Raw genomic sequence first — 230,045 nt, 5'->3', positions numbered from 1 at the left:
CAGGAATGACCCGGCGCCAAGTGCGGTTTATCATGGGCAATCCGCTGATCACCGATACCTTCCACGCTGATCGCTGGGATTACCTGTACAGCATCCAGCCAGGCGGCGGCGAGCGTCAGCAGGAACGCGTCAGCCTGGCGTTCGACGGCAACGACCAGCTCATCGGCCTTGCGGGTGACTTCATGCCCGGTGTCAGCCGTGACCAGGCCATCATGGGCGCTGGCAGCGACACCAGCACCGCTCAACCCGCCAAACCAAAGGACGAGCCTGCCGCCCCAGGCTCGCTGCTGGAGCAGATCCAGCGCGAGGTGGATCAGGTGGAAACCGTGCCGGTACCGACGCCAGAACCGCTGGATACCGACGCGCAGTAACAGGCGGACACGAAAAGGCCCGGAAGCGATTCCGGGCTTTTTGCATCTGCGCCTGCAAAGCTCAGGCTGACTCTTCGCCCTCTTCCTTGGCCTTGGCCCTGGCCGCACGCTGTTTGCGCACCTCCTTGGGATCGGCAATCAGCGGCCGGTAGATTTCCACCCGCTCACCCTCTTCCAATACGCGCTCTTCCGGCTTGGCCACGGCCTTGCCGAAAATCCCCAGCGGCGCCTGTTGCAGATCCAGCTCGGGAAAATACTGCTGCATGCCGGAGCGCAGAGCCGCCTCACGCACAGTAGTGCCGAGCGGCACTGACAGGCGCAGCAAGCGTTGCCTGTCAGCCAGAGCGTAGACCACTTCGATGGCGATGCTGCGGCTATCCATAGAGTTGCTTGGCTCGCTGACAGAAAGCGTCCACCAGGGTGTTGGCCGCCTGATTGAACAGAGGGCCGAGGGTAGCGCGTACCAACGGCCCAGCATAGTCGAAGGTCAGATCGAGACTGATCTTGCAGGCCTTGTCACCCAGCGCCTTGAATTCCCAGACGCCATTGAGAGCGGAGAACGGACCTTCTTCCAGATTCATCTCGATCCGCTGCCCCGGCACCAGCGCGTTGCGCGTGACGAAACGCTGGCTGATGCTGCCCTTGGCCACGTCCAGGCTGGCACGCATGTGCGTCTCGCTGACCTCCAGCACCTGGCTGCCGGAGCACCAGGGTAGGAACTGCGGATAGCTGGCCACATCGTTGACCAGATCGAACAGCGCCTGTGCCGGATAAGGCAGCAACGCCGAGCGTTGAATACGGGTGGTCATAGCGGTTACTTCCACAACTCGACGGCAAACACCACGAGGATGCCTGCCGGCGCCAAATAGCGCATCAGGAAAAAAGCCAGGGAGAACAGACGCGGGTTGCGCATGGCCAACTCATCACGCACGGCGTCACGCCCCATCACCCAGCCAGCGAAGATAACGAAGCACAGGCAGCCAAGCGGCAACATCAGGCGCGAAGTCAGAAAATCGATCACGCCGAAGAAATCCAGCCCACCACTGGCCCCCCATTGATAGAGCTGAAAGCCTTGCGGGCCGTTGACGAAGAACTTCGCATCCTTCCAGATATTGAAGGAAAACACCGTCCCCAGCCCCACGAACCAGCAGAGAAAAGCCAGGAACGCGGTGATCAGCGCACGGCTACGCCGCGTACGCTCGACCAGATAGGCCACCATTGGCTCCAGCATGGAGATCGCGGAGGTCCAGGCCGCCAGCAGTACCAAGATGAAGAACACCACGCCCATCAGTTGCCCCAGCGTGACGTTGCCGAATGCCAGCGGCAGGGTGACGAACATCAGTCCGGGCCCTTCGCCCGGATCGAGCCCGGCGGAGAACACGATGGGAAACAGGGCAAGGCCGGCGAGCAGGGAAACCAGGGTATCCATGAGCGCGACGATCATCACCGTGCCGCCAATCGAGACCTGCTTGGGCATGTAGGCGCCGTACACCATGATGGATCCGACCCCCACACTGAGGGAGAAGAACGCATGCCCCATGGCAGGCAGCAGACCATCGGCCAGACGCTCCGGCTCGAAGGAGAACATGAAACGCACAGCCTCCATGAAATGACCGCTATTGAGGGCATAGCCCAGCAACACCAGCAGCAACACGAACAACAGCGGCATCAGAATCCGCAGGCAGCGCTCCAGACCGGCGATTACCCCCCTGGCGATGACCCATGCCGACAGCAGCAGGAACAGGCTATGCCAGAGGATCATCCACCATGGATCGCTGATCAGGGCGCCGAACAGGGAACCAGCCCTTTCACCCGTCACCCCCTGAAAGTCACCGCGCCCCATCCCCAGGATGTAATCCAGCGACCAGCCGCCCACCACGCTATAGAAAGACAGAATCAGAAGAGCCGTGACCATGCCGGCAAAGGCAACCCAAGACCAGCGTGGCGAACGACCTGCCTCGCTGGCCAACTGGCGCAGGGCATTGGCCGGACTTTGTCGCGCACGACGACCGATCAGCGTTTCCGCCAGCATCACCGGCACACCGACCAGCACGATGAACACCAGAAACATCAGGACGAAAGCTCCGCCACCGTAGACACCGGTCATGTACGGGAACTTCCAGATACTGCCCAGGCCGACAGCAGAACCAATCGCCGCCATGATGAACACCCAGCGACTGGCCCATGCGCCGTGAATCGAGACTTTGTCGTTTGCCATCAGAGGCCATACCCATACTGCGGGAAAAAAGATCGCGCATTGTCGAAGATTCACCGTATGGGCTCAAGCGCGCCTCGCAACCGAGCATGCGGCCCCATGGCGCAGGCGCGGGCGACTCCCTATAATGCGCGCCCTATGGCTAAGCAAAAGAAACACCCTCAAGGCACCATCGCGCTGAACAAGAAGGCGCTGCATGATTATTTCGTCGAACAGAAGTTCGAGGCGGGCCTCGCCCTGGCCGGCTGGGAAGTGAAGAGCCTGCGCGCCGGCAAGGCGCAGCTAGTCGACAGCTACGTGTTGCTCAAGGACGACGAGGCCTGGTTGATGGGCGCGCATATCAGCCCGCTGAAAACCGCCAGCACCCACGTGATCGCCGACCCGACCCGCACCCGCAAGCTGCTGCTGAACAAGCGCGAGCTGGAGAAGCTGTTCGGCTCCGTGCAGCAGAAGGGCTACACCGCCGTCGCACTGTCGCTGTACTGGAAGCAGCACCTGGTCAAATGCGAAATTGCCCTGGCCAAGGGCAAGAAGGACTTCGACAAGCGCCACGTCGAGAAAGAGCGCGACGCCGACCGCGAAGTCCAGCGCGCCATGCGCAGCAAGGGCAAGGAAGACTAGGGAGCAGCTTCAAGCTGCAAGCCAAAAGCTTCAAGCCAAAAGCAACGCAAGCTCTTACTTGCAGCTTGTGGCTTGCAGCTTGCCGCTCGCCTTATATCCCCAAGCGCCTCTGCGCACGCGCCACGCGCTGGGCTTCGAGCTGCACTTCCGAGAGCACTTCCTGCACGTAGTCGATATGCCGATTCGATAGCTCGCGCGCGTCTTCCGCACGGCCTTCGAGGATGGCTTCGTAGAGTGCGCGGTGCTGGCTGATGAGCATGTCGCGAGTTTCCTCGCGCTGGGCGTACATGCCGCCGATGTTGGTCACCACGTTGCGTTTGAGCAGGTCGAACAGGCCCCGGATGGTGTGCAGCAGCACGGCATTGTGACTGGCCTCGGCAATCGCCAGATGGAAACGGGCATCAGCAGCCCCTTCTTCGGCGCGCGTCACCTTGCCCTTGCGGTTATAGCAATCCTGCAACGCCTCGAAGGCCTCGCTCAGGCGTTGCCGGTCGAGGTCGGTGGCCCGTCTGGCAGCGTAATAGGCGCAGGAACCTTCCAGGGTGTGGCGAAACTCCAGCAGGTCGCGCTGGGCGTCTTCCTTGCTTTCCAGCAGTTGCAGCAGCGGGTCGCTGAAGGTCGCGCCGATGCTTTCGGCCACATAGTTGCCACCGCCCTGGCGGCTGACCAGCAACCCTTTGGCCACCAGCTTCTGGATCGCCTCGCGCAGCGACGGGCGGGATACGCCGAACTGCTCGGCCAGGGCACGCTCGGCCGGCAGCCGCTCGCCAGCACGCAAGGTGCCTTCGAGAATCATGGTTTCCAGTTGCGCGACGATGTCATCCGATAGACGCCGCTGGCGCACCTGCCCTACTTCCATCCCAAGCCTCTCCAATGGTTTGACCAGGCCCCAAGACCCTGTCGCGCAAGCCTATAGCGCAGCTCTCCGACGAACAAGTCGGCGCCCTACGACCAAAGTCTTAACTTCTCGATTTGACAGAAAATTGGCCAACTTTTAACCTGAGCCCGCAACTTTGTAAATTGGTATTACCAATTTAACCGACAAGAACAACAATCCATCGAGGTCACGCCATGACAGCCCAAGACGCTGCAAGCCTGTTCGATCACGCCTCATCCCTGCCGCGCCAGCCGCGCGCTCGTGCGGAGTAAAGCCAATGTCCAATGGAATTCTCGCCCTGCTGGCGTTCTCACCGATCCTGCTGGCCGCCATTCTGCTGATCGGTCTGCGTTGGCCGGCCAAGCGCGCCATGCCCCTGGTTTACCTGGTCACCGCAGCCGTCGGTCTGTTCGCCTGGGACATGACCCTCAACCGCGTTCTGGCCTCGACCCTGCAAGGCCTGCTGATCACCCTCGGCCTGCTGTGGATCATCTTCGGCGCCATCCTGCTGCTGAACACTCTCAAGCACTCCGGTGGCATCACCGCCATTCGCGCCGGTTTCGCCACCATCAGCCCGGATCGCCGTATCCAGGCCATCATCATCGCCTGGCTGTTCGGCTGCTTCATCGAAGGCGCCTCAGGCTTCGGCACACCAGCGGCCATCGCCGCACCGCTGCTGGTGGCCGTCGGTTTCCCGGCCATGGCTGCCGTGCTTCTAGGCATGCTGGTGCAGAGCACGCCGGTGTCCTTCGGCGCCGTCGGCACGCCGATCATCGTCGGCATCAACACCGGTCTGGACACCGCCACCATCGGTGCGCAACTGGTGGAGCAAGGTTCGTCCTGGGCGCAGTTCCTGCAACTGATCACCAGTGAAGTGGCGATCATCCACGCCACCGTCGGTGTGGTCATGCCGACCATCATGGCGATGATGCTGACACGCTTCTTCGGTCAGGAGAAAAGCTGGAAAGCCGGCCTGGAAGTACTGCCGTTCGCGATTTTCGCTGGCCTGGCCTTCGTCGTGCCCTATGTGCTCACCGGCGTGTTCCTCGGCCCGGAATTCCCCTCGCTGCTGGGCGGCCTGATCGGTCTGGCCATCGTCACCAGCGCTGCACGTGTCGGGTTCCTAGTGCCGAAGAAGACCTGGGATTTCGCCCCGGCCAACGAATGGCCGAGCGAGTGGCTGGGCAGCGTCGAGATGAAACTGGACGAACTGACCGCCAAACCCATGAGCGCCCTGCGTGCCTGGCTGCCCTACGTGCTGGTCGGCGCGCTGTTGGTGATCAGCCGCGTATTCCCCGATGTAGGCAATGCGCTGAAGGCCGTGGTGGTGAACTTCCCCGACCTGCTGGGCGAAACCGGCGTCAGCGCCAACTTCCAGCCGTTGTACCTGCCGGGCGGTATCCTGGTCGCCGTGGTGCTGGCCACCTTCTTCCTGCATGGCATGAAGGCGCGCGAACTGGGCAGGGCGGTGAAGGAATCCTCCAGCGTGCTGCTCAGCGCCGGCTTCGTGCTGCTGTTCACCGTGCCGATGGTGCGCATCCTGATCAACTCCGGGGTCAACGGCGCCGAGCTGGCCAGCATGCCGATTCTCATGGCGCGCTGGGTAGCCGACAGCGTCGGCGGCATCTATCCGCTGCTGGCGCCGAGCATCGGCGCCCTGGGCGCCTTCATCGCTGGCTCCAACACCGTCAGCAACATGATGTTCAGCCAGTTCCAATTCGGTGTGGCCAGCAGCCTGGGCATCTCCAGCGCGCTGATCGTCGCGGTGCAGGCCGTTGGCGCAGCGGCCGGTAACATGGTGGCGATCCACAACGTGGTGGCAGCTTCGGCGACCGTCGGCTTGCTCGGCCGCGAGGGCAGTACGCTGCGCAAGACCATCTGGCCGACCCTCTACTACGTGCTGCTCACCGGCATCATCGCCATGATTGCGACCTACGTGCTGGGCGTCAGCGATCCGCTGATGGCCCGCTGATCGCCTGGTAACCCCCGCCCCGACTCCGTCGGGGCGTCTGTCGTCAGGCTAGGCTTTCTCTTTTCAAGCAACAGGATGACTCCATGATCATTTCTGCCTCCACCGACTACCGTGCCGCCGCCCAGCGCAAGCTGCCGCCGTTCCTGTTCCACTACGCCGACGGTGGCGCCTACGCCGAGCACACCCTGCGCCGCAACGTCGCCGACCTGTCGAACATCGAGCTGCGCCAGCGCGTGCTGAAGAACATGTCCGAGCTGGATCTGTCCACCGAGCTGTTCGGCGAGAAGATGTCCATGCCCGTGGGTCTGGCCCCGGTGGGCCTGACCGGTATGTACGCGCGCCGTGGTGAGGTGCAGGCAGCCAAGGCCGCAGCGGCCAAGGGCATCCCCTTCACCCTGTCCACCGTCTCGGTGTGCCCCGTCGAGGAAGTCGCGCCGGCCATCGACCGGCCAATGTGGTTCCAGCTCTACGTGCTGAAAGATCGCGGCTTCATGAAGAACGCCCTGGAGCGGGCCAAGGCCGCCGGTTGCTCGACACTGGTGTTCACCGTCGACATGCCCGTACCCGGCGCGCGCTACCGCGACGCCCACTCCGGCATGAGCGGCCCGAACGGGCCGCTGCGCCGCGTGCTGCAGGCCATGACCCACCCGCAGTGGGCCTGGGACGTCGGGGTGATGGGCAAGCCGCATGATCTCGGCAACATCTCCGCCTACCGTGGCAACCCCACCGGCCTGGCCGACTACATCGGCTGGCTGGGCGACAATTTCGACCCGTCGATTTCCTGGAAGGATCTCGAGTGGATCCGTGACTTCTGGGACGGCCCCATGGTGATCAAGGGCATCCTCGACCCGGAAGACGCTCGTGATGCGGTGAGCTTCGGCGCCGACGGCATCATCGTCTCCAACCACGGCGGGCGTCAGCTCGACGGCGTGCTGTCCAGCGCCCGCGCCCTGCCGGCCATCGCCGACGCAGTCAAGGGCGAGCTGAAGATTCTCGCCGACTCCGGCATCCGTACCGGCCTGGACGTGGTGCGCATGCTCGCCCTCGGTGCCGACACCGTGCTGCTCGGCCGCGCCTTCATCTACGCGCTGGCAGTCGCCGGTGGGGCTGGCGTGAGCAACCTGCTGGATCTGATCGAGAAGGAAATGCGCGTGGCCATGGTGCTGACCGGCGCCAAGTCCATCGGCGAAATCACCTCGGATCTGCTGGTCAAGGAGCGTTGAGCCCATGAATGCTGCAGTCGCCACTCCCGTTAGCCGTGACGCCCTGCTGACGCAGATGCGCCAGATCGTCGGAGCCAGCCACGTGCTGACCGACGAACAAGCCACGCGGCGCTTCCGCAAGGGCCACCGCACGGGCGAAGGCCATGTGCTGGCGGTGGTACGCCCCGGCTCGCTGCTGGAACAGTGGCGCATCCTGCAGGCGGCGGTAGCAGCCGACCGCATCGTCATCATGCAGGCGGCCAATACCGGCCTGACCGGCGGCTCGACGCCCGATGGCGAGGACTACGACCGCGAGATCGTGCTGATCAGCACCCTGCGCATCACCGGCGTGCAACTGATCAACGATGGTGAGCAGGTGGTGTGCCTGCCCGGCGCCACCCTGGATCGCCTGGAACAGGCGCTGGCACCGCTGAACCGCGAACCGCATTCGGTGATCGGCTCGTCCTGCATCGGCGCCTCGGTGCTCGGCGGCATCTGCAACAACTCCGGTGGCGCCCTGGTGCGCCGTGGCCCGGCCTACACCGAGCTGGCGCTGTATGCACAGGTGAAGGACGACGGCTCGCTGGAGCTGGTCAATCACCTGGGGATCGACCTGGGCGACAGCCCCGAGGAAATCCTCACCCGCCTGCAGAATGGTGACTACACGCCGCAGCAGGTACGCAACGAGGACACCGCCAAGGCCTCCGATGCCCGCTACGGCGAGCATGTGCGCGATGTCGATGCCGATACCCCGGCGCGCTTCAACGCCGACCCGTCGCGCCTGTTCGAGGCCTCCGGCTCGGCCGGCAAGCTGTGCCTGTTCGCCGTGCGCCTGGACACCTTCCCGAAAGAGCCGAGCACGGTGTTCTACATCGGCAGCAACGACCCGCACGATCTGACCGAAGTGCGCCGCCACCTGCTGGCCAAGCTGCCGCGCCTGCCAATTGCCGGCGAGTACATCCACCGCACCGCCTTCGACATTGGCGAGAAATACGGCAAGGACACCTTCCTGGTGATCGACAAGTTCGGCACCTCTAAGGTGCCGGCCGCCTTCGCCATGAAGAGCCGGGTCGACGGCTTCTTCGAGCGTTTCGGCCTGCGCGGGGTGACCGACAAGGTGATCCAGGCGCTGATGAACCTGCTGCCCAGCCACCTGCCGGCGCGCATGCGCGAGTACCGTGACCGTTTCGAGCATCACCTGCTGGTGCGCGTCTCCAACGACACGCTGGAACAGACCCGCAGCTTCCTCAGCGAATACTTCAGCGACAGCGCCAGCGGCGCCTACTTCGAATGCGACGCCAATGAGGGACGCAAAGCCTTCCTGCATCGCTTCGCCATCGCCGGCGCGGCCATTCGCTACCGCGAGGCACACCGCAGCAGCGTCGAGGACATCCTCGCCCTGGACATCGCCCTGCGCCGCAACGACCGCGACTGGGTCGAGACGCTGCCGCAGGAGATGGAAGAGCAGATCATCCACAAGCTCTACTACGGGCACTTCTTCTGCCATGTGTTCCATCAGGACTACATCGTCAAGAAGGGTAATGACCCGCTCGCCATGGAACATGCCATGTGGAAGCTGCTGGACGCGCGCCGCGCCGAGTACCCGGCCGAGCACAACGTCGGCCACCTGTACGTGGCCAAGCCGGCGCTGGCCGGTTTCTACCGCGAGCTCGACCCGACCAACACCTTCAACCCCGGCATCGGTCATACCTCGAAGAAGAAGCATTGGGGTGGTTGTTGCTGAGGGGCAAGCCCAGTCTCCCCTCTCCCGCTTGCGGGAGAGGGGTCGGGGGAGAGGGCTTATCCGGTAACGCTAGAGTCGCCTGAACCACCCTCTCCCCAACCCTCTCCCATAAATGGGAGAGGGAGCAGGCCGTGCATATCCCGTAGCCCGGATGTAATCCAGGCTACAAAAGACAAGGCCCGCCGAATTGGCGGGCCTTGGTGTTTACGCAACACGCGATCAGGCGAAGACGATCTCCTCGCCCTCCACCTTGGCCTTGACCTGCGCACCCGGCGCGAAATCGCCAGCCAGGATGCGCTGCGCCAGCGGGTTCTCGATCCAGCGCTGGATCGCGCGCTTGAGCGGGCGCGCGCCGTATACCGGGTCGTAACCGACGGCGATCAGCTTGTCGAGCGCCTCCGGCGTCAGCTCCAGGCTGAGCTCGCGCTCGGCCAGGCGGCCACGCAGGCGCCCTAGCTGGATCTCGGCGATGCCGGCGATCTGCTCACGGCCCAGCGGCTCGAACACCACCACCTCGTCGATACGGTTGATGAACTCGGGACGGAAGTGGCTGCTCACCGCGTCCATCACAGCCGCGCGCTGCGCTTCCTTGTCGCCGACCAGCTCCTGGATCTGCGCGGAGCCGAGGTTGGAAGTCATCACGATCACCGTGTTCTTGAAGTCCACGGTACGGCCATGGCTGTCGGTCAGGCGACCGTCTTCCAGAACCTGCAGCAGCACGTTGAACACGTCCGGGTGAGCCTTCTCCACCTCGTCCATCAACACCACCGAATACGGCTTGCGACGCACGGCCTCGGTCAGGTAGCCGCCCTCTTCATAGCCGACATAGCCGGGCGGCGCACCAATCAGGCGGGCGACGCTGTGCTTCTCCATGAACTCGGACATGTCGATGCGCACCAGCGCTTCCTCGGTGTCGAAGAGGAACTCGGCCAGCGCCTTGCACAGCTCGGTCTTGCCCACCCCGGTCGGGCCGAGGAAGAGGAAGGAGCCGCTCGGCCGGTTGGGGTCAGCCAGGCCGGCACGGGAACGGCGCACGGCATTGGCCACGGCCACCACCGCTTCATCCTGACCGATCACCCGCTGGTGCAGCAGACCTTCCATCTTCAGCAGTTTTTCGCGCTCGCCTTCGAGCATCTTGCTCACCGGGATGCCGGTCCACTTGGACACCACCTCGGCGATTTCTTCGTCCGTGACCTTGTTGCGCAGTAGCTGATTCTCGCTCTTGCCGTGCTGGTCGACCATCTGCAGGCTGCGCTCCAAATCCGGGATGATGCCGTACTGCAACTCGGCCATGCGGTTGAGGTCGCCCTTGCGCCGCGCCGCTTCCAGCTCTGTCTTGGCCTGCTCGATGCGTTGCTGGATCTGCGCCGAACCCTGCACCTCGGCCTTTTCCGACTTCCAGATTTCGTCGAGGTCGGCGTATTCCTTCTCCAGCTTGGCGATGTCTTCCTCCAGCTTGACCAGGCGTTTCTTGGTCGCCTCGTCGTCTTCCTTCTTCAGTGCCTCGCGCTCGATCTTGAGCTGGATCAGGCGGCGATCCAGGCGATCCAGCTCCTCGGGCTTGGAGTCGATCTCCATGCGGATGCGGCTAGCGGCCTCGTCGATCAGGTCGATGGCCTTGTCCGGTAACTGACGGTCGGTGATGTAGCGATGGCTGAGCTTGGCCGCCGCGATGATCGCACCATCGGTGATGGTCACGCCGTGGTGCACCTCGTAGCGTTCCTTGAGGCCACGCAGGATGGCGATGGTGTCTTCCTCGCTCGGCTCGTCCACCAGCACCTTCTGGAAGCGACGTTCCAGCGCCGCGTCCTTCTCGATGAACTGACGGTACTCGTCCAGCGTGGTGGCACCGACGCAGTGCAGCTCGCCACGGGCCAGGGCCGGCTTGAGCATATTGCCGGCATCCATGGCGCCTTCGCCCTTGCCGGCGCCGACCATGGTATGCAGTTCGTCGATGAACAGGATGATGCGCCCTTCCTGCTTGGACAGCTCGTTGAGTACGGCCTTCAGGCGCTCCTCGAACTCGCCACGGAACTTGGCGCCGGCGATCAGCGAGCCCATGTCCAGCGACAGCAGGCGCTTGTCCTTGAGGCCGTCGGGCACCTCGCCGTTGACGATACGCTGAGCCAGGCCTTCGGCGATGGCGGTCTTGCCCACACCAGGCTCGCCGATCAGCACCGGGTTGTTCTTGGTACGCCGCTGCAGCACCTGGATGGTGCGGCGAATTTCGTCGTCACGGCCGATCACCGGATCGAGCTTGCCGTCCTCGGCGCGCTTGGTCAGGTCGACGGTGTACTTGTCCAGCGCCTGGCGCGACTCCTCGACGTTGGGGTCATTCACCGCCTGGCCGCCGCGCAGGTTGGCGATGGCGTTTTCCAGGGCCTTCTTCGACACGCCCTGGCCGAGCAGCAGCTTGCCCAGCTTGGTGTTCTCGTCCATAGCGGCGAGCAGCACCAGTTCGCTGGAAATGAACTGGTCGCCCTTCTGCTGCGCCAGGCGGTCGGCCTGGTTGAGCAGACGCGCCAGATCCTGCGACAGGTTGATGTCGCCGGTGGGGTTCTGCAGCTTGCCGAGCTGATCCAGCTCGCGGGTCAGGCCCTGGCGCAGGCTGTTGATGTCGAAGCCCACCTGCATCAGCAGCGGTTTGATGGAGCCGCCCTGTTGTTCAAGCAGCGCCTGCATCAGGTGCAGCGGCTCGATGGCGGCATGATCCATGCCCACCGCCAGGGATTGGGCGTCGGAGAGTGCAAGTTGCAACTTGCTGGTCAAACGGTCGATACGCATAAATGTCCTTCCTCCAGGAGAGCGAGCCGGGACAACATCCCCGAAAAAAGATGCTCGCTGAGATGCAGACTAGATAAGGACGATTACGCCGTATTCAAGATCGGGCGACTTGATCCAGGTCAGTCACACCCCAACCTCGCCAACGCCCCCCCAATGGGCAGGCGATTGGCGAGAGACTGGCCGCTTCTCAAAGACCAAGGGCTTTCTCGATGGCCTGGATCAATGCCGGGTCGTCCGGCGTGGTACGTGGCGAGAAGCGCGCCAGCACGCGGCCATCCTGGCCCACCAGGAACTTCTCGAAATTCCAGGTGATGTCACCTGGGAATTCGGCGCCTTCACCGGCCAACAGGCGATACAGCGGATGACGCCCCGGGCCGTTGACTTCCAGCTTGCTGCCCAGCGGGAAGGTCACGCCGTAATTGAGACTGCAGAATGAGCGGATTTCCTCCTCACTGCCTGGCTCCTGACCAGCGAACTGGTTACAGGGCAGGCCCAGCACGGTAAAGCCGTTGCCCTTGTACTGTTGATAGAGCTTCTCCAGCCCGGCGTACTGGGGGGTCAGACCGCATTTGGAGGCGACATTGACCACCAGCACCACCTGGCCCTTGTAAGGCGCCAGCGGCAGATCCTGGCCGTCCAGCGCACGCAGATTGAGATCGTGAAAGGCACTCATGACGAACGTCCTCGGCGAATCCAGTGCAGCAGGGCAAGCTACCCTGCCAGTTGCGATGCATGAAAAAGGCGCCCTGAGGCGCCTTGATCGCATGATTGAGCTTAGCAGCGGTTTCCTCGCAAAGGACGACCGCAAGTCGCTTCGGCTCGATCAGTGATGGTGACCACCTTCACCATGGATGTGGCCATGAGCCACTTCTTCCTGGCTGGCGTCACGTACATTGACGACCTTGACCTGGAAGTTCAGACGCTGACCAGCGAGCGGGTGGTTGCCGTCGACGGTGACGTCGTCGCCATCGATGTCGCGGATGGTGACGATTTGCATGCTGCCGTCCGGGCCGGAGGCATGGAACTGCATGCCGACTTCCAGCTCGTCGACACCCTCGAACATGGCGCGGCTCAGGGTCGCGACCAGCTCGGCGCTGTATTCGCCGTAGGCTTCTTCGGGTTCGACGGAGACCTGCACTTCGTCACCGGCCTGCTTGCCGACCAGGGCCTTCTCCAGGCCGACGATGATGTTGCCGGCACCATGCAGGTAAACCAGCGGTGCGCCGCCAGCGGAGCTGTCGATCACCTCGCCAGCATCGTTGGTCAGGGTGTAATCGATGGAGACGGCCTTGTTGGCGGCGATCAGCATGGGGAGACCTTTTGCGAAAGAGGAATGAATGATCAAGTCTAACCAAGGCCGGCCGTGATTGCGACCCGACCCCTGACAAATGGACTGTGTGTATCGTTGATTTTCGTCAGGGCGAGCATGGCGGCTGGCTGGCAGTCTTATCTTGTGGCCATATTCAGTCTGTACGCCACCGACCACCCTGGCAGAATCGGCCCTGGCTACGCATTCCCAGTTGCTCCAGGCCCTCATTCGCCCATGGCCGATGCGCCAGGGATCGGTCGCACGAAGAATCCAAGGAAGCTCACATGTCGGCACGCAACATTCTGGTCATCAACTGCGGCAGTTCCTCGATCAAGTTCGCCCTGGTCAACGAAGCGCAAGAAGCTTTCATCCTCAGCGGCCTGGCCGAACGCCTGGGCAGCCCGGAAGCGGTGCTGCACTGGCAACGAGGCGAGCACCAGGACAGCCTGGTGCTGCCAGGCGCCGATCATCGCCTGGCGCTGTCGCATCTGCTGCCCATCGTGCAGCAGGCCGCTGCCGGTGAGCTGCACGGCATCGGCCACCGCGTGGTGCATGGTGGCGAACATTTCGCCAGCGCCAGCCGCCTGGATGCCGCCAGCCTGCAAGCCATTCGTCAGGTCGCGCCCCTGGCGCCCCTGCACAACCCGGCCAACCTGCAGGGCATCGAAGCGGCGATGAAGCTGTTCCCGACGCTTACGCAGGTCGCCGTGTTCGATACCGCCTTCCACCAGAGCTTGCCCGAGCACGCCTATCGCTACGCCGTACCCGAAGCGCTGTACCGCGAGCATGGCGTGCGACGCTATGGCTTCCACGGCACCAGCCATCGCTATGTCAGCCAAAAGGCCGCACAGATGAGCGGCCTGGCGTTCGAGACCAGCAGTTGGCTGGTGGCGCACCTGGGTAACGGCAGTTCCACCTGCGCGGTGGAGAATGGCCAGAGCCGCGATACCAGCATGGGCCTGACGCCACTGGAAGGCTTGGTGATGGGCACGCGCAGCGGCGACGTCGACCCCAACCTGCACAGCCATCTGGCCCGCACCCTGGGCTGGAACCTGGAGCGCATCGACAGCATGCTCAACAAGGACAGCGGCCTGCTCGGCTTGTCCGGCCTGTCCAACGACATGCGCACACTGGAGCAGGCCCGCGAACGGGGCCACGCTGGCGCCACCCTGGCCATCGAGGTGTTCTGCTACCGCCTGGCCAAGTCGCTGGCGGCGATGAGTTGTGCGCTACGCCGTCTGGATGGCCTGGTCTTCACCGGCGGCATCGGCGAGAACTCGGCGCTGGTTCGCCGCAAGACGCTCGATCACCTCGGCCTGCTCGGCCTGCAACTCGATGCCGAGGCCAATGCGCGCTGCGTACGCGGCGTCGCCGGTGCCATCCATTACGCCGGTTCCCCGCGCGTGCTGGTGGTGCCCACCAACGAAGAGCGGCAGATTGCCCTCGACACCCTTGCCCTGCTCGACTGAGGCTTTTTCATGCATACCTTCTTCATCGCCCCCACCGGCTTCGGTGTCGGCCTTACCTCCATCAGCCTCGGCCTGGTCGGTGCGCTGGAACGCAGCGGCCTCAAGGTCGGTTTCCTCAAGCCCATCGCCCAGCCGCATGCCGGCGACCTCGGCCCGGAACGTTCCAGCGAACTGATCTCGCGCACCCACGGCCTCAATTCGCCCAGGCCGCTGCCACTGAGCCATGTCGAACGCATGCTCGGTGACGGACACCTGGATGAACTGCTGGAAGAGATCATCAGCCTCTATCAGCAGGCCGCTGCCGACAAGGACGTGGTGATAGTCGAAGGCATGGTGCCGACCCGCCATGCCAGTTACGCCGCACGGGTCAACTTCCACCTGGCCAAGAGCCTGGATGCCGACGTGATCCTGGTCAGCGCACCGGAGGACGAGAGCCTCAGCGAACTGTGCGACCGTATCGAGATCCAGGCCCAGCAGTTCGGCGGCCCCAAGGATCCCAAGATGCTCGGCGTGATCCTCAACAAGGTGCGCAGCAAGGACGGCATCGACGCCTTCACCGAACGTCTGGAGGAAACCTCCCCCCTGCTCAAGAGCGAGAGCTTCCGCCTGCTCGGCTGCATTCCCTGGCAGGACGAACTCAACGCGCCGCGTACCAAGGACGTCGCCGAACTGCTCGGTGCACGCATCCTCAACGCCGGCGATTACGAACAGCGACGCATGATGAAGATCGTGCTCTGCGCCCGCGCCGTGGCCAACAGCGTGCAACTGCTCAAGCCAGGCACCCTGGTGGTTACGCCAGGTGACCGTGACGACATCATCCTCTCCGCCTGCCTGGCGGCGATGAACGGCGTGCCCCTGGCCGGCCTGCTGCTGTGCAGCGACTTCGCCCCCGATCCGCGCATCATGGAACTGTGCCAGGCTGCCCTGGCCAACGGCCTGCCGGTGATGACGGTGAGCACCGGCTCCTACGACACCGCCACCAACCTCAACCGTATGAACAAGGAAATCCCGGTGGATGACCGCGAGCGGGCGGAGAAGGTTTCCGACTTCGTCGCCAGCCATATCGACCATGACTGGCTGAGCGCCCGTTGCGGCACGCCGCATGATCTGCGTCTGTCGCCGCCGGCCTTCCGCTACCAGTTGGTGCAGCGGGCCAAGGCCGCGGCCAAACGCATCGTCCTGCCCGAGGGCAGCGAACCGCGTACCGTGCAGGCGGCCGCCATCTGCCAGGCGCGTGGCATCGCCCGCTGCGTGCTGCTGGCCAAGCCGGAAGAGGTGCAGGCCGTGGCCCGTGCGCAAGGCATCGAACTGCCCGAAGGCCTGGAAATCCTCGACCCGGATCTGATCCGTCAGCGCTATATCGAGCCCATGGTGGAACTGCGCAAGGGCAAGGGCCTCAATGCCCCCATGGCCGAAGCGCAACTGGAAGACACCGTGGTGCTGGGCACCATGATGCTGGCTCTGGACGAGGTGGACGGCCTGGTCTCCGGCGCCATCCACACCACCGCCAACACCATCCGCCCGGCCCTGCAACTGATCAAGACCGCACCGGGCTACAACCTGGTGTCCTCGGTGTTCTTCATGCTGTTGCCGGATCAGGTACTGGTCTATGGCGACTGCGCGGTGAACCCGGATCCGAGCGCCGAGCAACTGGCGGAAATCGCCCTGCAGAGCGCCGACTCGGCGCAGGCCTTCGGCATCGAGCCGCGGGTAGCCATGCTCAGCTACTCCACCGGCGATTCCGGCAGCGGCGAGGAAGTGGAGAAGGTGCGCGCGGCCACCCGCCTGGCCCGGCAGAAACGCCCGGAGCTGCTGCTCGATGGCCCGCTACAATACGATGCCGCAGCGATCGACAGCGTCGGCCGGCAGAAGGCACCGAACAGCCCGGTGGCCGGGCGCGCCACGGTGTTCGTGTTCCCCGATCTGAACACCGGCAACACCACTTACAAGGCGGTGCAGCGCAGCGCCGACTGCATCAGCGTCGGCCCCATGCTGCAGGGCCTGCGCAAGCCGGTGAACGACCTGTCGCGTGGGGCGCTGGTGGACGACATCGTCTTCACCATCGCCCTGACCGCGATCCAGGCGGCCAATCCGCCGAGCTGAAGCGGCCGTAGGGTGCGCCATGCGCACCAGAGGAAGCGCGCTTGTTTCACGGTGCGCACGGCGCACCCTACGGCGCGATACCAGGTGGTCACACCTGGCACTTGCAGGTCAGTGCACAATCGTTAACCTTGCCGCTCGAAACGGCTCGCAGCAGGGACTGCCGCAGCGTCTGAAACCCTAGGGGGTAGTCTGGAACACCCCCAGCATGCGCCACCCTTGGAGACATTCGCCCGATGCTGCACTTCCTGCCTGCCCCGCTGCGCGGCCTGATCGCCGGCCTGATGCTGGCCCTCAACACCCTGTTCTGGTGTTGGCCGCTGTTCTTCATCGCCCTGCTCAAACTGCTGCTGCCCTTCGCTCCGGTGCAGCGTGCGCTGCGTTTCGTGATGCATGGCATCGCCGAGAGCTGGATCGGCGTGAACAAGTTCTGGATGCGCCTGGTCGGTCGTATCGAGTGGCAGGTAAAGGGCTTGGAGCGTTTCGACACGCAACACTCCTACCTGGTCACCAGTAACCACCAGAGCTGGGTGGACATTCTGGTGCTGCAATACCTGCTCAACCGACGCATGCCACTGCTCAAGTTCTTCCTCAAGCAGGAGCTGATCTGGGTGCCGGTGATCGGCCTGTGCTGGTGGGCGTTGGAGTTCCCCTTCATGAAGCGCTTCAGCAAGGAATACCTGGCCAAGCATCCAGAAAAGCGCGGCCAGGACCTGGCCACCACACGCAAGGCCTGCGCGCGCTACAAGACCAACCCGGTGGCGGTGTTCAACTTCCTCGAAGGCACCCGCCTGACTCCGGCCAAGCATGCCCAGCAGCAGTCACCGTTCAAGCATCTGCTCAAGCCCAAGGCTGGCGGTATCGCCTTCGTGCTCGATGCCATGGGTGAGCAATTGCATGCCATCGTCAACGTGACCATCCACTACCCGCACGGCATACCCGGTTTCTGGGATCTGCTCTGCGGCCGCCTGGACGCGGTGCAGGTCAACTTCAGGCAGGTGGACATTCCACGCGAGTTCATCGGCCATAACTACGATCAGGACGAGGAATACCGCCAGCGCTTCCAGCTATGGGTCAACCAGCTATGGCAAGAAAAGGATGCGGAGCTGGACGCGCTCAAGCAGCAGGCATAGGCGATAGACCTGGAGGCATCCGGGCTACGGCTCGGAAGGCCTCGGTAGCTAGCGGCCTCAATCAGGCCGCGGCAAAGGGAGCCGCGCCCAGTCCAGTTGCGCCGGCACCTGCAGTGCGGCATCGGCGGCGATGCCAGGTGCCACCAGAAACCCCTGCATGACACCGCAATGATGGGCAACCAGCCAGTCACGCTGCTCCTGGGTTTCCACCCCTTCGGCAATCACCTCCAGGCCCAGATTCTGGCTCAGATCGATGATGGTGCTGACCACGGCGGCATCGCGGGGTGAATCGAGCATGTTGGCGATGAACAGACGGTCGATCTTCAGCGTATCCAGCTCGAAGTGGCGCAGATAGGCCAGGGATGAATAGCCGGTACCGAAATCGTCGATGGCGATTCTCACGCCCAGTTCGCGCAGGTGGCGCAGTTGCGCCTGGGTGCGCTCCAGATCCTGCATCAACGCACTCTCGGTGACTTCCACCTCCAGTTGGCTGGGATGCAGGCAATGGGTCTCGAGCACCTGCTGCAGATCGCTGACCAGATGCGGCATGCCGAACTGCACCGGGCTGACGTTGATGCTCAGCACCAGCTCCTCGCCGAAGCGCTGCCTGAAATCGGCGAGCTGCCTGGCACCCTCGCGGAAGATCCACGGCCCCAGACGATTGATGAGCTGGGTCTCCTCCAATAGCGGGATGAAGACATTCGGCGCCACCGTGCCGGCCACCCGGTGCTGCCAGCGCAACAGCGCCTCGAAACCACGCAGCCGGCCTGTCGCCATGTGGTACTGGGGCTGATAGACCAGCCTGAAATCATCGTTCTCGATGGCATGCCGCAGGCTTTCCTCGAGCAACAGGCGCGAACGCGCACGGCCATTCATCTCCGGCGAGAAGAAGCGATACTGCTGGCGCCCGGCACGCTTGGCCTCGTACATGGCCATATCGGCTGCACGCAGCAGGCCCTCGACGCTCTGCCCACATTCGGGGAAGCAGGCGATGCCGACACTGGCGCCCAGGGTGAAATCCACCCCCGCCATGCGATGCCTGACGGAAATCATCTCGATCAGTTTCTCTGCCACCTTGGCGGCGTCCTCGGGGTGGCTGAGGTTGTCCAGCAAGGCGGTGAACTCGTCACCGCCGATACGCGCCAGGCTGTCGTAAGGGCGCAAGCAGGACTTGAGCTGCTCGCCGACACGCCGCAGTAGCTGGTCACCGGCCGCATGCCCCAGGGAGTCGTTAATGCGTTTGAAACCGTCCAGATCCAGATAGAGTACGGCCACCCGTTGACCACTGCGTTCGATCCGCGCCAAGGCCGACTCCAGGGCCTGGTGGAACCCCCGGCGGTTGAGCAGGCCGGTCAGCGAATCGGTCACCGCCTGCGACTCGAGCTGCGCGTGCAGGTTGCGCACCACCGACATGTCCAGCGCGATGATCACCATGGCGTGCTGTGAGCGTGGCAGCGGCGAGCAGGACAAGGCCACCGGCAGCAGCCCACCCTTGAAGGTACGCAGCATGGCCTCGTGCTCGCGATAGGTCTCATCACGCTTGAAGTGCTGGTAGAACTCCGAGTGCAGCCATCCCCCGCTGGTCGAAGGCGCTCTCAGGAAGGACATGAAGTCACTGCCCTCCAGATCCCCCACCTCGCCGTCGAGCATCTGCGCCATGGCTGGGTTGGCGAACTGGATTCGCCCATCCTGGCCCACCACCATGATGCCTTCGGCGGCATTGTCCAGCACCGAGGCATTGAAGGCGCGGGCACGATCGAGTTGCTGGGTCAGCTGCAACAGATCGCTGCGATTGCGTTCGTGCTCCAGCAGGCTGTGGATCTTGTGCCGCAGCATGGTCGGGTCGAAGGGTTTGAGCAGAAAATCCACTGCCCCGCTGCTGTAGCCACGCAGCACGGCATCCTGCGTCTGAGCGATGGCGGAAACGAAGATGATGGGCGTCAGGCGGGTGCGGGGGTTGCCGCGCATCAGGCGAGCCACCTCGAAGCCATCCATGCCGGGCATCTGCACGTCGAGCAGCACCAGGCCCACGTCCTCCTCGAGCAGGCAGCGCAACGCCTGCTCCCCCGAACTCACGCAGCGCAACTGCCACTCACCCTCTTCCAGCAGGGCACGCATGGCCTCGAGGTTCTCCTCGCGGTCGTCCACCACCAACAGGGTCTGCCTGTCAGCCATGGCAGCGTTCCTGTTCATCGCCAGCGCTCCACCTCTGTCCTTATGCCCGTGCACGGCTCACTCCTAACATCAGCTTAGATCATTGCCAGAAGGCGCCCCGACAGACGCCCCCAGCCAGCGCTCCAGTAGCACCAGCAACTCATCACGCTTGACCGGCTTGGCCATATAGTCGTCAGCGCCCGCGGCGATGCATTTCTCGCGATCACCTTTCATGGCGTGGGCCGTGAGAGCGATGATGGGAACGCCGCAGTCATGCTCCTCCTTGAGCAGGCGCGTGGCCGTGTAGCCGTCCATGTTGGGCATGGCCATGTCCATCAGGATCAGCTCGAAGGGCTCCTGCTGAAAACTGGCGATGGCCTCCAGACCATCCTTGACCGCCGTCACGCACAACCCCACCTCGTCGAGCAGCGCCGTCATGGCGTAGAGATTGCGCACATCGTCATCCACCAGCAGGATGCGTCGCCCTTGCAGAGGGCTGTGGATCACCTGCGTCGGCTCCGGCGCACGCACATCGCCGAGAAACCCCTGCACGGCACGGCATAGCGCCTCACTGTCCTCACCCTGCTTGCACACCACCACCGCACTGTAGCGACGCAAGCGCTGCAGGCTCTGCTGGGTGACGTCGACACCGGTATTGATCACCACCCGCGTGCCTTGCAACGGGCGTATCTGGTTGAGCCTGTCGAGCAGGACGAAGCCATCCTGCTCGGGCAGATCGAGGTCGATCACCAGGGCGGCGAAGCTGCCTTGTGCATAGCAAGCACAGGCTTGCTCGGCATCCGCGCAGGCGGTGACCTGCAAGCCCAGTTGCGTCAGTTGCTCGCGATAATGCTCGCGCTCGGCCTCGACATCCTCCACCAGCAGCAGGCTGCGCTCCTGCAGAGAGCCATGGCCCAGCTCGACGAAAACCTGCTCCAGCTCATCACGGCCGATGGGTTTGACCAGATAGCGCGTACCGTCGTCATTCCAGCCCGCCGGTTGCGGTACGCAAGAGATGATGTGTACTGGCGTATGGCGGTGGCTCGGCTGGGCACGCAGGCGACGAAAGAGCTGCCAGCCACTGAGATCGGGTAAGAGAATGTCGAGGATCACCGCTGCGAAGGTCTCGTGCTGCAACAGCGTGAGAGCCTGCAACCCAGTGCGGCACTGCACGCTGGAAAACCCATGAGCATGGGCCTCTTCAGCGATCACCGCGGCGAAATTGGCATCGTCCTCGACAATCAGCAGCGGCGGCCCCTCACCGGCCCGCTGTGGTGCCTCGTACTGCGCCTCGGGGACGCTGGCAGAGGCCGTCTGTACCGGCAGCCGGACGGTAAAGGCAGAGCCTTGCCCCGGCGTGCTCTGCAAGCTGATGTCGCCGTCGAGGGCCATCACCAGTTGCCGAGTGATGGCCAGACCCAAGCCGGTGCCACCGAAGCGGCGACTGGTGGAACCATCGATCTGCTGGAAGGCCTGGAACACCTGCTCGTGCTGCGCGGGATCGATGCCGATGCCGGTATCCTGAACGCAGAAACACAGCAACTCGCGCTCGTCGGCCTGGCGCCCCTCGCTACTCACGGTCAGCGTCACCTCGCCTCTGTCGGTGAACTTGAGCGCGTTGGACAGCAGGTTGCGCAGGATCTGATGCAGACGCACGCGGTCGGTATGCACCACGCGCGGCACCCCGGCATCGAGCTGGGTATGCAGACGCAGGCCCTTGACCTCGGCCATCGGACGCAGGCTGGCATCCAGTTCCACCAGCACGTCCTGCATGTTGATCGGCTCCAGCTTGATCTGGATGCGCCCCGCCTCGACCTTGGCCAGATCGAGTACGTCGTTGATCAGTTGCAGCAGATCGCTGCCGGCGCGATAGACGATATCGGCATGTTTGGTCTGCTTCTCGGTAAGGTTGCCCGCCACGTTCTGCCGTAGCTGATCGCTGAGAATCAGGATGCTGTTGAGCGGCGTGCGCAGCTCATGGGACATGTTGGCGAGAAACTCGGACTTGTAGCGGTTGGCCAACAACAGTTGCTCAGCCTGCTCGCGCAACTTGTGTTCGGCTGCCTTGCGCTCGCTGATGTCGATGATCACTGCCTGCACCAGGTTCTCGTCACCACTGCGGATAGGTGACAGCCCCACCTCCAGTGGGATCATGCGCCCCTCTCGATGCTGCCCGAAGAGCTCGCGATTGCCGCCCATGCGGCGCTGCTCGGGCATGGCTTGATAACCCCGGCGCAACGCCACGTGATTGCCCCGCTGCGCGGTGGGCAGGAGCATTTCCACCGGCTCGCCGAGCAGCGCCTGGCGTTCGTAACCGAAGAGCAGTTCGGTCTGGCGATTGACCATGGCGATCCGCCCCATGCCATCGACCAGCAAGATGGCATTGGGCGATGCCTCCACCACCAGACGAAATCGCTCTTCAGCCACCTTGCGTGCACGCAGGTCGACCAGGTTGAGCAGATATCCGCTGCCTTCGTAGAGGCTGTTCAGGCTGATGCTGACCGGAACCGAATCGCCGCGCAGCGTGCGCAACGTGCGCTCGTCGGAATCGGCCAGTTGTGCCGGCAAGTCATGAGGCGATTCGAGATTGGGGATCACCCGCAGCACGGACTCGCCAATCAACTCTGGCACCGTGCAGCCGAGCAACTCAGCTGCGCTGCGGTTGGCAATCTCGATGCGGCCTGAGTCGCTGCACAGCAGCGTCGCCACCGGCAGGCGCTCGATCAGCAGGCGGAAGCGCTCCTCGCGCTCCTTCAGCTTGGCGGTGGCCAGCGCGCTCGTGTACTGCTTGCGGTCACGCTGATAGAGATAACTGCCGACCAGCAGAGCCAGCAACACGGCCACCGCTCCCCCAGCCCAGAGATTGAACTGGCGAGTTTCGGCGTTGACCGCACGCTCGTACTCGGCTGTGCCGAACACCTTCAGTGACCAGGTACGCCCATACAGCTCCAGATCCTGCTGGCTGGCGAACAGCGGCGGCTGCGATGCTCCCGGACGCGCCATGCTGAGCAAGGGGCTATCGCTCGCCTGCCGATCGGCCAGAACGATATCGAAGCGGCGACTCTGCAGCCCGAGAATGCCCTCGATCAGGTCATGGATGCGAAAGGCCCCATGCACCAATCCCAGCAGAGCTGCACGGCGCTCCTGCGCGGTGTTCAGAGCCTTGCCAGACTGAAAAACCGGCAGAAACAACAACACCCCAGGCTGCTGGTTGATTTCGGTCTCCTGGCGCAATACCACTGGCCCGCTGAGACTGGCCTCCCCCGTCTCGATGGCCCGCTCTATGGCGGCTTGCCGCACGGTCTCACTGAACATGTCGAACCCCAGCGCACGCCGATTGCGCCAGTCCAGCGGGCTGACGTAATCGATGGGCAGGTAGTGCTGGCGTTCTCCCTCGGGAAATACCTGATAGTCCAGACGCCCTTGTGCCCGCTGCCTGGCAAGAAATTCCCCAAGCTGCTCGGCACGGATGAAGCGTGACCAGGCCACGGCCTGGATGCCGGGGTAATGATCCTGCAGTTGCAACTGATCGAGGGCACGATCCCATTCCGCCTGCGAGACGTCAGCGCTGCCGATCAGCAGCCCGGAGACACCCCGCAGCACCATCTCGTAGCTCTGCATGCGCGCCAGCACCTGCTGGCCTATCTCCTGCGCCTCGAGCTGAAAACGCTGCTGATGCCCTTCGGCCTGCCGATCCTGATAGACCTGCCACTGCCACAACAGCAACCCGGCGAGCACCGACAGCAGCAGCAGCGCCAACAGTACGGGACGCCACGGCTTGGGTGGTGCAACGACGCTGCCCTCCATTGATTTTCCCCCGCTCATCCAATAGCAATCGCGCAGCATTCGTGTACGAACGTTCCGCATTCATTGAGGGTAGTCTAGACAGACTTTTCGAGGATGGCCTTGTGCCAGGAAATAACCGACAGACAGTCAAGCAAGCCCCTGCATGACAGGGGCTGGAGAGGAGAGAAATTGGCGTATCAGAGCGGTTGCAGGTTGATCTCGACGCGGCGGTTCTGCGCCCGCCCGGCTTCGCTGTCATTGCTGGCGATCGGCTGGCTGGAGCCGGCACCATAGGCCGAGATACGTTGCGCCGGCACGCCATTGGCCGTCAGGTAACTGGCCACGCTCTGCGCGCGGCGCTGCGACAGGCTCTGGTTGAGCGACTGCGAGCCGGTGCTGTCGGTATGGCCAACGATGTTCACGCCGTTCTTGTCGAACTCCTTGAAAACCAGCACCAGGGAGTTGAGGGTTGGGTAGAAGCTGCTGGAGATATCGGCGGAGTTGCTGGCGAAGGTGATGTTGCCAGGCATGATCAGCTTCAGGTCATTGCCATTGCGCTGCACCTGCACGCCAGTGCCTTGCAGGGTCTGGCGCAGCTTGGCCTCCTGGGTGTCGACATAGTAGCCGTAACCACCGCCGGCCGCGCCGCCGACGGCCGCACCGATCAAGGCGCCCTTGGCACGGTCCTTCTTGCTCGAAGTGGCAGCGCCGATCACCGCCCCAGTGGCCGCACCGATTCCGCCATAGATGCCGGCCTTGCCCGCCTGACGCTCACCGGTATAGGGATTGGTGGTACAGCCGGCCAGCACGGCCATGACTGCGGTTGCGGCAGCCAGATTTCGCCAGATTTTCATGAGATATCCTTAAAACACTTGAGAATTCAGCTAATTAGCCGAGTACTTCGAGCCTATTGAAAGGCTCGAAGTTCCCTCGTGTTTTTCGGGGCGACCTCACTGCACGCCGGGCAAGGGCCGCAACGTCACCTCGACACGACGGTTCTGTGCCCGGCCGTCCGGTGTATCGTTGCTTGCAATCGGAATATCCGGCCCCATGCCGCGCGTGCTCAGACGGCTCGAGTCGACACCCTGCGCCAGCAGGTAGTCGGCCACGCTCTGGGCACGGCGCTGCGACAAATCCATGTTGTGGCTGCGCGAGCCGGTGCTGTCGGTGTAACCGACGATCTCGATGCTGTTCTGGTTGTACTGGCGGAAGGAGTTGGCCAGGTTGTTCAAAGGTTGATAGAAGCTACTGGAAATCTGCGCCGAGTCGGTGGCGAAGGTGATGTTGCCTGGCATGACCAGTTGGATCACATCGCCCTGGCGCTGCACCTCGACGCCGGTGCCCTGCATGCTGCGGCGCAGTTCAGCCTCCTGGCGATCAGCGTAATAGCCGTAGCCGGCAGCGGCGGCACCCGCTACCGCCGCACCGATCAGCGCGCCCTTGCCACGGTTGTCATGGTTGATCAAGGCACCGGCAGCGGCACCCGCCAAGGCCCCAAGACCGCCATAGGTGGCCGTGCGGTTGGAGCTCGGCGCACTCTGGTCGTAGGGGTTTTGCGAGGCACAGCCAGACAGCAGCAGAGCGCCGGAGCACAGGGCGATGAGAGGCAAGCGGAACATAGAGCATCTCCAGAAGTAACGCGGTGATGGCCTTTTGAGCGCCGACACAGCCATAAGTGCCGTATCAGGCGCGAATAAAGGGGTTCTCGCGCATCTCGTCGCCCAGGCGCGTGTCGGGGCCATGCCCGGTGACCACGGTGGCGTCCTCGTCCAGGGCGTACAGGCGCTGTTTGATCGAGCGCTCGATGGTGGCATAGTCCCCGCCCCACAGATCGGTACGGCCGATACCGCGACGGAACAAGGTATCCCCGGCGATCAACAGCTTGGCCTCGGCGAACCAGAAGCTCATCGAACCTGGCGTATGCCCAGGGGTGTGCAGGGCCACGCCACAGCCGCAGGCCAGTTCCTCGTCATCGGCCAGCCAGCGATCCGGCGCCGGCACCGGCGTGTAGGGCACACCGAACATGCGGCACTGCATCTCCAGGTTGTCCCAGAGGAACTGATCGTCCTTGTGCAGATGCAAGGTGGCACCGGTCTTTTCCTTCATCTGCCCAGAGGCGAGGAAATGATCGAGGTGGGCATGGGTGTGGATGATGCTCACCACCTTGAGCCCATGCGCGTCGAGCCGCGCCATGATCAGATCGGGATTGCCGCCCGGATCGACCACGATGGCCTTCTTCGTGAGCGGATCACCGATGATGGTGCAGTTGCACTGCAAAGGCCCGACTGGAAAGGTTTCGCGGATTAGCAGGGGTTTTGCGGGTTCCATGGGTATTCCTGTAGGATTAATGGCACATTTTTGGCACAGTGCGATTGACGATGGCGACGATCAGGAAGAAAGGCCCATACCAGTGGCACGCCCAAATCAGGCGTAAAGGGTGGCCCCAACAGACCCGCACTTTCAACACCCAGGCAGAGGCGAAGGCTTGGGCAACAATGATCGAGCGCGAAATGGACGCCGGCGTATTCGTCAGCCGCAACGAAGCGGAATCGACCTCCTTCGCCAAAGCCCTGCAGATGTACGCCGAGCAGGTGACTAGCAAGAAACGCAGTAGCGATTCCGAGCTATCACGCATCCAGGCCCTGCAGCGCCACCCACTGGCCCTGAGATCGCTGGCCAGCATTCGCGGCGCCGACATGGCCAGCTACCGCGATCAACGCCTCAGAGAGGGGCTGGCAGCGGCCACCGTGCGCCGCGAGCTTGCTTTGATTTCTCATGTCTTCACCATCGCACGCAAAGAGTGGCGAATGGAGTCCTTGAGCAACCCCGTGGAGCTGATTCGCCAGCCCAGTGTTGATGACGCTAGAGATAGACGCATCTTGAGCGCAGACGTCTGGACACTGCGGAACGGCGTACTGATTAGCGAGCACCTGGACGAGCTGGAAATGATCTGTCGCCACTCGCGCTCGACCGAGCTACCCCAGATCGTTCGGTTCGCCGTCGAAACCGGCATGCGCCGTAGCGAGATTGCGAGCTTGGTACGAACCAACATCGATGTGAAGAAACGCACTGCGATGCTGCCACTCACCAAGAATGGCTCTGCCCGCGGCGTCCCGCTCTCAAGCCAAGCGGTTGAAATAATCAAGAGTCAACCCAAGCTCGATGATGGCCGAGTATTCAAGAGCAGGCCCGACACCATTACAAAGGCCTTCAACGATGCATTAGCCAATGCACGCCAAGCCTATGTGAAAGGACTCACTCTTCGACTTCAGGACGAAGGGCTCCCTCCGTCAAAGATCAATCAACTGATCGATAGCACTCCTTTCTTGGTCAACCTCCGCTTTCACGACCTGCGCCATGAGGCCACCTCACGCCTAGCCGAAACCTTTCCCCTCCTTGAGCTGACAAAGATCACCGGCCATCAAGACACTCGCATGCTGATGCGCTACTACCACCCCCGAATAGAAGACCTAGCCCAGAAGCTCCGGTAGCCAAGAAAAAATACTGGAAATACGTACAGTATAGGGCTACCATCCAAGTCCGTGCATATTTTTACGCATATATGCATAATATTTGCGAAATGCGGATGGAGCACCCATGGAACACTACCCAATCGTCCTCGCGCTGAGCAGGGCAGCCCTGCAGACACCTAACACTGCGGTGGAGAATCATTTGCGCCGCCTCATAAAGGCGCTAGAAAAGGACGGGCAAGCCGAGCAAGCCGACGGGCTCAACAAGCTGGTTCGCAACACGGGAAAAAGCGTTGCAATCCAACCCAGCAGAGTTGTGCTTTCGCTGGCCGCGATGGGAGGCGAGATGCTTACCCCAAGCGTCAAGCCCCCAGTCGACAAGGAGACCAGCGCCCCTCTAGCCGAAATAGTCTTCCCTAGCGAGACGCTCGACGCTCACCCTATATTCGAAGAGAACTTATCCGCCAGCATCGATAGCCTTCTGGAAGAATGGAAGAACATTGACAAACTTAAAGGGTCAGGAATAAATCCCGCTCTTGCGTTAATGCTATTTGGCGCCCCGGGCACAGGGAAAACTTTTTTAGCCCACCACATAGCCCGAGAGTTAAATTACCCCCTAGTAGTAGCAAAACTAGACGGCCTGATTTCCTCCTTTCTAGGAACAACCGCCAGAAACATATCTAACCTTTTTGCCTTTGCTAATAGATATAAATGCATACTTCTACTGGACGAGTTCGATGCTGTTGCCAAGCTCCGCGACGACCCAAATGAGCTAGGAGAACTAAAAAGAGTTGTCAACACTCTTCTTCAATGCCTAGATACCAGGAACAACATAGGCTTCACCATTTCCATTACGAACCATGAAGCACTATTAGACCCAGCTATTTGGCGACGCTTCGACATCAGAATCGAGATACCCAAGCCGATACACCAAACAAGAGAGCAAATACTGCTGCGCAACCTCCCAAAGAATCTGAAACTAAAAAAATCTCAGATAAATTTTCTAACCTGGATAACAGATGGCTATAGCGGCTCAGACATCGCAAAATTATCAAACTTCATAAAGAGAAAGATAGCAATACAAGGAAGTAAATTTGATTTTTTTGAGACAGTACGCTCCTACATAATCCTGAGCGCCAAAGACCAGGAAAATAATAGGCGTCAGGCAGTTATAGGCCGACCAGAAGAACTAGCTATAGAATTAAATAGAGACCCTGAGCACTCCATGTCTCAAGAGGCACTTGCTGAGTTATTTGGGAAAGCTCAATCCACTATCAGTCGATGGCTGAAGAGCGAAAAGAAACACAAGGAGTAATAGAAAGTGGCAAACAATCCAGTGCAGATCGTACTAAACGCTCAAAACTATGTCCAAAGAGCAGAAATAGTCCCAGGAGGAAGTAATAAAGACTTCTTCGCAGGCCGGGACTCTGACTTCAAGCAACATAAAGACGCACTGGCGCAGTCACTTGATACATTGATACCAAGCAAGCTAACCGAAAGTCCGTTGGTTTTTGCCCACGTGGAGCTGCAAGAGACAGCGTGGGCAAAAAGCCATCGACCAGTAAACCAGGTTTTTCCGAAGAGCAAGATACGCTCCACGCCTGGCAACGCACTGGGAACCTTAATTGTAGAGCTAGCACCATCAGACATTAAGACAATTCGAGAAAAGATCATCTCTGCAGAGAATGAAACACGATGGGAGAAAGACCCTAAGTCAGAGAAGCTAGTACCTAAACCTTCAAGGCTCAGAAGCGAAGTAGGGGCAATCAAAGAAATCAGACTCTACTCTGACCACGACAGAAGAAAGTTCAGTATAGAGCAGGCCGTTCAATGGCTATCAGACCCTAGAACGGGTGGCGCATATTATGTTGAGACATTTATCCCCACCGACAGCCTAGAAGATAGCAAATCAAAGAGAGCCTCTGAAGAAAACGCCCTCCTAGAAGATCTTATGCGAGGCATCGGCAAGCTAGAGCTTCCCATTGAAATAAGCAGATTAAAAAGCGAGTGGACTAAGAATCAAATATTTATCGCTCAACTGAAAGAGCCATATAGAAGCCAAATAGACGCCCACAAAAGACTTATTAATTTTATTGATTCGCACCCAATAGTTCGAGCAATCCTACTCCCTCCAGTTCTACAGTCTTCCAACACGAACCAAGAAGAGACAAGCCTTAAAACATTCCCAAGCATTTCACAAGAAAGAGCCTACCCTATTGTAGGGATTATCGACACCGGCGTATCCGCAATTAATCACCTGGCCCCATGGCAGGCAGGGGCTACTGACTTTATAGACCCCGCATTTCAAGATACCTCTCACGGAACATTTATTGCCGGCCTTATCGCCGGAGGTAAACACCTAAATCCTAGTACAGAACTTGATGAAGCTGACTGCAAATTTTACGACTTAGGGCTACACCCCACATACGATTATGAGAGCTATTACCCGCGAGGCTTTTTTGACTTCCTGGAGCAGCTTGATGCAGAGATCGTTACCGCAGCCCAGCAAGGAGTAAGGGTATTCAACATGAGTCTTTCTGTGACTCTTCCCGTTGAAGATTCTAGCTATAGTCTGTTCGCAAATATCCTTGACCAAATCGCTGATCGCCACGATGTCATCTTTGTACTTCCGTCTGGAAACCTAGACGGAGCAACCGCACGGGAAGCATGGCCAGACGATGAAGATCAGTGCCTTAAACTTCTTGCTGAATACAGACATCAAGGCAAGGATAGAATCTTCCAACCAGCCGACAGTGTAAGATCAATCACAGTTGGTGCTCTTGACCCTGCGAGCAAAGAAGGGGCACTCAAGCCATCTCGATACACTAGACGAGGCCCTGGCCCATCGTTAGGCGCAAAGCCAGATGTTGCTCATATTGGCGGCAAACTGGAGCCAGACCACGGACTATACTCATTAACTCCAAGAGGCGGCGTCTCTTCAAACTGCGGAACTAGCTTTGCTGCTCCACTCGTAGCGAAGAGTCTTGCGACTCTAGATCACTTAATTGAAGGTAAAGTTCCAAGAGAAGCGCTGTCCGCCCTTCTAATCCACAACTCAAAAGTTCCAGACTGGATGACATCTAAAAAACTTTCTAGAATAGCAAAGGATTTCGTTGGAGCTGGAATACCAAGCCAAGCAGCCCGCTCCTTGGAAATAGATGACAACCAGATAACACTAGTATTCAATGGCATACTCAAACCAAGCCATGAATTGGTATTCGACTTTACATGGCCTGCATGCCTAGTCAAAAATGGTGCATGCACCGGAAAAGTAAAAGTAACCACAGTCTACAGCCCAGCCATTGATAGAAATTTTGGCGCCGAGTTCATTCTAACCAACATTGACACCTGGCTACGACAAGAAGTCATAGACAAGAAAACAGGAGAGGTATCTTTCAAAGGGCGCCTGAAGACCGAGGCTGACAAAAGTATAGAGAAAGAGCGAATTGCTCATGGAGCCAAATGGTGGCCTGTAAAAACTTTTGAAACCACATTCCCGCGAGGTGTCGGGGAGTCTTCGCAATGGCGTTTAGTCTTGGAACCACTAAACAGAAATGGATTTACTCTTCCAGAAGAAGGTGTACCGTTTTCTACTGTCATGACCATTAGCGACCCCAAAGGCAATGGTCGAGTCTTTGACGAGGTTCGCCAGCAGCTGCAGGCATCCGGCGTAGAAATTTCCGACATTCGAACCGCTCTGAGCAACCGCTTGCGTCAAGAGAACTAATAATATCGCGACCTAAGTGAGCCAAGCGGTGGCTCACTTAGGTAGATTATCGACGTAGCTATATGTATCAATCAACGTGCTCCTAGCTATGGCTTCCAGCACAGTTTCGCCCTCTCTCAATCCAAATAGCTCTTGAGCGTTGGTTGTAGAAATAAACATGGGAAGTTCCTCACTCGCCCCCTCATCGTCCAAAAAGGCCGGTTCATCTTCATAACTAGTCATTGCGTCATTTCCTTGTTCAACTTGAAGCCTTCCACCTTGGTATTGGTGGGCAAATCCTTTATCTAGCCTTTCGGCTGCTCATTCAGTGCCGCAATCTACCAGCGCTAACCGCTCTTTGGAGCGACTAGATTTTAGCGGCTAAAATCGTCGAGAGATTTAGCTGCTAAATTTTGACTAGTAGTGAGGTATCAGTATGCATAATCGAGACGGACATACCGGTGTGCTGAGACGCAGTATCCTTGTGAAAGCTGCAGTAGCCAACGCGATTCGCGAGAACAGGCGGCTTGGCCTCGGTGATACAGAGCCACCGACTGAGTCGGAAATTGCGGCAGAGATTGCTGCGTTGGACCTCTCTCACTGGAAATCTGTTCCAGTGGCATAGCGGTGGTGGCCCCGGGCGGGGCTACCTAATTTTAGCCGCTAAAATTTTTCGTCTCGGCGGCCGCGATTAACGAACTCGGCAATCTCGTCCTCTGGCGAGTCACCGCTTTCGCTTCCTGGACCGATGCTGTTGAGCTGATCGTCTTCTTGGCCCCGAATGGCTGCTGCCATCTGGCCGCCGAGGGTCTGCTGGGCTTGCCCCATAAAGTTACTGCTGAGCTTGGCAGCTTTCTCCCCGATGACTGCACCTGCACCTTTGGCAAGTTCAGCAGTGGTGTCTACGGCCAGTTTGGCGGCTTGCTGTAGCGCACTGCCGCCAGAGTCCCCCATGGCTTCGGCCAGCGGGCTGTCCGATCTGTTGTCACCTTGCCCTGCAGAGCCTTGGAAAATGGGCATGCCGCCGTTATCCATTGCTCCCTGCGCCTTCTGCATTGCTGCTTTGATGGCTGAAACACCCCCGGCCACATTCTGGGCTCCGGCCATGGCAGTGGAACCTGCCATGCTCATCGCGGCAGAAGCCATGCCGACCGTTCCCATTGCTGCTCCGACCGCTGCGCCGGCCCCGAAGTTGCCAATGCCCCCAGTGCCCGAACTGCTCCCCGTGATGATGCCGGCGAGCATAGGCGGCACCTTATTGGTCAGAAGCAGCAGACAGAGGCAGAAGATCAGCATGACCCCCAGCTCCTCGAAGTTGAGGACGCCCCTAGTCATCTTGGCGTAGAAACTGGTGAGCAGGTCGCTGCCAATGCCAACCAGCAGCACCATGGCAAACAATTGGACGGCCACACCCAGGACGGTCTTGTAGTAGTTGATGGCCATGTCGGACGTCCAGCGGGAGCCGCCGAAGCCCAGGAAGAAGATGCCGGCATAGATCAGCAACCAGCCGGACACCAACATTATCAACATGTTGATCGCGATGAGCGCAAGCATGACAGTGATGGCCAGGCTTAAGAGGACACCGATCAGGCTATCTACTGGACTCCAGGCCGATAGCGCGGCGAGCGTCTGCTTCCACAGCATGAACCCGATATCCACGATGCCGGATGGTGTCACCGAGCTTATGCCGGATGCCTGTTCGCCCAGCTTCTGCAGCGATCGAATTATCGAGGACGCAAACTCCGGCCCGTTCCTGAGTAGCCACAGGTAGAAGCCGAAGAACAGGATGAAACGGCAGAACTCGGCGAAGAACTCGGCCAGGTCGGCCTTGCGCAAGGCCATCATGCCGAATGTCCAGGCGAGGGATATGGTACCCAGCGTCCAGAACAACCAGGACGCAGCACTGAGGATGACAGCCTGCCAAGTGGAAGCACGGCTGCTGAACTCGGTAATGACCTGATCCAGCATGCCCTGGTTGGTGAGTTGGGCTGCGGCGCTACCGGAGTAAAGGACAAACAGCAGACAGCAGCCGATCAGGCTGGTGTTCTTGAGCGTTTTCATGCGGTCACCCCTGAGAGCTGTTCAGTTCGAGCCAGTTCTTGGGTTGCTCGGTAGGCTGGATGGCGCCCGAACGTCTGGAGCACTGGCCGGCAAACTCTGCCCGGGCCGTCCTGTCCTCGATCTGGTTGATCTCCTCCAGGGTGCAGTTGGCATCGCTGACTTCGGGAATGGCTTGGCCGTTTGGCTGGTCATCGCATCCGACAAGCGCCAGAAGGGTGAGTAGTAGCGGGGTTAGTTTTTTCATCGAGCTCTCCTTAGCGGTTCATGTCCAACCAGTTCTTGGGGGCCTGGGTGGGCGCTATGCGCCCCTCAGTCGAGGCGGCGTGGGCGGCTTGCTGCTTGGCCTCCAGGTCGGCCTCGGCCTGCATGCGTGTGGCAATGACGTTTTGCTGGGCGACTAGCAGGCCGCGAATCTGCAGCAGCTGATTGGCTTGCTGGCTGGCCAGTTGGTTGGCGTAGCCGATGGCCTGCATCTGACCGGTCGCGCCCTGAGCCTGGCGTTGCAATTGCTGCAGCGTGTCGGCGTCATGCTGCAGCGCAGCCTGCTGCTGATCCAGGCCACGAAACAGCGCGTCGTTGGCCCTTTTCTGCGACTCGGAGGCAAGGCGCCGGTTCTCGTTCATCGCCGCCCACTCGGCTTCGCTGCAGCCGGCGTTGGAGAAGCAAGGTGATGCTCTGTAGTAGGCGACGTCCTGGAACTTGCCGAGGTAGCCGTCGATGCTGCCCAAGCTGCGCTTGTAGTAGTCCAGGGTGTCGATGGCGCTGCGCAGCCTGTCCATCGTTTGGCTGGCCTGGTCCCAGATGTAGGCCGTGGGTGCGGCCGTGTTCTGCAGCATATTTTCGTATTGCTGCAACTGCGTCTGATATTGCTCGATCTGTTTCAGTGTCTGCGCCACGCTTTCCATGGCAGTCAGCACGTTTTGGGTGAGATTGCCGCCGTCGATGACGGGAATGCCCGCCTTGGCGTTCAAACTGATGAACGAGCTGGTGATGCAGGCTAGAAGCCACAGTTTTTTAGCCGCTAAAATTTTCATCGTCGTCTCCATACACTTTCATGGCCAGTTGCAATAGCGCCTGCTGCGTTTCCTCGATTTTTGACAGCACCACCCCAATGGTTCGGCGCATCTGTGCTTCCTCGAAGCCTGCGAAGCGCTCGTCATTGGTCAGCCACATTTTCAGCAGTCCGCCTAAACGCCCCTGATCGGCATTGATCTTCACCAGGTCCCCGACCATACAAGCGTCAAGGATGCTGCCCACTTCGTATCCCATCCCGAGCGCACGCAGATAAGCCGCAACTGATCTGCCAGCCGCCTTCGCTTGCTTCTCAATCAACGCCTTTTCTTCTGGAAGTACCGGCACTCGTAGATGCGTGTGCTTTCTGGTCACTTTGTCGTGCTTCATAGCTTCCTCACCACTCTCTGCTCTTTCGCTTGAAGACGGCGGTAGCCGTCCAGCCTCGCAGAGCAAGACCCCGATTGAGCGCGTAGCGCGAATTAGGGAAGTGAAGTTAGTTAGCCGTGCGGATTCCACGGTCATCTGGCCACCCATTCCATGAACATCTGACCACCGATTCCACGCTGATCCGGCCACCCATTCCACGCGCATCCGGCCACTGATTCCACGGCCATCCGGCCACTCAACCGGGCAGGCAGCTACGCAGGATTTCTTCACTACCATCGACCTCTTTTTCGAAGCAGAGAGGTCGTCGTGGAGCGTTTATCCATGCGTAAGATTCGCGAAGTACTACGTCTCAAGTTCGAGGTCGGACTATCAGCTCGCCAGATTGCGGTCAGCGTGCAGGTCGGTCGTGTCACCGTCGGCGACTACCTCAATCGTTTTGCCGCCAGTGGTCTCAGTTGGCCCTGTTCGTTGTCCGATGCCGAGTTGGAGCAGCAACTGTTCCCGCCGGCCCCGGCGGTTGCCAGCGAGAAGCGGCCTTTACCCGATTGGGCATGGGTGCATGCCGAACTGCGCCGCCCCGGGGTGACCCTGGCGCTGCTCTGGCAGGAGTACCGCCTGAGCCAGCCGCAGGGCTTTCAGTACAGCTGGTTCTGTGAGCATTACCGAGCCTGGCAGGGCAAGTTGGACGTGGTGATGCGTCAGGAGCACCGCGTCGGCGAGAAGCTGTTCGTCGACTATGCCGGCCAGACGGTGCCGGTTATCGATCGCCACAGCGGCGAGATCCGCCAGGCGCAGGTGTTCATCGCAGTGCTCGGCGCGTCCAGCTACACCTTCGCCGAAGCCACCTGGTCGCAGCAGCTGCCGGACTGGCTAGGCTCCCATGCCCGCTGCTTTGCCTTCCTCGGCGGCGTGCCGGAGATCGTGGTGCCGGACAACCTGCGCAGCGCGGTAAGCAAGGCCCATCGTTACGAGCCGGACATCAACCCCAGCTACCGCGACCTGGCCGAGCACTACGGAGTGGCGGTGGTGCCGGCGCGGGCACGCAAACCGCGCGACAAGGCCAAGGCCGAAGTCGGCGTGCAGGTGGTCGAGCGTTGGATCCTCGCGGCCCTGCGCAACCGTCAGTTCTTCTCCTTGGACGAACTCAACAGCGCCATCTCCGTGTTGCTGGAGCGGCTCAACCAACGCCCGTTCAAGAAGCTGCCGGGCTCGCGCCAGACGGCCTTCGACAGCCTGGATCGTCCGGCGCTGCGCCCCCTGCCGGTGCAACCCTACGTCTACGCCGAGTGGAAGAAGGCGCGGGTGCACATCGACTACCACGTCGAGGTCGATGGGCATTACTACTCGGTGCCGTATCAACTGGTGAAGAAGCAGTGGAGGTGCGCCTGACGGCGCGCACCGTCGAGTGTTTCCACGCCAACCAGCGAGTGGCCAGCCACCTGCGCTCAATGCACAAGGGCAGGCACAGCACGCAGGCCGAGCACATGCCCAAGAGCCATCGCGAGCATGCCGAGTGGACGCCGCAGCGGCTGATCCGCTGGGCCGAGCAGACCGGGCCGAACACCGCCGGCGTGATCCGGCACATCCTCGAACGGCGCATCCATCCGCAGCAGGGCTACCGGGCCTGCCTGGGCATCCTGCGCCTGGGCAAGACTCATGGCGAAGTGCGCTTGGAGCTGGCCTGCCGACGCGCCCTCAGCCTCGGCGCGTGCAGCTACAAGAGCCTCGAATCGATCCTGTGCCAGGGCCTGGAAAGCCTGCCGCTGGCTCAAGCCAACCTGCCGCTGCTGCCGGACGACCACGCCAACCTGCGCGGCCCCGGCTACTACCACTGAACCCAAGGAAACTCACCATGCTGCCCCATCCGACCCTGGACAAGCTGCAAACCCTGCGCCTGCACGGCATGCTCAAGGCGCTGAACGAACAACTGAAAACCCCGGACATCGACAGCCTGAGCTTCGAGGAACGCCTCGGCCTGCTGGTCGACCGCGAGCTGACTGAACGCGACGATAAGCGCCTGAGCAGCCGCCTGCGCCAGGCCCGGCTCAAGCACAACGCCTGCCTCGAAGACATCGACTACCGCAGCCCGCGCGGGCTGGATAAGGCGCTGATCCTGCAACTGAGCGGCGGCCAGTGGCTACGCGACGGCCTCAACCTGATCATCGGCGGCCCCACCGGCGTGGGCAAAACCTGGCTGGCCTGCGCCCTGGCCCACCAGGCCTGCCGGGACGGCTACAGCGTGCGCTACCTGCGTCTGCCGCGCCTACTGGAAGAGTTGGGCTTGGCCCATGGCGACGGGCGCTTCGCCAAGCTGATGAGCAGCTACGCCAAGACCGACCTGCTGATCCTCGACGACTGGGGCCTGGCGCCGTTCACCGCCGAACAGCGCCGCGACATGCTGGAGCTACTGGACGACCGCTACGGCCAGCGCTCGACCCTCGTGACCAGCCAAATGCCCGTGGACAACTGGCACGAACTGATCGGCGATCCAACCCTGGCCGATGCCATCCTCGACCGCCTGGTGCACAACGCTTATCGGATCAATCTGAAGGGTGAATCAATGCGCAAACGGACGCAGAAATTGACGACGCCAGCCAACCCAGACTAACAATGCCACCCCTGCGTCGCTGCGCTCCGACTGCCCGGCCGGATGGCCGTGGAACAGGTGGCCAGATGGCCCTGGAATGCCTGGCCAGATGAGAGCGGACTGGGTGGCCGGATGGCGTGGAATCCGCAGTTAGCCGGCTTGCCGGTTAGCTAAGGAAAGTCTGAAGAAGACCTCCCGTTTCTGGTGAAATAGGCCAATCCCGTTGCCCGAGTTTCTCAATGAAGCAAATGACTTTCGCCGACGCCGAATACGCCGGTAAACGTAAGCAGACCCGCAAGGAGCTGTTCCTGATCGAGATGGATCAGGTTGTGCCCTGGAAGGGGTTGGTGGCACTGATCGAGCCGCATTATCCCAAAGGTGAAGGCGGTCGGCCGGCCTACCCGTTGATGGCTATGCTGCGGGTACACCTGATGCAGAACTGGTTCGGCTACAGCGATCCTGCAATGGAAGAGGCCCTGTATGAAACGACCATTCTGCGCCAATTCGCAGGCTTGAGCCTGGAGCGTATCCCGGACGAAACGACCATCCTCAATTTCCGTCGACTGCTGGAGAAGCATGACCTGGCTGTCGGCATTCTCGGTGTCATCAATGGCTACCTGGGCGACCGTGGCCTGTCCTTGCGTCAAGGCACCATCGTCGATGCCACGCTGATTCATGCACCCAGTTCGACCAAGAACAAGGAAGGCAAACGCGATCCCGACATGCACCAGACCAAGAAAGGCAACCAGTACTACTTCGGTGCCAAGGCACATATCGGGGTCGATGTGGAGTCGGGGTTGGTGCACCACATCCATGTCACAGCCGCCAATGTTGCGGACGTCACCCAGGTGGACAAGCTGCTGCATGGCGAAGAGAACATGGTGGCGGCTGACGCCGGTTATACGGGCGTCGAGAAGCGCGAGGAGCATGAGGGGCGCCAGGTCATCTGGCAGATCGCGGCTCGGCGCAGCACGTACGAAAAGCACGGCAAGAAAAGTGCACTGTACAAGGCATACCGCAGCCTCGAGAAAGCCAAAGCGCAGACCCGCTCGAAGGTTGAGCACCCGTTCCGGGTGATCAAACGCCAGTTTGGTTACACCAAGGTGCGGTTTCGTGGCTTGGCGAAGAACACCGTCCAGATGGTGACGTTATTCGCTCTGTCGAACCTGTGGATGGCACGCCGATATTTGTTGGTGGGTGCAGGAGAGGTGCGTCTGTAATGTGGAAAATGGCCTCCGCAGGTTGATTGCGGAGGTCAGAAACGGAGAAACAAGCGGGTTATCTGAGCATTTTCGATCAGATGGACTCTTTCAAAATCGGCAGTGGCCGAAGTCGGCCAGAAATAGCGGCCTATTTCAGACCTTCCCTAACTTCACCTGTCTTGCCCTGAGTAGCAAAGCCTTTAAACCGCGATTCTTCTGGCACACCTATGGCGAAAAAAGCCGGCAGAAAATTTGAACGCCAAGGGAAAGGCTGATTTCCGACCACTGCACGCCAAATAGGCTGCAATTGGCCTTATACAACGCAAGAACAGTAAAGATTGAACGGATATTGTTCGTCATGGTTACTTCTGCGAAGGCTTTTGGCTGATAGCAAAAGACTTCTGCGCAGAAGGAGCGGCAGAATCATCTACATCCTGTGGATTTTTCCTACCTGGGCGTAAATGTTCTTGACCTGGAAGCAAGAGCAAGGACTTCGCATAACGCCGAAACGCTTGGTAGCTGAATACGATCTGGCCTTCCTCATGGAGTAATTGCCAGATCGCCAACAGTGACCAGCCATCTGCCAATGCTGACTCAACCCCCTGCCGATGCATCAGAAACGCGGCCCTATTTCGTGAGGCCTGGCTGGCTGCAGCTTTTGCTTTAACGTGATCCGCAACTCGCTCAGATAAGCTCTTGGACATAAACACCTCTTATGAAGACTGATCTTCAAGGATCGCTTTATGGCTTGGATCAAACTCTCCATTTAACAAGGCAGCTACTGACTCCGTCGGAAAATATATACGCCGCCCGATTCTTCGCTTGACACTATTCAGCTCAAACATCCACTGCTCCGTAGGGCATTGCAGAACCGCCCTTAAGCCGCTGGTTTTCCTACTAAGCACCTGTGCAATCTGCTCGACCGTCATCAAGGGGCCGTACTTCTCTTCAAGCTTCACCAAAACAGAACTCATAGAATCGCCTCATCTGCTAACAACTGGCATTGATAGGCATATTTAGCATTTGACTGTTAGCTGATGCCCGGTATGGTTATTTATATTTTTTTACCAAGGACTCGGACATGGCTCGCCCTCGAAACTCTAAGGAAAAGCAGCGCCTTCAGTTAAAAACCGTTGCACTCATGAACTCCTTAAGAATCCGAGTTGGCGCACAAAATCCATGTCAGTTCAGCGACTGGTTTGACAGAGAGACAGTCCACCTCGGCTGGACAGATACAAAAGACTCAAACAAGTGGTACAAGTACTTCAAGGGCGATGTCGGCCAGAACCCCACGCGGATACTGCACCTACTTGGGTCACTATTCCCAGATTGCGCAGGTCTATTTCACGAAGGGCCAGAACGACTCTGGACTGCTCTTTGGTCAGACTCAACAGAAGAGCTATGGAGCATCTGCACTTATACATGCTGCGCATTTGAGGGCGACGAGGAAGGCAGCCTCGACGTCATGACGGGGAACACTATATTTTTCAGAGAATCCGCAACCAATTTTGAAATAAATTTAATATCAAAATCACTAAACAGCGAACCCTACACCTTAAGCGATCTCAGCGAATCAATTGCCCTATACAAAATTCACCAGACAATCAACAAAATCCATAAAACAGAAGAAATATCGCCCTACCGCTGTATAAAGATGTGCCTGGACGCTGAAAATATATCTTCTGAGCTAAAGGAGCTAGGCATATATGACTTCATATATCTAGAACTCACAAAAACTGAAATTTCACGACTTAGAGATGAGTCGTTTTATCGCATGAGCACTGGAGCCAGCGACATCGCCCAGTATGCCCTCAACCCTTTCGGTCAACGATCCGTGCAAGACCGAATGGTTGAGCTAGGCGTCTGGCTGTAGGGCATAGTCCGGTTATCCACACTCTGGCCTTGGTAGAAAAAGGTAGAAGAAAGGTAGAGAGCCATTGATCAGTCTGGAGACCCCGTCCCTCCTTGCGTTGAACTCACACTGAGGAACGCAACCCCGAAGAAGCGGAATCCAACCCCGACAGCAGGGAACCCAACCCCGATGGAGGAGGAATCCAACCCCGAGGCATTCACAGCCGCTGCCAGACAGCTTGTTCTTCTCCTTTGCTACTTTTCTCGATACGCCCCGCTGCAATCACCTCAACCCGCTCCAATTCACGCATCGCAGCCAATAGAGAAGCGCGAAATTTGCGCATAGGGCTAAAGTACTGTAGTAACTCTTTAAGCCAAACAAGCGAATAACGCTGCACAGCCTCGTTTGAAGTAGCCACCAAACGCTGTAAGGCTCTGGCCATATCCTGCCCTTTTCGAATCTGCAACCGCTTATGCCAGTCGATCAGCGCAAATTCCCGATTACTGAACAGATGCCGCCAACGGGGGTCGACACTGACGGTGTAGCACTCTCGCCCTGGGTCAAAGGCAAACTTGTCGATCATGTGCAGAGATTCACTTCGACCAACTTCAAATTTGAGTTTTCCCTGCTTTGTAACTTGCGCAATCAACATCGCAAAAGTCAGTGCCTCCATCGTTCGATGCAGCCACTGGTATTCGTAGTTTCCTGTTTGCCTGCCGATAGCACGTAGCAGCTTGGCCCGATTAATCGGAACAGGCTCGCCCAGCGGTACTTTGACTGCCTCGTACATTAACTGCATCCAGACATCGGCCTGAGTTTCGTCCAGCTGCTCGCCCCAAAAAGTGATTACTGCATCCTTGCGGCTGAATAGAACCGTCGCCTTGTGCATGCGCTTGCTGCCGCGAGCGACCGGAGCGAACAGACTAGAGCGCGCAATATGATTGGGAATTGCCCGATACAGCTCACTCAGCCCAGGTAAGAACAACTGATGAGGTAAATTCTCTGGGGGCTGCTTAGGAAGCGATGACCTACGGATACTCTCCAAACGAGCAGCAAGAGATCGCGGGGCAGTTTCTGCCTCCTGACTCATCGGGACAGCTGGCGCTGCTTGGCAATTTGCTCCGCCTTGGTCGGACGGCCTCGACGCGGTTCAGCGCTGGCAGATATAGCCACTGCGGCTACAACCACATGCTCTGCCAACCACCGCTCTACATCTTCAACGCGCCAGAGTAAGCGCTTGGTGCCGGGCAACCGACACAGCGGCGGCAGCGCCTGAGGATTGCGCGTAACGTCACTGCGAATGCTGGCAACAGACTTATGCAGGTAGGTAGAAAGCTGATCGACAGTAAGCAGAGCTTGCATGGGCTGGCACTCGTCTCAGCCAGGGCATACATCATGCTCAAGGCTGCAGGGGTTTGCGAATGCCGTCAGGTTCGTGCAATGCAGTGCAGTTCAGAAGGTAGGAAACTCCTCTGTTTCTTACCACTGGAGTCAGGACCAATACCGATGATCTCTGAGGCTGGATGAGCCGAGATACGGCGCAATATTGACACTTGAAGGATAGAAAATCGGAGGTGTGCCCTTTCAGCCACCCACCCTCTTGGGAATGGCCAAAAAATGGATTGTTACCCTACTTTCTCCGGCACAAATCTGGCACACACAGCGTGCTGCATACTGCAAAAAAGCGCCAAAAGATGCTCAACACTGCAACTCTGCAAGCTTTTGATTGAAAAGGGAAAATCCAGGAAAACGCTTCTAAATCAACACTCTAGATCAGAACCGATAAACGCAGTTGCACTGCAAAGGCCCGACAGGGAAAGTTTCGCGGATCAACGCGGGTGCTGCGGGGTTCATCAGACGTCCTCGTGGCGGTATTCACTCGGCAGTTTACCCGTCCACTTGCGGAACGCACGGCGGAAATTCGAGGGGTCACTGTAGCCCAGCAGATGGGCGATCTCGAACAGTGGCAGGTGGGTGGTGCTGAGGTATTGCAGGGCCAGGCGACGGCGCACGTCGTCGAGCACCTGCTGGTAGCTGGTGCCCAGTTGCGCCAGGTGCCTACGCAAGCTGCGCGCACTGGTGTGCAGCGCCTGCGCGGCGCCGTCGAGGTCGGGAAAATCACCGGGGTGCGCCAGCAGCAAGCGGCGAACCCGCGTGAGCAGTTCGTCCTGCACGTCGAGACTAGCCAGCAGGGCTTCGCACTGGCGTTCGCACATTTGCACCGTGGCGGGGTTGGCCAGGGCCATGGGGCGCGGCAGGTAATGGCTGGGCAAGCGCATCCAGTGATAGGCCTGCTCGAACTGCACAGGCACGCCGAACACCTCCTTGTAACGCGCTGCATGAGGCGGCGGGGCATGGGCGAAGCCGACGGCAAGGCCATGCAGATCGTCCGCCAGCAGGAAGCGAACGATGGTGTGCATGCTGCTTAGCAAGCCTTCGGCGGCGAAGCAGGACTGCATCCCCATGGGCAGGGTTTCCACCGCGCGTAGCTCGGTGTAGCCCCCCTGCTCGACCAGCTCCAGATCGAAGGCCAGGCCCAGCACCCGGTAGTAGCGCAAGGCGAATTGCAGCGCCTTGCCCAGGTTGGCGCTGGCCAGCACGGCATAGCCAAGAATGCCATGGGTGGACACGTTGAGCCGTTGCCCGAGAATCAGCCCCAGTGCCGGCTCCTGGCAAAGCTCGAGCGCAGCCTGGGTGAGCTGATGAAAATCGATGAAGGACAGGCGCTCTGCGGGATTGCCCAGTATCTCGGGCCTGACACGAGCAGCGGCGAGCAGGCTGGTACGGGGTACGCCCAGTTCCTCGGCAAGGCTCAGCAGCGCCTCGGCATAGGCGACGGGCACCCGTTCGGCAGCCAGGAGAAAACTCTGATTCATCGGCAATCTGGCCATATATGACGCATGGACGAATCGACCTTAATCATCCATGAACACCATAGCGCCGAACTTTTTAATGGCGATGAAAAAAGTGGCCGGATATGACCTGAACTATGGCTGCTAAGAACCTGTGCACCTTCGTGCAACCTGCGCATAGTGGACTAGGGTTCATAACAAGCAGATGGAGGCCATATGGCCAGCACCACTCCGGCCGGGCTGCAGATTCGTCCCCGGCACATGGATTTCGACCTGCCCAATCCGTTGCCGCGCCACTGGCATGGCGGCGATGCCTTCAAGAGCCACCTGTTCGATGCCATGTCGGCGCTGTTTCCCGATGGTGAGCGCTTCTTCATCGACTCGGTGCGACATTTCCGCGAGCAAATCGAAGACCCGCTGCTCAAGGAGCAGATTCGCGGTTTCATCGGCCAGGAAGGCCACCACAGCCGCGAACACCTGGAGTACAGCCAACGCCTGCGTGACCTGGGTTACGACATCGGGCGCATCGAGAAACGTGCCCGCATGCGCATCCGCTTCATCCAGAAACGCTTCTCGCCCGAGCGCCTGCTGGCCACCACGGCTGCACTGGAGCACATCACCGCGATCATGGCCGACGGCCTGCTGCGCAACCCGCATTACATGGACGGCGCCCACCCTGCCCTGGCGCGCCTGTGGCGCTGGCACGCCCTGGAGGAAACCGAACACAAGGCGGTGGCATTCGATGTCTACAACCAGGTTTGCGGCAGCCGCTTCATGCTGCGCCGCGCCATGATCATGGCCACCTTCTTCTTCGTGAAGGACACCCTGCAGGGTCTGGCACACATGCTCAAGGTCGATGGACTGTTGTGGAACTGGCGCATCTGGCGCGACGGGCTGCGCTGGATGTGGGGCAAGGACGGCGTGTTCCGCCCGCTGCTCGGCACCTACCGGGACTTCTTCAAGGGTGGCTTCCATCCCTGGCAACATGACAACCTCGACCTGCTGTACAGCGCACGAGAAGAGTTCGATGGTGCCGCACAGGGCCAGGCCAACGCCGCCTGATCCTCTGACAGAATCTGGGCCAACAGGCTGGCGGCCTGACAGGCTGCTGGCGTCTCGGCTCGGCCAAGGAGGCATGCGACGCAGCCTTTTTCTCGGTTCTTTACGGAATCTTGGGAAGTCAGCCCTGATACCGGACTGGCAAGTTTGTGTGCTGGCTTGTGTTGGTGTTTTGGACGCCGCTGCGGTGTATTCAGAGATTCCGGGTTTCGCCCCCTCGGGCGACTCACTTTTCTTTGAAATCGGATTGCCGCCCAGCGCAAAGAAAAGTAAGCAAAAGAAACGCACCCCCGCCATCCGGAACTAGGCGTCCCCGTCATGCTGCGCTCGACTTCCCTCACTCCGGCACCGCTCCGGGGTCGGCTTACAAGGGCCATCCCTGGCCCTTTAAGCCTCTCGCGGCATCCATGCCGCTCGCCCCCTGCGCAATGCCTACGTTCGGCCTCCTGAAGGGGGCATTTGCGCGCCTGAACAAACAGGTATGCCAGGTTAGTCCTGAGTGCTCTGACAGTTGTGAAGTCGCGATGTGGCCGTCGAATTAAACCAATAGTTTCATTCGCGCAGTTTCATACGCATGGATAGCTTGCCGGCCTGCGGCCGGCATCCCGGTCAGCCCTGGGGCTGACAGATGTACAAGCACTCCGTGCTACTTCTGGGTTACCTAACGTTCAGGCGCGTGCAGAGCCCGCCCAGGAGGGCGAACGGAGTCGTCGTGTAAGAGGTTGAGCGACATGGATGTCGCGAAAGCCGCGATGGGCCAGGGATGGCCCACCGCGGCGGGCCTCTGGAACGGCGATGGAGTGAGCGAACCCTGGCGCAGCCAGGGCCGGATGATCGGGCGGAGGGTTTTGGTTACTTTTGTCGGGCCGGCCATCCGGGGCAAAAGTGACTCGCCCGGGAGGGCGAAACCAAAACTTTCAACAAAAACGCGGCAATTCGGTATCAGCCAAGCATTCCCCCCAAAAAGCGAAGAACCTTTTTCTTGGCCACCTGGCCCGACTACTGCCGGGCCAGGTAACTCGTCATTCAACCCAGCAGGAATTTCATCGCGTCAGCCGCGCTCTGCTCGGGAATCTCCTCCATGGGTATATGCCCGACACCGGGGTAGACCTTGACCTGGATACCCGGCAGGTCACGCTGCCAGAGCGGTACGTGCTTGGGCGAGATCCAGCGATCACGCTCGCCCCACATCAGCAGAGTGGGCGTCTGGATCTGCGCCACCCGTTGCGGCGTGCCCTGCAGCTCCGTCTTGTTCACCTTGAGCAGCACGCGGAAGATATCCATCATCGCCCGGCGATTGCCCGGCCGCCGCGACAGGTCGTAGTAACGATCCACCACACCAGGTTTGATTCGCCCCGGCTCGCCATAGACCTCACGGATGCCCTGGGCAATCAGCGCATGCGGCATCCACAGCGGCATGGCGATGGTGGAGCCAGGCAAGGCAGCGGAGGCGATCATCCATGGCACCTTTTTCATGTGGTAGCCAGCCGGGTCGATCAGTACCAGTTTGCTGACCCGCTGCGGTTGTGCCAGGGCGAAGTTCCAGGCGATGTAACCGCCCAGGGAATTACCGGCGAGCACGGCGCGCTCTACCTGCAGGTAATCGAGCAACTGCTCCATCACCCGCAACATGCGCTCGGCCGAGTACTCACCGTCGCGGGCAGGTCCGGTGAGACCGAAGCCCGGTACGTCGAAACGGATGATGCGGTAATGCGGTGCGAAGGCCTGCACCCAGCCATCCCAGGTGTGTAAGGAGGCGACCACGCCATGGATAAGCACCAATGCAGGCTTATCACGGCTGCCTTCGTCACGGTAGTGGACGTTGAACCCATCAATCTCGACATAGCGCGAGCCTTGATCGGGGTTGCCATAACGCGCCTTCAGACGCTCGAGCGGCAAGGCGCCAAAACCCAGACGGGCAAAACCGGCAGCCAACGGCGGTTGCAGGGGCAGGCTATGGGCGGACATGCAGAGCACCTCGATTCTTGTTATGGAAAAGCACGATCAGACCACGATTGCCCGGCGAACACCGCCCAACCTAGGTTGAGCCGGGGCAGAGCGAGGCGATCAGCAGATCCCCCAGCACGGCCTTGGCGCGCTCGATCTCTTCGCGACTGGCGTTGCGTCCGAGCAGGTCGAGGGAGGTGGACTCCAGCGCCCAGATCAGCGCTCGATAGACCAGCGGATCACGCGGTTGCAGCTCCGGCTCCAGGCGCTCGATCAGTAGTCGCAGCATCTCCTCGTGGGAATGCCGACGATGCGCGGCCAGGGGGGAACCGGCACGTAGCGCTTCCTCCTGCATCATGCGGATGATCGGCCCCACCGCCAGGTGGTAGTCGAAGAAACGTTCGACCATGGCGCGCAGCCAGGCCGCCGGGCTGCCGGCCACGCTTTGCATTTCGCGAAAGCGCGCCAGCAGCAGTTGCACGGCGGTCTGGTAGATGCCCTCGAGCACCTCCATCTTGTTGGCGAAATACTTGTAGAAGGTGCGCCGGGAAACCTGGGCGGCCTCGAGCAGGTCACCGACGGTGACATCCTCCAGTCCCTTGCGGGTAAACACCGGGATGGCCGCCAGCTGGATATTGGTGCGTTGCAGGTGCCCCACCAGCGGGCCGTCACTGCCCTGCCGCGCCAGCGCCCCATAACCGCCGAGATCCTCGAAAACGGCGCGTACCGCCCCATGCTCGTCCATCGCTCCTCCCAACCAAGGCGCGGGTGACGAAGCGCGACGAGCTAGGTACTCTGAGGCTGCCTTCAACCGCGGATGATCACTGTGCCGAACACCCTAGCACGCCGCTTGCTCTGGCCGCTGGCCATCCTTTTGCTGGTCTGCATCCCCGTGCATGCCGCTGAACTGTTCTACCTCGGCCAGCGCATTCCCGATACGCAGAAGCCCTGGCGCAGCAGCGACTACCAGCAATTGCTGGAGGCCTTGCGCAAGGTGGACGAGACTCAGGCCAACGCCCTGCCCCGACGCAGCGGTGAGTTCACCGGGCCGATCTATCAGCGCATGGTGTCGCCGGAGAATTTCCGCCCGCAATTGAACATCTACGCCCCTCTGGAGCTGCGCCAGAACGAAGCGCGGGAAATGCTGTTCCAGCTCAAGGAACTGATGCGCCTGTATTTCGACTTCCGCGCCAAGCAGCAGCCCTATGCAGCCGAAGCGCTGGGCCTGATGAGTTACTCGCTGCGCCAGCAGGCGATCCTGTTCAGCCTGACCACCGAGTTCTGGATGACCCTGTCACAGAGCGAGCAAAGCAACTCGGTGCGCCTGCAGGGCCTGCAGGAAACCAAGGAAGCGGCCGCCATGCTCACCTCCGGCGCCCTCGACTATCTGAACCTGACCCAGGCCTTCGGTCGCGACGAACTGCTGCTGTACAGCGCCGAGGTGAGCCAGCAATTGCCGGAGTTGTTCATCCACTTGCCGGTCGACATGCAAGCCCAGCTACTCGCCCGCATCGAGCAGATCAGCCAGGAGCATCGTTACCCCCAGGTGCGCGAGAACATGGCCAGCCTGCTACCGGTGCTCAGCGTCATTCATGACGACGTCAAGCGCAAGATGGCCGAGCCAGTGGCTGCGCCGGCCAAGCCCAAGACGCTCGACCTGACCCTGCCGCCTTCAGGCCAGTAAGCCCAGCACCTTGGCCCGCGCCACGGCTTGAGTGCGCCGCTCCACCCCCAGCTTGCTGTTGATGTGGCGGGCATGGGTCTTGACCGTATGCAGCGAGATGAACAACCGCTCGCTGATTTCCTGGTTGGAACAACCCCGGGCAATCAACTGCAACACTGCCAGCTCCCGCGTGCTGAGTTTCTCCGCTGGTGCGGCTTCTACCAGCACTTCCTCGGCCACGGGCGCAGGCAGCCGTGCGAGCAAGGCTTCGCGCAAGGGTTCGTCTGGACGCTCGGCCAGGTGCGCCGCCAACCAATGCGGCTGGTGCTGCAACAACTCGTCGAACGCTAGCAGCACGCCACTCCGTGCGGCCTCCAGGCAGGCATCGAGCAATTGCCGCGCCTCGCGCACATTGCCCGCCTGGTGCAACAGTTGCGCCAGTTGTGCCTGCGCCATCACGGCCACCAGATGCCCGCCCAAGGCCTGCGCCTGTTGTACCAGGGCACGCAAACGCCGCTCCGCCGTGTTCATGTCGCCTTGCAAACGGATCAGGGCCGCTATCTGCAGTTCGATGTGCAACGCCAATTGCGGATGGAATTCCGGTGCGCTGTTACGGCTGTTCTCGCCATAGGTGGCCTGCAGTTGCGGCAACCAGGCAGCGGCCAGCTCGATTTGTCCCTGGCGCAACCAGAGTTCGCATTTGATCAGGGTGATCATGGCCAGGTAGTAGACCGCCGGCACGTCCCAGACATGCATCAGCCGCTCGGCCTCGCCGAGCAAGGCGAAGGCCTCGGCACTGCGCCCGCAACGGCCCTCCAGACTGGCCATCACACAGTAGCCGATGAGCACGCCGACATCTCGACAGGCCCTGGCTTCGGCCACGCCCCGCTGCAGATGCTGCAGCGCCTCGACCGGCTGCAGGCGCAGGCTGTGCAGGTAGCCCTGGTAGATCTGCAGGCGCGCGCGTACCGAATAGCTACGCTGCGCGGACAGCCCCTGCAGGCAGGAGAGCCCCTGGTGCACCTCATCTTGCGCACGCAGCACTTCACCACGGGCTTGCAACACCCGCGCCCGCTCATAGTGGGCGATGGCCTCGAACAAGGGGTTACCGACGCGCTGGGCCAACTCCAGCGCATCGCGATTGAGCCCTCGCGCGCGCCACAGGTCACCGCGCACCACGGCAAGGTTGGCCAGACAGGCCAGGCACATGAAGTGCGGCCCATAACGCTCGCTCTTCAGGCCGGCCAGTGCTTCGCTGCACTGCCGCTCGGCCCGTTCGCCATCGCCACGGCCACGGGCTATCACGCCATCGAGCGCCTGCCACTGGGCCAACAGGCTGCGCTGGGTGACCGGCTCGGCTGCTGGCAGAAAGCGTTCGAGCTGTTGGAGCAGTTCCTGCGCAGCATCCAGTTGGCAGGCCAAGGCCAACGCCCAGCCATAGAGCATGATCAGACGTGGCGTGCTGGCCAGCAGGCTATCGGGCAGATTGGTCTTCCAGCGCAACAGCATGGCGATGTTCTGCTCGCCCAATAGCTGCTCCTCGGACAGGCTCTGCACCAGATTGGCCGCGACATCGCTGTGCCCGGCCAGCAACGCCTGCTCGACTGCATCATCCAACAGCCCCTGGGCGGCAAACCAGCGACAGGCACGCAGGTGCGTGCCCTCGCGAGTACGCTCCGAGGCCTCCTGTTGGCGAGCCTTGAGCAGGTCGGAAAACAGATGGTGATAACGGAACCAGCGCCCTTGCTCATCGAGCGGCACCAGAAATACCTGGTTGGCCTGCAACTGACGAATGATCGCGGCACTGTCCTGGCTATCGCGCACGGCATCACACAACGAAGCGCAGAAGCGCTCCAGACAGGCGGTTTCGAGAAGAAACTGCTGCACATCGGCCGGCTGCCGCTCGATCACCTCTTCCAGCAGATAATCGCGGATCAGCCCTTCGCTACCCAGCAGAACCAATGGTTCGCAGCGCTCATCACCGCCCTTCTCGCTCGCCAGCAACCACAGGCGCAAGCCCGCGACCCAGCCCTCGCTGCGCTGCAGAATGGCCTCCATCTGGCGTGGTTGCAGGTGCGCGCCCTGATTGGCCAGCAGCACATCCAGCTCTTCGGCCGTCAGGCGCAGATCCTGCTCGCTCAACTCGAGCAATTGCCGCGACAGGCGCAAGCGCGCCAGGTGCCAGTCCGGACGTTGACGACTGGTCACCAGCAGCAGCACGCTGGGCGGCAGATGGTTGAGCAAGAATTGCAGGCAACGATCCAGCACGACACCCTGGGCCAGGTGGTAATCATCCAGCACCAGCAACAGTGGCCGAGCCTCGTCCTGCACCTGGGCCAACTCATCGAGTAGCCCGTCGAGCCATTGCTCGAAGGCGAAGGGCTGATGTCGCTGACGCATTTTCAGCAGCGCCAGCGCCTCACCGCCAAGCCCTGGATGGAACTGCTGCAAGCCCAGGAGCAAACGCTCCAGAAAGCGCCCGGGATCAGCATCGCGCTCGCTCAGGCCGAGCCACAGGCTATGCCAGTGCGCAGGTAGACGCTCGCAGAACTCGATGGCCAGCGAACTCTTGCCGAATCCTGCTGGCGCGCACACCAACAGCAGATGGCCCTGCAGACCGCTGTGCAAACGCTCGCACAAGCGTGGTCTGGGCACATAACCCGCCGGTAACGGCGGTCGATAGAAGCGCGCCTCCATCGCGTTGGACAATCCTGACAAGCGTGAGAGATCGGTCATCGGCCGGTCCTTGGGAGCATCGATCAGCAGGGGGCGACCTGCCTCAGACTAGCGGCTTGCACAGGGCATTTGAAGGCTCCGCTACAGACGGTAACGAAAAAGCCGGCACTTGGCCGGCTCGTTCGTCTTGCGTGCTGCAATGGTGCTTAGCGCACACCCGCCTGGCGCAGGGCCGCTGGGGTGTAGTCACTGCTGGAGGCCTTGTAGTTGAAGTCGTAGGCCTGCTTCTCCTCGTTCTTCATGCCCAGGGCCAGGTAACGACCGGACAGCAGGTCGTACAGGGATTCCAGGGTGTACCAGGGCACCTGCTTGTCGTAGTAGTACTGCGAGTGCGCCTCGGCCACGCGCCACAGGGTGCCGCGACCGTCGTAGTGGTCGATCAGCGAGGCCTGCCAGGTGTCTTCGTCGATGTAGAAGTCACGCTTGGCGTAGATGTGACGCTCGCCCGCCTTCAAGGTCGCGGTCACGTGCCAGACTCGGTGCAGCTCGTAACGGGTCAAATCCTGGTTGATGTGCCCGGCCTTGATGATGTCCGAGTACTTCAGCTCCGGCGAGTCGAGCTTGTAGGCGTTGTAGGGGATGTAGATCTCCTTCTTGCCTTCGAGCTTCCAGTCGTAACGATCCGGCGCGCCGTTGTACATGTCGAAGTTGTCCGAGGTACGCAGGCCGTCGGCTGCGGTACCCGGGCCATCGTAGGACACCTGCGGAGCACGGCGTACACGGCGTTGACCGGCGTTGTACAACCAGGCCAGACGCGGCTCCTTCACCTGGTTGAGGGTCTCGTGCACCAGCAGCACGTTACCGGCCAGACGAGACGGCGCTGTAACGCGCTGCTTGAAGTAGAACAGTACGTTGCTTTCCTTGCTCGGGTCGAAGTCGGTCAGCGCATCGCGGAAGGTGAACTCGTCCTGGAAGTAGACCAGCGAGTAGGAACCGTTCGGCTGCGGAGTCGCCTGGGTCACCAGACGACGCACGCTGCCACCGCGGTAGCGGGTGATATGGTTCCAGATCGCTTCCAGACCATTCTGCGGGATCGGGAAGGGGTTGGCGGTCTTGAAATTCTCCAGACCGTTACCGCCCTCCACCATCTTGGTATTCACCGCGTTCTGCTTGGTCGCCTCCAGCACGGCAGCTGGCAGGTTGGCCGAACGATGGGTCGGGAAAACCGGCATCTTGTAGCTTTCCGGATAGCGCTTGAACATGGCCATCTGGCCGGGGGTCAGCTTGTCCTTGTACTGATCGACGTTCTGCGCAGTGATGGTGAACAGGGGCTGCTCGTTGGCGAACGGATCGGCAAGAAAGCCACGCGGATCGACCGCCCCTGCGTTGGCCGGCAGACCGCCGGTCCAGGCAGGGATCGAACCATCGGCATTACCAGCCATCTCGGCACCGACCGGAGTCAGGGTGTTGCCCAGCTTCGCAGCTTCATCGGGCGACACTGCCGCCATCACGCTGGTTGCCAGCAGAGACAGGGTCAGGACGCCGCTTTGCCACAGTTTTTTTGTTGTTTTCATTTGCATCATGATTCCTCGAAATTCCTGACCGCTTAGAAGTTCATACCGAAGCTGAGCGCGACGAAGTCACGGTCAACGGAGGTGTTGTACTTGCCGTCGAAGAAGCTGGTGTAGGACAGGTCGGCAGTGTAGGTATTCTGGTACTCAGCATTCAGACCAAGACTTACCGCCTTAGCACCCTCGGTGAACAGACCATTTGGACCGTAACCATTTACGTCATGAGACCAAGCGACACTGGGACGAAGATTCACTCCAGCCAGAGCATTCGGGTAGTCCCAAATTGCACGAGCCCGATAACCCCAAGAGGTGCTGGTGACAAAACCATCGTCTTCACAGTACTTCGATACGTTAGCTGTGGATGCACCGGCTCCCGCCCCCGCAACAGTATTGTTGTTAAGCCCTTGGCAAGTTGTACCAGCAAGCGGCCCCGGCCCAAATACTGGATCACGCCCGTAACGAACTTTTGAGCTGTCTTCAAGGCCTCCAACGTGGACAACACCAATTTCACCAACAAGAGTTAGACGTGAGGCGCCCATGACCTGATCGAAGAAATGAGTGAACGTGGTCTGAAACTGGCTAATTTCTTTGCGGCGATAGCCCCGCTGATCTTGCCCAGGCGTACCTTGTAGCAAGGATACTCCGCCGCGCCCAGGCAACGGCGTAAGCCCCGAGAAGAGGATATCCGTGCTATTTAGCTGCACTGGAGCATTGGGACGATAACTAAATTCACCACTCCAAGCCGTGCCAGTTGGTAAGGTGGTGGAGAAGCTAAGACCGTAGAGCCGAATATCCTCCGGGTACTCCATGAAGTAAGAAGAGTTACCCGCGATGATTAACGGAGCGAGAGGGCTAGCTGCCACTGCCGTGTATAGAGATGCGGGTGCCCCTGTAGCACTGAAAATCGGCGCACGGCTATGGTAGTTGATGAAATAGAGGCCAAACTCGGTATCAATACTTTCCGCTAGGTAACGGAAAGCCGCACCCCATTGCCCGTTATCGCGCGCATCACGATCACTGGAACGAGCAACACGTACACCCTCTTCATTGACATCGACTCCAAAATTCGCGAGCCCAGTAAGCGCTGCGCCACTGAGAGTAGATCGCTTGTTGAGCACTCGAAAATTGTCATCACACCCATCAGCGGCAATATCTGCCTGAGAAAAGAAAGTCCCACAGTTATCAACAACTGTTTGATCCCACTCAAGCTGATAAAAAGCCTCGGCAGAAAGATTTTCTGTGAGACTTTGAGAAACGTAGAACATGTTTACTGGAATAAGGCCTTCTTTGACTTCTGCACCTGGACGGCGAAACGCAGAAACATCAATGGGGTTAATCGCATTGATGCTGTTACCAATAAATGTACTTTCACCCCAACTGACAACCTGCTTACCCAATCGCACAGAACCCGGCTGGCTTGCGAGTGAATAATTGTGATAAATAAATGCATCGAGTATTTCGGCACCAGATGACTGAGCGCCCTCTTTGCGATTGCTATCACTAATATCTTTAAACTGACGACTCTCGTCTTTCAACTCAAAATCATACCAGTACTTACCTCGCACGAACACACCAGTATCACCGTACTTCAATTCGAGATCGTGTATACCTTTGAAGATCTTGGAGAAGGTTTCGCCGCGCTTAAAGTTGGCATGACCATCGTCAGAAGTTTGTGACAGACCACGGCCACCATTGTTCAAGCCAATAAGATCCTTGTCCGCACTCTGGGTAGACCAACTAGCGCCCACCGACAACGATGAATCGAATTGCCCTTCGATTTCACCGATATTGAAAGTGACGCCGAATGCCGGAGCGGCAAGGGTGGAAGCGAGGCTGACGGCCAGCGGCAGTTTTGCCAGGCGCCAGTAGGGTGTTGTTTTTGTCATCGACGCTACTCCATGTGTTTTTTGTTATGGATGCTTTGACTATAGCCAGCAGGTGGTACTGCTTGATCCCTCGAAAGTGTGATTTGCAGCCCTCAGGCACTCTGGCCCGCAGGTTTCAGCCCCTGCGTTCAGTCAAGCATGGACGCTAAACAGCAATTAGCAAGCCAAACGCTTGTTTGACTGGGTAGTCACTTCTGCTACCCAGCTCCCACGCCCATTACAGAGTGGACAAAAAAGCACTCCCGGCTTGCTGCCAGTCGGTGATGTCCAGGCGAATGCGCTTCTTGTCCAGCTTTCCGACACTGGTCTTGGGAATTTCAGTAACAAGGGCGATCTGAGTGGGAATGGCCCACTTGTTGATATGGCCCTGTTCGACGAAAGGCTTGAGATGCTCCTTGAGCCCTTTGGCATCCAGCGTCTGGCCCTCGTACAGGACCAGCAGGGCGAAGGGCCGCTCACCCCACTGTGGATCCGCCACCCCTACCACGGCGACTTCGCGCACGGCCGAATGACGGCTGATCAGGTCTTCCAGCTCCAGCGAGGAGATCCACTCGCCGCCGGTCTTGATCACATCCTTGATGCGATCACGGATATCGATGACCCCCATCGCATCGAGCGTGGCCACATCCCCGGTGTGCAGCCAGCCATGCGCCCACAGCTCCTCGCCCTTCTCCGGTTCGCGGAAATACCCCTGTGTCAGCCAGGGCGCGCGCAATACCAACTCGCCCTGGGTTTCGCCGTCGCTGGGCAACAGCCGGCCCTCGCCATCCATGATGGCGGCCTCCACCAGGGGCACCGGGACGCCAGCCTTGATGCGGTAGGTGATGCACTCATCCTCGCTGCCTGCACGGAGTTCCTCGTTGAGATAGGCACAGGAAATCAGCGGGCAGGTTTCCGACATGCCATAGGCCGCCGTGAGCTGGATACCACGCGCCTTGGCGGCCTCGTACAGCGAACGGTTGAGGGCGCTACCGCCGATGATCATGCGCATGCCACCGAAGTCATGCCCCTGCGCCGAAGGCGCATTGAGCAGCATCTGCAGGATGGTGGGGACGCAGTGGGTGAAGTTGACCTTCTCCTGCTTGATCAGATGGCAGAGCATGTCCGGCTCGTAACGCCCCGGATAAACCTGCTTCACACCGAGCATGGTCGCCACGTAGGGCACGCCCCAGGCATGCACGTGGAACATGGGCGTGATCGGCATGTAGACATCGTCGTTGCCGAGCAGGCGGATGCTGTCCAGGGCACTGACGGTGGCAGCCATGGCCAGGGTATGCAGCACCAGTTGCCGGTGAGTGAAGTAGACCCCCTTGGGGTTGCCGGTGGTGCCAGTGGTGTAGAAGGTGGTGGCTACCGAGTTCTCGTCGAAATCGGCGAAATCGTAGCTCGGGCTGGCCGCTGCCAGCAGGCTTTCGTACTCACCGACCAGGTTCGGCAGCTCGCAGCTCTTGTCCTCGCCATCGGTGAGCAGCAGGGTCTTCTCCACCGTGGTCAGTTGCCCGGCGATGCCCTGATACAGCGGCACGAACTCGCTGTTGACCAGCACGAAGCGGTCTTCGGCGTGGTTCATGGTGTAGAGGATCTGATCCGGCGACAGGCGGATGTTGATGGTGTGCAGCACGGCCCCGAGCATGGGGATGGCGAACATGCATTCGAGGTAGCGGTGGCTGTCCCAGTCCATCACCGCCACGGTGTCACCGGCCTTGACCCCAGCCTCGCTGAGCACGTTGGCCAGGCGCGCCACGCGCTCGTTGAAGGTGGCATAGCTGTAACGCAGCTTGTCGCGGTAGACGATCTCGCGGGTTTTCTCGTAGCGACTGCCGGACAGCAGCAGACGCTTGATCAGCAAGGGGTATTCATGGGCATTGGCAGCCGCGGGGATGAGACGAGTCTGCAGCATGGAATCACCTTCTTGTGCACGAAAGGAATCACGGTCTGCTGCGACTTTAGAGCGCTACGCTTGCGACAGAATCATCCCAAAGAATGATTTGCGCCCCCAGCGCTCACTTTTTCCACCCCTGCGAACCTGGCTCAACGCATTTCGCTGAAGGCCAGCTTCACCCCGATGCCCACCAGCACCACGCCCATCAGCCGATCGAACCAATGGCCCATGCGGGCGAAGCCGGCGCGCACACGCGGCTGACTGAACAACCAGGCCACCAGACAGAACCAGGTCGCCGTGGCCAGCGCCAGGTAGAGGCCATAGCCAGCCTGGATCGACAGCGGCGTGTGCGGGTCGATCACCACGGTGAACAACGACAGGAAGAACAACGTGGCCTTGGGGTTCAGGCCATTGGTGACGAAACCGGTGACGAAGGCACCGCGCCCGCTGCGCGCCGCACCAGCCAGAGCCAGCTCGGCGGCGGCCGGATCGGCAGGCCGCGCGCGCAAGGCCTTGATACCGATATAGAGCAGATAGGCGGCCGCCAGCCATTTCAGGACATTGAACAGCATGATCGACTGCGACACGATGAGACCGATGCCCAGCAACGAATAGGTCACGTGCACCAGAATGCCGGCGCCTACCCCCAGCGCGGTGAATACCCCGGCACGTCGCCCATGGGCCACGCTCTCGCGCACCACGATGGCGAAATCCGGCCCTGGGCTGGCCACTGCCAGCAGATGGATCAGGGCAACGGTGAGAAATTCGGTCCAGTACATGGCGGCTCCGCAGCGGCATCGAAGGTCTGATAGGCTCGCCAATCTACTCCCGTGCCCTAGCTGCGAAAAGGTATAGCTGATGAGCAACAGCCCACGCGCCGTCTTTCTCGACCACGCCTCCCTCGACCTTGGCGACCTGGACATGCAGCCGCTGCGGCAGGCCTTCGCCGAGCTGACCCTGCATGCCCAGACGCAGTCGGATCAGGTCGCCGAACGCCTGCAGGGCGCGCAGGTCGCCATCAGCAACAAGGTGCCGCTGAACGCCGCCACCTTCGCCGCCTGCCCGGAACTGCAACTGGTGCTGGTCACCGCCACCGGCACCAACAACATCGACCTGCAGGCTGCCCGTGAGCATGGCGTGACCGTCTGCAACTGCCAGGGCTATGGCACACCGTCCGTGGCCCAGCACACCCTGATGCTGCTGCTCGCGCTGGCCACGCGCCTACCCGATTACCAGCGCGACATCGCCGCCGGCCGCTGGCAGCAGGCCAGCCAGTTCTGCCTGCTCGACCACCCCATCGTCGAACTCGAAGGCAAGACCCTCGGCCTGCTCGGCCATGGCGAGCTGGGCGGTGCCGTCGCGCGCCTGGCCGAAGCCTTCGGCATGCGCGTGCTGCTCGGCCAGTTGCCCGGCCGCCCAGCGCGCGCAGACCGCCTGGCGCTGCACGAACTGCTGCCGCAGGTCGATGCATTGACCCTGCACTGCCCGCTCAACGAACAGACCCGCAACCTGATCGGCGCCAACGAGCTGGCCCTGATGAAACCGCGCGCCTTTCTGATCAATACCGCGCGCGGCGGCCTGGTGGACGAGCAGGCCCTGGCCGATGCCCTGCGCCGTGGCCATCTGGGCGGCGCTGCCTGCGACGTGCTGCTGCAGGAGCCCCCGAAAGACGGCAATCCGCTGCTGGCCGCCGACATTCCAAGGCTGATCATCACCCCGCACAGTGCCTGGGGCAGCCAGGAAGCCCGCCAGCGCATCGTCACCCAGGTCGTGGAAAATGCCGCCGGCTTCTTCGCCGGTGCGCCGCTGCGTGTGGTCGGTTAAGCTGCGCAGCTTTTTCAGGCAGGTACCCCCATGGATCCGCGAAGCGAAGTTCTCCTGCGCCAGGCCGAGCTATTCGATGGCGAGCTGTTGCTGGCAGGACTGCCAGCCGACGACCTGCTCGGCGCCCTGCCGCAGGCGCACGGCTGGACTTGGCATGCCGGCGATCAGGCGCTCCTGGCCGCGCGCTTTCCCGGTCGCTGCCAGTTCGACGCGCAACACCCCCTAGGCGACTACCGCGCGGCCGTGCTGTTCCTGCCCAAGTCACGCGAACTGACCGATTACCTGTTGCAGGCACTGGCCTCGCGCCTGGCTGGACAACCGTTGTACCTGGTTGGCGAGAAACGCGGCGGCATCGAACGCGCAGCCAAGCAGCTCGCCGCCTATGGCAAGCCACGCAAGCTGGACAGTGCACGGCATTGCCAACTGTGGTGCGTGGAGGTCGAGCAGGCGCCGGCACAACCCGATCTGCAGAGCCTGGCCCAAACCTACACCCTGCCGCTGGCCGAAGGCCCACTGGAAGTCGTCACCCTGCCCGGCGTCTTCGCCCACGGTCGCCTGGATCGCGGCAGCGCCCTGCTGCTGGAACACCTGCAGGACATACCCAGCGGGCATTTGCTGGATTTCGGCTGTGGCGCCGGCGTACTCGGCGCGGTGCTCAAGCGCCGCTATCCAGGCAGCCAGGTGACCTTGCTGGATGTCGATGCCTTTGCCATCGCCAGCAGCCGCCTGACCCTGGCGCGCAACGGCCTGGAAGCCGAAGTGATAGCGGGTAGCGGTATCGAATCGGCTCCCGTGGAACTGAGCGCGATCATCAGCAACCCGCCGTTCCACCAGGGCGTGCATACCGACTACCAGGCCAGCGAAAACCTGTTGACCCAGGCCAAACGGCACCTGCGCGAGGGTGGTGAGCTGCGCCTGGTGGCCAACAGCTTCCTCAAATACCCACCCTTGATCGAGCGCCACCTCGGCCCCTGCCGCACCCTGGCCGAAGCCGAGGGCTTTCGCATCTACAGCGCGCGTCGCTGAATTGGGGTTGCCGCTAACGAGGCGCTTGGGCACAATGGCGCCCGTCCTAGGGGAGTAGTCTCCCGCGAGCGCTCTGCTCGCATGGCATGCGTCAACACACTTGCTCGGCAGAGCATGGCGCCTGCGACCCAAGGTCTCCTCAGAGAGACCTGCGGTTTGACAAGACCTATGACACGCACAACCTCACCCGGGGCGGGAAGGTCGTTCGTGTCATGAGCCGTGTCGACCCGCCCCCTGTAGGAACCCTGATGCTGGAATCCCTGTTCATCCCCACCGCAATCGTTGCCCTGGCCGAAATCGGCGACAAGACGCAACTGCTCGCGCTGCTGCTCGCTGCCCGCTTCCGCAGGCCCTGGCCAATCATCTGGGGGATAATCGCCGCCACCCTGGCCAACCATTTCGCCGCCGGCGCCATCGGTAACTGGGTCGCCAGCTTCTTCGCCCCCGCCACCCTCAGTTGGATCCTCGCCGCCAGCTTCGTCGCCGTGGCTCTCTGGACGCTGATTCCGGACAAGCTCGACGACGACGAAGCCTCCAACCTGAAGAAATACGGCCCCTTCCTCACCACCCTGATCGCCTTCTTCCTCGCCGAGATGGGCGACAAGACCCAGGTGGCCACGGTGATGCTGGCCGCGCAGTACCCCCATTTCATCCTGGTGGTGATCGGCACCACGCTGGGCATGCTGCTGGCCAACGTGCCGGTGGTGCTGGCCGGCAACTTCGCCGCCGACCGCTTGCCACTGACGCTGATCCGTCGCCTGGCGGCCTGCGCATTCGCTGCGCTGGCGCTGTATGCCGGCTATCAGGCCATGAAGCTCAGCGGGTTGATCTGACGCCTGGCCGGCGTCATTTCATCGTCATTTCGGCCAATTTCTGCCAGCCTCCACGGGATTAAAGTGCCAGCACTTCTACAAGGCTGGCACGCATGTTCCGGGAGGTTGCATGCCATTGGAAGACAAGAAGAAAATCGTGCGCCAGCACATCGAGCTGTCATGGAATCGCGGCCATCTGGCCCTCACCGAGCAACTGCACAGCAGCGACTTCATCTACAAGAGCTCCTTCACCGGCCAGGCCCTCGACAGCGCCGGCTTCAGCAAACTGGTGCAGGAAATCCGCCACGCCATGCCGGATCTGCAGGTCGTGGTCGAGGAATGCATCGGTGAGGGCAACAAGGTCTGCACCTGGAGCACGCTGATTGGCACCATCACCCGCCCGGCCCTGGGTTACCCAGCCAGCGACAGGGTGTTGAGCATTTCCGCCATGGCCTTCTGGACACTCAACCATGGCAACGAAATCCAGGAAATCTGCACCATGTTCGACATGGAAACCTTCCGCGCCCAACTCGGCCTGAACAACCGCCCGCTGGCGGAAAAAGCGCTGCCCTGAGGCAGCGCCTTTTCTCAGCGGCCAGCCTTGGCTTGTTCGTAAAGCGGCATAACCTTGGGAATCGCCGCCTGCAGCGAAGCGATACGACTGCTGGAAGCCGGGTGCGTGCTCATGAACTCCGGCGGCGCGCTACCGCCGGCCGCTTCCATCTTCTTCCATAGCGAGATCGCGGCATTGGGGTCGTAACCGGCGCGAGCCGCCAGCTCCAGGCCGATCAGATCCGCCTCGTTCTCGTTGGCACGGCTATTGGGCAGGGTCAGGCTGTACTGCACCACGGTGTCGGCGAGCGCCAGGCTGTCCTCGCCGAGCCCCAGCAAGGCGCTTGCGCCCTGCTTGGCCATGGCGATGCCGTAGGCCTTGGACATCGCCTCACGACTGTGCTCACGCAGGGCATGAGCCATCTCGTGGCCCATGATCGCGGCAATCTCGTCGTCGCTCAGCTTGAGCTTGTCGATGATGCCGGAATAGAAAATGATCTTGCCGCCCGGCCCGCAGTTGGCATTGAGTTCGGGACTCTTGATCAGGTTGACCTGCCAATCCCAGTTGGCCGCATCCGGGCGGAAACGCGGCGCTTGCGGAATCAGGCGGTTGGCCACGGCCTGCAGGCGTTTGGCATCCTGGCTGGTCTTGTCGAGCAAGCCCTTGCTCGACGCCTCGCTGAGGGTCTGCTGATAGGACTGCGCGTACATCTGGTTGACCTCATCGGCCGACAGCATGCTGAACATGTATTGCTTGCGCTCGACACCCACCGCACCACCGCTGGTGGTATTGACCGCCTGACAACCCGCCAGCAACAGCGCAGCGGCCAACCCAGCCAAGCTAAGAGACTTGTTCATCCGGGACTCTCCATAAGACCAAGCCCGTATATTAGGGTCTGTTGCCGTTTCGACGCGAGCCGCGTGCGAAACGGCAACAGATCCTAGGTCGCGACCTCGGCGCAGGCAGTCGCATGATGGCCAGAGACAGTCCATGCCAATGCCGAGCTGACCAGGCTGGCCGAACAGCAGCGCCACCTGATCAACCAATTCAAGGCATTATTCATGGGCGATGGCGCGCTCACCAGCAAGCCAGGATCACGTCTGCAAGCACGTATTCAGGCGGGCGTCAGGCACTCCGGCGCATCCAGCTTGGGGTCGTTGACCAGGGTGGCCAGGGCGCGCTCGCGCAGCACACCTGACGGCCTGCTCAACAGTGCTTGCAATGCCTGTGGCGAAGCCTGCGGATCCAGCCACAGTGCCTGCTCCTCGTCACTGAGGATCAGCGGGCGGCGTTGCGAAGCCGCCGCGCAGGTGACCAGCGCCACGCTCAGGTACTCGTGACCGGCCACCGGGTAACGCTCCCACAGCCCGGCGAAATACAGGATCGACGCCTCGCTGGTGACCCAGTAAGGCCGCTTGCGCCCCGCCCCGCGCCACTCGTAGAAGCCATTGGCCGGGATCAGGCAGCGGCGCTCGCGAAAAGGCTCGCGAAACATCGGCTGGCTGGCCAGGCTCTCGGCGCGCGCATGCGCCGGGCTCTTCGACAGATCCTCCAGCCAGGCCGGCGTCAGCCCCCAGCGCCCGCGCGCCACTTCCTGCCCGCCCTTGCCAGCACGCAGCATCAGCACCTGGCTGCCCGGCGCCAGGTTCCAGTGCGGCTGCTGGTCAGCGGGAAAGCCGGGCAGCGCGGCGAAAGCGGGCGACCAGCGAAACAGGGCGTAACGTCCACACATGAAACGACTCGACAGGCAGAGGGCGCATCAGCATAGCAACACGCCCTGGAACGACTCCGGCTCGTCACCGGGTAAAGGTTGCGCGGCATTGTACTCGGCGACCAGCGCACGCGCCCGTTCGGCGTCGGCATCAGCGACCATCAGCCCCAGCAGGCCACAGACCGGCAACTCCCCCACAGCCCCCGCCAGGTGCTCGCCAAGCAGATGCGCAGCCACGCCCTCGCTGGCCAGCATATCCACCAGCAACTGGGCTTCCAGCAGATTTTCCGGCTCGTAGATTCGCTGCATCAGTCATTCTCCGCGCGCACATCCAGCGTCCAGTATTCACCGTCGGTACGCAGCTCGAACTCGATGGGCCGGCAGCACACCGGGCAATCCTCGATATAGGCCTGATCACCGGCAGACAGATCGAGCAGCGTCTCCACCGGCTCCCCACAGTAGGGGCAGGTATAGGCCTCGGTTTCCAGCATCGCGGCCTCCTTGTGACTTGGCGCTATAATCGCCGGTCTATTGCTGATCCTGCCTGGCAGGCTTGCACACCTTCTAACCATAGCCGTTCCAGAACAAGAGAGCATGATGGGCGTATTCGATGCCATCCGACCTTATGCCGATGACGAAGTGCGCCCCGTACTGGCGCGCCTGCTCGCCGATCCGGCGTTTCTCGGTACCCTCACCCGCTTCCGTTTCCCCCGCCTGGCCGGGCCGCTGGGCTGGCTGCTCAAGCCGCTGATCGCCGCACGCCTGCGCACCGAGCTGGCCGGGATCGACTCGGTGCGCAAGCTGCAGGAAAAAATCGAGCCCTACCTCGACCGCAGCATCGAGCAGGCCACCGACGGCATCACCTATTCCGGGCTGGAAGGCCTGCAGGCAGGCAAGCCCTATCTGTACCTGGCCAACCACCGTGACATCGTCATGGATCCGGCCTTCGTCAACTACGCCGTCTACCATGCCGGCCTGCAGACGCCACGTATCGCCATCGGCGACAACCTGCTGCAGCGCCCCTTCGTCAGCGACCTGATGCGCCTGAACAAGAGCTTCATCGTGCATCGCTCGATCAGCAACCGCCGCGAGAAGCTGGCGGCATACCAGTTGCTCTCGGCCTACATCAACCACTCGATCCTCGAAGATGGCGAGTCGATCTGGATCGCCCAGGCCGAAGGCCGCGCCAAGGACGGTGACGACCGCACCGACTCGGCCATCCTCAAGATGTTTCACATGAGCCGCAAGGAGGCGCCGTTCGCCGAGGTCATCGACTCGCTCAACCTGATCCCGGTGTCGATCAGCTACGAGTACGACCCCTGCGACCAGGCCAAGGCGCGTGAGCTGTGCATCCGTGCCGCCACTGGCAGCTACACCAAGGCAGCGGGCGAGGACGACGCCAGCATCGCCCTCGGCATCACCGGCTACAAGGGCCGCGTGCACCTGCACTTCGGCGCGCCGGTAACGGGCTTCGAGGACAGCAAGCAACTGGCCCAGGAGATGGATCGGCGGATTCTCGGCCACTACCGCCTGTTCCCGGTGCACTACCTGGCCTACGCCATGTGGCAGGAACGCGACCCCGCGCTAAAGGTGCCCGAGGCCCGCGAGCTGTTCGGCGCCGCCGAACTGGCCGCAGCCGAGGCCGAGTGGCAAAAGCGCCTGGCCGCCTGCAGCGCAGAGGAGAAACCCTACCTGATCCTGCAGTACGCCAATCCAGTGCGTAATCAGTACCGGATCAAGGCCGGCCTGCCGCTCTGAGCGGTGTGCAGATGCGAAAACGGCAGCCCGAGGGCTGCCGTTCTTCTTTATGTTCGCCGGATCACAAGCGCGTGCTGTACCACGACAGCAGCAGAGCGCCGAGCAGGCACAGCGCACCGAACTGGTAGAAGAAGCGATTGATGCGCAGGGTGCGCGCATCGAAGCCATCGACCATCTCCTGCCCCTCGCCCTCGGTCAGCATACGCGCCAGGCCGCGCTGCTCGCGCAGACGCGTCATCACCCACAGCCAGCCACCAGCTACTGCGAAGAACAACGCCAGACCATTGATTGCCATAGCGGGATAAGCAAGCAACAACGCCCAGAAGGCCTGCAGAGACATGCCACTACACCTCGGTAACTACATCGGTGCAACCCAGGCTCAGGCGCACCAAAACGGGGAAATTCCGCATGCTTCGGGCGCCAGGGCCCCTTCCGTACAGCGGCGCAAAACGTCGCGCAGTGTACTGAAAAGCCGCTTTTAGATAGATCCTTTCCGACGAACGTAAGCGACTATCACGAATTCGTCTGAAAACCGTCATGAGACTGGCCTAGGGTTTGAATCACTTGATGTGACTTACCAGTCATGACCGTGCCCAAGCGCACCTCAACGTCCCAGGAGGACACCACCATGCTCAACCCGCAACCTCTAGATCGTGATTACCTGATCGACTCGCTGGATGAAGTGGAAGCCGTGGTCGACGAACTGTCTTTCAACGTACAAGACCAGCACTGGCTGGTGTATTGCGCTCTGGGTGGCCATGAACACTATGACCTGCCGGACATCGACAACCGCACCGGCATGAGCCTGCCTGAGATGTATCAGGAAGCGGCCTGACTGCCCTGCACGCAAATGAAAACGCCCCGCGATGCGGGGCGTTTGCGTTTCTGCGCTCTGTTACTGAGACAGAATCTGGCCGATGGTCGGATCCTTGAAGGCGCGGGTCAGCGCATCGCTGAGCACGTCCCCCACCAGCTTGGTGTTGGTCTGCTGGTTCGGCGCCGTCCCGAAACGCTGGTTCAGCGAAGCCCCGTATCGACCGGTGTAGCGACGGGTGGCGTTCTGTACGTCAGCTCGGATGGAGGCGGAGATATCGGCCTCGGTGACGTACAGCCCCTCCTTGGGCGACTGGTACTTGAGATCGGCCAGGGTGATGGTCAGTTGCGGGGCGTTGTAGGCATTGGGCGACGGGGTGAAGCCAAGCAGACGTACCGCAGCCTCGGCCTCGGCCTGCAGCTTCGGCAGCACGTACTCGCTGCTGACACTGATGGCACTGGTTTCCGGATACAGGCCACCACGGGTGCCAAGCACCGGCGAGGAACGACCATCGACCACCCGCACCACCACCGGCTGCCCTTGACCGACCGGGGTCAGCGAACTGGTGAGCTTGGGTTGCGGGGTGAGTTGCTGAGGGCTGAGGGCACAACCGGCCAGGGTCAGGCTGGCGGCGGCAAGCAGGGCGAACAACGCACGATGCAGCATGCTCGATCTCTCCGAGAGGGGTGGCAAGAAAGTGGCAGGCAGTATACCCACAGGGGGCGGGTGCCAACAGCCATGCGCGTAGCATCCGACCACCCAGCGGACATGCCGGTTCCTGTCATCAGGCTGTCACCCGCTTCCGGCATAAAATGCGGACAGCCATTATTCAGGATGTTCGCCATGCTGTCCCTGCGCCGCCTGTTCACCCCACGCAAGCCACTGCGCCACTTCGCCCTGCTGGATGCGCAAGGCATCTGCCGCGCCTTGCGCCAGTGCGAGCAACCGCCAGAAGGCGGTCGCTGGGTGGAAGTCAGCGAATCACGCATGTCCTGGCTCGGCAGCGCTCTGCCTGCCAGTGCTCGTCTGATGCCCGCCAGCCGACAGGCGCGAGCCACCAGCCCGTTGGCCGCCTGACCGAGTCGAGAATAAAAGTCACGCCGGACGCTCAATTTCGCTTCATTCATCGCTATAATCACGCCCCGATTATAAGGACGCCTCCTGATCGGGCCGCAGCATCCCGCCGATGCAACATTCTCGGCTTCCCCTCTCAGAGAGTCGCCCACTTCGAGCTGCCATCCGGTAGCCGCTCTCAGCCCCCCCACCTATACGCCTGCACCTGTGCGAACTCAGGATACGCAGGCTGAAACAGGCCGGAGCTGACGAGCTTTTGAGGTTCGCCGTTCCAAAAGAACGCGATAAAACGGGTTTAACAACTTCACAAGAGTGTGGCGAAGACATGAACGAACGTGCGTCTGTTGAAATGAGCCTTGACCCTCCCCATCACTTGGCCAGGCGTAGCGCCTGAGCCCACGGCATGCCACGGCAGGCCAGTAGGCCGGCCCATCTGGTGCAGTATTTCTTGGAGAGAGGTTAATGGCGCATAACGATTACCAAAGCGTAGATGTGGTGCTGGTTGGCGCCGGCATCATGAGTGCGACCCTGGGCGTGCTGCTCAAGGAGCTCGATCCCGGTCTCACCCTGGAGGTGCTGGAGCTGCGCGAGTCTGGCGCGGTGGAAAGCTCCAACCCCTGGAACAACGCAGGTACCGGTCATGCCGCCCTGTGCGAACTGAACTACACCCCGGAAGGCACCGATGGCAGCATCGACATCAAGAAGTCGGTGACCATCAACACCCAGTTCGAGGAATCCAAGCAGTTCTGGGCCTACCTGGTGGAGAAAGGCGCGATCCACTCGCCGAAATCCTTCATCAACCCGGTGCCGCACATGAGCTTCGTGCGTGGCAACAAGGGTATCGCCTTCCTCAAGAAGCGTTTCGAGGCGCTGCGTCAGCACCATGCCTTCGAGCACATGGAATACACCGAGGATCGCGCCACCATCGACGCCTGGACGCCGCTGCTGCTGCCTGGCCGTGACCCCAGCGAGCCGCTGGCCATGACCCGCGTGGAAGCCGGTACCGACGTCAACTTCGGCGCGGTCACCGAGCAGATGCTCGACTACCTGATCACCCTGCCGAACGCCAAGGTCACCTGCAATCAGAAGGTCACCGACCTCGAGCGTGACGGCGACGGCTGGTTGGTGGACATCAAGGACACCCGCTCCGGTGCTACGCGCAAGCTCAAGAGCCGCTTCGTCTTCCTCGGTGCCGGCGGCGGTGCGCTGCCCTTGCTGCAGCTCTCCGGCATTCCGGAAGGCAAGGGCTTCGGCGGCTTCCCGGTCAGCGGCCAGTGGCTGCGCTGCGACAACCCGGAAATCGTCAAACAGCACCAGGCCAAGGTCTACAGCCAGGCCGCCGTGGGCTCGCCGCCCATGTCGGTGCCGCACCTCGACACCCGTGTGGTCGACGGCAAGAAATCCCTGCTGTTCGGCCCCTACGCCGGCTTCACCACCAAGTTCCTCAAGCATGGCTCGTTCATGGATCTGCCGCTTTCGGTACGCCCCAACAACCTCGGCCCGATGCTGGCGGTGGCGCGCGACAACATGGACCTGACCCGCTACCTGATCAAGGAAGTGATGCAGTCCGAAGCGAAGCGTCTGGAAACCCTGCGCGGCTTCTACCCCGAGGCCAAGGCCGAGGACTGGCGCCTGGAAGTGGCCGGTCAGCGCGTGCAGATCATCAAGAAGGATCCGAAGAAAGGTGGCATCCTGCAGTTCGGCACCGAACTGGTGGCCGCCGCGGACGGCAGCATCGCCGCTCTGCTCGGCGCTTCGCCAGGTGCCTCGGTGACCGTGTCGATCATGCTCGACCTGATCCATCGCTGCTTCCCCGAACAGGCCAAGAGCGAAAGCTGGACGAGCAAGCTGGGCGAGATCTTCCCGGCCCTGGCCGACGTCCTGGCCAAGGACGCCGAGCGTTACCGTGAAGTGCAGGCACAATCGAACCAGCGCCTGCAGTTGGACGTGCCCAGCGCCTGACAGGCCTGCATGAAAAAACCGCCCTCCGGGGCGGTTTTTTATTTAGACGTAGAGTGCGCCCGCCCCATGCCTGAACTGGTGCGCACAGCGCACCCTACGGCTACTACAAGCGCATCAAGGCTTGCCCCAGGGCAGGATCGGGATGGCGGTCACCGCGTTCTGTGGGCTGCCCTCGATCACCCGATCGCTGTAGACCAGATACACCAGGGTGTTGCGCTTGGCATCGAAGAAACGCACCACCTGCATGGTCTTGAACACCAGCGAGGTGCGCTCCTTGAACACCTCCTCGCCGTCCTCGAGCTTGCCCTTGAATGCAATGGGGCCAACCTGACGGCAGGCGATGGAAGCCTCGGCGCGATCCTCGGCCAAGCCCAGGCCGCCCTTCACCCCGCCGGTCTTGGCCCGCGACAGGTAGCAGGTCACGCCCTCGACCTTGGGATCGTCGAAGGCCTCGACGACGATCTTGTCGTTCGGCCCCAGCCACTTGAACACCGTCGACACCTCGCCGATGGTCTCGGCCAGCGCCAGGCTGGGCAGCATCAGCAGGCTCAGCACACACCCCTTGAACAGACGCATTCCTTATCTCCTAGACGAGAATCAGATTATCCCGATGCACCAGCTCGGGCTCATCCACATAACCCAGCAATTTCTCGATGGCATCGGATGGCTGACCGATGATCTTCTGCGACTCCAGCGCACTGTAGTTGGCCAGGCCACGGGCGATCTCACGGCCTTGCTGATCGACGCAAACCACCATCTCGCCACGGCGGAAGCTGCCCTGTACGGCCTTCACCCCCACCGGCAGCAAGCTCTTGTGATCCTGCTTGAGCGCCTTGACCGCACCGGCGTCCAGCACCAGGGTGCCACGAGTCTGCAGATGGCCGGCCAGCCACTGCTTGCGCGCCGCCAACAGGCCACGCTCGGGCGCCAGCAAGGTGCCCAGGCGCTCACCGGCCTTGAGCCGCGCCAGCACCTGCTCGATGGCGCCACCGACTATCACCGTGTGCGCCCCGGAGCGCGCCGCCAGGCGCGACGCGCGCAGCTTGGTCTGCATACCGCCACGCCCCAACGCTCCACCCACGCCCCCGGCTACGGCGTCCAGTGCCGGGTCGTCGGCGCGGGCCTCGGAAATCAGCTCGGCATCGGGATTGTGGCGCGGGTCGGCGTTGTACATGCCGTCGCGGTCGGTAAGGATCACCAGCAGGTCAGCTTCCACCAGGTTGGCCACCAGCGCGGCCAGGGTGTCGTTGTCGCCGAAGCGAATCTCGTCGGTGACCACGGTGTCGTTCTCGTTGATCACCGGGATCACGTCGAGGTTCACCAGGGTGCGCAGGGTACTGCGCGCGTTGAGGTAGCGCTTGCGGTCGGACAGGTCATCGTGGGTCAGCAGAATCTGCGCGGTACGCCGGTTGTGCTCGGCGAAGCTCGATTCCCAGGCCTGCACCAGCGCCATCTGGCCGATGGCAGCAGCGGCCTGCAGTTCGTGCATCGCACTAGGTCGGCTGCTCCAGCCCAGACGGCTCATACCGGCCGCCACCGCACCGGAGGACACCAGCACCAGCTCCACGCCCTGCTCGCGCAGTGCGACCATCTGCCTGACCCACACCGCCATGGCGGCACGATCCAGGCCGCGCCCATCGGCAGTCAGCAGTGCACTGCCGATCTTCACCACCCAGCGCTTCGCGCCGGTCACCTTGTCACGCATGATCTTCCAACCTTAGCCAGAAAACGATGGGTTCCAACCCACCTACAAAAACGCCGCAATTAAGCGGCGTTGGAAATTTGCTTAATCCCGGACGTAGATGATTTCCGGGCCATCGTCGTCTTCATCATCGAAGAAGTCGTCGTCCTCGTCGATCTCATCGACACTGCGCACGCCCGATTTACGCAACGCTCGCTGGTCATCCATGGCTTGCAGACGAGCCCGCGCCTCGTCCTCGATGCGCTGATCCAGCTCAGCCAACTGCTCGGCGAAGAGCGGATCCTCGGCGATGCGCTCACCACGCACTTCCAGGTAATGCATGATGTCGCGGCAGATACGCTCGGTGCCGTCGCGACTGATGGCCGACACCACATACACCGGGCCTTCCCAATTCAAGCGGGCGACGATATCGGCCTTGCGCGCCTCGCGCTCTTCTTCGGGAATCTGATCCATCTTGTTCAGCACCAGCCAGCGATCCCGCTCGGCCAGCGCCGGGCTGAAACGCGCCAGCTCTTCGATGATCACCTGTGCGGCTTCGGCCGGATCGCTCTCGTCCAGCGGCGCCATATCCACCAGGTGCAGCAGCAGGCGGGTACGCGCCAGGTGCTTGAGGAAGCGAATACCCAGGCCGGCACCTTCCGAGGCGCCCTCGATCAGGCCGGGAATGTCGGCAACGACGAAGCTCTTGAAGCGGTCGACGCTGACCACCCCCAGGTTCGGCACCAGGGTGGTGAAGGGGTAGTCGGCGACCTTCGGCTTGGCGGCCGATACAGCACGGATGAAGGTGCTCTTGCCGGCATTGGGCAGGCCCAGCAGACCGACATCGGCCAGCACCTTTAGCTCCAGCTTGAGATCACGCTGATCACCCGGTTTGCCCGGCGTGGTCTGCCGTGGCGCGCGGTTGGTGCTGGACTTGAAGCGGGTGTTGCCCAGGCCGTGCCAGCCACCCTGGGCGACCATCAGGCGCTGACCGGGCTTGACCAGATCACCGATCACTTCCTGAGTGGCGACGTCGATCACAGTGGTGCCCACCGGCACCGGCAGGATCAGATCCTCGCCCTTGGCCCCGGTGCAATCGGTGCTGCCGCCTTTCTCGCCGTTCTGGGCGAAGAATTTGCGGGTGTAGCGGTAGTCGATCAGGGTATTGAGGTTCTCGTCGGCCTCGAGGAACACCGAGCCACCGTCACCACCATCGCCCCCGTTGGGGCCGCCCTTCTCGATGAACTTCTCGCGGCGGAAGCTCATCATGCCGTTACCGCCGTCACCGGCTTTTACAAATATCGATACTTCGTCGACGAATTTCATCAGTCTGCCTCCCGCGTCATCAGCGGGCTGGGGGAACGCTTGCCGAATCATCCAGAACTAGCGGATTGGGCAAGCGCACCAAAGATACACAAATAAAAAAAACGCCTGGAGCGTTTTTTGACGTCGCCGGCGACGGCCCGGAGGGTTGCCGCCATGGATGGCGAGCCAATAAAAAAGCCCCGTCCTACGGACAGGGCTTTTCCAGCGCGTAGGCGATTAGGCCTGAACGACGCTCACGTAGCGACGGCCGAAAGCGCCCTTCACTTCAAACTTGATCACGCCTTCGACTTTGGCGAAGAGGGTGTGATCCTTGCCCATGCCCACGCCGACGCCGGCATGGAACTGGGTGCCGCGCTGACGCACGATGATGTTGCCGGCCTTGATGACCTGACCACCGTACATCTTCACGCCAAGGCGTTTACTTTCAGAATCGCGGCCGTTACGGGTAGAACCGCCAGCTTTTTTGTGTGCCATGAGTCAATACTCCTATAAAGGGATCGGGGCCGACGAATCAGGCCTGGATGCCGGTGATTTTGATCTCAGTGAACCACTGACGGTGGCCCTGACGCTTCATGTGGTGCTTACGACGGCGGAACTTGATGATGCGAACCTTGTCGTGACGGCCTTGCGAAACGACTTCGGCGACCACTTTGGCACCGTCTACGACCGGGGCGCCGATCTTGACATCGTCGCCATTGGCAACCAGCAGAACGCGATCGAAGGTGATGGCTTCACCGGTGGCGACTTCGAGTTTCTCGACTTTCAGGAACTCGCCTTCGGCAACCTTGTATTGCTTGCCACCGGTAACAATTACTGCGTACATGGTAAATCTCCGTTGATCCTGCTCACCCAGCGCTTTAGAAGCATGATTATTGGCTGGCATGGCTGCTCGGGGCCGGAAGTGACACCCTTGCAATTGCGTAAGGCAGGGAAATGCCCAGGGGGAAGTTCAGGGTGCGCGATTGTACGCAAGCGGCAGGCAAGCTGCAAGCTGCAAGACGGATGGCCGCCCCCTGCAAGCTAAGCCAGTGTATCGGCAGAGCGACCGAGCGATGTCAAGCACCTGCCCAGCTTTTCTTGAAGCTTGCCGTTTGAGGCTTGGAGCTGCTTCCTTGACAGCCCATACCCTGCCACCTAGCATGCCGCGCAGTTTAGAAGGAGTGTGCCTTGTCGATGCAACCCCAGGCTTTTTACCGCGTGGTAGCGGACGATTTCACCGCCGTCGATGGCATCATTCGCCAGCAGGTGGTCTCGCGCGTGCCGCTGGTGGAAAAGATCGGCGACTATATCATCTCCGCCGGAGGCAAGCGCCTGCGGCCGCTGCTGGTGCTGCTCAGCGGTCGCGCTCTGGGCTACCAGCATGACGATCTGCGCCTGCTGGCCGCCACCATCGAATTCCTGCACACCGCCACCCTGTTGCACGACGACGTGGTCGACATGTCCGACATGCGCCGTGGCCGCAGCACCGCCAACGCCCAGTGGGGCAATGCACCCAGCGTGCTGGTGGGTGACTTCCTCTATTCCCGCTCGTTCGAGATGATGGTGCAGCTCGGCTCCATGCCGGTGATGAAGATTCTCTCCCACGCCACCCGCGTTATCGCCGAGGGCGAAGTGCTGCAACTGTCCAAGGTGCGCGACGCCAGCACCACGGAAGACACCTATATGGAAGTCATCCGCGCCAAGACCGCGATGCTGTTCGAGGCGTCGACCCACTCCGCCGCTGCCCTGGCCGGCGCCAGCGAAGCCCAGCGCGAGGCGCTGCTCACCTTCGGTGACCGCCTCGGCGTGGCCTTCCAACTGGTCGACGACCTGCTCGACTACAAGGGCGATGCCGCCGAGCTTGGCAAGAACGTCGGTGACGACCTGGCCGAAGGCAAGCCGACCCTGCCGCTGATCTACACCATGCGCGAAGGCAGCGAAGAGCACGCTGCCCTGGTGCGCCGCGCCATCCAGAAAGGTGGCATCGAGAATCTGGAGAGCATCCGCGCCGCCGTGGAAGCCTCCGGTGCCCTGGACTACACCGCCCAGCTCGCCCGCGACTACGCCGAAGCCGCCATCACCTGCCTCGACGCACTGCCAGCCGGTGAATACCGCGACGCCCTGATCGAACTCAGCCGCTTCGCCGTGGCGCGCACGCACTGAGCCATGCGGCGGTGCGCACAGCGCACCCTACAGAAAAAACAGAACGCCGCCCGTAGGGTGCGCTGCGCGCACCATCAGCCACAAACAAAAACGCCCCGAACCAGTCGGGGCGTTTTTCGTTCAGGTGCCGCTTACAAACGAATACCCCCATCGAGCTCGAGAATGCGCCCGGTGTAGTAATCGTTTTCCAGGATATAGGCCACCGAGTGCGCGATTTCGACCGGCTTGCCCATGCGCTTGAGCGGAATGCCGGCGGTCATCTTCTCCAGCGCCTCGGGCTTCATGCTGGCGGTCATCTCGGTTTCGATGAAGCCTGGCGCCACGCCTGCCACGCGGATGCCGTAGCGCGCCAGCTCCTTGGCCCAGACCACGGTATCGGCGGCGACACCGGCCTTGGCGGCGGAGTAGTTGGCCTGGCCCATGTTGCCAGCACGGGAAATGGAAGAAATGTTGACGATCGCGCCTTCGTTCTTCAGCTCGATCATCTTCGCCGCCACTTCGCGGGTGCAGAGGAACACGCCGGTAAGGTTGACGTCGATCACCGCCTGCCACTGCGCCAGGCTCATCTTGGTCATTTCGCCGTCCTTGACCTTGATGGTCAGGCCGTCACGCAGGATCCCGGCGTTGTTGACCAGGCCGTTGATGGCACCGAAGTCCTCGGCCACCTGAGCCACCATGTGGGTGACCTGCTCTTCATTGGCCACGTTGCACAGGTAAGCCCGGGCATCGCCACCAGCAGCCTTGCAGGCAGCCACGGCCTCGTCGAGCTTCTCCTGGTTCAGATCGACCAGCGCCAGCTTGGCACCTCTGGCGGCCAGGTATTCGCCCATGGCACGCCCCAGCCCCTGGCAACCACCGGTGATGATGATGACTTTGTCTTTCAGTTGCATGGCTTATATCCCCTCGAAGTAACAGCATCAATCAACCCCGCCGGAGCCCTGAAGCGCTATGCTAGAGCGTCTGTCCGTTTATGACGGATCTTCTGCGAGGAGTCATAAGGTGAGCGTGAAAGCTGGCAAGCATGCACGAGAATTACTGCTCAAGGAATACCGTGGCGTGCTCAGTACCCATTCCAAGGCCATGCCCGGTTTTCCCTTCGGCTCGGTAGTCCCCTACTGCCTGGATGCCCAGGGCCATCCTCTCATCCTCATCAGCCGTATCGCCCAGCACACCCACAACCTCAAGCAGGACGCCAAGTGCTCACTGCTGATCGGCGAGCGCGGCGCAGAGGATGTGCAGGCAGCCGGCCGCCTCACTCTGCTCGCCGAAGCACGACAGTTGCATGACGAAGAGCAGATCGAAGCGGCCGCACAGCGTTATTACCGCTTTTTCCCCCAATCGCGCGACTACCACCGGGCGCATGACTTCGATTTCTGGCGCCTGGAACCGGTGCGCTGGCGCTTCATCGGGGGTTTTGGCGCCATCCACTGGCTCGACGAGGTGGCGTTGGCCAACCCCTTTGCCGCCGATGGCAGTGAAGCCGGCATGGTCGAGCACATGAATGCCGACCATGCCAGCGCCATCGCTCATTACGTACAACTGGCCGGCCTGCCTGCGCATGAACCCGCAGAGATGGCAGGTGTCGACTGTGAAGGCTTCCACCTGCGTATCGGCCAGAGCCTGCACTGGCTGGCCTTTCCGACACCTTGCAACACTCCCGGGCAGGTGCGCGAAGCCCTGGTGATGCTGGCCCGGGCCGAGCAATGGCCACAATCGACAGCCTCTTGAGGGCGTCTCTAAAAATGTAGGCGAGGCAGCCAGCACAAGACGCAACGACCAACGGGAGTAACAGCCAAAGGCTGGCCCGAAGGGTGAGCGCCAGCGAATCAAACAAGCGAAAAACGGCCGGGGTCGCGACCGACTTTACGAGTTGTAAATGAGCATTTTGAGCTTGTTTTTAACGCGGTGCTGGCAACGCAGGTAGTTTTTAGAGACGCTCTTCAGCTTGAATTCAGGCCACTACCCCATACTTACTCCTCATTGGAAGCTTGCTTCCGCCTAGGACTTCAAAGCCATGCGTGCCTTTCTGTTTCTGTTCCTGCTGTTCCCCATCATCGAACTGGCCGTGCTGATCAAGGTGGGCAGCGCCATCGGCGTACTGCCGACGATTCTGCTGGTGATCGGTACCGCCGTACTCGGCAGCGTGCTGCTGCGCGTGGCCGGTGTCGCCACCGCCTGGCGCGCCCGGGAAAAACTGGCCCGCGGCGAGATGCCCGAGCAGGAAATGCTCGAAGGCCTGCTGATCGCCGTCGGCGGTGGCCTACTGCTGCTGCCGGGCTTCATCAGCGACATCTTCGGCGTACTCTGCCTGATCCCCTTCACCCGTCGCCTGCTGGTGGGCAAGATCCGCCGCCGCGCCGAGGAACAGGCCCTGCGCCAACGCGCCTTCTTCGACGATGCCGCCGCCCGCGCCGGCAAGACCCATCCCAACGTGCTCGAAGGCGAGTACGAGCGTCGCGACTGATCCCTCCCACGGGCGCCCATTCGCGGCGCCCGCGTTGTAAAAAATTTTCATCCCGCCCCTTGAAATGCCCTGACCCGCCCACATGTAGCAGTCACCGCAAGGTGCCTGCCCATCGAGGCAGTCCGACTTTCGCGGTACGCCCAGCGTGCCGCTCCCGGCCTAGCCGGATTTTACAAACCCGCCGCCCAAGCAAGGGTCGGCAAGTTGGCCATTCAATTGTTAGGAGAGATCGACAATGAAGCTTCGTCCTCTGCATGACCGCGTCGTGATCCGTCGCAGCGAAGAAGAGACCAAAACCGCTGGCGGCATCGTGCTGCCGGGCTCGGCTGCCGAGAAGCCGAACCAGGGTGAGGTCGTTGCCGTCGGTACCGGTAAGGTTCTGGACAACGGCGAAGTACGTCCGCTGGCCGTCAAGGTTGGTGACAAGGTGGTATTCGGCCCCTACTCCGGCAGCAACACCGTCAAGGTTGACGGCGAAGACCTGCTGGTCATGGGCGAGCACGAAATTCTCGCCGTCATCGAAGCCTGATTCCCGCGAATCTCTGCATAACCGTCAAGAATTGAGGAGCTCTCAACATGGCTGCTAAAGAAGTCAAATTCGGCGATTCCGCCCGCAAGAAAATGCTCGTTGGCGTCAACGTCCTGGCTGACGCAGTAAAAGCCACCCTCGGCCCGAAAGGCCGTAACGTGGTACTGGCCAAATCCTTCGGCGCCCCGACCATCACCAAAGACGGTGTTTCGGTTGCCAAGGAAATCGAACTGAAAGACGCCTTCGAGAACATGGGCGCGCAACTGGTCAAAGACGTTGCCTCCAAGGCCAACGACGCTGCCGGTGACGGCACCACCACCGCTACCGTTCTGGCTCAGGCCATCGTCAACGAAGGTCTGAAGTCCGTCGCTGCCGGCATGAACCCGATGGATCTGAAGCGCGGCATCGACAAGGCCACCACCGCCATCGTCGCCCAACTGAAAGAGCTGGCCAAGCCGTGCACCGACTCCAAGGCCATCGCTCAGGTCGGCACCATCTCCGCCAACTCCGACAGCTCCATCGGTGACATCATTGCTGAAGCCATGAACAAGGTCGGCAAGGAAGGCGTCATCACCGTCGAAGAAGGCTCGGGCCTGGAAAACGAACTGTCCGTGGTAGAAGGCATGCAGTTCGACCGTGGCTACCTGTCCCCCTACTTCATCAACAAGCCGGACACCATGGTCGCCGAGCTGGACAGCCCGCTGCTGCTGCTGGTCGACAAGAAGATCAGCAACATCCGCGAACTGCTGCCGGTGCTGGAAGCCGTTGCCAAGGCTGGCCGTCCGCTGCTGATCGTGGCCGAGGACGTCGAAGGCGAAGCCCTGGCGACTCTGGTGGTCAACAACATGCGCGGCATCGTCAAGGTTGCTGCCGTCAAGGCTCCGGGCTTCGGCGACCGTCGCAAGGCCATGCTGCAGGACATCGCCATCCTCACCGGCGGTACCGTGATCTCCGAAGAAGTCGGCCTGTCCCTGGAAAGCGCCACTCTGGAGCACCTGGGTAACGCCAAGCGCGTCGTGCTGAACAAGGACAACACCACCATCATCGATGGTGCTGGTGCCCAGGCCGACATCGAAGCCCGCGTTGCGCAGATCCGCAAGCAGGTCGAAGAAACCTCTTCCGACTACGACAAAGAGAAACTGCAAGAGCGTCTGGCCAAGCTGGCTGGCGGTGTTGCCGTGATCAAGGTTGGCGCTGCCACCGAAGTCGAGATGAAAGAGAAGAAAGCCCGCGTCGAAGACGCCCTGCACGCCACCCGCGCTGCAGTGGAAGAAGGCGTGGTACCTGGCGGTGGCGTAGCCCTGGTGCGTGCTCTGCAGGCCATCGAAAGCCTGAAGGGCGACAACGAAGACCAGAACGTCGGTATCGCTCTGCTGCGCCGCGCTGTCGAAGCGCCGCTGCGTCAGATCGTGGCCAACGCTGGCGGCGAGCCGAGCGTCGTGGTCGACAAGGTCAAGCAGGGTTCGGGTAACTTCGGCTTCAACGCCGCGACCGACACCTACGGCGACATGATCGAGATGGGTATTCTCGACCCGGCCAAGGTGACCCGTTCGGCGCTGCAGGCTGCTGCCTCCATCGGCGGCCTGATGATCACCACCGAGGCCATGGTAGCCGACGCGGCTGACGACAAGGCTCCGGCCATGCCTGACATGGGTGGCATGGGCGGTATGGGTGGCATGGGCGGCATGATGTAAGCCGACCGGCTCCCTCGCTTCTAAAAGAACCCCGCGCTTGTCGCGGGGTTTTTTATGGACGCAGGAATGGTCTTTGCTTTAGTTTTCGTGCACGGCCGTTCAGGCTTCTTACGATACTCAAGCAGAAGAACAACAATATGACGGTGACTTATCAGCACGCCTTCCAGCACTGGTGGCAGCGCCAGGGTGACTGGGTCGAAGCACCCAATGTCCGTCGCAGTGGCGAAAGTGGCGTACAACGCCTGCTGGATGAAGACGGCGTGTTCTACGCCAAACGCCAGATCGGCCATATCTACCGCAGCCTGCTGCACCCCAAGGGGCGCCCTACCGTTCTGCGCGAGCGCAGCGCCCTGGTTGCTCTGAAAGAGCTGGGTGTCCCCGTACCACGCCTGGTCTATTGCGGCGTCGAACATGATCCGCAGCAGGGCTGGCGCGGCATGTTGGTGACTGAAGCCCTGGTGGGCTTCGAGCACATCGAGCAATGGTATGCCCAGGGTGGACACGAAGCCTGCGGCGAGGCGCAGCATGCCCGCCTGCTGCAACAGATCGGTGCAACCCTGGCGCGCATGCACCTGGGCCGCTGGCAACACGGCTGCCTGTACGCCAAGCATGTCTTCGTGCGCATGGATGGCGAACGCCCCCAGGTCGCCCTGCTCGATCTGGAAAAAAGCCGCCGCCGCCTCACTCGACGCCAGGCAGCCCATCATGACCTGCGCCAACTGCGCCGCCACAGCCCGTGGAACGATGCCGACTGGGCACAATTGCTCGCTGGCTATGCCCAGGTGTATCCCGGCGGTCTGAAAAATCTCTGAGTGGCTCGAATAAGCGTTATCGTGCTGCCTCTCTCGCCAACGGGCAACCGTTCGTCAGGAAACGCTTGAAGTTCGCCAGTTTCGGCTAGGGTTACCCAGACACGCTCGCCGTACTTTCAAAGGGTTAGCAAGATGAAACTAGAAATCGCTAGAGGTCTGTTCTTCGCTGCTGCCCTGGGTGTCACGGCAGTGGCGGCAGCCGCCTGGCAAGAACCCGGCCCGCGCGTGCTGGATGCCCGCGACTGCAGCACGGCCCCGTGCCCCATCGCTCCGGTTCGCAAACAGGTGCAAACCGAGCTGGAACCGGACGCCAACCTCCTGCTGCTGATGTTCGGCCTGCAAGCGGCCATGAAGGGCGAGCAGTAACGCCACGCCATACCGCCGGTCGGATGGGGCTCAAGCGTCCCCCAGGGTAGGCCGGTAAGCCGGCCGCTCATAGCGCCAGCGAACAGCCCAGCGGAATGCCCCAGCTCCGCTGCTCTCCCGACGCATCTCCTCCCTCCAACACTTTGAACGGCGCACTGTTCGCTGCGCTTCTGAGTGCGCCCTACCGATGACTCGCACGCCCACAAAACGGCCGCATAGTGGCGTTTTAGAGCCGCGCGGTTCAGTTTTGGTTAAGTAAGAATCCTTATCGTTGCTCCGGAAGTGACCGACAGGTCACAGGCGTTTGGTCAGCAGTCGAGAACGTCACTCAGGAAAATGACAGGAGATGCAACGATGAACTCAACCGCTACCCGAACCGACAACACCCTGCGCCCCGTACCCAAGGATCAGGCCCAGGCTGCCCTGCATCAGTTGGTACAGGGCTTTCGGCGCTTTCGTCAGGAGGTCTACCCACAGCAGCAGGCGCTGTTCAAGCGCCTGGCTTCGGCACAAGCACCCAGCGCCATGTTCATCACCTGCGCAGACTCGCGCATCGTCCCCGAACTGATCACCCAGAGCGACCCCGGCACCCTGTTCGTCACCCGTAACGTGGGTAACGTGGTGCCGCCCTATGGGCAGATGAACGGCGGCGTCTCCACTGCCATCGAGTACGCGGTGCTCGCACTCGGCGTAAAGCACATCATCGTCTGCGGCCACTCCGACTGTGGTGCGATGAAAGCCGTGCTCAACCCCGCCAGCCTCGACGGCATGCCCACGGTGCGCGCCTGGCTGCGCCACGCCGAAGTGGCACGCAGCGTCGTGGCGGACAACTGCAGTTGCGGCAGCGCCCATGAAACCCTCGGCGTGCTGACCGAAGAAAACGTCGTCGCCCAGCTCGACCACCTGCGCACCCACCCCTCGGTCGCCGCGCGCCTGGCCAGCGGCCAGTTGCACATCCACGGCTGGGTCTACGACATCGACAGCGGCGGCATCCGTGCCTATGACGCCGCCTCGGGCAGCTTCCTGCCGCTGGATGGCGACGAGCAGCCCTGCGCCACCCCGCAACCGCGCTACGCCAGCGCCTGACGTTCCACTCTCTGGCTCCCGGCCCACAAGGCCGGTGGGCACCCTTTTGCCAGGAGACAGCCTTATGAATGTATTTCGCACACTGCCACGGGACGCGCTGGCGTCCGTGGTGGTCTTTCTCGTCGCCCTGCCCTTGTGCATGGGCATCGCCATCGCCTCCGGCATGCCGCCGGCCAAGGGCCTGATCACCGGCATCATCGGTGGCCTGGTGGTCGGTTTCATCGCCGGCGCACCGCTGCAGGTCAGCGGCCCGGCGGCCGGCCTCGCCGTACTGGTATTCGAGCTGGTGCGCACTCACGGCATGGCCGCGCTCGGCCCGGTGCTGTTGCTGGCCGGGTTGATCCAGCTCGTCGCCGGCACCCTGCGCCTGGGTGGCTGGTTTCGCGTCACCGCACCGGCGGTGGTCTACGGCATGCTCGCCGGCATCGGCATACTCATCGTGCTGTCGCAGGTGCATGTAATGATCGACGCCTCGCCCCAGGCCTCGGGCATGGATAACCTGCTGGCCTTCCCCGGTGCCGTGCGCGATGCCCTGAGCCTGGCCGGTGGTAATGCGATGATCGCCGGCCTGGTGGGCCTCGGCACCATCGCCAGCATCTGGTTATGGGAGCGCTATCGTCCGGCCCCCGTGCGCTTTCTGCCCGGCGCCCTGGTCGGCGTGACCCTCGCCACCCTGGCCAGCCTGTGGCTGGCACTGCCGGTCAAACGCGTTGAGTTGCCGGCCAATCTCGGCGATGCCATCGACTGGATCACCCCGCAAGGGCTGGCCAGCCTGGCCGACCCACAATTGCTGGTCGCCGCCCTGGCCCTGGCCTTTATCGCCAGCGCCGAGACGTTGCTGTCCGCCGCCGCCGTCGACCGCATGCATGACGGCCCGCGCGCACGCTTCAACCGTGAACTCTCCGCCCAGGGTATCGGCAACATCCTCTGCGGCGCGGTCGGCGCCCTGCCGATGACCGGCGTGATCGTGCGCAGTTCGGCCAACGTCCAGGCCGGTGCCCGTGGTCGTGCTTCCACCATCCTCCATGGCGCCTGGCTGCTGGCCCTGGTGGCCTTGCTGCCCGGCGTGCTGCAGAGCATTCCGGTGGCCAGCCTCGGTGCGGTACTGGTGTACACCGGCTGCAAGCTGGTCGACCCCAAGGCCATGCGCAGCCTCGGCCAGTACGGGCGCATCCCGGTCATCATCTATGCGGCCACGGCGCTGTGCATCGTCTTCACCGACCTGCTGACCGGCGTGCTGCTGGGCTTCGCCATGACCCTGCTGAAGCTGGTGTGGAACGCCTCTCGCCTGCGCGTGAAGCTGGTGCCCACCGGCCCAGATAGCGCCGAGTTACGCATGAGCGGCGCTGCCACCTTCCTGCGCGTGCCGCAGCTCGCCAAGGTGCTGGCCAGCGTCGAGCCGGGCACCCGCGTGCACCTGAGCCTGGCGCGGGTCAGCTACATCGACCACGCCTGCATGGAACTGCTGGAAGACTGGGGCCGCTCCGCCCGCGCTCAGGGCGGCGGCCTGGAGATCGTCGAAGGCGCAGCGCTGAAACGGCGCGTCGAAGGCCGACAGCGTACGGCGCTGGCCTGACAGATTGCGCATGGTGGCACATACAAATCAGGCGAAATCGGCCACTCTATAGGCCAGTGCCCCACCTGGAAACCACCATGCGCCTATCCCACCTCAGCACCCTTGCCCTGCTGCTCACCCTTGGCGCCTGTGGCGCCGGCGAAACCGCCGCCACCGCCAGCCTGCAAGCCAAGCAGGCACAACAGGCCCAGCAGCAGATGGAGCAACTCAAGCAGCAGATCGACCAGGCCAATGCCGCCAATAACCAACGCCTGCAAGAGGCGCTGAAGCAGACGCAATAGCAACAGCCGTTCGCAACCTGAACGGCAGCCGTCCGACTTTTACAAAGCCTGCCACCGCAGGAACCAACGAAACGGCGAAAAGTCTGCAACACAGGCGTATAACTCACGCCTTCAGTCTCGGCAGCCGGCCCTCCGGCATCCCCTCCCTGTCGAAGCATCGCGGAACCCACACCTTATGGATTGGCACCAAGCCCTTACCGACAGCCTGATCTGGCTGGCCATCGCCTCACTGTGCACCCTTGTCGGCTTCACCCTCACCGCCCTCGCCCTGGTACGCTTCACCCGCTGGGGCGGGCAGTTCTGGCAGATCGCCGGGCCCTACCTGAACCCGCGCAACAGTTGGCGACCGCTGGCGACCTTCGCCCTGCTCCTGCTTCTGTCGCTGTTCGCGGTGCGCATGAACGTGCTGTTCTCCTTCTGGTACAACGGCTTCTACAGCGCGCTGCAGGAGCTGGATCAGAAGGCGTTCTGGTTCATGCTGGGCATCTTCGCCATTCTCGCCAGCATCCACGTGGCGCGAGCGCTGTTCGATTTCTACGTCAACCAGGCGCTGAGCATTCACTGGCGTACCTGGCTCAACCAGCGCCTGACCGATGACTGGCTCAAGGGCGATGCTTACTACCGTGGCCAGTTCCTCGACCAGCCGATCGACAACCCCGACCAACGCATCGAGCTGGACGTCGCCGCCTTCGTCTCCGGCTCGCTCAAGCTCTCGCTCGGCGCAGTCAGCTCGCTGGTCTCGCTGGTGGCCTTCAGCGCCATTCTCTGGGGGCTGTCCGCACAGCTGACGGTAGCCGGTGTGGAGATCCCACGGGCGATGGTGTTCGCCGTATACATCTACGTGATCATCGCCACACTGATCGCCTTCCGCCTAGGCCGCCCGTTGATCCGCCTGAACTTCCTCAACGAGCAGCGCTCGGCCAACTTCCGTTATGCCCTGGTGCGCCTGCGTGAATACGCCGAAAACGTCGCCTTCTACCAGGGCCGCGACGTGGAACGGCGCACCTTGCTGGGCCGCTTCGCCGCACTGGTGGAAAACCTCTGGGCGCTGGTCTACCGAACCCTGAAATTCGACGGATTCAACCTTGGCGTCAGCCAGGTGGCCGTGGTCTTTCCCTTCATCATCCAGGCGCCGCGCTTCTTCAGTGGCGCCATCAAGCTCGGCGACGTGATGCAGACCGCGCAGGCCTTCGGCCAGGTGCAGGACGCCCTGTCGTTCTTCCGCAGCAGCTACGATGCCTTCGCCCAGTACCGCGCCACCCTCGACCGCCTGAGCGGCCTGCTCGACGCCAACCAACAGGCCCGCGAACTGCCCCACGTCACCACCAGCGCCCAAGCCAGCGGCCTGCACGTCGAGAACCTGCACCTGCAACGCCCGGACGGCCAACTGCTGGTTGATGGCCTCAACCTCGACCTGCACCCCGGCCAGGCCCTGCTGGTGCGCGGCCCTTCCGGCTGCGGCAAGACCACCCTGCTACGCGCCCTCGCCGGCCTCTGGCCCTACGCCGATGGCCAAGTGGCGCGGCCCACCGGGCACCAGGCGCTATTCCTCGCCCAACGCCCCTACCTACCGCTGGGCGACCTGCGCAGCGCATTGGCCTACCCCGCCGAACCGGGCGACGACCGCGAGCGCATGCAACAGGTGCTGGAACAAGTTTGCCTGCCACATCTGGCAGGTCGTCTGGACGAACCCGGCGACTGGAGCCGCGTCTTGTCCCTGGGTGAACAACAACGCCTGGCCTTTGCCCGCCTGCTCTACAACCGCCCGGCGGTGGCCTTCCTCGACGAATCCAGCTCGGCCATGGACGAAGGGTTGGAACAGTCGCTCTACACCCTGCTGCGCCGCGAGTTGCCCGACACCCTGCTGATCAGCGTCGGCCACCGCCACACCCTCGCCGCCTTCCACAGCCACCAGCTTGATCTGGACGGCAGAGGCGGCTGGCAGTTGAGCAGCCGCAACGGCTAAAGCTCAAAAGCGCGCCATAGCCATTTGGGACTATGGCGCCAAGCCATCATTTCGCAGTAATGTCTGGGCATCACCCCGCAAGGATGCCCCATGGCCAGCAAGCCCTCCCCCTCCCGCCAGCATAAACATCTCGCTGTTTTGATCGATGCGGATAATGCGTCGGTCGCTATTGCTAAATAGCTTTATTGAATCCAATTAAACAGCGAAAAAGATTCGCCCCACATACAATAGTCACTCGCTAAGCACATACTAGAAATCTCCAAATCCATGAAAAGATACAAAACCCAGCACTAAAGAAACCCGCTAGGGAACATAGTTCGAAAAGCGCCCTAAAAATTCAGATAATTCAAATCTATCTAAAGGATAGTAATAGAGTGAATGCTGCAAGCCTCCTAACAAAAGACCAAATATATAGCTTCTTTCCGCTCATCAAAGAGCGATACATTCTAGAAGGAGACAAGGCAATTGGAGAAGAAAGCGGCTTCGGAGCTGTCTGGCGCGCCAAAGATCGCTGGATTGACAGTATAGTAGCAATTAAAATTAGCAATATAAATCTTGCAGATGAAATAAAAATATGCAGAGAAGCAGCAGAAACCGTTAGGGTATTTGATGTATATCGCTCCCCAAACGGGTGGCACGCCTACACAATGGAACACCTAGATTATCCTTGGAAGACTCTTTCCAGCCACATAAATACACGGCGATACAAGAAAAACAACATACAGCACTACTTTGACTCCTTTGAAATCATTAGAGGAGTCCTTCACGGACTAAGCAAATTACATGGAAAACCATACCAGAGGGGCGGAAAATATATTCACGCCGACATCAAACCATCAAACATATTTTTCTATACAAAAGTAAAAAAGCGGCCCCACACTGTGTTTAGAATGCCCGAAGCCACAGAAATAATAAAAATAATAGATCTTGGCGTTGGAGTTGAAAAAGGGAAAAGTATAATCGGTTACACCCCCTTATACCGACCACCAGGAGTAGACACAGCAGAGCCAGGCTATGACCTGTATGCGACAGCCATTTCCTTTATAGAGCTGCTTACTGGAAAAGCTCCTTCTCACGACCTACTCAAGCATAAATCTAGACTAAAAAAGCTACTCAACAGCCACTCCTCCGGATCGATATACATTGATGAAATCGCATTGAATTTTGCGACAAAATGCAAAAATTCTGCCACTCAAAAAGCCACAACCGCTACGTCCCTTATAAATCAGCTAGACAAAGAACTATTTAATCTAGAGCCATTAAAACTAATCTGCCTAAAAGCTCTAGCCAGCGCTCCATTTAGTGAAGGAACAAAATCAAAACTAACTGAAATCCTTTACCCTGCCATCTCCAAATACTGGGGCTGGAAAAGAACGAGTTCTAAACGCAGAGATCTTATTGGTGATTACATTTCTGCATTGCGCGATGAAGGATTTATCCAAACCGGAAGCTCTAAACGAATGTACAAGACAAAATAAGACATGGAGCAAGTAAGGTGGACAACGCGAAGCTTATCCACCATGCCTGGTAGCGCATCGGTCTCCAGTTCTGCACCGACGGCTCCCGTCAGAAGGCCGAACGGAATCGTTGCGTAGAGGGTTGAGCGGCATGGATGCCGCGACGACTACATGGATGTAGGAGGTAGAGCGACGCAGGATGCCAAAGCCGAGAGCCGCGATGGGCCAGGGATGGCCCTTCGTCGGGGGCCGCCTAGGTCGGGCCCTCGGAGCGACGATGGAGTGAGGGAAGTCGAGCGCAGCATGACGGGGACGCCTAGTTCCGGATGGTGGGGCATAGACCTTTTGGTTCCTTTTGGCGGGGCCGGCCATCCGGGCGTTTGCCAAAGGAAACTCGCCCGAGGGGGGCGAAACAAGAAGGTTCAGGTAATGCTGAAGCGGCGTCGAAGTGCCAGATCAAAAGCGCCCTCTCCCCTAGCCCCTCTCCCGCAAGCGGGAGAGGGGAACGGTTCGGTGCAGAACCTGAAACGCCCAAGCGGCTGCAAACTCTTTCGCGGCTAAAGCCCCTCCCACAAGAGCCTGCAGCCGCTCAGCCCTGTGCCATCGAGCGCTCGATGAGGCTGTGCAGCTCCGGATGCTCCGGCACGCGAATCCCGAACTCCTCCCGCAGCACCCTCAGCACCTCATCGACGCTCTGCAACTGCACCCGCTCACTCGCCTGCCCCAGGCGGTGGATGGCGAAGCTGCCGTTGTTCAGGCTCTTGCGCAGGCCTGGGCCAGTGCGGGCGGCGATCATCTGGCCAAGAAAGGGCGAATCCGGATGGGTGCACACGTACCAGTTACCGACCACGTAATCGATATCCGCCACATGCTGCAGATCGAACCGGTACATCGCCCGCCAGGTTCCAGCCACCAATGCACGCAGGGTGTAGGTGCCGTCCACCGATGTCAGGCGATAGGGCTCATGGGGCGTGGCCTGCTCTGCCTCGCTGTCCAGCAGCAACGGGCCGGTGGGCACCATACCGCCGAAACCGACATCGGTGATGTAGCGCAGGCCATCGAGGGTCACCAGTACCAACATATGAGTGCGAGCCGGCTGGGCATCCTCCGGGCCGTTCAGGAGCACGCGCCCGGTCAGCCCGCGCGCGTCGAAGCCCAGCGCCTGCAACAGCAGCAGGAACAGGCGGTTGAGCTCGAAGCAGTAACCGCCTCGCCCCTGGCGCAGCAGCTTGTCCTGGATCGCGGCAGGCTCGACCTCCACCGGCACGCGCAGCAGACAGGTCAGGGTTTCAAAGGGGAATTGTGCCGTGTGCCGCGCCTGCAATTCGCGCAAGGTGTCGAGGGTCGCCGGTGGCGCCGAGGCATAGCCCAGACGCCCCAGGTAAGTGTGAAGATCCAGCTTGAATGCTTCGCTCATCGTGCTTCTCCCTTGCTTGTCTGACGGTCGTTTTATCAGAGCTGGCAGAGGAGAGATATGCATGGTGCCCATAACGAAAAGGCCGGTCTTGCGACCGGCCTTCGTTTACCGCCTCAACTCACTCAGCCATTGCTGGGGAAGGCGAACTGCGCGGCCTCGTGGCTCTTGCGTGCCGGCCAGCGCTGGGTGATGGCCTTCTTGCGGGTGTAGAAGCGCACGCCGTCCGGGCCGTAGGCGTGCAGGTCGCCGAACAGCGAACGCTTCCAGCCGCCGAAGCTGTGGTAGCTCACCGGCACTGGCAGCGGGACGTTGACGCCGACCATGCCCACTTCGATCTCGTCGCAGAACAGGCGCGCGGCTTCACCGTCACGGGTGAAGATGCAGGTGCCGTTGCCGTACTCGTGATCGTTAATCAGGGCCATGGCCTCTTCCAGGCTGCCGACGCGGACGATGCACAGCACCGGGCCGAAGATTTCGTCGGTGTAGATGGTCATGTCCGGGGTCACCTTGTCGAACAGGGTGCCACCGACGAAGAAGCCATTCTCGTTACCCGGCACCACCAGGCCGCGACCGTCGACCACCAGCTTGGCGCCTTGCGCCACACCGGCGTCGATGTAGCCCTTGACCTTGTCACGCGCGGCGGCGGTGACCAGCGGGCCCATGTCCAGGCCACACTGAGTACCGGCACCGATCTTCAGCGCCTGGATCTGCGGCACGAGCTTCTCCACCAGCGCATCGGCGATCTGGTCGCCCACGCATACGGCCACCGAAATGGCCATGCAGCGTTCGCCGCAGGAGCCGTAGGCGGCACCCATCAGGGCGCTGACGGCGTTGTCCAGGTCGGCATCGGGCATCAGCACGGCGTGGTTCTTGGCGCCGCCCAGGGCTTGCACGCGTTTGCCGCGCTTGGTGCCTTCGCTGTAGATGTATTCGGCAATCGGCGTCGAGCCGACGAAGCTCAGGGCCTTGACCTCGGGCGCTTCGATCAGGCCGTCGACCGCGTCCTTGTCACCGTTGACCACGTTGAGCACACCCTTGGGCAGGCCGGCCTGTTGCAGCAGCTCGGCGATGAACAGGGTGGAGCTGGGGTCACGCTCGGAGGGCTTGAGGATGAAGCAGTTGCCGCAGACGATGGCCAGCGGGTACATCCACAGCGGCACCATGGCCGGGAAGTTGAACGGGGTGATGCCGGCGACCACACCGACCGGCTGCAGGTCGGTCCAGGCGTCGATGTTGGGGCCGACGTTGCGGCTGTACTCGCCCTTGAGGATTTCCGGGGCGGCGCAGGCGAACTCGACGTTCTCGATACCGCGCTTGAGTTCACCCACGGCGTCTTCGAGGGTCTTGCCGTGCTCGGCGCTGATCAGCGCGGCGATTTCGTTCTCGTTCTGCTCCAGCAGTTGCTTGAAGCGGAACATGATGTGCGCGCGCTTGGCCGGCGGGGTGTTGCGCCAGGCCGGGAAGGCGGCCTTGGCGGCGTCGATGGCCAGTTGCAAGGTGGCGCGGTCGGCCAGGCCGACGGCTGTGGTGGAATCGCCGGTAGAGGGGTTGAATACCGGGGCGGTGCGGCCAGTGCCGGTCACGCGTTCGCCGTTGATCAGGTGAGGAATTTGGCTCATGGGGTTCTCCATCAAGAAATCGGGTGCTGGGGAGAGACGCCCTCTCCCCCGGCCCCCGCTCCGCGCCCCGCAGGCGGGAGAGGGGAGCAAGGCATCAGTCGAGTTTGTTCAGCACGTCGCCGACGGCGTTGAACACGCGGTCGAGGTCTTCGATCTTGGCGTTGAAGGTCGGGCCGAACTGCAGGGTGTCGCCACCGAAGCGCACGTAGAAGCCGGCCTTCCACAGGGCCATGCCGGCCTCGAAAGGGCGTACCACGGCGTCGCCGTCACGCGGGGCGATCTGCAGGGCGCCAGCCAGGCCGCAATTGCGGATGTCGACGATGTGCTTGGTGCCCTTCAGGCCATGCAGGGCGGCCTCGAACTTCGGCGCAAGCTCGGCGGATTGCTGGATCAGGTTCTCGCGCTTGAGCAATTCCAGCGTCGCCAGGCCAGCGGCGCAAGCCACAGGGTGCGCTGAGTAGGTGTAGCCGTGGGTGAATTCGATCATGTGCTCCGGCGATGGCTGCTGCATGAAGGTGCTGTAGATCTCGCTGCTGGCGATCACCGCGCCCAGGGGGATGGCGCCGTTGGTGATCTGCTTGGCGACGTTCATCAGATCCGGGGTGACGCCGAAGTATTCCGCGCCGCTCCACTTGCCCATGCGGCCGAAGCCGGTGATCACTTCGTCGAAGATCAGCAGGATGTTGTGCTGCGTGCAGATCTCGCGCAGGCGCTGCAGGTAGCCCACCGGCGGCACGATGGCGCCAGCGGAGCCGGACATCGGCTCGACGATCACCGCGGCGATGTTGGAGGCGTCGTGCAGTTCGATCAGTTTGAGCAGCTCGTTGGCCAGCTCCACGCCGCCGGTCTCGGCCATGCCCTTGGTGAAGGCCAGGTGCGGCTGCAGGGTGTGCGGCAGGTGGTCGGCGTCCATGAACTGACCGTACATCTTGCGGTTGCCGCCGATGCCACCGAGCGAGGTGCCAGCGATGTTGACGCCGTGGTAGCCACGGGCGCGGCCAATGAACTTGGTCTTGGCCGGCTGACCTTTCAGGCGCCAGTAGGCCTTGGCCATCTTCACTGCGGTATCGGCGCACTCGGAGCCGGAGCCGGTGAAGAACACATGATTCAGCTCGCCTGGCATGAGGTCGGCGACCTGCTCGGCCAGCTTGAACGACAGCGGATGGCCGTACTGGAAGCCTGGCGAATAATCGAGGGTGCCGAGTTGCTTGGCCACGGCCTCCTGAATTTCCTTGCGCGAATGACCGGCGCCGCAAGTCCACAGGCCGGACAGACTGTCGTAAACCTTGCGCCCGCTATCGTCGGTGAGCCAGTTGCCTTCAGCCGCCACGATCAGGCGCGGGTCGCGCTGGAAGTTGCGGTTGGCGGAGAACGGCATCCAGTGCGCATCCAGCTTGAGCTGGCTGGCCAGGGATGGGGTTGCAGTCTGCGGCATGTTCATTGGGGTGGCCTCGACAGTGGCGGCGTGATCAGGAGCAAGGTGGGAGGGGCTTTAGCCGCGACTGTCGCCGCTGAAGCGCCTCCCACTGGTATAGCGTCTGTTGCCAGCAAAGGTGCCACGGGCATAGAGTCAGTAAAACAACACTTTTCTTAACTTCAGTTCAGAGCCCACTAAACAGATGAGCAGCCGCCGCCCCGATCCACTGGCCCAGGTCAGTGACTTTGAAATCCGCCTGCTCAAACTGTTTCGCAGCGTGGTGGAATGCGGCGGTTTTTCCGCTGCAGAGAGTGCCCTGGGTATCGGCCGCTCGGCCATCAGCCAGCAGATGAGCGATCTGGAGCAACGCCTCGGCCTGCGCCTGTGCCAGCGTGGCCGCGCCGGCTTCGCCCTGACCGAGGAAGGCCGCGAGGTGTACCAGAGCACCCTGCAACTGCTGGCGGCACTGGAGAGTTTTCGCACCGAGGTCAATGGCCTGCACCAGCACCTGCGCGGCGAGTTGAATATCGGCCTGACCGACAACCTGGTGACCATCCCGCACATGCGCATCACCAACGCCCTGGCTCGGCTCAAGGTGCAGGGGCCGGACGTGCGCATCAATATCCGCATGACGCCACCCTCGGAGGTGGAACAGGGCGTGCTCGACGGCCGCCTGCATATCGGCGTGGTGCCGCAGGTCGGCGCCCTCTCCGGCCTGGAATACCAGGCGCTGTACGACGAGCGCTCGCTGCTCTACTGCGCAGTCGGCCACCCGCTGTTCTACGTCGACGACCAACAACTGGAGGACGAGCGGCTCAACGCTCAGGAGGCCATCGCCCCGACCTTCCGCGTGCCGCCCGAAGTACAGAGCCATTACCAGGCACTGAACTGCACGGCCAGCGCCTCGGATCGCGAAGGCATGGCCTTCCTCATCCTCACCGGGCGTTACATTGGTTACCTTCCGGATCACTATGCCCAGGCCTGGGTGCAGCAGGGACGCCTGCGCGCCCTCAAGGCCAGCAGCCGCTTCTACGACATCAACCTGGCCGCCGTGACGCGCAAGGGGCGTCGTGCGCATCTGGTACTGGAGAGCTTTCTCGAAGCCCTGGCCGAGGGCTGATGGCCTGCACCGTTGATGAGCACTGCGTTCCGGCATGGTGCATGAAGCATCGCGAACAGCACTTCGGGCACAAAAGCACCGCGAATCGTATCCAAACCATAGCCTAGCGTTGCGCACAAAAGCCCAAAAAAACTGATCACATGGTCAGCTTCTTGCATTCAGGCGAGCACCCGCTGCTGCCAGGTGCCGCCCTGCGAGCATCGTCCGCCCACCCGCCTCTGTCGCGAGAACCTGCCATGCCCAATGAAACGCCCGCCCATTCCGACCTGATCTATGCCCTGGACGATCGCCCCGCGCCGCTGCCGGCGTTCTTCGCCGCCCTGCAGCACGTTCTGGCCTGCTTCGTCGGCATCGTCACGCCGACCCTGATCATCGGCGGCGTGCTCGGCCTGCACGAGCAACTGCCTTACCTGATCAGCATGGGCCTGATGGTCTCCGGTGTCGGCACCCTGATCCAGGCGCGCCGGCCCTTCGGCATAGGCGCCGGGATGATCTGCGTGCAGGGCACCAGCTTCGCCTTCCTCAGTGCGGTGCTGGCCGCCGGGATGATGGTCAAGGCCCGCGGCGGCAATGCCGATGACATCCTGGCGATGGTCTTCGGTGTGTGCTTCTTCGGTGCCTTCATCGAGATGCTGCTGAGCCGTTTCATCGGCCGCCTGCAACGCATCGTCACGCCGCTGGTGACGGGCATCGTCATCACCATCATCGGTATCAGCCTGATCGAAGTGGGCATCACCGACCTCGGCGGCGGCGCCAATGCCGAGAATTTCGGTGCGCCGATCAACCTGGCCCTGGGCGCGCTGGTGCTGGTTTGCATCATCGTGCTCAACCGCCTGAGCAACCCCTGGCTGCGCCTGTCGGCCATCATCATCGGCCTGTTGCTGGGTTCGCTGCTCGCCTGGCTGTGCGGTGTGCTGGTACCGCAGCCACTGCCCGAGCTGCCGCTGATCAGCCTGCCAGTCCCCTTTCGTTACGGCTTCGCCTTCGACTGGATGGCCTTCGTCCCGGTGGCCTTGATCTATCTGATCACCGCCATCGAAACCACCGGCGACCTCACCGCCAACTGCATGATCTCGCGCCAGCCGATCAAGGGCCCGCAATACCTCGAACGCATCAAGGGCGGGGTGTTCGGCGATGGCGTCAGCTCGCTGATCGCCGCCGTGTTCAACACCTTTCCCAACACCACCTTCAGCCAGAACAATGGCGTGATCCAGCTCTCCGGCGTGGCCAGCCGGCATGTCGGCTACTACATCGGCGCGCTGCTGATCGTGCTCGGGCTGTTCCCCGTGCTCGGTGCGGTGCTGCAGCAGATTCCCAAGCCGGTGCTGGGTGGCGCCACCCTGGTGATGTTCGGCACGGTGGCCGCCGCCGGCATCCGCATCCTCGCCCAGGCCCCGCTGGATCGCCGCAGCCTGTTGATCATGGCCACCAGCTTCGGCATCGGCCTGGGCATCTCCAGTCAGCCAGAGCTGCTACGGCAGATGCCGACGCTGGTGCAGACCGTGTTCGGTTCAGCCATTACCAGCGGCGGCCTCACCGCCATCCTGATGAACCTGCTGCTGCCTCTGGAGCCTGACGAACGCGCAGAATGAGGCGAATGATGGCGAGCGATTCCGTCAAATCAACGTCGCCGAGTTCATGACGGCAAGCTTTTTGCTGGCAATGGGCCAGAGTGTTGCGGGAGTAACACTCGTCACCACCCACAGGGCCCCAGCTCCCTTCCAGGGGCCGTCATGACTTATCAAGGTTGCCAAGGGGCCACGATGTTTTTCTTCAATCCGGTTCTGGCGTTGATGAACCGCGCCCGCTACGCCCATAAATTCCTGCTCATCTTCACGCTCTTCATGCTGCCCTACTGCTGGCTGTCGATCAGCAAGCTGATGGATGTCGGCCAGGATCTCGACGCCTCACGCAACGAGCTGCAAGGCCTGCTCAGCCTCGAACACTACCTGCCGGTTTACCGCCAGGCGCTGGAGATGGCCGGCATGCAGGTGATCGGCTACGCCCGTAACAAGGACGATGCCAAACAGCTCATCGAGCAGACGACGCAGGCCTACCAACAGCAGCGCCAGGCTCTCGATGCCCACCTGCAGGGCGGCCCGTTCGCTGACTTCGCCCTGGGCGATGGCGCCCAGGGCACCGAGCCCAGCAGCAAGATATCCACCCAGGGCCTGAGCTCGCAGATGATCGAGCACAGCCGCTTCATCGCTCCGCTGATCGCCAACATGCGCGAGATTGCCGCCGTCTCGCGCCTGAGCCAGGACAGCGACCCGCGTGTGTACCGCAACGTCGACCTGCTGCTCAACGAGTGGCTGCCCCTGTATGACGTGATGGCGCGCACCCGCATCTATGCCAGCTACATGACCGCCTACGGCTTTCTCGAGTCGTCGACGCGGCCGACCATCACCAACCAGCTCGACACCCTCTCGCGCTACGCCGACCTGGCCCAGGGCAAGGGCAACGCAGAGGCACGCCAGTTGATGAGCGAGGCCGCCAAGGCAGCGGCCGAACGCTACAAGCGCGAGATCGTCGACACCTACACGCAAAGCGGCTACTTCGACCAGAAATCGGTCGAGCAGTGGCAGCAGCGCTACGCGGCCTATGCACCACAGTTCGCCAGCCTCGACCAGGCCAGCCAGGCGCTGCTCACGGAAACCCGCACGCTGCTGCAGACCCGTGCCGATGCCAACCAGCACGCCCTGATGCTCTGGTCAGCCAGCCTGGCACTGGTGATCGCCCTGCTGCTGTACCTGTTCGTCGGCTTCTACCTGTCGGTGCACGGCGCCATCCGCGACCTGACCAGCGCTACCCGGCGCATGGCCGAGGGCGACCTGCGCCAGCCAGTGACCACCGCCGCCCGCGATGAGCTGGGCGACCTGGCCAAGGACTTCAACGACATGCAGACCCGCATGCAGCAGCTCATCGCCGAGGTGGTGCGCTTCTCCGAAAGCACGTTGGGCAAGGCCCAGAGCGTGGCCGACAGCGCCTCCACCAGCCAGCGCAGCGTCGAGCGCCAGGCCAGCGAACTGGAACTGATCGCCACCTCGATGAGCGAACTGGTGAGCAACGTTCAGGAGGTCAGCCAGAACTCCCACGTTACCGCCGACAAGGCCAACGGCGCCGGTGAGAAATGCCGCGAGGGCCGCATACAGGTGGATCAGGCGGTGACGCGGATCAACCAGTTGTTCACCGAGATGGACGACTCCATCGCCGCCATCACCTCGGTGGAAAAGGAAAGCCAGGAGATCGTCAAGGCCGTCGACCTGATCAAGAGCGTGGCCGAACAGACCAACCTGCTGGCCCTCAACGCCGCCATCGAGGCCGCGCGGGCCGGCGAGCAGGGCCGCGGCTTCGCCGTAGTGGCCGACGAGGTGCGCAGCCTGGCGATTCGCTCGCACGAGCTGACCGGCGAGATCGACCAGACCATCGAGCGCCTGCGCCAGCAGGTCGACAACGCGGTGAAGACCATTCGCAACAGCCACCAGAGCGCGGCGCAGAGCGTCGAGCAGGTGACCCTGACGGCCAGCACCTTCGAGGCCATCACCGGCAGCATGGATCAGATCATCGACCACAACATCCAGATCGCCTCGGCCGCCGAGCAGCAGGCCGCCGTGGTGCAAGGCGTCGAGCAGAACACCCTGGAGATCAAGAGCCTGAGCGAGAGCAACGCCCACGAGGCACAAAGCACGGTGCACGTCAGCGGCGAGCTGAGCGGCATGACCCGCGACCTGCACGGGTTGCTCGCCTCGTTCAGGGTCTGACCCGCGCCAAGGCACCAGCGCCCATTGCTTGCCGCGCGGGCGCTGGCAGCCGTTTTCCTGCAGCAAGGCTTGTCACCCAGGCGGGGCTGGGGTATCAGTGCAATCGCTCCGCCCCCAGATCAGTTCGGAATCGCCATGACCCTTGAAGTCCATGCTCACACCGCCCACGACAAACCCGCTGGGCGCATTCGCCAGAAAAACGAAGAGGCCATCATCAAGGCCGCCGAAGAGGAGTTCGCCCGTCACGGCTTCAAGGGCACCAGCATGAACACCATCGCGCAGAACGTCGGCCTGCCCAAGGCCAACCTGCACTACTACTTCACCAACAAGCTGGGGCTGTACCTGGCGGTGCTGAGCAACATCCTCGAACTCTGGGACAGCACCTTCAATCACCTCACCGTCGACGACGACCCGGCCGAGGCGCTGGAACGCTATATCCGCGCCAAGATGGAGTTCTCCCGGCGCCAGCCGAAGGCCTCGCGCATCTTCGCCATGGAAGTGATCAGCGGTGGCGAGTGCCTGTCGCAATACTTCAATCAAAGCTACCTGGAGTGGTTCCGTGGCCGCGCTGCAGTGTTCGAGGCCTGGATCGCCGCCGGCAAGATGGATCCGGTCGACCCGATGCACCTGATCTTCCTGCTGTGGAGCAGCACCCAGCATTACGCCGACTTCGCCTCGCAGATCTGCCGCATCAAGCAGTGCTCGCGCCTGACCAAGCAGGACTTCGAGGAGGCCGCCGAACAACTGGTGCAGATCATCCTCAAGGGCTGCGGCCTGACACCCGCAAACAAAGCTTCATAGACTCGTCACATTCGCCCACTAGGCTGCCCTCCACCTGTGGAGGAGAGTTGCCTGATGGACAATAACGAACTGACTGACCTGCAGCGCCTGGTACTGAGCCGGCGCCGCTTCATCGGCACCGGCGCCCTGGCCGGCGCCGCCCTGTTCCTGGCCGGCAGCCCGCTGGGCCGCACGGCTCTGGCCAATGCCATCAGCACTCAAGCGCTGCTCGGCTTCGACAACATCGCGGCGACCACCGCCGACACCATCACCCTGCCGCCGGGCTACCGCTTCGACGTGCTGATTAGCTGGGGCCAGCCGCTGCATGCCGACTCCACGCCCTATCGCGGCGATGGCAGCCACACCGCCAAGGAGCAGCTCGGCCAGTTCGGCGAGAACAACGACGGCATGAGCTTCTTCCCCTGGCCGGGCGACGCCAACCGCGCGCTCATGGCGATCAACAACGAATACTGCAACTACCAATATCTGCTGCAGCACGGCAAGCCGCCGCAGTCCCTGGCAGACGTGCGCAAGGCCCAAGCCGCCGTGGGCGTCACCGTCATCGAAGTCAAACGCAATGCCGATGGCGCCTGGCAGTTCGTCCAGGGCTCGCCGTACAACCGTCGCATCCATGCCAACCTGCCCATGGAAATCAGCGGCCCGGCGCGTGGCCATGCGCTGATGAAAACCGCCGCCGACCCGCTCGGCACCGAAGTGCTCGGCACCTTCCAGAACTGCTCCAGCGGCATGACTCCCTGGGGCACCTACCTGACCTGCGAAGAGAACTTCACCGACTGCTTCGGCAGCACCGACGCCAAGCTGGCCCTGAGCCCGGCGCTCAAGCGTTACAGCGCCAACCTCGAAGGCGCCAGCGACAACCGCTGGCACCTGTTTGATGAGCGCTTCGACTTCTCCCGCCATCCCAACGAGATCAACCGCCACGGCTGGATCACCGAGATCGACCCGTTCGACCCGGACTCCAAGCCGATCAAGCGCACCGCACTGGGCCGCTTCAAGCACGAGAACGCCGCCCTCACCGAGACCCGCGACGGTCGTGTGGTGGTGTACATGGGCGACGACGAGCGCGGCGAATTCATCTACAAATTCATCAGCCGTGATCGCCTCGACAAGAGCAATCCCAAGGCCAACCGTCACCTGCTCGACCATGGTGATCTCTACGTCGCCCACCTCGGCGGCGACGACCTGCAACCCCGTGGCGAGGGGCGCTGGATCAAGCTGCGCTTCGGCCAGAACGGCCTGACGCCGGAGAACGGCTTCAGCGACCACGGCGACGTGCTCATTCGCGCCCGTGCTGCCGGCACCCAGGTTGGCGCCACGCGCATGGATCGCCCGGAATGGATCGCCGTCAGCCCGCAGGACGGCCAGGTCTATTGCACCCTGACCAATAACGTCAAACGCGGCAACGAAGACCAGCCGGTGGACGGCGCCAACCCGCGCGCCAACAACCTCTACGGGCAAATCCTGCGCTGGCGCGAAGCTGGCGACGACGCCGCTGCCGAGCGCTTCACCTGGGATCTGTTCGTGGTCGCCGGCAACCCGGTGGTGCACCCCGACACGCCCAATGCCGGCTCGGCCAACGTCAACGCCGACAACATGTTCAACAGCCCCGACGGCCTCGGCTTCGACAAGGATGGCCGCCTGTGGGTGCTCACCGACGGCAACTACAGCAACAGCGGCGACTTCGCCGGCATGGGCAACAACCAGATGCTCTGCGCCGACCCGGTCAGCGGCGAGATTCGTCGCTTCCTGGTCGGCCCGCGCGGCTGCGAGATCACCGGCCTGGCCTTCGCCCCGGATCAACGCACCATGTTCGTCGGCGTGCAGCATCCGGGCGAGGATGGCAAGTCCAGCTTCCCGGATCACCGCGACGGCATGCACCCACGCTCCTCGGTGGTGATGATCCGCCGCGACGACGGTGGCGTGATCGGCGCCTGATAGCGCCCTGGGTAGAACAGCGCCCGCCAGGCTTATACTGACGGGCGTTTTCATTTGCAGACCCGGTTGCCATGCCCAGTACCCTGCTCGGCCCTTGCGAATACCGCGAGGAAATCCGCAAAAGCCGCTTCCTCGCCCTCGCCGCCCCAGTCGCCAGCGCCGCCGAAGCTCAGGCCTTTATCGAGCGCCACAGCGACCTGGCCGCCTCGCACAACTGCTGGGCGTGGAAGGTCGGCAACCAGTACCGCTTCAACGACGACGGCGAACCGGGCGGCACCGCCGGCCGGCCCATCCTCGCCGCCATAGAAGGGCAGGGTTGCGACCAGGTGGTGGTACTGGTGATCCGCTGGTACGGCGGCATCCAGCTCGGCACCGGCGGCCTGGCCCGCGCCTACGGCGGCAGCGCGGCCAAATGCCTGCAGGCCGGCGAGCGCCGCGAACTGATCATGCGCCAGACCTTCACCTGCCATTTGCAGTTCGCCGAACTGCCGTTGTTCAAAGCTCGCCTGAACGAGCTGGACAGCCTGATCGAGAGCGAGCACTACGACGCCACCGGCGCCCGCCTGCACCTGGCCGTGGCACCGGCCGAGCGTGAAGTGCTGGAGCGGCTGTTGGGCGATATCAGCCGTGGACGGGAGAGCCTGAGCGCACCATGAAACGAACATTGATTGCCGCGCTGCTTCCATGGCTGGCACTGACGGCCCAGGCCGAAGTGCAGGAGCGCTTGCAAGAGCAGTACTACGACCTGCAGGTGGCCTCCGGCGAGCCCCTCAGCCTTGCTCTCGACCAGGCTTCACCGATTCGCCAGAACGGCCAGATCTATCACGCCTATACCCGCTGGCGTGTGCAATGGAATTTCTGGTGGCGCGAGCAACGTGACGGTCGCTGCCAGATCGACCTCACCCGTACCCAGTTGCACGCCACCATCACCCTGCCCCGCCTGGGCGGCGGTGATGCACAGCAGCGCCAGCGTTTCGAGCAGTACCTCGGTGCGCTGCGCGAACATGAACTGGGCCACTACCGCATCGGCCAGGCAGCCGCCGCCGAGATCGACGCCGCCCTGCTGGCGACACCGGAATATCCAAGCTGCGCCGAGATGCAACAGCAGGCCAATCAACGCGCCAACACCATCCTGCAACGCTATGCCGAACAGGAACGGCAGTACGACCAGCAGACCGGCCACGGCCGCAGCCAGGGCGCCTGGCTGACAGACTAAGTGCGCTATGCTAAGGCACCTCTCTCACCGTCATGGAGCCTGATATGACTGCCTCCCGATCCATCCTGATCATCGGTGCCTCGCGCGGCCTTGGCCTTGGCCTGGCCAGTGAATTCGCCGCCCAGGGCTGGGCCGTGACCGCCACCGTACGCAGCGCGGCGCAGCAATCCCCCCTGCAAGAGCTCGGCGTGCGCGTGGAGCATCTGGAAATGACCGATCCGGCCAGCCTGGAGCAACTGGCTGGTCGCCTCGACGGACAACGCTTCGACGTCATCTTCGTCAATGCCGGTGTCGCCGGCCCCGCGCACCACAGCACCGCACAGGCCAACGCAGAAGAAATGGGCCAACTGTTCCTGACCAACGCCGTCGCCCCGCTGCGCGTGGCCGAGCGCCTGCTGCCGAACCTGGCCGCCGAGCAGGGGCTGATCGTGTTCATGAGCTCGATCCTCGGCAGCATCGAAACCGGCGCCGGCATGGGCATGCCGCTGTACGGTGCCAGCAAGGCTGCACTCAACCACCTGGCGCAGTGCTTCGTGCGCGGCCAGGACAACCCCAAGCTCGGCGTGCTGCTGATGCATCCAGGCTGGGTACGCACCGACATGGGCGGCGACAATGCCCCGCTGGATATCGACAGCAGTTGCAAAGGCATGGTCGAACAGGTCGGCGCAGCCGTCGGCCAACCTGGCTTGCGCTACCTCGACTACCAAGGCAATCCGCTGCCCTGGTAAGCGCCTGACGTATAGCCCCCCAGGACAATGGCTCCCACGCGCCAGCGTGGGAGCACTACCGCGACGCTCGGCGTCGCTACCGAGCCGGATAGGCTGTTGCCATTTCCTGCCAGCGTGCACAGTCAGAGCGCCTCGATATACCTATACTCTTGCGTGCTAAGAACACTCGCTGGATGCGAGCCTCCCAAAACCGTCAATCGGAACCAGGTCAATGGACAACCTGTATCAGCCTCCCAAAGCCGAACTGCTGGACGAACAATCCTCCCCCCGCAGCGCCTTCTTCGTCACCTCAGAGAACAAACTCTACCTGCTGAATTTCGCCACCTTCGGCCTTTACCCCCTCTACTGGTTCTACAAGCAGTGGGACAGCCAGCGTGCTGCAATGCTGCCGAAAAAGATCATGCCGGCCGTACGCTCGTTCTTTCAGATCTTCTTCACCCATTCGCTATGCAGGCGGATCAGCGAGCACAAGCAGCGTCAGGGTCTGGGATCATGGGATTATTCAGGCACCGCCTGGCTCTATGTCGTGCTGATGGTAGTCAGCAATGGCCTGTCTCGTATCGAGCTCGAGAACGGTTCTCTGAATATGCTACTGCTGATCGGCTGCATCGTGGCTCCGGCGATCCCCCTGGCACAAATCCAGCGACACGCCAACCAAGCCAGCGGCGATGACAACGGCCAGAGCAATGCCCGTATCAGCGGCCTCAACCTGCTGTTCATCATCCCTGCCGCAGCGCTCTGGATGCTCGCTCTGGTTGGTTCCTATCTCTGAAGCCCGAACGCAAACGTTGTAGTTGTGGATGGGTGGAGTGCAGCGAAGCCCATCGTTCAGGCATCGCTACATTCGATCCCGGCTACCTGCTCGCCAATGGTGGATAAGCTTCGCGTTATCCACCCTACGCCCTGAGCTTATTGTGTTCGGTTAACGATTAAGCTAAGGGGCGGGCTTTAGCCCGTCCCAGTGAGCGAAGCGAACGGTTTGAACCAATTATTATGTTTCAAATAGCACGTCTGGAAGCTCATATTCAGCGCCAAACTCATTCAGCAACCTCATTATTTTGATTATTATATTAATTGCCTTTATTGCGTCAGGTCTTTCGCAGCTCATGCCATTGTGAATTGCATCATTTCTTGTGTTATTAAGCCACTTAAGTTCGCTGGCTAACTGGCCTTTCTCGATTATGGATACACCGGTAAGAGCTTTGTGGAAGCTCCCAAGATAGACCTTCAGCCTGTCGTAAGCTATTTTTGAGAGCAAATCTTCACTTTCGTCACTTGATAATTCTTCCATCTTCTTTTTTAGGTGGTCTTGAACTGAGCTGTCAAGCAGTGAGAATGCAATCAGTAGGCCCTCACTGTTGTATCCTCGCTCTACAAGTTCAGATGCTCTAACTAATGTGTACCATTCATTGGATGGCACTGATGGCTTATGAGATAAAGCGCTTTGCAGTGAGTCATTTTCTGCATAGAAGCTGGAGTTGCCTTGCATTGCATACGTTTGGCCGTCGACTACAAGCTGATAGAAGAGTAGGTCTATTATTCCTACACTCCTTATTTCCTTGGTGTATCTCGTGTTTCCATCAATGTATTTTGCTATCAACAATATTGTGTTTAGACACCCTAGAACTTCCCATATCAGCTTGTCGGACTGGCATCTTTTGGCTAGTGAAGCCTCATCACCGACATGCGTTATATGCATAGTTAGCTTTGCGACCAGCATATGAGACGTGTCAATTGTTTTGATTCCTGGAATAATATCGAATTTATTCTCAGGTGATATTTGCAGTATTACGGGGTGACTTGATTTTTTTACCTCTGCCGAAAGGACCATTCCCTTGAGGCGAGGTTTGAACGGCAACACCGCAATGAATTCTAGTTGTCTATCCATTTTCGCCTTGAAACATAACGCTTTTGTAAAAGGCGCGACGTCAGGAGCGTCCTTTTAACAAACTTGTTAGATTTTCAATCTCTGACTTAGACAATGACTCAAGATGTTGAATAAGCATTCTTTTTTGCTTTTTATCATCAGTGTCACCCTCAGGGTCAAATGATAGAAGCAAGTCTGTAAATCCCAAATTTTTAATTTCTACCTGATTAGCATTGTTTGATAAACAGTCTGGAACTTCGGTTCTATAGGGGTCACAGACTATTAACTTTGTACCAGGTATCTTCAACCAATCACAAAAGACCACATTTACATGCTCATCTCCGAAACCATAGCCAATGACAACAAGTTCACGAACAGACATAATTCTAGTTTCAAATTCTTCAAATAACTCCCTGGGTGCAATCTGTTCAAATTTGTCTGAAAACTTGTGTCCACCTGAAAGTAAAGATCGCCTTAGAAATTGAAGCTCACCGGAATCATCATTAACAAAAAGCTCATTGACTCCTCGAACGCCTGACTTTTGGCATTCCGCCAAGCTAAGTCTTTCGATATTTCTAACCGCCCTAACGTAAGACCCAAACTCGCTGTCTCCGACAGATTTCAGGTATTTACCTTTATCTTCTATTGCAAAAATATCAAATGATCCGTGTAGCTTGACAAGATTAACGCCAGACTCGTTTTGATCAAAGAAATCTAAGCGGTGCTGCTGAAGCTCCTCTTTCGTAACAACCTTGAAAGAACCCAATCGACCATATCCATGTTCACGATCAGCATAGAAGCCATCTTTCAAAGGAATTTTATAGAATGCACATAGCTCCTCTACGATTAAGTCATGATTCAGTGAATAGATATCTAAACAGCCAAATTTTTTGATGATCGCTTTCAGACCAAAATAGTGATCAAATCTAAACTGCATTCTAGGATTGCATTTCTCTTGCAGCTCCAAGAGCAATAACTGGATGCATTCTGTGGCTTGCTTAATTAACCCATCAACAATTTCGCGCTCTTTTCCAACCGAAGATAGCTTCCATTTCTCTAGCTCGCTTACCATTTGCTCATAGTGCATATCCGTATTGCGTATGATTGCCACAAATCGCTCTTTAATTTCTTTATTGTCTGAAAAATTGAATAGCTGTGTATCAATCCTCTTTAAAACATTCTCCCTAAATGTGGCTGTAAATGGCCAGACAAGCGGCATCCCACACTCTACTGACGCTCCTGCACCTAGAAAAAATGCCAACATTCGGTACGTACTCCTTAAAAATCTAACGCTTTGCTCACCGGAAAATTAGGAGCGCAGCGAGTAATTTTTCCGAGTGCAGCAATTTGTTAGGCTACACAGGCTTGACCTTATCACCAACATTGGGATCATCGAAAGGCATAGCTTCTTTCTCTGGCTCCTCAACAACCTCGCCGCTCAATGAAGCTAGAATTCCTGTTTGACGACGAATTATACGACCTCTAGAAACAACACGATTAGATTTAATAGTGGTCATTTTCGACTGAACGTGGGTTGCTGTTCCTGTACCTCTAATTATTTCCAAGTTGCCCAAGCTTTCTCCAGTCTCAGGATCTTTCAGCTCTTCTGGGTCTACGTAATAGACTAAAAAATTATCACCCTTCTTCACGCCGTGGTCTGATCCGCGATTAATTATCAGAGTGTATTCGTCATTAACCTTTGCAACTAACGCTGGGTAGTTTGCTTTTTGTGTATTATCTGCCATTTGAAATATCCTCTAAGATAAAGCTGGGTACAGACGCTTTAACAATCAATTTTCTCAACTCATCTTTAGAGTTCGCCATGATTTGGGTAAGTTTTTCGCCGAAGTCATAATTATCGGTAATGACTATTTGTACTTTTTTGTCATTTTGCACATTTATTACTTTACCTACGCCTACGAGCCGTTCCAGGTCATCTTCCAAGTAGTAAACAGAAATGATGGCATCATGTGACAAAAGAGGCGTTGGCTCGACTAAAAACAAAGCACAAGCACCTGAATAGGCTTTAGGTGCATCCTTAACATACATAACACGAGGAATTTTCGCATCTGATTCCTGACATGCAGTCCACGCAGCCCTTAATGCAACAACTACCGCAAAGAAAACGACAATTATTGCTGGCAAAATATATTTTAATTCGACACTGCTGGCCTCAGGTACTAAGTAAAAAACAAGTAGCGCACCAATAAAACTAAGAAAGGTAAGAATACCTCCCCAGCTTTTTATTGTGCTCTCCCATAGGAGATTACCGAAAGACAATTGTTTCATGTATAAATGAATCTCCTAAGTTTGATTTGTGGCCTAACGCTTCAATAACCAGCGCAGCTCTTTTGCGTCCGGCGCCGCAGGCGCGTAGCTAATTGACTTGTTAGGTTTTTTTTCGACCAGCACTTATGTATATATAAAATATGGTCAAAAATCATCATCAACATGTTTAATCATGCAACTGGCTACATCGAGATAATGACCGCCGCCAAGGTCAATCTCATACTCTTCTTGGTTTCCTGAGAAATAATTAGAACTATTTAGGGTGTTCGGTTGAGGCACCGGATTAATTGGTTGGTACCTTGAGTCATCGTAATAGCGGCAGATATCAGGTCGACACTCATAGCGACTAATACCTCCATGAAAGCTATTCTCGTATGTAACACATGAGCCATAACGATGGCCAATAAAGCCTTCAACTAAGTAAGTCATTTGTGCTGGATTCAACCGAAAACACTCACTTAGACTGCCGGTACTAAAATGAATTAACCTCTCTAAACCCGGCTGAACATCAAGATAACTTAATAAGTTAGATTCGATTTCGTGAACATTGCCCCGGATTATATTAAAAGCAGTAAAAATGAAGTATCCAGGATTTTGAGAAGATCTATGACGTGTGTCCAAGCCATTTGTTGTCTTGCCAATTTTTGACCATGTCCGATTGTAGATGTCCCCTCCAATGTATATCCAGTCATTGGTGTCGGGGCTACTATAAAATTCTTCGGAACCTCTCAATTTACCTCTCCTTGTTTGAACTCATATCATGATGCTAGAAACCTAACAGTGATTAGATGGAAGGCGGTACTAATCCAATAGTAGAGCCTTCCATCTAACTCCGCACCATCACGTTTCGCTTGCTGCCAAAAATCCTTCCCAATCATAGTCTTACTGTTATGCCCAGACAGTCTGGCGTATTCGCTTGACCTCCTCTTTTTGCTCCAGCATTACGGCCCCGAAGCGCCCTGTGCGCCGCCACCGGCATTCGGCTACGGGTCGCTGCGGCCAGCAAACAGGCAACCCCGGATTGCATCCGGGCTACGGGTCGCGGCTGAAACCCCTCCTACAGGCAGATGCAGCCCTTGTGGGAGGGGCTTTAGCCGCGAACGCGCGAATGCGGTGCGTCGGGCGCTGCCGGCGGAGAGGCGCGCACCAGCGCCGGGCATGAAAACCCCACAGCCGGAGAGCCAGGCCTCAGGAGATGCATTTTTCTGACTCCATGGCCAGGTTTTTGCTTTGGCCATGCTCAGTCATTCCCATGAGCATCTCCCATGCACGCCCCACACGCTTCCCCACGCTTGCAGCTAACTGCCATCAGCAAGCAGTACACCGGATGTCTGGCCAATGACCGTATCGATTTGAGCATTGCCCCCGGCGAGATCCGTGCCCTGCTCGGCGAGAACGGTGCCGGCAAGAGCACGTTGATGAAGATCATCTACGGCGTCACCCAGCCCAGCAGCGGCGAGATTCGCTGGCAGGGCCAGCCGCTGGTGATGCGCGACCCGGCCATGGCGCGGCGTCTGGGCATTGGCATGGTGTTCCAGCATTTCTCGCTGTTCGAGACGCTGACCGTCGCCGAGAACATCGCCCTGGCCATGGGCGCGGACGCCGGCACACCGAAGCAGTTGGAACCGAGGATCCGTGAGGTGTCGCAGCGCTACGGCATGGCGCTGGAGCCAACGCGCCTGGTGCACAGCCTGTCCATCGGCGAACGGCAGCGGGTGGAGATCGTCCGTTGCCTGATGCAGGACATCAAACTGCTGATCCTCGACGAGCCCACCTCGGTGCTCACCCCGCAGGAGGCCGACGAGCTGTTCGTCACCCTGCGCCGCCTGGCCGATGAGGGCTGCAGCATCCTCTTTATCAGCCACAAGCTCGGCGAGGTGCGCGCGCTGTGCCAGAGCGCCACGGTGCTACGCGGCGGGCGGGTTTCCGGGCATTGCGTGCCAGCCGAGTGCAGCGATCTGGAGCTGGCGCGGCTGATGGTTGGCGACGCCGAGGGGCTGGAAAGCAGTTACCCGAAAGTCAGCGGCGGCCTGCCACGGCTGCGTGTGGATGATCTGAGTTGGCACAACCCCGACCCGTTCGGCTGCTCGCTGGAGCGCATTCGCCTGGAGGTGCGCAGCGGCGAGATCGTCGGCATCGCCGGGGTGGCCGGCAATGGCCAGGACGAGTTGCTGGCCCTGCTCAGCGGCGAAACCCGCCTGCCCCGTGGCGAACGCGAGCGGGTCAGCCTGGATGCCGCGCCCGTGGCCAACCTGCACCCAGATGCACGGCGCAAACTGGGCCTGGCCTTCGTGCCTGCCGAACGCCTCGGCCATGGCGCGGTGCCGGAGATGAGCCTGGTGGACAACGCTCTGCTCACCGCCTTCGGCCAGGGCCTGGTCAAGGGTGGGCTGGTACAGCGCGGCAAGGTGCGCGCGCTGGCCGAGCAGATCATCCAGCGCTTCGCGGTGAAAACGCCAGATGCCGACACCGCTGCACGCAGCCTGTCCGGCGGCAATCTGCAGAAGTTCATCCTGGGGCGGGAAATCCTGCAAAACCCGAAACTGCTGGTGGCCGCGCACCCGACCTGGGGCGTGGACGTCGGTGCCGCTGCGGCCATCCACCGCGCGCTGATCGCCCTGCGCGATGCCGGCGCGGCGATCCTGGTGATATCCGAAGACCTCGACGAGCTGTTCCAGATCAGCGACCGCATCGGCGCGCTGTGCAGCGGGCGCCTCTCGCCGCTGGCCGAGACGGCGCAGGTATCCACCGTGGAAGTCGGCCGCTGGATGGCCGGTGAATTCGATCAACCCGCCGCCGCTGCGGCCTGCTGACGGAGCCCGTCATGCTGTTATCCCTGGAACCGCGCGGCCAGGAGTCGCGCCCCATGCTCTGGCTGTCACCGCTACTCGCCGCCGTGCTCACTCTGCTCAGCGGCATGCTGCTGTTCACCCTGCTCGGCCATGATCCGCTGGAAACCCTGCACACCCTGCTCATCGCGCCGGTCAGCGACTGGTATGGCGTTTCCGAACTGCTGGTCAAGGCGCTGCCGATCCTGCTCTGCGCCCTGGGCCTGGCGGTGGCCTACCAGGCGCGTATCTGGAACATCGGCGCCGAGGGCCAGTTGCTGATCGGCGCCCTGGCAGGCAGTGCCATGGCCCTGCAACTGATCGACTGGGAAAGCCGCTGGGCGCTGGCCTGGGTGGTGCTGGCCGGCACCTGCGCGGGAGCGGCCTGGGCAGGGCTTACCGCCTGGCTGCGCACGCAGTTCAACGCCAACGAAATCCTCACCAGCATCATGCTCAACTACATCGCGCTGAACCTGCTGCTGTTCTTCGTGCATGGCCCGCTGAAGGACCCGGCCGGCTTCAACTTCCCCGAATCGGCCATGTTCGGCGATGCCAGCCGCCTGCCGCTGGTCAGCGAGGACGGGCGCCTGCACGGCGGCCTATACCTGGCGCTGCTGGCCCTGGTGGCGGTATGGGTGCTGCTGCACAAGAGCTTTCTCGGCTTCCAGATCAAGGTGCTCGGCCTGGACAAACGCGCTGCTGGCTTCGTCGGTTTTCGCGAAAAACGCCTGGTGTGGTTCGCCCTGCTGGTCAGCGGCGCGCTGGCTGGGCTGGCGGGTGTGGGCGAAGTGGCCGGGCCCATCGGCCAACTGGTGCCGCAGGTGTCACCCGGTTACGGCTATGCAGCGATCACCGTGGCCTTTCTCGGTCGTCTCAACCCGCTCGGCATAGTCGCCGCCAGCCTGCTGATGGCGCTGCTGTACCTGGGCGGCGAGAACGCGCAGATGAACCTCAATCTGCCGCAGGCGATCACCCAACTGTTCCAGGGCATGATGCTGTTCTACCTACTGGCCTGCGATGTGCTGATTCTCTATCGGCCACGCTTCGCGTGGCGCTTCAAGCTGCCAGCCACGAGCCGCAAGCAGGAGTCCGCCGCATGACTTGTTTCCATTTTTCCTTTACTTGCCGCTTGCAGCCTGAGGCTTGACGCTCATGGATCTCGACCTGTTGACCAATATCTTCTACGCCATGGTGCGCACCGGTACGCCGCTGCTGCTGGTGGCACTGGGCGAGCTGGTGTGCGAGAAGAGCGGCGTGCTCAACCTCGGCCAGGAAGGCATGATGCTGTTCGGTGCGGTGATCGGTTTTATCGTCGCCTTCAGCACCGGCAGCCTGTGGCTGGGCGTGCTGCTGGCGATTGCCGCCGGCATGCTGCTGTCGCTGCTGTTCGCCGCCGTGGCGCTGGGCTTCAACGCCAACCAGGTGGCCACCGGCCTGGCCCTGACCATTTTCGGCGTGGGTCTTTCCACCTTCGTCGGCGCCGCCTGGGTCGGCAAGCCGTTGTCCGGCTTCGAGCCCATCGTCATTCCGCTGCTGTCCGACATCCCGCTGATCGGGCGCATGCTGTTCGCCCAGGACGTGCTGATCTACCTGTCCTTCGCCCTGTTCGCCCTGGTGGCCTGGGTGCTGCTGAAAAGCCGTATAGGCCTGATCATCCAGGCCGTTGGCGAGAACCCGGACGCCGCCAGCGCCATGGGTCTGCCGGTGCTGCGCGTGCGCACCCTGGCGGTGTTGTTCGGCGGCGCCATGGCCGGCCTGGCGGGTGGTTACCTGTCGCTGGCCTACACGCCGATGTGGGCGGAGAACATGACCGCCGGGCGCGGCTGGATCGCCCTGGCGCTGGTGGTGTTCGCCAGTTGGCGCGTATTCCGCGTTCTGCTCGGCGCCTACCTGTTCGGCCTGGCCAGCATCCTCCATCTGGTGGCGCAGGGTATCGGCCTGTCGATCCCGTCGAACCTGCTGGCCATGCTTCCGTATGTCGCCACCATCCTGGTGCTGGTGCTGCTTTCGCGCGATGCGCTCAAGACCCGCTTGTATGCGCCGGTATCGCTGGGCCAGCCTTGGCAGCCGGGGCATTGAGTTAAGCGGCAAGCTTCAAGCTTCAAGCGGCAAGAAGAGCCTGAGCGCTGGACGGACGCAGCCCAGCCGCTAGACTGCTTGTAGCTTGTAGCTTGTAGCTTGTAGCTGGCGCCTCGCGCCCCCCCTGGATCAGCAGACAGGGTCAACACTGAGCTGGCTCGACTCAACCACTGAGGAGCCACTCATGGCTGCTACCCGTATCTGGATCAAGAACCCCCTCGCCGTTTTCACCGCCAACGATCAAGACGCCTGCGGCGGCCTGGTGATCGAGGATGGCCGCATCAGCGAGCTGCTCAGCGCCGGCCAGCAACCCGCACAGCCCTGTCAGCAGGTGTTCGATGCCCGCGAGCATGTGCTGCTGCCGGGTCTGATCAACACCCACCACCATTTCTACCAGACCCTCACCCGCGCCTGGGCGCCTGTGGTCAACCAGCCGCTGTTCCCCTGGTTGCAGACGCTCTACCCGGTCTGGGCACGCCTAACGCCCGAGAAACTGGCCCTGGCCAGCAAGGTGGCATTGGCCGAACTGCTGCTGTCCGGCTGCAGCACCGCCGCCGATCATCATTACCTGTTCCCCGGCGGGCTGGAGCAGGCCATCGACGTGCAGGTCGAGGCCGTGCGCGAACTGGGCATGCGCGCCATGCTCTGCCGCGGCTCGATGAGCCTGGGCGAGGCCGACGGCGGCCTGCCGCCGCAACATACGGTACAAAGCGGTGAGACGATCCTGGCCGACAGTCAGCGCCTGATTCGCCAGTACCACGAACGTGGCGATGGCGCGCAGATCCAGATCGCTCTGGCGCCCTGCTCGCCCTTCTCGGTCACGCGCGAAATCATGCGCGCCAGCGCCGAGCTGGCCGAGCAACTGGACGTGCGTCTGCACACCCATCTGGCCGAAACGCTCGACGAAGAAGACTACTGCCTGCGCCAGTTCGGCCTGCGCACCGTGGATTATCTGGACAGCGTCGGCTGGCTCGGCCCGCGCACCTGGCTGGCCCATGGCATTCACTTCAACCCCGAGGAAATCACCCGCCTTGGCGCTGTCGGGACTGGCGTCTGCCACTGCCCCTGCTCGAACATGCGCCTGGCTTCGGGTATCTGCCCCGTGCACGACCTGGAGGCAGCCGGCGCGCCGGTGGGCCTGGGCGTCGACGGCTCGGCCTCCAACGACGCCTCGAACCTGATCCTCGAAGCACGCCAGGCCCTGTATATCCAGCGCCTGCGCTACGGTGCCGAAGCAATCCCCCCCGAGCGCGCCCTGGGCTGGGCCACATGCGGTTCGGCGCGCCTGCTCGGGCGCAGTGATATCGGCGAGCTGGCGGTAGGCAAGCAGGCCGACCTGGCGCTGTTCAAGCTCGATGAGCTGCGTTTCTCCGGCAGCCACGACCCGCTCGCCGCCCTGCTGCTGTGCGGTGCCGATCGTGCCGACCGCATGATGATTGGCGGCACCTGGCGCGTTATCGACGGGCAGATCGAGGGGCTGGATGTGGCGCAACTGATCGCCGACCACCGACAGGCGGCGAGGCAGTTGGTGAATGCCTGATCCTGAACCGTAGGGTGCGCCATGCGCACCGAGAAACTGCCGGTGCGCACAGCGCACCCTACGGGCGAAACACCGCATATCGCACCACAACGCAGCAGCTACAACCGCTCCGCACCAAGACCGTTCCATCCCACACAAGCGCATCTGCGTGAAATGGGCTCGCCACGTCTATCTGTCCTATTGGTCAGCTTTTTGCAGTCATGGGATCAGCCAACCAACAGCTATCCCAAACACAAGACTGGAGTTCCACCGACCATGTTCGAGAAGAGCAAGAAACCGCTGCTACGCACCCTCGTCGCCGCCCTGGGCTTTGGCGCCGTGCTCAGCGCCTCCGCCGCCGATCCACTGAAGGTCGGCTTCGTCTATATCGGCCCCATCGGCGACCACGGCTGGACTTACCAGCACGAGCAGGGCCGGCAGATGCTGATGAAGGAAATGGGCGACAAGGTCAGCACCAGCTTCGTCGAGAACGTGCCGGAAGGTGCCGACGCCGAGCGGGTCATCCGCAACATGGCCAAGGGCGGTTTCGACCTGATCTTCACCACCTCCTTCGGCTACATGAACCCGACCATCAAGGTGGCCAAGCAATTCCCCAAGGTGACCTTCGAGCATGCCACCGGCTACAAGCAGGCCAAGAACGTCGGCACCTACCTGTCGCGCTCTTATGAGGGGCGTTACGTCGGCGGCTTCCTCGCGGCGAAGATGACCAAGACCAAGAAGGTCGGCTACATCGCCTCCTTCCCGATCCCCGAGGTGATCCGCGATATCAACGCCATCCAGCTGGCGTTGGACAAGTACAACCCGGGCACCGAGATCAAGGTGGTGTGGGTCAACACCTGGTTCGATCCGGGCAAGGAATCCGACGCCGCCAACGCGCTGATCGATCAAGGCGTGGACGTGATGTTCCAGCACACCGACAGCCCGGCGCCGATCCAGACCGCCGAGCGCCGGGGCATCTATGCGGTGGGCTACGCCTCGGACATGGCCCACTTCGGACCCAAGGCCGTGCTCACCTCCATCGTCAACGACTGGGGCCCGCACTACATCAAATCCACCCAGGCAGTGATCGACGGCACCTGGAAATCCGAAGACTTCTGGGGTGGCTTGGCCGAGGACACCATCGAACTGCCGATCAGCGACCTGGTGCCGGCTGACGTGAAGAGCGAGGCCGAGCAGATCATCGCCGACATTCGCAGCGGCAAGCTCCACCCCTTCACCGGCCCGATCAAGGATCAGAGCGGCGCGGTGCGCATCGCCGATGGCGTGAGCGCGACCAATGCCGAACTGGCCTCGATGAACTACTACGTGGAAAACGTGAAGGCCGAGTTGCCGAAGTAAAAAGCAGAGCATCGCGGCTGAAGCCGCTCCCACAGGTGTGGGAGGCGCTTCAGCGGCGATAACCCGGAAATCACCGATGCCGTCCCTGCATTGCAGAGCTTTTATGAACAGCCTACCCATCATCGACATCGCCCCTCTCTACGCTGACGACACTTCGGCCTGGCCTGCCGTGGCCGAGGCCATCGACCGCGCCTGCCGCGACTGGGGCTTCTTCTATATCGTTGGCCACCCGATCAGCGCCGAGCGCATCGAAGCCCTGCTCGATGCGGCGAAAACCTTCTTCGCCCTGCCGACCGAGGAAAAACTCAGGATCGACATTACCCAGAGCACTCATCACCGTGGCTATGGGGCGATTGCCACCGAGCAACTCGACCCGAGCAAGCCCAGCGACCTCAAGGAAACATTCGACATGGGTTTCCACATGCCCGCCGATCACCCCGAAGTGCTGGCTGGCAAACCGCTGCGCGGGCCGAATCGTCATCCGGACGTGCCCGGCTGGGCCGACCTGATGGAAAGTCATTACGCCGACATGCAGGACTTGGCCAAGACCCTGCTGCGCGCCATGGCCATGGCGCTGGACATCGAGCAGGATTTCTTCGACGCGCGCTTTCATGAGCCGATCAGCGTGCTGCGCATGATCCACTATCCGCCGCGCCACACTGCCAGCAGCGCCGAACAACAGGGCGCAGGCGCACACACCGACTACGGCTGCGTCACCCTGCTCTATCAGGATGAAGCCGGCGGCCTGCAGGTGCGCGCGCGTAACGGCGAATGGATCGACGCGCCACCGATTGCCGGCAGTTTCGTGGTCAATATCGGCGACATGATGGCGCGCTGGAGCAATGACCGTTACACCTCGACGCCGCATCGGGTGATCAGCCCGCTGGGGGTGGATCGCTACTCCATGCCGTTCTTCGCCGAACCGCACCCTGACACGCTGATCGACTGCCTGCCTAACTGCTCCAGCGTGGACAACCCGGCCAAGTACTTGCCCGTGACCAGCGCCGCGTACCTGCTGTCGCGTTTCGCCGACACCTATGCCTATCGGCGCGAGGAGGCATAGGGCTGATTGCGTCGTAGGGTGGATGACGCTCTTTTCATCCACCGCTCGTGCAGCCGGAACGAACGCTTTGGTGGACATGAAAAGCGATGTCCACCCTACGCAGCGGGCCAGGTGGCGCAGCACGATCCTGTCCCAAGGGTTAAACTTTGCCGACTCCAAGCCTGATAACGAGAACCCGACCATGCCCGAATGGCTCAACGCCCTGCCCAAGGCCGAACTGCACCTGCATCTGGAAGGCTCGCTGGAGCCCGAGCTGCTGTTCGCCCTGGCCGAACGCAATCAGATCGTCCTGCCCTGGGCCGATGTCGAGACCCTGCGCGCGGCCTATGCCTTCAACAACCTGCAGGAATTTCTCGACCTCTATTACCAGGGCGCCAACGTGCTGCGCACCGAGCAGGACTTCTACGACCTGACCTGGGCCTACCTGCAACGCTGCAAGGCGCAGAACGTCATCCACGTCGAACCCTTCTTCGACCCGCAGACCCATACCGACCGCGGCATTCCCTTCGAGGTGGTGCTGCGCGGCATTCAGCAGGCGCTGCGCGACGGCGAGCAGCAACTGGGCATCAGCCACGGCCTGATCCTCAGCTTCCTGCGCCATCTGCCTGAGGAAGAAGCGTTCAAGACCCTGGAGCAGGCCATGCCGTTCCGCGATGCCTTTATCGGCGTCGGCCTCGATAGCTCGGAGAAGGGCTTCCCGCCGCGGCTGTTCGAGCGCGTGTTCGCCAAGGCACGCAGCGAAGGCCTGCATGCTGTGGCGCACGCTGGCGAAGAGGGGCCGCCCGAGTACATCTGGGAGGCGCTGGATCTGCTCAAGATCAAGCGCATCGACCACGGCGTACGCGCCATCGAGGACGAGTGGCTGATGCAGCGCATCATCGACGAGCAGATCCCGCTGACCGTCTGCCCGCTATCGAACATCAAACTCTGCGTGTTCGAGCACATGGGCCAGCACAACATCCTCGAGATGCTCGAGCGCGGCGTGAAGGTGACGGTGAACTCCGATGACCCGGCCTACTTCGGCGGCTATGTCGGCGAAAACTTCGCCGCCCTGCACGAACACCTGGGCATGACCGAGGCACAAGCCAAACGCCTGGCGCAGAACAGCCTGGACGCGCGCCTGGCCTGAATGCCTGACGAGCCGCCCTCACGCTGGTCGGCTCGCTGATTACAGGCCAGGCAGGTAATGGCACAATAGTGGCATGCTTTTCAAGCGCTACCGTACCCTCAGAGCAGCTCCATGTCCTCTCGTGCCTATCGCCACTTCATCGCCTGGCTCTGCCTGCTCGTGCCCTGGCTCGCCCACGCCGGGGAATCGATCCGTGTCGTCACGGAGGAACTACCGCCCTACAGCATGACCATCAACGGCAAGCCGAGCGGCCTGGCCACCGACGTGGTGCAGGCCTTGCTCGACGAGGTTGGCGAGCAGAGCAACATCCAGGTCATGCCCTGGGCACGCGCCTATGACATCGCGCTCAACGGCCGTAACGTGCTGATCTATTCGATTGCCCGCACGCCAGAGCGTGAGGCGCTGTTCAACTGGGTAGGCCCCATCGCCCCTGGTCACTGGTTTCTCTACAGCTCCCAGGCGAACCTGCACCTGGATAGCCTCGAGCAAGCGCGTCAGTATCAGATCGCCACGGTCAAGGACGATGTCGGCGAGCGCTACCTGCTCAGTCAGGGCTTCGAGATCGGCAGGAACCTGCAGTCGAGCAACCGTTACGAGCTCAACTACGAAAAACTGCGCAGGGGCCGTGTCCATCTGTGGATCATCAACAAGATCAATGCCGACTACATCCTGCGCCAGCAGCGCCAGCCCCCTGAGCATCCGCTCTACCCCGTGCTTGACCTGGGCAATCTCGATGGCGCCGAGCTGAGCCTGGCGTTCAGCCGCAACACCTCCGCCGCCACCCTCGCGCGCTTCCGTCAGGGTCTGCAGGCCCTGAAGGAGAAGGGTCAGCTAGAGGCCATCTACGCGAGATGGCAATGAACGACGCCCCCCTGCAGCTAGGCCAGCAGTCACTCGGCCGGCGCCTGGTCACGGTCACCTTGCTGTTCTGCGTCCTGTTCATCCTGCTCAGCACCTCATTGCGCACCTACCTGGCCTGGAACGGCAACTTGCAGAACATGCGCAACGAGCTGCAACTGATCGATCAGGTATTTCGCGCCACCCTGTCCAAGGCCATCTGGGAAATGGACGAGGACACCCTGCATACCCAGCTCGACAGCGTATCGCAGGCAGGCGCGGTAGGCCTGATCGAGCTGCGCATCCTGCGTGAAGGGCGTGAGCCGCAGGTGATCCGCCATCAGGCAGCGGATTATCAAGAAACCTCACGCGCCCCCGAGCTGTATGAAAAGCTCAGCTACGCCCCCTACCCTGGTGGCAAGGAGAATATCGGCGAGCTGCGCCTGGTGGGCAATGAAGCCCTGCTCTGGCAAGAACTGGTCGGTGACGTCGCCTCCATTCTCCTGGCGCAGGTGCTGCAGAGCCTGATGATCGCGGGTTTGATCATGCTGCTGTTCAATCGCTCGGTCACGGTGCATGTGCGCCAGATCGCCCGCCACCTCAGCCAGTTGTCACCGACCACGCTGGAAAGGCGCCTGCATCTGCAACGTGCCGCCAGCCGTGACGACGAACTCAGCCTGCTGGAGAGCGGCATCAACAGGCTGCAAGAGAAACTGCGCACCTACCTGGAGCGTCAGGATCGTGCCGAGCAGGCCCTCGCCGCGCACCGCGACCGTCTGGCCGAACTGGTGGAGGAACGTACCGCAGAGCTGCGCGCCGCCAATGAGCGCCTGCACGCGCTCAACCGCAGCGACCCGCTCACCGGCCTGGCCAACCGGCGCCATTTCGACGAAACCAAGCAGCTCGAAATGCGCCGAGCACGCGGGCAGGACCTGCCCTTGTCAGTGCTGATGTGCGATGTCGACCACTTCAAGAATTACAACGACAGCTACGGCCATGCTGCTGGCGATCAGTGCCTGAGCCAGATCGCCGTGCTGCTGAGGGGGCTGTTCAACCGCAGCGGCGAACTGGTCACCCGTCTCGGTGGCGAGGAATTCGCCGTTCTCCTGCCCGGGCTCGATGGCCAGCAGGCTGAGCTATGCGCCCAGCGCCTGCATGCCGGGCTGGAGGAGTTGGCCATCGCCCACGGCACATCCGCAACGGCTACGCATGTGACGCTGAGCATCGGTATCGCCCAACTGGAAGCCGAGCCAGACGATTTCGAGGCGCTGATGCAGCGCGCCGATGAAGCCCTGTACCGTGCCAAGCGCCTGGGGCGTAACCGTACCGTGCGTTTCTGACTGACGAGGCCAGCATGTTCCTGACCCACTTCGCCTGGTTGACCGCCCTGCTGCTGGCACCTGCCCTGGCATCTGCCGATACGATCAGGGCCGTCACCGAAGACAGCCTGTACGCCTTCGTGCAGGACGACAGGGTCGCAGGCCCTGCCACCGCCGTGGTCGAGGCCACGTTGCACGAGGCCGGACTGGACTATCAACTGGCGCTCTACCCCTGGGCACGCGCCTATGACCTGGCTCTGCAGCAGCCCAACGTGCTGATCTACCTGATCGCCCGCACGCCAGAGCGTGAAAGCTCGTTCAAGTGGGCCGCCAAGGTGCTCGACTACGATGCCTACCTGTACAAGCTCAAGGCCCGTGAGGACGTACAGGTGCAAGAGCTGGGCGACGCCAGGCGCTACCTGATCGGCGTGGTGCGCGACGACATGCGCCAGCAGTACCTGCAGAACCGAGGCTTCACCAAGCTTTCGGTAGCCGCAAGAAACAATGACAACATGCGCCGCCTGTTCAACCGGCAGATCGAACTGCTGCCCCTGACCGAGGGCGATGCCAGACGGCTGAGCCGCGAGGCTGGCCACGATGCCAGCGAACTGCAGCGCACCGCACGCCTCGCTGAACTGTCCAGCGGGCTGTACCTGGCTTACAGCACCAGCACCGAGGACGCCATAGTCGAGCGCACCGAGGCCGCCTTCGAGCGCCTGCGCCTCAATGGCGAGATAGCGCGCTTGATGGGTGCGGTGCGCGAACGAGCTCAGTGATCCAGCGGGCGACGCTTACCGGTGATCATCGACAATGGCAGGTTCTCGCGCAGGCGGTAACTCTCGAACAGCGCCGCGGCGATATGCAGCCCAACCAGTGCCATCAGGGCATTGGCGAAGAATTCGTGAATATCCTGTGGCAGGTCGGCGCCCCAGAAGTAGTCCACCTCCTCCATCAGGAAACCGGTCACGCCCAGACCCAGCATCAGCGCCATCATCAGGATCATCACCAGCGCGCCCAGCGGCGAGTGGCCGAGACGATGGTAAGGATTGCCGGCAAACAACGCGCGCACATGCGCACGCAGGCGTGCCGGAGTCGGCCAGAAGTCAGCCCAACGCGCCGCCGGCGCACCGACAAAGCCCCACACCAGGCGAATCGCCAGCCAGGCCACGGCGTAATAGCCGAACCAGCGATGCCAGTTCTCGCCCTCCTCGGTAAAGAAGTAGTTGGCCAGGAAAGCGCCGGCCAGGGACCAATGGAACAAACGCACCACTGGATCCCACACGCGCAGGGTCGAGCTGCTCATCAGCCTTCCACGTTGCTCTTGACCGGCTTGCCGCTGACCGGGTCGAAGTAGATCTCGACCTTCTTGCCATCCTTGTCGAAGCCGTAGATCTCGTAGCAGTTGCCCTTGGTGACCTTGAACTTGTTGATCTTGTAACCCTGGGCCTTGAGGTCGGCCTGGAACTTGTCCTGATCCTGCCACTGGGCCTTGTCGGCGGTGGTGCATTCGGTGGCGGCGAAGGTCAGCGGGCTGGCGAGGGCCAGAGACAGCAGAAGCAGTTTGCGCATGATGGAGTCCTCGAAGATGCAGGGGTAAGTGTGTCTGCGGGGGCTACTTTCACGCAGGAACCTTAACGCTGTATTAGCCCGCATAGATTCGTAGCCCGGATGAAATCCGGGGGAGGTCGGCAGAGATCCCCTCTCCCCCAGCCCCTCTCCCATGAATGGGAGAGGGGAGCAACAGCACTGAAGCCTCAGAAGTCGAAATCCACCTTGGCCCAGAAGGTGCGGCCCGGCTCGTCGATGCGCGTGTCGGCGGGAAAGCCGAAACCGGCGTCACCGGCCAGGTTGAGGTGCTCGGCGTAGTTCTTGTCGAGCAGGTTATCCACACCGGCGCTGAGCTTGACCTGCTGGCTGACGCGATAGGCGCCGTTGAGCGACAGCACACCGAAGCCGGCGCTGTCGCCGAAGTCCTGGCCCACCACGTTGCCCCGGCCTGCGGCGATGCGGCCCTGGTCGTCGACCACACGCCACAACGCGCCGACGCTCCAATCGTCGCGCGCATAGGTCAGGCCGAGGCGTGCTTCCAGCGGCGGCATCTGCGGCAGTGCTTCTCCGTCCGAGCTGTTCTTGCCCCAGGCGTAGGCCAGGGTCGCATCGGCTTTCCAGTTGGAGGTGAAGGCATAGGCCACGCCCAGCTCGCCGCCCATGATGCGCGCGTCGACGTTGTCGGCCTGGGTACTCATGCCACGGTAGTCGAACAGGATGTAGTCGCGGATCTGCCCGGCATAGGCCGAAGCCCAGGCCTGCAGCTTGTCGTCCTGGTACTGGATGCCGATATCGAGCTGGGTGGTCTTCTCCGGCTCGATGCCATCGAAGGCGTTATCCGCGCCAGCCGGGCCATTCAGGCCGGCGGAAAACAGCTCCCAGTAATCGGGGAAGCGCTGTACATGACCGAGGCCGGCATAGAGGGTGGTCGGCGAGCCGGCCAGGTCATGCTCGTAGCGCACGAAGCCGCTGGGCAGGGTGTCAGCGCGGGTTTCACCTGCCGTCGGATTGGGCCGGGCCATGCCCATCATGCTGCGAAAGCTCGTCCGGTAATCCTTGGCCGAAGCACGATCCAGCCGCGCACCGGAGACCAGTCGATCACGCTCGGCCAGGCTCCAGGTGGCTTCGGCGAACAGGCCGTAGTTGTGCATCACGGCGTCCTTGACCCAGGGGAAACGGTCGGCATCGGTATAGCCGCTCATCATGCTGAAGGTGGAACGGCGGGCACGGTGCTCGCTGCGCTGGGCATCGAGGCCGGTAATCAGTTCGAGGTCGTCCCACCGCCAGGTAGCGGCCAGGCGCGTGCCAAGAGTACGACGGTCAACCTGCGAGGCCATGGGCATGGCCATCATGCTGGTCGGGTTCGGCACGCGCAGGCGGAAGTTGTCCATGATGTGGTCGGCGTAGTTGTAGTAGACCTTGGCCTCGAGCTTATCCAGCACACCGCCGAGGTTGCTGCGCTCGATACGCAGGCCAAGGCTTTCGCGCTTGAACTGGGTGCCATCCATGCCACGCCCGGCATAACGCGCCTCACCATCACCGCGCCCAGCCGTGAGTTCGACCAGGGTGTCGGCATCCGGCGTCCAGCCCAGGGCCATGTCGCCGTTCCACTTGTTCCAGCGCGAGGCGATGGTGTCGCCGTCACCGTTGGCGTAATCGTCGGACTGCGAGCGATTACCCATCACCCGCAAGTAGCCCTGCTCGCTGCCGACAGCGCCGTCGATCAGACGGTCGAAGCGCCCGTTGGAGCCCGCCAGCACGCTGGCATGCAGGCGCGCGCCCAACTCACCGAAATGCTCCGGTTCACGCTCGAAACGCACCACACCAGCCGAAGCGCCCGGCCCCCAGATCACGGTTTGCGGGCCCTTGGTGACGGTCAGCAGATCGAAGGTTTCCGGCGCGATGTAGGAACTGGGCGCGTCCATCCGTCCGGGGCAGGCGCCGATCATCTGCCCGCCATCGGTGAGCAACAGCAGGCGCGAACCGAACAGGCCACGCAGCACCGGGTCGCTGTTGCTGCCACCGCTGCGGATGGCGGAGAAGCCGGGAATGGTCTTGAGGTAATCGGCCGCATCGCTGGCCGGCACCGGCTGGCGCGCCTCCTTGGGATCGGCCACCACGGTCAGCGGCGAGGCCTGCTGCACGGCGGTGATCACGGTGGGCGGCAGCTCGGCGTCATCGGCCATTACGGGCGCGACGGAGCACAGACCGCAGGCCATGGCGAAGGCCTGGCGCCAGCGCAGGCGACGAGTGGACAGGGCGAAACGCAACGATGCGGAGCCTTGGCTCCAAATAGCAGGAACGAACATGGCAATACCTGAAAGTTGGCAGTTGTTATAGAGGTGAGCCAGGCCATGAAGGCCGTCTTTCAGGTGCGCGGGGAGGCTCTGGGGTTCAGCGAAGGCCAGCGATGACGATGAGGTAGCTTGAAAAACACCCTGGGCAACGGGCGAATCGTTTCTCGATCGAGCAAGCCGAACAACCCGAAGAAGGCCACCAGCAGAATCGCGCTGAAGCTGGAGGCGATGGCGCAGCCGCCGCTGCCGAACAGCGCCAGCGGCACGCTGCCGGAGCCATCGAGATCGGCGCCCGCGCCGAAGTTGCCGTCGAAAGCGCAATACTGCGCCTCCAGCCCGCTGAGCTGCATCCCGGCCATCTGCCCATGGCTGATCGCACAGGCAAGCGCTGCGAACAGGACGCTGAAATACAGCAGCCAGGCTGTCGAGCTACGTGGTGGACGCATCAGAGCCAGCCATCCTTTTTAACCACAGCCAGCGACGGATGATGCAAAAGCGGCATGCAAGCACTCCAACAACGAGAACAGGCCCTCTCCCGAAAGAGAGGGCCTTTGTCGCGAACGCTTCGAGCCTAACCGTGGATGGCCGACATGACGCCCTTTCCAACCCGAAGCAGGGTCATCCTAGAAAAGGCCCGCACAGGCGCACAATTGCGACAAGCTGCCACGCCAGCCACACAAACTTCATGCGTACCGGCCTGCTGACGGGCCTGCGGCGGAAGGTCGCACATCACTCGGCAATGCGCAGCCAACGATGGAAACCCGCCACACCGGCACGGCTCAGCGGCGACCAGGCGAAGTCGAAACGCGCCGGTGGCAGCACCTGGACGTCCTCATCCAGCGCCATTTCCAGACTTTTCCAGTCGATCAGCGTCAGCGGCCGCACGCTGCAGGCCAGGAGGATGCCCTGAGCCAGGCTGGTGTCGCTGGTGACCCAGCGGGCGGCAGCCGCCGATAGCAGGCTCTCCACCTGTTCGGAGGTGACGCGGGGCGCGTAGTCGGAGGCCAGCAGCCAGCGACAGAGGCTGATGTGCAAGGTCCAGTCCTGCGCCGGCTGGTGGCGGTAAGCCCAGGTCATGAAACGGCGAAACAGGGTCAACCCTTCCGGCGGGTCGAGCTTGAGCAGTTCGGGGCACAGGTCATAGAGCAGGTGCCAGTAGGGCAACAGCCTGGCATCCAGGGCGATGAAGGAACGGGCATTGCTCGGATAATCGGGAAACAGCGACTCGCCAGGTGCACGCCGACGCGGCGACATGGCCTTGAGATGAGATGAACGCATGGTTCAGCCTCCTGTTCATGTTCAGCCTCGCCAGGCGAGGCGACTGGAGCTCGACAAGCTCCGCCAGAGGTCATCCGGCGAACAGCGGCGGTGCACGTGATTGTGCCGTGGGCAGGCGCGGAGCAGGCGGCGCCTGCCAACGCAATGTGGGCGGCGTGGCCTGCTGTACGGCCAGGGCGAACAACGCCCAATCCAGACTGCCCAGCGCGGGGCTGTGGATCAGCAGCGAACAGTAGGCGCAGGCGTCGAGCACGAATGCCTGCGGCACGGCCAGCGCAGGCGCATGCGTCTGCACGGGGCCATCGTGGCAGGCCAGTTCAGCCAACCATGACCAGTCCCGCGGTTCGGCGCGTAGCTGCGAAGCCAGCGGCGCCAGGGCGATCAGAACGAGTGCCAGGAGCCCGAGCCGGGCGCCGAGCAATCGCCTGCGAGCCGTGAAGGTCATCAGTGCTTGTGCGCGTCTTCGCCGTGCTCCATGCCGTGCTCATGTCCGGCTGGAGCCTCCTTCTGCACCGCCACTTCCACCTCCACCTTGCCGGCCTTCTCGAAGTTCAGGGTCAGCGGGAAGCGCTCACCGGCCTTGGCCTGCTGCTTCAGGTCGAAGAGCATGACGTGGTAGCCCATGGGCTCGAACTTGACCTCGCCACCGGCGGGGATGACCACGTCCTGCACCTGCTGCATCTTCATCACGCCACCGGCATGCAGATGCTCGTGCAACTCGGCCTTGCCCGCCACCGGACTGCTGGCGCCGAGCAGGCGATCGGCTTCGCTGCCCTTGTTGTGGATGACGAAGTAGGCGGCAGCGGTCGGCGCCACCGGCGGCATCTCGCGCGACCAGGGGTGGTCGATATGCAGTTGGCCGACTTCGTATTCATGCGCCTGGGCCAGCAGTGCCGGCAGCAGCAGAGTGAGGCCGAGCAGGGTTTTCTTCAGGGTCATGGATCTATCTCCTTGGTTGAACGAGTTGTAGCACTAGCAGCTTCGATGGCTGCCAGCGCAATCTGCTGCGTGAGAAGCGCAAAGCGCGTCATGCCTGGGCCACTCGCCACGGACGCAGACGTGGCAGCAACCAATCCACTGCCCAGACCAGCAGCAGCGAGGCGCCGACCAGGGGGAAGAGCGCACCGAGCACGATCATCACGCCGATGGCGGTCTTCCAGCGCGGCAGGTCATGGCGCAGCGGCGGCACGCCGAAGCGGCCAGCCGGGCGGCGCTTCCACCACAGCACCAGGCCACTGACCGAGCTGAACAGGATCAGCAGGCAGATCGCCGCCATCAGCAACTGGTTGGGCAGGCCGAACATGCGCCCTTCATGGATCATCGCGCCGCTTTCCACGGCCTTGGCGACCGCGCCGTAATGCTGCCAGCGCACGTCGGCGAGCACCTCGCCGCTGTACTGATCGATATGCAGGGTGGCGTCGTTGCGTGGGTCGCTGGCGAACAGCGCGACGGTGTACACGCCCTGCTCGCCCGTGGGCAGGGTGATGCTGTAACCGGGCTGCACGCCGCGCGCCTCGGCGGTGTCGACCACCTGTTGCAGCAACCGGCCAGACTCGGCCGAGGCCGCATGCCCCGGCTGCTCGCCATGGCCTTGGTGATCGCCATGCCCCTGGTGGGCGGCGTGGGCATCGGAAGCCGGCAGCGGCGCCGTTTCCACCGCCCAGGCCACGGTCTGCCGGGCGCTGTGGTTGAGGCTGCCAGTCAGTTGCCCGGACTTGGGCACCTCGTTCCACATGGCGTCGGGGAACTGGTTCCAGACGGCTGCGAACTGCTTGCCCCAGAAGCCAGTCCAGGCCATGCCGGTCATCAGCATCAACAGCAGGATGGCGCTGCCCCAGAAGCCGGTCACCGCATGCAGGTCGCGCCACCACAGGCGCCCACGCGCGCTCAGGCGCGGCCAGAGAATGCCTGCGCCGCTGCGCCCGCGCGGCCACCACAGGTACAGGCCGGAAATCACCAGGACGATGCCCCAGCCCGCCGCCAGCTCGATCAGGCGGTCACCGAGGGTGCCGATCAGCAGGTCACCGTGCAGCTTGCGCGTCGTCGCCTGCAGGTTCCACAGGGCATCCTGCGTACCGAGCACGGTGCCGCGATAGGGGTCGAGGAACAGATTGAGGTCGCGACCATCCTGGGTGATGACGAACTGCGCACTGCGATCGGCGGCCACCGGCGGCAGGTACTGCTTGATCGCCGCCTGTGGGTAGATCTCGCGCAGGCGCGCCAGTTGCTGGTCGGCACTCAGGCGCTGCTCGGCCAGCGGCACCTGCAGCAGGTCGGCGTACATCAGGTTGTCGAGCTGCGGTTTGAACAGGTAGATCAACCCAGTGAGCGACAACAGGATGAGGAATGGAATGACGAACAACCCGGCATAGAAGTGCCAGCGCCACGCCAGGTTGTAGAACGAAGGTTGCGGGCGCACGGCTGCACCTGCGGGGGTGTCGAAACGCGACGACATGAAACATCTCCCAAGTCGGCTGCCAGCGAGCAGACGACGACTGCATGATGGAAAGCCCTGTACAGGGCACGAGGATCAGGCAGTCAGCGGGGAGGCGCGAGGGTTGGCCGGGGGCCAGCGATAGCGGGTAAGACGGGGAATGTGCAGCGTCGGCAAGGGCCGTGCGCTGTCACTGGCGAGCAGGCCCAGCAGACCGAAGAAGGCGGCAAGGATGACGGCGCTGAACAGGCTGCCCAGAACGCAGCCGGTGCCGGTCGCCGGGTTCGGCGGGACGATGCCGGAGCCATCGAGATCGGCACCGGCGCCGAAGTTGCCGTCGAAGGAACAGTACTGGCCGTCCAGACCGCTGAGCTGCATGCCGGCCATCTGCCCGTGACTGATGGCGCAGACGAATGCACTGAAGAGGATGCTGAAGTACAGCATCCAGGCAGTCAGTGAGCGGTGTGTGCGGGCCAGTTTCATGGGCGCGACTCTAAACAGAGGGTAGCGGCGCGGCACTGCGGTAGATTGCCGCAGCCGTTCGAGGCGAGAGTCTAGCAGAGCTCAGACGCCCCGCCACGGCGCGTCCGCCAGCAACACCTCGCAGCGGCTCTGCAGGAACTGACGCAACAGATGCACCGCCTTGCTCAACTGCGCCCGGTGAGCGCAGACCAGATACAGCGGCGTCGGCTCGCCAAGCCAGTCCGGCAGCAGTACCTGCAGGCGCCCGGCGCCTACGTCCTCGGCCACGTCCAGCCAGGATTTGTACACCAGCCCCTGCCCCGCCACGGCCCAGCGCCGGGTGACGTCGGCGTCGTCACTGACGCGGTTGCCGGTAGCCGTCACCAGCAGCTCGCGCCTGCCCTGGCTGAAGCGCCAGCGCTCGTGTACCCGACCATGCAGCATGTACAGCAGGCAGTTGTGCGCGGCCACCTCTTCCACCATGCGCGGCGAGCCATGCCGAGCCAGATAGGCCGGTGCCGCACAGAGCACACGGCGGTTGTCCGCCGCCACCGGCAGGGCCACCAGGCTGGAGTCCTCCGGCGCGCCATAGCGCAGGGCGATGTCCACCGGCTCGCGAAACAGATCGGCCATGCGGTCGGCCAACAGCAAGCGCAGGTGCAGTTGCGGGTGAATGCCCTGAAAGGCATCGAGCCATTGCAGCAGGGTGTTGCGGCCGAAATCAGAGGGTGCCGAGAGTTGCAGCACACCACGAATGCCCTCCTGACTGCCGACCAGTTGCTGGCGCCCCTGCTCCAGGCTCTGCAGTGCCTGGCGAGCGTACCCCAGGTACTGCTCGCCCTCCGGGGTCAGGCGCAGGCTGCGCGTCGAGCGTACCAGCAGGCGCACCTGCAGTTGCTGCTCCAGGCGCTTGAGTGCGGCGCTGGCCACGGCGGGCGACACGTCCAGCAGGCGCGCGGCGGCGGAAAGGCTGCCGGCTTCGGCGGTGCGGACGAAGAGTTGCAGATCATCGAGACGCAGCATGGCGGCAGCACTTTCAAAAAAAAGATGAAAGAGACTCTATCAAGCGCGGCTTTTTCTCGTCATCCAATTGAAAGAGCATGACGGCTCCCGTTCAACGAATTGGCAGCATGCCAGGAGCAAGCCCCATGAAAGCCATCGCCTATTACCAGTCCCTGCCAGCCGACCATCCCGAGGCTCTGCAGGACGTGCAACTGCCCGAGCCCACGCCTGGCCCGCGCGATTTGCTGGTGGAGGTGCGCGCCATCTCGGTGAATCCGGTCGACACCAAGATCCGCCGCAACGTCGCCCCCGAGCCTGGCACGGCCAAGGTGCTGGGCTGGGATGTCGCCGGTGTGGTCAAGGCGGTGGGCAGCGCGGTCAGCCTGTTCCAGCCGGGTGACCCGGTGTTCTATGCCGGCGCCCTGGATCGTGCCGGCGCCAACAGCGAACTGCACCTGGTCGACGAGCGCATCGTCGGCAAGATGCCGCAGAGCCTGTCCTTCGCCGAAGCCGCCGCCCTGCCGCTGACCGCGATCACCGCCTGGGAGCTGCTGTTCGAGCGCCTGCAGGTTGGCGAAGGCAGCGCCAGCGCCGGCCAGAGCCTGCTGATCGTCGGTGCCGCCGGCGGCGTCGGCTCGATCCTCACGCAACTGGCGCGACGCCTGACCGGCCTGACCGTGATCGGTACCGCCTCGCGCCCGCAGACCCAGGCCTGGGTGCGAGAGCTGGGCGCGCACCATGTGATCGATCACAGCAAGCCGCTGAGCGAGGAACTGGCGCGCATCGGCATCGGCCAGGTCACCCATGTGGCCAGTCTGACCCAGACCGATCAGCACTTCGACCAGCTCATCGAAGCCCTGCAGCCCCAGGGGCAGCTAGCCCTGATCGACGATCCGCTGCAGCCGCTGGACGTGATGAAGCTCAAGCGCAAGAGCCTGTCGCTGCACTGGGAGCTGATGTTCACCCGCTCGCTATACCAGACCGCCGACATGATCGAGCAGCATCGCTTGCTGCAACGGGTAGCCGAACTGGTGGAGGGTGGCGTGCTGAAAACCACCCTGGGCGAGCACTTCGGTCGTATCGATGCCGCCAACCTGCGCCGCGCCCACGCCCTGCTGGAAAGTGGCTCGGCCAAGGGCAAGATCGTGCTCGAAGGGTTTTGAGCCCAGCCATCGCCGGGGCTGCCCAGAGTAAAGGTTCAGATTTTCCGACGAACGGCAAATACCTTGCCAGGTCTGCATTCCAGACCACCGAACGATGCCCGTTACATTGCGATTTGATTCATGTCAGTAAAGGGTCATGCAGGAGTTCTACCATGAAGGCTCTGCCCACAGATGTCGGTGTTCCGTCTCACTTCGGGAGGTAGCTAGCATGAAGATCGTCGTTCAGCAGCGTAACCAGGGCGGCGAAAGCCGTTGGCAGGTATCACTGGATAAGCAGTGCGTGAGCTTTCGTAGCGAAGCGCAGGCCAGAGAGTTCGTCAGTACGTTGGAAAGCCGACTGCGCGCGCCGCATGTGCTCCCACAGGAGCCCGAGCAGCGCCAAGCCAGCTAATTGGGACGGCGCAGTGCCGGACTGCTGCGCAGCATATCCAAGGCCGTATCGACCATTGCCGCCGCTTGCGCGGCCAGGTCGTATTTGGGCGCCAGTATCCAGTTGGCTTCGATACCGGCGATGAAGGCATGCAGGCAGACGGCGGCGCGCGGGCAATCCAGTTGCGCCGGTAGCTGACCTTTGGCCACTGCGTTGGCGAGAGCCTTGGCGATACGCTGATCGCTCTCGCCGCACAGTGCGCGCATGCGCTCGCGCAGCCCCAGCAGTTCGCCGGTGTACTCGCATTTGTAACGCAGGATGTCGTGAATGCGCTGGGTCTGAGGATCCTGTGCCAGGCGCGTGAGCACCTGGATCAACAGCTCGCGCATGCAACCGAGCGGGTTGGGTTCGTCCTCGCTTTCGCTGGCTCGCGCCAGTTCCTCCAGCGGCAGGCGCATGCGTTCGAGCATGGCCTGAAACAGGTCTATCTTGTTCTCGAAGTACCAATAGATGGCGCCTCGGCTGACGCCGGCCTCCTTGGCCACCTCGGCCAGCGTCGCCCGCGAAACGCCCTGAGCATGGAACACATGCTCGGCGGCATCGAGTATCTGCACGCGTGTCGCTTCTGCTTCCTGCTTGGTTCGCCTGGCCATCTGCCACCTTTGTTACGCCTTCGATGAAACCTGCCCCGAGGGGGGCGGTCGAGAGTATGAAGGCAGTTTCGGGCATTTACAAACATTCACGCACGTAAGTATATTTGCCCATCTTTTTTCACCCTTCTCTTCGCCCTTCGGGCATCGATATCAACCAGAACGAGGTTCCTGCAGATGCACACGAAGCCAGCCTTCGCCGTCTTGGTTTCCGCCGTTGCTCTGTCCCTGCTCGGCCTGACCGGCTGCAAGGAAGACAGCGCGCCGCCCGCCCAACAGACGCCTCAGGTGGGCGTGGTGACGCTCAAGGCCGAACCCTTTGCCCTGACCACCCAGGTTCCCGGTCGAACCACGGCCTATCGCATCGCCGAGGTGCGCCCGCAGGTGAATGGCATCATCCAGAAGCGCCTGTTCACCGAAGGCAGCGAAGTCAAGGCCGGCCAGCAGCTCTATCAGATCGACCCAGCCACTTACGAAGCCGCCTATGAGAGCGCCCGTGCCACGCAGATTTCCGCCAGTGCCCTGGCCGACCGCTACAAGTTGCTGGTGGCCGACAAGGCCGTGAGCCAGCAGGCCTATGACGAGGCGCGCGCCTCGGCCCTGCAGGCCCAGGCCGCGCTGGATCGCGCACGCATCGACCTGCGCTATACCAAGGTGCTGGCGCCGATCAGCGGGCGCATCGGCCGCTCCGCTGTGACCGAAGGCGCTCTGGTCACCAGCGGCCAGACCATGGCCATGGCCACCATCCAGCAATTCGATCCGATCTATGTCGACGTCACCCAGTCGAGCAAGGAGCTGCTGAGCCTGCGCAGCGACCTGGCCGCTGGTCGCCTGCAGAAGGTCGGTGACAACGCCGCCAAGGTACAGCTTGTCCTGGAGGATGGTAGCCACTATGCCCATGAAGGCACCCTTGAATTCTCCGAGGTGGCCGTGGACGAAGGCACCGGCTCGGTGACCCTGCGCGCCGTGTTCCCCAACCCGGATCATCTGCTGCTGCCGGGCATGTTCGTGCATGCCGAACTGCAGGCCGGTATCAAGCAGCAGGCCATTCTCGCTCCGCAACAAGGTGTGACCCGCAATCAGCGTGGCGAGCCGACCGCCATGGTGGTAAACGCCGAGAACAAGGTGGAGCAGCGTGTGCTCAAGGCCAGCCGCACCGTCGGCAGTGCCTGGCTGGTGGAGGACGGCCTGCAGGATGGTGACCGCCTGATCACCGAGGGCTTGCAGTTCGTCCAGCCCGGCGCCGAGGTCAAGGCGGTTCCGGCCGGCAACGTCAAGGCCGAGCAACCGGCAAAAGCCACCGAGCAAGACAACGGCCAGGGCTGAACGGAGAGACGCTGAATGTCCAGATTCTTTATCGACCGGCCCATCTTCGCCTGGGTGATCGCACTGGTGATCATGCTGGCCGGTGGCCTGTCCATCCTCACCTTGCCGATCAACCAGTACCCGAGCATCGCGCCGCCTGCCGTCAGCATCCAGGTCAGCTACCCCGGCGCCTCGGCGCAGACCGTGCAGGACACCGTGGTGCAGGTGATCGAGCAGCAGCTCAACGGCATCGACGGCTTGCGCTACGTCAGCTCGTCGAGCAACTCCGACGGCAGCATGGAAATCATCGTGACCTTCGAGCAGGGGGTCAACCCGGACATCGCCCAGGTGCAGGTGCAGAACAAGCTGCAACTGGCCACCCCCTTGTTGCCGCAGGAAGTGCAGCAGCAGGGCATCCGCGTGACCAAGGCGGTGAAGAACTTCCTCATGGTGATCGGGGTGGTTTCCACCGACGGCAGCATGACCCGCGAAGACCTGTCGGACTACATCGTCTCCAACCTGCAGGATCCGATCTCGCGTGCCAAGGGCGTGGGCGACTTCCAGGTGTTCGGCGCGCAGTATGCCATGCGTATCTGGCTCGACCCGGCCAAGCTCAACAGCTTCCAGCTCACCCCGGTGGACGTGAAGAGTGCCATCCAGGCGCAGAACGTGCAGATTTCCTCCGGTCAGTTCGGTGGTCTGCCGGCCGCGCCGGGCAATCAGCTCAACGCCACCATCATCGGCAAGACCCGCCTGCAGACCCCGGAAGAGTTCCGCAAGATCCTCCTCAAGGTGCAACCCGATGGCTCCCAGGTGCGCCTGGGTGACGTGGCCAAGGTGGAGCTGGGTGGCGAGAACTACTCGATCAACGCCCAGTTCAACGGCCTGCCGGCCTCCGGTCTGGCGATCAAGCTGGCCACCGGGGCCAACGCCCTGGACACCGCCAAGGCGGTGCGCGCGACCATCGACGACCTCAAGCCGTTTTTCCCGGCCGGCATGGAGGTGGTCTTCCCCTATGACACCACGCCGGTGATCTCGGCCTCCATCGAAGGGGTGGTGCACACCCTGTTCGAGGCCATCGTGCTGGTGTTCCTGGTGATGTTCCTGTTCCTGCAGAACCTGCGGGCGACCATCATTCCCACCCTGGCGGTGCCAGTGGTGCTGCTGGGCACCTTCGGCGTGTTGGCGGCATTCGGTTTCTCCATCAATACCCTGACCATGTTCGCCATGGTGTTGGCCATCGGCTTGCTGGTGGACGACGCCATCGTGGTGGTGGAGAACGTCGAGCGGGTGATGCGCGAGGACGGCCTGTCACCCAAGGAGGCGACGCGCAAGTCCATGGGGCAGATTCAGGGCGCGCTGGTGGGCATCGCCCTGGTGCTGTCGGCGGTGTTCCTGCCGATGGCCTTCTTCAGCGGCTCCACGGGGGTGATCTACCGGCAGTTCTCCATCACCATCGTCTCGGCCATGGCCTTGTCGGTACTGGTGGCGCTGATCTTCACCCCGGCACTGTGCGCCACCCTGCTCAAACCCATCGACGGCGAACATCACGAAGCCAAGGGCGGCTTCTTCGGCTGGTTCAACCGCAACTTCGACCGCACCAGCGACGCCTACCGACGTGGCGTCAGCGGCATGCTCAAGCGCAAGGCGCCGTATCTGCTGCTGTACCTGGTGATCGTCGGCATCATGATTTGGATGTTCACCCGCATTCCCACCTCCTTCCTCCCCGAGGAAGATCAGGGCGTGCTGTTCGCCCAGGTGCAGACGCCGGCAGGCTCCAGTGCCGAGCGCACCCAGGTGGTGGTGGACAAGATGCGCAAATACCTGCTGGAAGACGAGGCGAGTACGGTGAAATCGGTGTTCACCGTCACAGGCTTCAACTTCGCCGGTCGCGGCCAGAGTTCGGGCATGGCCTTCATCATGCTCAAGCCCTGGGGCGAGCGTCCCGGCGCGGAGAACGGCGTCGCGGCACTGGCTCAGCGCGCGCAGATGCACTTCTTCAGCTTCCGTGACGCCATGGTCTTCGCCTTCGCCCCACCGGCAGTGATGGAGCTGGGTAACGCCACCGGTTTCAACCTGTTCCTGCAGGATCAGGCCGGGGTCGGCCACGAAGTGATGAACCAGGCGCGCGACAAGTTCCTCAAGCTGGCCAACCAGAACCCCGTGCTCAGCCAGGTACGCGCCAATGGCCTGCGTGACGAACCTCAGTACCAGTTGCTGATCGACGACGAGCGCGCCCGCGCCCTCGGCCTGTCGCTGGCGGACATCAACAGCACACTGTCGATCGGCTGGGGCGCCAGCTACGTCAACGATTTCATCGACCGTGGCCGGGTGAAGAAGGTGTATCTGCAAGGCATCGCCGATTCGCGCATGGCCCCGGAAGACCTGAACAAGTGGTACGTGCGCAACGACCAGGGACAGATGGTGCCGTTCAGCGCCTTCGCCAGCGGCGAGTGGATCTACGGCCCGCCCAAGCTGGCGCGCTACAACGGCGTGTCGGCGGTAGAGATTCTCGGTGCTCCGGCCCCCGGCTACAGCACCGGCGATGCCATGGCGGCAGTCGAGGAAATCGCCAAGCAACTGCCGGAAGGCGTCGGCTACGCCTGGACGGGGCTGTCCTACGAGGAACGCCTGGCCGGTTCGCAGAAAACCGCGCTGTTCGCCATCTCCATCCTGGTGGTGTTCCTCTGTCTGGCGGCGTTGTACGAGAGCTGGTCGATTCCCTTCGCGGTGATCTTCACCGTGCCGCTGGGGATCATCGGTGCCTTGCTGTTCACCGAGTTGCGCAGCCTGTCCAACGACGTGTTCTTCCAGGTCGGTCTGCTCACCACCATCGGCCTGTCGGCGCGTAACGCCATCCTCATCGTCGAGTTCGCCAAGGCACAGTACGAGAAAGGCCTGACCCTGACAGAGGCGGCCATCGAAGCCTGCCGCATGCGTCTGCGCCCGATCGTGATGACCTCGCTGGCCTTCATCCTCGGCTGTCTGCCCCTGGCCATCGCCAGCGGTGCTGGCGCCGGCAGCAAGCACGCCATCGGCACCGGGGTGATCGGCGGTATGCTCAGCGCCCTGGTGCTGGCGATCTTCTGGATTCCGCTGTTCTACGTGGCCATCTGCTCGCTGTTCGAGCGCAAGAAAAACCAGTCGACCGGCGAACCTGACAAGGAGGCACTGCAATGAGGCAGTCCCTGTTATCCCTGGCCGTAGCCACTGCCCTGCTCAGCGGCTGCAGCCTGATTCCCGACTACCAGCGCCCCGAGGCACCGGTGGCGGCGGACTGGCCGCAGGGCGAGGCCTACGGCGACGCGGCGCGCGAAGGCAGCGTGGCGGCAGCCGACCTGCAATGGCAGGCCTTCTTCCGTGACCCGGCGCTGCGCCAGCTAGTGCAGACGGCGCTGGAGAACAACCGCGACCTGCGCGTCGCCGCGCTCAACGTGGAGGCCTATCAGGCGCTGTACCGCATCCAGCGCGCCGACCTGCTGCCCTCGGTATCCGCCGATGGCGCCGGCACGCGCCAGCGCCTGCCGGCCGACCTGAGCCAGACCGGGCAGGCCCGCACCAGCGGCCAGTACAGTGCCACCCTGGGCATCAATGCCTGGGAGCTGGACTTCTTTGGCCGCCTGCGCAGCCTCAGCGAACAGGCCCTGCAGCAATACCTGGCCACCGAGCAGGCAGCGCGCAGCACGCAGATCAGCCTGGTCGCCAGCGTGGCCAGCGCCTACCTGCAGTGGCAGGCGGATCAGTCCCTGCTCGAGCTGACCCAGGACACCCTGCAAACCTACGAAGCCAGCTACCAGCTAACCCAACGCAGCTTCGACGTCGGCGTCTCCGATGCCCTGGCCCTGAGCCAGGCCCGTAGCGCGGTGGACAGCGCCCGGGTCAGCCTGGCGCAGTACCAGCGCCGCGTCGCGCAGGATCGCAACGCGCTGATCCAGCTACTGGGCACCGGCCTGCCGAACGACCTGCCGCAAGGTCTGAAGCTGGACAAGCAAATACTGGAAAGCGTACCGGCCGGGCTGCCCTCCGACCTGCTGCAGCGTCGCCCCGACCTGCTGCAGGCCGAGTACCAGCTCAAGGCGGCCAACGCCAACATCGGCGCGGCGCGCGCGGCGTTCTTCCCCAGCGTCAGCCTGACCGCCAACGCCGGCACCGCCAGCCGCGAGCTGTCCGGCCTGTTCGACGCAGGCTCCGGCACCTGGCTGTTCCAGCCGCAGATCAACCTGCCGATCTTCAACGCCGGTCGCCTGCGCGCCAACCTCGACTATGCCGAGCTGCAGAAGGACATCCAGGTCGCCCAGTACGAGAAGGCCATCCAGACCGCCTTCCAGGAAGTCGCCGACCGCCTGGCCGCTCGCACCACCTACCGTGAACAGCTCGAGGCTCAGCGTACCTTGCTGGATACCACCGAGACCTACTACGAACTGGCCGAGCGGCGTTATCGCACCGGCGTGGACAGCTACCTGACCCTGCTCGATGCCCAGCGCCAGTTATTCAGCATTCGCCAGCAACTGATCAGCGACCGCCTGGCGCAACTGACCAGCGAAGTGGAGCTGTACAAGGCACTGGGTGGTGGCTGGAACGGCGACGAGGTGACCGCCACGCAGAATTGATCGCGCGTACCCCGCATCAAGGACGGTTCATCCTCACGCGCCGCCCCCACCCAGTTGGTGGGGGCGTTTTTTTGTTCTGTGCGGATGTCGGCAGGTCAACTGGTTCGCCCTGCATAGCTTGATACCGGACTGGCAATGCGGTTGTTTTTTTGCGGTGTCTGTTCCGCATTGCCGCGTTTTTGTTGATGTTTTTGGTTTCGCCCTCCCGGGCGAGTCACTTTGCGGGCAAAGTAACCAAAACCTCCGCCCGGTCATCCGGCCCTGGCTGCGCCAGGGTTCGCTCACTCCATCGCCGCTCCAGAGGCCCGCCGCGGTGGGCCATCCCTGGCCCATCGCGGCTCTCGGCTTTGGCATCCTGCGTCGCTCTACCTCCTGCATCCATGCAGTCGTCGCGACATCCATGTCGCTCAACCTCTTCCACGACGATTCCGTTCGCCCTCCTGGGCGGGCTCTGCACGCGCCTGAACCCTAGGTAACCCAGAATTAGCGCGGAGTTTTGAGTACAGGGTCAGCCTTAGGGCTGACCTAAATGCCGGCTGCAAGCCGGCAAGCTACCTACGCGAATGAAACTATCGGTGTAATTCGACAGCCAAATCGCGGCTCCACAGCTACCAGAGCACGCCGGGCATGCCCGGAACCGATGTACGTTCAGGCGCGCGAATGCCCCCTTCAGGAGGGTGAGTGGAATCGTTGCGTAGAGGGGCGAGCGGCATGGATGCCGCGAGATACCGATGGCGGCCCCGCTTAAAGGGCCAGGGATGGCCCTTGTAAGCCGACCCTCGGAGCAGCGATGGAGCGAACGAACCCCGGCGCAGCCGGGGCCGGATGTCGGGGGTGCGTTTCTTTTGCTTACTTTTCTTTGCGCTGGGCGGCATTCCGATTTCAAAGAAAAGTGAGTCGCCCGAGGGGGCGAAACCCGGAATATCTGAAAACACCCAATGCGGAGTCCAGAACACCAACACAAGCCACAAACTTGCCAGCCCGGTATCCCCCCCCTTCGCCCCTCACACCACAAAACGCCTGCAACGCCAGGCAAAAGCGCACGCCACCAGACTACATAGTGCAATCACCAACGCCATCGGCACCGCCGACCCATCATGCAGGTAGGCCACCAGCGCCGAAGCCCCGGCCGCCACACTGAACTGCAGGCTGCCGAGCAACCCCGACGCACTGCCGGCATGGCGCGCCTGCCCGGCCATGGCACAAGCCGTGGCATTGGGCAGCACGCAGCCCAGGCTGGCCACGCAGACGAACAACGGCACCATCAACACCCACAGGTTCGCCGGCTGCCAGAGCGCCAGGGCCAGCAGCGTCAGCGCGCTGAGCAGATACACCAGCGCCATGCGCCGCAACCAGGGCGCCGGGCCACCACGCCGTACCAGGCGCGCATTGACCTGCGCCATCAGCACAAAACCTGCCGCATTGCTGCCGAACAGCCAACCATAGTGCTCGGCCGGCACACCATACAGTTCGATGAAGACGAAGGGCGAGCCGGCGATATAGGCGAACATCCCCGCCATCGCCACGCCACCAGCCAGGCTGTAGCCCATGAAGGGCCGGTTGCGCAGCAACGCCCAGTACTGGCCAAACGCGCCGCTCAAGGGGGCCGGCTGCACCTGCGCTGAGCGCGTCTCCGGCAGCCAGAGCAACACGGCCAGCAGGCACAGCCCGGCAAACAGCGCCAGGCTGTAGAAGATCGACGGCCAGCCCAGGGTACCCAGCAGCAGACCACCGCCCAGCGGCGCCAGGATCGGCGCCAGGCCCATCACCAGCACCAGTTGCGAGAACACCTTGGCCGAGGCCAGCGGATCGCACAGATCACGCACCACGGCGCGGGTGATGACCATGCCGGCACAACCGCCCAGGGCCTGCACGAAGCGTGCGCCGATCAACCACTCCAGGCTAGGTGCCAAGGCACAGGCCAGCGAGGCCAGAGCAAACAGCGTGACCCCGACCAGCAAGGGCACACGCCGCCCGAAACGGTCGGCCAGCGGCCCGTAGAACAGTTGCCCGAGGGAAATCCCGATGAAGTAGGCCGCCAGCGATAGCTGCACGTGCTCCACATCGGTGGCGAACTGCCGCGCCAAGGTCGGGAAGCTGGGCAGGTAGAAGTCGATGGCCAGAGGGCCGAAGGCACAGAGAGCGCCCAGGATGAGCAGAATTCGCAGCGACATGATGATCCAGATCTTTTATTAGCCGGCTAATCATCTCACTGCCGTAGCCCACGATAAACCCTGGTGCCCTCGATCTGACGAATACCTGGGGATTCAGCCTTACTGTGGCTGCCTGCCACCCAGGCAAAATCGGTACACTGGCCCCATCCGAAATGACCTTCCCGGCCCTCATGCGCAGAACCAAAGAAGATGCGGAGAAGACCCGCATAGCCATTCTCAACGCCGCCGAGCAGTTGTTCCTCGAGCGCGGCGTGGCCCATACCAGCCTCGAGCAGATCGCTCGGGAGGCCGGCGTGACCCGTGGCGCTGTGTACTGGCACTTCCAGAACAAGGCGCACCTGTTCCACGAAATGCTCAACCAGGTGCGCCTGCCGCTGGAGCCGCTGGCCGAACAACTGGCGGCGGTCGATGGCATGGCCTCGCTGCAACTGCTGCGCGACCTGTGCGTGGAAGCCATGGCCAACCTGGTGTTCGACGAGAAGCGCCGGCGCATCCTCACCGTGCTGCTGCGCCGCTGCGAATTCACCGAGGAGCTGCGTGAAGCCGAAGAACGCCACGAAGCCTTCGTCAATCAGTTCATCGATCTGTGCGAACAGCAGTTCGCCCTGCCAGCAGTGCAGGCGCAACTGCGCCCGGGCATTACCCCGCGCCTGGCCTCACGCGCCCTGCACGCCATGCTAGTGGGGCTGTTCAGCGACTGGCTGCGCGACCCCACACTGTTCGACGCGCAGCACGACACCCCGGCCATTTTCGACAGTTGCCTGCGCGGCCTGCTGCTGAACTGGCCCTGACTCAGGCCGGCTGCACGGCGTAGCCTTCCTCGCGAATCGCTGCCTGCACCTGCTCGGCATCCAGCCTGTCGCTGACCTGCACCTGGCCGGCGGCCAGATCCACCTCCACCTCGGCAGCCGCGTCCAGCGCCTTGATCGCCTGGGTGATGGCACGTACGCAGTGCCCGCATGACATACCGCTGACCTTGAACGCTTGCATGGCTGACTCCTTGATCCGTTGGTCGATGGGTGTAGTCTCGACCTTGCCACGGTGGCAAGGTCAAGCCCTTGTCCCGGATCACCCACCTCAATCGAGGACTGCCAGCATGCGTCCACACCCTCTGCTGCTTGCCACGTTCCTGGCAGCCAATGCCGTTGCCGAACCTCTGACGCCCCTGGTGGACAGCGCCCAGGGCGAGGGTTATGCCGTGCTGATCGTCTCCCGTGAGCGCCTGGAGGTCGGTACCACCTGCGAGGTGGCCCTTTATCTGCACGATCAGATGGCCGCACGGCTGTACCAGGGCCAGTCGGTGTCGTTCAACCTGCCACCGGGTGAAGTCTCGCTACGCCTGGGCCTGACCGGAACCGGCAGTTGCCAGGATGGCATCACCCAGTTGCGCAATCAGTCGCTGCAACTGCGTGCCGGGGAGATCCGCCGCTACCGCATCGCCATGGACGCCGACGGCCTGCGACTGCGTGACGCGCCACCGATCAACTGAATGCTTGACCTTGCCATAGGGTCAAGGTTGATCCTGTAGCCATCGCACTACGGGAGCTAGCAATGACCACCTTCGCTCTACCCATCCAGGGCATGACCTGCGCCAGTTGCGCCGGGCGCGTCGAACGCGCGCTGCGCAAGCTGCCGGAGGTCACCACGGTCAGCGTCAATCTGGCCAGCGAGCAGGCTCGCGTCGAAGCGCCGGCCGAGCGCCTGCCGCAATTGATCGAGGCCATCGAAGACGCCGGTTACAGCGTGCCCAGGCAATCTCTGGAGCTGGCCATCGAAGGCATGACCTGCGCCAGTTGCGTCGGCCGCATCGAACGCGCCCTGGGCAAGCTGCCTGGGGTCAGCCAGGTGACCGTCAACCTCGCCGACGAGAAGGCGCGCCTGCAGGTGCTGGCCGGTTTCGAGCCACGCCAGGCCGTGGAAGCGGTCAGCACCGCCGGCTACGGCGCCACCCTGATCGACGACGCACGTCCCGATAAGGATCGCGCCCAACAGCGCCTGCGCCGTGAGCGCCTGACCCTGCTCGCCGCCATCGCCCTCAGCCTGCCGCTGGTGCTGCCGATGCTGGTGGAACCCATGGGCCTGCACTGGATGCTGCCGGCCTGGGTGCAGTGGCTGCTCGCCACGCCAGTGCAGTTCATCTTCGGCGCGCGCTTCTACCGCGCGGCCTGGCAGGCACTCAAGGCGCGGGCCGGCAACATGGATCAACTGGTGGCCATCGGCACCAGCGCCGGCTACGGCCTGAGCCTGTACCAGTGGGCGGTGACACCGGCCGGACACACACCGCACCTGTACTTCGAGGCCTCGGCGGTGATCATCAGCCTGATCCTGCTCGGCAAGTACCTGGAGAGCCGCGCCAAGCGCCAGACCGCCAGCGCCATCCGCGCCCTGCAAGCCCTGCGCCCGGATCACGCCACGCGCCTGCAGGGCGGTCGCGAAGAGCGGGTCGCCATCGATGCCCTGGCCCTGGGCGACTGCGTGGTGGTCAAGCCCGGCGAGCGCTTCCCGGTCGACGGCGAGGTCATCGAAGGCCGCAGCCATGCCGACGAAGCGCTGATCAGCGGCGAGAGTCTGCCGGTAGCCAAGCAGCCCGGCGACAAGGTGACCGCAGGTGCCATCAACGGTGAAGGCCGCCTGCTGGTGAGCACCACCGCACTCGGTGCGGAAACCGTGCTGGCGCGCATCATCCGCCTGGTGGAGGATGCCCAGGCGGCCAAGGCGCCGATCCAGAAGCTGGTGGACAAGGTCAGCCAGGTGTTCGTCCCCACCGTACTGCTGCTGGCCCTGGCCACCCTGCTCGGTTGGCTGATGTTCGGCGCAGCGCTGGAAAACGCCCTGCTCAATGCCGTGGCGGTGCTGGTGATCGCCTGCCCCTGCGCCCTCGGCCTGGCCACGCCGACCGCGATCATGGCTGGCACCGGGGTGGCCGCGCGTCATGGCATCCTGATCAAGGACGCCGAAGCCCTGGAGGTGGCGCACGATATCCAGCAGATCGCCTTCGACAAGACCGGCACCCTCACCGAGGGCAAGCCGCGCATCGTGCATATCGGCCTGGCCGAGGCCGACGAAACCGAGCTGCTGCGCCTGGCCGGCGGCCTGCAGCAGGGCAGCGAACACCCACTGGCCAAGGCCGTGCTGCAAGGCTGCGAAGAGCGCGGCATCGCCCTGCCGGCCCTGAGCGAAAGCCGGGCACTGGCCGGGCGTGGCATCGCCGGTACGCTGGAAGGCCGCTCGCTGCAACTGGGCAGCAGCCGCCTGTTGCAAGAAAACCATCTGCAAGCAGGCACACTGGCAGAATCGGCACGAACCTGGGAAGCGCAGGGGCGTACCCTGTCCTGGCTGATCGAAACCGGCAACGCCCCGCGCCTGCTCGGCCTGCTGGCCTTCGGGGACGCGCTCAAGAGCGGTGCCGCCGAGGCCATCGCGCAGTTGCGCGCACAGGGCATCAGCAGCCACCTGATCAGCGGTGACAACCCCGGCAGCGTCGCCGCCGTGGCCAGCGAGCTGGGTATCGACGAGCCCCACGCTCAGGTGCTGCCGCAAGACAAGGCGCGGCTGATCGGCGAGTTGCGCCAGCATGGCCCGGTGGCCATGGTCGGCGATGGCATCAACGATGCCCCGGCCCTGGCCGCCGCCGATGTCGGCATCGCCATGGGCGGCGGCACCGATGCCGCCATGCACGCCGCCGGCATCACCCTGATGCGCGGCGACCCGTGCCTGGTGCCGGCCGCGCTGGAGATCAGCCGGCGTACCTACGCCAAGATCCGCCAGAACCTGTTCTGGGCCTTCATCTACAACCTGATCGGCATACCGCTGGCCGCCGCCGGCCTGCTCAACCCGATGTTCGCGGGCGCCGCCATGGCCCTGTCCAGCGTCAGCGTGGTGAGCAACGCGCTGCTGCTCAGCCGCTGGAGACCACGCTCATGAATATCGGCCAGGCCGCCAAGCACACCGGCCTCAGCGCCAAGATGATTCGCTACTACGAGTCCATCGACCTGCTGCCGCGCGCCGGGCGCACGCACAGTGGCTACCGCCAGTACAGCGAGCAGGATCTGCACCGCCTGGCCTTTATCAAGCGCGCGCGTGATCTGGGGTTTTCGCTGGAGGAAGTGGGCCGGCTGCTGGCGCTGTGGCAGGACAAGCAGCGCGCCAGCGCCGACGTCAAGGCGCTGGCCGAGGCGCATATCGCCGAGCTGGAGCGGCGTATCGCCGAGATGAGTGCACTGCGCGACACCCTGGCCGAACTGGCTGCCAGTTGCCAGGGCGATGCGCGGCCGGACTGCCCCATCCTGCACGGGCTGGAGCAAGGGCTGGACGAGGCGACGAGTTGCTGCACCGCGCCGCCACGGGTCTGATCAGGCCGCGTCCAGCGCCAGCGGCTGAGCTTCGCTGCGCTTGATCAGCGCGTAGGTCACCCCGGTCAGCAGGCTGCCGGCGACGATGGCCAGCAGGTACAGCAGCGCATGATTGATGGCGTTGGGAATCAGCAGCACGAACAGCCCACCGTGCGGCGCCATCAGCTTGCAGCCGAAGTACATCGACAGCGCGCCGGTCAGTGCGCCCCCGGCGATGCTAGCCGGGATCACCCGCAGCGGATCCTTGGCGGCAAAGGGAATCGCCCCCTCAGAGATAAAGCACAGCCCCAGCACCCCGGCGGCCTTGCCGGCCTGCCGCTCGCTGTCGGCGAACTTGCGCCGCGCCAGTACGGTGGCGATGGCCATACCGATCGGCGGCACCATGCCGGCGGCCATGGTCGCCGCCATCGGCGCGTAGCTGCTGGACGCCAGCAGGCCGACGGAGAAGGCGTAGGCGGCCTTGTTGATCGGCCCGCCAAGATCCACGCACATCATGCCGCCGAGCAGCACGCCCAGCAGGATGGCATTGGTGCTGCCCATGCCATCGAGGAAGGTGGTCAGCGATTGCAGCATGCCGGCTACCGGGGTGCCGACCACATAGATCATCACCAGGCCGGTGAACAGGCTGGCCAGCAGCGGAATGATCAGGATGGGCTTGAGCGCTTCGACGCTGGCCGGCAGACGCACCCACTGCGCCAGGGCCTTGGCCGAATAACCGGCAAGAAAGCCGGCGACTATGCCACCAATAAAGCCCGCGCCCAGCGAGCTGGCCAGCAGGCCGCCGATCATCCCCGGCGCCAGGCCCGGACGGTCGGCGATGGAATAGGCAATGTAGCCGGCCAGCACCGGCACCATCAGCTTGAACGCGGCCTCACCGCCAATCTTCATCAAGGCCGCGGCGAAGGTGCCCTCCTCCTTGAACGCCTCGATGCCGAAGACGAACGACAGGGCGATCAGCAGACCACCCGCCACCACCATCGGCAGCATGTAGGACACGCCAGTGAGCAGATGCTTGTAAGGCCCGCTCTTTTCGCCGCTCTTGGCCGGCGAGCTACCTTCGGCAGACGCAACCTCGGCCAGCGGCCGCGCTTCGTTCAGTGCACGCTCCAGGGTCTGCTGCGGCTGCTTGAGCGCCACGCCGGTGCCACAGCGGTAAACCTTCTTGCCGGCGAAGCGGCTAGTGTCCACCTCGATATCGGTGGCCAGCAGCACGGCATCGGCGGCGGCGATGGCAGCCTCGTCGAGCAGGTTGCGCGCGCCCACCGAACCACGGGTTTCCACCTGCAACTCGATGCCCATGCGCGCAGCGGCCTGCTGCAGCGCCTCGGCAGCCATGAAGGTGTGCGCCACGCCAGTGGGGCAGGCGGTAATCGCGACCAGCCGGCGCTTGCCACTGGCCGCTGGCGCGGCTGCGGCCTGGTAGGGCTCGGCACGTTCGGCGGCCTCGCGCAGAAAGCGCTGCGGGTCGGCCAACGCCTCGGCGGGGGTGGATTGCAGCAGGCGCTTGCCGATGAAGCGGGTCAGCGGCAGTTCGCCGGTCTTGACCACCAGCACCCAGTCGGCGGCGGCGATGTCGGCCTCACTCAGCGGCGAGCCGATGGCGCGGGCGTCATGCACCTCCACCTTGGCTTTCCAGCCCAGGCGCTCGGCGGCGGCTTGCAGCAAGCGCGAACAGAGCACGCTGGTAACCTGGCCGTTGGGGCAGGCGGTGACGATCAACAGATTCATGGTCGGGGCCTCTTATTCTTGCAAGGGCTGTAGCTGGACGGCGGCCTGCAGCCGCGCCAGTTGGTCGATATCGTGAATGCCGAAGCCGATCTGGGTGACCGCCTGCGCAGCCACCGCCGTGGCCAGGCGCAGGCTGCGCTCGGCCGGCCAGCCTTCGAGCAGGCCGTGCAGGCTGGCGGCCAGCAGCGAATCGCCGGCGCCCACCGTGCTGGCCACCTCGACCCGTGGCGGCAGCGCGCGCAGGGCGATGTTCGGGCCATGCCAGTCGACACCTTCGGCGCCGCGTGACAGCAGGATGTGCTCGATACCCTGCTCGCGCAGACGCGCCACTGCCGCCGTCAGGTCGGCGCCGCAGGCCTCGGCCAGTTCCTCTTCGTTGGGCTTGATCAGCCAGGGCGTAACGCTCAGAGCAGCACTCAGCGCCGCACCGCTGCTGTCCACGGCCAGCGGTACGCCGGCAGCCTTGATGCGCTTGAGCAGGCTGGCGAACCACTCGGGCGATACGCCGCGCGGCAAGCTGCCGGCCACCACCACGGCGTCATGTCCGGCCAGCAGCGGTTCCAGATCATCCAGCAGTTGTGCCAGATGAGCCTCCTCGATCTGCGGGCCAGGGCCGTTGAGGTCGGTGATGCGCCCGTCGGCCTCGGCCAGCTTGATATTGCTGCGCGTCTCCCCCGGCACGCGGACGAACAGATCGCGAAAACCGCGCTTGTGCATCAGCGCCTCGAACGGCGCGGCATTGGCGCGGCCAAGAAAGCCGCTGACACTCAGCGTATGGCCGAGATCGGCCAGCACCTGGGCGACGTTCAGCCCTTTGCCAGCGGCGTGACTGGCAAAATCCCGGCAGCGATTGACCGCGCCGGGCTGCAACTGGTCGAGGCGCAGGGTCAGATCCAGTGCCGGGTTCAGGGTCAGGGTAAGAATACGCGCCATCAGTGCAGCCCTCCGGCCAGGGCGCGCACGGCGGCGGCGCTCTCCAGATCCAGCGCGCGCTGCGCCAGGGTACGCACCTCGCGGCTGTCCAGCTCGCGCACGCGCGCCTTGACCAGAGCAATGCTGCGCGGCGATACGCTCAGCTCGTCGACCCCCAGGCCCACCAGCAACGGCACGGCCAGGCGATCGCTGGCCAGCTCGCCGCACACGCCCACCCATTTGCCATGGGCATGGGCCGCCTCCACGGTCATGGCGATCAGGCGCAGCACCGCCGGGTGCAGGCCGTCGGCCTGGGCCGAGAGCTGCGGATGACCACGGTCGATGGCCAGGCAGTACTGAGTCAGATCGTTGGTGCCGATGCTGAAGAAGTCCACTTCGCGCGCCAGCAGCGGTGCCAGCAGGGCTGCCGAGGGCACTTCGATCATGATGCCCAGTTGCAGATCCTGCACCGGAATTTCCTCGCGCAGGCGCTGCGCCAGGTCACGCGCGGTGCGCCACTCCTCCATCGTGCCGACCATGGGGAACATGATGCGCAACGGGCGCCCTTCGGCCGAGGTGAGCAGAGCACGCAACTGGGTTTCGAGAATCTCTGGCCGCTGCAGGCTGAGGCGGATGCCGCGCACGCCGAGGAAGGGATTCTCCTCGGCCGGCATCGGCCAGTAGGGCAGCGGCTTGTCACCGCCGACATCCAGGGTGCGCACCACCAGTGGACGCCCGGCCAGGGCTTCGAGCACACGGCGGTACTCGCGCTCCTGGGCGGCCTGGCTCGGCGCCTGGGCGTGCTCCATGAACACCAGCTCGGTGCGCAGCAGGCCCACGGCCTCGGCGCCCAGTTCGACGGCGCCGGCGGTTTCGCTGGCCGCGCCGATATTGGCGGCCACCTCCACCTGCACGCCGTCACGGGTCACGGCCGCTTGCAAGCGTGTGGCGTGGGCCTGCTCGCGGCGCTGTTGTTCAGCCTCGCGCTCACGCAGGGCCTGCTGACGGGTGGCCTCGTCCGGGTCGATGCGCACCAGGCCGCTGTCGCCATCGAGCAGCAGCGGTGTGCCCTGGGCCAGCGCCAGGATCGCTTCGCCGGCCCCCACCACCGCCGGAATGCCCAGAGCGCGGGCGATGATGGCGCTGTGTGCGGTGGCGCCGCCATTGGCGGTGAGAATGCCGGCCACACGCTGGCGATCCAGCGCGGCGACGTCCGATGGCGCCACCTCGCTCATCACCAGCACATAGGGTTCGTTGGGTTCGCGGGGTAGCTCGATACCGCACAGATGCGCCAGCACACGGCGACCGATGTCGCGCAGGTCGGCCGCACGCTCGGCCAGCAGGGCGTCGTGCAGGGCCTCCTGACGCTGCGCGGCGGCTTCGATCTCCTGCTGCCAGGCGGCTTCGGCGCTGGAGCCGGTTTCCAGGCGGGCGTCGACGTCCTCGCGCAAGGCCGGGTCGTCGAGCATGGCCAGGTGTGCGCTGAAGATTTCACGGACGCTGGCCACCCCGGCGCCATCGACCAGGCGCTGGATCTGCGCGGCGATGGCAACCAAGGCCTCATTCAGGCGCTGGCGCTCGCTGTCCACACCAGCGCCCTGCTCGGCGAATTCAAAATTCGGCATCACCCGCACCAGCGCCGGCCCCATGGCGATGCCGGGCGAAGCGGCCACCGCCTGTACCTTGCTGCCAGCGAGCGGCGCCAGCACCGGCTCCTCGGCCAGCACGGCGGGCACTTCCGCCGCCTCGCTCAACAGCGGCTCGACCGCTTCACCAAGACCACTTTCCACCGCGGCGCGCAGCGCCGGCAGCGCGTCGGCGGCGATTTCCGGCTCGGCGCTGAACTCCAGCACCTGGCCACGTCGCGCACCCAATGCCAGCAGGCGGCTGAGGCTCTTGGCCGAGACCCCGGCGCCTTCATCACCACGCAGGCGCACCCGCACCTCGCCGTGGAAACGCTGCGCCAGCTCGCTCAGTACCTTGGCCGGCCGGGCATGCAGGCCATGGGCATTGAGCAAAGTCACCGCCACGCCGGGCCAGTCCGGCGCTACCTCGCCGCCCAGCGCTTCGATCACCCGGCGGCTGTCGTTGGCTTCGCTCAGTTCGGCCGCGCGGCCGCCGATCAGCACGTCGCACAGGCGCTCCAGGGCCTGGCGATGGGCTTCGCCCTGGCTGGCCAGGCAGAACAGGCCCTTGAGCGGCTCGCCACGGAAACTCAGGGCCTGCGCCGGGGTGACGAAGGCCAGACCGGGGCGCTGCACGCTCTGCTCGCTATGCAGCCACCACAGGCCATCGCCCAGCGGCAGTGCCTCGCTGCGCGCCAGACCAAGGGCGAAGCCACTGCTGGCACAACCGGCCTGGCGCAGCAGGCGCGCGCCCTGCCACAGCAGTTCGTCGAAATCTTCGGCAGGCAGGCCCAGGCTGACCAGTTGCCCGTCCAGCGCCAGTGCCTGCGGTGCGCCCTGTAGCAACTCGACGATCTGCTCGGGCTCGCGCGCCTCGCGCAGCGCCTGGCTCAGGTCGCCCTCGCCAAGAGCACGGGTGAGTAGCTGCAGAAGGTGCAGGTGCTCATCCGATTGCGCGGCGATGGCAATGGCCAGGTACACCTGCTGACCATTGCCCCAGTCCACCCCCTCGGGGAACTGGATCAGGCGCACGCCGGTGTTGAGCACCTGATCGCGGGTTTGTGGTGTGCCGTGAGGGATGGCGATGCCCTGGCCCAGGTAGGTCGAACCTTGTGCTTCACGCGCGCGCAGCCCTTCGAGATAACTCGGGGTGGCCAGGCCGCCGGCTGCCAGCGCCTCGCCAAGCATGGCCAGTGCCGCTGCCTTGTCCGCCGCCTGGCGGCCCATCTGGATCTGGCTGGCATCGAGTTCGAGCATGGGTGTACCTCCGGCAGCTTCGAGCCGGTGGCACGCCTGGGCCGACCGGCAGGGAATCTTGTTATGAGTTAAGACTAGGCGCTGCACGAACAGAGGCATGGCGCCTGGCGTCTGGTCAACCAGACATTGCACTGACAGGCAATCTGCTGAATCGTTTCACCTGACACTGGCACCTTAGCCGATAATGGGTAATCCTTGAAGTCCGATCATCGCCTACCCGTTCAGGATTCGCCCGTGAAACTCAGCGACATCGCCCGTCTCGCGCAAGTCTCGGTGACCACCGCCAGCTATGTGATCAACGGCCAGGCCGAGAAGCGCCGGATCAGCCAGAGCACCGTCGAGCGCGTGCTCGCGGTGGTCGAGGAGCATGGTTATCGCCCGGATCAGCAGGCCGCCAGCCTGCGCCGCGGGCAAAGCCGTTGCCTGGGCTTCATCCTGCCGGATCTGGAAAACCCCAGCTACGCGCGCCTGGCCAAGCTGCTGGAACAGAAGGCCCGTGCCGCCGGCTATCAGATGCTGATCGCCAGCTCCGACGACGACCCGCACAGCGAACGGCAGTTGCTCGAGCTGTTCCGCTCACGCCGCTGCGATGCGCTGATCGTCGCCAGTTGCCTGCCGCAGGATGACCCGCTCTACCCCGAACTGGTGGCCAGCGGGCTGCCGATCATCGCCGTGGATCGGGCACTGTCGCCGCAGCATATCCGCTCGGTGGTCAGCGATGACGAGGCCGCCGGACGCCAGCTCACCAGCAGCCTGCTGCCGGCCAGGCCCCGCCATATCGGCCTGCTCGCCGCGCGCCCGGAACTGGTCATCAGCCAGGCGCGCGAGCGCGGCTTCCGCCAGGCCCTGGAAGGCTTCGAGGGGCGCATCAGCGTCTACTACGGCGAGCAGTTCAACCGCCACAGCGGTTACCAGCAGATGCAGACCCTGCTTGCCGAAGCGGGCCCGCCCGACGCCCTGGTCAGCACCGCCTACGTGCTGCTCGAAGGGGTATTCGACCTGCTCCAGCAAAAGCCGCAGAGCACCTGGTCGGCGCTGCGCCTGGCCACCTTCGGCGACAACCAGTTGCTGGACTTCCTGCCCTTGCGGGTCAACGCCATGAGCCAACAGCACGAGCGCATCGCCGAGCGGGTGCTGGCCTGGGCACTGCGTGCGGTGGAACAGGATGACTACCAGCCCGGTATCGAGGCCATCGAGCGCAGCTTTCTGGCGCGCGCCTAACGGGCACCTCTAAAAACGTAGGCGAGGTAGCCAGAACAACACCGATGGCGGCCCCGCAAAAACAAGCGAAAAACGGTCGGAGTCGCGCTCGACTTTACGAGTTGTAAATGAGCATTTTGATCGGACTCGCGCACGAGCTTGTTTTTAACGCAGTGATGGCAACGTAGGTAATTTTTAGAGGTGCCCTAACGGCGCTGAATCTGCTGCAGCAATGGCCCGCACTGATCCGGCTCGTCGCCGGCACTGGGCGCCACCAGCGCCAGCAGCCCGGCAGCCGGCGCCACCGCCACGCCCAGCGCCACCAGACCGACGCCGCGCAACACCAGCGGCGTGGCCTGCACCCCCGGCGCCGGCTGCTTGAAGGTGCCGCGCACGTAGAGCGGTGAACGCAGGGAGAAGATACGCAAGCCCTTGGTGGCGGGGGTGACAGTGAAATCCAGACGCTCGCTGGCGAAGTTGGCGTTGCCATCGACCTTGATCACCGCGTTGTCGGTATCGATCACGAACAGCCGCGTGCTCATCAGGCCCTGGCGGATACCGAGATCGGCGGCAGCGCAATGAATCTTCACCTCCTCGTCGCCGAACAGTTGCCCGACCAGGTAATTGCCGACGTTGAGCCCGGCAATTTCCATCAGGCTGCGGCTGACGGCGCCATCGTTGATCAGCATTTTCAGCTCGCCATCGGCGCTGCCGAGCAGGGCCGCCGGCGAGTTGCCACGCCCGCGCAGGCGTGCATCGCCGTTGAGCGCGCCAAGGCTGGTCTGCATCGGCGCGAAACCGGGGAAGAGCTGCTTGAGCCGGAGGTTACGGGCACTCATGCGCACCTGCCCCTGCAGCGGCGTGACCGCGCCATCGAGGCGCACCTGCGCTTCGAGCGCACCACTGGCCATGCCGAAACGCAGGGGTTCGAGGCTGAGCACGCCATCGTGCAGCACCACATGGGTATCCAGGTCGCTGATCGGCAGTCGCTCGCCATGCTCGATGCGCTTGCCGATGAAACGCACGTCAGCATCCATTGCCCGCCAACGGTCGGTGCGAAAGGTGGAGACGGGCAACACCTTGTCTGCCGGCTGGCGATCCTGCTGGCCACGCTGGCGTTGCTCGGCGCTGGAATCGGCACCCACCAGCGGCGCCAGATCACCCCAGCGCAACTGCCTGGAGGTGAGCTGGCCGGACAGCTTGGGCCGGGGCTCGCGCGCGGCATAGGTCAGGTCACCCTGAATGTCGCTGTCGCCAATGCGGCCACGGAAGCCCTGATAACGGAAGATCGCCCCATCGGCATCGCGCAGGTTGGCCTGCAGACGGCCATCGGTGCTGTAGGCCGGGGTTTCCGGCAGGGTCACCCCGGTCAGCGGGTATAGCTCGGCGAGGCTGCGCCCGGACAGGCGCAGACGCAGATCCAGGCTGGCCAGGTTCTGCGGGTCGCTCAGGCTGCCGGCCAGCACGATGCGGGTGGCGCCGATGCGCATATCGGCCTGCAAGGTGAACGGCAGCCTGGCATCGTGCAAGGCCAGCAAGCCGCCCAGCTTGCCATTGGCATCGAGCGCTTGCCCCCGGAAGCGGCCCTTGGCCTGCCAGGCGAAGGCGTAATCCTGCGCGCTGGCATCGTTGGCCGTCAGGCGCTCGGCCGCGCCCTTGCCGACGATATCGGCGAACGGGATCGGCTCACCCAACGGTTCGACCAGCAGATCCAGGCGGGTGGCGCTGCTGCGGTCATCGAGCTGCACCCGCCCCTTGTCGAAGCCGATGGTGCCGATATCCAGGGTCCAGGGATTGGGCTCAGCCTCCTGCTCGCCCCCCAGGTCGAAGATCCAGTTGGCCCGGCCATCGGCCAGGCGCTGCAGGTTGGCCACCGGCGCCCCCAGTTCGATGCTGGGAATGTTCAGGGTCTTCCACAGCAGCGGCAGCGGCGCCAGGCGCAAACGCACACTGCCCAGGCGGAGAAAGTCCTCGCCCTGCGCCCACTGCGGGTTGCCCAGGCGGATATCTTCAGCGGCGAAGTGCGGCCAGGGCAGCCAGGCGCCCAGGCCCTGCTCACCTGGCTCGCGTTGCCAGACCACACGCAGGTCGCCCTCGATGGCGAAGGGCCGATCGAGCGCCGCCGACACCTGTTCATTGATCAGCGGCCGCGCCCGATTCCAATCGAACAGCACGAGAAACAGCATGAGCGCAGCCAGGGCCAGCAACGACAAGGCAAACACCCAGGCAACGAAACGACGAACGAAGGGCACCCGCTACCTCCTTGGCAGAATCCCTCTGGATACCATTCTAGGACTGAAAAAACTCGCCAACGCTCCCCGGCATTGGCAGTAAGCTGAAAGCTCGCCCATAGGTTCTGCCCGCTCATGCGCCTGATCGACACCCACACCCATCTCGACTTTCCCGAATTCGACGCCGACCGCGCCGATGTGCTCGCCCGCTGCCGTGACCAAGGCGTCGAACGCCTGGTGGTGCTCGGCGTATACCAGGGCAACTGGCAGCGCCTGTGGCACCTGGTGGAGGCGAACGAAGGGCTGCATGCCGCCTTCGGCCTGCATCCGGTGTATCTGGAGGATCACCGCCCCGAGCATCTCGAGCAGTTGCGCGACTGGCTGGAACGCCTGGCTGGGCAGCGCAAGCTGTGCGCCGTTGGCGAATTCGGCCTGGACTATTACCTCGAACACCTCGACCGCACGCGCCAGCAGGCGCTGTTCGAGGCGCAACTGGAACTGGCCGCCGAGTTCAAGCTGCCGGTGCTGCTGCATGTACGCCGTGCCCATGCCGCGACCATCGCCACCCTGAAACGCTTTCGCCTGCGCCGTGGCGGCATCGTCCACGCCTTCGCCGGCAGCTACGAGGAAGCCCGCGAATACATCAAGCTGGGCTTTCGCCTCGGCCTCGGCGGCGCCGCCACCTGGCCGCAAGCCAAGCGCCTGCGCAAGGTGGTGGCAGAGCTGCCGCTGGAGGCCATCGTGCTGGAAACCGACGCGCCGGACATGGCGCCATCGATGCATGCCCACCAGCGCAACAGCCCGGAATATCTGCCCGAGATCTGCAGCGCCCTGGCAAGCCTGCGCGACATGGACGCCGTCGAGCTGGCCGAGGCCAGCAGCCGCAATGCCGAGCAGTTGTTCGGCTGGAAGTGAGGTTTTTCGCGGAATCTCGGGAAAATCAGTATTGGCACTGGGCTGGCAAGTTTGTGTGTTGTTTCGGTGTTGTGGACGCCGCTGCGGTGTGTTCAGATAGTCTGGGTTTCGCCCCCTCGGGCGACTCACTTTTCTTTGAACTGCGCAAAGAAAAGTAAGCAAAAGAAACGCACCCCCGCCATCCGGGTCTCGCTTCGCTCGACTCCCCTCACTCCGGCACCGCTCCGGGGTCGGCGTACATGGGCCATCCCTGGCCCATTACGCCTCTCGTGGCATCCATGCCACTCGCCCCCTGCGCAATGCCTACGTTCGGCCTCCTGAAGGGGGAATTTGCGCGCCTGAACGAACAGGTGTGCCAGGCTAGTCCTGCGTGCTCTGGCGGCTGTGAAGTCGCGATGTGGCGGTTGAATTAAACCAATAGTTTCATTCGCACAGTTTCATTCGCTTGAATAGCTTGCCGGCCTTCAGCCGGCATTCTGGTCAGCCCTACGGCTGACCCCATACTCAAGCACTCCATGCCGATTCTGGGTTACCTCGGGTTCAGGCGCGTGCAGAGCCCGCCCAGGAGGGCGAACGGAATCGTCGTGGAAGAGGTTGAGCGACATGGATGTCGCGAAAGCCGCGATGGGCCAGGGATGGCCCACCGCGGCGGGCCTCTGGAGCGGCGATGGAGTGAGCGAACCCTCGCGTAGCGAGGGCCGGATGACCGGGCGGAAGGTTTTGGTTACTTTGCCCGCAAAGTGACTCGCCCGGGAGGGCGAAACCAAAAACGTCAGCAAAAACGCGGCAATTCGGAACAGGCACCAGAAAAACACAAACTTGCCAATCCGCTGTCAACCAAGCATTCCCCCCCAAAATGCGAAGAATCGGAAATAAGAGGATTGCATCCGGCTACGCCGCGACCTGTAGGAGCGGATTTATCCGCGAACGAGGCACTGCGCCGCCCGTTCACACCCGCACGGCTGGTTAAACCCGGAACGCACCGATCAGTTGCCGCAAGCGTGACACCAGGCTACTCAGCTCGTGGCTGGCCTGCTCGGTCTGGCTGGCGCCATCGGCGGTACGCTCGCCGACCTGGTTGATGCGCACGATATTCTCATCGATGTCATGGGCCACGGCGGTCTGCTGCTCGGCGGCCGCGGCGATCTGCTGGTTCTGATCGACGATCATACCCACGGCGCCGAGGATGTTCTCCAACGCCTGCTGCACCTTGCCCGACTCGTTGACCGTGCTTTCGGCCTTGTCGTGGCTGGTGCTCATGGCCTTCACCGCCGCCCCTACACCGCTCTGCAGCTTGCCGATCATGCCTTCGATTTCCGCGGTGGACTGCTGCGTGCGCTTGGCCAGGTTGCGCACCTCGTCCGCCACCACGGCGAAACCACGGCCCTGCTCGCCTGCGCGTGCGGCCTCGATGGCGGCATTGAGTGCCAGCAGGTTGGTCTGCTCGGCGATGCTCTTGATCACATCCAGCACCTGGCTGATCGAGGCACTGTCGCTGGCAAGCTGGTTGATCACCTGAACCGCCTGCTCGATCTCATCGGCCAGGCGCTGGATATTGCCCACCTGCGCCTCGACCAGCGCCCGTCCACTCACCGACTCCTGGTTGACGCTCTGCGCACTGCCCACTGCGGCAGCGGCACTGCGCGCCACTTCCTGGGCAGTGGCGGACATCTGGTTCATTGCCGTGGCCACCTGCTCGATCTGCATACGCTGGCTGGCCACCGCCTGGTTGCTCTGCCCGGACACCTGCTCGACGCGGCTGGCCTGGCCCTCCACCTCGCTCACTGTCTGCCCGACCCGCTCGATCAGGTCGTGAACGCGCATCACCGTCTGGTTGAACACCTGGCCCAACTCCCCCAGCTCATCACGGCTCTGCGCCTGGAAGCTGACGGTCATGTCACCGGCCGCTACCTGATCCATCACCCGCCCAAGATTCTTGAGGGTGCTGCGGGTGGAGACGTAGAAGCCGCTGTACAGGTAGACCACCGCCAGGAATACCAGCACCAGAGCCACCACCAGCAGCACCATCTGCGCCCGATTGTCTGCCAGCCGCTCGCTCAACTGACTGTCGAGATACGCCAGCAGGCCATCGTTGAGCGCATAGGTCTTGGCCATTTCCTGGCTGACCTGATCGTAGAACTGGTTCCAGGGGGTATCCAGGCTGTCGGCGATCACCACCTGATCCTCGAAAAGCGCCGGCGTGTCCTTGAGCGTTTGCAGACTCGCGGCGGCCATCTCTCCCACCCCATCGAACTCCGCCACCTTGCCGGCCACGGTCTGCTGCAGGTTCAAGCCGTACTCGGCATGCAGTTTTTCCAGTTGCAGCAGGATTTCATCGAACCGAGTGCTGGCTGCCGAGTTGAGAAACCCCTGCCCCAACGAATAGGAACCGGTGGCGCGCCCCTCGCTGAGCACGCTGGTCACCTGCGGCGTGACGTTGGTGAGCAGCTCGCTGATCTGGCGGATCTGCCGATACGGATCCTGGCTCAGCCCGGACTGGCTGGCCACCAGCTGGACCAGTACCTGGGAGGCGTTGAGCAGGCGCTCGGTCATCACGGTCTTGGTTTGCAGCGAGCTTTCGCCAGCGGCACGCTTGAGCTCGTCGAGCAGCTCATCGCGCTTGGCGACGAACTCCGCCGCCTGCTCGGGATCACGGCTCACGGCGACGAGTCCCTCCAGCCGAGCGATGAGGGTCTGCTGCAGCTTGCCGATACGCCCTTCGAGATCCCCTGCCTGACCAGACTGACCAATCATGGCGTTGATCTGCACCAGGTCGTTGAGATCCTGCAATTCACGGCGTACCTGAAGGCTGTTGCTCAGCAGCTCGATACTCTCCAGCGCGCTGCGGGTACCGACGAACTGCTGGTAGGAATCGCGCACCAGATAGAAGTTGGTGACCAGCATGGGCAGGAAGAACAGAACGCTGATCAGGCTGAACTTCATGCCGAAGCTGAGGCGATTCATCAGCGCGATGGCAGGATACAACAGAGTCTTCACTAGACGTCTCCCTCGGCCCTTGGTGTTGTTATTGGTCTCAAGGCGTGGTGATCGCCCCTGGAGCTCACCACACTGCGCCCTGCTACTCGCCTGTTCCTCAAGCCTAGGCAGGCCTGGCTGTTATAACCCTTATCGACCACCTGCTGTGTAACTTAAAGTTAAGAGCATGGCGCAAAGCCACCACCCTCACACCAACAGCACCCACAGTGCATAGCCGGCATACCAGACCACCGCGGCGCGAATCAGCAACTGCCAGAGCTCGTCTAGCGTCGCCACGCCTCGTTCGCCCAGCATGGGGGCCGACACCTCACCTGCGGCACGCCCGGCCTTGCTGACCAGTTGCGCAGCGGAAATATCCCAGCTCAGCAGCTCATGCAACAGCGCACGACTGACCGCCACGAAGTTGCCCACCAGGGCGAAGCTGGAGGCCAGCACCCGTACCGGTAACCAGTCGAAGGCATGACGCAACTGCCCGGCGCGCTCACGCAAGGTCGGCAACTCGGCCTGCTCGGCTGCCAACGCGAGCAGTCGGTAGGCAAGCGCGGCCAGTGGCCCGAGCAGCAGGTACCAGAAGATCACCGCGAAGAAACTCTGATAGGAATGCCACAGCAGATAGCCCTGTACCTGCTCCAGCAACGCCGGGCCTTCCTCGGGCTGCAAGCCCAGATCCCGCTCGACGGCATGGTAGGCCGCCTGGCCGTCCTCACGCCGCCAGGCATCGCGGAACGGCCCCAGCGCCGCCTGCACGTCGCCCCGGCCCAGGCTGTAGATCAGCACCAGCAGGTGCACCGCAAGCGCCAGCAGGCCATAGAGCACGGGCTGAACCAGCCACAACAACAGGCCCAGGGCCAGCACCGGTAGCAGCACCAACAGGCCGAGCAGCAGCCAGGGCGATTGCCGCCAGTCACTGCGTTCCATGGCGTGCAGGCGCGCCAGCCAAGCCCCATCCTGCTGGATACGCTGGCGCATTGCCGAGAACTTCTCGACCCAAAGCACCAGCACGATCACCAGAAAACTCATGGTTGCACTCCTTTACCACTGCAGAGGTCGGCGCGAAAACGCGCCCAATCGAATGCCGGCCCCGGATCGCTCTTGCGCTCGGGGGCGATGTCGCAATGCCCGGCGATGCGGGTGACGTCCAACTCGGGATAGGCCGCCAGCAACTGCCGGGTCAGCTCGCTCAGGCAAGCATACTGCGCATCGGTGTATGGCAGTTCGTCGGTGCCCTCGAGCTCCACGCCCAGAGAAAAATCGTTACAGTTCTCCCGCCCGGCGAAGCAGGAAACGCCGGCATGCCAGGCGCGATCGAGGCAGGAAACGAACTGGGTCAGCGCGCCATCACGCTCGATGAAGAAATGCGCGGAGACGCGCAGGCTGGCTATTTCCGCGAAAAAGGGATGCTCGTGCAGCGGCAGACGATTCTGGAAGAATTCCATCACCTTGCCAGTGCCGAACTGGCCCGGCGGCAGGCTGATGTTGTGCACCACCAGCAAGGAAATCTCCCCCTGCGGGCGCGCATTGAAATTGGGTGAGGGGCAATGACGAATACCCCGAAACCAGCCGGTCGCGGCATCTAGCTGCATAGAGTGCTCCTGAGCGAGCTAACACTCTAGAGCAGCAATGCGGGGTAAAGGAAGCGGCGCTGGCAGCAAGGGCAGCCAACCGAGGTCGCCAGGGGCAAGCAGGCCCCTGGCGCGAGACGATCAGGCGTTCTTCAAGCGCCGCAGATTGCCGATCACCGACTCCAGCGCCCGGTCGAACAGCAGGGCATCGTCCAGCAGGCGAATGCTGTTGCGGCGGAACTCCACGGCCAGGCCGATACGGGTCTTCTCCAGCACCTTCATGCCGGTGCGATTGACGAACACGTACTTGCCGATCGGCTTGATGATGGCCGCCAGCTTGCAGCGCAGCTTGTGCTCATCATCTTCCTGGAACTCGACCCAACTGCCGACGCGCAGGCTGTCGACCTGGCGGAACGCCTCGTCATCCTCCGGCAGCACCGGCTCGGGCTCTTCCAGACGAGCCTGTCCAGGTGCCAGCAGGACGATCTCCTCGACCACCTCGACCATGGCCGGGGTCTCTGCAACGGGCTCGCTCTCTTGCGCGGACACTTCCAATGCCTGCTCGGCCACGGCAGCGTCCTGCGTCTCCACCGTTGCCCGCTTGAAGCGCTGGAAAGCCTGCACATGCAGTACTTCCAACTGACTGAAGAATTCGCTGGTGGAGAAGGGGTCGAATGCCGCACTGCTCATTCCTTCACGCAGCGATTTGAGCAGGCTGGGCACCAGCTCCAGCAGACGCTGGCGATCCTCGGCATCCTCGTGCGGCTCGACGCTCCACACCAGATCATCCATGGTCTGCAAGGCGGCCTGCCACTGCACTGACCCCGTACCGTGCTTGAGGCAGGTGAGCATCAGCACCTTGCTCCAGGCCTCCTGCAGCAAGCGCACCACCACCTCCGGCAGCACCTTGCCCAAGAGGCGCTCGTTCAAGGCCTGCTCCACCTCACGGCGGGCCAGCTCAGCCTTGGCGCTACCTTCCTCGGCGTCACGGGTACGCTGTTCGAGCAGTTCGCTGCGGCGCCGCTCATCGCCGGTGAAGGCCATGAAATCCGCCAGCAGTTCGGAAAAGATCGCCGGATCGTCGACGAAATCGTTGAGCAGGCGCTGCACCACCTGCTCGATACGCTGATAGAGGCTATCGCGCTGCACATCGTCCTGATCGACCCAGCCCATGGCCGCCGAGGCGATCTCGTTGAGCAGGCGCCGCGCCGGGTGGCTGCCCCGGCTGAAGAAGGTCTTGTCCAGCACCGCCACCTTGAGCATGGGAATCTGCAGGCGCGCGATCAGCGCCTTGAGCGAGTCCGGCAGGGTACGGTCATCGAGGATGAACTCGAAGAGCATGGACACCAGGTTGATTACATCCTCATCGACTTCCCCCACCACACGGGTCTTGCCACTCTTGGCACTGGCCCGCGCCAGCAGTTGTTCGAGCTGAGGGCGCAGATCGAAGTCGTCGGGCTCGGCCTGGGCTGGCGCACGCTGCTGCAGGTGCGAAAGCAGGCGCATCAGGTCATTGCTGGAAATCGGCAGGGCATTGCTCGTTGCCGCACGCGGAGCCATGGCCGTGCCACGCACCTCTGCCAGCAAATCCTGCAGCGCGCCGAAAACCTCCTGCACGCCTTCATCGCTGCTCACAACGCCGTCTTCTTCGCTCGCATGCGTCCGGGTCGCTCCCGCTGCCGGACGGTTCGACCGGCGTGGCGGTGCCGAACGCAGCTCCGGCAACACACCCGCGCCGACCAGCACCTGATTGGCCTCGGCATACAGGGTGTCGCAACTGCCGAGCACGTACTTCTCGAACAGCTTGAGGATGATCAGCTTGACCTTGATCTCCACGCCCAGGCCACCGCAGGCATCGAGAAAACATTCGCAAAGTGCGGTCGGCCCCAGCGGGTTGCTCTTGTCATCGAGCTTGCGGCTGACCAGCGCATTGAGACGCGTGGTGAGATGACCGAGGGCCATGGCATCATGGCTCATGACACGGGAAATCATGGCATCGGTGGCCACGGTTTCTTCCAGGTCATCGTTCTGCACCAGGCTCAGGCTGTCGAAAGACACCGTATCCAGCGCCGGCTGCGGCTTGCCGATCTCGTACTGGTTGAGATTGACGAAGGCCTCGAAGATCTTCTGCAGAAACACCCGCTCGATGCTCTTGCGCTTGAGGCGCAGATCGCGCATGGCCTCGAAGAAGGCATTCTGCTCGGAATTGCTGGTCGCCCGATCCGCCATCTCGAAGAGAGTATCGTCGGCGTTGTCGAACAGGCTCTGCAGATTCTGCTTGAGCTGTTGCGCGGCCTTGTCACGTACCTGGATCAGCGCCACGGGCAGTCTTCCTACCGGCGAAGTTGGCGATTGCGCAGCGGCGGCCTTGTTCAACGGCACCACGTTCGCGTCGGTCTTCATTCTAGTCTCCTGCAGACTGCCCGTTCGGGCCTCTGGTCTGCACAGCAGCAACCGCGCCTTATTCGTAACGTCAACGATATGGCGTCAAAATAAACGGAATGAATGCATTATAGGGAGCCTGTGCGACATACCAAGCTCATTTTTGCCACTTCCATGATGCGCTTCACAGATCGTCTCTTTCGCGATGCCACATGGCCTGCATGCGGCGCTGGGGCTGCGATGCAGTCGAATCCCCTGCCTGCATGGACAACGGAGCATTGCCCCAGGTTCGACCGCCTTTATAATCGCCGCTCGCCCAACCCGGAGCCGACCATGCCCAACCTGACCCTCGCCGACCTCGGCAGCGAAATCGAAGCCAATGTCCGCCGCGCCCTGGCCGAAGACATCGGCAGCGGTGACATCACCGCGCAATTGATTCCCGCCGAACGCCTGGCCAGCGCGCGGGTCATCACCCGCGAAGCAGCGGTGATCTGCGGCACCGCCTGGGTCGACGCCGTGTTCCGCCAGCTCGACCCGCGCGTGGCGGTGCACTGGCAGGTGCAGGACGGCGACCGGGTCAACCCCGACCAGACCCTGTTCAGCCTCGAAGGCCCGGCCCGCGCCCTGCTCAGCGGCGAACGCAGCGCCCTGAACTTCCTGCAGACCCTGTCTGCCGTGGCCACCCGCTGCCGCCACTACGCCGACCTGGTCGACGGCACCCAGGTGAAACTGCTGGACACCCGCAAGACCCTGCCCGGCCTGCGCCTGGCGCAGAAATACGCCGTCACCTGCGGTGGCTGCCACAACCACCGCATCGGCCTGTACGACGCCTTCCTGATCAAGGAAAACCACATCGCCGCCTGCGGCGGCATCGCCCAGGCCATCAGCAGCGCCCAGCAGATAGCCCCGGGCAAGCCGGTGGAAGTGGAAGTGGAAAGCCTGGAAGAACTGCGCGAAGCCCTGGAAGCCGGCGCCGATATCGTCATGCTCGACGAACTGTCACTGCAAGACATGCGCGAAGCCGTGCACTTGAACGCCGGCCGCGCCAAACTGGAAGCCTCGGGCGGTATCAACGACAGCACCTTGCGCACTATCGCCGAAACGGGCGTGGACTATATCTCGCTGGGGACGCTGACCAAGGATGTGAAGGCGGTGGATTTGTCGATGAGGTTGGCACTATGAAAAATACAAAAATTAATCCGATGCACTAGCGCGACGGATACCCGCTGCCATTGCCGCACAGCCGGTTACAAAAAATGCCGCTGAGGTTCCATGATAAAAAACCCCATCGACAAGCGATAACAAGAAAAGTGCAGCCCCCAGACTGAGACCAAGCACCAACAAAGGGTCACTCTTTCTCCGAAGCTGCAAGTAGAGCAAACCTCCCCTAATAAAAAGCCAAGCACACAACCCCATAATCAGGCATGTCGCAATAACCCCCCACTCCGATAAGAGCTGTAAAAGGCTATTGTGAGGCTGAACAAGGGACTGATTGCTATTTAGCGCCCGAAAAGCCTCGCCCCCCAGCCAAACCAAGGGCGCTCTACGATAGATTCGAGCAGAGAGCTCCATATATACAGCCGACTCGAGCTAACCTGATCAAGAGATTGCGCACCCAAGGTGCGAGAGAACATATTCAACCACCCCATCGAGCGGTTACCCACATCGAAAAGCGCAGCCAAGAAAAGAGCAAAAATCGTAACCAGGGCTAACCCCCCCCAAGAACGCCAGCAAGCTCTACATGGATAACGCAGCAACAGCAGGGCAAACCCGCAAATAAATGCAGCTATAGCACCACGCCCTCCACTCCACAACAAAATGGCCAGAGCCAGCATGTAGAGCCCTAGGAAGACAAAGCGTCTCGCACCTGAAAAATGGAAAAATGCAAACCCCAGAACAATTGACGCCGCACAAAAGAAGCCACCCAAGTTTCTAATATGCGTGAACAATGGAGGACTCGACACCCACGGATATCTGTAAGGATCCCCTGAACTCAACCAGGCCTGCACTATAAACGAGAGGACTACAACAACAGAAAGTCCGACACCCCACAAAACCGACGACAACACCTCCGGACTCCGAACCAACAACAAAAATATAGCGACAAAAAGAGCCAAATGTGCAAGCAGTTCAAAAACACGTCGCCAATCGGCAAGGGCAACCCCATCATAAGCAGCAAGCGCATTAGCCAACAACACGCAAACCACAACTCCGAAAAAAATGCCCGTTATATCTTTATACCCCTCATGAGCGGACAGCTTCACACGCCACAAAACGCAAACAGAAAAAAAGAAAAAAGCCTCCAGCATGGCAATATGAAAATTATTCGCAAAGCTGGAAGCCGTATTAATCACCCCCAAAGAAGTAACAAAGCAAAAAACGAGTAGCGCACGAACCCAACCAGTGCCCCCCTTCTTATCGAAAGACCGACTCATTTCAGATACACCCATGGCACACGCCCAGAAACGAAATATTTATTCTTCGTTGCGACATCCATAATGACCGGCTCATGATCACCTACGACAATGACCTGAACATCTCTCATCACGTCCTGATCCAAGGTGTGCGCCAACCTCTCGAAAAACTGAGCCTGCAACTTCAAATTCCGACAGACCTCCGACGAAGACTCTATTGCAAACGCGGCACAGTCAAAGCGATCATTTCTTAGGTCGCGCAGATCATAAGGCGCATGGCTATTAAGCGTAAGCCAATACAGAAAACGCCTGCCAGGCTTCTGAAAGAACGAATGCACCTCATCAAACATGTCGGCATCACAGCCGCCAGGAAAAGAGTAACAGCGACGCGGCCAGAAGCGAGACTCAAAAAACACACTACGATCAAAACCCACACGCGGATACCAATAAAGACGGTCGTACATCATTCCTGTTGCCGCATGTAATGAAAGCGTCGTGTAACCTGCAGCGCGTAGCTGATTCGGTAGACAATGCTCAAAGCCCTTCAAAACAGGCTTAAGGTTGTAATGCATCGGCACAAGATCACATAACTCCCTTAACTCCCCAGCCAAGGTCATGCCAGTGGATAAAACATCACCTCGATCAAATTTACGACCAGACAGCACTCGGAGGGGCTCAAGCAATTGTGCCTGTATTTGCGGATCAACCGTTTCCCCCCAAGACTCAGCGACGACTAACATCAATCGCGCCACAGCCCCCCCCCCCTCCCAGAAGGGTGCGGAAGCATTTACCCCACGGCCCGAAATTAAAGCAGGGCCTTGCTCATCGAAAAGGCTAAGGAATAGATCGCTACGCGCATAAAAAAAAAGCTGCGTCTGGCTTTTCGCCCACCACTGCGTCGAAACTCTATAGAAGCGATCAGGTACGGCACCAGAGACGCCGACTTGAAAGAGACTCACAAGAAACAAAACATTTAGCAACCCAAGCGCATGCACTGCCTTGGCACGACACGATGCGAAATATATCAGCGCAACCAACGACACATAGAGCAGAACAAAAAAACACAGCCAGATAACATGATAAATCGATGATAGCATTACAAAACTAAAGATATAAAAAACGTCACCCAACCGAACAAATGGCACAACCTGACCAAATAACCCCAAAGCATCAATTAGCAGAAAAAACAATAAAAGCATTACACCTAACCGCCTCCATCTCAAAGCCAACAATGCCACAACGACGGCGTAATCAATATTTATATACGGCCTCCCCAAACCGAACAAAAACGCAGCCAGACCAAAAACCATATTGGGCAAGATCAACGCCAGCAACAACCACCACGCCCGACGAACCAAATTAGGTACCCTCCCAAACCGAAACCCCATAAAAAAGCCCCAGCAAATGCTGGGGCTTCAACAACTATAAGGCCACTAAAACTTAGGAACCCAAAGAGCAGGAACCGTTTTCAGTGTCACACTTCACCGTTTTAGAGGTACCATCTTTCGGAGTGAAAGTGAGCTCACCGGTGATATCAGCAATAGTAGCCGGGATATCTCCCTCACAGCGCGAAAGCTCCATGTCAGGGATAAGTTCTTCATCATTGTTGGCCTTCGCCGCGACCAGACCACTCATCAAACTCTTAGCCTCAGCCAGACAGGCAGTATCCGCAGATTTCTTTGTATAATTCTGATAAGCAGGCAGGGCCACTGCAGCCAGAATACCGATAATTGCAACAACAATCATCAGTTCGATCAGGGTAAAACCTTTTTGAGCTTTCATTGAAGTTCTCCTAAGTTTATTTCAGGTGCTGGAACCTGCTCAGAGCAAAGCAGAACGCGTGCCAACTTTCCAAAACGCTTAAATTGGAGATTTTGCCCCACATGATGCTGCAACCTCCTCACCACCCGCAGCACAAGATGACATTTTTCGTCACCTCACTGACAAGCATTTGGCAGCCACTGCCGTGTGCGTTATAAGGCTGGCATCAGAAGATCGAGGTATGCCATGAACGATACGGTTTCCCTTTCCGGCCTGGCCAGGCAAATCGTGGCGGCACAGCTACTGGATGAAAAACAGGCGCAGCAAGCTCAAAACCAGGCCAAACGCAATCAGCTACCACTGGTGACCTACCTAGTACAGAACAAGCTGGTCAAAAGCCGCGCCCTAGCGGAACTGGCCTGCGAGCAATTCGGTGTGGCCTTTATCGACCTGCATACGCTGGACAAGGAGGGCCAACCCAAAGACCTGATCAGCGAGAAACTGATTCGCCAGCACCGCGCCCTGCCCCTGTGGCGGCGCGGTAACAAGCTGTTTATCGGCGTTTCCGACCCCACCAACCACCAGGTGATTACCGATATCCAGTTCAGCACCGGCCTGAATACCGAAGCCATTCTGGTCGAGGATGACAAGCTGGGCGATGCCATCGACAAGTTCTTCGAGTCAGCAAACAGTGGCATGGAAGATCTGGCCGATGTCGATCTGGATGGTCTGGATGTGGAAGCGGTCGACGATGACAAGCAGGTAGGCGAGGCCGGCGCCGATGCCGATGACGCCCCGGTGGTTCGCTTCGTCAACAAGATGCTGCTGGATGCCATCAAGGGCGGCTCTTCCGACCTGCACTTCGAGCCCTATGAGAAGACCTATCGCGTGCGCTTTCGCACCGACGGCATCCTGCATGAAGTAGCGCGCCCGCCAATCCAGTTGGCACCACGCATTTCCGCGCGCCTCAAGGTGATGGCGGCGCTGGATATCTCCGAGCGGCGCAAGCCGCAGGATGGCCGGATCAAGATGCGTGTATCGAAGAACAAGGCCATCGACTTTCGCGTCAATACACTGCCCACCCTGTGGGGCGAGAAGATCGTGATGCGGATTCTCGACCCCACCAGCGCACAGATGGGTATCGATGCCCTCGGCTACGAAGAAGAGCAGAAAGAACTCTATATGAACGCCCTCAAACAACCGCAGGGAATGATTCTGGTCACCGGGCCCACCGGCTCGGGCAAGACGGTATCGCTCTATACCGGCCTGAACATCCTAAATACCCCGGACGTGAACATTTCCACCGCAGAAGATCCGGTGGAGATCAACCTTGAAGGTATCAACCAAGTCAACGTCAACCCGAAGCAGGGCATGGACTTCACCCAGGCGCTACGCGCCTTCCTACGCCAGGATCCGGATATCATCATGGTGGGTGAGATTCGCGACCTGGATACCGCCTCCATCGCCGTCAAGGCCGCGCAGACCGGGCATATGGTGATGTCCACCCTGCACACCAACAGTGCCGCAGAAACCCTTACACGCCTGCGCAATATGGGTGTGCCCTCCTTCAATATTGCCACCTCGGTGAACCTTATCATCGCCCAGCGCCTGGCGCGCAAGCTGTGCAACCAATGCAAGAAGGAAGTGGACGTACCACGCGAAGCGCTGCTGGCTGAAGGCTTCCCCGAAGACAAGATCGGCACCTTCAAGATCTACGGCCCGGTTGGCTGCGAAAATTGCAAGGGCGGTTACAAGGGCCGTGTCGGTATTTATGAAGTGGTTAAAAACACGCCCAACCTGCAGCGCATTATCATGGAGGAAGGCAACTCCATCGATATCGCCACACAGATGCGTAAAGACGGCTTCAATGATCTGCGCACCTCCGCTTTGCTCAAGGCCATGCAAGGGGTTACCAGCCTTGAGGAAGTCAACCGCGTAACCAAGGATTAACCATGGCGGCAAAAGCTCTGAAAACCAGCGTATTCACCTGGGAAGGCAAGAACAAAAGCGGCGCGGTCGTCAAAGGCGAGATCAATGGGCAGAATCCGTCTCTGGTCAAGGCGCAACTGCGCAAGCAGGGCATCAACCCGACCAAGGTGCGCAAGAAATCGAGCATTTCCTTCGGCGGTGGCAAGAAGATCAAGCCCATGGACATTGCTCTGTTCACCCGGCAGATGGCGACCATGATGAAGGCCGGCGTGCCTTTGCTGCAGTCCTTCGACATCATTGCCGAGGGCTTCGACAACCCTAACATGCGCAAGCTGGTCGAGGAGCTCAAGCAAGAAGTAGCGGCAGGCAACAGCTTCGCATCGGCGCTACGCAAACAGCCGCAATACTTCGATGATCTTTATTGCAACCTTGTGGACTCCGGCGAACAGTCTGGCGCCCTGGAAACCCTGCTGGATCGGGTAGCGACCTACAAGGAAAAAACCGAGGCACTCAAGGCCAAGATCAAGAAGGCCATGACATATCCGATCGCAGTGATAGTGGTTGCCCTCATTGTCTCTGCTATTCTTTTGATCAAAGTCGTACCCGCCTTCGAGTCGGTATTCGCTGGTTTCGGTGCCGAGCTTCCTGCCTTCACTCAGATGGTCGTCGGACTTTCTGTAATGCTCCGGGAGTGGTGGATCATCGTACTGGCTGGCCTTCTTTTACTGGCTTTTGCTCTGAAGGAAGCTAACAAACGATCCGCAAAGTTCAGAGACGGCAAAGACAGGCTATTGCTGAAAGTCCCGATTGTCGGAGACATTCTCTACAAATCAGCGGTCGCTCGCTTCGCCCGTACACTCTCGACGACTTTTGCGGCTGGTGTTCCGCTGGTAGACGCCTTGGACTCAGTAGCAGGGGCCACGGGTAACGTTGTGTTCCGCAATGCCGTGAACAAGATCAAGACGGACGTATCCAGCGGTACTCAGCTCAATTTTTCCATGCGCACGACTGATGTTTTCCCGACGCTGGCGGTGCAGATGACCGCCATTGGCGAGGAGTCTGGAGCCCTCGATGAGATGCTGAGCAAGGTCGCCACCTTTTATGAAGAAGAAGTCGACAATATGGTCGATAACCTGACCAGTCTGATGGAGCCCATGATCATGGCTGTCCTAGGCGTGCTGGTTGGTGGCCTGGTTATTGCCATGTACCTGCCAATCTTCCAGCTGGGTAATGTAGTCGGCTAATAAATGGATCTCTTCAACTTTCTGGCCAGCCACACGCTGGCCTTCGCTTGCTGCGCCCTGCTGCTGGGCCTGTTGATCGGCAGCTTTCTCAATGTAGTGGTCTACCGCCTGCCGCTGATGCTGCAGCGCGATTGGCGGGAGCAGGCGCGTGAGGTACTGGAGCTGCCTGCCGAACCCAGGCAGGCCACCTTCAACCTGATCCTGCCCAATTCCAGCTGCCCCCACTGCGGTCACGAGATTCGCCCCTGGGAGAACGTTCCGCTGCTCAGCTATCTGGCGCTGCGCGGCAAGTGCTCCAACTGCAAGGCGGCCATTAGCAAGCGTTACCCCATTGTGGAGCTGGCCTGCGGCCTGCTTTCGGCTTATATCGCCTGGCATTTCGGCTTCACCTGGCAGGCTGGCGCCATGCTGCTGCTGAGCTGGGGCCTGCTGGCGATGAGCCTGATCGACGCCGACCACCAGATTCTGCCGGACGTACTGGTACTGCCCCTGCTCTGGCTCGGCCTGATGGTCAACCACTTCGGCCTGTTCACCAGCCTGGAAGATGCCCTGTGGGGCGCCATTGCCGGTTATCTGAGCCTGTGGTCGGTGTACTGGTTGTTCAAGCTGATCACCGGCAAGGAAGGCATGGGTCACGGCGACTTCAAGCTGCTGGCCATGATCGGCGCCTGGGGCGGCTGGCAGGTGCTGCCGCTGACCATCCTGCTGTCGTCCCTGGTCGGTGCGGTGCTGGGGGTAATCCTTCTGCGCCTGCGCGGCAGTGACACCAGCACGCCCATCCCCTTCGGCCCCTACCTGGCCATCGCCGGCTGGATCGCCCTGCTCTGGGGCGATGCCATCACCTCCAGCTATCTGCACTTCGCCGGATTCTGAGTGTGCAGCGCAGGTTGTCTGCGCTGTATGAAGGCTTTCCCCGCGCCCCGATCCGCTCTACCCTTGCGCCACCTCAGACTCCCCAGGATGCTTCCATGCCGCAATGGATAACCCGCCCGGGCTGGCCCGGCCATCTGCTCGCCATGCTCAGCGGTGCGCTCACCACGCTAGCGCTGGCGCCCTTCGATATCTGGCCGCTGGCCGTCATCTCCATCGCCCTGCTGTATTACAGCCTGCGCGAGTTGCGCCCTGGCCAGGCGGCGCTGCGTAGCTGGAGCTATGGCTTCGGCCTGTTCGCCTCGGGCACTAGCTGGGTATATGTCAGCATCCACGACTACGGCTCGGCCTCGCCGGCCCTGGCCGGCTTTCTGACCCTGGGTTTCGTCGCCGGCCTGGGGCTGTTCTTCGCCCTGTTCGGAGCCGTCTGGGCACGCTGGATCCGCCGCCGCGAGGCACCACTGGCCGATGCCCTGGCCTTCGCCGCCTTGTGGGTGGCGCAGGAAGTGTTCCGTGGCTGGTTCCTCACCGGTTTTCCCTGGCTCTATGCCGGTTACAGCCAGCTCAGCGGCCCGCTGGCCGGGCTGGCACCGCTGGGTGGGGTATGGCTGTTGTCGTTCGTGCTGGCGCTCTCGGCGGCGCTGATCGTCAACCTCAATGCCTTGCGCCCACGCCGGGCCTTCTATACCTGCGCTCTGGTGTTGTTGGTCGCGCCCTGGGGTGCCGGCCTCGCCCTGCAGGATCATCCCTGGACGGCGCCCAAGGGCGAACCGCTGAAGATCGCCGCGATTCAGGGCAACGTCGCGCAGAACCTCAAGTGGGATCCAGCGCAATTGAGCGCACAACTGGCGCTGTACCGCGATCTCAGCTTCAGCGCCAAGCCAGTGGACATCCTGGTCTGGCCGGAAACCGCCATCCCCGTGCTAAAGGATCAGGCGCAAGGCTATATCGGCGTGATGGATCGTTTCGCCCGTGACCGCGACAGCGCCCTGATCACCGGCGTGCCGGTACGCCAGCCCAACGCGCGCGGCGAGATGCGCTACTACAACGCGATCACCAGTTTCGGCGCAGGCCAGGGCACTTACCTCAAACAGAAGCTGGTGCCCTTCGGCGAGTACGTGCCGCTACAGGACGTGCTGCGCGGCCTGATCGCCTTCTTCGACCTGCCGATGTCCGACTTCGCCCCTGGCCCGGCCGACCAGCCACCACTCCTGGCCAAGGGGCAACGTATCGCACCCTATGTCTGCTACGAGGTGGTCTACCCGGCGTTCGCCGCGCAAATGGCGGCCCAGAGCGATATCCTCCTGACCGTGAGCAACGACGCCTGGTTCGGCACCTCCATCGGCCCGCTGCAACACCTGCAGATGGCGCAGATGCGCGCCCTGGAGGCTGGCCGCTGGATGATCCGCGCCACCAACAATGGCATCACCGTGCTGATCGACCCCTATGGTCGAGTGCAAAAGCGGCTGCCGCAGTTCGAGCAGGCCGTGCTCTATGGCGAGGTGCAATCCATGCAAGGGCTGACGCCCTACCTGCAGTGGCGCAACTGGCCGCTGGCGCTGCTCTGCGCGCTCCTGCTGGGCTGGGCGCTGCTGGCCAGCCGCATGGCCAAAGCAGTATAGGGGTGGCTGCAAGCTGCAAGCGTGACAGTGTAGCTCGGATGCAAACCGGGGATTCCCTGCCAGATTTCCCCGGATTGCATCCGAGCTACTCGCTTTTACTTGCCGCTTGAGGCTTGAGGCTTGTAGCTGCTTCTCGCCCATAGACGATGGGATACGCCAATAAGCCGATCGCCTCGTTGAGCAGCATGCTGCTTTGCCAGATCACGCGCGATTCCGGCAACCATCCGCCCAAGGGGCGTTCATAGCCGAAGCTGAGATAGCCCATCGGCGCAGTGATCACCTCGAAACCAGCCTGCTCGAAACTCCAGCGCGCCCTCGGCATGTGCCAGGCCTGGGTGACCAAAACCACGCGGTGCACGCCCTGAGCCTGCAGCAGTTCGGCACTGAGCACGGCGTTTTCCCAGGTGGTGCGGCTTCGTTCTTCCAGCCAGCGAACCTCCAGCCCATAGTCACGGCGCATGGCATCGGCCATCAGCGCGGCCTCGCTCGGCGGCTGGCCATAGTGCAGGCCGCCGGTCACCGCCAGCGGCAGGCCCGAGGCCCGCGCCAGGCGCGCCGCGTAGCGCAGGCGCTCCAACGCCATCAGGCCGGGTTGATCGGTGCCACCCCAGCCCGGATCGTTCTGCTCACGCCCGGCACCCAGTATCACGATGGCATCGGCGCGTTGCGCAAGGCCCGCCCACTGCGCCTCGGCCAGCGCCGGCTCGCGCTCGAGCAGGCTGGCGCTCCATTGCATCACTGCGGGCAGGCTCATCAACCACAGCCCACCCAAGCCCAGCACGAAGGCACTGGTCGCCAGACGAGGAAAGCGCTTGCGCGCCCACCAGCCCAGCAGGATCAGCAGCAGAAGCACGCCTGGCGGCATGAGCAGTTGTTTGAGCATGTAGCGAATCGGCATGGGCATCCCTCTTGGATGCCCACAGCCTAGCGGGGTTTGCCGCTGCGGAACAGTTGCGAGCCACAGGCCTGACAGGCCATCACACCTCGGTGACGCTGCCAACTCACGCAGGTACCACATAGAGCGCAGTACAGCGGATGGCGACGAATCATCAACCTGGGCTTGGCCTTGCCATGAACCGGTTTGCTACCGCGCCTGGGCTGATGCTGCAGCAGCGCCAGCTCCTCGGCTGCCGCCTGCCAGCCACGCAACCAGCTCATGTCGCGGTTGAGGTAGGCCTGTACCAGTTCCATCTCGGCGCTGCTGAGCCCCTTGAGCTCGAGCTCATCACGGGTCTCGGCACGCAGCGTACTGGCCGTTTCGGCTTCGTCGAGTGCCAGGGCCAGCCGTTGCAGCAAGCGCTCGTACAGATCACCGCCTCGTTCTCTCGTTCGCGCTTCGCCCATGCGGCACCTCGACAAGCCCCAAGGCATGGGGCTCTTTGCACCAAGCTTAGCGAAGCTCGGCAACCCGGCCGCGCGCCGCGACAAACGGCGCCCAGGTGCAATCTGGGTTTCCCTCGATAGACGGCGCTCATGTATGCTACGACGTTTTCCGAAAAGCCCCATTCCTTCAGCGCCAGAGCCATGCACGAACAGTACTCGCCCCGTGAAATAGAAGCCGCCGCGCAGTCCCACTGGGACGCGCAGAACTCCTTCGTCGTCAGCGAACAGCCCGGCAAGGACACCTTCTACTGCCTGTCGATGTTCCCCTACCCCAGCGGCAAGCTACACATGGGGCATGTGCGCAACTACACCATCGGCGACGTGATCGCGCGCTACCAGCGCATGCAGGGCAAGAACGTGCTGCAGCCAATGGGCTGGGACGCCTTCGGCATGCCGGCGGAAAACGCCGCGATGAAGAACCAGGTGGCACCGGCCAAGTGGACTTACGAGAACATCGCCTACATGAAGTCCCAGCTCAAATCGCTGGGTCTGGCCGTCGACTGGACGCGCGAAGTCACCACCTGCAAGCCGGACTACTACCGCTGGGAACAATGGCTGTTCACCCGCCTGTTCGAGAAGGGCGTGATCTACCGCAAGAACGGTACCGTCAACTGGGATCCGGTGGATCAGACCGTACTGGCCAACGAGCAGGTCATCGACGGCCGTGGCTGGCGTTCGGGCGCGCTGATCGAGAAGCGCGAAATCCCGATGTACTACTTCAAGATCACCGCCTATGCCGAAGAGCTGCTGAGCAGCCTGGATGAACTGGATGGCTGGCCCGAGCAGGTCAAGACCATGCAGCGCAACTGGATCGGCAAGAGCTTCGGTGCCGACATCGTGTTCGACTACGACGTCGCCAGCATCGGCATCGACGGCCAGCTCAAGGTCTACTCGACCCGCCCCGACACCCTGATGGGCGCCACCTACGTCGCCGTGGCAGCCGAACACCCACTGGCCCAGCGTGCCGCCGAGAGCAACCCGGCCATCGCCGCCTTTATCGCCGAGTGCAAGGCCGGCTCCGTGGCCGAGGCCGACATGGCCACCATGGAGAAGAAGGGCCTGGCCACCGGCCAGTTCGTCATCCACCCGCTGACCGGCGACAAGCTGCCGGTATTCGTCGCCAACTACGTACTGTGGGGCTACGGCGAAGGCGCGGTGATGGCCGTGCCGGCACATGACGAGCGCGACTTCGAGTTCGCCATCAAGTACGACCTGCCGATCAAGCAGGTCTATACCGGCGAAGGCAAGGACTACGACGCCAGCACCTGGCAGGATTGGTATGGCGACAAGGCCGGCCTGACCACCATCAACTCCGGCAAGTATGACGGCCTGGACTTCAGCGCCGCCTTCGACGCCATAGTCGGCGACCTGGAAGCCAGCGAGCACGGCGCGCGCAAGACCCAGTTCCGCCTGCGTGACTGGGGCATCAGCCGTCAGCGCTACTGGGGCTGCCCGATCCCGATCATCCACTGCGACACCTGCGGCGACGTGCCGGTGCCGGAAGACCAGTTGCCGGTGGTGCTGCCCGAAGACGTGGTGCCGGACGGCGCCGGCTCGCCGCTGGCGAAGATGCCCGAGTTCTACGAGTGCACCTGCCCGAAATGCGGCACACCGGCCAAGCGCGAAACCGACACCATGGACACCTTCGTCGAGTCGTCCTGGTACTTCGCCCGCTACGCCAGCCCGAATTACGACAAAGGCATGGTCGACCCGCAAGCGGCCAACCACTGGTTGCCGGTGGATCAGTACATCGGCGGTATCGAGCACGCCATCCTCCACCTGCTCTATGCGCGCTTCTTCCACAAGCTGATGCGCGACGAAGGCCTGGTGTCGTCCAACGAGCCGTTCAAGAACCTGCTGACCCAGGGCATGGTGGTGGCCGAGACCTACTACCGTACCCTGGAAAACGGCGGCAAGGACTGGTTCAACCCGGCCGACGTGGAAGTCGAGCGTGATGCCAAGGCCAAGGTCATCGGTGCCAAACTCAAGAGCGACGGCCTGCCGGTGGAGATCGGCGGCACCGAGAAGATGTCCAAGTCGAAGAACAACGGCGTCGACCCGCAGGCCATGATCGACCAGTACGGCGCCGACACCTGCCGCCTGTTCATGATGTTCGCCTCGCCGCCCGACCAGAGCTGCGAATGGTCGGATGCCGGTGTCGAGGGTGCCAACCGCTTCCTGCGCCGCGTCTGGCGTCTGGCCCACGGCCACGTCAGCGCCGGTCTGCCGGGCAAACTGGATGTGGCCAGCCTGAACGACGAACAGAAGGCCGTGCGCCGCGCCATTCACCTGGCCATCAAGCAGGCCAGCAACGATATCGGCCAGCACCACAAGTTCAACACCGCCGTCGCCCAGGTGATGACCCTGATGAACGTGCTGGAAAAGGCCGCCACCGCGACCGAACAGGATCGTGCCCTGGTGCAGGAAGGCCTGGAGATCGTCACCCTGCTGCTGGCGCCGATCACTCCGCACATCAGCCACGAACTGTGGCAGCGCCTCGGTCACGCCGATGCGGTGATCGATGCGCAGTGGCCGCAAGTGGACGAATCCGCCCTGGTGCAGGACAGCCTGACCCTGGTGGTGCAGGTCAACGGCAAGCTGCGTGGGCAGATTGAGGTTCCGGCCAGCGCCAGCCGCGAAGAGGTCGAAGCCGCTGCCCGCGCCAACGAGAACGTCCTGCGCTTCACCGAGGGCCTGAGCATTCGCAAGGTCATCGTGGTGCCAGGCAAGCTGGTCAACATAGTCGCCAACTGATGTAAGCTCGGCGCCACCGTCGCGTGGCGCCGCGATCCGCCAAGGGGATTTGATAATGATGAAACGGAATCTGCTGGTCATCGGCCTGGCCGTACTGATCAGCGCCTGTGGTTTTCAACTGCGCGGCACGGGCAGCACCCAGTTTGCCCTGACCGAGCTGAACGTCAGTGCACGCAATGCCTATGGCGACACCGTCAAGCAGGTACGCGAAGCCCTGCAGAACAACGACGTCAAGGTCTATGCCGGCGCGCCTTACAAGTTGGTGATCAGCCGTGAGTCGGAAAATCGCCGCGCGGCCAGCTACACCAGTAATGGCCGTAATGCCGAGTACGAGCTGACCATGAAGATCGAGTACGAGATCCATGGTGCCAAGGATCTGCTGCTGACCAGCAACGAAATCGAAGTGCAGAACTACTACCTGCAGGACAGCAACAACCTCATTGGTTCCGATGAAGAGGCCGCGCAATTGCGTCGCGAACTGCGCCGCGAGATGATCCAGCAACTGGTGCAGCGCCTGAGCCTGGTCACCCCCGAGCAACTCGACCAGTTGCAGCAGACCGCCGAAGCCCGCGCCAAGGCCGAAGCCGAAGCCGCAGAGGCGGCGCGCCAGGCACGCGAGGCGCAGACTGCGCCACAGCAATCGCCCATCGAACTGCCGCGTCAGTGACGCCATCGGGCCGCCTCCAGCGGCCCGCCTTTGCCCGCTCATGAAACTTTCTCCCGCCCAACTCGGCAAGCACCTGCAAGGCGTGCTGGCCCCGGTCTATGTCATCAGCGGTGACGAACCGCTGCTGTGCCAGGAAGCCGCCGATGCCGTGCGCAACGCCTGCCGTCAGCAAGGCTTCGGCGAACGCCAGGTATTCAATGCCGAGGCCAATTTCGACTGGGGCAACCTGCTGCAGGCCGGCGCCAGCCTCTCGCTGTTCGCCGAGAAACGCCTGCTGGAGTTGCGCTTGCCGTCCGGCAAGCCGGGCGACAAGGGCGCGGCTGCCCTGCTCGAATACCTGGCCCGGCCACCGGAGGACACCGTCCTGCTGCTCAGCCTGCCCAAGCTCGACGGCAGCACGCAGAAATCCAAATGGGCCAAGGCGCTGATCGACGGCCAGGTAAGCCAGTTCATCCAGATCTGGCCGATCGACGCCCATCAACTGCAGCAATGGATTCGCCAGCGCCTGGCCCAGGCCGGCCTCAGCGCCAGCGCCGATGCGGTGGATATGATCGCTGCACGGGTGGAAGGCAACCTGCTGGCGGCCGCCCAGGAAGTGGAGAAGCTCAAGCTGCTGGCCGAAGGCAACCAGGTGGATGCGGAAACCGTCCAGGCCGCCGTGGCCGACAGTGCCCGCTTCGATGTCTTCGGCCTGATCGATGCAGCCCTCAACGGCGAAGCGGCACACGCTCTGCGCATGCTCGAAGGCCTGCGTGGCGAAGGCGTGGAAACCCCGGTGATCCTCTGGGCCCTGGCCCGCGAGCTGCGCCTGCTGGCCGGCCTGGCCCACCAGCACGCCCAGGGCATCCCTCTGGAGAAAGCCTTCGCCAGTGCCCGCCCGCCAGTGTGGGACAAACGCCGCCCCTTGCTCTCCAAGGCCCTGCACCGTCACAGCAGCAAACGCTGGGGGCAGTTGCTGCAGCAGGCGCAGCAGGTCGATGCACAGATCAAGGGCCAGGCCCCAGGTGACCCCTGGAGCAATCTGGCGCTGCTGACCCTGCAGCTATCCGGACAACGCCTGCGTCTGTAATGGCTGCTGGCCTGCTTTCCCCCCCGCCCAGACCACAATCTGGACATTTTCCGTACAGCGGCGCATAGTCCGCGCGCCTGCCTCTCTGCAGACGAGTCGAAGAGGAAACGCCATGAGCAAGAAAACCGGTAAACGGCCGAACAAGGCCAAATCCATCATCGCCCAGCCACTGTTTCGCTCCCGCCAGGAACGGCCACAGAAAGGCAAAGGTAGCTACCGCCGCGAAGCCTCCCGTAACTGGGAGGCTTCTTGCTTTATAGGGTGGCTCAGCGCGCTGATAGCCCAGAAAACCTGCCGAGCATGCTAAGGTAAACGCCTGCTTAAAAGCCTCGAGATAGACATGCTACTCCAGCTTCCTCGCCGCCCCCTGGTTCTGCTCCCTCTGTTGCTGCTGGCTGCCTGCGCCAAAGCCCCGGCGCAAAACCTGCCTACGACACCATCGCTCATCACGCCTGCGCCACTGCTCAACGTGCCCCAGCCTGCACTTGACTTCGCCGAGTGGCGTCAGAATCTGCGTAGCGAAGCCGTGGCCGCCGGTATCGATGGCGCCCTGTTCGATCGCGTGTTCGCAGGCGTCACTCCAGACCCGGCAGTGATAAAGGCCGACAGCAGCCAGCCGGAATTCACCCGGCCGATCTGGGAATACCTCGACGGTGCCGTATCGGCCAGCCGCGTCGGTCGCGGCCGGGTGCTGCTGGCTCAGCACAATGTCGTGCTGCGCAATATCGAGCAGCGCTATGGCGTCGAGGCACCGATCCTGGTGGCCATCTGGGGCCTGGAAAGCAACTTCGGCAACAACATCGGCAGCAACAGCGTGATCCGTTCGCTCGCCACCCTGGCCTATGAAGGGCGCCGGCAGGCTTTCTGGCGCAACCAGTTGCTGGCCGCCCTGCAGATCCTGCAGAACGGCGACATCAGCAGCGAGCGCATGGTCGGCTCCTGGGCCGGCGCCATGGGCCAGACCCAGTTCATGCCCACCACCTACAACGAGCATGCGGTGGACTTCGACGGCGACGGCAAGCGCGACCTGTGGAACTCTTCCACCGATGCCCTGGCCTCGGCCGCCCATTACCTGCAATCCTCCGGCTGGAAACCTGGCCAACCCTGGGGCTTCGAGGTGCGGCTGCCCAAGCAGTTCGACTACTTCCATGCCGACCCCGAGCAGCGCCGCACCCTGGCCGAATGGCAGGCCCTCGGGGTGTACCCGGCCATCAGTTCCAAGGGCGCCGCTGCCGACAGCCGCGCCACGCTGGTATTGCCGGCCGGCCATCGCGGCCCGGCCTTCCTGCTGCTGGATAACTTCCGCAGCATCCTGCGTTACAACAACTCCACCTCTTACGCCTTGGCCATCGGCCTGCTTTCCGACAACCTGCTCAACCCCACCGAGGTTCAGGCAAGCTGGCCGCGCGACGAACGCCAACTCGGCCGTAGCGAGCGCATCGAGCTACAGCAATTGCTGGCAGCCAGTGGCTTCGACCCAGGCCCGGCCGACGGCATCATCGGAGCCAATACGCGCAAGGCCATCCGTATGCTGCAACTGCAGTTGAACGAGCCCGCCGACGGTTACCCCAGCCCGGAGCTGCTCGAAACACTGCGCAAGCGCTGAGAGCGTGCTACCCACCTCCTTGGATGCCTTACGGGCCGACGAGAGCCTGCAACGCCGGCTCCTGCCGCTGTGGTAAACTGCCCGGCGGCCACAAGCCGACTGCCCCACGGAGCCTCTACCGGAGCCCAGATTTCCGATGTCCGACACCTCCTCGTCCAAACCCGTCGCCAGCGGCGAAAAATTCCGCACCGCCCAAGGCATCACCGCGATCAAGGACGGTCAGAAGCGCCGCGCCTCAGCCGAGCCCCAGGTCTTCGAGCCCAAGCCCAAGTGGCTGCGGGTCAAGGCGCCGGGCGGCAGCCGTTTCGAGGCGGTCAAGCGCAACGTCGGCGAGCATCGTCTGAGCACCGTCTGCCAGGAATCGCATTGCCCGAACATGGGTGAATGCTGGTCCAACGGCACCGCCACCATCATGCTCATGGGTTCGGTCTGCACCCGCGCCTGCCGCTTCTGCGCCGTGGACACCGGCAACCCCAATGGCTGGCTGGATCTGGAAGAGCCGCAGAACACCGCCAAGTCGGTGGAGTTGATGGCCCTGCGTTACATCGTGCTGACCTCAGTGGATCGCGATGACCTCGACGACGGCGGCGCCGGGCATTACGCAGCCTGCGTCCGCGCCATCAAGGCAAACACCCCGCAGGTGGTGGTCGAGGCCCTGACCCCGGACTTCGATGGCGACCATCAGGCCATCGAGCGCGTGGTGGATTCCGGCCTGGAGGTGTTCGCGCAGAACGTCGAGACGGTCAAGCGCCTGACCCACGTGGTGCGTGACCCGCGTGCCGGCTACGAGAAGACCCTCAAGGTGCTCGAGCACGCCAAGAAGCATCGCCCAGACGTGCTGACCAAGACCAGCCTGATGCTCGGCCTGGGCGAGACCGACGAGGAAATCCTGGAAACCATGGATGATCTGCGTGCCATCGGCGTGGACATCCTCACCCTCGGCCAGTATCTGCAACCCACGCGCAACCACCTGCCGGTCAAACGCTGGGTCAGCCCGGAAGAATTCAACCGTTTCCGTGATATAGGCCTGGAAAAAGGCTTCATGGAAGTGGCTGCCGGCCCGCTGGTACGTTCCAGCTACCGTGCCGATCGGGTGTTCGAGAAGAACAACCTGGGCCTCGCCGCCCCCGTGCCGGTGCCAGGCCAGCAGGTCGACAGCAGCCTGATCCCGGCGTTGAATCTGAACTGAGCCGGATCTGCCACACAAACAAAAGGGACGCCGATGCGTCCCTTTTGCGTTGCAGTCAATGCCTCATTAGGTGCGCACAGCGCACCCTGCGGTTCGAGCGAGTCGTTGTACGTAGGGTGCGCTGCGCGCACCGAGAAATCGCTGAAATCGAGCCGTCTGGGAGGCCCCCCTACACCTAACTCAGGCGAACGCGCAGCACTCGCTCCAGGCGTTGCGCCACTTCGTCGAAGTCCGGCGGCGTGGCCAGCAACTCACGCATCTGCACCATCTTCAGCCCGGCATAGCCACAGGGATTGATGCGCAAAAAGGGGGTCATGTCCATGTCGACGTTCAGTGCCAGGCCGTGGAAGGAGCAGCCACGGCTGACCCGCAGGCCCAGCGAGGCAATCTTGTCGCCGGCCACGTACACGCCGGGGGCATCGGCCTTGGGCGCTGCCTCGATACCATAACCGGCCAGCAGCTCGACCAGGCTCTGCTCCATGGTGGTCACCAGCTCGCGCACGCCCAGGTCGAGGCGGCGCAGGTCGAGCATCAGGTAGGCCACCAGTTGCCCGGGGCCGTGGTAGGTCACCTGCCCGCCACGCTCCACCTGCACCACCGGGATATCACCAGGCGCCAGCAAGTGCTCGGCCTTGCCGGCCTGGCCCTGGGTGAACACCTTCGGGTGCTGCAGCAGCCAGATCTCGTCTGGCGTGTGCTCATCACGCTCACGGGTCAGTTGGCGCATGGCCTCCAATGTCGGCAGGTACTCCACCAGGCCCAGATGGCGAACGACGAGCTCGGCCATGGCCGTCACAGCACCATGTGCACGCGGCCGGTGGCGCGCAGGTCGACGTGAATCGCCTGTAACTGCTCGACACTGGTCGCAGTGATCAGTACCTGCACGGAGAGGAAGTTGCCATTGCGGCTGTCGCGCAGTACCAGGGTGGAGGCATCCAGATCCGGTGCGTGGCGCTGGATCACTTCGATCACCAGGTCGGCAAACCCCTCGCCAGCGGTGCCGATCACCTTGATCGGGTAGCGCTCGCAGGGGAATTCGATTTTCGGGGCTTGAACGTCGGTATCGGTCATGACATCAGCGGGCTCGAAGCCCGTCCATAAAGAGGCCGCTGCGGGTGGCAGCGGCCAAGCTAAATCTCTAAAAACGTAGACGAGGCAGTCAGCGCAATACCGATGGCGGCCCCGCAAAAACAGGCGAAAAACGGTCGGAGTCGCGCTCGACTTTACGAGCTGTAAATGACCATTTGACCGGGCTGGCGTTCCAGCCTGTTTTTAACGCAGCGATGACAACGCAGGTAGTTTTTAGTCTCTCAGTTGAACAGGCCGAAGAAAAACAGCCGGATGCTGTCCCACAGGCGACGCAGCAGGCCACCCTCCTCGACCGGCTCCAGCGCCACCAGGTCGGCGCTGTGCACCACCTCGTCACCCAGCTTGACCTCCACCTTGCCGATCACCTCGCCCTGGGCGATGGGGGCAATCAGTTGCGGGTTGAGGGTCATGCTGGCCTGCAGCTTGTCCAGTTGGCCCTTGGGCATGGTCAGCGCCAGATCCTGCGCCAGGCCGGCCTTGACCTTGCTGGTCTGGCCCTTCCACACGGTGGCCTGGGCCAGTTCGGTGCCCTTCTGATAGAAGGTGCGGCTCTCGAAGAAGCGGAAGCCGTAGGTCAGCAGCTTCTGCGTCTCGGCGGCACGGGCCTGTTCGCTATTGGTACCGAACACGGCGGTGATCATGCGCGCACCATCACGCACGGCAGAGGCCACCAGGCAATAACCGGCTTCCTGGGTGTGGCCGGTCTTCAGACCGTCGACGGTCTTGTCGCGCCACAGCAGCAGGTTGCGGTTGGGCTGCTTGATGTTGTTCCAGAGGAAGTCTTTCTGCGAATAGATGGCGTAGTGATCGGCGTCTTCGTTGATGATCGCGCGCGCCAGGATGGCCATGTCATGAGCGCTGGAGTAGTGCTGCGGGTCGGGCAGACCAGTGGCGTTCATGAAGTGGGTGTTGTTCATGCCCAGACGCTTGGCAGTCTCGTTCATCATGTCGGCGAAGGCGTCCTCGCTGCCGGCGATGTACTCGGCCAGGGCGATGCTGGCGTCGTTGCCGGACTGGATGATGATACCGTGCAGCAGGTCGTCGACGCTGGCCTGGCTGTTGACCGGCAGGAACATGGTGGAACCGCCCGAGCCGGCGCCACCGGTGCGCCATGCATGCTCGCTGATGGTCACCATGTCCTTCTCGCCGATCTTGCCGTTGCGGATTTCCAGGGTGGCGATATAGGCGGTCATCAGTTTGGTCAGGCTGGCCGGCGGCAGACGCTCGTCGCCGTTCTCACCCACCAGCACCTGGCCGGTGGCAGCGTCCATCAGCACATAGGCGGAGGCCGCCAGTTGCGGCGGAGCCGGGACGACCTGAGGGCTGGCCCAGACCAGTGGCGAAGCCAACAGGGTCAGGAAGAGGAAGGCACGTTGCGCGAAGCTGGTGATATTCATCCGTCTCTCGAAAGTCGTTGCGTGGTTTGTGAAACGGCCCCCGCAGGAGCCTTACCCGGCCACCAATGATGGCGACCCGTGGGTTAGTCCGGCCAAGACCGGTTTAGTGCCATCGCGCCTGAGAAGAAGGGCAAGCCGTCTTCATCGAGCCCGACGGGTCGAGTCAGTCCGTACGCACCAGCGTCGGCTGCCCGAGATTGGCGAGGCGTACATTGTTCTGCAGCTTTTCAGCCTCGCCCTGGCTGCTGATCGGCCCCAGGCGCACCCGATGCAGTATCTGCTGGTCGCGCACCACTGAGCTGATGAACACCGGGACATGGGTCGTCTGGCTCAGCTTGTCCTTGAGTAGTTCCGCAGCGTCCGGATTGGCGAATGCTCCCACTTGGAGATACAGGCCAGAAGCTGCGAGTGAATCGTTTTTTTTTGCGTCGATCTGCACCGGCACCACGGCCGCAGCATGCTGCTCGGGCGGCGGAGAATACTGCTCGACGGCCTGCGGCATGGCCTGCGCCACCGGCTTGCTGGTGATGGCCTTGGCCGGCTGATTGTTGGCCAGCACCAACGGCACCGGACGGCCCTGCTGCGCCCACCACTCATGCGGATCAATGCCCTCGACCTTGACCCGCGCCGTGCCCTTCTCGGCATAACCGAGCTTCTTCGCCGCGGCGAAGGACAGGTCGATGATGCGATCGGAGTAGAACGGCCCACGGTCGTTGACCCGCAGGATCACGCTCTTGCCGTTCTCCAGATTGGTCACCCGCACGTAGCTGGGCAACGGCAGGGTCTTGTGCGCCGCCGTCATGCCGTACAGGTCGTAGGTCTCGCCATTGGCGGTGGCCTGACCATGGAACTTGGTGCCGTACCAGGAGGCCGGGCCGACTGCCGAATAGCGGCGCGCATCCTGAATCGGGAAGTACTGCTTACCCAGCACGGTATAGGGCGAAGCCTTGACCGGGCCGTAATGCGGCATGGGGATCGCGTCGTGGATCTTCGATACGTCCACGTCCCACCAGGGCGCGCCATCGCGGTGCGGGCGGTCGTAATCATCGGGACCGGAGATACCTGCCTGACCAGACTGAGCCACCGGCTGCGCCGAGCGATTGGACGAGCAACTGGCGAGCAACAACGCAGCAGCGATACAGACGCCCAGCGGTAGCAGTTTCCTGGAAAGACTCATTGATTACCCCGTGCTTGCACCAGCAGCTCGGCCAGTTGATTGACGGCCATCGCATACATGACGCTGCGATTGTAGCGGGTAATGACGTAGAAGTTTGGCAACCCCATCCAGTATTCGTCACCTTCGGCGCCCTCCAGACGGAAGGCGGTCACCGGCACGTCATCGGCCAGCACATCGCTGCTGCGCCAGCCGAGGGCGCGCAGTTCGCCCACGTTCTTCACCGGGTCGAGGCCTTCGCTCAGGCCTTCGGCGTAGTGTTCGCCATCGACCTGAGCACGGCTCGCCACCGGCCCACCAGCCTGCCAGCCATGGCGCTGGAAGTAACTGGCGACACTGCCGATGGCATCGGTGGGGTTGCTCCAGATATTGATGTGGCCATCACCGTCGAAATCCACCGCGTAAGCGCGGAAGCTGCTCGGCATGAACTGCGGCAAGCCCATGGCGCCGGCGTAGGAGCCCTTGAGCGTGAGCGGGTCGACCTGCTCTTCACGGGTCAGCATGAGGAACTCACGCAGCTCCTTGCGGAAAAATGGCGCCCGTGGCGGGTAGTCGAACGCCAGCGTGGACAGGGCATCCATCACCCGATAGCTGCCGGTGTTGCCACCGTAGAAGGTTTCCACACCGATGATGGCGACGATGAACTGCGCCGGCACACCGTATTCGGCCTCGGCCTTGTCCAGCGCAGCCTGGTTGTTCTTCCAGAACTCGACGCCCTGGGCGACGCGTTTGTCGGTAATGAAGATCGGCCGGTATTCCTTCCAGGGTTTGACCCGTTCGGCCGGGCGCGAAATGGCGTCGAGAATCGCCTGCTTGCGCTGCACCTCGGCGAACAGGCTGACCAGTTGTTCACCGGCGAAACCATAGTCGCGGGTCATCTCGGTGATGAACTCGGCGACCTGCGGCGAACCATCGTAATCGGCGGCCATTACCGGCATGGCGGTGCCGAACAAACCGGCCAGGCCAGCGCCCATGAAGCTGCGGGTGGCCCAACTGCGCAGTGCATGCATCAACTCAAAACCCCCAAATCAAACCTGAGCGATCCACTTCCTGTGGGTATGAATCGCCATCAATATTCCGAAGCCTGACAACAGCGTCACCAGATGGGTTCCGCCGTAACTAATGAATGGCAAGGGCACTCCCACGACGGGAAGCAAACCGCTGACCATACCGATGTTGACAAAGACGTAGACGAAGAAGGTCATGGTCAGGGCGCCGGCCAGCAATTTGCCGAACAGGGTCTGCGCCTGCGCGGTGATCACCAGACCACGGGCAATCAGCAGCAGGTACAGCAGCAGCAGCAGGCAGACCCCCACCAGGCCGAACTCCTCGGCGAGCACGGCAATGATAAAGTCCGTATGGCTTTCCGGCAAAAAATCCAGGTGCGACTGCGTGCCCAGCAGCCACCCCTTGCCCAGCACACCACCGGAACCGATGGCCGCCTTGGACTGGATGATGTTCCAACCAGCACCCAGCGGGTCGCTCTCCGGATTGAGGAAGGTCAGTACGCGACGCTTCTGGTAGTCATGCATGAGGAAGAACCACATGCCCACGGCAATCGGCACCACCGCTGCTGCCGCCCCCAGGATCCAGCGCCACTGCAGGCCGGCCATGAACACCACGAAGCCACCCGATGCGAGAATCAGCAGCGAAGTACCGAGGTCCGGCTGCTTGGCAATCAGCACCACCGGCACGATGATCATGGCCAGGCTGACGACGATGTGCTTGAAGCGTGGCGGCAGGTTGTGCCGCGCCAGGTACCAGGCGATGGTCATGGGCATGATGATCTTCATGAACTCCGCCGGCTGGAAACGGATCACCCCGGGGATGTTGATCCAGCGCGTCGCCCCCATCGCGGTGTGCCCCATCACCTCCACCACCATCAGCAGCGCCACCCCCACCAGATAACCCAGCGGCACCCAGCGTGCCATGAAGCGCGGGTCGAACTGGGCAATGGTGATGACCGCCGCGATGCCGATACCGAAGGACGTAGCCTGCTTGAGCAACAGGTCGACATTCTTGCCGCTGGCCGAATAGAGCACGAACAGGCTGCCGACACCCAGCAGCAGTAGCAACAGCAGCAACCAGCCATCGATGTGCATGCGCTGCAACAGGGTGGCGCGGCGGCGCAGCACGTCCTCGTCGGACAGGTTGCGGTCGAAATTGCCCTTCATCGCTGACTGACCTCGGTTTTCTCCGGCGTGGCGTACTCGGCCTTGAGCTGGCCACTCTCATCCAGCAGCCAGGCGTCCATCACCGCCTTGACCACCGGCGCGGCGACACCTGAACCGGACTCGCCGTTCTCCACCATCACCGACACGGCGATCTGCGGGTTGTCGACCGGAGCGAAACCGACGAACAGGGCATGGTCACGATGGCGCTCCTGCAATTTTTCGCGGTCGTACTTCTCGCCCTGACGGATGGCCACTACCTGCGCCGTACCGCTCTTGCCGGCGATCCGGTAAACCGCGCTATCGCCTACCTTGCGCGCGGTGCCACGTGGGCCATTGACCACCTGCTCCATGCCGTGAATGCCGTACTCCCAGAATTTCGGATCACGCAAGACGATATCCGGAACCGGATCGGGATCCACCGGCTGCACGCCATCGATGGACTTGGCCAGGTGCGGGCGGATCCACTTACCGCGCGTGGCCATCAGCACCGTGGCCTGCGCCATCTGCAGCGGCGTGGTCTGCATGTAGCCCTGGCCGATGCCGAGGATCAGGGTTTCGCCGGGATACCAGGGCTGGCGATAACGGGCGCGCTTCCAGTCACGCGAGGGCATCAGCCCCGCCGTCTCCTCGAACATGTCCAGGGACACGCGCTGGCCGAAACCGAAGCGGCTCATGTAGTCGTGCAGGCGATCGATGCCCATCTTGTGCGCCAGCTCATAGAAGTAGGTGTCGTTGGAGCGGGCGATGGCCAGATCCAGATCAATCCAGCCATCGCCACTGCGGTTCCAGTTGCGATATTTGTGGCTGTTGTTGGGCAGTTGATAGAAGCCAGGGTCGAACACCCGTGTCTGCGGGGTGATCACCCCGGCGTCGAGGCCGGACACTGCCACCATTGGCTTGACCGTCGAGCCTGGCGGATAGAGGCCACGCAGCACGCGGTTGTACAGCGGCTGGTCGATGGAATCGCGCAGCTCGCCATAGGCCTTGAAGCTGATGCCGGTAACGAATGGATTGGGGTCGAAGCTGGGCTGGCTGACCATGGCCAGCACCTCGCCGGTTTTCGGCTGGATCGCCACTACCGCGCCACGGCGCCCGCCCAGGGCCTTCTCCGCAGCTTCCTGCAGATGGGCGTCGAGGGTCAGGACGATGTCCTTGCCCGGTTTCGGGTCGATACGGTTGAGCACACGCAGGACGCGGCCACGGGCATTGGTTTCCACCTCCTCGTAGCCGACCTCGCCGTGCAGCTCGCTCTCGTAGAAGCGCTCGATGCCGGTCTTGCCGATATGGTGGGTGCCGGCATACTCGGTGGGATCGAGACGCTTGAGCTCCTGCTCGTTGATGCGCCCGACATAACCGACCGAATGAGCGAAATGCTCCTGCAGCGGATAATGCCGCACCAACTGCGCCGCCACCTCCACGCCCGGCAGGCGGAACTGGTTGACCGCCACGCGGGCGATCTGCTCCTCGCTCAGCTCGAACAGGATCGGCACTGGCTCGAAGGGGCGCCGCCCCTGGCGCACGCGGCGCTCGAACAGTTCGCGGTCGTCCTCGGTCAGTTCCAACACTTCGACCACGGTGTCGAGCACCTGCTGCCAGTCGCCAGCCCGCTCGCGGGTCACGGTGAGACTGAAGCTGGGCCGGTTATCGGCGATGATCACGCCATTACGGTCATAGATCAGCCCACGCGTCGGCGGTATTGGCTGCACGTGAATGCGGTTGTTCTCGGCCAGCGTGGAGTGATGCTCGTACTGCACCACCTGCAGGTAGTACATGCGCGCCACCAGCACGCAGGTCAGCAGCAGGACGATCACGCCCCCGACGATCACCCGGCGCTTGACCAGGCGAGCGTCCTTTTCGTGATCCTTGAGGCGAATCGGCTGCGGCATCGGCTACGACTGACTATTTGTGGTAAGGATGGCCGGACAATACGGTCCAGGCACGGTAGATCTGCTCGCCGATGAGAATGCGCACCAGCGGATGGGGCAAGGTCAACGGCGACAGCGACCAGCGCTGCTCGCTGCGTGCGCATACCTCCGGCGCCAGCCCTTCCGGGCCGCCGACCATGAGGTTGACGGTGCGTGCATCCAGACGCCAACGATCCAGCTCGGTCGCCAGTTGCTCGGTACTCCACGGCTTGCCATGGACTTCCAGGGTGACGATACGTTCCCCGGGCTGCACCTTGGCCAGCATGGCCTCGCCCTCCTGACGGATCAGGCGGTTGACGTCGGCATTCTTGCCGCGGGTGTTCAGCGGGATTTCCACCAGTTCCAGCGGCAGCTCGGCCGGCAGACGCTTGACGTACTCCTGCCAGCCCTCCTCGACCCAGCGCGGCATGCGCGAACCGACGGCGATCAGCTTGATGCGCATGCTACCGGGTTACTCGGCACCGTGCTGGGCGCGGCTCTGCTCGGCCCCCTGCCACAGACGCTCGAGGTCGTAGAACTGGCGCGCGGTGGGCAGCATGACGTGGACGACGATGTCCCCCAGATCGAGCAGTGCCCATTCGCCGCTATCCAGGCCTTCGCTACCGATGGCGCGTACACCCTTTTCCTTCACCTTCTCCAGTACGTTGTCCACCAGCGCCTTGACCTGACGACTGGAGCTACCGCTGGCGATCACCATGAAATCGGTGATGCTGGTCTTTTCCTTGACATCGATGACGGTGATGTCGCTGGCCTTGATTTCTTCCAGCGCTGCAACGGTGATCTTGACCAGCTCTTCGCTGGGCATGTTCGGATTCTTCATAGGTAACTCGTTTGCCTCATGTAATGGGCGTGCGCGCACGCGCGACGCCTCAAGCGTTCGGCACACCGTACAACTGGTGTGCCTGGATATAAGCCAGCACCGCATCGGGCAGCAGATAACGCGCCGATCTCCCGCTGGCCAGCAATTGCCGGATCTGGGTGGCAGACACCGCCAATGGTGTCTGCCAGATGAAACTGATCTGCCCACCCGGCCCACTCAGGCTCAGCGGGTCACTGACGCTGCGTGCCGCCAGCAGGTCGCGCAGCGCCTCGGGCGCCTCGCTGTCGGCATCCGGCCGCTGCAGCACCAGCAGGTGGCAGTATTCGAGCAACTCCTGCCAGCGGTGCCAACTCGGCAGGCCGCAGAAAGCGTCCCAGCCGATCAGCAGAAACAACTGATCGTCCGGCGCCAGCTCGCTGCGTATCGACTCCAGGGTTTCGACCGTGTAGGACGGACGATCCCGGCGCAACTCGCGATCATCGACCGACAACCTGGGCTCGTCTGCCACGGCCAGCTCGACCATGGCCAGACGCTGCTCGGCGGTGGCCTGCGGTGCGTCCCGGTGCGGCGGGCGCGCACTGGGAATCAGCCGCAGCTCGTCGAGCTGCATGAATTCGGCGACTTCCAGCGCCGCACGCAGATGCCCGATGTGCACCGGGTTGAAGGTACCGCCCAGCAGGCCGATACGTCGGGCGCCGAGACCGTTCATTTATGTGCGAATGTGTCCGTCGCCGAAAACCACGTATTTCTGACTGGTGAGCCCTTCCAGGCCGACCGGGCCCCGTGCATGCAGCTTGTCGGTGGAAATGCCGATCTCCGCGCCCAGGCCGTACTCGAAGCCATCGGCGAAGCGCGTGGAGGCATTGACCATCACCGAAGCGGAATCCACCTCGGTGAGGAAGCGCCGCGCATCGCTGAAGTTCTCGGTGATGATCGAATCGGTGTGCTGCGAGCCGTAGTGATTGATGTGCTCGATGGCCGAGTCCAGCGAATCGACGATGCGAATCGCCAGGATCGGCGCATTGTACTCGGCGAACCAGTCGTCCTCGCTCGCCTCCAGCACATCGCTACCCAGCAGTTCGCGGGTGGCGGCATCGCCGCGCAGTTCCACGCCCTTGTCACGGTAGATGGCGGCCAGCGGCGGCAGTACGCGGGCGGCGATGGCCTTGTGCACCAGCAGGGTCTCCATGGCATTGCACGGCGAATAACGCTGGGTCTTGGCGTTGTCGCAAACGCGGATGGCCTTGTCCAGGTCGGCCGCCACATCGACGTAGACATGGCAGACGCCATCCAGGTGCTTGATCACCGGCACCTTGGCGTCACGGCTGATGCGCTCGATCAGCCCCTTGCCGCCACGCGGCACGATCACGTCGACGAACTCCGGCATGCTGATCAGTGCGCCCACGGCAGCGCGATCGGTGGTTTCCACCACCTGCACGGCTGCCGCCGGCAGGTCGGCCTCGGCCAGGCCCTGCTGGATGCAGCGGGCGATGGCCTGGTTGGAATGGATGGCCTCGGAGCCGCCACGCAGGATGGTGGCGTTGCCGGACTTCAGGCACAGACTGGCAGCATCGATGGTCACGTTCGGCCGCGACTCGTAGATGATGCCGATCACGCCCAGCGGCACGCGCATCTTGCCCACCTGGATGCCGGACGGCAGGTAGCGCATGCCTTCGATCTCACCGATCGGATCGGGCAACGTGGCGACCTGGCGCAGGCCTTCGATCATCGAATCGATGACCTGGGGCGTCAGTGCCAGGCGATCGACCATGGCCGGCTCCAGGCCACTGGCGCGGGCAGCGGCCAGATCCAGCTCGTTGGCGGCGGCAAGCTCGGCGCGGGCGGCATCGAGGGCATTGGCGGCGGCCTGCAAGGCGCGATTCTTCTGCGCGGTGCTGGCCCGGGCGAGCACCTTTGATGCCTGGCGAGCAGCCTGGCCCAGGCGGGTCATGTAGTCGTGCACGGACTCGGTCATGGCGGCGGAAGTCTGACGGTTGAAAAAAGGGGCCGATTATATCCCGCCAGCGCCTCGGCGCACAGCCACGCCTGGCGAGTGGTCGACCAGGATCATGAGCGGGGGCGTTTCGCCGGCCTGGCCGGTAGACAAGTCGTTCGCCCAACAGCGCCGGTAACGCGCCAAGGCCGATGACTGCAGGGGACTGCCCGTAACGGTGACATCCATGGCCAGGTGCCACCCGAAGGTTGGGTAAACAAAACCCCCCACAGTGTTTACCTTCAATCCCAGGCCGCTCACACAGCGCAAGGCCAGTCATGACATAACAACGATAAATCCTGCCGGAGGCCACAGCATGCGCTATCGCAGTCACTACAGTGCAGCCATCCTCAACGGTGCGCCGGACGTCCTGCAGATCAATGGCTGGCACCTGCACTATCTCGCCTTCGCCCAGCACGAACAGGATCGGCGCACGCCGGTTCTGCTGCTGGGCGGCGCCTTCCAGAGCTTTCGCTCCTTCGCCAGCGAGGTCGAAGCGCTGCTGGCGCAGCATCCGGTGATCCTCCTCGACCTACCTAGCCAGGGTGGCAATAGCCAACTCGCCCCGGAACTTAACCTGCAGCAACTCGCCGACCTGATCGCCGCTTTCGCCGAGCAACTGCAACTGCCGCCACTGATGCCCATTGGCCTGTCCTATGGCTCGGCGCTGGCGGCGCTGTTCGCCGCACGCCACCCGCAGCGCTGCGCCCGCCTGCTGCTGGCCGGCATCGCCGCCTTCGGTCGCCCAGGTTCGCGACTGTTGCTGGAAGAGGGCCTGGCCTTGCTCGACGAAGGCCATACCGAAGCCTTCGCCCAGGGCGCCGTGAATAGCCTGCTCAACCCCATGCACCTGCAAGATAGCGGCGTAGCTCCGGCCTTTCGCAAGGCCCTGCTGCGGCAGATCCAGCGCCTGACCCCGCACGACGTCGAACGCTATCGGCAGAATAGCCAGCGTCTCCTGGCATTCGAGGGCTTCGTTCAGCACCCGAGCTGCCCAACCCTGGTGCTGGCCGGCGAACACGATCACTTCACCCAGCCCTGGGAACATGCTCAGTTCGCCGCAGCCTGCACCCAGGCCGACTGCGCCATCGTCCACCAGGCCGATCATCTGGTGCAGTTCGAGCGGCGTGAAGCCTGCGCCGCCCTCTACCAACCCTTCCTCGCTGGCCAGCCACTCCCGACGCGCGCCCTCGGCAGCACGCGCCTGCTGCGCGAGCAGCTAGCGCACCTGGAAAAACGCAGCGAAATACGCCGGGCGCCAGCCCAGCGCCAGGCTCTGCTGCGCCATGAAAGCGGCCAGCAATGGCACGTGGAATTGAGTGCACTGGGCTTCTTTGGTGGCCTGCTGCAGGGCGACCTGCCCGAGGATCTGCCACAACGAGGCTGGCAACTGCATCGCAGCGGCTTCCCGCCTCGGCGTCTGCTGCCCTTGCGGCACGACTGGCACGGCCTGGCCTTCGTCTTCCCGCATACCCACGGCGACACCAGTCAGATACTGGCCGAGCACGACGCGCTCAGCACCCTGCCCACCGCCGCCTGCGCCTGAGCGCTGCGGCCCGGATCCTGAGCGGCGTAACAGCCGCCATCGAGAGTGGGCACTTTATGGTTCATCGCATTTTCAGGGGGAATGCTTGGTTGACACCGCACTGGCAAGTTTGTGTGAGTGTTTGGTTGATTCGGTGTTCTGGGCGCCGCTGCGGTGTGTGCTGGAACTCCCTGTTTCGCCCCCTCGGGCGACTCACTTTTCTTTGAAATGCGCAAAGAAAAGTAAGCAAAAGAAACGCACCCCCGCCATCCGGGTCTCGCTTCGCTCGACTCCCCTCACTCCGGCATTGCTCCGGGGTCGGCTTGCAAGGGCCATCCATGGCCCTTCAAGCCTCTCGCGGCATCCATGCCGCTCGCCCCCTGCGCAATGCCTACGTTCGGCCTCCTGAAGGGGGAGTTAGCGCGCCTGAACGAACCAGCATTCCAAGGTACGCCCGGCGTGTTCTGGTAGCTGTGAAGGCGTGATGTGGCTGTCGAGTTAAACCAGAACTTTCATTCGCGCAGTTTCATTCGCCTGGATAGTTTGCCGGCTTGCAGCCGGCATCCTGGTCAGCCCTAAGGCTGACCTCATGTTCAAGCACGCAGAGTCCCAAAGAGTTACCGGAGTTTCAGGCGCGTGCAGAGCCCGCCCAGGAGGGTGAGCGGAATCGTCGTGGAAGAGGTTGAGCGACATGGATGTCGCGAGAGCCGCGATGGGCCATGGATGGCCCACCGCGGCGGGCCTCTGGAGCGGCGATGGAGTGAGCGAACCCTCGCGCAGCGAGGGCCGGATGACCGGGCGGAGGGTTTTGGTTACTTTTGCCCTACAAAAGTGACTCGCCCGGGAGGGCGAAACCAAAAACATCAACAAAAACGCGGCAAGCCGGAACAAGCACCCGAACAAGCAACAAGCAACAAGCAACAGGCACTCACACAAACTTGCCAGTCCGGTATCAATACTGATTCCCCGAGATTCCGCGAAGAACCCACTTTTTCCGCGCGCCTCAAACCTGCGCCTGAATCACCCGTACCAAGCCTGGCTGCCGCGCCTGCGGCAAGCCCAGGCGCGCCGCATCGGCGCTGGGGTCTAGCACCTGCACCTGGGCGAAACCACAGCGCTGAAAGCCGGCAATTATCCCGCCATGGTCACGGTAATGCAGGGGGTAGCTGCCGCGCGTCAGACGGCCGACCAGATCCACGCCCCAGCGCAACTGCCGATAACGCGGGTGCTCGCGTAGATCCGGGTACAGGTCGGTGAGGTAGGTGCCGCCGGTGAATGCTCGCAACTCTTCGGCCAGTCGCGTCCAGAAGTCCTCAATGACCGGCAGCTCGAAGTAATTGACCAGCCCTTCGGTGATCACCACTACCGGCTGGCGCCGATCCAGCTCGGCGAAGAGGCTGGCCAGGCAATGGCCACCACGCGGCGCGAGGATGTCCACGCTGCGCACCAGATGCTCGTCGCTCAACCAGCCGGCCTCACGCAACAGCGAGCGCTTGCGCGCGGCCATCGCCGGTAGATCCGCCTCGACGTAACGCACCTGTGGATAGCGTTGGCGAAAGCGCCGACCGCGTGGCGACAGACCACAGGCGATTTCCACGATCTGACGCACACCACCCTGCTCGATGGCCTGGGTCAGTTGCGCATCGATCTGCAGATGCCGCTGCAACAGCAAGGTCTCGATATCCAGATCGAAGCCGGCCCGCGCGCCCCAACTGATGGGCCAGAGCAGGCCATGCACGAAACGCCCGAAGGGGGTGACGAAAGCCGGGTCGGAAAGCTGATGGCGATACCAGACGTAGCCGGTGTAATGTGCCGAGGGGCTGATATGGGCACTGCTGGCTCGGGCGCGTTCAGGCATTTTTAAGGCTCTTATTGTTATGCTCGCGCCCTCAGATTAGATGGCTGCGAGCCCCTTCGACAGATCATGCCCAGCGAACCCACCCTTAGTTTGCCCTGGCCCGGCGCCCGCCCCCTGCCCGATACCTTCTTCGATCGCGATGCCCAACAGGTGGCTCAGGAGCTGCTCGGCAAGGTGATCCGTCATCGCGTCGGAGGGCTCTGGCTCAGCGCACGGATCATCGAGACCGAGGCCTATTACCTGGTCGACAAAGGCAGCCATGCCTCGCTCGGCTATACCGAGAAGCGCAAGGCGCTGTTCAAGGATGGCGGACATATCTACATGTATTACGCGCGCGGCGGCGACTCGCTGAACTTCAGCGCCCAGGGCCCAGGCAACGCGGTGCTGATCAAGTCCGCCCACCCCTGGTTCGATGCCGTCAGCGGCACCGAGGCATTGGCAGTCATGCAGCACAACAACCCCGACACCCAGGGCCAGGCGCGCTCGCCTGAGCGCCTGTGCGCCGGCCAGACTCTGCTGTGCAAGGCCCTGGCGCTGAAGGTGCCGGATTGGGATGGGCAGCGTTTCGACCTGGCGCGGCTATTCGTCGAAGATGTTGGCGCGCGCCCGCAGCACATCGTGCAATGCGCGCGCCTGGGCATCCCCCACGGGCGCGACGAGCACCTGCCGTACCGCTTCGTCGACGCGGCCTATGCCCGTCATTGCACGCGCAACCCGCTGCGTCGTGGCCAGGTCGAAGGACGTGACTATCGTTTGATTACCCTTTCTGGAGGAGCTGCATGAGCGCCTGGCTCGACACCCTGACCACCTGGCTAAGCAGCCATCCCCAGTGGCTGGGGCTGGCGATCTTTCTCATCGCCCTGCTCGAGTGCCTGGCCCTGGTGGGCATCCTGCTGCCAGGCGTGGTGCTGCTGTTCAGCGTCGGGCTGCTCGCCGGCAGCGGCGTGCTCAGCCTGTGGGAAACGCTGCTGCTGGCCTACGCCGGCGGCCTGTGTGGCGATGCGCTGTCCTATGCCCTGGGTCGACGCTTCCAGAACGGCATCACGCGCCTGCCGATCCTGCGCAACCACCCTGATTGGTTGACGCATGCCGAGGCGTACTTCCGCCGTTACGGCGTTGCCAGCCTGCTGGTGGGGCGCTTCATCGGCCCCCTGCGACCGATGCTGCCGCTGGTCGCCGGCATGCTCGACATGCCGCTGGTGCGCTTCATCGCCGTCACCCTGGTGGCCGCCGCCGGCTGGGCCGTGGCCTATCTGCTGCCGGGCTGGGCCACCGGCGCGGCGCTGCGCCTGCCGATGGCGCAGGGGTTCTGGACCGAAGCCGCCGTGCTGCTGGGCGCCATCGGCCTGATCCTGCTGCTGACCATCCAGGCCAGCCTGGTCGAGAAACGCCGCGCCAGCCTGATCGCTGGCGGCCTCAGTCTGCTCCTGCTGCTGGGGATGATACTCGGCTGGCCACACCTGGACGCGCTCGACCAGGGTTTGCTGACCCTGGTGCAGGAACAGCGCCACGCGCATCTGGACAAGTGGATCGTGGTGCTGACGCGCCTCGGCGATTTCAACACCCAGCTGATCGCCGCCCTGGTGCTATGCGGCCTGCTGCTGCTCGCCCGGCAATGGCGTCACCTGCTGTTTGCCAGTTCGACCCTGTTGTTCACCGCACTGGCCAATACCACCTTGAAGCACGGCTTTGCCCGTGCCCGCCCGGACATCCTCAGCGAGCCGCTGACCAGCTTCAGTTTTCCCAGTGGCCACAGCTCGGCAGCCTTCGCCTTCTTCCTGGTGCTGGGGGTGCTGGCCGGGCGCGGCCAATCCGCGCGCCTGCGCCTGGCCTGGCTGGTGGTAGCGGGCCTGCCGGCACTGGCCATCGCGCTGTCGCGGGTCTATCTCGGCGTGCACTGGCCCAGCGACATCATCGCTGGTGCCGTGCTGGCCTCGGCCATGTGCGGCATCAGCCTGACCTTCTGGCAACGTCATCAGGTGCTGCCAGCACTGCCGGCGCGCCTGTGGTGGATCGTGCTGCCGGCCTGCCTCGCGGTGCTTGGCGGCATGGCCACCTGGCAATTGTCCAGTGCCCTGCTGCGCTACAGCTACTAGCAGGCTCAGACCTCGCCCTGGAGCTGATCGAGCAATGCATGCAGGCGCTCCAGACGCAAGGTGGGGTCGCGCTGCTGCAGCAGTTCGAGCTTTTGCAGCGGATCCAGGGGCAGCAGGTAGGCGAGCTGATTGGCAAGTTGCTGTTGCCCACCAACCAGGCTGGCCATGCCCAGCCCGGAGACCAGTGGGTGCTCGGCCAACGCCGTGAGCAAGGCCGCGAGGTCGGCATGCTCGGGTAACAGGGGCTGATCCACCTCCTCGTCCAGCCAGGCCACCTCGGCGATGGTCAACTGATCAGGCAGTACCTGCGCGCGCTCCACGCGAAAGCGCCGTCCGCCCTCGACACGAATGCCGAGCAAGCCGTTGGGCCGCTGCTGAAAATCACGCACCAGGGCCTCGCAGCCGATGCTGGCAAACCGACTGGCGGCTTCACCGACTTCATCCCCCTCGACGATGCACACCACGCCGAAGCCACTGCCCTGCTTCATGCAGCGACTGATCATGTCCAGGTAACGTGCCTCGAATAGCTGCAAATCGAGCATGCAGCCGGGAAACAGCACGGTGTTGAGTGGAAACAGAGGCAGGTTCATCGGCAGGCGACCTTGCGCAGCATATCGGTGCTGCGCAGTGTGCCAGAGAGCAGCAGTCGACTCACACCAGCAAAGCGATGGCCAGGGGCAGCAACACGGCAGTGATCACCCCCATCAGGCTCATGGCCAGGGCGGCGAAGGCGCCACACTCGTCGCCTTCCTGCAGGGCCCGCGCCGTGCCCACGGCATGCGCGGTGATGCCCAGCGCCATGCCTTGTGCCGCCGGGTGGCGTACCTGGCACAAGCGCAGGATGGACGGCCCGACGATGGCGCCGATGACCCCGGTGATCATCACGAACACCGCAGCCAGCGCGGCGATACCGCCGATCTGATCGGCCACCAGCATGGCGATCGGCGAGGTCACCGATTTCGGTGCCATGCTCATCAGCATGATGCGCTCGGCACCGAACAGCCAGGCCAGCCCCACCCCCAGCACGGTGGCCAGAGTGCCGGCCAGCGCCAGGGTGAGGATGATCGGCCAGAACAACTGGCGGATGCGCCGCAGGTTCAGGTACAGCGGCACGGCCAGAGCCACGGTGGCCGGGCCGAGCAACAGAGTCAGTGCGGCCACGCTGTTCTTGTATTCGGCGAAGCTCAGGCCGCTGAGCAGGAGAATGCCGATCACCGTCAGCATGGACACCAGCACCGGCTGCAGGAATACCCAACGCGTGCGTTCGTAGGCGGCCATGGCGAGTTGGTAGGCCCCCAGGGTGATACCGATACCGAATAGCGGATGATGGGTCAGCGCCTGCCAGGCACCTTGCCAATCGAGGTTCATGCTTCCTCCCGACGTTGCTGGCGCTCGATCAGTTTCTGCATCAGCCAGCCGGCGAAAGCTACCGACAGCAGTAGCGACAGGAGCAGAGCACCAGCCACCGCCCAGAAGTCCTCGGCGATATCGTTGGCATAGGCCATCACGCCCACCGCTGGCGGCACCAGAATCAGCGGCAGGTACTTGAGCAGGCTGCTGGAGGCGACGCTGAGCGACTCTCCCACCTCGCCGCGCAGCATGAGGAAGACGAACAGCAACAGCATGCCGAGGATCGGCCCCGGCAGCATAGGCAAGAACAGTACATTGAGGACGGTGCCGAGCAGTTGGCACAACACCAGCCAGGACAGGCCGCGAAGCAGCATGATTGAGTTCTCCAGAAGACAAGCGATAACCCGCATCACCTTGTTGCAGAAGGGATTCCGGGCATCTTTCAGGGCATGTCGGCCATTATAAGCGCGACGCACGAGCGCTGGTCTCTGTCTTGCTTATTCTGCTCGGTCTATGCCGCACCATTCAGGGTGACGCAGGAGGGTTGACCAGGCAATGTGCCCATGCTGATCTACCCTCAGGACATCACGCAAACAACAAGAACACCCGCGTCTTCAAGGAGATACCATGCAGTTAGTCCCCGTTGCAGAACTCAAGGATCATGTCGGCAAGGAACTCGGCAAGTCCGACTGGCTGACCATCGATCAACAGCGCATCAACCAGTTCGCCGAGTGCACCGGCGACCATCAGTTCATCCACGTCGACCCGGAGAAAGCCAAGCACACGCCGTTCGGCAGCACCATCGCCCATGGTTTCCTGTCGCTGTCGCTGATTCCGATGTTGATGGAAGGCATCATGGTGCTGCCCCAAGGCCTGAAGATGGCGGTCAACTATGGCCTGGACAGCGTGCGTTTCATTCAGCCGGTGAAGGTCGACTCGCGCGTGCGCCTGGTGGTGACCCTCACCGACGTCAGCGAGAAGAACCCCGGCCAATGGCTGCTCAAGGCCCGCGCCGTGCTGGAGATCGAAGGTCAGGAGAAGCCGGCCTACATCGCTGAACCCCTGACCCTCTGCTTCGTCTGATCCAGGGGCCGTCGTCGTTTCGCCTCGAAACGCCGGCGGCCTGCCATTCTTCGCACCTGGAATGTGCACGGCTACAGCACGAGCCGGCAAGCATGCGGCATACTGCGTGCCGATGCTCTCGACCAGGATGTCCGTCATGATTTCGCCCACCCTGCGCCTTGCCCCTCTCTGCCTGAGCCTGCTGCTCACCGCCTGCGACGACGTGCGCCAGGTACTGCCGCCCGATGCCGTGCTGCCCGATGGTGCGCAATACCGCGGCGAGGTGGTCAATGGCCTGCTGCAAGGGCCTGGGCGCCTGGACTACCGCAACGGTAGCTGGTTCAGCGGCCAGTTCCAGGACGGCCAACTGGAAGGCCCCGGTGAATGGCAAGGGCCAGGCGGCGAACACTATCAGGGTGACTTCCATGAAGGCATGTTCCACGGCCAGGGCACTCTGACATACCCCGACGGCAGCCGTTACGAGGGCAGCTTCGCGCGCAACCGTTTCAGCGGTGAAGGTCTGCTGGAGCAGGCTGGGCAGAAATACCAGGGTGAATTCCGCGATGATCGTTTCCACGGCCTGGGCACCCTGGAATTGGCCGATGGCAGCAGCTTCCAGGGGCAATTCGTCGATGGCCAGCCCAAGGGCCAGGGCGTACGCAAGGACGCCTACGGCAACCAGTTCAGCGGCCAGTTCAGCCAAGGCCAGCTCGACGGTCAGGGCAGCTACGGCAATGCCGATGGCGACACCTACAGCGGTGGCTTCAAGAATGGCGAGTTCCATGGCAAGGGACGCTACCAGAGCGCCAATGGCGACGTCTGGGCCGGCGAATTCGTCGAGGGCGTGATGCAGGGCGAGGGCGAATACATCGGTGCCGATGGCAGCCGCTACCTCGGCCAGTTCGAGGACTGGCAGTACGCCGGTGAAGGCCTCCTGACTCTGGCCGACGGCAGCGTCTACCAGGGGCATTTCGCCGATGGCCAATACAGTGGCAAGGGCACCCTTACCCTGGCCGATGGCACACGCCAGGCCGGCACCTGGCAGCGCGGGCGGCGAATACGCGACGAACAGGGTCGTCGCCTGCCGGACAGCCTCGAACTGGGCCTGCTCGATCAAGGCCGCCTGCTCGACGAAGCCATCGCGGCCGTTCCCGCCTCCACGCCGGCACGCGAACTCTATGCCCTGACCCTGGCCGGCGACGGCAAGCAGAGCGTGTTCATGCGCGAGGCCGATTACGTCAGCCGGATGCTGCGCGAGCGCTTCGGCGCCCATGGCAGCATCAGCCTGATCAACCACCGCGACCACCTCGCCGACCGCCCCCTGGCCACCCGCGAGAACCTGGCCCGCGCCGCCCAGGCCCTGGCCGAACGCAGCGGCGCGGAAGACCTGGTGTTCATCTACCTGACCAGCCACGGCTCGCGCCACCACGAACTGAACCTCGACCTGCCACGCCTGCAGCTCGACGATCTGCCGGCCAGCGAACTGGCCGCCGTGCTCGCCCCCTTGAAGGATCGCTACAAGGTGGTGGTGATTTCCGCCTGCTACTCCGGCGGCTTCATCCCACCGCTGAAAGACGACAAGACCCTGGTGATGACCGCTGCGCGCGCCGACCGGGTGTCCTTTGGCTGCAGCGAGGAAAATGACTTCACCTACTTCGGCCGCGCCCTGTTCGCCGAGGCCCTGGGCGAGACCGACAACCTCGAGCGCGCCTTCGAGCTGGCCAAGGAACGGGTCGCCGAACGCGAGCAGAGCGAGGGCTTCGAGCCCTCCGAACCACAGATCTGGGCACCGCGCGAGGTGCTCCAGCAATGGCGCAATCTGCGCCAGAGCCAGGCCGAGCGCGCCTTGAACGCCGTGGCCAGCAAAGCCGTAAACCATTAAGCTGGCTCTAACGGACAAGAGACCCCTGCATGCACCTGACCCCACAGCACATTCTCATCGCAGGCGCCACCGGCCTGACCGGCGAGCACCTGCTCGACCGCCTGCTCAGCGAACCCACCATAGCCCGCGTGCTGGCGCCTACCCGCCGCCCGTTGGCCAAGCACCCACACCTGGACAACCCAGTCGGCGACCTCGCCGACTTGCTGCCGAGCCTCAGCGGCCCGGTGGACACCGCCTTCTGCTGCCTGGGCAGCACCATCAAGCAGGCTGGCTCGCAGGAGGCCTTCCGCGCGGTCGACCATGACCTGGTTCTGACTTTCGCCCGCCGCGCGCGCGAGCTTGGCGCCCGCCATCTGGTGGTGATCAGTGCGCTCGGCGCCAACCCCGGCTCCTCGGTGTTCTACAACCGCGTCAAGGGGGAAACCGAAGAGGCGCTGAAAGCCATGGGCTGGCCACAACTGACCATTGCCCGCCCTTCCCTGCTGCTTGGCACCCGTCATGAGTTTCGTCTCGGCGAGCGCCTGGCCTCGCCACTGCTGCGCTGGCTGCCGGGCAAGTACCGGGCCATCGATGCCTGCGTACTGGCCCGTGCCCTGTGGCGCCTGGCACTGGAAGAGCAGGACGGCCCCCGCGTGATCGAATCGGCCGACCTGCGCCGTCTGGGGCGCTGAGGCGATGGCAAGCCTGATCGAGGCGCTACAGAGCGCCGACATGCTGGAAATCGATGGCCTGCACGCCTGGCAGTTCGAGCTGGACGACGGCCTGCTGGGTGACCCGCAGGCCAATACCGGGCAGCCGGTACTCTGGATCGAATGCATGGACGGCCGCACCCGGCGTATCTGGCAATTCAGCCTGGCGGCCGTACAGGCCGCGCGGCACGAAGTCTCCAGCGACAGCTGGCAACTTGAGGATGAACACGGCAGCCATCGACTCAAGTGCTTCGCAGCTTTTTGCGGTGACAATCTCGAAGACGATGCTTAGAGTCTGTTGCCGCTTCGTCATGAGCGACCGGCAACAGCCCCTGGAGCGAAACGAGCCGGATCGCGCCGCGAAAACGAGGCATCTACCGGCCAAGTGCCAGCAAAGGCCTTGACGTGCCGGGCATGCAGCGAGAGCATGGCCCCTTCGTTCAGACGTGGTTGCCACCACAGGGCGCACCATGACGGAACTGCGCTTGGCCCGCAGGAAGCTGGCAGTGGTGAAGTCGCCATTTCGACAGACCTGGGGAAACGCTTCATGAGCCTGGCCTCTGTACGCGCCTTCTTTGCCGCCAAGGCACCCGACATCGCCATCATCGAGCTGGAGACCAGCACCGCCACCGTGGCGCTGGCCGCAGAAGCCCATGGCGTATCACCGGGACAGATCGCCAAGACCCTGGCCTTTCGCATCGCCGAGCGCGACCTGCTGATCGTCGCCCGGGGCGATGCGCGCATCGATAACCGCAAGATGAAGGAATGCTTCGGCGCCAAGGCACGCATGCTCGACGCGCAGACCGTGATCGAGTTGACCAGCCATCCGGTCGGCGGTGTCTGCCCGTTCGGCCTGGCCACCCCTCTGAGCGTCTACTGCGACCGCTCGCTGCTGGCCTTCGATGAAGTGCTGCCCGCCGCCGGCGCCACCCACAGCGCAGTGCGCATCGCCCCGCAACGCATGGCCGAACTGGTGGATGCCGAGTGGATCGACGTGTGCCAGGAAGTGGAAACCGAGCCCTGTTGAAGGCCAGGACATACCTGTAGGGTGCGCCGCGCGCACCGAGGCGTTGCGGATTCACGCCAGGCAACACACCGCAGCAGAAAACCGGTGCGCACAGCGCACCCTACGGCTGGATAGACGTGTCAGGAAGTGGAAACCGAGCCCTGTTGAAGGCCAGGACATACCTGTAGGGTGCGCCGCGCGCACCGAAGCGTTGCGGATTCACGCCAGGCAACACACCGCCGCAGAAGCCGGTGCGCACAGCGCACCCTACGGCTACAGCCCGCCGCTGACGCCCAGGTTCACCCCCAGGGCAGTGACCAGCGAGAAAGGCAACAACAGGGTATCGAGCAGTGCACTGGCCGGCAGATCCAGCCCGGCATATCGCGGCGCCTCGGCACCGAAACGATCCAGCGGGCAACAGCCACCCTTGATCGCATACCAGTCCAGCCGCGTGCCGGCGTAGACCACCGGTGCGCCCGGCTTGGCCGCATCGAGAGTGCGAACGGTTGCGCAGCCGGTAAGGCTCAGCAACGTCAGACCACAGACGAGCAGCCGGCTAGTCATCCGACACCATGTGATGCTCGCCCCAGCGCGGCAGCATGTCCTGGGGGATGCCCAGGCAATTGAGGATGCGCGCGACGACGAAATCCACCAGATCATCCAGCGTCTGCGGCTGATGATAGAAACCGGGCGACGCCGGCAGGATGGTCACGCCAAGGTTCGACAGTTTGAGCATGTTCTCCAGATGGATGCTCGAATATGGCGCCTCGCGTGGCACCAGGATTAGCTGACGACGCTCCTTGAGCGCCACGTCGGCGGCACGTTCGATCAGGTTGTTGCAGGCGCCGGTGGCGATGGCGGACAAGGTACCAGTGCTGCAGGGCACCACCACCATGGCAGTCGGTGCACCGGAGCCGGAGGCCGCTGGCGCCATCCAGTCTTCCTTGCCGTAGACGCGCACCTGCCCGGGCGCCGCGCCAGTGTACTCGGTGAGAAACTGCGCCATGGCCTGCGGCTTGGCCGGTAGCGCCACGTCGGTTTCGGTGGCCATGACCAGTTGCGCGGCCCTGGAGATCAGGAAGTGCACTTCGCGATCTTCCTGCACCAGGCAGTCGAGCAGGCGCAGGCCGTATTGCGCGCCAGAGGCGCCGGTCATGGCCAGAGTGATGCGTTCAGGACCAGACATTCATCCCTCCAGAGCTGCTGCCAGCTTGCCGTGCAGACCGCCAAAGCCGCCGTTGCTCATGATCACCACCTGGGTGCCGGGGCGCGCCAGGGCTTTCACGCCGTCGATGATCGACTCCAGCGAGTCGCATACCCGCGTCGGGTTGCGCGCCTGGGCCACTGTCGCGGCCAGATCCCAGCCCAGATTCGGCGGTGCATACCAGAACACCGCATCGGCCTGCTCGGCGGATTCGGCCAATCCGTCGCGGTGGGCGCCGAGCTTCATGGAATTGGAGCGCGGCTCGATCACCGCAATCACCTGAGTGTCGTCACCGACACGCTTGCGCAGACCATCCAGGGTGGTAGCGATGGCGGTGGGGTGATGGGCGAAGTCGTCGAAGACGGTCACGCCATTCACTTCGGCGACCTTTTCCATGCGTCGCTTGGCGTTGATGAACTGGCCCAGCGCCTCGATGCCCAACGCCGGCACCACGCCGACGTGGCGCGCCGCGGCGAGCACGGCCAGGGCATTGGCGACGTTGTGCTGACCGGTGAGGTTCCATTCAACGGTGCCTTCCACCTTGCCGTCGAAGCTCACCTCGAAGCGCGAGCCGTCAGCACTGAGCAGGCGCGCCTGCCACTGGCCGCCCTCGCCGGTGGTCTGCACCGGCGTCCAGCAGCCCATCTCGATCACCCGCGCCAGCGCGGCTTCGCTGGCCGGATGGATGACCAGGCCCTCGCTGGGAATGATGCGTACCAAGTGGTGGAACTGCCGCTCGATGGCCGCCAGATCCGGGAAGATGTCCGCGTGGTCGAATTCCAGATTGTTGAGGATCGCGGTGCGCGGGCGGTAATGCACGAACTTGCTGCGCTTGTCGAAGAAGGCGCTGTCGTACTCGTCGGCCTCGACCACGAAGAACGGTGTGTCGCCCAGGCGCGCGGAAATACCGAAGTTCTGCGGTACACCACCGATCAGAAAGCCCGGCGCCATACCGGCATGCTCCAGCACCCAGGCCAGCATGCTCGAGCTGCTGGTCTTGCCATGAGTGCCTGCCACCGCCAGTACCCAGCGCCCCTGCAACACGTGATCGGCCAGCCACTGTGGGCCGGACACATAGGGCAGGCCCTTGTTCAGGACGTATTCGACCGCCGGATTACCCCGGCTCATGGCGTTGCCCACTACCACCAGGTCGGGCGCCGGCTGCAGGTGCGCCGGGTCGTAACCCTGCATCAACTCGATGCCCTGAGCTTCGAGCTGGGTGCTCATGGGCGGGTAGACATTGGCATCGGAGCCGGTGACGCGGTGGCCAAGTTCCTTGGCCAGAACGGCCAGCGAGCCCATGAAGGTGCCGCAGATGCCGAGAATGTGGATATGCATGGATGACCTCGATACGTGCCCTGCTGGGGGCCTTGGAGCGATGGCGGCAGGTTAGCACAGCGCCGATGCCATGGCCGTCGCTGCCGGCGTTTGACCGAAACGCGCGGATAAAGATCGCCACAGCGGCAACAGCATCACGACGCCAGGCTGGACGAAAGGCGCTTGCCAAGAATCCGCTATTCCCCCTAGGCTCGACTGGTCTGACCGGTAATACCACAACAATGAATAGCGTTCGCTGCGATGCCCTCCGGGAGCGCCACGAACCTACCGAACGGAGACCCCCGCCATGTTGCTCAAGCTTTGCTCCCGCTCGATATTCCTGCAGGTCATCATCGGCCTGGCTCTCGGCATCCTCGTCGGTGTCGCACTGCCGGATCTGTCATCGCAGCTCAAGCCACTCGGTGACGGCTTCATCAAGCTGATCAAGATGCTCATTGCGCTGATCGTCTTCTGCGTCGTGGTCAACGGCATCTCCGGTGCGGGCGATCTGAAAAAGGTGGGGCGCATCGGCCTGAAATCGGTGATCTACTTCGAGGTGCTGACCACGGTCGCCCTGGTTATCGGCCTGGCCGTGGCCTATGGCCTGGGGCTTGGCTCCGGCGCCAACATCGACCTGGCCGGTCTCTCCGGCAAGGATGCAGCGACGCTGAGTTCAGGGACGCATCTGCACGGCCCGGTGGAGTTCATCCTCGGCCTGATTCCCACCTCGGTATTCAGCGCCTTCGCCGAGAACAACATCCTCCAGGTGCTGCTGTTCGCCGTGCTGTTCGGCAGCGCCCTGAATCTGGTGGGCGAGCAGGCGGCTGGGCTGTCGAAGCTGATCGGCGAGGTCAGCCACGTGATCTTCCGCATCATGGGCATGATCGTACGCCTGGCGCCCATCGGCGTATTCGGCGCGGTGGCCTTCACCACCAGCCGCTACGGCCTCGAATCCCTGAGCCACCTGGGCGCGCTGGTGGCCGTGTTCTACCTCACCTGCATCCTCTTCGTGGTGCTGATCCTGGGCAGTGTCCTGCGCCTGTGCGGCTTGCCGTTGCTGCCGTTCTTGCGTTACTTCCGTGAGGAGCTGGTGATCGTCTTCGGCACGGCCTCCTCCGACGCGGTGCTGCCGCAGGTGATGCGCAAGCTGGAACGCCTCGGCATTCGCAGCTCCACCGTCGGCCTGGTGATTCCCACCGGCTATTCCTTCAACCTGGACGGCTTCTCCATCTACCTCACCCTGGCCGTGGTGTTTATCGCTCATGCCACCGGCACCTCGCTCTCGGCGGGCGACCTGCTGACCATCCTGCTGGTGTCGCTGGTCACCTCCAAGGGTGCCCATGGCATTCCCGGCTCGGCGCTGGTGATCCTCGCCGCTACCCTCAGCGCTGTACCAGCCATCCCTGCCGCCGGGCTGGTGCTGGTACTCTCGGTGGACTGGTTCATGGGCATCGGCCGGGCGCTGACCAATCTCACCGGCAACTGCGTCGCCACCGTAGCCATCGCCCGCTGGGAGAACGACATGGATCTCGAACATGCCCAGCAGTGCATCGCCAACCCGGCCCAGGCCAGCAGCGACGCGTCGCACACACCGCTGGCACGCTCCGGCAGAACGGATGCCTGAGCACGGCATAAAGGCTCCAACAGGGAGGGAAGGCTCAATGTTCGCGTCATCCAAACGGCTCAACTCGATCGTGCAGAAGCTGCTCGAGCCCATAGAACGCGGGCAGTGGGCCGCCGGCCAGATGCTGCCCGGGCAGCGCGAGCTGGCTGAGCAACTGCAGATCAGCCGGCCGAGCCTGCGCGAAGCCATCACCGTGCTGGAAACCCTCGGCGTGCTGCGCTCCCTGCCCGGCAAGGGCGTGCTGGTGCTCGACGCACCGCAGCCCGTCGATGTTACGGCAGCTCAGGCCACAGCCCGCGCGGCTACCCTGGAGAACGTGCTGCAACTGCGCTACGCCCTGGAACCCTTCATCGCCGGCCTGGTGGCACAATCGGTGGACGACAATGCCCTGAGCCAGTTGCGGCTGCTGGTCATGGACATGCGCGAGGCCGTCGAGGATCGCAACCCACAGGCCCTGGCGAGCGCCTACACGGCCTTCCATCGCAAGCTGGTGACCATCACCTCCAACCCGATCTTCCTCAGCGTCTCCCGACAGACTGCAGGGGCGCTGGAGCAGAGCGAAGGCCCGGCGTTACGCGAACCCGAACACGCCGAGCAGATTCTCGACGAACACGAGACCATCCTGCGCGCCATTCGCCGCCGCGACAGCGAGCAGGCCAGCCGCGCGATGCGCCAGCACATCCTCAACGAAGGCAGCCGCCTCGGCCTGCAGTTGCAACTTCCCGCTACCTGAGCCCACCGACCTGGAATCCTCTTAGCCCCATAGCCCAGACGTTCTGCCCCCTGCGCATAAAATCAAACGCTTGCTTGGATTGCGCTTTCAACTGGCTTTGAGGCAGCATCGGCTGGTCTGTCGTACAACAACTCCAGCCCACCACAGAAGTCGAGGCCCGCCATGCGCATCGTCCAAGCCACCCTGGAGCACCTGGATCTGTTGACCCCGCTGTTCGTCAAATACCGCGAGTTCTATAACGAACTGCCGTTCCCGGAGTCCTCGCGCAAATTCCTCGAGAAGCGCCTGCGCCGCAAGGAATCGGTGATCTACCTGGCCCTGGCCGACGATGAAGACAAACTGCTCGGCTTCTGCCAGCTCTACCCCAGCTACTCCTCGCTGTCGCTCAAGCGCGTGTGGATTCTCAACGACATCTACGTGGCCGAAGACGCGCGCCGCCAACTGGTGGCCGACCGTCTGCTGCACACCGCCAAGCAGATGGCCAAGGAAACCAACGCCGTGCGCATGCGCGTGGCCACCAGCCGTGACAACGAGGTGGCACAGAAGGTCTACGAGTCCATCGGTTTCCACGAGGATGAGCAGTTCAAGAACTACGTGCTGCCCATCAACGAAGACTGATAGGCCAGCGTTTTATCACCAGTTTTCCACCACGAAGCTCTCTCCATGTGGTCACTCAAGGCCTGGCGCCGTAGTCGCACCCTCGAACGCAACCCGGTCGATCCCGAACACTGGGCCGCAGTGCGCCAGCGCCTGCCGATTCTCGATGGCCTCGATGAGCAGGAGCTGCAGCGTCTGCGCGAGCGCGCCGTATTGTTCCTGCACGACAAGCATCTGACCGCCCTGCCCGGCCTCGAACTCGGCCCGATCGAGCATCTGCTGCTGGCCACGCAAGCGCAGTTGCCGCTGCTGAATCTGGAGGAACTGGACTGGTATCGCGGTTTTCACGAGATCGTCCTCTATCCCGACGACTTCCTCAGCCCGCAACGCCACCGCGACGCCGCCGGCATCGAGCATGAATGGGACGACGCGCGCAGCGGCGAAGCCTGGCAGCAAGGCCCGGTGATCCTCGCCTGGCCCGGCGTCGAGGCCAGCGGCGGCTGGGAGGGTTACAACCTGGTAATCCACGAGCTGGCGCACAAGCTGGACATGCTCGAAGGCGGCGCCAACGGCCTGCCGCCGCTGCACCGCGACATGCGCGTGCAGGACTGGGCAACGGCCATGCAGAGCGCCTATGACGCACTGAACGCCGAGCTGGACGCCAACCCCGAGGCCGAAACCGCCATCGACCCGTACGCGGCCGAAGACCCGGCGGAGTTCTTCGCCGTGACCAGCGAATACTTCTTCAGCGCACCGGATCTGCTGGCGCATGCTTTCCCCGAGGTTTACCGGCAACTGGCGCTTTTCTATCGTCAGGACAGCCTGGCGCGATTACAGCGCCTACAGGCGGAACACCCCGACTACAAATCGGTCGAAACCGCGACCAATTGCTGAGTAGGCTAACGTAGTAACGTCATGCGAATCCGCCTATAATGCGCCCCACTTTTTGGCCCTCCCTGGGAGTTCCCCCATGAGCTACAGCAAGATCCCGGCTGGCAAAGACCTGCCGAACGACATCTACGTTGCCATCGAAATCCCGGCCAACCACGCGCCGATCAAATACGAAATCGACCATGACACCGACTGCCTGATGGTCGACCGCTTCATGGCCACGCCGATGTTCTACCCGGCCAACTACGGTTTCATCCCGCACACCCTGGCCGACGACGGCGACCCCCTCGACGTGCTGGTCGTGACCCCTTACCCGGTCGCACCGGGTTCGGTGATTCGCGCCCGTCCGGTGGGCGTGCTGCATATGAGCGACGAAGCCGGCGGCGACGCCAAGCTGGTTGCCGTACCGCATGACAAGCTGACCGTTCTGTACAAGGACGTTCAGGAATACACCGACCTGCCCGCGCTACTGATCGAGCAGATCAAGCACTTCTTCGAGAACTACAAGGATCTGGAGAAGGGCAAGTGGGTCAAGGTAGAAGGCTGGGGCGGCGCTGAAGAAGCCCGCGGCCTGATCAACAAGGCAGTCGCGGCATACCAGAAGTAAGCCCTGACACCTCCGAAAAGCCGGCCACAAGCCGGCTTTTTTATTTTCTTTTTCCACGCTGCACTGCACAGTCAGCCACCGCCATGCCAGCGGCCCTTTGCCGCTATGCTGTAATCGACTTCCGCAGGGATCAGCCTGGGCAACGAGAATTATGAAGAACCTGACCTTACGCAATCGCATCATTGCCAGCTTTACCGTGATCATCGTCATCCTGCTGCTCATGGCCATGATGGCGTACCTGCGTACCACGCTGATCAAGAAAGAAACGGAGCAGATGGTCAACAACTCCGTCCCGGGCGCCTACTACGTCAACGAGATGCAGGATCAATGGGCGCGGCACATGCTCGATACCCGTCGCCTGCAGCTACGCCTGCTCGACGAAAAGGACGACACCCTGATTGCGCATTACCGCGACCAGTGCGCGGCTTACCAGGATGCCATCGAGCAATTGCTTGGCGAATACCGGCGCACGGTAACCAACGAGGGCGAGCAGAAGCTGCTGGATGCCTTCCAACGCAATTACCAGCAATACCGCAAGCTGCATGCGCAGTTGCTCGCCATACTCGAAACTGGTGATCTCTACGCCGCTCGCCAGTTCGGCGGCAACAAGGTGTTCCCCAAGTGGGATGAGGGCCAGCTCAATCTGTCACAGCTGAGCAAGATCAACCGCGAACAGTCCGACACGGCCACCAAGCTGATCAACAACGCCGTGCATACGCTGGAACTCACCATCCCCCTCTCGATTCTGCTGATCATCATCATTGCAGCGGTCAGCGGGCTGCTGCTGTTGCGCTCCATTCTTCAGCCGGTCAATCTCATCGTCAGCAAGCTCAAGACCCTGGAAAGCGGCGACCTGTCGGTACGACTGGATCTGCAACGGCACGACGAGTTCAACGTCATCGAGCAGGGTTTCAACAGCATGGTGGCCGAACTCAAGACCCTGGTCGGCAACGCTCAGCGTTCGGCCGTGCAGATGACCACCTCGGTCACCGAGATTGCCGCCACCTCGCGCCAGCAGCAGGCCACCGCCACGGAAACCGCCGCCACCACCACCGAGATCGGCGCCACCTCGCGGGAAATCGCCGCCACCTCACGCGACCTGGTGCGCACCATGAGCGAGGTGTCCGACACCGCCGAACAGACCTCCATCCTCGCCGGCACCGGCCAGCTCGGCCTGGCGCGCATGGAAGAGATCATGCATCAGGTGATGGGTGCCGCCGACGTGGTCAACGGCAAGCTGTCGATCCTCAACGAGAAGGCCGGCAACATCACCCAGGTGGTCACCACCATCGTCAAGGTGGCTGACCAGACCAACCTGCTGTCGGTGAATGCCGCCATCGAGGCGGAGAAAGCCGGCGAATATGGTAAGGGCTTCGCCGTGGTGGCCGTGGAAGTGCGTCGCCTGGCCGACCAGACCGCAGTGGCCACCTACGACATCGAGCAGATGGTGCGCGAGATCCAGTCTGCCGTGTCGGCCGGCGTGATGGGCATGGACAAGTTCTCCGAAGAAGTACGCCGCGGCATCGGTGAGATGACCCAGATGGGCGACCAGCTCAATCAGATCATCCAGCAGGTGCAAGCCCTGGCCCCGCGTATCCAGATGGTCAACGAGGGCATGCAGGCGCAGTCCACCGGCGCCGAACAGATCAACCAGGCACTGGTGCAACTGAGCGAAGCGAGCAGCCAGACCGTCGACTCGCTGCGCCAGGCCGGCAGCGCCATCGACGAGCTGAACCAGGTGGCCAACAACCTGCGCGTTGGCGTCAGCCGCTTCAAGGTCTGAGCATGCAAGCCTCCAGCAAGGCGTCGGCCGGCGAACTGCACCTGCAGTTCCAGCTCGGCGAGGATCGCTATGCGCTCGCCGCCTGCGAGGTGGTCGAGGTGCTGCCGCTGCGCCGCCTCAAGCAGATTCCCGAGGCGCCGGAATGGGTCGCCGGCTTGCTCGCGCATCGCGGACGGATGATCCCGGTACTCGATCTCAGCCGTCGCGTGCTCGGCCGCCCGGCCCTGGCGCGCAACAGCACGCGCCTGGTGCTGGTGCATTTCGATGCCCCCATGATTGAGGCTGACGCCGTGCTGGGGCTGATTCTCGAGCAGGCGACCAACACCCTGCGCCTCTCGGAAGAAGCGTTCCAGAGCAGCGGGCTGGAAGCCGGCCAGCCCGATTATCTCGGCCCCGTGCAAGGCAAGGGCGCCGGCCTGATCCAGCGCATCGAGGTTGCCGGCCTGCTCGATAGCTCCATGCGCGCCCTGCTGTTCCAGGCACAGGAATGAGGCTGACGGCATGATCGAGCACATCGAACGCCTGCTCAAAAGCCGTATCGGCCTGGACGCCGAGTCGATCGGCCGCAGCGTGATCCAGCGAGCGGTGCGCCAGCGCATGGCGGCGCTCGAACAGAGCGCGCTGGAAGATTACTGGACCACATTGGGCGGCTCGCCGCGCGAACAACAGGCACTGGTCGAGGCCGTGGTAGTGCCGGAAACCTGGTTCTTCCGCTATCCCGAGTCCTTCAACGCGCTGGCCAGCCTGGCCGTGGAACGACTGGTGCAGCTAGCCGGCAGTCGTCCGCTACGGCTGATCAGCCTGCCCTGCTCCAGCGGCGAGGAGCCCTACTCCATCGCCATGACCCTGCTCGACGCCGGCCTCCTGCCCGCGCAGTTCCATATTGACGCGCTGGACGTCAGCGACAAGGTACTGGAACAGGCGCGCCGCGGCCTGTACGGGCGCAACTCGTTCCGTGGCGAGCAACTGGCATTTCGTCAGCGCCACTTCCAGCAACAGGCCGATGGTTATCTGCTCGATACTCGGGTGCGTGACTGCGTCAGCCTGCGTACCGGCAACCTGCTGGATCCCGCGTTGTTCGCAGGCGAAGCCCCCTACGACTTCATCTTCTGCCGCAACCTGCTGATCTATTTCGACCGCCTCACTCAGGTGCGCGTGCTGGAAGCGCTCAAGCGCCAATTGCAGGAAGGCGGCACCCTGTTCATCGGCCCGGCCGAAGCCAGCCTGGCCAGCCAGAGCGGCCTGCAGGCCATCGGCCGGCAACAGACCTTCGCCTTCCGCGTGGCACCACCCAGACCGGCGCCCGCTCCCGTGCCGCGCCCCAGCACGCCGCCGCTGCGCCAGGCGCCGCTGCCGGCACCACGGCCCAGCGTCGCGGTGCGCCAGCGCCCCAGCCCGGCAGTGCAGGCGCCGGTCGTACCTGCCAGCCAGGCGCGGGACATCTGGCAAGAGGTCGCCGCGCTGGCCAACGCCGGGCGCAGCGACGAAGCCCGGCAACGCTGCGAACGGCATCTGCAGGCACAGGGCCCCAGTGCCGAAGGCTACTACTGGCTGGGCCTGCTCAGCGACGTGCAAGGCAACGGTGAGCAGGCCTGCGCCTACTACCGCAAGGCCATCTATCTCGATCCGCAACACCCTGAGGCGCTCACCCACCTGGCCGCACATCTGCAAGCCCAGGGTGATACCAACGCAGCACAGCGCCTGTACCGGCGTGCGCAGAACACGGAGGTAGGCAAGCGTGACTGAGACCCTGCTCGAACGGACGCAGGTGGACGACTGCTGGAACCGCATCGGCGTGTTCGGCGACAAGAGCTGCCCGCTCCTGGCGCGTCATATCCACTGCCGCAACTGCGAGGTCTACGGTGCCGCCGCCATCGCCCTGCTCGACCGCTACGGCAGTCTGCAGAACGAAGCACCGGCAGAGGATGAGGCCGAAGACACTCCGCCCCAGGTCGGCGAGCAGCGCTCGCTGCTGATCTTCCGTCTCGGCGAACAATGGCTGGGCATCGCCACGCGACGCCTGGCCGAAGTGATGCCGGTGTCGCCGATCCACGTGCTGCCGCATCGCAACGAGCAAGGCCTGCTTGGGGTAACCAACGTTCGCGGCACCCTGGTCGCCTGCCTGTCGCTGGCCGACCTGCTCGGTCTGCCGAACCAGGCAGCGCCGAGCGACAATCGCCGGGTGACTCCGCGCATGCTGATTCTGGAGAGTGAAAGCGGGCCGCTGGTGATACCCGTGGACGAAGTCAGCGGCACCCAGCGCGTGCCGCTGGCACGCATCAGCAACCCACGCCACGAAGACAGCCGCGCCATCAGCCGCTTCAGCGCCGGAGTGCTGCAGTGGCAGGCGCGCAGCATCACCGTACTGGATGACGAAGCGCTGTTGCAGCACATGATCAGGAGCCTCGCGTGACACCGGATCAGATGAGGGATGCATCGCTGCTGGAACTCTTCCGCCTGGAGGCGGAGGCGCAGAAGCAGGTGTTCGACAGCGGCCTGCTGACGCTCGAGCGCGACCCGATCAATGCCGGGCAGCTCGAGGCCTGCATGCGGGCAGCCCACTCGCTCAAGGGTGCCGCGCGCATCGTCGGCCTGGACAATGGCGTTCAGGTCGCCCATGTCATGGAAGACATGCTGGTGGCCGCACAGGAACACCGGCTACGCCTGTCGCCGGAACATATCGATGCCTTGCTGCAGGGCTCCGACCTGCTCCTGCGCATCGGCCAGGCGCAGCCCGACGAGGCCCTCGACGCCGAAGTGGCCAGCCTGACCTCGCGCTTGCGCACGCTGTTCGGCCAGCCCGCACCAGCCCCGATAGCGTCGACCGTGCCCAGCGCAACCGCCGATCAAGCCCCGGCAAATCCTGCCGCTGCCGCGACATCCAGCGACACTCAGGCGGACGAACGCAACGCCCGGGTGCTGCGCGTATCGGCCGAACGCTTCGACCACCTGATCGACCTCTCCGGCAAGTCACTGGTGGAATTCCAGCGCACCAAGCCGTTGAGCGCAGCCCTGCAGCGTCTCAAGCGCCAGCAGGAAGCGGCGCGGCGCACCCTGGAATCCCTGCGCGAACACCTGCTCGGCAGCGCCCTGGATGCCACCGCCCAGGCTCTGTTCAACGAGAGTCGCAACCTGCTGATCGAATGCCAGCAGCAGTTGCAGGCTCATCAGGAGCTGTTCGACGACTTCGTCTGGCATGGCGGTCAGCGCACCCAGCAGCTCTATGACCTGGCCCTGGCGGCGCGCATGCGCCCGTTCGCCGATGTCCTCGGCGGCCAGGCGCGCATGCTGCGTGATCTCGGCCGTTCGCTGGGCAAGCAGGTACGCCTGGAGATCGAAGGCGAGAATACCCAGGTCGACCGCGACGTGCTGCAACGCCTGGAAGCGCCACTGACCCACCTGCTGCGCAATGCCGTCGACCATGGCATCGAGCAACCGGCCGAGCGCACGCGCAAGGGCAAGGCGGAGGAAGGCTGCGTGCAACTGCGTGCCCGCCACCATGCCGGCATGCTGGTGCTGGAGGTCAGCGACGATGGCGCCGGCATCGACCTCGACCGCGTCGCCCAGGCCGTGGTCAGCCGCCAGTTAGCCTCGGCGGAACAGGTGGCGCAGATGACCGAGGAAGAACTGCTGGCCTTCCTCTTCCTGCCCGGCTTCAGCCTCAGCCAGCAGGTCACCGAAGTCTCCGGGCGTGGCGTCGGCCTGGATGTGGTGCAGCACGAGATTCGCCGCATGCGCGGCAATGTCCGCCTGTTACGCAGCCCACAGGCGGGCTGCCTGTTCCACCTCGAACTACCGCTGACCCTGTCGGTGGTGCGCGCCCTGGTGGTGAGCATCGGCGGCGAGGCCTATGCCTTCCCGCTGGCGCAGATCGAACGCATGCTGCGTCTGCCGCGCAGCGCCATCGTCCAGCTCGAAGGGCGCCAGCAGTTCTGGTTGGAGGACGAACACATCGGCCTGATCTCCGTCGCCCAATTACTGCAGCGCCCCGACGCACAAGGCGAGCAGGAGAACATCCCGATCGTGCTGATCCGTGATCGCGAGCGCTGCCATGGCCTGGCCGTGGAGGCCTTCATCGGCGAGTACACCCTGGTGCTGATGCCGCTCGATCCCCGCCTGGGCAAGGTGCGCGACGTGGCGGCAGGCGCCTTGCTGCACGATGGCACGCCGGTGCTGATTCTCGATGTCGATGACCTGCTCAACTCGGTGGGCAAACTGCTCGGCGCCGGCCACCTGCTGCGGGTCGACCATGGCAGCCAGGCACGCCAGACGCAGGCCAAGCGCGTGCTGGTGGTCGACGACTCGCTGACGGTGCGCGAGCTGGAGCGCAAGCTGCTGCTCAGCCGCGGCTATCAGGTGGAAGTGGCCGTCGACGGCATGGACGGCTGGAACGCCCTGCGCGCCGGGAACTTCGACCTGCTGATCAGTGATATCGACATGCCGCGCATGGACGGCATCGAGCTGGTCACCCTGGTACGCCAGGATCCGCGCCTGCGCTCGCTGCCGGTGATGGTGGTGTCCTACAAGGATCGCGAAGAGGATCGCCGCCGTGGCCTGGAGGCCGGTGCCGACTATTATCTAGCCAAGGCGAGCTTCCATGACGAAGCGCTGCTCGATGCCGTACAAACCCTGATCGGTGAGGCCCGCGAATGAGGATCGCCATTGCCAATGACATGCCGCTGGCCGTCGAGGCGCTGCGCCGCGCCCTGGCCACCGAGCCGCAATACCAGTTGATCTGGGTGGCCACCGATGGCGAGGAAGCCGTGCTCCGCTGCCAGGAGGATCTGCCCGACCTGCTACTGATGGACATGCTGATGCCCGGCATGGACGGCGTGCAGGCGACCCGTCGGATCATGCAGGACACCCCCTGCGCCATCCTCATCGTCACTTCCGATGTCGAGCGCAACATGACCCAGGTGTTCGATGCCATGGGCGCCGGCGCCCTGGACGTGGTCGCCGTGCCGTCACTCGGCCCGCAGCAGACGCTCGACGCGGCGACCCTGCGCCGCAAGATCCACAACATCGCCTGGATGATCGGCCACAAGACCTCGCGCTCGGTCCGACAGTCGCCTCTGAGCGGTAACGAGAACCGTGGCCGGAGCCTGGTGGCCATCGGCGCCTCCGCCGGTGGCCCGGCGTCCCTGGTGGAGTTGCTCAGGGAGATTCCCAGTGATTTCGCGGCCAGCATCGTGCTGGTTCAGCATGTCGACGAGGTGTTCGCCGCCGGCATGGCGCAATGGCTGGCCAGCGAGTCGCAGATGCCCGTACGCCTGGCCCGAGACGGCGAAGCCCTGCAACCCGGCGCCGTCTTGTTGGCCGGCACCAACAATCATCTGTATCTGACCGAGCAGGGGCATCTGGAATATCGTCGCGAACCGCTCGATCAGGTCTATCGTCCCTCTATCGATGTGTTCTTCGAGAGCGTGGCCAGCCACTGGCGCGGCGAAGCGATCGGCGTGCTCCTGACGGGCATGGGACGCGACGGTGCACAGGGTCTGAAACGGATGCGCGAACGCGGTTTCCACACCATCGCCCAGGATCAGGCCAGCAGCGCCGTGTATGGCATGCCCAAGGCCGCTGTGGCGCTGGATGCTGCGGTCGAAGTCCTGCCACTGGGCAGGATCGCGGCGCGCCTGGTCGAGCGACTGGGCTGAGCGCCTTCATCATTCACATATTGGCGGAGACAAGGTAATGCAACGGCCCATAGGGGATTCCAACCCGCAACATGGCCTGCACGAGCAGCCCATGATGGTGCTGCTGGTCGACGATCAGGCCATGATCGGCGAGGCCGTGAGACGGGCACTGAGCGAGGAGAGCGACATCGACTTCCACTTCTGCTCCGACCCGCAGCAGGCGCTGAGCGTAGCGCAGCAGATCAAGCCGACGGTGATCCTGCAGGATCTGGTCATGCCCGGCATCGACGGCCTCGAACTGCTCGGCCAGTATCGCGCCGCCCCGGGCCTGCGCGACGTACCGATCATCGTGCTGTCGACCAAGGAAGATCCCCAGGTCAAGAGCGCCGCCTTCAGCGCGGGCGCCAACGACTATCTGGTCAAACTGCCGGACGTGATCGAACTGCTGGCACGCATTCGCTATCACTCGCGCTCCTACCTCACCCTGCTGCAGCGCGACGAAGCCTACCGGGCGCTGCGTGAGAGCCAACAGCAACTGCTCGACACCAACCTGGTACTGCAACGGCTGATCAAGTCCGACGGCCTGACCGGCCTGGCCAACCGCCGCTACTTCGACGAGTACCTGGAAATCGAATGGAGCCGCGCCATGCGCGAGCAGAACGAGTTGTCGCTGCTGATGATCGACGTGGACTATTTCAAGGCCTACAACGACCAGTACGGCCATGTGGAAGGCGACGACGTGTTGCGCCGCGTCGGTGACACCCTGCGTGCCAGTTGTTCACGCTCGAGCGACCTGGTCGCACGCTATGGCGGCGAGGAATTCGCCGTGATCATGCCCAGCACCGCAGCCGGTGGTGCGCGCCTGCAGGCCGAGAAGATCCGCCGCGCCGTGGAGGCGCTGGGCATTCCCCATGACCTGCCCACGCCGGGTTCGTCGATCAGCGTCAGCATCGGCCTCGCCACCCTGCGCCCGGCGATGGGCAGCGAACCGCTGAGCCTGGTGATCAAGGCCGACGAAGGCCTCTATCTCGCCAAGCACAGCGGCCGCAACCGCGTCGCCCAAGTCAGCGACGGGGCGTGAGGGCAATCCCGGATTGCATCCGGGCTACGCCATTGCTGGATGGCCGTAGGCTATTCGGGCGCCCACTCCGACTAGCCTTTGCGGATGTTCTCCTCGGTCAGCTTCGCGCCTCTCTGTGCCTCAACGTCGGCTCTGCCAGGCGGCGGCCAGGCCGCTCAGGCAGATGACGACGATACCGACCAGCGCCGTGGTGTCTGGCGTGTGCTGGAACACCAGCCAGCCCAGCAACCCGGCAAAGACGATCTGCACGTAGCCGAACGGCGCCAGCAATGCGGGGGCCGCATGGCGGAAGGCATGGGTCAGCAGCAGATGGGCGCCCATGCCGAAGCCACCCAGCGCCAGCATCATCAGGCCATGGGTGAGGCTGGGCACCTGCCAGAAGAAGGGCACCAGCAGGCTCATCACCAGGGTGTTGACCAGCCCGGCGCAGAAGTTGCTGGTGGTGGCGCTGTCCACTTCGCTCAGGCGGCGGGTGAGGATCTGGTAGAGGCTGAAGCACAGCGCCGCGCTCAAGGGCAGCAACACCGCCGGGGTGAACAGGCTGCCGCCCGGATGGACGATGACCAGCACACCGACGAAACCGATGAGCACCGCTGCCCACTGGCCAAGGCTGACGCGCTCGCCCAGCAATGGCACCGACAGCGCCGTGACCAGCAGCGGCGCGAGGAAGATCACCGAGGTCGCCTCGGCCAGCGGAATGAACATCAGCCCCGTGGTGAACAGCAGGCTGACTCCCAGCAGGCACAGCGCGCGCAATACCTGCAAGCCGGGGCGTTTGGTGCGCAGCACGCGCAGACCGGACTGCGGCAGGAAGATCCCGGCCATCAGCAGGGTATGCACCAGATAGCGCGCCCAGACGATCAGCACGATCGGGTAGAAACCCGACAAGTATTTGGACATGGCATCGTGGCTGGCGAACAGGAAGGTCGCCAGCACCATCAGGCCGATACCTTTGAGTGGATGGTTGGCGCCGGATAACGGGGTGAGGCTCATGAAGTACCTGGGGCAGTGCGCAACACGCAAGAAAGATAGCAAGGTAACTAACTATACACCTGCCCTCCCCCCAGCCGCGCGGGCCAATCGTCCGAAGGCCTTCGCCTCGCCCTGGATCACCGGCATGGCCGTGAGCACGCCACAGGCAAATGGGTAGCCTCACGCACGACGCGCCATACCTGGCGCAGCCATGAAAAAGGTGCTTCGCGGAATATTGGGAAAGTCGGTCTTGATACCGGACTGGCAAGTTTGTGTGATGGCTTGCTGGTTGTTCGGTGTCTGTTCCAGATTGCCGCGTTTTTGCTGATGTTTTTGGTTTCGCCTTCCCGGGCGAGTCACTTTTGTAGGGCAAAAGTAACCAAAACCCTCCGCCCGATCATCCGGCCCTGGCTGCGCCAGGGTTCGCTCACTCCATCGCCGTTCCAGAGGCCCGCCGCGGTGGGCCATCCATGGCCCATCGCGGCTCTCGCGACATCCATGTCGCTCAACCTCTTCCACGACGATTCCGTTCGCCCTCCTGGGCGGGCTCTGCACGCGCCTGAACCCGAGGTAACCCAGAAGTAGCGTGGAGTGCTTGAACATGAGGCCAGCCTTAGGGCTGGCCGGGATGCCGGCTGAAAGCCGGCAAGCTATCCAGGCGAATGAAGCTACGTGAATGAAAGTTTTGGTTTAACTCGACGACCCAATCGCGACTTCATCGCTACTAGAACACGCCGAGCAACCTATGGAGTGCATACTCGTTCAGGCGCGCGAATGGCCCCTTCAGGAGGGTGAGTGGAATCGTTGCGCAGAGGGGCGAGCCGCAGGGACGCGGCGAGAGGCGTAATGGGCCAGGGATGGCCCATGTACGCCGACCCTCGGAGCGGCGATGGAGCGAACGTACCCCGGCGCAGCCGGGGCCGGATGGCGGAGCCAAGCCTTTTTGCTTTCTTTTGTGGCGTTTGACAAAAGAAAGTCGCCGGGGGGCGAAACAGGTGACATCAGCAGAACGCTGATAAGCAGCTTTACACCGAAAACAAAAGCACACTCACACAAACTTGCCAGTCCGGTGTCACCCCCCCCCAGAATGCGAAGAACCATGAAAAAGCCGGCCCCAAGGGGCCGGCTCAAGCTACAGCGCAAGCGATGCCTTATTGCAGGGCTCGCGGGCGCGCATTGCGCTGTTCGGCATCCGGCGCCGGGGCCTTCTGCAACTGGAAGTCGAACTTCACCTCGGCGAAACGATTGCCTTGGAAGCCATGGTCACGGGCGGCAGCTTCGTTCTCGACGAAGTTGATGTCGCCGATCAGGCCATCGCGGGTGGCATAGGCGAAGTCGTCCCATAGGTACTCGTCGCCGGCCAGGTTGATCTGCGTGGTCAGGTGACGATAGCCGGGCGCAGAGATGAAGAAGTGGATATGCGCCGGGCGGTTGCCGTGGCGGCCGAGCAGGTCGAGCACTTCCTGGGTGGTGCCATCGGGCGGGCAGCCGTAGCCGGACGGCACGATGCTGCGCGCGCGGTAGCGGCCTTCGGCATCGGTGACGATACGGCGGCGCAGGTTGAACTCGCTCTGGCTCGAATCGAAGTAGGAGTAGGTGCCCTTGGTGTTGGCGTGCCACAGGTCGACCACCGCGCCGGCCAGCGGCTTGCCGTCGACATCGAAGACCTGGCCATGCAGGTACATCGGCGTGCCCGGGTCGGTACCGTCGTCCATCCGCGCCTCGCCTTCGCTCATCGGCGCGCCGGCCACGTACAGCGGGCCTTCGATGGTACGCGGGGTGCCGCCGAGCAGGCCGGCCGCTTCGTCCTGCGCATCGAGCAGCAGGTCGAGGTAGTGCTCCAGGCCCAGGCCAGCCACCAGCAGGCCGGCTTCGCTGCGCGCGCCCATGCGGTTGAGGTAGTCCACCGCCTTCCAGAACTCCTCGGTGGTGACTTCCATGTCCTCGATGAGGCGGATGCTGTCCATCAGGATGCGGTGCACCAGCGCCTTCATGCGTGGGCTGCCCTGGTCGTTGTCGAGGCCGCTAACCTCCCGGAAGAACTTTTGAACGCTTTCGGTGTGCGACAGTTTGATGCTCATGACTATTTCCTCATCTTGTTGTTATCGGCTGGATGGGCGGATCAGCGATCGTCCTGGTGGATCGACGAGGGGTGGCGGCACAGGCCGTTCACCTCGATCTCCATGTAGGGGAACAGCGGCAACTGCATGAGGGTATCGTGCAGTTCCTCGACGCTGGCCAGATCGAAGACGCTGTAGTTGGCGTAATGGCCGGCGATGCGCCACAGGTGGCGCCACTTGCCCTCGCGTTGCAGGCGCTGCGCCAGTTCCTTCTCGTCGGCCTTGAGCTTGGCCGCCTGGGCAGGGTCCATGTCGACCGGCAACTTCACGGTCATCTTCACGTGGAACAGCATAAGAGCTCTCCTCCTTCGGGCAGGGTCAGGAACGGCGGAAGCGCGCCAGGCGCTCCTCGTCTAGGGTCAGGCCGATGCCGGGCAGGCGCGGCACGTGCAGGTGGAAGTCGCGGTACAGCGGCGGCTCGGTGACGATTTCCTCGGTCAGCAGCAGCGGGCCGAACAGTTCGGTGTCCCAGGCCAGCTTGTTCAGGGTGATGAAGGCATGGGCCGAGGCCAGGGTGCCGACGCTGCCTTCGAGCATGGTGCCGCCGTACAGGCCGATACCGGCCGCCTCGGCGATGCTGGCGGTACGCAGCACGGCGCGCGGGCCACCGTTCTTGGCGATCTTCAGGGCGAACACCGGGGCGGCGCCATCGCGCGCCAGGTTGAAGGCGTCTTCCACGCACTCGATGGATTCGTCGGCCATGATCGGCGCCGGGCTGGACTGGTTCAGGCGCACCTGGCCACCACGGTTGTGGCGCGAGATCGGCTGCTCGATCAGGTCGATGCCGTTGTCGCCGAGGATGCGGCAGGCGCGCAGGGCCACGGCCTCGTCCCAGGCCTGGTTGACGTCGACGCGCACGCTGGCGCGCTCACCCAGGGCACGCTTGATGGCGATGACGTGAGCCAGGTCCCTGTTCACCTCACCGGCACCGATCTTCAGTTTGAAGATGCGGTGGCGACGGGCTTCGAGCATCTGCTCGGCCTCATTGATGTCCTTGCGGGTATCGCCGCTGGCCAGGGTCCAGGCCACTTCCAGGCTGTCGCGCACGCGCCCGCCGAGAATCTCGCTGACCGGCAGGCCAAGGCGCTTGCCCTGGGCGTCGAGCAGCGCGGTTTCCACTGCGCTGCGGGCGAAGGTGTTGCCCTTCACCACGCGGTCGATGCGCTGCATGCAGGCGTTAATGTTGCTGGCGTCCTGGCCGATCAAGAGCGGCGCGAAGTGACGGTCGAGGTTGACCTTGATGCTGTCCGGGCTCTCGTTGCCATAGGACAGGCCACCGATGGTGGTGGCCTCGCCGATGCCCTCGATGCCGTCGGCGCAGCGCAGGCGCAGGATCACCAGGGTCTGGTTCTGCATGGTGTGCATCGCCAGCTTGTGCGGGCGGATGGTCGGCAGGTCGACGATGATCGCTTCGAGCGACTCGATCGCGGCGTGGCTCATTTCAATACCCATCAGGTTGTTGTTATCCATATCCCAATATTGATACTGCGCCTGGGATGGTTCCAATATTGATTTTGTCTGCAACAATACCCGAAAGGTATCGTCAATCCCGAAGGACAGCCGCCCATGGAGCTTCGTCACCTGCGCTACTTCCAGGCGCTCGCCGAAACCCTCAACTTCACCCGCGCCGCCGAGCGCCTGCACATCGCCCAGCCACCGCTGAGCCGGCAGATCCAGCAGCTCGAGGACGAACTCGGCGTGGCCCTGCTCGAACGTGGCCGCCCCCTGCGCCTGACCGAGGCCGGGCGCTTCTTCCACGAGCATTCCAGCGCCCTGCTGGAGCAACTGGGCAAGGTCTGCGACAGAACCCGACGCATCGGCACGGGCGAGAAGGCCTGGCTCGGCATCGGCTTCGCCCCGTCCACCCTGTATGGCGTGCTGCCGGAACTGATCCGCCGCCTGCGCAGCGATGCCGGCCTGGAGCTGGGCCTGTCGGAGATGACCACCGTGCAGCAGGTCGAAGCGCTCAAGGCCGGGCGCATCGACATCGGTTTCGGCCGCATCCATATCGAGGATGCGGCCGTGCAGCAGCAGGTGCTGACCCTGGATCCGCTGGTCGCTGCCCTGCCCGCCGGGCATCCGCTGCTGCCGGGCCCGATCAGCCTCGCCGAGCTTGCCCGCGAGCCCTTCGTGCTCTACCCCGGCAACCCCCGCCCCAGCTACGCCGATCATGTGCTGGCGCTGTTCGCCGCCCATGGCCTGCAGCTCCGCGTGGCGCAGTGGACCAACGAACTGCAGACGGCCATCGGCCTGGTCGCCGCTGGTATCGGCATCACCCTGGTGCCGGCCTCGGTGCAGGTGCTGCACCGCGTCGACATCGACTACGCGCCGCTGCAGGAGGTCCAGGCCACCTCGCCCATCATCATCAGCCGCCGCGTCGGCGAGCCCTCGCCGGCACTGAAACATTGCCTGGCACTGGTGGACGAACTGTCGCGCGTGCGTCCTGCCTGAGCAGCCGGCAGCCTGCGCTCGTATCACGAGCGCGCCGCTCCACGTAATGAGCATTGCCTATGATGGCGCTGGTTTTTTCCAATTTAGCGGGACGGCCAGGCTCTCGTAGCTTTGTGCGAGCGCATGAAGCGCGTTTGCACATACAACTACGAGGACTCATCCATGAAACCCATCACCGCATGGGCGCCCGCCCTTGGCCTGATGACCGCGGCCCTGTCCGCTTCGCTGTTCAGTCTGTCGGCGCAGGCTGCCCCCCTGACCCGCGACAACGGCGCACCGGTAGGCGACAACCAGAATTCGCAGACCGCAGGCGACACCGGCCCGACCCTGCTGCAGGACGTGCAACTGATCCAGAAACTGCAGCGTTTCGACCGCGAGCGCATTCCCGAGCGCGTGGTGCATGCCCGTGGCACCGGCGCCCATGGCGAGTTCACCGCCACGGCGGACATCTCCGAGCTGACCCGCGCCAAGGTCTTCACCAAGGGCACCACCACCCCGGTGTTCGTGCGTTTCTCCAGCGTGGTGCATGGCAACCATTCCCCGGAAACCCTGCGTGACCCGCGCGGCTTCGCCACCAAGTTCTACACCAGCGAAGGCAACTGGGACCTGGTGGGCAACAACTTCCCCACCTTCTTCATCCGCGATGCCATCAAGTTCCCGGACATGGTGCACGCCTTCAAGCCCGACCCGAACACCAACTACGGCAGCAACCGCACCCAGTTCGACTTCTTCAGCCATGTACCCGAAGCCACCCGCACCCTGACCCTGCTGTATTCCAACGAAGGCACCCCGGCCAACTACCGGCAAATGAACGGCAACAGCGTGCACGCCTACAAGCTGGTCAATGCCAAGAACGAGTACCGCTACGTCAAGTTCCAGTGGCGCAGCCTGCAGGGCATCAAGAACAACGATCCGCAGCAGACCGAGCAGATCCAGGGCAAGGACTTCAACCACATGAGCCGCGACCTGATCACCACGATCAACGCCGGCGACTATCCCAAGTGGGATCTGTACATCCAGGTGCTCGAACCGGCTGACCTGGCCAGGTACGACTTCGACCCGCTGGACGCCACCAAGATCTGGCCGGACGTGCCCTACCAGAAGATCGGCCAGATGGTGCTGAACAAGAACCCGGACAACGTGTTCCAGGAAACCGAGCAGGTGGCCATGGCGCCGTCCAACCTGATGCCGGGCATCGAGCCCTCGGAGGATCGCCTGCTGCAGGGGCGGCTGTTCTCCTATGCCGACACGCAGATGTACCGCCTGGGCGCCAACCACGCCTTCCTGCCGATCAACCAGGCCAGGGTGCCGGTCAACAACGGCAACCAGGATGGCGCGGCCAACAGCGGCCACACCACCACCGAGGTGAACTACGAGCCCAGCCGCATCAATCCGCGCCCGGCCAGCGAGCATGCGCGCTACAGCAACCTGCCGCTGAGCGGCAGCACCGAGCAGAAGAAGATCCAGCGCGAGCAGAACTTCAAGCAGGCCGGCGAGCTGTACCGCTCCTACGACAAGAAGATGCAGAGCGACCTGATCGCCAGCCTGGGCGGTGCCCTGGCCGAGGCCGAAGACGAGAGCAAGCACATCATGCTGTCGTTCTTCTACAAGGCCGATGCGCAGTACGGCGAAGGCCTGACCAAGGTGGCCGGTGGCGACCTGGCGCGGGTCAAGGCGCTGGCCGCCAAGCTGCAGGACTGAGCCTGCTCTGCAATGGCGTGCGGCTCCGCGCGAGCCGCACGTCACCACCAGACGCGGCGCGACGCCGCTCGGGAGAACCCATGCTGCGTACTTTCTGTTTCGCCCTGGCGCTAAGCGCCGCGACACCTTTACTGGCCGCCACGCCGACGCCGGATGCCGAGCACGTCCAGGCACAATTACGCGCCTACTACTTCCAGGCTGCCCGCGAGGGTAACGTGGCCATGCTCGACGAATTCATCGGCGCTGGTTACGACCTGAATACGGCGGATGAGAAGGGCTATACCGCGCTGATCCTGGCCGCCTATCACGGCCATCGCGCGGCAGTGGAGCGTCTGCTGAGCGCAGGCGCCAACGCCTGTGCTCAGGACAAGCGCGGCAATACCGCACTGATGGGGGCGATCTTCAAGGGCGAGTTGCGCATCGCCAAGCGCCTGCTCGACGCCGACTGCAGCCCCGACCAGCGCAACGACAGCGGCCAGACGGCGGCCATGTACGCCGCGCTGTTCCAGCGCCAGGATCTGCTCGCGGCCCTGGCCGGCAAAGGCGCCGACCTGAAGGCCGAGGATGCCTTCGGCAATTCGGTGCAGGGACTGGCCCAGGGCGAGGTGCGTACCCCCTGGTCGGCCAGCCAGCCCTGAGCGGCTCCCTGCCCGCGTTTCTGCCGCGCAGAAAAAAGCCGGCGCAGTGCGCCGGCTCCAATCGAGTCTACTTACTTGCGCTTGTAGGTGATGACCTTGGTGCCGGCCTCGCAGGTGGCGATCACCTTGCCGTCCTCACCTTTCTCGCCAATGGCCCGGTCGAGGATCTGCAGCGTATAACCCTGCACTCCCTTGGCCGCCAGCTTGTCGGTGATCTCCCGCTCCAGCTCGTCGCACGGCTTGCCTGCGGCCTGGGCCATCCCCGCGATGCTCAACAAACCCAGCGCCAGTATCAGTTTCTTCATCGGCTACGTTCCCTGATCCATTGAAAAATATGTCGTTTGTCAGCAGTACGCCCCATCCTGGGCCTGAACGCTTCCTTCCGTTGGAGCCTTCAGCTTAGTCGACAAAGCCTTGCTCGGCGTCCAGCCCGTTGGGCGCACTCGGCTTTCACCTGCGGAAAGCCCTTGGCCGATCAAACCTGAATGATCTGAAAATACCGAGAAAGTCAATGGCCGCTTAAAGTTTTACAAGCCTTGAACAGGCACTTGCCTGGGGCGCAAAAGGCACATTAGGTTGCCGGGCACGTTCATGCAGTGGCGGAGTGGACATACGGAGGCAAGCATCGTCGACTGACGATGGAACCCAACGGAGGACAGGCAGATGGGCGACCAATACCGCGCTTCACGAGCGCTCATAACCGGTGCCAGCTCGGGAATCGGCGAGGCCTTCGCCAATGCGCTAGCGGCACGCGGGTGCGACCTGGTGCTGGTGGCCCGACGACAGGATCGACTCGACACGCTCGCCGACCGCCTCGAGGCGGAACATGGCATCTCCTGCACCCGCATCGCCTTCGACCTCTCCGTTGCTCGACCGGGTAGCCGGTTGCGCGAACTCGTCGAGGACGACATCGACCTGCTGATCAACAACGCCGGTTTCGCCACTCAAGGGTCGTTCATCGAGGGCGATGCAGATGATTTCGCTCGGCTACTGGCAGTCAACATCGGCGCAGTGGTCGATCTCTGCCATGCGTTCCTGCCGGAAATGGCCCGACGACGATCGGGTGCCATCATCAACGTCTCCAGCACCACGGCCTTTCAGCCCGTACCGACCCTGGCCGTCTACGCGGCGTCGAAATCCTTCGTGCTGAGTTTCAGCCAATCCCTGTGGTACGAAGCCAAACAGCACGGCGTCAAGGTCTTCTCCCTTGCGCCGGGCCCCACCCACACGGAGTTCTTCGACGTAGTGGGAGAAACCGCGACGGTGGTAGGCAGACTCCAAACCGCCGACCAGGTCGCAGCGGCTGGCTTGAAAGCACTCGACCGACGCTGGACTGCACCCTCTACGGTCTCGGGGTTCATCAATTCGATAACCGCAGCACTGGCGACGGTGATTCCCCGCCGTCTCCTGCTCCCGGCCCTGGCACGCTCACTGCACCCACTCAAGCGTTGACGGAGGCTGCCTGCAGCCGAACGTAAAGACCCGATGAACGCAAGCCTCGATCACATAGATAACTAAAATATTGGGAGCACGCCATGATTCTCGTTACCAGCGCAGCAGGCGGTGTCGGACGGCCACTGGTTCGCAAGCTCGTCGCCAACGGACTGGCGGTGCGGGCTTTCGTCAAGAACGAGGAACAAGCGCGGCGAGCGAAAGCTGACGGCGCCACCGAGATCGCGATCGGAGACCTCCGACAACCTGGCGACCTCGAGGCAGCCCTGCGCGGAGCGCGCAAGATCTATCACGCCGCCCCGACCCAGCTCATCGACGAACTCCCCGTGGCCAAGCGGCTGATCACGGCAGCCCGAGCCGAACAGTTGGATCACATCGTCTTCCACTCGGTCATACACCCCGATATCGCCGAACTCCCCCATCACCGCCAGAAACTGCTGGTCGAGGGGCTGCTGAAAGAGTCGGGCCTGCCGGTGACAATTCTTCGTCCCTCGCACTACATGCAGAACGTGCTGGACTTCTGGGATTTCTTCGGCGCCGGGCTACTGCCATATCCCACCTCGCCGGAAAGCCGAATGGGCGTGGTGGACTCCGACGACATCGCGGAGGCGGCAGCCAATGTGTTGACCAACCCAGAGGGCCATATCGGCAAGACCTACGACCTGTCTACCGTGGAACTCACACGCCATGACATGGCACGTATCTGGAGCCGAGTGCTCGGCCACCCCATGACGGCCATCCGACTGCCACCGCAGGCGTTGACGCAACCGCTCTCAGCCGTCGGATCCTTCGGCGCTGCAATAGCACGTTCACTATTCTCGACCAGGCTGCGTTCCCTTCCCACCATCATTCGAGGAGTGCGTTCGGCACCGAATGCTCGCGGGTTCCGCAGTTGGCCATCCGATGCCCAGGATACCTACGTGCAGATGATGAAGTACTACGACGTGCACGGGCTTCCTGCGGGCAACCTCGATGACCTGGCAAAGGTTCTGCCCCGGCCCGCCACCGATTACGAACAGTTCGCACGCCGTATCGCAACGGCTCACGGGGTCGCCGCACCCTAATGCCATGCTGGTGGCCTGATCCACAGGCCGCTGCTCGAGAAGGGCATGGCCGGCAAGAGCATGCCGGCGCACTACCAGCCGTACAGCGCCGACGAGGTGGCGCGGCTGCGCAAGGTGAGCATGCTCAACCTGCCGGATACCCGCGCGCACCTGATCGAGCAGATGCGCGCGTTGGGCATCGCCATCGAAGATGGCATGAACGGCACGCCCTGAGCCACTGCCCGGGCTGGCTGAGCGAAACGCCAGGTCTTATGCTGCACTCTTTTTGTGCGAGCCTGCCCGATGACTCTGTTCGACCTGCTGCTGTTGGCCCTCGCCGGTTTCGCCGCTGGCGGCATGAATGCCCTGGCCGGCGGCGGCACCTTCTTCTCCTTCCCCGCCCTGCTCGCGGCGGGCCTGCCGCCGGTGACCGCCAATGCCACCAACGCCGTGGCCCTGTGGCCGGCCAGCCTGGCCGGTGCCTGGGCCGCACGCGCCTCGTTACGCCCGCTGGGCCGCTACCTGATTCCGCTGCTGCTGGCCGGCCTGGCCGGTGGCCTGCTCGGCGGCCTGTTGCTGCTGGCAGGCGGCGACGACGTGTTTCGCGTACTGATTCCCTGGCTGCTACTGGCCGCCACCGCGCTGTTCGCCGCCAGCCCCTGGCCGGGTCGCTGGTTGGCGGCGCGGCGCAAGGAGGCGGCGCATCCGCCGCACACGCCGCTGTCGCTGGGCGCGCATATCGGCGTGTCGATCTACGGCGGTTACTTCGGCGCCGGCATGGGCATTCTGCAACTGGCCGCCTTCTCCATCGAAGGCCACCCGCTGGCCCGCGCCAATGCGCTGAAGAACCTGATTTCGGCGGTGATCTACAGCATCGCCACCCTGACCTTCGTCATCGCCGGCCGCGTTAGCTGGTACGAACTGGCCATCCTGCTCACTGGCGCCACGCTCGGCGGCTACGCCGGCGGCGCGCTGGGCGAGAAACTGCCACCGGCGCTGCTGCGCGCCTTCGTCATTCTGGTCGGCAGCGGCATGACGCTGTATTACTTCTGGAGCACCTATCTGCCGTAGGGTGCGCCGTGCGCACCGAAACACGGCGATCTCGTTGGTACGTGCTGTCGCCCGTTGATTTGCCCGCATGGCGCGCCTCTGCTAGTGTCGCGCGGTTTCCAAGTTGCCCGAGACCCGCCGCCATGGCCCGCAAGAAAGCCCCCGACTTCGAACATTCTCTCGCCGAGCTTCAGGCACTGGTCGAGCGCCTGGAAAGCGGCGAGCTGTCGCTGGAGGACTCGCTGACCGCCTTCGAGCAAGGCATCGGCCTGACCCGCGAGTGCCAGGCCGCCCTGGCTCAGGCCGAGCAGAAGGTGCAGATCCTGCTGGAGCGCGACGGCGAGCTGCAGCCGGCCCCCTTCGACGCGGACGAGCAGGCATGATCAAGGCCTACCAGGCGCGCTGCCAGGCGCGGGTCGATGCCGCGCTCGACAGCCTGTTCCAGCCACCACGCGCGGAACTCGAACGCCTCTACCAGGCCATGCGCTACAGCGTCATGAACGGTGGCAAGCGCGTGCGCCCACTGCTGGTCTATGCCGCCTGCGAAGCGCTGGGCGGCGACCCCGAGCGAGCCAATGGCGCCGCCTGCGCAGTGGAGCTGATTCACGCCTATTCACTGGTGCACGACGACCTGCCAGCGATGGACGACGACGACCTGCGTCGCGGCCAACCCACCACCCACAAGGCCTTCGACGAAGCCACCGCCATTCTTGCCGGCGATGGTCTGCAGAGCCTGGCCTTCGAGGTGCTCGCCGACGAACAGCGCAACCCCCAGGACGCCGAAGTGCGCTTGCAGATGCTCGCCGCTCTGGGCCGCGCCTCCGGGCCGGCCGGCATGGTCGGCGGCCAGGCCATCGACCTTGGCTCGGTGGGCCAGAAGCTCGACCGCGCGGCGCTGGAAACCATGCACCGGCACAAGACCGGCGCGCTGATCGAAGCCAGCGTGCTGCTCGGCGCCCTGGCCAGCGGCCAGGCCGACGACATCAGCCTCAAGGCTCTGCTGAATTACGCCCGCGCCATCGGCCTCGCCTTCCAGGTGCAGGACGATATTCTCGACGTGGAGAGCGACACCGCCACCCTGGGCAAGACCCAGGGCAAGGACGAAGCCCACGACAAACCCACCTACCCGGCCCTGCTCGGCCTCGAAGCGGCCAAGGACTATGCCCTGGAGCTGCGCGACCAGGCCCTGCACACCGTGCGCCTGTTCGGCGACAGCGCCGAGCCACTGCGCGAGCTGGCGCGCTATATCGTCGAACGGCGTAACTGAGGGGCGCATGCAACGCGCCCTTGCACTGCTCGTCCTGCTGACAGCCGGCCAGGTGTGGGGCATGGACGGGCAAGGTAACGCCAGCGACCACTTCACCCTGGGCAGCAGCCTCGCCACTGCCGGCATCACGGCCTCCACCAGCAATTCGCTGCGCCCCTACCAGAGCGCCCGTGACGATGCCCTGGCCTACATCGCCTCGGCCGGCGACATTCGCGGCGCACGGCTGGAAAGCGCGCTGCGGCAGTACCGTCACGACCATGCGGATGCAGATAGCAGCGACATGCAGGTCGCACAGGCCATCGCCTCGTTGCACTGAACCTGCTCAGCGGTTCGCCCCATCATTGCCATCTATGTCGGCATGATCGCCATATGAGGCTTGCTTTACCCCAGCCACCAGCCACCTAAGATGGGATCCATAACGACAAGACGCCTGGAGCCGCCATGCCCTTTCCCGCCCTGCTGATCGCCAACCGTGGCGAGATCGCCATTCGCATCGCCCAGGCCTGCGCCGACCTCGGTATCCGCAGCGTCGCGGTGTACGCCGAGGACGACAGCGCCTGCCTGCACACGCGCAAGGCCGACCTGGCCGTGGCGCTGGTCGGCCGCGGTGTCGCGGCCTATCTGGACATGGATCAGCTCATTGGTATCGCGCGTGAGCAGGGCTGCACGGCCATCCACCCCGGCTACGGCTTTCTCGCCGAGAACGCCGAATTCGCCCGCCGTTGCCAGGAGGCCGGGCTGACCTTCGTCGGCCCGACGCCCGAGACGCTGCAGTTGTTCGGCGACAAGGCCGCCGCCCGTGAGCTGGCCGAGCGTTGCGCAGTGCCACTGGTGCCCGGCATCAACCGTCCGGTGACGCTGGAGCAGGCAAGCGCCTTTCTCGCCGAGCACGGCAGCGTGATGCTCAAGGCCCTGGCCGGCGGCGGCGGGCGCGGCATGCGTGCAGTGGACGAGCCGGCGCAACTGGCCGAGGCATTCGCCCGCTGCGCCTCCGAGGCACTGGGCGCCTTCGGCAGTAGCGCGCTGTACGTGGAAAAGCGCGTGCGCCGCGCCCGGCATATCGAAGTGCAGGTGCTCGGCGACGGCAGCGGCACAGTCAGTCACCTGTGGGAGCGCGACTGCAGCCTGCAACGCCGCCACCAGAAGCTGGTGGAAATCGCCCCCAGCCCCGATCTGGATGCCGCCACCCGTGACGCCATCATCGCCAGCGCCCTGCGCCTGGCGGCCGAGGTGCAGTACCGCGGCATCGGCACCTTCGAGTTCCTGCTCGACCTCGACCAGCCGGGGCGCTTCTACTTCATGGAAGCCAACCCGCGCGTGCAGGTGGAGCACACCGTCACCGAGCAGGTCACCGGTGTCGACCTGCTGCACACGCAACTGCACCTGGCCGCCGGCAAAAGCCTGGCCGAGCTGGGCCTGCTCACACCGCCCGCGACCAAGGGTTATGCCGTGCAGGTGCGCCTGAATCTGGAAAGCCTGCTCGCCGATGGCAGCGCGCGCCCGGCCAGCGGCGTACTCAGTGCCTACCAGCCGCCCAGCGCCCCCGGCCTGCGCGTGGATGGCTGCGGCTATGCCGGCTACGTCGTCAGCCCGGCCTATGACTCGTTGATCGCCAAGCTGATCGCCAGCGCCAGCGACTACCCCGGCGCCCTGCGCCGCGCCTACCGGGGGCTGTGCGAGTTTCGCCTCGAAGGCGTGGCGAGCAACCTGCACCTGCTGCAGAACCTGCTGCAGCGCGACGAGGTGATCGCCAACCGGGTCGACACCACCTATGTCGAGCGCCACTTGCGCGAGTTGCTGGCCCCTCGCGAGCAGGCCCACCCGCACCGTTACTTCGCCAGCGACACATCTGCGCAAAGCGCCAGAGCCAGCCTCGACGCCCCGCCCGGCACCCTGGCGCTGAACGCGCCCAGCGCCGGCGTGCTGGTCAGCCTGGCGGCTGCCGAAGGCGACGCCGTGGCCGCCGGCCAGCGCATCGCCGTGCTGGAGGCGATGAAGATGGAATTCGAGGTCAAGGCCGAGCACAGCGGCATCGTCCGTGCACTGGCCGTGGCACCCGGTGACGCTATCGGCGAGGGCCAGGCGCTGGCGTTCCTGGAGCCGGCCGAGGTGGATGGTCTCGCCGAGCACGGCGAGCAGGCGGTCGACCTGGCGCATATCCGCGCCGACCTGGCCGAAGTGCTGGAGCGCCACGCACGCCTGACCGATGCACGCCGCCCCGAGGCCGTGGCGAAAAGGCGCAAGACCGGCCAGCGCACGGTGCGGGAAAACCTCGCCGACTTGCTCGATGCAGACAGCTTTATCGAATACGGCGCCATGGCCCTGGCCGCCCAGCGCCGTCGACGCTCGCCCGAGGAGCTGCTGGAGCTGAGCCCGGCCGACGGCCTGGTCGCCGGTATCGGCACGGTGAACGCCGCGAGTTTCGGCAGTGAGGCCGCACGCTGCATGGCCATCGCCTACGACTACACGGTATTCGCCGGCACTCAGGGGGTGATGAACCACAAGAAGACCGACCGCATGCTGGCCCTGGCCGAGCAATGGCGCCTGCCGGTGGTGCTGTTCGCCGAGGGCGGCGGCGGTCGGCCGGGGGATACCGATTTCGTAGGCGTGGCCGGGCTGGACTGCCACACCTTCGTCGCCATGGCCAAACTCTCCGGCCTGGTGCCGACGGTGGGTGTGGTCTCAGGCCGTTGCTTCGCCGGCAACGCCGCGCTGCTCGGTTGCTGCGACGTGATCATCGCCACTCGTAACGCCAGCATCGGTATGGCCGGCCCGGCGATGATCGAAGGCGGCGGCCTGGGCAGCTTCACCCCCGAACAGGTCGGCCCGACCAGCGTGCAAGGCCCCAACGGGGTGATCGACGTGCTGGTGGAGGACGAAGCCGCAGCGGTCGCCGTGGCCAAGCAGTACCTGGGCTATTTCCAGGGCCCGGTGAGCGACTGGCAGTGCAGCGACACCCGCGAACTGCGCCAGGTGATCCCGGAAAACCGCCTGCGCGTCTACGACATCCGCAAGGTGATCGAGCTGCTGGCCGATCACGGCAGCGTGCTGGAGCTGCGTCGACAGTTCGCCCCCGGTCTGATCACCGCGCTGGTCCGTATCGAAGGCAAGCCCTTCGGCCTGATCGCCAACAACCCCGCGCACCTGGGTGGCGCCATCGATGCCGTGGCCGGCGACAAGGCTGCGCGCTTCCTGCAACTGTGCGAGGCACATGACCTGCCCATCGTCTCGCTGTGCGACACCCCCGGTTTCATGGTCGGCCCGGAGGCGGAGAAACAGGCCACGGTGCGCCATGTCTCGCGCCTGTTCGTCACCGCCGCCAGCCTCACGGTGCCCTTCTTCACCCTGGTGCTGCGCAAGGGCTACGGCCTCGGCGCCCAGGCCATGGCCGCCGGCAGCTTCCATTCGCCGCTGTTCACCGCCGCCTGGCCCAGTGGCGAATTCGGCGCCATGGGCCTGGAAGGCGCGGTGCGCCTGGGTTTCGCCAAGGAACTGGCGGCCCAGCCGGACGAGGCCGCGCGCCAGGCACTGTTCGACAAGCTGGTGGCCAAGGCCTACGACAACGGCAAGGCACTGAACATGGCCAGCTACCTTGAGATCGACGCCGTGATCGACCCGTCCGACAGCCGCGCCTGGCTGCTGCGCGGCCTCAATGCGGCGCCGCGTCCGCCGCGGCGTGACGGCAAGAAACGTCCCTTCATCGACACCTGGTAAGGACATCTCCATGCACCTCGACCATCGCCTGCTCGCCGTCAACGGCATCGAACTCAGCCTGTACAGCTCCGGCCCCGAGCACGGCCGGCCGGTGTGGCTGCTGCATGGCTTTCCCGAGTGCTGGTACGCCTGGCATCCGCAGATCGAAGCGCTGGCCGCCGCCGGCTACCGGGTGTTCGCCCCGGAGATGCGCGGCTACGGCGCCAGCAGCGCGCCGGCCAATCCGGCGGCCTATGAACTGCTCACCCTGTGCGGTGATATCCAGGCGGCGATGGACATGCTCGGTCAGCGCGAGGCAGCGGTGGTCGGCCACGACTGGGGCGCGCCGGTGGCCTGGCACCTGGCGCTGCTGGAGCCCGAGCGGATCAGGGCACTCGGTGCGCTGTCGGTGCCCTTCGGCGGCCGACCGAAACGCCCGGCCATCGAGATGATGCGCGAGGCCTATGCCGGGCGCTTCCACTACATCCTCTACTTCCAGCAAGCGGGGCTGGCCGAGGCCGAACTGGACGAAGACATCGGCCGCAGCCTGCGCCTGCTGCTTGGCGGCCTCGGCGATGCCCTGCTGGCAACGGACAAACCGGCCGATGCGCGGCTGTTCGACGGCATGCCGGAGGACCTGCCCCTGCCGCCCTGGTGCAATGAGGCGATGTTTGCCCACTACCTACGCACCTTCGAGCGCCACGGCTTTCGCGGCGCGCTGAACTGGTACCGCAACTTCGAGCGCAACTGGCAGCGCACCGAGCACCTGGCCGGGCTTAAGGTGATGCAGCCGACGCTGTTTTTGCTCGGCGAGAATGACCCGGTGGGCCGCTTCGAGGCGCCGACCCTGCAACGCATGAGCGACAAGGTGCCGCACCTGGAACGCCACGACCTGCCCGGCGCCGGCCACTGGCTGCAGGGCGAATGCGGCGGGCGGGTCAGCGCCCTGCTGCTGGACTTCCTGGCGCGAAACTACCGATAACGGCGATGTGGTCAGCAGATTGGGCTGTTTTCCTGGCATCAGGTAAACTGCCGCATCTTTTACGCCTATAACGATTCGCCTGATGCCGACCACTTTCCACGAGATCCCCCGCGAGCGCCCGTTGACGCCGCTGCTCGACAGCGCCAACACGCCGGACGAACTGCGCCGCCTGGCCGAAGCGGACCTGGAAACCCTCGCCGACGAACTGCGCCAATACCTGCTCTACAGCGTGGGCCAGAGCGGCGGGCACTTCGGTGCCGGCCTCGGCGTGATCGAGCTGACCATCGCCCTGCACTACGTCTTCGACACCCCCGACGACCGCCTGGTGTGGGACGTCGGCCATCAGGCCTACCCGCACAAGATCCTCACCGGCCGCCGCGAGCGCATGGGCACGCTGCGCCAGAAGGACGGCCTGGCCGCCTTCCCGCGGCGCAGCGAGAGCGAGTACGACACCTTCGGCGTCGGCCACTCCAGCACCAGCATCAGCGCGGCACTGGGCATGGCCATCGCCGCCCGTCTGAAAGGCGAGAAGCGCAAGAGCGTGGCGGTGATCGGTGACGGCGCGCTGACCGCCGGCATGGCCTTCGAGGCGCTCAACCACGCCACCGACGTCAACGCCAACATGCTGGTGATCCTCAACGACAACGACATGTCGATCTCCAAGAACGTCGGCGGCCTGTCCAACTACCTGGCCAAGATCATCTCCAGCCGCACCTACGCCAGCATGCGCGAGGGCAGCAAGAAGATCCTCTCGCGCCTGCCCGGCGCCTGGGAAATCGCGCGCAAGGTCGAGGAACATGCCAAAGGCATGCTGGTACCCGGCACCCTGTTCGAGGAACTGGGCTGGAACTATGTCGGCCCCATCGACGGCCACGACCTGCCCACCCTGCTGGCTACCCTGCGCAATATGCGCGACCTGGACGGCCCGCAGTTCCTCCATGTGGTGACCAAGAAGGGCAAGGGCTTCGCCCCGGCCGAGGCCGACCCCATCGGCTACCACGCCATCACCAAGCTGGAACCGGTGACCCCGGTCGCCGCCCCGAAGAAGCCAAGCGGCCCGAAATACTCCAACGTATTCGGCCAGTGGCTGTGCGACATGGCCGAGCAGGACGCGCGCCTGGTGGGCATCACCCCGGCGATGAAGGAAGGCTCCGACCTGGTGGCCTTCGCCGAGCGCTTCCCTGATCGCTACTTCGACGTGGCGATTGCCGAGCAGCACGCCGTGACCCTGGCCGCCGGTATGGCCTGCGAAGGCGCCAAGCCGGTGGTGGCGATCTACTCCACCTTCCTTCAGCGCGCCTATGACCAGTTGATCCACGACGTGGCCGTGCAGCACCTCGATGTGCTGTTCGCCATCGACCGTGCCGGCCTGGTCGGCGAAGACGGCCCGACCCACGCCGGCAGCTTCGACCTGTCCTACCTGCGCTGCATCCCC

The 230,045-nt window shown here is 62.7% G+C and carries 208 protein-coding genes and 3 pseudogenes (2 of these 211 only partly in view); 112 read left to right on the top strand and 99 right to left on the bottom strand.

Annotation, left to right across the window (positions count from 1 at the left end):
* Positions 1-371 carry the 3' portion of an outer membrane protein assembly factor BamE gene (locus PVE35_RS04445; protein ID WP_268181585.1) on the top strand. The gene continues 142 nt to the left of window position 1, outside the view, so the window shows 371 of its 513 coding nt (coding positions 143-513); its start codon lies off the left edge, out of view; its stop codon occupies positions 369-371.
* A 61-nt stretch (positions 372-432) separates the two neighbouring features.
* On the opposite strand, the gene PVE35_RS04440 is transcribed toward PVE35_RS04445, so the two are convergent.
* The 3 genes from PVE35_RS04440 to PVE35_RS04430 are packed head-to-tail and all read right to left on the bottom strand — an operon-like array spanning position 433 to position 2,589.
* Entirely contained in the window at positions 433-753 is a 321-nt protein-coding gene (locus tag PVE35_RS04440) for an RnfH family protein (protein WP_268181583.1), read from the bottom strand.
* Complete coding sequence (locus PVE35_RS04435; RefSeq protein ID WP_268181581.1) at positions 746-1,180, bottom strand: type II toxin-antitoxin system RatA family toxin; 435 nt, start codon at positions 1,178-1,180, stop codon at positions 746-748. Before PVE35_RS04435 ends, PVE35_RS04440 begins: the two co-directional genes overlap by 8 nt.
* Before the next feature lie 5 nt (positions 1,181-1,185).
* On the bottom strand, positions 1,186-2,589 hold the full coding sequence (locus tag PVE35_RS04430) for a sodium-dependent transporter (protein ID WP_277373922.1): 1,404 nt from the start codon (positions 2,587-2,589) through the stop codon (positions 1,186-1,188).
* A gap of 135 nt (positions 2,590-2,724) precedes the next feature.
* On the opposite strand from PVE35_RS04430, the gene smpB reads away from it, so the two are divergent.
* On the top strand, positions 2,725-3,207 hold the full coding sequence (smpB, locus tag PVE35_RS04425; protein ID WP_268181579.1) for an SsrA-binding protein SmpB: 483 nt from the start codon (positions 2,725-2,727) through the stop codon (positions 3,205-3,207).
* A 91-nt stretch (positions 3,208-3,298) separates the two neighbouring features.
* On the opposite strand, the gene PVE35_RS04420 is transcribed toward smpB, so the two are convergent.
* On the bottom strand, positions 3,299-4,066 hold the full coding sequence (locus PVE35_RS04420; RefSeq protein ID WP_268181577.1) for an FCD domain-containing protein: 768 nt from the start codon (positions 4,064-4,066) through the stop codon (positions 3,299-3,301).
* A gap of 295 nt (positions 4,067-4,361) precedes the next feature.
* Here PVE35_RS04420 and PVE35_RS04415 point away from each other — a divergent pair, with 295 nt between their 5' ends.
* From PVE35_RS04415 to dld, 3 genes are all read left to right on the top strand, one after another.
* Entirely contained in the window at positions 4,362-6,056 is a 1,695-nt protein-coding gene (locus PVE35_RS04415) for an L-lactate permease (RefSeq protein WP_277373921.1), read from the top strand.
* 83 nt (positions 6,057-6,139) lie between these two features.
* Positions 6,140-7,279 (top strand): FMN-dependent L-lactate dehydrogenase LldD, encoded by a 1,140-nt coding sequence (lldD, locus tag PVE35_RS04410; RefSeq protein WP_277373920.1) that lies wholly within the window; start codon positions 6,140-6,142, stop codon positions 7,277-7,279.
* Positions 7,280-7,283: 4 nt separating this feature from the next.
* On the top strand, positions 7,284-9,002 hold the full coding sequence (gene dld / locus PVE35_RS04405) for a D-lactate dehydrogenase (protein WP_277373919.1): 1,719 nt from the start codon (positions 7,284-7,286) through the stop codon (positions 9,000-9,002).
* 219 nt (positions 9,003-9,221) lie between these two features.
* Here dld and clpB read toward each other — a convergent pair whose 3' ends face one another.
* Both clpB and PVE35_RS04395 read right to left on the bottom strand, forming a co-directional pair.
* On the bottom strand, positions 9,222-11,786 hold the full coding sequence (gene clpB, locus PVE35_RS04400; RefSeq protein ID WP_268181568.1) for an ATP-dependent chaperone ClpB: 2,565 nt from the start codon (positions 11,784-11,786) through the stop codon (positions 9,222-9,224).
* A gap of 187 nt (positions 11,787-11,973) precedes the next feature.
* Positions 11,974-12,459 (bottom strand): glutathione peroxidase, encoded by a 486-nt coding sequence (locus PVE35_RS04395; protein WP_268181566.1) that lies wholly within the window; start codon positions 12,457-12,459, stop codon positions 11,974-11,976.
* Here PVE35_RS04395 and PVE35_RS04390 point away from each other — a divergent pair.
* Entirely contained in the window at positions 12,458-12,616 is a 159-nt protein-coding gene (locus tag PVE35_RS04390) for a hypothetical protein (RefSeq protein ID WP_268181564.1), read from the top strand. The genes PVE35_RS04395 and PVE35_RS04390 overlap by 2 nt on opposite strands.
* Here the strand turns inward: PVE35_RS04390 and PVE35_RS04385 are convergent.
* Positions 12,610-13,095: a peptidylprolyl isomerase gene (locus tag PVE35_RS04385; protein ID WP_268181563.1), complete on the bottom strand. Its 486-nt coding sequence runs from the start codon at positions 13,093-13,095 to the stop codon at positions 12,610-12,612. The genes PVE35_RS04390 and PVE35_RS04385 overlap by 7 nt on opposite strands.
* 284 nt (positions 13,096-13,379) lie before the next feature.
* Here PVE35_RS04385 and PVE35_RS04380 point away from each other — a divergent pair, with 284 nt between their 5' ends.
* The 3 genes from PVE35_RS04380 to PVE35_RS04370 all read left to right on the top strand — a co-directional run bounded on the left by PVE35_RS04380 (position 13,380) and on the right by PVE35_RS04370 (position 17,797).
* Entirely contained in the window at positions 13,380-14,564 is a 1,185-nt protein-coding gene (locus PVE35_RS04380) for an acetate kinase (protein ID WP_268181561.1), read from the top strand.
* A 9-nt stretch (positions 14,565-14,573) separates the two neighbouring features.
* Positions 14,574-16,667: a phosphate acetyltransferase gene (gene pta, locus PVE35_RS04375; RefSeq protein WP_268181560.1), complete on the top strand. Its 2,094-nt coding sequence runs from the start codon at positions 14,574-14,576 to the stop codon at positions 16,665-16,667.
* A 233-nt stretch (positions 16,668-16,900) separates the two neighbouring features.
* The gene (locus tag PVE35_RS04370; protein WP_268181559.1) at positions 16,901-17,797 is read left to right on the top strand and encodes an acyltransferase; all 897 of its coding nucleotides are present in this window, start codon (positions 16,901-16,903) and stop codon (positions 17,795-17,797) included.
* Between the two features lie 57 nt (positions 17,798-17,854).
* On the opposite strand, the gene PVE35_RS04365 is transcribed toward PVE35_RS04370, so the two are convergent.
* From PVE35_RS04365 to PVE35_RS04345, 5 genes are all read right to left on the bottom strand, one after another.
* The gene (locus tag PVE35_RS04365; RefSeq protein ID WP_268181558.1) at positions 17,855-19,972 is read right to left on the bottom strand and encodes an EAL domain-containing protein; all 2,118 of its coding nucleotides are present in this window, start codon (positions 19,970-19,972) and stop codon (positions 17,855-17,857) included.
* A 69-nt stretch (positions 19,973-20,041) separates the two neighbouring features.
* On the bottom strand, positions 20,042-23,758 hold the full coding sequence (locus PVE35_RS04360; RefSeq protein WP_277373918.1) for a CHASE domain-containing protein: 3,717 nt from the start codon (positions 23,756-23,758) through the stop codon (positions 20,042-20,044).
* Between the two features lie 176 nt (positions 23,759-23,934).
* The gene (locus tag PVE35_RS04355) at positions 23,935-24,591 is read right to left on the bottom strand and encodes an OmpA family protein (protein ID WP_277373917.1); all 657 of its coding nucleotides are present in this window, start codon (positions 24,589-24,591) and stop codon (positions 23,935-23,937) included.
* A gap of 96 nt (positions 24,592-24,687) precedes the next feature.
* Positions 24,688-25,356, bottom strand: a complete 669-nt coding sequence (locus tag PVE35_RS04350) for an OmpA family protein (protein ID WP_277373916.1) — start codon at positions 25,354-25,356, stop codon at positions 24,688-24,690.
* Between the two features lie 64 nt (positions 25,357-25,420).
* Entirely contained in the window at positions 25,421-26,065 is a 645-nt protein-coding gene (locus tag PVE35_RS04345; RefSeq protein ID WP_277373915.1) for an MBL fold metallo-hydrolase, read from the bottom strand.
* 167 nt (positions 26,066-26,232) lie between these two features.
* Between PVE35_RS04345 and PVE35_RS04340 the strand changes: the two genes are divergently transcribed.
* The 3 genes from PVE35_RS04340 to PVE35_RS04330 all read left to right on the top strand — a co-directional run bounded on the left by PVE35_RS04340 (position 26,233) and on the right by PVE35_RS04330 (position 30,934).
* Entirely contained in the window at positions 26,233-27,228 is a 996-nt protein-coding gene (locus tag PVE35_RS04340; protein ID WP_227334511.1) for a tyrosine-type recombinase/integrase, read from the top strand.
* Positions 27,229-27,334: 106 nt separating this feature from the next.
* The gene (locus PVE35_RS04335) at positions 27,335-28,522 is read left to right on the top strand and encodes an ATP-binding protein (protein WP_079389533.1); all 1,188 of its coding nucleotides are present in this window, start codon (positions 27,335-27,337) and stop codon (positions 28,520-28,522) included.
* A 6-nt stretch (positions 28,523-28,528) separates the two neighbouring features.
* Entirely contained in the window at positions 28,529-30,934 is a 2,406-nt protein-coding gene (locus PVE35_RS04330) for a S8 family peptidase (protein ID WP_079389534.1), read from the top strand.
* Between the two features lie 33 nt (positions 30,935-30,967).
* On the opposite strand, the gene PVE35_RS04325 is transcribed toward PVE35_RS04330, so the two are convergent.
* The 5 genes from PVE35_RS04325 to traJ form a co-directional block, all read right to left on the bottom strand.
* Positions 30,968-31,156 (bottom strand): hypothetical protein, encoded by a 189-nt coding sequence (locus PVE35_RS04325; RefSeq protein WP_052156662.1) that lies wholly within the window; start codon positions 31,154-31,156, stop codon positions 30,968-30,970.
* 420 nt (positions 31,157-31,576) lie between these two features.
* Positions 31,577-32,974 carry a P-type conjugative transfer protein TrbL gene (gene trbL / locus PVE35_RS04320; RefSeq protein WP_090433571.1) on the bottom strand — a complete coding sequence of 466 codons (1,398 nt, stop codon included), beginning with the start codon at positions 32,972-32,974 and terminating at the stop codon, positions 31,577-31,579.
* 4 nt (positions 32,975-32,978) lie between these two features.
* Positions 32,979-33,218 carry an entry exclusion lipoprotein TrbK gene (trbK, locus tag PVE35_RS04315; RefSeq protein ID WP_033970408.1) on the bottom strand — a complete coding sequence of 80 codons (240 nt, stop codon included), beginning with the start codon at positions 33,216-33,218 and terminating at the stop codon, positions 32,979-32,981.
* A 10-nt stretch (positions 33,219-33,228) separates the two neighbouring features.
* Positions 33,229-34,020: a P-type conjugative transfer protein TrbJ gene (gene trbJ / locus PVE35_RS04310; RefSeq protein WP_033970410.1), complete on the bottom strand. Its 792-nt coding sequence runs from the start codon at positions 34,018-34,020 to the stop codon at positions 33,229-33,231.
* Positions 33,989-34,375, bottom strand: a complete 387-nt coding sequence (gene traJ / locus PVE35_RS04305) for a conjugal transfer transcriptional regulator TraJ (protein WP_033970412.1) — start codon at positions 34,373-34,375, stop codon at positions 33,989-33,991. The genes trbJ and traJ overlap by 32 nt, the downstream gene beginning before the upstream one ends.
* A 321-nt stretch (positions 34,376-34,696) precedes the next feature.
* On the opposite strand from traJ, the pseudogene istA reads away from it, so the two are divergent.
* The 3 genes and pseudogenes from istA to PVE35_RS04290 all read left to right on the top strand — a co-directional run bounded on the left by istA (position 34,697) and on the right by PVE35_RS04290 (position 38,182).
* Positions 34,697-36,210: pseudogene (istA, locus tag PVE35_RS04300) on the top strand (IS21-like element IS1491 family transposase).
* A 17-nt stretch (positions 36,211-36,227) separates the two neighbouring features.
* Positions 36,228-36,983 (top strand): IS21-like element ISPpu7 family helper ATPase IstB, encoded by a 756-nt coding sequence (istB, locus tag PVE35_RS04295; protein WP_230927319.1) that lies wholly within the window; start codon positions 36,228-36,230, stop codon positions 36,981-36,983.
* A gap of 218 nt (positions 36,984-37,201) precedes the next feature.
* Entirely contained in the window at positions 37,202-38,182 is a 981-nt protein-coding gene (locus PVE35_RS04290) for an IS5 family transposase (RefSeq protein WP_277373914.1), read from the top strand.
* A gap of 344 nt (positions 38,183-38,526) precedes the next feature.
* On the opposite strand, the gene PVE35_RS04285 is transcribed toward PVE35_RS04290, so the two are convergent.
* On the bottom strand, positions 38,527-38,868 hold the full coding sequence (locus PVE35_RS04285; protein WP_139205573.1) for a TraK family protein: 342 nt from the start codon (positions 38,866-38,868) through the stop codon (positions 38,527-38,529).
* Positions 38,869-38,877: 9 nt separating this feature from the next.
* Positions 38,878-39,138, bottom strand: coding sequence for a hypothetical protein (locus tag PVE35_RS04280; protein WP_052156663.1), 261 nt, complete (start codon positions 39,136-39,138; stop codon positions 38,878-38,880).
* A gap of 107 nt (positions 39,139-39,245) precedes the next feature.
* Between PVE35_RS04280 and PVE35_RS04275 the strand changes: the two genes are divergently transcribed.
* A complete protein-coding gene (locus PVE35_RS04275) occupies positions 39,246-40,037 on the top strand; it encodes a hypothetical protein (RefSeq protein ID WP_277373913.1) in 792 nt (263 codons plus the stop codon).
* 196 nt (positions 40,038-40,233) lie between these two features.
* On the opposite strand, the gene trfA is transcribed toward PVE35_RS04275, so the two are convergent.
* From trfA to PVE35_RS04260, 3 genes are all read right to left on the bottom strand, one after another.
* Entirely contained in the window at positions 40,234-41,106 is an 873-nt protein-coding gene (trfA, locus tag PVE35_RS04270) for a plasmid replication initiator TrfA (protein ID WP_052156664.1), read from the bottom strand.
* Positions 41,103-41,378 carry a hypothetical protein gene (locus PVE35_RS04265; protein ID WP_079389535.1) on the bottom strand — a complete coding sequence of 92 codons (276 nt, stop codon included), beginning with the start codon at positions 41,376-41,378 and terminating at the stop codon, positions 41,103-41,105. The genes trfA and PVE35_RS04265 overlap by 4 nt, the downstream gene beginning before the upstream one ends.
* Before the next feature lie 491 nt (positions 41,379-41,869).
* Positions 41,870-42,892, bottom strand: a complete 1,023-nt coding sequence (locus PVE35_RS04260) for an AraC family transcriptional regulator (protein WP_277373912.1) — start codon at positions 42,890-42,892, stop codon at positions 41,870-41,872.
* A gap of 192 nt (positions 42,893-43,084) precedes the next feature.
* Between PVE35_RS04260 and PVE35_RS04255 the strand changes: the two genes are divergently transcribed.
* Positions 43,085-43,930, top strand: a complete 846-nt coding sequence (locus PVE35_RS04255) for a metal-dependent hydrolase (protein WP_277373911.1) — start codon at positions 43,085-43,087, stop codon at positions 43,928-43,930.
* A 1,023-nt stretch (positions 43,931-44,953) separates the two neighbouring features.
* On the opposite strand, the gene PVE35_RS04250 is transcribed toward PVE35_RS04255, so the two are convergent.
* Both PVE35_RS04250 and PVE35_RS04245 read right to left on the bottom strand, forming a co-directional pair.
* Positions 44,954-45,895 (bottom strand): alpha/beta hydrolase, encoded by a 942-nt coding sequence (locus PVE35_RS04250; RefSeq protein ID WP_268181545.1) that lies wholly within the window; start codon positions 45,893-45,895, stop codon positions 44,954-44,956.
* Between the two features lie 70 nt (positions 45,896-45,965).
* Positions 45,966-46,619, bottom strand: coding sequence for a TetR/AcrR family transcriptional regulator (locus PVE35_RS04245; RefSeq protein ID WP_277373910.1), 654 nt, complete (start codon positions 46,617-46,619; stop codon positions 45,966-45,968).
* A gap of 81 nt (positions 46,620-46,700) precedes the next feature.
* On the opposite strand from PVE35_RS04245, the gene PVE35_RS04240 reads away from it, so the two are divergent.
* Positions 46,701-47,558, top strand: a complete 858-nt coding sequence (locus PVE35_RS04240) for a hypothetical protein (protein WP_277373909.1) — start codon at positions 46,701-46,703, stop codon at positions 47,556-47,558.
* Here PVE35_RS04240 and PVE35_RS04235 read toward each other — a convergent pair.
* The 5 genes from PVE35_RS04235 to PVE35_RS04215 form a co-directional block, all read right to left on the bottom strand.
* Positions 47,547-50,273 (bottom strand): LuxR C-terminal-related transcriptional regulator, encoded by a 2,727-nt coding sequence (locus PVE35_RS04235; protein ID WP_277373908.1) that lies wholly within the window; start codon positions 50,271-50,273, stop codon positions 47,547-47,549. The genes PVE35_RS04240 and PVE35_RS04235 overlap by 12 nt on opposite strands.
* Positions 50,274-50,419: 146 nt before the next feature.
* Positions 50,420-51,787: a DUF1329 domain-containing protein gene (locus PVE35_RS04230; protein ID WP_277373907.1), complete on the bottom strand. Its 1,368-nt coding sequence runs from the start codon at positions 51,785-51,787 to the stop codon at positions 50,420-50,422.
* 32 nt (positions 51,788-51,819) lie between these two features.
* A complete protein-coding gene (locus tag PVE35_RS04225) occupies positions 51,820-53,670 on the bottom strand; it encodes a DUF1302 domain-containing protein (RefSeq protein ID WP_277373906.1) in 1,851 nt (616 codons plus the stop codon).
* 217 nt (positions 53,671-53,887) lie between these two features.
* The gene (locus PVE35_RS04220; protein WP_277373905.1) at positions 53,888-55,570 is read right to left on the bottom strand and encodes a fatty acid--CoA ligase; all 1,683 of its coding nucleotides are present in this window, start codon (positions 55,568-55,570) and stop codon (positions 53,888-53,890) included.
* A 131-nt stretch (positions 55,571-55,701) separates the two neighbouring features.
* A complete protein-coding gene (locus PVE35_RS04215; RefSeq protein WP_268181533.1) occupies positions 55,702-56,331 on the bottom strand; it encodes a LysE family transporter in 630 nt (209 codons plus the stop codon).
* 79 nt (positions 56,332-56,410) lie between these two features.
* Between PVE35_RS04215 and PVE35_RS04210 the strand changes: the two genes are divergently transcribed.
* The 4 genes from PVE35_RS04210 (at position 56,411) to PVE35_RS04195 (ending at position 59,788) form a co-directional block, all read left to right on the top strand.
* The gene (locus PVE35_RS04210; protein WP_277373904.1) at positions 56,411-57,376 is read left to right on the top strand and encodes a 2-hydroxyacid dehydrogenase; all 966 of its coding nucleotides are present in this window, start codon (positions 56,411-56,413) and stop codon (positions 57,374-57,376) included.
* 30 nt (positions 57,377-57,406) lie between these two features.
* Positions 57,407-58,402: a class I SAM-dependent methyltransferase gene (locus PVE35_RS04205; protein WP_277373903.1), complete on the top strand. Its 996-nt coding sequence runs from the start codon at positions 57,407-57,409 to the stop codon at positions 58,400-58,402.
* 251 nt (positions 58,403-58,653) lie between these two features.
* The gene (locus PVE35_RS04200; protein ID WP_277374848.1) at positions 58,654-59,235 is read left to right on the top strand and encodes a TMEM165/GDT1 family protein; all 582 of its coding nucleotides are present in this window, start codon (positions 58,654-58,656) and stop codon (positions 59,233-59,235) included.
* 109 nt (positions 59,236-59,344) lie between these two features.
* Positions 59,345-59,788 carry a ketosteroid isomerase-related protein gene (locus PVE35_RS04195; protein WP_268181527.1) on the top strand — a complete coding sequence of 148 codons (444 nt, stop codon included), beginning with the start codon at positions 59,345-59,347 and terminating at the stop codon, positions 59,786-59,788.
* A 14-nt stretch (positions 59,789-59,802) separates the two neighbouring features.
* Here PVE35_RS04195 and PVE35_RS04190 read toward each other — a convergent pair whose 3' ends face one another.
* The 4 genes from PVE35_RS04190 to PVE35_RS04175 form a co-directional block, all read right to left on the bottom strand.
* On the bottom strand, positions 59,803-60,624 hold the full coding sequence (locus PVE35_RS04190; protein ID WP_268181525.1) for a M48 family metallopeptidase: 822 nt from the start codon (positions 60,622-60,624) through the stop codon (positions 59,803-59,805).
* 257 nt (positions 60,625-60,881) lie between these two features.
* Positions 60,882-61,499 (bottom strand): SOS response-associated peptidase, encoded by a 618-nt coding sequence (locus PVE35_RS04185; RefSeq protein ID WP_277373902.1) that lies wholly within the window; start codon positions 61,497-61,499, stop codon positions 60,882-60,884.
* A 27-nt stretch (positions 61,500-61,526) separates the two neighbouring features.
* Positions 61,527-61,787 (bottom strand): DUF2007 domain-containing protein, encoded by a 261-nt coding sequence (locus PVE35_RS04180; protein ID WP_277373901.1) that lies wholly within the window; start codon positions 61,785-61,787, stop codon positions 61,527-61,529.
* Positions 61,787-61,969, bottom strand: coding sequence for a CPXCG motif-containing cysteine-rich protein (locus PVE35_RS04175; RefSeq protein WP_268181521.1), 183 nt, complete (start codon positions 61,967-61,969; stop codon positions 61,787-61,789). Before PVE35_RS04175 ends, PVE35_RS04180 begins: the two co-directional genes overlap by 1 nt.
* A gap of 103 nt (positions 61,970-62,072) precedes the next feature.
* Between PVE35_RS04175 and PVE35_RS04170 the strand changes: the two genes are divergently transcribed.
* Complete coding sequence (locus PVE35_RS04170) at positions 62,073-63,236, top strand: 1-acyl-sn-glycerol-3-phosphate acyltransferase (RefSeq protein WP_277373900.1); 1,164 nt, start codon at positions 62,073-62,075, stop codon at positions 63,234-63,236.
* A 61-nt stretch (positions 63,237-63,297) separates the two neighbouring features.
* Here the strand turns inward: PVE35_RS04170 and PVE35_RS04165 are convergent, their stop codons facing one another.
* A complete protein-coding gene (locus tag PVE35_RS04165; RefSeq protein ID WP_268181517.1) occupies positions 63,298-63,576 on the bottom strand; it encodes a hypothetical protein in 279 nt (92 codons plus the stop codon).
* 288 nt (positions 63,577-63,864) lie between these two features.
* Between PVE35_RS04165 and PVE35_RS04160 the strand changes: the two genes are divergently transcribed.
* A complete protein-coding gene (locus tag PVE35_RS04160) occupies positions 63,865-64,071 on the top strand; it encodes a hypothetical protein (RefSeq protein WP_268184187.1) in 207 nt (68 codons plus the stop codon).
* A gap of 60 nt (positions 64,072-64,131) precedes the next feature.
* On the opposite strand, the gene PVE35_RS04155 is transcribed toward PVE35_RS04160, so the two are convergent.
* Positions 64,132-64,716: a YajG family lipoprotein gene (locus PVE35_RS04155; protein ID WP_268181515.1), complete on the bottom strand. Its 585-nt coding sequence runs from the start codon at positions 64,714-64,716 to the stop codon at positions 64,132-64,134.
* 177 nt (positions 64,717-64,893) lie between these two features.
* Between PVE35_RS04155 and PVE35_RS04150 the strand changes: the two genes are divergently transcribed.
* Both PVE35_RS04150 and mqo read left to right on the top strand, forming a co-directional pair.
* Positions 64,894-65,127 (top strand): hypothetical protein, encoded by a 234-nt coding sequence (locus PVE35_RS04150; protein ID WP_277373899.1) that lies wholly within the window; start codon positions 64,894-64,896, stop codon positions 65,125-65,127.
* A 459-nt stretch (positions 65,128-65,586) separates the two neighbouring features.
* A complete protein-coding gene (gene mqo, locus PVE35_RS04145) occupies positions 65,587-67,086 on the top strand; it encodes a malate dehydrogenase (quinone) (protein ID WP_268181511.1) in 1,500 nt (499 codons plus the stop codon).
* A gap of 114 nt (positions 67,087-67,200) precedes the next feature.
* Here mqo and PVE35_RS04140 read toward each other — a convergent pair whose 3' ends face one another.
* The 5 genes from PVE35_RS04140 to rplU form a co-directional block, all read right to left on the bottom strand.
* Positions 67,201-67,662: a CreA family protein gene (locus PVE35_RS04140; protein ID WP_277373898.1), complete on the bottom strand. Its 462-nt coding sequence runs from the start codon at positions 67,660-67,662 to the stop codon at positions 67,201-67,203.
* Positions 67,663-67,672: 10 nt separating this feature from the next.
* Positions 67,673-68,791: a glutamate 5-kinase gene (proB, locus tag PVE35_RS04135; protein WP_277373897.1), complete on the bottom strand. Its 1,119-nt coding sequence runs from the start codon at positions 68,789-68,791 to the stop codon at positions 67,673-67,675.
* Positions 68,792-68,872: 81 nt separating this feature from the next.
* Positions 68,873-70,093: an Obg family GTPase CgtA gene (cgtA, locus tag PVE35_RS04130; protein ID WP_268181506.1), complete on the bottom strand. Its 1,221-nt coding sequence runs from the start codon at positions 70,091-70,093 to the stop codon at positions 68,873-68,875.
* Between the two features lie 216 nt (positions 70,094-70,309).
* Positions 70,310-70,567, bottom strand: a complete 258-nt coding sequence (gene rpmA, locus PVE35_RS04125) for a 50S ribosomal protein L27 (protein WP_268181504.1) — start codon at positions 70,565-70,567, stop codon at positions 70,310-70,312.
* A gap of 37 nt (positions 70,568-70,604) precedes the next feature.
* Entirely contained in the window at positions 70,605-70,916 is a 312-nt protein-coding gene (gene rplU / locus PVE35_RS04120; RefSeq protein ID WP_159973539.1) for a 50S ribosomal protein L21, read from the bottom strand.
* 350 nt (positions 70,917-71,266) lie between these two features.
* Between rplU and PVE35_RS04115 the strand changes: the two genes are divergently transcribed.
* Positions 71,267-72,235 carry a polyprenyl synthetase family protein gene (locus tag PVE35_RS04115; protein WP_277374847.1) on the top strand — a complete coding sequence of 323 codons (969 nt, stop codon included), beginning with the start codon at positions 71,267-71,269 and terminating at the stop codon, positions 72,233-72,235.
* 131 nt (positions 72,236-72,366) lie between these two features.
* Here PVE35_RS04115 and PVE35_RS04110 read toward each other — a convergent pair whose 3' ends face one another.
* The gene (locus tag PVE35_RS04110; RefSeq protein WP_277373896.1) at positions 72,367-73,125 is read right to left on the bottom strand and encodes an SDR family oxidoreductase; all 759 of its coding nucleotides are present in this window, start codon (positions 73,123-73,125) and stop codon (positions 72,367-72,369) included.
* A gap of 109 nt (positions 73,126-73,234) precedes the next feature.
* On the opposite strand from PVE35_RS04110, the gene PVE35_RS04105 reads away from it, so the two are divergent.
* From PVE35_RS04105 to PVE35_RS04055, 11 genes are all read left to right on the top strand, one after another.
* On the top strand, positions 73,235-73,963 hold the full coding sequence (locus PVE35_RS04105; protein WP_277373895.1) for a DUF2470 domain-containing protein: 729 nt from the start codon (positions 73,235-73,237) through the stop codon (positions 73,961-73,963).
* Between the two features lie 286 nt (positions 73,964-74,249).
* Positions 74,250-74,699, top strand: a complete 450-nt coding sequence (locus PVE35_RS04100) for an FxsA family protein (protein WP_268181498.1) — start codon at positions 74,250-74,252, stop codon at positions 74,697-74,699.
* A 235-nt stretch (positions 74,700-74,934) separates the two neighbouring features.
* Complete coding sequence (locus PVE35_RS04095; protein ID WP_021700385.1) at positions 74,935-75,228, top strand: co-chaperone GroES; 294 nt, start codon at positions 74,935-74,937, stop codon at positions 75,226-75,228.
* A 47-nt stretch (positions 75,229-75,275) separates the two neighbouring features.
* Positions 75,276-76,922: a chaperonin GroEL gene (gene groL, locus PVE35_RS04090; RefSeq protein WP_268181496.1), complete on the top strand. Its 1,647-nt coding sequence runs from the start codon at positions 75,276-75,278 to the stop codon at positions 76,920-76,922.
* 137 nt (positions 76,923-77,059) lie between these two features.
* Positions 77,060-77,734, top strand: a complete 675-nt coding sequence (locus tag PVE35_RS04085; protein ID WP_277373893.1) for a lipopolysaccharide kinase InaA family protein — start codon at positions 77,060-77,062, stop codon at positions 77,732-77,734.
* A 132-nt stretch (positions 77,735-77,866) separates the two neighbouring features.
* Complete coding sequence (locus tag PVE35_RS04080) at positions 77,867-78,100, top strand: hypothetical protein (protein WP_277373892.1); 234 nt, start codon at positions 77,867-77,869, stop codon at positions 78,098-78,100.
* A gap of 354 nt (positions 78,101-78,454) precedes the next feature.
* Complete coding sequence (locus PVE35_RS04075) at positions 78,455-79,186, top strand: carbonic anhydrase (protein WP_277373891.1); 732 nt, start codon at positions 78,455-78,457, stop codon at positions 79,184-79,186.
* 64 nt (positions 79,187-79,250) lie between these two features.
* Positions 79,251-80,762, top strand: a complete 1,512-nt coding sequence (locus PVE35_RS04070; RefSeq protein WP_277373890.1) for a SulP family inorganic anion transporter — start codon at positions 79,251-79,253, stop codon at positions 80,760-80,762.
* A 77-nt stretch (positions 80,763-80,839) separates the two neighbouring features.
* Positions 80,840-81,043, top strand: a complete 204-nt coding sequence (locus PVE35_RS04065) for a hypothetical protein (RefSeq protein ID WP_277373889.1) — start codon at positions 80,840-80,842, stop codon at positions 81,041-81,043.
* A 175-nt stretch (positions 81,044-81,218) separates the two neighbouring features.
* Positions 81,219-83,009 (top strand): ABC transporter ATP-binding protein/permease, encoded by a 1,791-nt coding sequence (locus PVE35_RS04060; protein WP_277373888.1) that lies wholly within the window; start codon positions 81,219-81,221, stop codon positions 83,007-83,009.
* Positions 83,010-83,383: 374 nt separating this feature from the next.
* Positions 83,384-84,487: a hypothetical protein gene (locus tag PVE35_RS04055; RefSeq protein ID WP_277373887.1), complete on the top strand. Its 1,104-nt coding sequence runs from the start codon at positions 83,384-83,386 to the stop codon at positions 84,485-84,487.
* A 568-nt stretch (positions 84,488-85,055) separates the two neighbouring features.
* Here the strand turns inward: PVE35_RS04055 and PVE35_RS04050 are convergent.
* The 3 genes from PVE35_RS04050 to PVE35_RS04040 all read right to left on the bottom strand — a co-directional run bounded on the left by PVE35_RS04050 (position 85,056) and on the right by PVE35_RS04040 (position 88,943).
* Entirely contained in the window at positions 85,056-85,883 is an 828-nt protein-coding gene (locus tag PVE35_RS04050; RefSeq protein WP_268181487.1) for an arylamine N-acetyltransferase, read from the bottom strand.
* A gap of 122 nt (positions 85,884-86,005) precedes the next feature.
* A complete protein-coding gene (locus PVE35_RS04045) occupies positions 86,006-87,502 on the bottom strand; it encodes a CoA-acylating methylmalonate-semialdehyde dehydrogenase (RefSeq protein ID WP_277373886.1) in 1,497 nt (498 codons plus the stop codon).
* A gap of 94 nt (positions 87,503-87,596) precedes the next feature.
* The gene (locus PVE35_RS04040; protein WP_268181484.1) at positions 87,597-88,943 is read right to left on the bottom strand and encodes an aspartate aminotransferase family protein; all 1,347 of its coding nucleotides are present in this window, start codon (positions 88,941-88,943) and stop codon (positions 87,597-87,599) included.
* A 178-nt stretch (positions 88,944-89,121) separates the two neighbouring features.
* On the opposite strand from PVE35_RS04040, the gene PVE35_RS04035 reads away from it, so the two are divergent.
* The 9 genes from PVE35_RS04035 (at position 89,122) to PVE35_RS03995 (ending at position 99,252) form a co-directional block, all read left to right on the top strand.
* A complete protein-coding gene (locus tag PVE35_RS04035) occupies positions 89,122-90,039 on the top strand; it encodes a LysR family transcriptional regulator (RefSeq protein WP_268181483.1) in 918 nt (305 codons plus the stop codon).
* 236 nt (positions 90,040-90,275) lie between these two features.
* Positions 90,276-91,631 (top strand): nucleobase:cation symporter-2 family protein, encoded by a 1,356-nt coding sequence (locus PVE35_RS04030; protein WP_277373885.1) that lies wholly within the window; start codon positions 90,276-90,278, stop codon positions 91,629-91,631.
* 171 nt (positions 91,632-91,802) lie between these two features.
* Entirely contained in the window at positions 91,803-93,800 is a 1,998-nt protein-coding gene (locus PVE35_RS04025) for a methyl-accepting chemotaxis protein (protein WP_277373884.1), read from the top strand.
* A 135-nt stretch (positions 93,801-93,935) separates the two neighbouring features.
* Positions 93,936-94,601 carry a TetR/AcrR family transcriptional regulator gene (locus PVE35_RS04020; protein WP_268181479.1) on the top strand — a complete coding sequence of 222 codons (666 nt, stop codon included), beginning with the start codon at positions 93,936-93,938 and terminating at the stop codon, positions 94,599-94,601.
* A gap of 54 nt (positions 94,602-94,655) precedes the next feature.
* A complete protein-coding gene (locus PVE35_RS04015; protein WP_277373883.1) occupies positions 94,656-96,536 on the top strand; it encodes a PhoX family phosphatase in 1,881 nt (626 codons plus the stop codon).
* A 71-nt stretch (positions 96,537-96,607) separates the two neighbouring features.
* Complete coding sequence (locus PVE35_RS04010) at positions 96,608-97,192, top strand: YigZ family protein (RefSeq protein ID WP_277373882.1); 585 nt, start codon at positions 96,608-96,610, stop codon at positions 97,190-97,192.
* Positions 97,189-97,752: a DUF922 domain-containing protein gene (locus PVE35_RS04005; RefSeq protein WP_277373881.1), complete on the top strand. Its 564-nt coding sequence runs from the start codon at positions 97,189-97,191 to the stop codon at positions 97,750-97,752. The genes PVE35_RS04010 and PVE35_RS04005 overlap by 4 nt, the downstream gene beginning before the upstream one ends.
* A 44-nt stretch (positions 97,753-97,796) precedes the next feature.
* Positions 97,797-98,480 carry an SDR family oxidoreductase gene (locus PVE35_RS04000; protein ID WP_277373880.1) on the top strand — a complete coding sequence of 228 codons (684 nt, stop codon included), beginning with the start codon at positions 97,797-97,799 and terminating at the stop codon, positions 98,478-98,480.
* 211 nt (positions 98,481-98,691) lie between these two features.
* Positions 98,692-99,252, top strand: coding sequence for an MFS transporter permease (locus PVE35_RS03995; RefSeq protein ID WP_277373879.1), 561 nt, complete (start codon positions 98,692-98,694; stop codon positions 99,250-99,252).
* Between the two features lie 219 nt (positions 99,253-99,471).
* Here PVE35_RS03995 and PVE35_RS03990 read toward each other — a convergent pair whose 3' ends face one another.
* The 5 genes from PVE35_RS03990 to PVE35_RS03970 form a co-directional block, all read right to left on the bottom strand.
* Positions 99,472-100,368, bottom strand: a complete 897-nt coding sequence (locus PVE35_RS03990) for a hypothetical protein (protein WP_277373878.1) — start codon at positions 100,366-100,368, stop codon at positions 99,472-99,474.
* Positions 100,369-100,408: 40 nt separating this feature from the next.
* Entirely contained in the window at positions 100,409-101,611 is a 1,203-nt protein-coding gene (locus PVE35_RS03985; protein WP_277373877.1) for a hypothetical protein, read from the bottom strand.
* 91 nt (positions 101,612-101,702) lie between these two features.
* Complete coding sequence (locus PVE35_RS03980; protein ID WP_181076566.1) at positions 101,703-102,092, bottom strand: hypothetical protein; 390 nt, start codon at positions 102,090-102,092, stop codon at positions 101,703-101,705.
* Positions 102,082-102,636, bottom strand: a complete 555-nt coding sequence (locus PVE35_RS03975; protein ID WP_277373876.1) for a hypothetical protein — start codon at positions 102,634-102,636, stop codon at positions 102,082-102,084. The genes PVE35_RS03980 and PVE35_RS03975 overlap by 11 nt, the downstream gene beginning before the upstream one ends.
* 144 nt (positions 102,637-102,780) lie before the next feature.
* Positions 102,781-103,368 carry a hypothetical protein gene (locus tag PVE35_RS03970; protein ID WP_277373875.1) on the bottom strand — a complete coding sequence of 196 codons (588 nt, stop codon included), beginning with the start codon at positions 103,366-103,368 and terminating at the stop codon, positions 102,781-102,783.
* Between the two features lie 533 nt (positions 103,369-103,901).
* Between PVE35_RS03970 and PVE35_RS03965 the strand changes: the two genes are divergently transcribed.
* The 10 genes from PVE35_RS03965 to PVE35_RS03920 all read left to right on the top strand — a co-directional run bounded on the left by PVE35_RS03965 (position 103,902) and on the right by PVE35_RS03920 (position 115,545).
* Positions 103,902-105,449 (top strand): ABC transporter ATP-binding protein, encoded by a 1,548-nt coding sequence (locus PVE35_RS03965; RefSeq protein WP_277373874.1) that lies wholly within the window; start codon positions 103,902-103,904, stop codon positions 105,447-105,449.
* 11 nt (positions 105,450-105,460) lie between these two features.
* Positions 105,461-106,564, top strand: coding sequence for an ABC transporter permease (locus tag PVE35_RS03960; RefSeq protein WP_277373873.1), 1,104 nt, complete (start codon positions 105,461-105,463; stop codon positions 106,562-106,564).
* 52 nt (positions 106,565-106,616) lie between these two features.
* Positions 106,617-107,543 carry an ABC transporter permease gene (locus PVE35_RS03955; protein ID WP_277373872.1) on the top strand — a complete coding sequence of 309 codons (927 nt, stop codon included), beginning with the start codon at positions 106,617-106,619 and terminating at the stop codon, positions 107,541-107,543.
* A gap of 184 nt (positions 107,544-107,727) precedes the next feature.
* The gene (locus PVE35_RS03950; RefSeq protein ID WP_277373871.1) at positions 107,728-109,083 is read left to right on the top strand and encodes an 8-oxoguanine deaminase; all 1,356 of its coding nucleotides are present in this window, start codon (positions 107,728-107,730) and stop codon (positions 109,081-109,083) included.
* 255 nt (positions 109,084-109,338) lie between these two features.
* Positions 109,339-110,421: a BMP family ABC transporter substrate-binding protein gene (locus PVE35_RS03945; RefSeq protein WP_277373870.1), complete on the top strand. Its 1,083-nt coding sequence runs from the start codon at positions 109,339-109,341 to the stop codon at positions 110,419-110,421.
* 103 nt (positions 110,422-110,524) lie between these two features.
* Positions 110,525-111,484, top strand: a complete 960-nt coding sequence (locus PVE35_RS03940; RefSeq protein WP_277373869.1) for a 2-oxoglutarate and iron-dependent oxygenase domain-containing protein — start codon at positions 110,525-110,527, stop codon at positions 111,482-111,484.
* A 181-nt stretch (positions 111,485-111,665) separates the two neighbouring features.
* Positions 111,666-112,613 (top strand): adenosine deaminase, encoded by a 948-nt coding sequence (locus PVE35_RS03935; RefSeq protein ID WP_277373868.1) that lies wholly within the window; start codon positions 111,666-111,668, stop codon positions 112,611-112,613.
* 111 nt (positions 112,614-112,724) lie between these two features.
* Positions 112,725-113,474, top strand: a complete 750-nt coding sequence (locus PVE35_RS03930) for a transporter substrate-binding domain-containing protein (protein ID WP_268181451.1) — start codon at positions 112,725-112,727, stop codon at positions 113,472-113,474.
* A complete protein-coding gene (locus tag PVE35_RS03925; protein WP_268181449.1) occupies positions 113,471-114,790 on the top strand; it encodes a diguanylate cyclase in 1,320 nt (439 codons plus the stop codon). The genes PVE35_RS03930 and PVE35_RS03925 overlap by 4 nt, the downstream gene beginning before the upstream one ends.
* A gap of 14 nt (positions 114,791-114,804) precedes the next feature.
* On the top strand, positions 114,805-115,545 hold the full coding sequence (locus tag PVE35_RS03920; RefSeq protein ID WP_277373867.1) for an ABC transporter substrate-binding protein: 741 nt from the start codon (positions 114,805-114,807) through the stop codon (positions 115,543-115,545).
* On the opposite strand, the gene PVE35_RS03915 is transcribed toward PVE35_RS03920, so the two are convergent.
* The 10 genes from PVE35_RS03915 to PVE35_RS03870 all read right to left on the bottom strand — a co-directional run bounded on the left by PVE35_RS03915 (position 115,539) and on the right by PVE35_RS03870 (position 123,811).
* On the bottom strand, positions 115,539-116,072 hold the full coding sequence (locus PVE35_RS03915; protein ID WP_268181446.1) for a cytochrome b/b6 domain-containing protein: 534 nt from the start codon (positions 116,070-116,072) through the stop codon (positions 115,539-115,541). The genes PVE35_RS03920 and PVE35_RS03915 overlap by 7 nt on opposite strands.
* On the bottom strand, positions 116,072-116,338 hold the full coding sequence (locus PVE35_RS03910) for a PepSY domain-containing protein (protein WP_268181445.1): 267 nt from the start codon (positions 116,336-116,338) through the stop codon (positions 116,072-116,074). Before PVE35_RS03910 ends, PVE35_RS03915 begins: the two co-directional genes overlap by 1 nt.
* A 185-nt stretch (positions 116,339-116,523) precedes the next feature.
* Complete coding sequence (locus tag PVE35_RS03905; protein ID WP_277374846.1) at positions 116,524-118,536, bottom strand: TonB-dependent copper receptor; 2,013 nt, start codon at positions 118,534-118,536, stop codon at positions 116,524-116,526.
* Between the two features lie 149 nt (positions 118,537-118,685).
* Positions 118,686-119,060 (bottom strand): DUF2946 domain-containing protein, encoded by a 375-nt coding sequence (locus tag PVE35_RS03900; protein ID WP_277373866.1) that lies wholly within the window; start codon positions 119,058-119,060, stop codon positions 118,686-118,688.
* A gap of 283 nt (positions 119,061-119,343) precedes the next feature.
* The gene (locus PVE35_RS03895; protein ID WP_277373865.1) at positions 119,344-119,892 is read right to left on the bottom strand and encodes a putative natural product biosynthesis protein; all 549 of its coding nucleotides are present in this window, start codon (positions 119,890-119,892) and stop codon (positions 119,344-119,346) included.
* Positions 119,893-119,962: 70 nt separating this feature from the next.
* Positions 119,963-120,337, bottom strand: coding sequence for a DUF2946 family protein (locus tag PVE35_RS03890; RefSeq protein WP_277373864.1), 375 nt, complete (start codon positions 120,335-120,337; stop codon positions 119,963-119,965).
* Complete coding sequence (locus tag PVE35_RS03885) at positions 120,337-120,831, bottom strand: copper chaperone PCu(A)C (RefSeq protein ID WP_268181436.1); 495 nt, start codon at positions 120,829-120,831, stop codon at positions 120,337-120,339. The genes PVE35_RS03890 and PVE35_RS03885 overlap by 1 nt, the downstream gene beginning before the upstream one ends.
* Before the next feature lie 88 nt (positions 120,832-120,919).
* A complete protein-coding gene (locus PVE35_RS03880; protein WP_277373863.1) occupies positions 120,920-122,347 on the bottom strand; it encodes a PepSY domain-containing protein in 1,428 nt (475 codons plus the stop codon).
* 75 nt (positions 122,348-122,422) lie between these two features.
* Positions 122,423-122,809 carry a DUF2946 domain-containing protein gene (locus tag PVE35_RS03875; RefSeq protein WP_268181434.1) on the bottom strand — a complete coding sequence of 129 codons (387 nt, stop codon included), beginning with the start codon at positions 122,807-122,809 and terminating at the stop codon, positions 122,423-122,425.
* A gap of 81 nt (positions 122,810-122,890) precedes the next feature.
* Complete coding sequence (locus PVE35_RS03870; protein WP_277373862.1) at positions 122,891-123,811, bottom strand: LysR family transcriptional regulator; 921 nt, start codon at positions 123,809-123,811, stop codon at positions 122,891-122,893.
* Between the two features lie 125 nt (positions 123,812-123,936).
* Between PVE35_RS03870 and PVE35_RS03865 the strand changes: the two genes are divergently transcribed.
* Both PVE35_RS03865 and PVE35_RS03860 read left to right on the top strand, forming a co-directional pair.
* Complete coding sequence (locus PVE35_RS03865; RefSeq protein WP_277373861.1) at positions 123,937-124,953, top strand: zinc-binding alcohol dehydrogenase family protein; 1,017 nt, start codon at positions 123,937-123,939, stop codon at positions 124,951-124,953.
* Between the two features lie 208 nt (positions 124,954-125,161).
* Positions 125,162-125,344: a hypothetical protein gene (locus PVE35_RS03860; RefSeq protein ID WP_268181428.1), complete on the top strand. Its 183-nt coding sequence runs from the start codon at positions 125,162-125,164 to the stop codon at positions 125,342-125,344.
* On the opposite strand, the gene PVE35_RS03855 is transcribed toward PVE35_RS03860, so the two are convergent.
* Positions 125,341-125,976, bottom strand: a complete 636-nt coding sequence (locus tag PVE35_RS03855; protein ID WP_268181426.1) for a TetR family transcriptional regulator — start codon at positions 125,974-125,976, stop codon at positions 125,341-125,343. The two genes, PVE35_RS03860 and PVE35_RS03855, sit on opposite strands and share 4 nt — an antisense overlap.
* 174 nt (positions 125,977-126,150) lie before the next feature.
* Here PVE35_RS03855 and PVE35_RS03850 point away from each other — a divergent pair, with 174 nt between their 5' ends.
* The 3 genes from PVE35_RS03850 to adeC are packed head-to-tail and all read left to right on the top strand — an operon-like array spanning position 126,151 to position 131,888.
* Positions 126,151-127,299, top strand: coding sequence for an efflux RND transporter periplasmic adaptor subunit (locus tag PVE35_RS03850; RefSeq protein ID WP_268181424.1), 1,149 nt, complete (start codon positions 126,151-126,153; stop codon positions 127,297-127,299).
* 15 nt (positions 127,300-127,314) lie between these two features.
* Positions 127,315-130,458, top strand: a complete 3,144-nt coding sequence (locus tag PVE35_RS03845) for an efflux RND transporter permease subunit (protein ID WP_277373860.1) — start codon at positions 127,315-127,317, stop codon at positions 130,456-130,458.
* Positions 130,455-131,888, top strand: a complete 1,434-nt coding sequence (gene adeC / locus PVE35_RS03840; protein ID WP_268181420.1) for an AdeC/AdeK/OprM family multidrug efflux complex outer membrane factor — start codon at positions 130,455-130,457, stop codon at positions 131,886-131,888. Before PVE35_RS03845 ends, adeC begins: the two co-directional genes overlap by 4 nt.
* 1,004 nt (positions 131,889-132,892) lie before the next feature.
* Here adeC and PVE35_RS03835 read toward each other — a convergent pair.
* On the bottom strand, positions 132,893-134,062 hold the full coding sequence (locus tag PVE35_RS03835; RefSeq protein WP_268181418.1) for a Bcr/CflA family multidrug efflux MFS transporter: 1,170 nt from the start codon (positions 134,060-134,062) through the stop codon (positions 132,893-132,895).
* A 170-nt stretch (positions 134,063-134,232) separates the two neighbouring features.
* Between PVE35_RS03835 and PVE35_RS03830 the strand changes: the two genes are divergently transcribed.
* The gene (locus tag PVE35_RS03830) at positions 134,233-134,853 is read left to right on the top strand and encodes a TetR family transcriptional regulator (protein ID WP_268181416.1); all 621 of its coding nucleotides are present in this window, start codon (positions 134,233-134,235) and stop codon (positions 134,851-134,853) included.
* Position 134,854: 1 nt separating this feature from the next.
* On the opposite strand, the gene PVE35_RS03825 is transcribed toward PVE35_RS03830, so the two are convergent.
* Entirely contained in the window at positions 134,855-135,052 is a 198-nt protein-coding gene (locus PVE35_RS03825) for a cation transporter (RefSeq protein ID WP_277373859.1), read from the bottom strand.
* Positions 135,053-135,158: 106 nt separating this feature from the next.
* Here PVE35_RS03825 and PVE35_RS03820 point away from each other — a divergent pair, with 106 nt between their 5' ends.
* The 3 genes from PVE35_RS03820 (at position 135,159) to cueR (ending at position 138,414) form a co-directional block, all read left to right on the top strand.
* Complete coding sequence (locus PVE35_RS03820) at positions 135,159-135,551, top strand: hypothetical protein (protein WP_277373858.1); 393 nt, start codon at positions 135,159-135,161, stop codon at positions 135,549-135,551.
* 62 nt (positions 135,552-135,613) lie between these two features.
* Positions 135,614-137,986, top strand: coding sequence for a heavy metal translocating P-type ATPase (locus tag PVE35_RS03815; protein ID WP_277373857.1), 2,373 nt, complete (start codon positions 135,614-135,616; stop codon positions 137,984-137,986).
* The gene (cueR, locus tag PVE35_RS03810; RefSeq protein ID WP_277373856.1) at positions 137,983-138,414 is read left to right on the top strand and encodes a Cu(I)-responsive transcriptional regulator; all 432 of its coding nucleotides are present in this window, start codon (positions 137,983-137,985) and stop codon (positions 138,412-138,414) included. Before PVE35_RS03815 ends, cueR begins: the two co-directional genes overlap by 4 nt.
* Here cueR and PVE35_RS03805 read toward each other — a convergent pair whose 3' ends face one another.
* Genes PVE35_RS03805 through ptsP form a run of 3 tightly spaced genes read right to left on the bottom strand, consistent with a single transcriptional unit; the run spans position 138,415 to position 143,936 of the window.
* A complete protein-coding gene (locus tag PVE35_RS03805) occupies positions 138,415-140,142 on the bottom strand; it encodes a fructose-specific PTS transporter subunit EIIC (RefSeq protein ID WP_277373855.1) in 1,728 nt (575 codons plus the stop codon). It abuts the gene before it with no gap.
* Between the two features lie 12 nt (positions 140,143-140,154).
* Positions 140,155-141,075: a 1-phosphofructokinase gene (pfkB, locus tag PVE35_RS03800; protein WP_268181405.1), complete on the bottom strand. Its 921-nt coding sequence runs from the start codon at positions 141,073-141,075 to the stop codon at positions 140,155-140,157.
* A complete protein-coding gene (gene ptsP, locus PVE35_RS03795; protein ID WP_277373854.1) occupies positions 141,075-143,936 on the bottom strand; it encodes a phosphoenolpyruvate--protein phosphotransferase in 2,862 nt (953 codons plus the stop codon). The genes pfkB and ptsP overlap by 1 nt, the downstream gene beginning before the upstream one ends.
* A gap of 234 nt (positions 143,937-144,170) precedes the next feature.
* On the opposite strand from ptsP, the gene cra reads away from it, so the two are divergent.
* Positions 144,171-145,157, top strand: coding sequence for a catabolite repressor/activator (gene cra / locus PVE35_RS03790; protein ID WP_277373853.1), 987 nt, complete (start codon positions 144,171-144,173; stop codon positions 145,155-145,157).
* Between the two features lie 185 nt (positions 145,158-145,342).
* On the opposite strand, the gene PVE35_RS03785 is transcribed toward cra, so the two are convergent.
* On the bottom strand, positions 145,343-147,388 hold the full coding sequence (locus PVE35_RS03785; protein WP_277373852.1) for an AsmA family protein: 2,046 nt from the start codon (positions 147,386-147,388) through the stop codon (positions 145,343-145,345).
* Positions 147,389-147,502: 114 nt separating this feature from the next.
* On the opposite strand from PVE35_RS03785, the gene PVE35_RS03780 reads away from it, so the two are divergent.
* On the top strand, positions 147,503-148,282 hold the full coding sequence (locus tag PVE35_RS03780) for a TatD family hydrolase (RefSeq protein WP_277373851.1): 780 nt from the start codon (positions 147,503-147,505) through the stop codon (positions 148,280-148,282).
* A gap of 966 nt (positions 148,283-149,248) precedes the next feature.
* Here the strand turns inward: PVE35_RS03780 and PVE35_RS03775 are convergent.
* The 4 genes from PVE35_RS03775 to PVE35_RS03760 all read right to left on the bottom strand — a co-directional run bounded on the left by PVE35_RS03775 (position 149,249) and on the right by PVE35_RS03760 (position 155,244).
* Complete coding sequence (locus PVE35_RS03775; RefSeq protein ID WP_268181396.1) at positions 149,249-151,279, bottom strand: methyl-accepting chemotaxis protein; 2,031 nt, start codon at positions 151,277-151,279, stop codon at positions 149,249-149,251.
* 186 nt (positions 151,280-151,465) lie between these two features.
* Positions 151,466-152,299: a regulatory signaling modulator protein AmpE gene (gene ampE / locus PVE35_RS03770; RefSeq protein ID WP_277373850.1), complete on the bottom strand. Its 834-nt coding sequence runs from the start codon at positions 152,297-152,299 to the stop codon at positions 151,466-151,468.
* Entirely contained in the window at positions 152,296-152,862 is a 567-nt protein-coding gene (gene ampD, locus PVE35_RS03765; protein WP_268181392.1) for a 1,6-anhydro-N-acetylmuramyl-L-alanine amidase AmpD, read from the bottom strand. The genes ampE and ampD overlap by 4 nt, the downstream gene beginning before the upstream one ends.
* A gap of 120 nt (positions 152,863-152,982) precedes the next feature.
* Positions 152,983-155,244, bottom strand: a complete 2,262-nt coding sequence (locus PVE35_RS03760; protein WP_277373849.1) for a DUF1631 domain-containing protein — start codon at positions 155,242-155,244, stop codon at positions 152,983-152,985.
* A 312-nt stretch (positions 155,245-155,556) separates the two neighbouring features.
* Here PVE35_RS03760 and nadC point away from each other — a divergent pair, with 312 nt between their 5' ends.
* Positions 155,557-156,405, top strand: a complete 849-nt coding sequence (gene nadC, locus PVE35_RS03755) for a carboxylating nicotinate-nucleotide diphosphorylase (RefSeq protein ID WP_277373848.1) — start codon at positions 155,557-155,559, stop codon at positions 156,403-156,405.
* A 317-nt stretch (positions 156,406-156,722) separates the two neighbouring features.
* On the opposite strand, the gene PVE35_RS03750 is transcribed toward nadC, so the two are convergent.
* The 3 genes from PVE35_RS03750 to PVE35_RS03740 all read right to left on the bottom strand — a co-directional run bounded on the left by PVE35_RS03750 (position 156,723) and on the right by PVE35_RS03740 (position 159,419).
* Entirely contained in the window at positions 156,723-157,673 is a 951-nt protein-coding gene (locus PVE35_RS03750; protein ID WP_277373847.1) for an O-antigen ligase family protein, read from the bottom strand.
* Positions 157,655-158,971, bottom strand: coding sequence for a sulfatase-like hydrolase/transferase (locus tag PVE35_RS03745; RefSeq protein WP_277373846.1), 1,317 nt, complete (start codon positions 158,969-158,971; stop codon positions 157,655-157,657). Before PVE35_RS03745 ends, PVE35_RS03750 begins: the two co-directional genes overlap by 19 nt.
* Positions 158,972-159,077: 106 nt before the next feature.
* Complete coding sequence (locus tag PVE35_RS03740; protein WP_277373845.1) at positions 159,078-159,419, bottom strand: pilin; 342 nt, start codon at positions 159,417-159,419, stop codon at positions 159,078-159,080.
* A gap of 225 nt (positions 159,420-159,644) precedes the next feature.
* Between PVE35_RS03740 and pilB the strand changes: the two genes are divergently transcribed.
* The 4 genes from pilB to lnt all read left to right on the top strand — a co-directional run bounded on the left by pilB (position 159,645) and on the right by lnt (position 165,063).
* Positions 159,645-161,348: a type IV-A pilus assembly ATPase PilB gene (gene pilB / locus PVE35_RS03735; RefSeq protein WP_277373844.1), complete on the top strand. Its 1,704-nt coding sequence runs from the start codon at positions 159,645-159,647 to the stop codon at positions 161,346-161,348.
* Between the two features lie 2 nt (positions 161,349-161,350).
* Positions 161,351-162,571, top strand: coding sequence for a type II secretion system F family protein (locus tag PVE35_RS03730; RefSeq protein ID WP_277373843.1), 1,221 nt, complete (start codon positions 161,351-161,353; stop codon positions 162,569-162,571).
* A 3-nt stretch (positions 162,572-162,574) separates the two neighbouring features.
* A complete protein-coding gene (locus PVE35_RS03725; protein WP_277373842.1) occupies positions 162,575-163,444 on the top strand; it encodes an A24 family peptidase in 870 nt (289 codons plus the stop codon).
* A gap of 95 nt (positions 163,445-163,539) precedes the next feature.
* Positions 163,540-165,063, top strand: a complete 1,524-nt coding sequence (gene lnt, locus PVE35_RS03720) for an apolipoprotein N-acyltransferase (protein ID WP_277373841.1) — start codon at positions 163,540-163,542, stop codon at positions 165,061-165,063.
* Positions 165,064-165,148: 85 nt separating this feature from the next.
* On the opposite strand, the gene PVE35_RS03715 is transcribed toward lnt, so the two are convergent.
* Together PVE35_RS03715 and PVE35_RS03710 are read right to left on the bottom strand one after the other, a co-directional pair.
* Entirely contained in the window at positions 165,149-165,961 is an 813-nt protein-coding gene (locus PVE35_RS03715; RefSeq protein ID WP_277373840.1) for a YdcF family protein, read from the bottom strand.
* 26 nt (positions 165,962-165,987) lie between these two features.
* Positions 165,988-166,407 (bottom strand): hypothetical protein, encoded by a 420-nt coding sequence (locus tag PVE35_RS03710; protein WP_268181376.1) that lies wholly within the window; start codon positions 166,405-166,407, stop codon positions 165,988-165,990.
* Between the two features lie 180 nt (positions 166,408-166,587).
* On the opposite strand from PVE35_RS03710, the gene leuS reads away from it, so the two are divergent.
* From leuS to lipA, 6 genes and pseudogenes are all read left to right on the top strand, one after another.
* Positions 166,588-169,200, top strand: coding sequence for a leucine--tRNA ligase (gene leuS, locus PVE35_RS03705; RefSeq protein WP_277373839.1), 2,613 nt, complete (start codon positions 166,588-166,590; stop codon positions 169,198-169,200).
* Between the two features lie 55 nt (positions 169,201-169,255).
* Positions 169,256-169,867, top strand: coding sequence for an LPS assembly lipoprotein LptE (gene lptE, locus PVE35_RS03700; RefSeq protein WP_277373838.1), 612 nt, complete (start codon positions 169,256-169,258; stop codon positions 169,865-169,867).
* Positions 169,868-169,907: 40 nt separating this feature from the next.
* Positions 169,908-170,936, top strand: a complete 1,029-nt coding sequence (gene holA / locus PVE35_RS03695; RefSeq protein ID WP_268181372.1) for a DNA polymerase III subunit delta — start codon at positions 169,908-169,910, stop codon at positions 170,934-170,936.
* A gap of 112 nt (positions 170,937-171,048) precedes the next feature.
* Positions 171,049-171,186: pseudogene (arfA, locus tag PVE35_RS03690) on the top strand (alternative ribosome rescue factor ArfA); the annotation flags it as partial.
* Positions 171,187-171,276: 90 nt separating this feature from the next.
* Positions 171,277-172,542, top strand: a complete 1,266-nt coding sequence (locus PVE35_RS03685; protein ID WP_277373837.1) for a lytic murein transglycosylase — start codon at positions 171,277-171,279, stop codon at positions 172,540-172,542.
* Positions 172,543-172,678: 136 nt separating this feature from the next.
* A complete protein-coding gene (gene lipA / locus PVE35_RS03680; RefSeq protein ID WP_268181369.1) occupies positions 172,679-173,731 on the top strand; it encodes a lipoyl synthase in 1,053 nt (350 codons plus the stop codon).
* A gap of 175 nt (positions 173,732-173,906) precedes the next feature.
* On the opposite strand, the gene lipB is transcribed toward lipA, so the two are convergent.
* The 11 genes from lipB to PVE35_RS03625 all read right to left on the bottom strand — a co-directional run bounded on the left by lipB (position 173,907) and on the right by PVE35_RS03625 (position 184,285).
* A complete protein-coding gene (gene lipB, locus PVE35_RS03675; protein ID WP_268181367.1) occupies positions 173,907-174,518 on the bottom strand; it encodes a lipoyl(octanoyl) transferase LipB in 612 nt (203 codons plus the stop codon).
* A 5-nt stretch (positions 174,519-174,523) separates the two neighbouring features.
* Complete coding sequence (locus tag PVE35_RS03670; RefSeq protein ID WP_268181365.1) at positions 174,524-174,802, bottom strand: DUF493 domain-containing protein; 279 nt, start codon at positions 174,800-174,802, stop codon at positions 174,524-174,526.
* Positions 174,803-175,041: 239 nt separating this feature from the next.
* On the bottom strand, positions 175,042-176,217 hold the full coding sequence (locus PVE35_RS03665; protein ID WP_268181364.1) for a D-alanyl-D-alanine carboxypeptidase family protein: 1,176 nt from the start codon (positions 176,215-176,217) through the stop codon (positions 175,042-175,044).
* 163 nt (positions 176,218-176,380) lie between these two features.
* Positions 176,381-177,394, bottom strand: coding sequence for a septal ring lytic transglycosylase RlpA family protein (locus PVE35_RS03660; RefSeq protein ID WP_268181362.1), 1,014 nt, complete (start codon positions 177,392-177,394; stop codon positions 176,381-176,383).
* Positions 177,391-178,401: a lytic murein transglycosylase B gene (gene mltB / locus PVE35_RS03655; protein WP_268181361.1), complete on the bottom strand. Its 1,011-nt coding sequence runs from the start codon at positions 178,399-178,401 to the stop codon at positions 177,391-177,393. The genes PVE35_RS03660 and mltB overlap by 4 nt, the downstream gene beginning before the upstream one ends.
* An 18-nt stretch (positions 178,402-178,419) precedes the next feature.
* The gene (gene rodA, locus PVE35_RS03650) at positions 178,420-179,523 is read right to left on the bottom strand and encodes a rod shape-determining protein RodA (RefSeq protein ID WP_277374845.1); all 1,104 of its coding nucleotides are present in this window, start codon (positions 179,521-179,523) and stop codon (positions 178,420-178,422) included.
* Positions 179,524-179,561: 38 nt separating this feature from the next.
* Positions 179,562-181,451, bottom strand: a complete 1,890-nt coding sequence (gene mrdA / locus PVE35_RS03645; protein ID WP_268181359.1) for a penicillin-binding protein 2 — start codon at positions 181,449-181,451, stop codon at positions 179,562-179,564.
* Between the two features lie 13 nt (positions 181,452-181,464).
* Positions 181,465-181,932, bottom strand: a complete 468-nt coding sequence (gene rlmH, locus PVE35_RS03640) for a 23S rRNA (pseudouridine(1915)-N(3))-methyltransferase RlmH (RefSeq protein WP_277373836.1) — start codon at positions 181,930-181,932, stop codon at positions 181,465-181,467.
* 9 nt (positions 181,933-181,941) lie between these two features.
* Entirely contained in the window at positions 181,942-182,295 is a 354-nt protein-coding gene (gene rsfS / locus PVE35_RS03635) for a ribosome silencing factor (protein ID WP_268184179.1), read from the bottom strand.
* Between the two features lie 64 nt (positions 182,296-182,359).
* A complete protein-coding gene (gene nadD, locus PVE35_RS03630) occupies positions 182,360-183,019 on the bottom strand; it encodes a nicotinate-nucleotide adenylyltransferase (RefSeq protein WP_277373835.1) in 660 nt (219 codons plus the stop codon).
* Positions 183,020-184,285 carry a glutamate-5-semialdehyde dehydrogenase gene (locus PVE35_RS03625; protein ID WP_277373834.1) on the bottom strand — a complete coding sequence of 422 codons (1,266 nt, stop codon included), beginning with the start codon at positions 184,283-184,285 and terminating at the stop codon, positions 183,020-183,022.
* Positions 184,286-184,619: 334 nt separating this feature from the next.
* Between PVE35_RS03625 and PVE35_RS03620 the strand changes: the two genes are divergently transcribed.
* On the top strand, positions 184,620-185,849 hold the full coding sequence (locus PVE35_RS03620; protein WP_268181351.1) for an alpha/beta fold hydrolase: 1,230 nt from the start codon (positions 184,620-184,622) through the stop codon (positions 185,847-185,849).
* A 982-nt stretch (positions 185,850-186,831) separates the two neighbouring features.
* Here PVE35_RS03620 and PVE35_RS03615 read toward each other — a convergent pair.
* On the bottom strand, positions 186,832-187,686 hold the full coding sequence (locus PVE35_RS03615; RefSeq protein WP_268181349.1) for a class I SAM-dependent methyltransferase: 855 nt from the start codon (positions 187,684-187,686) through the stop codon (positions 186,832-186,834).
* Positions 187,687-187,752: 66 nt separating this feature from the next.
* Here PVE35_RS03615 and PVE35_RS03610 point away from each other — a divergent pair, with 66 nt between their 5' ends.
* Both PVE35_RS03610 and PVE35_RS03605 read left to right on the top strand, forming a co-directional pair.
* Positions 187,753-188,469 (top strand): DNA-3-methyladenine glycosylase, encoded by a 717-nt coding sequence (locus PVE35_RS03610; RefSeq protein WP_268181347.1) that lies wholly within the window; start codon positions 187,753-187,755, stop codon positions 188,467-188,469.
* The gene (locus PVE35_RS03605) at positions 188,466-189,782 is read left to right on the top strand and encodes a bifunctional DedA family/phosphatase PAP2 family protein (RefSeq protein ID WP_268181345.1); all 1,317 of its coding nucleotides are present in this window, start codon (positions 188,466-188,468) and stop codon (positions 189,780-189,782) included. Before PVE35_RS03610 ends, PVE35_RS03605 begins: the two co-directional genes overlap by 4 nt.
* A 5-nt stretch (positions 189,783-189,787) precedes the next feature.
* Here PVE35_RS03605 and PVE35_RS03600 read toward each other — a convergent pair whose 3' ends face one another.
* The 3 genes from PVE35_RS03600 to PVE35_RS03590 form a co-directional block, all read right to left on the bottom strand.
* Positions 189,788-190,372: an LON peptidase substrate-binding domain-containing protein gene (locus PVE35_RS03600; protein WP_268181343.1), complete on the bottom strand. Its 585-nt coding sequence runs from the start codon at positions 190,370-190,372 to the stop codon at positions 189,788-189,790.
* Between the two features lie 61 nt (positions 190,373-190,433).
* Positions 190,434-191,150: an LrgB family protein gene (locus PVE35_RS03595; RefSeq protein ID WP_268181342.1), complete on the bottom strand. Its 717-nt coding sequence runs from the start codon at positions 191,148-191,150 to the stop codon at positions 190,434-190,436.
* Positions 191,147-191,506, bottom strand: coding sequence for a CidA/LrgA family protein (locus PVE35_RS03590; protein ID WP_268181340.1), 360 nt, complete (start codon positions 191,504-191,506; stop codon positions 191,147-191,149). The genes PVE35_RS03595 and PVE35_RS03590 overlap by 4 nt, the downstream gene beginning before the upstream one ends.
* Before the next feature lie 253 nt (positions 191,507-191,759).
* Here PVE35_RS03590 and PVE35_RS03585 point away from each other — a divergent pair, with 253 nt between their 5' ends.
* The 5 genes from PVE35_RS03585 to PVE35_RS03565 all read left to right on the top strand — a co-directional run bounded on the left by PVE35_RS03585 (position 191,760) and on the right by PVE35_RS03565 (position 195,792).
* Positions 191,760-192,215 carry a MaoC family dehydratase gene (locus PVE35_RS03585; RefSeq protein ID WP_268181339.1) on the top strand — a complete coding sequence of 152 codons (456 nt, stop codon included), beginning with the start codon at positions 191,760-191,762 and terminating at the stop codon, positions 192,213-192,215.
* Positions 192,216-192,351: 136 nt separating this feature from the next.
* The gene (locus PVE35_RS03580) at positions 192,352-194,076 is read left to right on the top strand and encodes a C13 family peptidase (protein WP_268181337.1); all 1,725 of its coding nucleotides are present in this window, start codon (positions 192,352-192,354) and stop codon (positions 194,074-194,076) included.
* Between the two features lie 29 nt (positions 194,077-194,105).
* Positions 194,106-194,747, top strand: coding sequence for an oxidoreductase (locus PVE35_RS03575; protein ID WP_268181335.1), 642 nt, complete (start codon positions 194,106-194,108; stop codon positions 194,745-194,747).
* 4 nt (positions 194,748-194,751) lie between these two features.
* Entirely contained in the window at positions 194,752-195,057 is a 306-nt protein-coding gene (locus PVE35_RS03570; protein ID WP_268181334.1) for a DUF5629 family protein, read from the top strand.
* 255 nt (positions 195,058-195,312) lie between these two features.
* Complete coding sequence (locus PVE35_RS03565; protein ID WP_277373833.1) at positions 195,313-195,792, top strand: YbaK/EbsC family protein; 480 nt, start codon at positions 195,313-195,315, stop codon at positions 195,790-195,792.
* A gap of 252 nt (positions 195,793-196,044) precedes the next feature.
* Here the strand turns inward: PVE35_RS03565 and PVE35_RS03560 are convergent, their stop codons facing one another.
* The 3 genes from PVE35_RS03560 to mpl are packed head-to-tail and all read right to left on the bottom strand — an operon-like array spanning position 196,045 to position 198,313.
* The gene (locus tag PVE35_RS03560) at positions 196,045-196,335 is read right to left on the bottom strand and encodes a YceK/YidQ family lipoprotein (protein WP_277373832.1); all 291 of its coding nucleotides are present in this window, start codon (positions 196,333-196,335) and stop codon (positions 196,045-196,047) included.
* Positions 196,328-196,957: a flavin prenyltransferase UbiX gene (ubiX, locus tag PVE35_RS03555; RefSeq protein ID WP_268181329.1), complete on the bottom strand. Its 630-nt coding sequence runs from the start codon at positions 196,955-196,957 to the stop codon at positions 196,328-196,330. Before ubiX ends, PVE35_RS03560 begins: the two co-directional genes overlap by 8 nt.
* Positions 196,958-198,313, bottom strand: a complete 1,356-nt coding sequence (gene mpl / locus PVE35_RS03550; protein ID WP_277373831.1) for a UDP-N-acetylmuramate:L-alanyl-gamma-D-glutamyl-meso-diaminopimelate ligase — start codon at positions 198,311-198,313, stop codon at positions 196,958-196,960.
* A gap of 286 nt (positions 198,314-198,599) precedes the next feature.
* On the opposite strand from mpl, the gene PVE35_RS03545 reads away from it, so the two are divergent.
* From PVE35_RS03545 to PVE35_RS03490, 12 genes are all read left to right on the top strand, one after another.
* Positions 198,600-199,916: a C4-dicarboxylate transporter DctA gene (locus PVE35_RS03545; RefSeq protein ID WP_277373830.1), complete on the top strand. Its 1,317-nt coding sequence runs from the start codon at positions 198,600-198,602 to the stop codon at positions 199,914-199,916.
* Between the two features lie 37 nt (positions 199,917-199,953).
* Positions 199,954-200,649, top strand: a complete 696-nt coding sequence (locus PVE35_RS03540) for a FadR/GntR family transcriptional regulator (RefSeq protein WP_277373829.1) — start codon at positions 199,954-199,956, stop codon at positions 200,647-200,649.
* Between the two features lie 162 nt (positions 200,650-200,811).
* Complete coding sequence (locus tag PVE35_RS03535) at positions 200,812-201,267, top strand: GNAT family N-acetyltransferase (protein ID WP_268181320.1); 456 nt, start codon at positions 200,812-200,814, stop codon at positions 201,265-201,267.
* A 45-nt stretch (positions 201,268-201,312) separates the two neighbouring features.
* Positions 201,313-202,140, top strand: coding sequence for a M90 family metallopeptidase (locus PVE35_RS03530; RefSeq protein WP_277373828.1), 828 nt, complete (start codon positions 201,313-201,315; stop codon positions 202,138-202,140).
* 76 nt (positions 202,141-202,216) lie between these two features.
* Positions 202,217-202,744: an inorganic diphosphatase gene (ppa, locus tag PVE35_RS03525; RefSeq protein WP_013717208.1), complete on the top strand. Its 528-nt coding sequence runs from the start codon at positions 202,217-202,219 to the stop codon at positions 202,742-202,744.
* A 151-nt stretch (positions 202,745-202,895) separates the two neighbouring features.
* The gene (locus PVE35_RS03520; protein ID WP_268181315.1) at positions 202,896-204,527 is read left to right on the top strand and encodes a methyl-accepting chemotaxis protein; all 1,632 of its coding nucleotides are present in this window, start codon (positions 202,896-202,898) and stop codon (positions 204,525-204,527) included.
* A 2-nt stretch (positions 204,528-204,529) separates the two neighbouring features.
* Positions 204,530-205,018, top strand: coding sequence for a chemotaxis protein CheW (locus PVE35_RS03515; protein ID WP_277373827.1), 489 nt, complete (start codon positions 204,530-204,532; stop codon positions 205,016-205,018).
* A gap of 10 nt (positions 205,019-205,028) precedes the next feature.
* Positions 205,029-206,273, top strand: a complete 1,245-nt coding sequence (locus PVE35_RS03510; RefSeq protein WP_277373826.1) for a CheR family methyltransferase — start codon at positions 205,029-205,031, stop codon at positions 206,271-206,273.
* A complete protein-coding gene (locus PVE35_RS03505) occupies positions 206,266-206,940 on the top strand; it encodes a chemotaxis protein CheW (RefSeq protein ID WP_277373825.1) in 675 nt (224 codons plus the stop codon). The genes PVE35_RS03510 and PVE35_RS03505 overlap by 8 nt, the downstream gene beginning before the upstream one ends.
* Positions 206,937-209,180, top strand: a complete 2,244-nt coding sequence (locus PVE35_RS03500; protein WP_277373824.1) for a hybrid sensor histidine kinase/response regulator — start codon at positions 206,937-206,939, stop codon at positions 209,178-209,180. The genes PVE35_RS03505 and PVE35_RS03500 overlap by 4 nt, the downstream gene beginning before the upstream one ends.
* The gene (locus PVE35_RS03495; protein ID WP_268181305.1) at positions 209,177-210,181 is read left to right on the top strand and encodes a chemotaxis response regulator protein-glutamate methylesterase; all 1,005 of its coding nucleotides are present in this window, start codon (positions 209,177-209,179) and stop codon (positions 210,179-210,181) included. Before PVE35_RS03500 ends, PVE35_RS03495 begins: the two co-directional genes overlap by 4 nt.
* Before the next feature lie 37 nt (positions 210,182-210,218).
* A complete protein-coding gene (locus PVE35_RS03490; RefSeq protein WP_268181303.1) occupies positions 210,219-211,241 on the top strand; it encodes a PleD family two-component system response regulator in 1,023 nt (340 codons plus the stop codon).
* 120 nt (positions 211,242-211,361) lie between these two features.
* On the opposite strand, the gene PVE35_RS03485 is transcribed toward PVE35_RS03490, so the two are convergent.
* The 5 genes from PVE35_RS03485 to PVE35_RS03465 form a co-directional block, all read right to left on the bottom strand.
* Positions 211,362-212,234 (bottom strand): DMT family transporter, encoded by an 873-nt coding sequence (locus PVE35_RS03485; protein ID WP_268181301.1) that lies wholly within the window; start codon positions 212,232-212,234, stop codon positions 211,362-211,364.
* A 159-nt stretch (positions 212,235-212,393) separates the two neighbouring features.
* The gene (locus PVE35_RS03480) at positions 212,394-212,816 is read right to left on the bottom strand and encodes a hypothetical protein (RefSeq protein ID WP_277373823.1); all 423 of its coding nucleotides are present in this window, start codon (positions 212,814-212,816) and stop codon (positions 212,394-212,396) included.
* Positions 212,817-213,364: 548 nt separating this feature from the next.
* The gene (gene catA, locus PVE35_RS03475) at positions 213,365-214,294 is read right to left on the bottom strand and encodes a catechol 1,2-dioxygenase (protein ID WP_277373822.1); all 930 of its coding nucleotides are present in this window, start codon (positions 214,292-214,294) and stop codon (positions 213,365-213,367) included.
* Positions 214,295-214,335: 41 nt separating this feature from the next.
* Entirely contained in the window at positions 214,336-214,626 is a 291-nt protein-coding gene (gene catC, locus PVE35_RS03470) for a muconolactone Delta-isomerase (protein ID WP_037000634.1), read from the bottom strand.
* Between the two features lie 25 nt (positions 214,627-214,651).
* A complete protein-coding gene (locus tag PVE35_RS03465; RefSeq protein ID WP_277373821.1) occupies positions 214,652-215,773 on the bottom strand; it encodes a muconate cycloisomerase family protein in 1,122 nt (373 codons plus the stop codon).
* A 126-nt stretch (positions 215,774-215,899) separates the two neighbouring features.
* Between PVE35_RS03465 and PVE35_RS03460 the strand changes: the two genes are divergently transcribed.
* The 3 genes from PVE35_RS03460 to PVE35_RS03450 all read left to right on the top strand — a co-directional run bounded on the left by PVE35_RS03460 (position 215,900) and on the right by PVE35_RS03450 (position 219,123).
* Positions 215,900-216,784, top strand: coding sequence for a LysR family transcriptional regulator (locus PVE35_RS03460; protein WP_277373820.1), 885 nt, complete (start codon positions 215,900-215,902; stop codon positions 216,782-216,784).
* Positions 216,785-216,946: 162 nt separating this feature from the next.
* On the top strand, positions 216,947-218,485 hold the full coding sequence (locus PVE35_RS03455; protein ID WP_277373819.1) for a catalase: 1,539 nt from the start codon (positions 216,947-216,949) through the stop codon (positions 218,483-218,485).
* Between the two features lie 80 nt (positions 218,486-218,565).
* Positions 218,566-219,123, top strand: coding sequence for an ankyrin repeat domain-containing protein (locus PVE35_RS03450; RefSeq protein ID WP_277373818.1), 558 nt, complete (start codon positions 218,566-218,568; stop codon positions 219,121-219,123).
* A gap of 71 nt (positions 219,124-219,194) precedes the next feature.
* Here the strand turns inward: PVE35_RS03450 and PVE35_RS03445 are convergent, their stop codons facing one another.
* The gene (locus PVE35_RS03445) at positions 219,195-219,428 is read right to left on the bottom strand and encodes a DUF1161 domain-containing protein (protein WP_277373817.1); all 234 of its coding nucleotides are present in this window, start codon (positions 219,426-219,428) and stop codon (positions 219,195-219,197) included.
* Between the two features lie 358 nt (positions 219,429-219,786).
* Here PVE35_RS03445 and PVE35_RS03440 point away from each other — a divergent pair, with 358 nt between their 5' ends.
* The 10 genes and pseudogenes from PVE35_RS03440 to dxs all read left to right on the top strand — a co-directional run.
* Entirely contained in the window at positions 219,787-220,575 is a 789-nt protein-coding gene (locus PVE35_RS03440) for an SDR family oxidoreductase (protein WP_268181256.1), read from the top strand.
* An 83-nt stretch (positions 220,576-220,658) separates the two neighbouring features.
* Positions 220,659-221,639 carry an NmrA family NAD(P)-binding protein gene (locus PVE35_RS03435; protein ID WP_277373816.1) on the top strand — a complete coding sequence of 327 codons (981 nt, stop codon included), beginning with the start codon at positions 220,659-220,661 and terminating at the stop codon, positions 221,637-221,639.
* A 42-nt stretch (positions 221,640-221,681) separates the two neighbouring features.
* A pseudogene (locus PVE35_RS03430) lies at positions 221,682-221,852 on the top strand (cytochrome C); the annotation flags it as partial.
* A gap of 69 nt (positions 221,853-221,921) precedes the next feature.
* Positions 221,922-222,689, top strand: coding sequence for a sulfite exporter TauE/SafE family protein (locus PVE35_RS03425; RefSeq protein ID WP_277373815.1), 768 nt, complete (start codon positions 221,922-221,924; stop codon positions 222,687-222,689).
* Between the two features lie 122 nt (positions 222,690-222,811).
* Positions 222,812-223,051: an exodeoxyribonuclease VII small subunit gene (locus tag PVE35_RS03420; protein ID WP_268181242.1), complete on the top strand. Its 240-nt coding sequence runs from the start codon at positions 222,812-222,814 to the stop codon at positions 223,049-223,051.
* Positions 223,048-223,935 (top strand): farnesyl diphosphate synthase, encoded by an 888-nt coding sequence (locus PVE35_RS03415; RefSeq protein ID WP_277373814.1) that lies wholly within the window; start codon positions 223,048-223,050, stop codon positions 223,933-223,935. Before PVE35_RS03420 ends, PVE35_RS03415 begins: the two co-directional genes overlap by 4 nt.
* A 7-nt stretch (positions 223,936-223,942) precedes the next feature.
* Positions 223,943-224,251, top strand: a complete 309-nt coding sequence (locus PVE35_RS03410) for a DUF2388 domain-containing protein (RefSeq protein ID WP_277373813.1) — start codon at positions 223,943-223,945, stop codon at positions 224,249-224,251.
* Between the two features lie 125 nt (positions 224,252-224,376).
* A complete protein-coding gene (locus PVE35_RS03405) occupies positions 224,377-227,649 on the top strand; it encodes a carboxyl transferase domain-containing protein (protein WP_277373812.1) in 3,273 nt (1,090 codons plus the stop codon).
* A 10-nt stretch (positions 227,650-227,659) separates the two neighbouring features.
* On the top strand, positions 227,660-228,610 hold the full coding sequence (locus PVE35_RS03400; RefSeq protein ID WP_277373811.1) for an alpha/beta hydrolase: 951 nt from the start codon (positions 227,660-227,662) through the stop codon (positions 228,608-228,610).
* An 82-nt stretch (positions 228,611-228,692) separates the two neighbouring features.
* On the top strand, positions 228,693-230,045 hold the 5' portion of the coding sequence (gene dxs, locus PVE35_RS03395; RefSeq protein ID WP_277373810.1) for a 1-deoxy-D-xylulose-5-phosphate synthase. Its footprint extends 543 nt past the window's final position; the window shows 1,353 of its 1,896 coding nt (coding positions 1-1,353); it begins with the start codon at positions 228,693-228,695; its stop codon lies off the right edge, out of view.

It is taken from the genome of Pseudomonas sp. AA-38, assembly GCF_029457475.1.
GTDB lineage: Bacteria > Pseudomonadota > Gammaproteobacteria > Pseudomonadales > Pseudomonadaceae > Aquipseudomonas.
This window is presented reverse-complemented; position numbering and strand designations above follow the sequence as displayed.

Coding starts and splice junctions, on each gene's coding strand:
- mltB (WP_268181361.1), bottom strand. CDS start 178,401: ATGCATGCACTGCGCAGTTGGGCCACCCGCAGCTTCATGGGCGCTGGC.
- PVE35_RS04290 (WP_277373914.1), top strand. CDS start 37,202: ATGAAGCAAATGACTTTCGCCGACGCCGAATACGCCGGTAAACGTAAG.
- PVE35_RS03900 (WP_277373866.1), bottom strand. CDS start 119,060: ATGCGTCCACCACGTAGCTCGACAGCCTGGCTGCTGTATTTCAGCGTC.
- ampE (WP_277373850.1), bottom strand. CDS start 152,299: ATGAGTTTTCTGGTGATCGTGCTGGTGCTTTGGGTCGAGAAGTTCTCG.
- PVE35_RS03480 (WP_277373823.1), bottom strand. CDS start 212,816: ATGTTCAAGCACTCCACGCTACTTCTGGGTTACCTCGGGTTCAGGCGC.
- PVE35_RS03415 (WP_277373814.1), top strand. CDS start 223,048: ATGATCAAGGCCTACCAGGCGCGCTGCCAGGCGCGGGTCGATGCCGCG.
- PVE35_RS04420 (WP_268181577.1), bottom strand. CDS start 4,066: ATGGAAGTAGGGCAGGTGCGCCAGCGGCGTCTATCGGATGACATCGTC.
- PVE35_RS03935 (WP_277373868.1), top strand. CDS start 111,666: ATGCCCGAATGGCTCAACGCCCTGCCCAAGGCCGAACTGCACCTGCAT.
- PVE35_RS03535 (WP_268181320.1), top strand. CDS start 200,812: ATGCGCATCGTCCAAGCCACCCTGGAGCACCTGGATCTGTTGACCCCG.
- PVE35_RS03825 (WP_277373859.1), bottom strand. CDS start 135,052: ATGCAAGCGTTCAAGGTCAGCGGTATGTCATGCGGGCACTGCGTACGT.
- PVE35_RS03445 (WP_277373817.1), bottom strand. CDS start 219,428: ATGAAGAAACTGATACTGGCGCTGGGTTTGTTGAGCATCGCGGGGATG.
- PVE35_RS03865 (WP_277373861.1), top strand. CDS start 123,937: ATGAAAGCCATCGCCTATTACCAGTCCCTGCCAGCCGACCATCCCGAG.
- PVE35_RS04365 (WP_268181558.1), bottom strand. CDS start 19,972: ATGGCTGACAGGCAGACCCTGTTGGTGGTGGACGACCGCGAGGAGAAC.
- adeC (WP_268181420.1), top strand. CDS start 130,455: ATGAGGCAGTCCCTGTTATCCCTGGCCGTAGCCACTGCCCTGCTCAGC.
- PVE35_RS04380 (WP_268181561.1), top strand. CDS start 13,380: ATGTCGGCACGCAACATTCTGGTCATCAACTGCGGCAGTTCCTCGATC.
- PVE35_RS03560 (WP_277373832.1), bottom strand. CDS start 196,335: ATGACTAGCCGGCTGCTCGTCTGTGGTCTGACGTTGCTGAGCCTTACC.
- PVE35_RS03945 (WP_277373870.1), top strand. CDS start 109,339: ATGTTCGAGAAGAGCAAGAAACCGCTGCTACGCACCCTCGTCGCCGCC.
- PVE35_RS04075 (WP_277373891.1), top strand. CDS start 78,455: ATGAACTCAACCGCTACCCGAACCGACAACACCCTGCGCCCCGTACCC.
- PVE35_RS04245 (WP_277373910.1), bottom strand. CDS start 46,619: ATGGACGAGCATGGGGCGGTACGCGCCGTTTTCGAGGATCTCGGCGGT.
- PVE35_RS03575 (WP_268181335.1), top strand. CDS start 194,106: ATGCACCTGACCCCACAGCACATTCTCATCGCAGGCGCCACCGGCCTG.
- PVE35_RS03485 (WP_268181301.1), bottom strand. CDS start 212,234: ATGAGCCTCACCCCGTTATCCGGCGCCAACCATCCACTCAAAGGTATC.
- PVE35_RS03440 (WP_268181256.1), top strand. CDS start 219,787: ATGGGCGACCAATACCGCGCTTCACGAGCGCTCATAACCGGTGCCAGC.
- PVE35_RS04260 (WP_277373912.1), bottom strand. CDS start 42,892: ATGAATCAGAGTTTTCTCCTGGCTGCCGAACGGGTGCCCGTCGCCTAT.
- PVE35_RS04355 (WP_277373917.1), bottom strand. CDS start 24,591: ATGAAAATCTGGCGAAATCTGGCTGCCGCAACCGCAGTCATGGCCGTG.
- PVE35_RS04250 (WP_268181545.1), bottom strand. CDS start 45,895: ATGTCCGCCCATAGCCTGCCCCTGCAACCGCCGTTGGCTGCCGGTTTT.
- PVE35_RS04160 (WP_268184187.1), top strand. CDS start 63,865: ATGCTCAACCCGCAACCTCTAGATCGTGATTACCTGATCGACTCGCTG.
- PVE35_RS03995 (WP_277373879.1), top strand. CDS start 98,692: ATGGACAACCTGTATCAGCCTCCCAAAGCCGAACTGCTGGACGAACAA.
- PVE35_RS04230 (WP_277373907.1), bottom strand. CDS start 51,787: ATGAAAACAACAAAAAAACTGTGGCAAAGCGGCGTCCTGACCCTGTCT.
- PVE35_RS04050 (WP_268181487.1), bottom strand. CDS start 85,883: ATGAGCGAAGCATTCAAGCTGGATCTTCACACTTACCTGGGGCGTCTG.
- PVE35_RS03925 (WP_268181449.1), top strand. CDS start 113,471: ATGAACGACGCCCCCCTGCAGCTAGGCCAGCAGTCACTCGGCCGGCGC.
- PVE35_RS03570 (WP_268181334.1), top strand. CDS start 194,752: ATGGCAAGCCTGATCGAGGCGCTACAGAGCGCCGACATGCTGGAAATC.
- PVE35_RS04100 (WP_268181498.1), top strand. CDS start 74,250: ATGCGTGCCTTTCTGTTTCTGTTCCTGCTGTTCCCCATCATCGAACTG.
- PVE35_RS03605 (WP_268181345.1), top strand. CDS start 188,466: ATGAGCGCCTGGCTCGACACCCTGACCACCTGGCTAAGCAGCCATCCC.
- PVE35_RS04210 (WP_277373904.1), top strand. CDS start 56,411: ATGAGCAACAGCCCACGCGCCGTCTTTCTCGACCACGCCTCCCTCGAC.
- PVE35_RS04235 (WP_277373908.1), bottom strand. CDS start 50,273: ATGACCGATCTCTCACGCTTGTCAGGATTGTCCAACGCGATGGAGGCG.
- PVE35_RS04030 (WP_277373885.1), top strand. CDS start 90,276: ATGCCCAATGAAACGCCCGCCCATTCCGACCTGATCTATGCCCTGGAC.
- PVE35_RS03515 (WP_277373827.1), top strand. CDS start 204,530: ATGCAAGCCTCCAGCAAGGCGTCGGCCGGCGAACTGCACCTGCAGTTC.
- PVE35_RS03975 (WP_277373876.1), bottom strand. CDS start 102,636: ATGAAACAATTGTCTTTCGGTAATCTCCTATGGGAGAGCACAATAAAA.
- PVE35_RS03980 (WP_181076566.1), bottom strand. CDS start 102,092: ATGGCAGATAATACACAAAAAGCAAACTACCCAGCGTTAGTTGCAAAG.
- ubiX (WP_268181329.1), bottom strand. CDS start 196,957: ATGTCTGGTCCTGAACGCATCACTCTGGCCATGACCGGCGCCTCTGGC.
- ptsP (WP_277373854.1), bottom strand. CDS start 143,936: ATGCTCGAACTCGATGCCAGCCAGATCCAGATGGGCCGCCAGGCGGCG.
- PVE35_RS03425 (WP_277373815.1), top strand. CDS start 221,922: ATGACTCTGTTCGACCTGCTGCTGTTGGCCCTCGCCGGTTTCGCCGCT.
- PVE35_RS03730 (WP_277373843.1), top strand. CDS start 161,351: ATGGCGGCAAAAGCTCTGAAAACCAGCGTATTCACCTGGGAAGGCAAG.
- PVE35_RS04360 (WP_277373918.1), bottom strand. CDS start 23,758: ATGGAGGGCAGCGTCGTTGCACCACCCAAGCCGTGGCGTCCCGTACTG.
- lipB (WP_268181367.1), bottom strand. CDS start 174,518: ATGGCCGAGCTCGTCGTTCGCCATCTGGGCCTGGTGGAGTACCTGCCG.
- PVE35_RS04190 (WP_268181525.1), bottom strand. CDS start 60,624: ATGAACAAGTCTCTTAGCTTGGCTGGGTTGGCCGCTGCGCTGTTGCTG.
- PVE35_RS04345 (WP_277373915.1), bottom strand. CDS start 26,065: ATGGAACCCGCAAAACCCCTGCTAATCCGCGAAACCTTTCCAGTCGGG.
- rplU (WP_159973539.1), bottom strand. CDS start 70,916: ATGTACGCAGTAATTGTTACCGGTGGCAAGCAATACAAGGTTGCCGAA.
- PVE35_RS04335 (WP_079389533.1), top strand. CDS start 27,335: ATGGAACACTACCCAATCGTCCTCGCGCTGAGCAGGGCAGCCCTGCAG.
- PVE35_RS04285 (WP_139205573.1), bottom strand. CDS start 38,868: ATGTCCAAGAGCTTATCTGAGCGAGTTGCGGATCACGTTAAAGCAAAA.
- PVE35_RS04370 (WP_268181559.1), top strand. CDS start 16,901: ATGCTGCACTTCCTGCCTGCCCCGCTGCGCGGCCTGATCGCCGGCCTG.
- PVE35_RS03965 (WP_277373874.1), top strand. CDS start 103,902: ATGCACGCCCCACACGCTTCCCCACGCTTGCAGCTAACTGCCATCAGC.
- PVE35_RS04275 (WP_277373913.1), top strand. CDS start 39,246: ATGGCTCGCCCTCGAAACTCTAAGGAAAAGCAGCGCCTTCAGTTAAAA.
- PVE35_RS04385 (WP_268181563.1), bottom strand. CDS start 13,095: ATGCTGATCGCCGCCAACAAGGCCGTCTCCATCGATTACACCCTGACC.
- PVE35_RS03590 (WP_268181340.1), bottom strand. CDS start 191,506: ATGCTGCTTCGCGGCCTGTCCTGGCTGGTGTTGTGCCAACTGCTCGGC.
- PVE35_RS03455 (WP_277373819.1), top strand. CDS start 216,947: ATGAAACCCATCACCGCATGGGCGCCCGCCCTTGGCCTGATGACCGCG.
- catA (WP_277373822.1), bottom strand. CDS start 214,294: ATGAGCATCAAACTGTCGCACACCGAAAGCGTTCAAAAGTTCTTCCGG.
- PVE35_RS03585 (WP_268181339.1), top strand. CDS start 191,760: ATGCAGTTAGTCCCCGTTGCAGAACTCAAGGATCATGTCGGCAAGGAA.
- PVE35_RS03495 (WP_268181305.1), top strand. CDS start 209,177: ATGAGGATCGCCATTGCCAATGACATGCCGCTGGCCGTCGAGGCGCTG.
- PVE35_RS03905 (WP_277374846.1), bottom strand. CDS start 118,536: ATGGCCTGCGGTCTGTGCTCCGTCGCGCCCGTAATGGCCGATGACGCC.
- PVE35_RS04430 (WP_277373922.1), bottom strand. CDS start 2,589: ATGGCAAACGACAAAGTCTCGATTCACGGCGCATGGGCCAGTCGCTGG.
- PVE35_RS03545 (WP_277373830.1), top strand. CDS start 198,600: ATGTTGCTCAAGCTTTGCTCCCGCTCGATATTCCTGCAGGTCATCATC.
- PVE35_RS04350 (WP_277373916.1), bottom strand. CDS start 25,356: ATGTTCCGCTTGCCTCTCATCGCCCTGTGCTCCGGCGCTCTGCTGCTG.
- nadD (WP_277373835.1), bottom strand. CDS start 183,019: ATGAACGGTCTCGGCGCCCGACGTATCGGCCTGCTGGGCGGTACCTTC.
- PVE35_RS03880 (WP_277373863.1), bottom strand. CDS start 122,347: ATGTCGTCGCGTTTCGACACCCCCGCAGGTGCAGCCGTGCGCCCGCAA.
- PVE35_RS04015 (WP_277373883.1), top strand. CDS start 94,656: ATGGACAATAACGAACTGACTGACCTGCAGCGCCTGGTACTGAGCCGG.
- rpmA (WP_268181504.1), bottom strand. CDS start 70,567: ATGGCACACAAAAAAGCTGGCGGTTCTACCCGTAACGGCCGCGATTCT.
- PVE35_RS04205 (WP_277373903.1), top strand. CDS start 57,407: ATGGATCCGCGAAGCGAAGTTCTCCTGCGCCAGGCCGAGCTATTCGAT.
- PVE35_RS04085 (WP_277373893.1), top strand. CDS start 77,060: ATGACGGTGACTTATCAGCACGCCTTCCAGCACTGGTGGCAGCGCCAG.
- PVE35_RS03685 (WP_277373837.1), top strand. CDS start 171,277: ATGCTACTCCAGCTTCCTCGCCGCCCCCTGGTTCTGCTCCCTCTGTTG.
- PVE35_RS04070 (WP_277373890.1), top strand. CDS start 79,251: ATGAATGTATTTCGCACACTGCCACGGGACGCGCTGGCGTCCGTGGTG.
- PVE35_RS03835 (WP_268181418.1), bottom strand. CDS start 134,062: ATGTCGCTGCGAATTCTGCTCATCCTGGGCGCTCTCTGTGCCTTCGGC.
- PVE35_RS03710 (WP_268181376.1), bottom strand. CDS start 166,407: ATGGGCGAAGCGCGAACGAGAGAACGAGGCGGTGATCTGTACGAGCGC.
- pilB (WP_277373844.1), top strand. CDS start 159,645: ATGAACGATACGGTTTCCCTTTCCGGCCTGGCCAGGCAAATCGTGGCG.
- PVE35_RS03540 (WP_277373829.1), top strand. CDS start 199,954: ATGTTCGCGTCATCCAAACGGCTCAACTCGATCGTGCAGAAGCTGCTC.
- PVE35_RS03930 (WP_268181451.1), top strand. CDS start 112,725: ATGTCCTCTCGTGCCTATCGCCACTTCATCGCCTGGCTCTGCCTGCTC.
- PVE35_RS03950 (WP_277373871.1), top strand. CDS start 107,728: ATGGCTGCTACCCGTATCTGGATCAAGAACCCCCTCGCCGTTTTCACC.
- mrdA (WP_268181359.1), bottom strand. CDS start 181,451: ATGCCGCAGCCGATTCGCCTCAAGGATCACGAAAAGGACGCTCGCCTG.
- PVE35_RS04000 (WP_277373880.1), top strand. CDS start 97,797: ATGACTGCCTCCCGATCCATCCTGATCATCGGTGCCTCGCGCGGCCTT.
- PVE35_RS04325 (WP_052156662.1), bottom strand. CDS start 31,156: ATGACTAGTTATGAAGATGAACCGGCCTTTTTGGACGATGAGGGGGCG.
- lipA (WP_268181369.1), top strand. CDS start 172,679: ATGTCCGACACCTCCTCGTCCAAACCCGTCGCCAGCGGCGAAAAATTC.
- traJ (WP_033970412.1), bottom strand. CDS start 34,375: ATGAAGCACGACAAAGTGACCAGAAAGCACACGCATCTACGAGTGCCG.
- istB (WP_230927319.1), top strand. CDS start 36,228: ATGCTGCCCCATCCGACCCTGGACAAGCTGCAAACCCTGCGCCTGCAC.
- PVE35_RS04415 (WP_277373921.1), top strand. CDS start 4,362: ATGTCCAATGGAATTCTCGCCCTGCTGGCGTTCTCACCGATCCTGCTG.
- PVE35_RS03580 (WP_268181337.1), top strand. CDS start 192,352: ATGATTTCGCCCACCCTGCGCCTTGCCCCTCTCTGCCTGAGCCTGCTG.
- PVE35_RS04020 (WP_268181479.1), top strand. CDS start 93,936: ATGACCCTTGAAGTCCATGCTCACACCGCCCACGACAAACCCGCTGGG.
- PVE35_RS03600 (WP_268181343.1), bottom strand. CDS start 190,372: ATGAACCTGCCTCTGTTTCCACTCAACACCGTGCTGTTTCCCGGCTGC.
- PVE35_RS04060 (WP_277373888.1), top strand. CDS start 81,219: ATGGATTGGCACCAAGCCCTTACCGACAGCCTGATCTGGCTGGCCATC.
- PVE35_RS03820 (WP_277373858.1), top strand. CDS start 135,159: ATGCGTCCACACCCTCTGCTGCTTGCCACGTTCCTGGCAGCCAATGCC.
- cgtA (WP_268181506.1), bottom strand. CDS start 70,093: ATGAAATTCGTCGACGAAGTATCGATATTTGTAAAAGCCGGTGACGGC.
- PVE35_RS04395 (WP_268181566.1), bottom strand. CDS start 12,459: ATGAGTGCCTTTCACGATCTCAATCTGCGTGCGCTGGACGGCCAGGAT.
- lptE (WP_277373838.1), top strand. CDS start 169,256: ATGATGAAACGGAATCTGCTGGTCATCGGCCTGGCCGTACTGATCAGC.
- PVE35_RS03420 (WP_268181242.1), top strand. CDS start 222,812: ATGGCCCGCAAGAAAGCCCCCGACTTCGAACATTCTCTCGCCGAGCTT.
- mpl (WP_277373831.1), bottom strand. CDS start 198,313: ATGCATATCCACATTCTCGGCATCTGCGGCACCTTCATGGGCTCGCTG.
- trbK (WP_033970408.1), bottom strand. CDS start 33,218: ATGAAAAAACTAACCCCGCTACTACTCACCCTTCTGGCGCTTGTCGGA.
- PVE35_RS04220 (WP_277373905.1), bottom strand. CDS start 55,570: ATGCTGCAGACTCGTCTCATCCCCGCGGCTGCCAATGCCCATGAATAC.
- mqo (WP_268181511.1), top strand. CDS start 65,587: ATGGCGCATAACGATTACCAAAGCGTAGATGTGGTGCTGGTTGGCGCC.
- PVE35_RS04165 (WP_268181517.1), bottom strand. CDS start 63,576: ATGTCTCTGCAGGCCTTCTGGGCGTTGTTGCTTGCTTATCCCGCTATG.
- holA (WP_268181372.1), top strand. CDS start 169,908: ATGAAACTTTCTCCCGCCCAACTCGGCAAGCACCTGCAAGGCGTGCTG.
- PVE35_RS04340 (WP_227334511.1), top strand. CDS start 26,233: ATGATCGAGCGCGAAATGGACGCCGGCGTATTCGTCAGCCGCAACGAA.
- PVE35_RS03940 (WP_277373869.1), top strand. CDS start 110,525: ATGAACAGCCTACCCATCATCGACATCGCCCCTCTCTACGCTGACGAC.
- PVE35_RS04025 (WP_277373884.1), top strand. CDS start 91,803: ATGTTTTTCTTCAATCCGGTTCTGGCGTTGATGAACCGCGCCCGCTAC.
- PVE35_RS03490 (WP_268181303.1), top strand. CDS start 210,219: ATGCAACGGCCCATAGGGGATTCCAACCCGCAACATGGCCTGCACGAG.
- PVE35_RS04225 (WP_277373906.1), bottom strand. CDS start 53,670: ATGACAAAAACAACACCCTACTGGCGCCTGGCAAAACTGCCGCTGGCC.
- PVE35_RS03725 (WP_277373842.1), top strand. CDS start 162,575: ATGGATCTCTTCAACTTTCTGGCCAGCCACACGCTGGCCTTCGCTTGC.
- ppa (WP_013717208.1), top strand. CDS start 202,217: ATGAGCTACAGCAAGATCCCGGCTGGCAAAGACCTGCCGAACGACATC.
- catC (WP_037000634.1), bottom strand. CDS start 214,626: ATGCTGTTCCACGTGAAGATGACCGTGAAGTTGCCGGTCGACATGGAC.
- PVE35_RS03595 (WP_268181342.1), bottom strand. CDS start 191,150: ATGAACCTCGATTGGCAAGGTGCCTGGCAGGCGCTGACCCATCATCCG.
- PVE35_RS03610 (WP_268181347.1), top strand. CDS start 187,753: ATGCCCAGCGAACCCACCCTTAGTTTGCCCTGGCCCGGCGCCCGCCCC.
- PVE35_RS04040 (WP_268181484.1), bottom strand. CDS start 88,943: ATGAACATGCCGCAGACTGCAACCCCATCCCTGGCCAGCCAGCTCAAG.
- PVE35_RS04280 (WP_052156663.1), bottom strand. CDS start 39,138: ATGAGTTCTGTTTTGGTGAAGCTTGAAGAGAAGTACGGCCCCTTGATG.
- PVE35_RS04065 (WP_277373889.1), top strand. CDS start 80,840: ATGCGCCTATCCCACCTCAGCACCCTTGCCCTGCTGCTCACCCTTGGC.
- pfkB (WP_268181405.1), bottom strand. CDS start 141,075: ATGGCGCGTATTCTTACCCTGACCCTGAACCCGGCACTGGATCTGACC.
- PVE35_RS03565 (WP_277373833.1), top strand. CDS start 195,313: ATGAGCCTGGCCTCTGTACGCGCCTTCTTTGCCGCCAAGGCACCCGAC.
- trfA (WP_052156664.1), bottom strand. CDS start 41,106: ATGAGTCAGGAGGCAGAAACTGCCCCGCGATCTCTTGCTGCTCGTTTG.
- smpB (WP_268181579.1), top strand. CDS start 2,725: ATGGCTAAGCAAAAGAAACACCCTCAAGGCACCATCGCGCTGAACAAG.
- ampD (WP_268181392.1), bottom strand. CDS start 152,862: ATGCAGCTAGATGCCGCGACCGGCTGGTTTCGGGGTATTCGTCATTGC.
- PVE35_RS04115 (WP_277374847.1), top strand. CDS start 71,267: ATGCAACCCCAGGCTTTTTACCGCGTGGTAGCGGACGATTTCACCGCC.
- PVE35_RS03750 (WP_277373847.1), bottom strand. CDS start 157,673: ATGGGTGTATCTGAAATGAGTCGGTCTTTCGATAAGAAGGGGGGCACT.
- PVE35_RS03870 (WP_277373862.1), bottom strand. CDS start 123,811: ATGCTGCGTCTCGATGATCTGCAACTCTTCGTCCGCACCGCCGAAGCC.
- PVE35_RS03670 (WP_268181365.1), bottom strand. CDS start 174,802: ATGACCGATACCGACGTTCAAGCCCCGAAAATCGAATTCCCCTGCGAG.
- PVE35_RS03960 (WP_277373873.1), top strand. CDS start 105,461: ATGCTGTTATCCCTGGAACCGCGCGGCCAGGAGTCGCGCCCCATGCTC.
- PVE35_RS04045 (WP_277373886.1), bottom strand. CDS start 87,502: ATGAGCCAAATTCCTCACCTGATCAACGGCGAACGCGTGACCGGCACT.
- PVE35_RS03520 (WP_268181315.1), top strand. CDS start 202,896: ATGAAGAACCTGACCTTACGCAATCGCATCATTGCCAGCTTTACCGTG.
- PVE35_RS04440 (WP_268181583.1), bottom strand. CDS start 753: ATGGATAGCCGCAGCATCGCCATCGAAGTGGTCTACGCTCTGGCTGAC.
- PVE35_RS03405 (WP_277373812.1), top strand. CDS start 224,377: ATGCCCTTTCCCGCCCTGCTGATCGCCAACCGTGGCGAGATCGCCATT.
- PVE35_RS04390 (WP_268181564.1), top strand. CDS start 12,458: ATGACGAACGTCCTCGGCGAATCCAGTGCAGCAGGGCAAGCTACCCTG.
- PVE35_RS03830 (WP_268181416.1), top strand. CDS start 134,233: ATGCGCAGAACCAAAGAAGATGCGGAGAAGACCCGCATAGCCATTCTC.
- trbL (WP_090433571.1), bottom strand. CDS start 32,974: ATGAAAACGCTCAAGAACACCAGCCTGATCGGCTGCTGTCTGCTGTTT.
- leuS (WP_277373839.1), top strand. CDS start 166,588: ATGCACGAACAGTACTCGCCCCGTGAAATAGAAGCCGCCGCGCAGTCC.
- PVE35_RS03620 (WP_268181351.1), top strand. CDS start 184,620: ATGCGCTATCGCAGTCACTACAGTGCAGCCATCCTCAACGGTGCGCCG.
- PVE35_RS04140 (WP_277373898.1), bottom strand. CDS start 67,662: ATGCGTCTGTTCAAGGGGTGTGTGCTGAGCCTGCTGATGCTGCCCAGC.
- PVE35_RS04195 (WP_268181527.1), top strand. CDS start 59,345: ATGCCATTGGAAGACAAGAAGAAAATCGTGCGCCAGCACATCGAGCTG.
- PVE35_RS04035 (WP_268181483.1), top strand. CDS start 89,122: ATGAGCAGCCGCCGCCCCGATCCACTGGCCCAGGTCAGTGACTTTGAA.
- nadC (WP_277373848.1), top strand. CDS start 155,557: ATGCCCAACCTGACCCTCGCCGACCTCGGCAGCGAAATCGAAGCCAAT.
- PVE35_RS04170 (WP_277373900.1), top strand. CDS start 62,073: ATGATGGGCGTATTCGATGCCATCCGACCTTATGCCGATGACGAAGTG.
- PVE35_RS04095 (WP_021700385.1), top strand. CDS start 74,935: ATGAAGCTTCGTCCTCTGCATGACCGCGTCGTGATCCGTCGCAGCGAA.
- PVE35_RS04255 (WP_277373911.1), top strand. CDS start 43,085: ATGGCCAGCACCACTCCGGCCGGGCTGCAGATTCGTCCCCGGCACATG.
- PVE35_RS03465 (WP_277373821.1), bottom strand. CDS start 215,773: ATGAGCCACGCCGCGATCGAGTCGCTCGAAGCGATCATCGTCGACCTG.
- PVE35_RS04435 (WP_268181581.1), bottom strand. CDS start 1,180: ATGACCACCCGTATTCAACGCTCGGCGTTGCTGCCTTATCCGGCACAG.
- PVE35_RS03850 (WP_268181424.1), top strand. CDS start 126,151: ATGCACACGAAGCCAGCCTTCGCCGTCTTGGTTTCCGCCGTTGCTCTG.
- PVE35_RS03410 (WP_277373813.1), top strand. CDS start 223,943: ATGCAACGCGCCCTTGCACTGCTCGTCCTGCTGACAGCCGGCCAGGTG.
- PVE35_RS03860 (WP_268181428.1), top strand. CDS start 125,162: ATGAAGATCGTCGTTCAGCAGCGTAACCAGGGCGGCGAAAGCCGTTGG.
- lldD (WP_277373920.1), top strand. CDS start 6,140: ATGATCATTTCTGCCTCCACCGACTACCGTGCCGCCGCCCAGCGCAAG.
- PVE35_RS04150 (WP_277373899.1), top strand. CDS start 64,894: ATGCTGTCCCTGCGCCGCCTGTTCACCCCACGCAAGCCACTGCGCCAC.
- PVE35_RS03885 (WP_268181436.1), bottom strand. CDS start 120,831: ATGACCCTGAAGAAAACCCTGCTCGGCCTCACTCTGCTGCTGCCGGCA.
- PVE35_RS03780 (WP_277373851.1), top strand. CDS start 147,503: ATGCGCCTGATCGACACCCACACCCATCTCGACTTTCCCGAATTCGAC.
- PVE35_RS04265 (WP_079389535.1), bottom strand. CDS start 41,378: ATGCAAGCTCTGCTTACTGTCGATCAGCTTTCTACCTACCTGCATAAG.
- groL (WP_268181496.1), top strand. CDS start 75,276: ATGGCTGCTAAAGAAGTCAAATTCGGCGATTCCGCCCGCAAGAAAATG.
- PVE35_RS03815 (WP_277373857.1), top strand. CDS start 135,614: ATGACCACCTTCGCTCTACCCATCCAGGGCATGACCTGCGCCAGTTGC.
- PVE35_RS04215 (WP_268181533.1), bottom strand. CDS start 56,331: ATGTACTGGACCGAATTTCTCACCGTTGCCCTGATCCATCTGCTGGCA.
- PVE35_RS03760 (WP_277373849.1), bottom strand. CDS start 155,244: ATGAAGACCGACGCGAACGTGGTGCCGTTGAACAAGGCCGCCGCTGCG.
- cueR (WP_277373856.1), top strand. CDS start 137,983: ATGAATATCGGCCAGGCCGCCAAGCACACCGGCCTCAGCGCCAAGATG.
- rsfS (WP_268184179.1), bottom strand. CDS start 182,295: ATGCCCAGCGAAGAGCTGGTCAAGATCACCGTTGCAGCGCTGGAAGAA.
- PVE35_RS03460 (WP_277373820.1), top strand. CDS start 215,900: ATGGAGCTTCGTCACCTGCGCTACTTCCAGGCGCTCGCCGAAACCCTC.
- PVE35_RS03450 (WP_277373818.1), top strand. CDS start 218,566: ATGCTGCGTACTTTCTGTTTCGCCCTGGCGCTAAGCGCCGCGACACCT.
- PVE35_RS03805 (WP_277373855.1), bottom strand. CDS start 140,142: ATGAATCTGTTGATCGTCACCGCCTGCCCCAACGGCCAGGTTACCAGC.
- clpB (WP_268181568.1), bottom strand. CDS start 11,786: ATGCGTATCGACCGTTTGACCAGCAAGTTGCAACTTGCACTCTCCGAC.
- PVE35_RS03990 (WP_277373878.1), bottom strand. CDS start 100,368: ATGGATAGACAACTAGAATTCATTGCGGTGTTGCCGTTCAAACCTCGC.
- pta (WP_268181560.1), top strand. CDS start 14,574: ATGCATACCTTCTTCATCGCCCCCACCGGCTTCGGTGTCGGCCTTACC.
- PVE35_RS03665 (WP_268181364.1), bottom strand. CDS start 176,217: ATGAATATCACCAGCTTCGCGCAACGTGCCTTCCTCTTCCTGACCCTG.
- PVE35_RS03890 (WP_277373864.1), bottom strand. CDS start 120,337: ATGACCTTCACGGCTCGCAGGCGATTGCTCGGCGCCCGGCTCGGGCTC.
- PVE35_RS04010 (WP_277373882.1), top strand. CDS start 96,608: ATGCCCAGTACCCTGCTCGGCCCTTGCGAATACCGCGAGGAAATCCGC.
- PVE35_RS04180 (WP_277373901.1), bottom strand. CDS start 61,787: ATGCAGCGAATCTACGAGCCGGAAAATCTGCTGGAAGCCCAGTTGCTG.
- PVE35_RS03660 (WP_268181362.1), bottom strand. CDS start 177,394: ATGAGTCTTTCCAGGAAACTGCTACCGCTGGGCGTCTGTATCGCTGCT.
- lnt (WP_277373841.1), top strand. CDS start 163,540: ATGCCGCAATGGATAACCCGCCCGGGCTGGCCCGGCCATCTGCTCGCC.
- PVE35_RS03855 (WP_268181426.1), bottom strand. CDS start 125,976: ATGGCCAGGCGAACCAAGCAGGAAGCAGAAGCGACACGCGTGCAGATA.
- PVE35_RS04005 (WP_277373881.1), top strand. CDS start 97,189: ATGAAACGAACATTGATTGCCGCGCTGCTTCCATGGCTGGCACTGACG.
- PVE35_RS04110 (WP_277373896.1), bottom strand. CDS start 73,125: ATGCAACTGAAAGACAAAGTCATCATCATCACCGGTGGTTGCCAGGGG.
- PVE35_RS03845 (WP_277373860.1), top strand. CDS start 127,315: ATGTCCAGATTCTTTATCGACCGGCCCATCTTCGCCTGGGTGATCGCA.
- trbJ (WP_033970410.1), bottom strand. CDS start 34,020: ATGGAGACGACGATGAAAATTTTAGCGGCTAAAAAACTGTGGCTTCTA.
- PVE35_RS04155 (WP_268181515.1), bottom strand. CDS start 64,716: ATGCTGCATCGTGCGTTGTTCGCCCTGCTTGCCGCCGCCAGCCTGACC.
- proB (WP_277373897.1), bottom strand. CDS start 68,791: ATGCGTGACAAGGTGACCGGCGCGAAGCGCTGGGTGGTGAAGATCGGC.
- PVE35_RS03955 (WP_277373872.1), top strand. CDS start 106,617: ATGGATCTCGACCTGTTGACCAATATCTTCTACGCCATGGTGCGCACC.
- PVE35_RS03915 (WP_268181446.1), bottom strand. CDS start 116,072: ATGAGCAGCTCGACCCTGCGCGTGTGGGATCCAGTGGTGCGTTTGTTC.
- dld (WP_277373919.1), top strand. CDS start 7,284: ATGAATGCTGCAGTCGCCACTCCCGTTAGCCGTGACGCCCTGCTGACG.
- PVE35_RS03740 (WP_277373845.1), bottom strand. CDS start 159,419: ATGAAAGCTCAAAAAGGTTTTACCCTGATCGAACTGATGATTGTTGTT.
- PVE35_RS03875 (WP_268181434.1), bottom strand. CDS start 122,809: ATGAAACTGGCCCGCACACACCGCTCACTGACTGCCTGGATGCTGTAC.
- PVE35_RS04080 (WP_277373892.1), top strand. CDS start 77,867: ATGAAACTAGAAATCGCTAGAGGTCTGTTCTTCGCTGCTGCCCTGGGT.
- rlmH (WP_277373836.1), bottom strand. CDS start 181,932: ATGCGCATCAAGCTGATCGCCGTCGGTTCGCGCATGCCGCGCTGGGTC.
- PVE35_RS03400 (WP_277373811.1), top strand. CDS start 227,660: ATGCACCTCGACCATCGCCTGCTCGCCGTCAACGGCATCGAACTCAGC.
- PVE35_RS03530 (WP_277373828.1), top strand. CDS start 201,313: ATGTGGTCACTCAAGGCCTGGCGCCGTAGTCGCACCCTCGAACGCAAC.
- PVE35_RS03895 (WP_277373865.1), bottom strand. CDS start 119,892: ATGCGTTCATCTCATCTCAAGGCCATGTCGCCGCGTCGGCGTGCACCT.
- PVE35_RS03910 (WP_268181445.1), bottom strand. CDS start 116,338: ATGCGCAAACTGCTTCTGCTGTCTCTGGCCCTCGCCAGCCCGCTGACC.
- PVE35_RS03715 (WP_277373840.1), bottom strand. CDS start 165,961: ATGCCGATTCGCTACATGCTCAAACAACTGCTCATGCCGCCAGGCGTG.
- PVE35_RS03510 (WP_277373826.1), top strand. CDS start 205,029: ATGATCGAGCACATCGAACGCCTGCTCAAAAGCCGTATCGGCCTGGAC.
- PVE35_RS04185 (WP_277373902.1), bottom strand. CDS start 61,499: ATGTGTGGACGTTACGCCCTGTTTCGCTGGTCGCCCGCTTTCGCCGCG.
- PVE35_RS03920 (WP_277373867.1), top strand. CDS start 114,805: ATGTTCCTGACCCACTTCGCCTGGTTGACCGCCCTGCTGCTGGCACCT.
- PVE35_RS03435 (WP_277373816.1), top strand. CDS start 220,659: ATGATTCTCGTTACCAGCGCAGCAGGCGGTGTCGGACGGCCACTGGTT.
- PVE35_RS03615 (WP_268181349.1), bottom strand. CDS start 187,686: ATGCCTGAACGCGCCCGAGCCAGCAGTGCCCATATCAGCCCCTCGGCA.
- PVE35_RS04175 (WP_268181521.1), bottom strand. CDS start 61,969: ATGCTGGAAACCGAGGCCTATACCTGCCCCTACTGTGGGGAGCCGGTG.
- PVE35_RS03625 (WP_277373834.1), bottom strand. CDS start 184,285: ATGACCGAGTCCGTGCACGACTACATGACCCGCCTGGGCCAGGCTGCT.
- PVE35_RS03985 (WP_277373877.1), bottom strand. CDS start 101,611: ATGTTGGCATTTTTTCTAGGTGCAGGAGCGTCAGTAGAGTGTGGGATG.